140 protein-coding genes, 1 tRNA gene, 1 rRNA gene, 7 pseudogenes and 1 riboswitch are annotated in these 177,809 nt (G+C 70.1%); of the genes and pseudogenes, 100 read left to right on the top strand and 49 right to left on the bottom strand.

The genetic code is table 11. The annotated features are described in order from the left end of the window. The 3 genes from rrf to ACIQHQ_RS33705 form a co-directional block, all read left to right on the top strand. Positions 1 to 87 (top strand): 5S ribosomal RNA (gene rrf, locus ACIQHQ_RS33715); the annotation flags it as partial. A 114-nt stretch (positions 88 to 201) separates the two neighbouring features. Further along, on the top strand, positions 202 to 864 hold the full coding sequence (locus tag ACIQHQ_RS33710; RefSeq protein ID WP_402619492.1) for a DegT/DnrJ/EryC1/StrS family aminotransferase: 663 nt from the start codon (positions 202 to 204) through the stop codon (positions 862 to 864). Positions 865 to 937: 73 nt separating this feature from the next. Beyond that, positions 938 to 1,013: transfer RNA gene (locus ACIQHQ_RS33705), tRNA-Thr, on the top strand. A gap of 44 nt (positions 1,014 to 1,057) precedes the next feature. On the opposite strand, the gene ACIQHQ_RS33700 is transcribed toward ACIQHQ_RS33705, so the two are convergent. Beyond that, on the bottom strand, positions 1,058 to 3,808 hold the full coding sequence (locus tag ACIQHQ_RS33700) for a SpoIIE family protein phosphatase (RefSeq protein ID WP_402619471.1): 2,751 nt from the start codon (positions 3,806 to 3,808) through the stop codon (positions 1,058 to 1,060). Positions 3,809 to 4,186: 378 nt separating this feature from the next. Between ACIQHQ_RS33700 and ACIQHQ_RS33695 the strand changes: the two genes are divergently transcribed. From ACIQHQ_RS33695 to ACIQHQ_RS33655, 9 genes are all read left to right on the top strand, one after another. Continuing rightward, positions 4,187 to 9,652, top strand: coding sequence for a HAMP domain-containing protein (locus ACIQHQ_RS33695; protein ID WP_402619468.1), 5,466 nt, complete (start codon positions 4,187 to 4,189; stop codon positions 9,650 to 9,652). 307 nt (positions 9,653 to 9,959) lie between these two features. Beyond that, positions 9,960 to 10,640: a two-component system response regulator gene (locus tag ACIQHQ_RS33690; protein ID WP_402619465.1), complete on the top strand. Its 681-nt coding sequence runs from the start codon at positions 9,960 to 9,962 to the stop codon at positions 10,638 to 10,640. Between the two features lie 127 nt (positions 10,641 to 10,767). After that, entirely contained in the window at positions 10,768 to 13,512 is a 2,745-nt protein-coding gene (locus ACIQHQ_RS33685; protein WP_402619463.1) for a DNA translocase FtsK, read from the top strand. A gap of 263 nt (positions 13,513 to 13,775) precedes the next feature. Beyond that, positions 13,776 to 14,621 carry a helix-turn-helix domain-containing protein gene (locus ACIQHQ_RS33680; RefSeq protein WP_402619460.1) on the top strand — a complete coding sequence of 282 codons (846 nt, stop codon included), beginning with the start codon at positions 13,776 to 13,778 and terminating at the stop codon, positions 14,619 to 14,621. Positions 14,622 to 14,714: 93 nt separating this feature from the next. Next, a complete protein-coding gene (rimO, locus tag ACIQHQ_RS33675; protein WP_402619457.1) occupies positions 14,715 to 16,196 on the top strand; it encodes a 30S ribosomal protein S12 methylthiotransferase RimO in 1,482 nt (493 codons plus the stop codon). After that, entirely contained in the window at positions 16,193 to 17,098 is a 906-nt protein-coding gene (gene pgsA, locus ACIQHQ_RS33670) for a CDP-diacylglycerol--glycerol-3-phosphate 3-phosphatidyltransferase (RefSeq protein WP_402619454.1), read from the top strand. Before rimO ends, pgsA begins: the two co-directional genes overlap by 4 nt. Then, positions 17,095 to 17,640 (top strand): CinA family protein, encoded by a 546-nt coding sequence (locus ACIQHQ_RS33665; RefSeq protein WP_402619451.1) that lies wholly within the window; start codon positions 17,095 to 17,097, stop codon positions 17,638 to 17,640. Before pgsA ends, ACIQHQ_RS33665 begins: the two co-directional genes overlap by 4 nt. 109 nt (positions 17,641 to 17,749) lie before the next feature. Beyond that, positions 17,750 to 18,130, top strand: coding sequence for a helix-turn-helix transcriptional regulator (locus ACIQHQ_RS33660; RefSeq protein WP_309097037.1), 381 nt, complete (start codon positions 17,750 to 17,752; stop codon positions 18,128 to 18,130). 208 nt (positions 18,131 to 18,338) lie between these two features. Further along, on the top strand, positions 18,339 to 18,809 hold the full coding sequence (locus ACIQHQ_RS33655; RefSeq protein WP_402619447.1) for a Dps family protein: 471 nt from the start codon (positions 18,339 to 18,341) through the stop codon (positions 18,807 to 18,809). Positions 18,810 to 19,460: 651 nt separating this feature from the next. Here the strand turns inward: ACIQHQ_RS33655 and ACIQHQ_RS33650 are convergent. From ACIQHQ_RS33650 to ACIQHQ_RS33640, 3 genes are read right to left on the bottom strand one after another with little or no spacing between them, the layout of a single operon-like run. After that, the gene (locus tag ACIQHQ_RS33650; protein ID WP_402619444.1) at positions 19,461 to 20,225 is read right to left on the bottom strand and encodes an SDR family NAD(P)-dependent oxidoreductase; all 765 of its coding nucleotides are present in this window, start codon (positions 20,223 to 20,225) and stop codon (positions 19,461 to 19,463) included. Positions 20,226 to 20,257: 32 nt separating this feature from the next. Next, positions 20,258 to 21,088 (bottom strand): Fpg/Nei family DNA glycosylase, encoded by an 831-nt coding sequence (locus ACIQHQ_RS33645; RefSeq protein ID WP_402619441.1) that lies wholly within the window; start codon positions 21,086 to 21,088, stop codon positions 20,258 to 20,260. A gap of 59 nt (positions 21,089 to 21,147) precedes the next feature. After that, the gene (locus ACIQHQ_RS33640) at positions 21,148 to 26,064 is read right to left on the bottom strand and encodes an ATP-dependent helicase (RefSeq protein ID WP_402619439.1); all 4,917 of its coding nucleotides are present in this window, start codon (positions 26,062 to 26,064) and stop codon (positions 21,148 to 21,150) included. Positions 26,065 to 26,261: 197 nt separating this feature from the next. Between ACIQHQ_RS33640 and ACIQHQ_RS33635 the strand changes: the two genes are divergently transcribed. The 3 genes from ACIQHQ_RS33635 to ACIQHQ_RS33625 are packed head-to-tail and all read left to right on the top strand — an operon-like array spanning position 26,262 to position 28,146. Beyond that, positions 26,262 to 27,092, top strand: a complete 831-nt coding sequence (locus ACIQHQ_RS33635) for an AraC family transcriptional regulator (protein ID WP_402619436.1) — start codon at positions 26,262 to 26,264, stop codon at positions 27,090 to 27,092. Between the two features lie 23 nt (positions 27,093 to 27,115). Then, positions 27,116 to 27,838 (top strand): AzlC family ABC transporter permease, encoded by a 723-nt coding sequence (locus ACIQHQ_RS33630; protein ID WP_402619433.1) that lies wholly within the window; start codon positions 27,116 to 27,118, stop codon positions 27,836 to 27,838. Further along, complete coding sequence (locus tag ACIQHQ_RS33625) at positions 27,835 to 28,146, top strand: AzlD domain-containing protein (RefSeq protein ID WP_402619431.1); 312 nt, start codon at positions 27,835 to 27,837, stop codon at positions 28,144 to 28,146. The genes ACIQHQ_RS33630 and ACIQHQ_RS33625 overlap by 4 nt, the downstream gene beginning before the upstream one ends. Before the next feature lie 11 nt (positions 28,147 to 28,157). Here ACIQHQ_RS33625 and ACIQHQ_RS33620 read toward each other — a convergent pair whose 3' ends face one another. Further along, complete coding sequence (locus ACIQHQ_RS33620; RefSeq protein ID WP_402619428.1) at positions 28,158 to 29,102, bottom strand: hypothetical protein; 945 nt, start codon at positions 29,100 to 29,102, stop codon at positions 28,158 to 28,160. 80 nt (positions 29,103 to 29,182) lie between these two features. Here ACIQHQ_RS33620 and ACIQHQ_RS33615 point away from each other — a divergent pair, with 80 nt between their 5' ends. The 6 genes from ACIQHQ_RS33615 to ACIQHQ_RS33590 all read left to right on the top strand — a co-directional run bounded on the left by ACIQHQ_RS33615 (position 29,183) and on the right by ACIQHQ_RS33590 (position 34,120). After that, positions 29,183 to 29,377 carry a DUF3046 domain-containing protein gene (locus ACIQHQ_RS33615; protein ID WP_402619425.1) on the top strand — a complete coding sequence of 65 codons (195 nt, stop codon included), beginning with the start codon at positions 29,183 to 29,185 and terminating at the stop codon, positions 29,375 to 29,377. 147 nt (positions 29,378 to 29,524) lie between these two features. Next, positions 29,525 to 30,790 carry an AI-2E family transporter gene (locus ACIQHQ_RS33610; protein ID WP_402619422.1) on the top strand — a complete coding sequence of 422 codons (1,266 nt, stop codon included), beginning with the start codon at positions 29,525 to 29,527 and terminating at the stop codon, positions 30,788 to 30,790. A gap of 123 nt (positions 30,791 to 30,913) precedes the next feature. Beyond that, positions 30,914 to 31,387, top strand: coding sequence for a hypothetical protein (locus ACIQHQ_RS33605; RefSeq protein ID WP_402619419.1), 474 nt, complete (start codon positions 30,914 to 30,916; stop codon positions 31,385 to 31,387). 321 nt (positions 31,388 to 31,708) lie between these two features. Then, positions 31,709 to 32,833, top strand: coding sequence for a recombinase RecA (gene recA / locus ACIQHQ_RS33600; protein ID WP_390980179.1), 1,125 nt, complete (start codon positions 31,709 to 31,711; stop codon positions 32,831 to 32,833). A 3-nt stretch (positions 32,834 to 32,836) separates the two neighbouring features. After that, on the top strand, positions 32,837 to 33,649 hold the full coding sequence (gene recX, locus ACIQHQ_RS33595) for a recombination regulator RecX (protein ID WP_402619416.1): 813 nt from the start codon (positions 32,837 to 32,839) through the stop codon (positions 33,647 to 33,649). A gap of 30 nt (positions 33,650 to 33,679) precedes the next feature. After that, the gene (locus tag ACIQHQ_RS33590; RefSeq protein ID WP_402619413.1) at positions 33,680 to 34,120 is read left to right on the top strand and encodes a GNAT family N-acetyltransferase; all 441 of its coding nucleotides are present in this window, start codon (positions 33,680 to 33,682) and stop codon (positions 34,118 to 34,120) included. Between the two features lie 92 nt (positions 34,121 to 34,212). On the opposite strand, the gene ACIQHQ_RS33585 is transcribed toward ACIQHQ_RS33590, so the two are convergent. The 8 genes from ACIQHQ_RS33585 to ACIQHQ_RS33550 all read right to left on the bottom strand — a co-directional run bounded on the left by ACIQHQ_RS33585 (position 34,213) and on the right by ACIQHQ_RS33550 (position 40,737). After that, the gene (locus ACIQHQ_RS33585) at positions 34,213 to 34,632 is read right to left on the bottom strand and encodes a rhodanese-like domain-containing protein (protein ID WP_402619411.1); all 420 of its coding nucleotides are present in this window, start codon (positions 34,630 to 34,632) and stop codon (positions 34,213 to 34,215) included. Then, the gene (locus tag ACIQHQ_RS33580; RefSeq protein WP_402619408.1) at positions 34,629 to 35,165 is read right to left on the bottom strand and encodes a cysteine dioxygenase; all 537 of its coding nucleotides are present in this window, start codon (positions 35,163 to 35,165) and stop codon (positions 34,629 to 34,631) included. Before ACIQHQ_RS33580 ends, ACIQHQ_RS33585 begins: the two co-directional genes overlap by 4 nt. Before the next feature lie 97 nt (positions 35,166 to 35,262). Beyond that, positions 35,263 to 35,310: a hypothetical protein gene (locus ACIQHQ_RS33575; RefSeq protein ID WP_311314449.1), complete on the bottom strand. Its 48-nt coding sequence runs from the start codon at positions 35,308 to 35,310 to the stop codon at positions 35,263 to 35,265. A 132-nt stretch (positions 35,311 to 35,442) separates the two neighbouring features. Next, a complete protein-coding gene (locus ACIQHQ_RS33570) occupies positions 35,443 to 37,050 on the bottom strand; it encodes an FAD-dependent monooxygenase (RefSeq protein ID WP_402619405.1) in 1,608 nt (535 codons plus the stop codon). A 280-nt stretch (positions 37,051 to 37,330) separates the two neighbouring features. After that, positions 37,331 to 38,239, bottom strand: a complete 909-nt coding sequence (locus ACIQHQ_RS33565) for an amino acid ABC transporter permease (RefSeq protein WP_402619402.1) — start codon at positions 38,237 to 38,239, stop codon at positions 37,331 to 37,333. Continuing rightward, the gene (locus ACIQHQ_RS33560) at positions 38,236 to 38,913 is read right to left on the bottom strand and encodes an amino acid ABC transporter permease (protein ID WP_402619399.1); all 678 of its coding nucleotides are present in this window, start codon (positions 38,911 to 38,913) and stop codon (positions 38,236 to 38,238) included. Before ACIQHQ_RS33560 ends, ACIQHQ_RS33565 begins: the two co-directional genes overlap by 4 nt. A gap of 128 nt (positions 38,914 to 39,041) precedes the next feature. Beyond that, positions 39,042 to 39,887, bottom strand: coding sequence for a glutamate ABC transporter substrate-binding protein (locus ACIQHQ_RS33555; RefSeq protein WP_402619396.1), 846 nt, complete (start codon positions 39,885 to 39,887; stop codon positions 39,042 to 39,044). Positions 39,888 to 39,960: 73 nt separating this feature from the next. After that, entirely contained in the window at positions 39,961 to 40,737 is a 777-nt protein-coding gene (locus tag ACIQHQ_RS33550) for an amino acid ABC transporter ATP-binding protein (RefSeq protein WP_031116945.1), read from the bottom strand. A 287-nt stretch (positions 40,738 to 41,024) separates the two neighbouring features. Between ACIQHQ_RS33550 and ACIQHQ_RS33545 the strand changes: the two genes are divergently transcribed. Both ACIQHQ_RS33545 and ACIQHQ_RS33540 read left to right on the top strand, forming a co-directional pair. Beyond that, on the top strand, positions 41,025 to 41,711 hold the full coding sequence (locus tag ACIQHQ_RS33545) for a response regulator transcription factor (protein WP_402619393.1): 687 nt from the start codon (positions 41,025 to 41,027) through the stop codon (positions 41,709 to 41,711). A 9-nt stretch (positions 41,712 to 41,720) separates the two neighbouring features. Further along, positions 41,721 to 43,127 (top strand): ATP-binding protein, encoded by a 1,407-nt coding sequence (locus ACIQHQ_RS33540; RefSeq protein ID WP_402619390.1) that lies wholly within the window; start codon positions 41,721 to 41,723, stop codon positions 43,125 to 43,127. Between the two features lie 27 nt (positions 43,128 to 43,154). On the opposite strand, the gene ACIQHQ_RS33535 is transcribed toward ACIQHQ_RS33540, so the two are convergent. Next, positions 43,155 to 44,156, bottom strand: coding sequence for a TAXI family TRAP transporter solute-binding subunit (locus ACIQHQ_RS33535; RefSeq protein WP_402619387.1), 1,002 nt, complete (start codon positions 44,154 to 44,156; stop codon positions 43,155 to 43,157). 97 nt (positions 44,157 to 44,253) lie between these two features. Here ACIQHQ_RS33535 and ACIQHQ_RS33530 point away from each other — a divergent pair, with 97 nt between their 5' ends. Beyond that, entirely contained in the window at positions 44,254 to 44,661 is a 408-nt protein-coding gene (locus tag ACIQHQ_RS33530; RefSeq protein WP_402619384.1) for a MazG nucleotide pyrophosphohydrolase domain-containing protein, read from the top strand. A 58-nt stretch (positions 44,662 to 44,719) separates the two neighbouring features. On the opposite strand, the gene ACIQHQ_RS33525 is transcribed toward ACIQHQ_RS33530, so the two are convergent. After that, a complete protein-coding gene (locus ACIQHQ_RS33525) occupies positions 44,720 to 45,937 on the bottom strand; it encodes a cation:proton antiporter (protein ID WP_402619381.1) in 1,218 nt (405 codons plus the stop codon). A gap of 4 nt (positions 45,938 to 45,941) precedes the next feature. Further along, entirely contained in the window at positions 45,942 to 46,427 is a 486-nt protein-coding gene (locus tag ACIQHQ_RS33520) for a cation:proton antiporter regulatory subunit (protein ID WP_402619378.1), read from the bottom strand. Between the two features lie 197 nt (positions 46,428 to 46,624). On the opposite strand from ACIQHQ_RS33520, the gene ACIQHQ_RS33515 reads away from it, so the two are divergent. The 3 genes from ACIQHQ_RS33515 to ACIQHQ_RS33505 all read left to right on the top strand — a co-directional run bounded on the left by ACIQHQ_RS33515 (position 46,625) and on the right by ACIQHQ_RS33505 (position 49,640). Beyond that, a complete protein-coding gene (locus tag ACIQHQ_RS33515) occupies positions 46,625 to 47,287 on the top strand; it encodes a LuxR C-terminal-related transcriptional regulator (RefSeq protein WP_402619489.1) in 663 nt (220 codons plus the stop codon). A gap of 63 nt (positions 47,288 to 47,350) precedes the next feature. Continuing rightward, a complete protein-coding gene (gene miaB / locus ACIQHQ_RS33510) occupies positions 47,351 to 48,865 on the top strand; it encodes a tRNA (N6-isopentenyl adenosine(37)-C2)-methylthiotransferase MiaB (protein WP_402619375.1) in 1,515 nt (504 codons plus the stop codon). Positions 48,866 to 48,923: 58 nt separating this feature from the next. After that, the gene (locus tag ACIQHQ_RS33505) at positions 48,924 to 49,640 is read left to right on the top strand and encodes a class III extradiol dioxygenase subunit B-like domain-containing protein (protein ID WP_402619372.1); all 717 of its coding nucleotides are present in this window, start codon (positions 48,924 to 48,926) and stop codon (positions 49,638 to 49,640) included. Between the two features lie 145 nt (positions 49,641 to 49,785). Here ACIQHQ_RS33505 and ACIQHQ_RS33500 read toward each other — a convergent pair whose 3' ends face one another. After that, positions 49,786 to 50,124, bottom strand: coding sequence for an antitoxin (locus ACIQHQ_RS33500; protein WP_402619369.1), 339 nt, complete (start codon positions 50,122 to 50,124; stop codon positions 49,786 to 49,788). A gap of 26 nt (positions 50,125 to 50,150) precedes the next feature. Then, on the bottom strand, positions 50,151 to 50,420 hold the full coding sequence (locus ACIQHQ_RS33495; protein ID WP_402619366.1) for a hypothetical protein: 270 nt from the start codon (positions 50,418 to 50,420) through the stop codon (positions 50,151 to 50,153). A 182-nt stretch (positions 50,421 to 50,602) separates the two neighbouring features. On the opposite strand from ACIQHQ_RS33495, the gene miaA reads away from it, so the two are divergent. From miaA to hflX, 6 genes are all read left to right on the top strand, one after another. Next, positions 50,603 to 51,541, top strand: coding sequence for a tRNA (adenosine(37)-N6)-dimethylallyltransferase MiaA (gene miaA, locus ACIQHQ_RS33490; protein WP_402619363.1), 939 nt, complete (start codon positions 50,603 to 50,605; stop codon positions 51,539 to 51,541). 108 nt (positions 51,542 to 51,649) lie between these two features. Continuing rightward, complete coding sequence (locus ACIQHQ_RS33485) at positions 51,650 to 52,162, top strand: hypothetical protein (protein WP_402619487.1); 513 nt, start codon at positions 51,650 to 51,652, stop codon at positions 52,160 to 52,162. Positions 52,163 to 52,274: 112 nt separating this feature from the next. Then, complete coding sequence (gene dapF / locus ACIQHQ_RS33480) at positions 52,275 to 53,147, top strand: diaminopimelate epimerase (protein WP_402619360.1); 873 nt, start codon at positions 52,275 to 52,277, stop codon at positions 53,145 to 53,147. Positions 53,148 to 53,444: 297 nt separating this feature from the next. After that, the gene (locus ACIQHQ_RS33475; RefSeq protein ID WP_402619357.1) at positions 53,445 to 55,607 is read left to right on the top strand and encodes a RelA/SpoT family protein; all 2,163 of its coding nucleotides are present in this window, start codon (positions 53,445 to 53,447) and stop codon (positions 55,605 to 55,607) included. A gap of 145 nt (positions 55,608 to 55,752) precedes the next feature. Further along, on the top strand, positions 55,753 to 57,279 hold the full coding sequence (locus tag ACIQHQ_RS33470) for a M1 family metallopeptidase (protein ID WP_402619354.1): 1,527 nt from the start codon (positions 55,753 to 55,755) through the stop codon (positions 57,277 to 57,279). Positions 57,280 to 57,405: 126 nt separating this feature from the next. Next, complete coding sequence (gene hflX, locus ACIQHQ_RS33465; RefSeq protein ID WP_402619351.1) at positions 57,406 to 58,899, top strand: GTPase HflX; 1,494 nt, start codon at positions 57,406 to 57,408, stop codon at positions 58,897 to 58,899. A gap of 301 nt (positions 58,900 to 59,200) precedes the next feature. Here hflX and ACIQHQ_RS33460 read toward each other — a convergent pair whose 3' ends face one another. After that, on the bottom strand, positions 59,201 to 60,424 hold the full coding sequence (locus tag ACIQHQ_RS33460) for a trypsin-like serine peptidase (protein ID WP_402619348.1): 1,224 nt from the start codon (positions 60,422 to 60,424) through the stop codon (positions 59,201 to 59,203). Between the two features lie 330 nt (positions 60,425 to 60,754). Here ACIQHQ_RS33460 and ACIQHQ_RS33455 point away from each other — a divergent pair, with 330 nt between their 5' ends. From ACIQHQ_RS33455 to ACIQHQ_RS33440, 4 genes are all read left to right on the top strand, one after another. Beyond that, positions 60,755 to 62,221 (top strand): aminotransferase class III-fold pyridoxal phosphate-dependent enzyme, encoded by a 1,467-nt coding sequence (locus ACIQHQ_RS33455; RefSeq protein ID WP_402619345.1) that lies wholly within the window; start codon positions 60,755 to 60,757, stop codon positions 62,219 to 62,221. 221 nt (positions 62,222 to 62,442) lie between these two features. Further along, on the top strand, positions 62,443 to 64,413 hold the full coding sequence (locus ACIQHQ_RS33450; RefSeq protein WP_402619342.1) for an IucA/IucC family protein: 1,971 nt from the start codon (positions 62,443 to 62,445) through the stop codon (positions 64,411 to 64,413). A gap of 130 nt (positions 64,414 to 64,543) precedes the next feature. Next, positions 64,544 to 65,521, top strand: coding sequence for a GNAT family N-acetyltransferase (locus ACIQHQ_RS33445; protein WP_402619484.1), 978 nt, complete (start codon positions 64,544 to 64,546; stop codon positions 65,519 to 65,521). A gap of 215 nt (positions 65,522 to 65,736) precedes the next feature. Then, positions 65,737 to 67,713, top strand: a complete 1,977-nt coding sequence (locus ACIQHQ_RS33440; protein ID WP_402619339.1) for an ATP-dependent DNA helicase — start codon at positions 65,737 to 65,739, stop codon at positions 67,711 to 67,713. A gap of 177 nt (positions 67,714 to 67,890) precedes the next feature. On the opposite strand, the gene lexA is transcribed toward ACIQHQ_RS33440, so the two are convergent. Continuing rightward, a complete protein-coding gene (gene lexA, locus ACIQHQ_RS33435; RefSeq protein WP_030845416.1) occupies positions 67,891 to 68,670 on the bottom strand; it encodes a transcriptional repressor LexA in 780 nt (259 codons plus the stop codon). Positions 68,671 to 69,290: 620 nt separating this feature from the next. On the opposite strand from lexA, the gene nrdR reads away from it, so the two are divergent. The 7 genes from nrdR (at position 69,291) to ACIQHQ_RS33400 (ending at position 80,560) form a co-directional block, all read left to right on the top strand. Beyond that, positions 69,291 to 69,851, top strand: coding sequence for a transcriptional regulator NrdR (gene nrdR / locus ACIQHQ_RS33430; protein ID WP_402619335.1), 561 nt, complete (start codon positions 69,291 to 69,293; stop codon positions 69,849 to 69,851). Between the two features lie 164 nt (positions 69,852 to 70,015). Further along, entirely contained in the window at positions 70,016 to 72,910 is a 2,895-nt protein-coding gene (locus tag ACIQHQ_RS33425; protein WP_402619332.1) for a vitamin B12-dependent ribonucleotide reductase, read from the top strand. 209 nt (positions 72,911 to 73,119) lie between these two features. Further along, positions 73,120 to 73,917, top strand: a complete 798-nt coding sequence (locus ACIQHQ_RS33420) for a DUF1883 domain-containing protein (RefSeq protein WP_402619329.1) — start codon at positions 73,120 to 73,122, stop codon at positions 73,915 to 73,917. Positions 73,918 to 74,093: 176 nt separating this feature from the next. After that, positions 74,094 to 74,231 carry a hypothetical protein gene (locus tag ACIQHQ_RS33415; protein ID WP_329268144.1) on the top strand — a complete coding sequence of 46 codons (138 nt, stop codon included), beginning with the start codon at positions 74,094 to 74,096 and terminating at the stop codon, positions 74,229 to 74,231. A 105-nt stretch (positions 74,232 to 74,336) separates the two neighbouring features. Further along, positions 74,337 to 75,461 carry a tyrosine-type recombinase/integrase gene (locus ACIQHQ_RS33410; RefSeq protein WP_402619326.1) on the top strand — a complete coding sequence of 375 codons (1,125 nt, stop codon included), beginning with the start codon at positions 74,337 to 74,339 and terminating at the stop codon, positions 75,459 to 75,461. After that, positions 75,458 to 75,781, top strand: a complete 324-nt coding sequence (locus ACIQHQ_RS33405; RefSeq protein WP_402619323.1) for a helix-turn-helix domain-containing protein — start codon at positions 75,458 to 75,460, stop codon at positions 75,779 to 75,781. The genes ACIQHQ_RS33410 and ACIQHQ_RS33405 overlap by 4 nt, the downstream gene beginning before the upstream one ends. 2,751 nt (positions 75,782 to 78,532) lie before the next feature. Next, the gene (locus tag ACIQHQ_RS33400; protein WP_402619320.1) at positions 78,533 to 80,560 is read left to right on the top strand and encodes a pentapeptide repeat-containing protein; all 2,028 of its coding nucleotides are present in this window, start codon (positions 78,533 to 78,535) and stop codon (positions 80,558 to 80,560) included. Positions 80,561 to 81,026: 466 nt separating this feature from the next. On the opposite strand, the gene ACIQHQ_RS33395 is transcribed toward ACIQHQ_RS33400, so the two are convergent. Continuing rightward, positions 81,027 to 81,560 carry a TerD family protein gene (locus tag ACIQHQ_RS33395; protein WP_402619317.1) on the bottom strand — a complete coding sequence of 178 codons (534 nt, stop codon included), beginning with the start codon at positions 81,558 to 81,560 and terminating at the stop codon, positions 81,027 to 81,029. Positions 81,561 to 81,714: 154 nt separating this feature from the next. On the opposite strand from ACIQHQ_RS33395, the gene ACIQHQ_RS33390 reads away from it, so the two are divergent. The 6 genes and pseudogenes from ACIQHQ_RS33390 (at position 81,715) to ACIQHQ_RS33365 (ending at position 86,259) form a co-directional block, all read left to right on the top strand. After that, complete coding sequence (locus ACIQHQ_RS33390) at positions 81,715 to 82,320, top strand: YdbC family protein (protein WP_402619314.1); 606 nt, start codon at positions 81,715 to 81,717, stop codon at positions 82,318 to 82,320. A 192-nt stretch (positions 82,321 to 82,512) separates the two neighbouring features. Next, positions 82,513 to 83,172, top strand: a complete 660-nt coding sequence (locus ACIQHQ_RS33385; protein WP_402619311.1) for a histidine phosphatase family protein — start codon at positions 82,513 to 82,515, stop codon at positions 83,170 to 83,172. Between the two features lie 12 nt (positions 83,173 to 83,184). Beyond that, entirely contained in the window at positions 83,185 to 84,090 is a 906-nt protein-coding gene (locus tag ACIQHQ_RS33380; RefSeq protein ID WP_402619308.1) for an ADP-ribosylglycohydrolase family protein, read from the top strand. Positions 84,091 to 84,385: 295 nt separating this feature from the next. Then, a pseudogene (locus ACIQHQ_RS33375) lies at positions 84,386 to 84,732 on the top strand (TetR-like C-terminal domain-containing protein); the annotation flags it as partial. Between the two features lie 127 nt (positions 84,733 to 84,859). Further along, complete coding sequence (locus tag ACIQHQ_RS33370) at positions 84,860 to 85,561, top strand: ribonuclease HII (RefSeq protein ID WP_390980108.1); 702 nt, start codon at positions 84,860 to 84,862, stop codon at positions 85,559 to 85,561. Positions 85,562 to 85,629: 68 nt separating this feature from the next. Further along, the gene (locus ACIQHQ_RS33365; protein ID WP_402619304.1) at positions 85,630 to 86,259 is read left to right on the top strand and encodes a hypothetical protein; all 630 of its coding nucleotides are present in this window, start codon (positions 85,630 to 85,632) and stop codon (positions 86,257 to 86,259) included. 292 nt (positions 86,260 to 86,551) lie between these two features. Here ACIQHQ_RS33365 and ACIQHQ_RS33360 read toward each other — a convergent pair whose 3' ends face one another. Further along, complete coding sequence (locus tag ACIQHQ_RS33360) at positions 86,552 to 87,163, bottom strand: hypothetical protein (RefSeq protein WP_402619301.1); 612 nt, start codon at positions 87,161 to 87,163, stop codon at positions 86,552 to 86,554. Positions 87,164 to 87,475: 312 nt separating this feature from the next. Next, the gene (locus tag ACIQHQ_RS33355; RefSeq protein WP_402619298.1) at positions 87,476 to 89,641 is read right to left on the bottom strand and encodes a RecQ family ATP-dependent DNA helicase; all 2,166 of its coding nucleotides are present in this window, start codon (positions 89,639 to 89,641) and stop codon (positions 87,476 to 87,478) included. Between the two features lie 141 nt (positions 89,642 to 89,782). On the opposite strand from ACIQHQ_RS33355, the gene ACIQHQ_RS33350 reads away from it, so the two are divergent. The 7 genes from ACIQHQ_RS33350 (at position 89,783) to ACIQHQ_RS33320 (ending at position 101,278) form a co-directional block, all read left to right on the top strand. After that, positions 89,783 to 91,633: a DUF4192 family protein gene (locus ACIQHQ_RS33350; RefSeq protein ID WP_402619295.1), complete on the top strand. Its 1,851-nt coding sequence runs from the start codon at positions 89,783 to 89,785 to the stop codon at positions 91,631 to 91,633. Positions 91,634 to 92,262: 629 nt separating this feature from the next. Further along, complete coding sequence (locus tag ACIQHQ_RS33345) at positions 92,263 to 94,182, top strand: glycogen debranching N-terminal domain-containing protein (RefSeq protein WP_402619482.1); 1,920 nt, start codon at positions 92,263 to 92,265, stop codon at positions 94,180 to 94,182. A 130-nt stretch (positions 94,183 to 94,312) separates the two neighbouring features. Continuing rightward, a complete protein-coding gene (locus tag ACIQHQ_RS33340; protein ID WP_402619292.1) occupies positions 94,313 to 95,071 on the top strand; it encodes an NUDIX domain-containing protein in 759 nt (252 codons plus the stop codon). 134 nt (positions 95,072 to 95,205) lie between these two features. Further along, a complete protein-coding gene (locus tag ACIQHQ_RS33335) occupies positions 95,206 to 97,275 on the top strand; it encodes an ATP-binding cassette domain-containing protein (protein WP_402619289.1) in 2,070 nt (689 codons plus the stop codon). Positions 97,276 to 97,436: 161 nt separating this feature from the next. After that, a complete protein-coding gene (locus ACIQHQ_RS33330; protein ID WP_402619286.1) occupies positions 97,437 to 98,324 on the top strand; it encodes a FadR/GntR family transcriptional regulator in 888 nt (295 codons plus the stop codon). Positions 98,325 to 98,750: 426 nt separating this feature from the next. After that, positions 98,751 to 100,292 (top strand): RNA polymerase sigma factor, encoded by a 1,542-nt coding sequence (locus tag ACIQHQ_RS33325; protein WP_402619283.1) that lies wholly within the window; start codon positions 98,751 to 98,753, stop codon positions 100,290 to 100,292. 137 nt (positions 100,293 to 100,429) lie between these two features. After that, entirely contained in the window at positions 100,430 to 101,278 is an 849-nt protein-coding gene (locus ACIQHQ_RS33320; RefSeq protein WP_402619280.1) for a S1 family serine peptidase, read from the top strand. A gap of 121 nt (positions 101,279 to 101,399) precedes the next feature. Here ACIQHQ_RS33320 and ACIQHQ_RS33315 read toward each other — a convergent pair whose 3' ends face one another. After that, positions 101,400 to 101,627, bottom strand: a complete 228-nt coding sequence (locus ACIQHQ_RS33315) for a hypothetical protein (protein ID WP_352115672.1) — start codon at positions 101,625 to 101,627, stop codon at positions 101,400 to 101,402. A 442-nt stretch (positions 101,628 to 102,069) separates the two neighbouring features. On the opposite strand from ACIQHQ_RS33315, the gene ACIQHQ_RS33310 reads away from it, so the two are divergent. The 3 genes from ACIQHQ_RS33310 to ACIQHQ_RS33300 all read left to right on the top strand — a co-directional run bounded on the left by ACIQHQ_RS33310 (position 102,070) and on the right by ACIQHQ_RS33300 (position 106,643). Further along, on the top strand, positions 102,070 to 104,193 hold the full coding sequence (locus ACIQHQ_RS33310) for a type IIA DNA topoisomerase subunit B (RefSeq protein ID WP_402619276.1): 2,124 nt from the start codon (positions 102,070 to 102,072) through the stop codon (positions 104,191 to 104,193). A gap of 300 nt (positions 104,194 to 104,493) precedes the next feature. Continuing rightward, positions 104,494 to 105,054: a DUF485 domain-containing protein gene (locus tag ACIQHQ_RS33305; RefSeq protein WP_402619273.1), complete on the top strand. Its 561-nt coding sequence runs from the start codon at positions 104,494 to 104,496 to the stop codon at positions 105,052 to 105,054. Continuing rightward, entirely contained in the window at positions 105,051 to 106,643 is a 1,593-nt protein-coding gene (locus ACIQHQ_RS33300) for a cation acetate symporter (protein ID WP_402619271.1), read from the top strand. Before ACIQHQ_RS33305 ends, ACIQHQ_RS33300 begins: the two co-directional genes overlap by 4 nt. Positions 106,644 to 106,715: 72 nt before the next feature. Here the strand turns inward: ACIQHQ_RS33300 and ACIQHQ_RS33295 are convergent, their stop codons facing one another. The 4 genes and pseudogenes from ACIQHQ_RS33295 to ACIQHQ_RS33280 all read right to left on the bottom strand — a co-directional run. After that, the gene (locus tag ACIQHQ_RS33295; protein ID WP_402619479.1) at positions 106,716 to 107,396 is read right to left on the bottom strand and encodes a response regulator; all 681 of its coding nucleotides are present in this window, start codon (positions 107,394 to 107,396) and stop codon (positions 106,716 to 106,718) included. After that, a complete protein-coding gene (locus ACIQHQ_RS33290; protein ID WP_402619268.1) occupies positions 107,396 to 109,075 on the bottom strand; it encodes an ATP-binding protein in 1,680 nt (559 codons plus the stop codon). Before ACIQHQ_RS33290 ends, ACIQHQ_RS33295 begins: the two co-directional genes overlap by 1 nt. A gap of 165 nt (positions 109,076 to 109,240) precedes the next feature. Continuing rightward, complete coding sequence (locus tag ACIQHQ_RS33285; RefSeq protein ID WP_402619265.1) at positions 109,241 to 110,185, bottom strand: sucrase ferredoxin; 945 nt, start codon at positions 110,183 to 110,185, stop codon at positions 109,241 to 109,243. A 53-nt stretch (positions 110,186 to 110,238) separates the two neighbouring features. Further along, positions 110,239 to 110,821: pseudogene (locus ACIQHQ_RS33280) on the bottom strand (citrate/2-methylcitrate synthase); the annotation flags it as partial. 1 nt (position 110,822) lies between these two features. Here ACIQHQ_RS33280 and ACIQHQ_RS33275 point away from each other — a divergent pair. Beyond that, positions 110,823 to 111,032: pseudogene (locus tag ACIQHQ_RS33275) on the top strand (citrate/2-methylcitrate synthase); the annotation flags it as partial. A 120-nt stretch (positions 111,033 to 111,152) separates the two neighbouring features. Here ACIQHQ_RS33275 and ACIQHQ_RS33270 read toward each other — a convergent pair. Continuing rightward, complete coding sequence (locus ACIQHQ_RS33270) at positions 111,153 to 111,380, bottom strand: hypothetical protein (protein WP_402619476.1); 228 nt, start codon at positions 111,378 to 111,380, stop codon at positions 111,153 to 111,155. 274 nt (positions 111,381 to 111,654) lie between these two features. Beyond that, positions 111,655 to 112,212 (bottom strand): DUF6082 family protein, encoded by a 558-nt coding sequence (locus ACIQHQ_RS33265; RefSeq protein WP_402619262.1) that lies wholly within the window; start codon positions 112,210 to 112,212, stop codon positions 111,655 to 111,657. Positions 112,213 to 112,533: 321 nt separating this feature from the next. On the opposite strand from ACIQHQ_RS33265, the gene ACIQHQ_RS33260 reads away from it, so the two are divergent. Then, on the top strand, positions 112,534 to 113,649 hold the full coding sequence (locus tag ACIQHQ_RS33260) for a CobW family GTP-binding protein (RefSeq protein WP_402619259.1): 1,116 nt from the start codon (positions 112,534 to 112,536) through the stop codon (positions 113,647 to 113,649). Here ACIQHQ_RS33260 and ACIQHQ_RS33255 read toward each other — a convergent pair. Continuing rightward, positions 113,646 to 116,102 (bottom strand): DNA topoisomerase (ATP-hydrolyzing) subunit A, encoded by a 2,457-nt coding sequence (locus tag ACIQHQ_RS33255; protein WP_402619257.1) that lies wholly within the window; start codon positions 116,100 to 116,102, stop codon positions 113,646 to 113,648. The genes ACIQHQ_RS33260 and ACIQHQ_RS33255 overlap by 4 nt on opposite strands. Positions 116,103 to 116,443: 341 nt before the next feature. On the opposite strand from ACIQHQ_RS33255, the gene ACIQHQ_RS33250 reads away from it, so the two are divergent. From ACIQHQ_RS33250 to ACIQHQ_RS33235, 4 genes are all read left to right on the top strand, one after another. After that, positions 116,444 to 117,814 (top strand): M16 family metallopeptidase, encoded by a 1,371-nt coding sequence (locus ACIQHQ_RS33250; RefSeq protein ID WP_402619255.1) that lies wholly within the window; start codon positions 116,444 to 116,446, stop codon positions 117,812 to 117,814. Then, entirely contained in the window at positions 117,811 to 119,199 is a 1,389-nt protein-coding gene (locus ACIQHQ_RS33245; protein ID WP_402619252.1) for a M16 family metallopeptidase, read from the top strand. The genes ACIQHQ_RS33250 and ACIQHQ_RS33245 overlap by 4 nt, the downstream gene beginning before the upstream one ends. Before the next feature lie 192 nt (positions 119,200 to 119,391). Then, positions 119,392 to 119,556: riboswitch (cyclic di-AMP (ydaO/yuaA leader) on the top strand. Between the two features lie 12 nt (positions 119,557 to 119,568). Further along, entirely contained in the window at positions 119,569 to 120,357 is a 789-nt protein-coding gene (locus ACIQHQ_RS33240; protein WP_402619250.1) for a M23 family metallopeptidase, read from the top strand. Positions 120,358 to 120,545: 188 nt separating this feature from the next. After that, positions 120,546 to 121,241, top strand: a complete 696-nt coding sequence (locus ACIQHQ_RS33235) for a GntR family transcriptional regulator (RefSeq protein ID WP_402619247.1) — start codon at positions 120,546 to 120,548, stop codon at positions 121,239 to 121,241. A 157-nt stretch (positions 121,242 to 121,398) separates the two neighbouring features. Here the strand turns inward: ACIQHQ_RS33235 and ACIQHQ_RS33230 are convergent, their stop codons facing one another. Continuing rightward, positions 121,399 to 121,680 carry an HPr family phosphocarrier protein gene (locus ACIQHQ_RS33230; RefSeq protein WP_033308341.1) on the bottom strand — a complete coding sequence of 94 codons (282 nt, stop codon included), beginning with the start codon at positions 121,678 to 121,680 and terminating at the stop codon, positions 121,399 to 121,401. Between the two features lie 179 nt (positions 121,681 to 121,859). Here ACIQHQ_RS33230 and ACIQHQ_RS33225 point away from each other — a divergent pair, with 179 nt between their 5' ends. The 4 genes from ACIQHQ_RS33225 to ACIQHQ_RS33210 are packed head-to-tail and all read left to right on the top strand — an operon-like array spanning position 121,860 to position 127,310. Further along, positions 121,860 to 124,778 carry a GNAT family N-acetyltransferase gene (locus ACIQHQ_RS33225; RefSeq protein WP_402619244.1) on the top strand — a complete coding sequence of 973 codons (2,919 nt, stop codon included), beginning with the start codon at positions 121,860 to 121,862 and terminating at the stop codon, positions 124,776 to 124,778. 51 nt (positions 124,779 to 124,829) lie between these two features. Continuing rightward, positions 124,830 to 125,417 (top strand): DUF5998 family protein, encoded by a 588-nt coding sequence (locus ACIQHQ_RS33220; protein WP_402619241.1) that lies wholly within the window; start codon positions 124,830 to 124,832, stop codon positions 125,415 to 125,417. Further along, on the top strand, positions 125,417 to 126,613 hold the full coding sequence (locus ACIQHQ_RS33215; RefSeq protein ID WP_402619238.1) for an alkaline phosphatase family protein: 1,197 nt from the start codon (positions 125,417 to 125,419) through the stop codon (positions 126,611 to 126,613). Before ACIQHQ_RS33220 ends, ACIQHQ_RS33215 begins: the two co-directional genes overlap by 1 nt. 46 nt (positions 126,614 to 126,659) lie before the next feature. Then, positions 126,660 to 127,310, top strand: coding sequence for a thymidine kinase (locus tag ACIQHQ_RS33210; RefSeq protein WP_388247745.1), 651 nt, complete (start codon positions 126,660 to 126,662; stop codon positions 127,308 to 127,310). Between the two features lie 19 nt (positions 127,311 to 127,329). Here ACIQHQ_RS33210 and ACIQHQ_RS33205 read toward each other — a convergent pair whose 3' ends face one another. After that, positions 127,330 to 128,133, bottom strand: coding sequence for a VOC family protein (locus tag ACIQHQ_RS33205; protein ID WP_402619235.1), 804 nt, complete (start codon positions 128,131 to 128,133; stop codon positions 127,330 to 127,332). 250 nt (positions 128,134 to 128,383) lie between these two features. Here ACIQHQ_RS33205 and ACIQHQ_RS33200 point away from each other — a divergent pair, with 250 nt between their 5' ends. After that, positions 128,384 to 129,235, top strand: a complete 852-nt coding sequence (locus ACIQHQ_RS33200; protein WP_402619232.1) for a sulfurtransferase — start codon at positions 128,384 to 128,386, stop codon at positions 129,233 to 129,235. 60 nt (positions 129,236 to 129,295) lie between these two features. Here the strand turns inward: ACIQHQ_RS33200 and sepH are convergent, their stop codons facing one another. From sepH to ACIQHQ_RS33185, 3 genes are all read right to left on the bottom strand, one after another. Continuing rightward, positions 129,296 to 130,330, bottom strand: a complete 1,035-nt coding sequence (sepH, locus tag ACIQHQ_RS33195; protein WP_390980045.1) for a septation protein SepH — start codon at positions 130,328 to 130,330, stop codon at positions 129,296 to 129,298. A gap of 732 nt (positions 130,331 to 131,062) precedes the next feature. Beyond that, entirely contained in the window at positions 131,063 to 132,382 is a 1,320-nt protein-coding gene (locus tag ACIQHQ_RS33190; protein ID WP_402619228.1) for a D-arabinono-1,4-lactone oxidase, read from the bottom strand. Continuing rightward, on the bottom strand, positions 132,342 to 133,580 hold the full coding sequence (locus tag ACIQHQ_RS33185) for an MFS transporter (protein WP_402619225.1): 1,239 nt from the start codon (positions 133,578 to 133,580) through the stop codon (positions 132,342 to 132,344). Before ACIQHQ_RS33185 ends, ACIQHQ_RS33190 begins: the two co-directional genes overlap by 41 nt. A 168-nt stretch (positions 133,581 to 133,748) precedes the next feature. On the opposite strand from ACIQHQ_RS33185, the gene ACIQHQ_RS33180 reads away from it, so the two are divergent. Both ACIQHQ_RS33180 and ACIQHQ_RS33175 read left to right on the top strand, forming a co-directional pair. Continuing rightward, a complete protein-coding gene (locus ACIQHQ_RS33180) occupies positions 133,749 to 134,876 on the top strand; it encodes a ferrochelatase (RefSeq protein WP_402619222.1) in 1,128 nt (375 codons plus the stop codon). A gap of 8 nt (positions 134,877 to 134,884) precedes the next feature. Further along, complete coding sequence (locus tag ACIQHQ_RS33175) at positions 134,885 to 135,700, top strand: inositol monophosphatase family protein (RefSeq protein ID WP_402619219.1); 816 nt, start codon at positions 134,885 to 134,887, stop codon at positions 135,698 to 135,700. Positions 135,701 to 135,819: 119 nt separating this feature from the next. Here ACIQHQ_RS33175 and ACIQHQ_RS33170 read toward each other — a convergent pair whose 3' ends face one another. Beyond that, complete coding sequence (locus ACIQHQ_RS33170) at positions 135,820 to 135,993, bottom strand: hypothetical protein (protein WP_390980035.1); 174 nt, start codon at positions 135,991 to 135,993, stop codon at positions 135,820 to 135,822. 415 nt (positions 135,994 to 136,408) lie between these two features. On the opposite strand from ACIQHQ_RS33170, the gene ACIQHQ_RS33165 reads away from it, so the two are divergent. The 4 genes from ACIQHQ_RS33165 to ACIQHQ_RS33150 all read left to right on the top strand — a co-directional run bounded on the left by ACIQHQ_RS33165 (position 136,409) and on the right by ACIQHQ_RS33150 (position 140,004). Continuing rightward, entirely contained in the window at positions 136,409 to 137,062 is a 654-nt protein-coding gene (locus tag ACIQHQ_RS33165) for a response regulator transcription factor (protein WP_003993508.1), read from the top strand. Positions 137,063 to 137,068: 6 nt separating this feature from the next. Continuing rightward, a complete protein-coding gene (locus ACIQHQ_RS33160; protein WP_402619216.1) occupies positions 137,069 to 138,316 on the top strand; it encodes a sensor histidine kinase in 1,248 nt (415 codons plus the stop codon). A 406-nt stretch (positions 138,317 to 138,722) separates the two neighbouring features. Next, positions 138,723 to 139,019: a DUF4193 domain-containing protein gene (locus ACIQHQ_RS33155; protein WP_003993510.1), complete on the top strand. Its 297-nt coding sequence runs from the start codon at positions 138,723 to 138,725 to the stop codon at positions 139,017 to 139,019. A 13-nt stretch (positions 139,020 to 139,032) separates the two neighbouring features. Beyond that, positions 139,033 to 140,004: a hypothetical protein gene (locus tag ACIQHQ_RS33150; protein ID WP_402619213.1), complete on the top strand. Its 972-nt coding sequence runs from the start codon at positions 139,033 to 139,035 to the stop codon at positions 140,002 to 140,004. A gap of 41 nt (positions 140,005 to 140,045) precedes the next feature. Here ACIQHQ_RS33150 and ACIQHQ_RS33145 read toward each other — a convergent pair whose 3' ends face one another. Further along, positions 140,046 to 140,504 carry a DUF3093 domain-containing protein gene (locus ACIQHQ_RS33145; RefSeq protein WP_402619210.1) on the bottom strand — a complete coding sequence of 153 codons (459 nt, stop codon included), beginning with the start codon at positions 140,502 to 140,504 and terminating at the stop codon, positions 140,046 to 140,048. 58 nt (positions 140,505 to 140,562) lie between these two features. On the opposite strand from ACIQHQ_RS33145, the gene ACIQHQ_RS33140 reads away from it, so the two are divergent. The 6 genes and pseudogenes from ACIQHQ_RS33140 (at position 140,563) to ACIQHQ_RS33115 (ending at position 145,403) form a co-directional block, all read left to right on the top strand. Then, the gene (locus ACIQHQ_RS33140) at positions 140,563 to 141,147 is read left to right on the top strand and encodes a PaaI family thioesterase (RefSeq protein ID WP_402619208.1); all 585 of its coding nucleotides are present in this window, start codon (positions 140,563 to 140,565) and stop codon (positions 141,145 to 141,147) included. Positions 141,148 to 141,221: 74 nt separating this feature from the next. Then, a complete protein-coding gene (gene dut, locus ACIQHQ_RS33135; protein ID WP_402619205.1) occupies positions 141,222 to 141,758 on the top strand; it encodes a dUTP diphosphatase in 537 nt (178 codons plus the stop codon). 1 nt (position 141,759) lies between these two features. Further along, entirely contained in the window at positions 141,760 to 142,512 is a 753-nt protein-coding gene (locus ACIQHQ_RS33130; protein ID WP_184565594.1) for a DUF3710 domain-containing protein, read from the top strand. Positions 142,513 to 142,764: 252 nt separating this feature from the next. Then, positions 142,765 to 143,858: pseudogene (locus tag ACIQHQ_RS33125) on the top strand (alginate lyase family protein); the annotation flags it as partial. 411 nt (positions 143,859 to 144,269) lie between these two features. Further along, complete coding sequence (locus ACIQHQ_RS33120; protein ID WP_363090172.1) at positions 144,270 to 144,668, top strand: OB-fold nucleic acid binding domain-containing protein; 399 nt, start codon at positions 144,270 to 144,272, stop codon at positions 144,666 to 144,668. Between the two features lie 3 nt (positions 144,669 to 144,671). Next, complete coding sequence (locus ACIQHQ_RS33115) at positions 144,672 to 145,403, top strand: DUF3159 domain-containing protein (RefSeq protein ID WP_390980023.1); 732 nt, start codon at positions 144,672 to 144,674, stop codon at positions 145,401 to 145,403. Positions 145,404 to 145,486: 83 nt separating this feature from the next. Here ACIQHQ_RS33115 and ACIQHQ_RS33110 read toward each other — a convergent pair whose 3' ends face one another. Together ACIQHQ_RS33110 and ACIQHQ_RS33105 are read right to left on the bottom strand one after the other, a co-directional pair. Next, the gene (locus tag ACIQHQ_RS33110) at positions 145,487 to 146,161 is read right to left on the bottom strand and encodes a TrkA family potassium uptake protein (RefSeq protein WP_031134707.1); all 675 of its coding nucleotides are present in this window, start codon (positions 146,159 to 146,161) and stop codon (positions 145,487 to 145,489) included. Then, positions 146,161 to 146,832: a potassium channel family protein gene (locus tag ACIQHQ_RS33105; protein ID WP_402619199.1), complete on the bottom strand. Its 672-nt coding sequence runs from the start codon at positions 146,830 to 146,832 to the stop codon at positions 146,161 to 146,163. The genes ACIQHQ_RS33110 and ACIQHQ_RS33105 overlap by 1 nt, the downstream gene beginning before the upstream one ends. Before the next feature lie 248 nt (positions 146,833 to 147,080). On the opposite strand from ACIQHQ_RS33105, the gene ACIQHQ_RS33100 reads away from it, so the two are divergent. The 3 genes from ACIQHQ_RS33100 (at position 147,081) to ACIQHQ_RS33090 (ending at position 151,897) form a co-directional block, all read left to right on the top strand. After that, positions 147,081 to 148,019 carry a PfkB family carbohydrate kinase gene (locus ACIQHQ_RS33100; RefSeq protein WP_402619196.1) on the top strand — a complete coding sequence of 313 codons (939 nt, stop codon included), beginning with the start codon at positions 147,081 to 147,083 and terminating at the stop codon, positions 148,017 to 148,019. A gap of 299 nt (positions 148,020 to 148,318) precedes the next feature. Then, a complete protein-coding gene (locus ACIQHQ_RS33095) occupies positions 148,319 to 150,370 on the top strand; it encodes an APC family permease (RefSeq protein WP_402619193.1) in 2,052 nt (683 codons plus the stop codon). Between the two features lie 198 nt (positions 150,371 to 150,568). Beyond that, positions 150,569 to 151,897, top strand: a complete 1,329-nt coding sequence (locus ACIQHQ_RS33090) for a class I SAM-dependent RNA methyltransferase (protein WP_402619190.1) — start codon at positions 150,569 to 150,571, stop codon at positions 151,895 to 151,897. Between the two features lie 500 nt (positions 151,898 to 152,397). On the opposite strand, the gene ACIQHQ_RS33085 is transcribed toward ACIQHQ_RS33090, so the two are convergent. Genes ACIQHQ_RS33085 through ACIQHQ_RS33070 form a run of 4 tightly spaced genes read right to left on the bottom strand, consistent with a single transcriptional unit; the run spans position 152,398 to position 155,204 of the window. After that, a complete protein-coding gene (locus ACIQHQ_RS33085; protein ID WP_402619188.1) occupies positions 152,398 to 153,702 on the bottom strand; it encodes an NAD(P)/FAD-dependent oxidoreductase in 1,305 nt (434 codons plus the stop codon). Then, complete coding sequence (locus ACIQHQ_RS33080; protein WP_351348669.1) at positions 153,695 to 153,868, bottom strand: rubredoxin; 174 nt, start codon at positions 153,866 to 153,868, stop codon at positions 153,695 to 153,697. The genes ACIQHQ_RS33085 and ACIQHQ_RS33080 overlap by 8 nt, the downstream gene beginning before the upstream one ends. Then, on the bottom strand, positions 153,865 to 154,029 hold the full coding sequence (locus tag ACIQHQ_RS33075) for a rubredoxin (protein ID WP_402619184.1): 165 nt from the start codon (positions 154,027 to 154,029) through the stop codon (positions 153,865 to 153,867). Before ACIQHQ_RS33075 ends, ACIQHQ_RS33080 begins: the two co-directional genes overlap by 4 nt. Then, positions 154,029 to 155,204 carry an alkane 1-monooxygenase gene (locus ACIQHQ_RS33070; RefSeq protein ID WP_402619182.1) on the bottom strand — a complete coding sequence of 392 codons (1,176 nt, stop codon included), beginning with the start codon at positions 155,202 to 155,204 and terminating at the stop codon, positions 154,029 to 154,031. The genes ACIQHQ_RS33075 and ACIQHQ_RS33070 overlap by 1 nt, the downstream gene beginning before the upstream one ends. 105 nt (positions 155,205 to 155,309) lie before the next feature. Here ACIQHQ_RS33070 and ACIQHQ_RS33065 point away from each other — a divergent pair, with 105 nt between their 5' ends. From ACIQHQ_RS33065 to ACIQHQ_RS33055, 3 genes are all read left to right on the top strand, one after another. After that, entirely contained in the window at positions 155,310 to 155,894 is a 585-nt protein-coding gene (locus tag ACIQHQ_RS33065) for a TetR family transcriptional regulator (protein WP_402619180.1), read from the top strand. A gap of 533 nt (positions 155,895 to 156,427) precedes the next feature. Continuing rightward, positions 156,428 to 156,622, top strand: a complete 195-nt coding sequence (locus ACIQHQ_RS33060) for a ribbon-helix-helix protein, CopG family (protein ID WP_037672007.1) — start codon at positions 156,428 to 156,430, stop codon at positions 156,620 to 156,622. Beyond that, positions 156,619 to 157,011: a type II toxin-antitoxin system death-on-curing family toxin gene (locus ACIQHQ_RS33055; protein WP_402619177.1), complete on the top strand. Its 393-nt coding sequence runs from the start codon at positions 156,619 to 156,621 to the stop codon at positions 157,009 to 157,011. The genes ACIQHQ_RS33060 and ACIQHQ_RS33055 overlap by 4 nt, the downstream gene beginning before the upstream one ends. Positions 157,012 to 157,348: 337 nt before the next feature. On the opposite strand, the gene solA is transcribed toward ACIQHQ_RS33055, so the two are convergent. From solA to ACIQHQ_RS33040, 3 genes are all read right to left on the bottom strand, one after another. Continuing rightward, the gene (solA, locus tag ACIQHQ_RS33050) at positions 157,349 to 158,494 is read right to left on the bottom strand and encodes an N-methyl-L-tryptophan oxidase (RefSeq protein WP_402619174.1); all 1,146 of its coding nucleotides are present in this window, start codon (positions 158,492 to 158,494) and stop codon (positions 157,349 to 157,351) included. Between the two features lie 19 nt (positions 158,495 to 158,513). After that, positions 158,514 to 159,917 carry an NAD(P)/FAD-dependent oxidoreductase gene (locus tag ACIQHQ_RS33045; protein ID WP_402619171.1) on the bottom strand — a complete coding sequence of 468 codons (1,404 nt, stop codon included), beginning with the start codon at positions 159,915 to 159,917 and terminating at the stop codon, positions 158,514 to 158,516. Between the two features lie 399 nt (positions 159,918 to 160,316). Beyond that, the gene (locus tag ACIQHQ_RS33040) at positions 160,317 to 160,997 is read right to left on the bottom strand and encodes a haloacid dehalogenase type II (protein ID WP_402619168.1); all 681 of its coding nucleotides are present in this window, start codon (positions 160,995 to 160,997) and stop codon (positions 160,317 to 160,319) included. 256 nt (positions 160,998 to 161,253) lie between these two features. On the opposite strand from ACIQHQ_RS33040, the gene ACIQHQ_RS33035 reads away from it, so the two are divergent. The 4 genes from ACIQHQ_RS33035 (at position 161,254) to ACIQHQ_RS33020 (ending at position 165,374) form a co-directional block, all read left to right on the top strand. Further along, positions 161,254 to 161,940 (top strand): GntR family transcriptional regulator, encoded by a 687-nt coding sequence (locus ACIQHQ_RS33035; RefSeq protein ID WP_402619165.1) that lies wholly within the window; start codon positions 161,254 to 161,256, stop codon positions 161,938 to 161,940. Positions 161,941 to 162,854: 914 nt separating this feature from the next. Then, positions 162,855 to 163,328 carry a RidA family protein gene (locus tag ACIQHQ_RS33030; RefSeq protein ID WP_402619162.1) on the top strand — a complete coding sequence of 158 codons (474 nt, stop codon included), beginning with the start codon at positions 162,855 to 162,857 and terminating at the stop codon, positions 163,326 to 163,328. 129 nt (positions 163,329 to 163,457) lie between these two features. Next, a complete protein-coding gene (locus ACIQHQ_RS33025; RefSeq protein WP_402619159.1) occupies positions 163,458 to 164,564 on the top strand; it encodes an alanine racemase in 1,107 nt (368 codons plus the stop codon). Positions 164,565 to 164,639: 75 nt separating this feature from the next. Further along, complete coding sequence (locus tag ACIQHQ_RS33020; RefSeq protein WP_402619156.1) at positions 164,640 to 165,374, top strand: SDR family NAD(P)-dependent oxidoreductase; 735 nt, start codon at positions 164,640 to 164,642, stop codon at positions 165,372 to 165,374. A 763-nt stretch (positions 165,375 to 166,137) separates the two neighbouring features. Here ACIQHQ_RS33020 and ACIQHQ_RS33015 read toward each other — a convergent pair. Continuing rightward, complete coding sequence (locus ACIQHQ_RS33015; RefSeq protein ID WP_402619154.1) at positions 166,138 to 166,416, bottom strand: winged helix-turn-helix transcriptional regulator; 279 nt, start codon at positions 166,414 to 166,416, stop codon at positions 166,138 to 166,140. 519 nt (positions 166,417 to 166,935) lie between these two features. Between ACIQHQ_RS33015 and ACIQHQ_RS33010 the strand changes: the two are divergent. From ACIQHQ_RS33010 to ACIQHQ_RS32995, 4 genes and pseudogenes are all read left to right on the top strand, one after another. Further along, positions 166,936 to 167,256 (top strand): annotated as a pseudogene (locus ACIQHQ_RS33010) (Tat pathway signal sequence domain protein); the annotation flags it as partial. 3 nt (positions 167,257 to 167,259) lie between these two features. Continuing rightward, positions 167,260 to 167,529: pseudogene (locus tag ACIQHQ_RS33005) on the top strand (carbohydrate ABC transporter permease); the annotation flags it as partial. A 156-nt stretch (positions 167,530 to 167,685) separates the two neighbouring features. Continuing rightward, a complete protein-coding gene (locus tag ACIQHQ_RS33000; protein ID WP_402619152.1) occupies positions 167,686 to 169,890 on the top strand; it encodes a 1,4-beta-glucanase in 2,205 nt (734 codons plus the stop codon). Between the two features lie 260 nt (positions 169,891 to 170,150). Next, positions 170,151 to 171,257, top strand: coding sequence for a ricin-type beta-trefoil lectin domain protein (locus ACIQHQ_RS32995; protein WP_402619149.1), 1,107 nt, complete (start codon positions 170,151 to 170,153; stop codon positions 171,255 to 171,257). Positions 171,258 to 171,317: 60 nt separating this feature from the next. Here ACIQHQ_RS32995 and ACIQHQ_RS32990 read toward each other — a convergent pair whose 3' ends face one another. After that, on the bottom strand, positions 171,318 to 172,676 hold the full coding sequence (locus ACIQHQ_RS32990; RefSeq protein WP_402619147.1) for a glycoside hydrolase family 43 protein: 1,359 nt from the start codon (positions 172,674 to 172,676) through the stop codon (positions 171,318 to 171,320). A gap of 853 nt (positions 172,677 to 173,529) precedes the next feature. On the opposite strand from ACIQHQ_RS32990, the gene ACIQHQ_RS32985 reads away from it, so the two are divergent. The 3 genes and pseudogenes from ACIQHQ_RS32985 to ACIQHQ_RS32975 form a co-directional block, all read left to right on the top strand. Next, complete coding sequence (locus ACIQHQ_RS32985) at positions 173,530 to 175,836, top strand: beta-L-arabinofuranosidase domain-containing protein (RefSeq protein ID WP_402619144.1); 2,307 nt, start codon at positions 173,530 to 173,532, stop codon at positions 175,834 to 175,836. 153 nt (positions 175,837 to 175,989) lie between these two features. Continuing rightward, positions 175,990 to 177,411: a non-reducing end alpha-L-arabinofuranosidase family hydrolase gene (locus ACIQHQ_RS32980; RefSeq protein ID WP_402619141.1), complete on the top strand. Its 1,422-nt coding sequence runs from the start codon at positions 175,990 to 175,992 to the stop codon at positions 177,409 to 177,411. Positions 177,412 to 177,498: 87 nt separating this feature from the next. Then, a pseudogene (locus ACIQHQ_RS32975) lies at positions 177,499 to 177,809 on the top strand (alpha-galactosidase); the annotation flags it as partial.

Below are 177,809 nucleotides of genomic sequence, written 5' to 3'. Positions count from 1 at the left end.
GGTTACATTCCGAACCCGGAAGCTAAGCCTTACAGCGCCGATGGTACTGCAGGGGGGACCCTGTGGGAGAGTAGGACGCCGCCGAACAATTTTTGAAAGGGTTGGACCCGGAACTTCGGTTCCGGGTCCAACCCTTTTTTGTTGCGCGTCACTTGAAGTTCACGTTGCGCTACCAGCATTCACAGCATGGGTACTGCTGCAATGCTCAGGGCCGCCGGTGTCGGACTCGGTGACGAGGTCGTCGTGCCGGCCTTCGGGAACGTCGAAGTGGCCGAGGCCGTGACCATGGCCGGGGCGCTGCCGGTGTTCGCCGACATCGACCCCGCCACCTACTGCCTCGACGCCGCCGCTGTGGAAGCGGCCGTCACCCCACGCACCGCCGCCGTGGTGGCCGTGCACCGCTTCGGCCGGCTCGCCGACATCGCGCGGCTGCACGCCGTGGGTCAGCGACATGGGCTGCTGGTGCTCGAGCAAGCGGAGTCCGAGGCGCCGTACGACGAGATAGCCCAGCGCAGGGAGCGGGCGGCTTACCTCGATGCCAAGTTGAGGGGTGTGCGGACCCCGGACGACGGTGACGGGCACACCTATCAGCAGTACGTCGTGCGGGTTCCGGGCAATGGGCGGCCGGACCGGGACGCCTTCGCGCGGGCCCTGCGGGCCAAGGGAGTTGCCTGTCGGGTGCCGGTGAAGACGCCGGTGCATCGGCTGCCCGAATTCCGCCGGTGTGTTTCGCTTCCGGAGACCGAGCGGGCTTCCGACGAGACGCTCGCGCTGCCCGTGGACGCGTCACTGGCGAAGCGGGACATGCAGCGGATCGTGTCCGCCTGCAATGCCCTCGGAGGGCTTCTCCAGCCCGCCTTCTGACGCGGTTGGGAGCACGGGCCTGTTCAGGGTATGATCTATTCCGTTGCCGCGGGGGAGACCTCGCACGCAACAGGCCCCTATAGCTCAGTCGGTAGAGCGTCTCCATGGTAAGGAGAAGGTCAACGGTTCGATTCCGTTTGGGGGCTCCATGAGAAAAGGCCCCACCCTCACGGGTGGGGCCTTTCGCTTTCCCCTAGTCCTGGTGGAGGCCCGGGACACGCATCGCCAGGATCGCCATGTCGTCCGAAGGGGCGTCCGACGCGAAGCGTTCCACCGCGCGCATGATGCGGGCCGCGACCGCGCCGGCTGTCAGGCCCGTGCAGGTCGTGAGGACGTCGGCGAGGCCGTCGTCGCCCAGCATGCGGGCGCCCTCGCGGCGTTCGGTGACGCCGTCCGTGACACACAGGAGGACATCGCCCGGGTCGAGGGTGACGGTCTGCTCGTAGAGCTGCAGGTCCTCGATGACGCCGAGCAACGGCTGGGGTTCCGCGGCCGGTTCGACCGTGCCGTCCTGGCGCAGGCGCAGCGGGAGGGGGTGGCCGGCGCAGACCACCTTCAGCTCCGCGCTGCCGTCCTCCTGCGGGCGCATCTCCCCGTACAGGAGGGTGAGGAAGCGGCTGCGGGCGCCTTCGTCGAGGATCGCGGAGTTGAGACGCTCCAGGACCATCGGGCCGCTGAGGCCTTCGCGGGCCAGGAGGCGCAGGGCGTGGCGGGCCAGGCCGGTGACCGCTGCCGCGTTCGGGCCCGTGCCGCAGACGTCGCCGATGGCGAAGCCGTAGGCACCGTCGCGGATGGGGAAGAGGTCGTAAAAGTCGCCCCCGACCTCATTGCCCTCGCCGGCCGCGCGGTAGATGACCTCCACCTCGACGCCGTCGATCAGCGGCAGCTCCGGGGGCAGGAGGCTGCGCTGCAGGGACTGGCTGATCGCTGTGCGCTCCGAGTAGAGGCGGGCGTTGTCCAGGGCCAGGGCGGCCCGGCGGGAGAGGTCCTCGGCGAGTTCCAGGATCTCCTGGCGGAAGTGCTCGTCGGTCGGCTTGCCCAGGGTGAGCATGCCGATGACGCGGTTGCGGGCGACCAGCGGGAGGACCACGGTCTCGCCACCGACGGCGGAGGCGGTGGCGAGGGTCGGGCCGATGCCGGGGGTGACCTGGCGGGTCGGGCCACCGCTGAGGCCGAGGCTGCGCATGGAACTGCGCAGGGCCGCCTGGTGGGCCATCTCGGCGGGGGCCGTCCAGACACGGGCACCGGGGGTGGGGACCGGGTCGGGCGGGGGGACCTTCGACAGCAGGTACTTGATGCCGTCGATGAGTTCCTCGTCCTCGTGCAGGACGTAGGAGAGGTACGGATCGGAGGCCTGGTCGGCGATGGTGTAGACGGCGCACCAGGTGGCGAGCGTCGGGACCGTCATCTGGGCCATCAGGGCCAGGGTCTGGTCGCGGTCCAGGGTGCCGGCCAGCAGGTCGGAGGCCTCGACGAGGAAGCTGAGGGAGCCGCGGCGCAGGCGTTCCAGTTCGCCCAGGCGGGCCGATTCGACGGCGAGGGCGATGCGGTCGGCGGCGAACTGGAGACGCAGAGCCTCCTCGTTGGTGTATCTGGCGGGGGCTTCGGCGGCGACGCCGAGGGAGCCGGTGAGGCGGCCCTCGACCTTCAGCGGGACCGTGACGACCGAGCGCATGCCCGTGCCGTTCAGCAGTGGCACGGCACCAGGGACGGCGGTCAGGTCGTCGTGTACGGCGGGCATGCGGGCCGAGCCGTAGCGGCCGGGGCCGGCTTCCACGGGGACACGGGCGAAGCGCTGGCGGGCGGAGGGGAGGCCGGTCGAGGCGCGGACCTCCAGTTCCGTCTCGTCGTCGGTGGCGAGCAGGAGGAACGCGGAGTCGCCGTCGAGCATGTCGCGGGCGCGTTCCACCGTGCGCTGGAGGAGGCCGTCGAGATCGTCCGGGGCGGGGGAACCGATGAAGACCTCGAAGGGATCGGTGCTCTGGCCCTCGGAGCCGGCCGAGCTGTCGGCGGGCACGCGCTGGGGCGTCTGCAGAACTGCCCGTTCGTGGTCCCGTACGAGGAGGCACACGGTTGACGGCTCGCCGCCGGTGTCGCGGACGCGCAGGTGGGAGGCGTACACGGGGATGACGCGGCCGGTGGCCGCGCGGATGCCGTAGCTGCCTTCCCAGCGGGACAGGCGGAGGGCTTCCGCGATGCCGGTGCTGGTGCCCGGGGTGTGCGGCCAGGCGGCGAGGTCGGTCAGGGGCTTGCCGGTGACCTGCTCGGCCGGGTAGCCGAAGATTTCCTCGGCGTCCTCGTTCCAGGCGGTGACGTGGCCGGTGCGGTCGATCTGGATCACGGCCACGCGGACCCGGCCGTCGGCGAGGGGGAGGAGATCGACGGGGAGGGCCGGGCCGGCCGTGCGGGTGCCCACCGCGCGTGCGGGCAGGTCCAGTTGGAACCAGACGGTCTTGTGGGTGGGGGTGTACTCGACGCCCCAGCGGCCGGCGAGGGCCGCGCACAGCTGGAGGCCGCGGCCGCCCTCGCGGTCCGGGCTGCCCATGTTGATGGCCGTGCCCTGGAGGGGGATCTCGCGTTCGGGGTAGTGGTCGGCCACCTCGATGCGTGCGCCTTCGTCGCTGCGCAGGCACAGCACGTCGGCCGAGGTGCCGGCGTGGACCACGGCGTTGGTGACCAGTTCGCTGGTGAGAACGACGGCGTCGTCGACGATGTCGGCGAAGCCCCAGCCCTGGAGGGTGTCGCGAACGAAGGAGCGGGCGCTCGCGACAGATCGCCCGACGGGCTCGAAACTGGCGGCCGCTCGCGCGGTGATCACAGAACTCCTCGACCGGTTCTCGACGTGCTGGGCTGCGGGGCCGACCGGCTCGCGCCGCTGTTGCGGCAGGCCGCCCGTCGGCCGGGGGTCCGGGGGCTGGCCCCCCGGGATCAGTCCGGTGGTCATGTGTGCGGCCGCCCCTCCGATGCCCGCTCGTCTTCGTGCCACCGCCCAGGCCGGACGGACCGGCGCGGCTGGACAGCCGGATGCAAGGTTACTTACCTTCGCGGTCCATGCGGATGCCGGTCTGCAGTGTTTCCGTCCGGAGGGTGTGCGGACGATGTGCGAAGCTGCCGAACTGTTATGGCCTGGTTCGGCCGGGGTGAAACACTGGGCAGGCTTCTGGTGAAGGCCAGGGCAGGCTGTGTGCCCGATGCCGCCCGTGGGCAGCAGCCCCCTGGAAGCGGGCTGGTATGCAGGGCAGAGAATACGCAGTAGTAACCGGTACGCCGAGCGTGGTACCGGAACACAGCAGTGACGGTCGACCCCTGCGGGAGGGACACAGTGGAGTCTGGCGCAGCGACGCGTGGCAAGAAGGCGCGCGCGAAAGGCGGACAGTCCCCGATCAATCAGGGCAGGGTGCGCAGCGGTACGACCGAGGTGGACACGGCGTCCCTGAACCGGCTGATGGCGGCTCTGGTGTCGATGCGGGACGGGAACTTCCGCAAGCGGCTCACGGTGTCCGGGGACGGCGTGATGGCCGAGATCGCGGCGGTCTTCAACGAGGTGGCCGACCGCAATCTGCATCTGACGGGTGAGCTGTCGCGGGTGCGGCGGATGGTGGGCCGTGAGGGCAAGCTCACCGAGCGGCTGGAGACGGGTGCCTGCGAAGGCTCCTGGGCGACGGCGATCGACAACTCGAACGCCCTGGTGGACGACCTGGTGCGGCCGGTTTCCGAGGTCGGCCGGGTGCTGTCCGCGGTGGCGGAGGGTGATCTGTCGCCGCGGATGGAGCTGCGGACGCAGGTGCCGGACGGGAACAGCCAGCCGCTGCGGGGCGAGTTCCTGAAGGTCGGGCGGACCGTCAACAACCTGGTCGACCAGCTGTCGACGTTCACCGACGAGGTCACCCGGGTGGCCAGCGAGGTGGGCACCGAGGGCAAGCTGGGCGGTCAGGCCCGTGTGCGGGGCATGTCGGGTTCGTGGCGGGACCTGACGGACTCCGTCAACACGATGGCGTACCGGCTGACGGCCCAGGTGAGGGACATCGCGCTGGTGACGACGGCGGTCGCCAAGGGTGATCTGTCGCGCAAGGTCACGGTGCAGGTGGCCGGCGAGATGCTGGAGCTGAAGAACACCGTCAACACGATGGTGGACCAGCTCTCGGCGTTCTCCTCCGAGGTGACCCGGGTAGCCCGTGAGGTGGGCACGGAGGGCGCGCTGGGCGGTCAGGCGCAGGTGCCCGGAGTCGACGGCGTGTGGAAGGAACTCACCGATTCGGTGAACACCATGGCCGGGAACCTCACGGCCCAGGTGCGCGGGATCGCGGAGGTGACGACCGCGGTCGCCAACGGTGATCTGTCGCGCAAGGTGACCGTGCCGGCGCGGGGTGAGGTCGCGCAGCTCGCCGAGACGATCAACCAGATGACCGAGACGCTGCGGATCTTCGCGGACGAGGTCACGCGGGTGGCCAACGAGGTCGGTGCCGAGGGACAGCTGGGCGGTCAGGCGAATGTGCCGGGTGCGGCGGGGACGTGGAAGGACCTCACCGATTCGGTGAACACGGTCTTCCGGAACCTGACCACTCAGGTGAGGGACATCGCCGCGGTGACGACGGCGGTGGCCAACGGTGATCTGTCGCAAAAGGTCACGGTCAACGTGGCCGGCGAGATGCTGGAGCTGAAGAACACCGTCAACACGATGGTGGATCAACTGTCCGCTTTCGGTGCCGAAGTGACGCGTGTGGCACGGGAGATCGGTGTCGAGGGTGAGCTGGGTGGCCAGGCGCAGGTACCGGGCGCGGCGGGGACGTGGAAGGACCTGACGGACTCCGTCAACACGGCGTTCCGGAATCTCACCGGTCAGGTGAGGAACATCGCCCAGGTGACGACGGCGGTGGCCAACGGCGACCTCTCGCAGAAGGTCACCGTGGACGTCTCCGGCGAGATGCTCAAGCTGAAGAACACCGTGAACACGATGGTGGACCAGCTGTCGAGTTTCGCCGACCAGGTGACGCGCATGGCCCGGGACGTGGGCACGGAGGGCCGTCTGGGCGGTCAGGCCCGGGTCGACGGCGTGTCGGGCACGTGGAAGGAGCTCACCGATTCCGTCAACTCGATGGCCGGGAACCTCACTTCCCAGGTGCGCAACATCGCGCAGGTGACGACGGCGGTGGCCCGGGGTGATCTGTCGCAGAAGATCGACGTGGACGCGCGCGGGGAGATCCTGGAGCTGAAGAACACCATCAACACGATGGTCGACCAGCTCTCGGCCTTCGCCGACCAGGTGACCCGGGTCGCGCGTGAGGTGGGTACGGACGGCCGGCTGGGCGGTCAGGCGCAGGTGCCCGGGGTGGCCGGTGTGTGGCGTGACCTGACGGACTCCGTGAACGGCATGGCGTCCAACCTGACCGGTCAGGTGCGCAACATCGCGCAGGTGGCCACGGCGGTGGCCCGGGGTGATCTGTCGCAGAAGATCACCGTGGACGCGCGCGGGGAGATCCTGGAGCTGAAGAACACCCTGAACACGATGGTGGATCAGCTGTCGTCGTTCGCCGAAGAGGTCACGCGGGTGGCCCGTGAGGTGGGTACGGAGGGCATCCTGGGCGGTCAGGCCGAGGTGCAGGGCGTCTCCGGCACCTGGAAGGACCTCACCCAGTCCGTGAACGGCATGGCGAACAACCTGACCATCCAGGTGCGCAACATCGCCGAGGTCACGACCGCGGTGGCCCGGGGTGATCTGTCGAAGAAGATCACCGTCGACGCCAAGGGCGAGATCCTCGAGCTGGTCACGACCGTGAACACGATGGTGGACCAGCTGTCCTCCTTCGCCGAGCAGGTGACCCGGGTGGCCCGTGAGGTGGGCACGGAGGGCATTCTGGGCGGCCAGGCGCACGTGCCGGGTGTCACGGGCATCTGGAAGGACCTGAGCGACAACGTCAACCTGATGGCCAAGAACCTCACCACTCAGGTGCGGAACATCTCCCAGGTCTCGGCGGCGGTCGCCAACGGTGACCTGACGCGGCAGGTGACCATCGAGGCGCGCGGTGAGGTCGCGCAGCTCGCCGACACCATCAACACGATGGTGAAGACGCTGAGTTCGTTCGCGGAGCAGGTCACCAAGGTGGCCCGTGAGGTGGGCACGGACGGCATCCTCGGCGGTCAGGCGCACGTGCCGGGTGTGGCCGGCACGTGGAAGGACCTGACCGAGTCGGTGAACCAGATGGCGTCCAACCTCACCGGTCAGGTGCGCAACATCGCCATGGTGACCACGGCCATCGCCAAGGGTGACCTGACGAAGAAGATCGACATCGACGCGCGCGGCGAGATCCTGGAGCTGAAGACGACCATCAACACGATGGTCGACCAGCTGTCCTCCTTCGCCGAGGAGGTCACCCGGGTTGCTCGCGAGGTGGGCACGGAAGGGCAGCTCGGCGGTCAGGCACGCGTGCGTGACGTCGATGGCACCTGGCGTGACCTGACCGAGTCGGTGAACGAGATGGCCGGGAACCTGACCCGGCAGGTGCGTGCCATCGCGCGCGTGGCGACCGCGGTGACCCGCGGCGATCTGAACCTGAAGATCGACGTGGACGCGTCCGGGGAGATCCAGGAGCTCCAGGACTACATCAACAAGATGATCGCCAACCTGCGCGACACCACGATCGCCAACAAGGAGCAGGACTGGCTCAAGGGCAACCTGGCGAGGATCTCGGCGCTGATGCAGGGCCGCCGGGACCTGGAGGACGTGGCCTCGCTGATCATGAGCGAGCTGACGCCGGTGGTGTCCGCGCAGCACGGCGCGTTCTTCGTGGCGATGCCGCTCGTCGACGGCGAGGACATGAGCGCCGCCGACGAGGACCAGTACGAGCTGCGCATGCTCGGCTCGTACGGCTACTCGATGGGCTCCATGCCGACGTCGTTCCAGCCGGGTGAGGCGCTGGTCGGGACGGCCGCCGAGGAGAAGCGCACGATCCTGGTGGAGAACGCGCCGAGCGGCTATCTGAAGATCTCCTCGGGGCTCGGTGAGGCGCCGCCCGCACAGGTGATCGTGCTGCCGGTGCTGTTCGAGGGCAGCGTGCTCGGTGTCATCGAGCTGGCGTCCTTCACGCCGTTCACGCAGATCCAGAAGGACTTCCTCAACCAGATCGCCGAGATGATCGCGACGAGCGTCAACACCATCTCCGTCAACACCAAGACCGAGCTGCTGCTGGCGCAGTCGCAGGAGCTGACCGAGCAACTGCGGGAGCGTTCGGCAGAGTTGGAGCAGCGGCAGAAGGCGCTCCAGGCGTCCAACGCCGAACTGGAGGAGAAGGCCGAGCTGCTGGCCCAGCAGAACCGCGACATCGAGGTGAAGAACACCGAGATCGAGGAGGCGCGTCAGGTCCTGGAGGAGCGCGCCGAGCAGCTCGCGGTGTCGATGCGCTACAAGAGCGAGTTCCTGGCGAACATGTCGCACGAGCTGCGTACGCCGCTGAACTCGCTGCTCATCCTGGCCAAGCTGCTCGCCGACAACGCCGAGGGGAACCTCTCCCCGAAGCAGGTCGAGTTCGCCGAGACGATCCACGGAGCCGGTTCGGACCTGCTCCAGCTCATCAACGACATCCTCGACCTGTCGAAGGTCGAGGCGGGCAAGATGGACGTCTCCCCGACGCGAATCGCGCTGGTCCAGCTCGTGGACTACGTGGAGGCGACCTTCCGGCCGCTGACCGCGGAGAAGGGCCTGGACCTGTCAGTGCGGGTCTCGCCGGAGCTGCCCGCGACGCTGCACACCGACGAGCAGCGGCTGCTGCAGGTGCTGCGCAACCTGCTGTCGAACGCGGTGAAGTTCACCGACTCCGGTTCGGTGGAGCTGGTCATCAGGCCGGCGCGGGACGACGTCCCGCAGAAGATCCGCGAGCAGTTGCTGGAGACCGGGTCACTGACGGATCCGGACGCCGATCTGATCGCGTTCTCCGTGACCGACACCGGGATCGGCATCGCGTCCAGCAAGATGCGGGTGATCTTCGAGGCGTTCAAGCAGGCCGACGGCACCACCAGCCGCAAGTACGGCGGTACGGGCCTGGGATTGTCCATCTCGCGGGAGATCGCGCAGTTGCTCGGCGGTGAGATTTACGCGCAGAGCGAGCCCGGGCGTGGCTCGACGTTCACGCTGTACCTGCCGCTGCATCCCAGCGAACTGCCGCCGCAGGGCTACCAGCAGCAGCTGCCCGCCCTGGAGGCCGGTGACCTGGTGGCGTCCACGTCCGAGCTGTCGGACGTGGAGGTCGAGACGCCGGCCGAGGTGACCTCGTACCGTGAGACGCAGAACGGGCCCGCCGCCTTGTTCCGGCGGCGCCGCAGGATGCCGGAGCTGCCGCCGCGTCCCGCGCAGCTGGAGCAGTGGACGCCGCCCGAGCAGGAGCGCCCGGTGCCGAAGCCGACCCGCGGTATCCGGTTCGGTGGCCAGAAGGTCCTGATCGTCGACGACGACATCCGCAACGTCTTCGCCCTGACCAGTGTCCTGGAGCAGCACGGCCTGTCCGTGCTGTACGCGGAGAACGGCCGTGAGGGGATCGAGGTCCTGGAGCAGCACGACGACGTGGCGGTCGTGCTGATGGACATCATGATGCCGGAGATGGACGGGTACGCGACGACCACGGCGATCCGCAGGATGCCGCAGTTCGCCGGGCTGCCGATCATCGCACTGACCGCGAAGGCGATGAAGGGCGACCGGGAGAAGGCGATCGAGTCGGGCGCTTCCGACTACGTGACGAAACCGGTCGACCCCGATCACCTGCTGGCGGTGATGGATCAGTGGATGCGAGGGGAATGAGGGGATCGTTGGGCAGTTGCGCGACCGTGACGGGAAGGTTCGGTGTTCACGCGGAGTTGCGGACTCGATGTGCGCATAGTCGTGTAGAAGTACAAGATCTGGGGAACCTTCTGGTCTCGCGCTGCGTTTCTGCTACGTGCACAGTGACATCGCGGTGACAGGGTGTGGTGGCGGGCGGGGTGCGGCTACGATGACCGGCACAAGGACGGGCGGCGCAAGGGAGTCGTCCCCTGGGGCGGCACCCACCGGTGCTTCCACAGGACCTGCGGACAGGGGAGGCCCCACGCCGGGGCGAGGAGGGCGGGCCATGGTGCAGAAGGCCAAGATCCTCCTGGTCGATGACCGGCCGGAGAATCTGCTGGCGCTGGAGGCGATCCTCTCCGCGCTCGATCAGACGCTGGTGCGGGCATCGTCCGGGGAGGAAGCGCTCAAAGCGCTGCTCACGGACGACTTCGCGGTCATCCTGCTGGACGTCCAGATGCCGGGCATGGACGGCTTCGAGACGGCGGCGCACATCAAGCGCCGCGAGCGGACCCGGGACATCCCGATCATCTTCCTCACGGCGATCAACCACGGCCCTCACCACACCTTCCGCGGTTACGCGGCGGGTGCGGTGGACTACATCTCCAAGCCGTTCGACCCGTGGGTGCTGCGGGCGAAGGTCTCCGTCTTCGTCGAGCTGTACATGAAGAACTGCCAGCTGCGGGAGCAGGCGTCGCTGCTGCGACTGCAGTTGGAGGGCAACGGCAAGGACGCGGGCGGGGAGGCCAAGGAGTCGGCCGGGCTGCTCGCGGAGCTCTCCGCGCGGCTGGCCGCCGTCGAGGAGCAGGCCGAAGCACTGACCAAGCAGCTCAACGACGAGTCGACGGACGCCGCCGCGGTGGCCACGGCGGCTCATCTGGAGCGCAAACTCACGGGGTTGCGGCGGGCGCTGGACGCGCTGGAGCCGGGCACCGGAAGCGCTTCCTCGGTGTCCTCGCAGAGCTGACGCGTGCGCGGACGGGGTTGTTTTCCCGTGACCGCGCGTCAGTTTCGTGCCTCTCCCGGAGCGACACGAACGGGTGAAGCCGTGGACACGCGTGTCCCCTGTCGTCTCCCCCGGTAACCTCACACCCATGGCCTCACGTCCCTCCGCAGCCAAGAAGCCGCCGCCCGCGAAGAAGGCGGCCGCGAAGGCTCCGGCGAAGAAGGCCGCTGCCAAGAAGGCGCCCGCCAGGAAGGCCGCGGCCAAGAAGGTCGCGCCCAGACCGGCACCCAGCCCCACCGGTGGCATCTACCGGCTGGTGCGCGCCGTCTGGCTCGGTGTGGCGCACGCTGTCGGCGCCGTGTTCCGCGGCGTGGGGCAGGGCGCCAAGAACCTCGACCCGGCCCACCGCAAGGACGGTGTCGCCCTGCTGCTCCTCGGTATCGCGCTGATCGTCGCCGCAGGCACCTGGGCCGATCTCAAGGGCCCCGTGGGCGATCTGGTGGAGATCCTCGTCACCGGTGCCTTCGGGCGCCTCGATCTGCTCGTGCCGATACTCCTCGCCGTCATCGCCGTGCGGTTCATCCGCCACCCGGAGAAGCCCGAGGCCAACGGACGCATCGTCATCGGTCTGTCCGCGCTCGTCATCGGCGTGCTCGGCCAGGTCCACATCGCGTGCGGCTCACCCGCGCGCGGCGACGGCATGCAGGCCATAAGGGACGCCGGCGGCCTCATCGGCTGGGCCATGGCGACGCCGCTGTCGTACGCCATGGGCGACGTGCTCGCGGTGCCGCTGCTGGTGCTGCTGACGGTCTTCGGGCTGCTGGTCGTCACGGCCACCCCGGTCAACGCCATTCCGCAGCGCCTGCGGCTGCTCGGGGTGCGTCTCGGGATCGTCCGCGACCCGGCCGAGGACGAGTTCGCATTCGTCGAGGACGACGAGCGCTACGAGGAGCAGTGGCGCGAGGGGCTGCCCGCGCGCCCGCGCGGCAGGCGGGCGCAGGCGCCCGCGGTGTACGACCCGGACAGTGCCGAGCAGGAGGCGCTCACGCGGCGCAGGGGCCGCCCCCGGCGCTCCGCCGTGCCGCAGCCCGACATGGACCGGCCCAGGGACGCCGTGGACGTCGCCGCGGCGGCCGCCGCCGCGCTCGACGGCGCCGTGCTGCACGGCATGCCGCCCTCACCGATCGTCGCCGACCTCACCCAGGGCGTACGGGCGGGGGACCAGGAGGCGACCACGCCGACCCCCGTCCCGGCCGCCCGCCCCGGGCAGGACGAGCCGCAGCAGGACAAGCCCCGGCAGTCCGAGCCCGAGCCCGAACCGCACAAGCCGAAGGCCGGCGTTCGTGACCTGACCAAGGCGCCGCCGGCCGTGCCCCGCGAGCTGCCCCCGCGCGCGGAGCAGCTCCAGCTGTCCGGCGACATCACCTACGCCCTGCCGTCGCTCGACCTGCTGGAGCGCGGCGGTCCGGGCAAGGCCCGCAGCGCCGCCAACGACGCCATAGTGGCCGCGCTGACCACCGTCTTCACCGAGTTCAAGGTCGATGCCAGGGTCACCGGTTTCACTCGCGGGCCGACGGTCACGCGCTACGAGGTCGAGCTCGGCCCCGCCGTGAAGGTCGAGCGGATCACCGCGCTGGCCAAGAACATCGCCTACGCCGTCGCCTCCCCGGACGTTCGGATCATCAGCCCGATCCCCGGCAAGTCCGCGGTCGGCATCGAGATCCCGAACACCGATCGGGAGATGGTCAACCTGGGCGATGTACTCCGTCTGGCGGAGTCCGCGGAGGACGACGACCCGATGCTGGTGGCCTTCGGCAAGGACGTCGAGGGCGGCTACGTCATGCACTCGCTGGCGAAGATGCCGCACATGCTGGTCGCCGGCGCCACCGGCTCCGGCAAGTCGTCCTGCATCAACTGCCTGATCACCTCGGTCATGATGCGGGCGACCCCCGAGGACGTCCGGATGATCCTCGTCGACCCCAAGCGGGTCGAGCTGACCGCTTACGAGGGCATCCCGCACCTGATCACGCCGATCATCACCAACCCCAAGCGGGCCGCCGAGGCCCTCCAGTGGGTCGTGCGCGAGATGGACCTGCGCTACGACGACCTGGCCGCCTACGGCTACCGGCACATCGACGACTTCAACAAGGCCGTGCGCGAGGGCAAGGTCAAGCCGCCCGAGGGCAGTGAGCGCGAGCTCCAGCCCTACCCGTACCTGCTGGTCATCGTCGACGAGCTCGCCGACCTGATGATGGTCGCGCCGCGGGACGTCGAGGACGCCATCGTGCGTATCACGCAGCTCGCCCGCGCGGCCGGCATCCACCTGGTGCTCGCCACGCAGCGCCCGTCGGTGGACGTCGTCACGGGTCTCATCAAGGCGAACGTGCCCTCGCGGCTGGCCTTCGCCACCTCCTCGCTGGCCGACTCGCGGGTCATCCTCGACCAGCCGGGCGCCGAGAAGCTCATCGGCAAGGGCGACGGGCTGTTCCTGCCCATGGGGGCCAACAAGCCCACCCGTATGCAGGGAGCCTTCGTCACCGAGGAGGAGATCGCGGGCGTCGTGCGGCACTGCAAGGACCAGATGACGCCCGTCTTCCGGGACGACGTCGTCGTGGGCACCAAGCAGAAGAAGGAGATCGACGAGGACATCGGCGACGACCTCGACCTGCTGTGTCAGGCGGCCGAACTGGTCGTCTCCACACAGTTCGGGTCGACGTCCATGCTCCAGCGCAAGCTGCGCGTCGGCTTCGCCAAGGCCGGTCGGCTGATGGACCTGATGGAGTCCCGGAACATCGTCGGACCGAGCGAGGGTTCGAAGGCTCGTGACGTTCTTGTGAAGCCTGACGAGCTGGATGGCGTGCTCGCCCTGATCCGGGGGGAGTCTGAAGGGTAGGGAAACGGGACACGGCGGTCGCCTCGCGGGGCGTTACGGCAATCGGGTGTCCTGATCGTGACTCACCCGTAAGGGATCATCGAGCAACCGTTTCCCTTCGGCGTACGTCAAGTTGAGGGAAGCGACAAGCAGCGAGCCCACCATCGGAATGTCGGGCCATTCCGATGGCGTACAAAGTGCCACCGCCCGGTTGCCCCACCCTTTTGTACCCCCCCTAGACTGAACTTCCAGCACAGGCGGCTACACGCTCGAAAGGCGCCCCCGTGTCCATCGGCAACTCCCCTGAAGACGAGCGTCCGTTCGAAGACGAGCGCGTCGAAGCAGACCGCGAGGAAGCCCGCCCCTCCATCGGTCGTGTCCTGCAGCAGGCTCGTATCGCCGCCGGGCTGACCGTCGACGACGTCAGTAGCGCCACCCGGGTCCGCATGAACATCGTGCGCGCGATCGAGGCGGACGACTTCACCTCCTGCGGTGGGGACGTCTACGCCCGTGGGCACATCAGGACCCTGGCCAAGGCCGTCCACCTCGATCCCGAACCGCTGATCGACCAGTACGGCGACGAGCACGGCGGGCGTCCGGCACCGACTCCGGCAGCCCCCCTCTTCGAGGCGGAACGCATCCGTCCGGAGCGGCGGGGCCCCAACTGGACCGCGGCCATGGTCGCCGCGATCGTCGCCGTCATCGGCTTCGTCGGGTTCACGATGCTCCAGGGCGGCGACGACAGCGGCAACGAGGCGAACGTGGCCGAGGGCGCCACGCCCGGCGACTCCGCCTCCCCGACCAAGACCAAGAAGCCCGCCGACCCCAAGCCCGAGCCGTCCGACAGTGCCATCGCGGCCGCGCCGCAGGACAAGGTGACGGTCCGGGTGGTCGCTGCCGACGACCGCAGCTGGATCGCCGCCAAGGACCACAACGGCCGGATGATCTTCGACGGCTTCCTCAAGCAGGGCGACTCCAAGACCTTCCAGGACAGCTCGAAGGTCCACCTCGTCCTCGGAGACGCCGGCGCGATCGACCTCTTCGTCAACGGCAAGAAGATCGAGGAGAACTTCCAGCCGGGTTCCGTCGAGCGCCTGACCTACACAAAGGGCGACCCCGAGGCCGGGTGACCGGCCCGAAAGGTCCAGTTGATACGGGGTTGGCCGGGAAACGGCCAACCCCGTCGACATGGGGTGTCAGCGGGACGAAGTAGTCTTGAGCCCATGCCTGAACGCCGTACCGTCGCACTCGTCACCCTTGGCTGCGCCCGTAACGAGGTGGACTCGGAGGAGCTCGCAGGCCGTTTGGAGGCGGACGGCTGGCAGCTCGTGGAGGACGCCGAGGACGCGGACGTCGCCGTCGTGAACACCTGCGGCTTCGTCGAGGCCGCCAAGAAGGACTCCGTCGACGCCCTTCTGGAGGCCAACGACCTCAAGGGGCACGGCAGAACCCAGGCCGTCGTGGCGGTGGGCTGCATGGCCGAGCGGTACGGCAAGGAACTCGCCGAGGCCCTCCCCGAGGCCGACGGCGTGCTCGGCTTCGACGACTACTCGGACATCTCGGACCGCCTCCAGACCATCCTCAACGGCGGTATCCACGCCTCGCACACCCCGCGCGACCGGCGCAAGCTGCTGCCGATCAGCCCGGCGGAGCGCCAGGAGTCGGCCACCGGGGTCGCACTGCCCGGGCACGCCCCGGCCGACCTTCCGGAGGGCCTCGCCCCGGCCTCCGGCCCGCGCGCACCCCTGCGCCGCCGCCTGGACGGCTCCCCGGTGGCCTCCGTGAAGCTCGCCTCCGGTTGCGACCGGCGCTGCTCCTTCTGCGCCATCCCGTCCTTCCGCGGCTCCTTCATCTCCCGCCGCCCGAGCGACGTGCTGAACGAGACCCGCTGGCTGGCCGATCAGGGCGTGAGGGAGATCATGCTGGTCTCCGAGAACAACACCTCCTACGGCAAGGACCTGGGCGACATCCGCCTGCTGGAGTCACTGCTGCCCGAGCTCGCCGAGGTCGACGGCATCGAGCGCATCCGCGTCAGCTACCTCCAGCCGGCCGAGATGCGGCCCGGCCTCATCGACGTGCTGACCTCGACCCCGAAGGTCGCGCCCTACTTCGACCTGTCCTTCCAGCACTCCGCGCCCGGCGTGCTGCGCGCCATGCGCCGCTTCGGCGACACCGACCGGTTCCTCGAACTGCTCGACACCATCCGCAGCAAGGCCCCCGAGGCCGGTGTGCGCTCCAACTTCATCGTCGGCTTCCCCGGCGAGAGCGAGGGCGACCTCGCCGAGCTGGAGCGGTTCCTGAACGGCGCCCGGCTGGACGCCATCGGCGTCTTCGGCTACTCCGACGAGGAGGGCACCGAGGCGGCGACCTATGAGAACAAGCTCGACGAGGACGTCGTCGCCGAGCGGCTGGCCCACATCTCGCGGCTGGCCGAGGAGCTCGTCTCGCAGCGCGCCGAGGAGCGCGTCGGCCAGACGGTCCAGGTCCTCGTCGAGTCCGTCGACGGTGAGGACGGCGTGTACGGCCGTGCGGAGCACCAGGCGCCCGAGACGGACGGCCAGGTGCTGCTCACGAGCGGCGCGGGGCTGAGCAGCGGCCGTATGGTCGAGGCGAAGGTGGTCGGTACGGAAGGTGTCGACCTGGTGGCCGAGCCGCTGCAGGGCTCGCTCACGTCGCCTGCGCGGAATGAGGAGGCGGGCAGATGACCGGTGTCCCGGCATCCGCGGCGGGAGGTGCCTCCGGCGCGAGGAGGGCAGCGGCCGGTGCGGGTGCTCCGGCCTCCGCTGCGTCCGTGGCCCCTGTAGCCCCCGGGGCGGCGGCCGGCCATGCGGCCGCGCGCTCGGCCGATGGCGGGACGCCCGGTGCGGGGCCCGGTGCCTCGTCCGACGTGGGGCACGGCGGGGCTGCCGCGGCGACGCCGCGTGTCGATGGGGCGGTCCCCGGTGAAGGCGCCGACGTCGACGCCCACGGGGAAGGGAAGACCCTCCGGGGCGGGAAGATCGCCGCCGCGGCCGTCAACCAGGCCAGCGTCTGGAACGTCGCCAACCTCCTGACCATGCTCCGGCTGGTCCTCGTTCCGGCCTTCGTCGCGCTGATGCTCACCGACGGCGGTTACGACCCGGCGTGGCGGTCCCTCGCCTGGGCGGCCTTCGCCGTCGCCATGATCACCGATTTGTTCGACGGTCATCTGGCGCGCGCCTACAACCTGGTCACGGACTTCGGGAAGATCGCCGACCCCATCGCCGACAAGGCCATCATGGGGGCGGCGCTGATCTGTCTGTCCGCGCTCGGCGATCTGCCCTGGTGGGTGACCGGCATCATCCTCGGCCGGGAACTCGGCATCACCCTGCTGCGCTTCCTCGTCATCCGGTACGGCGTCATCCCCGCCAGCCGCGGCGGCAAGCTGAAGACCCTCATCCAGGGCGTGGCCGTGGGCATGTACGTGCTGGCGTTGACGGGGTGGCTGGCCACCCTGAGGTGGTGGGTGATGGCCGCGGCGGTCGTGCTGACCGTGGTGACCGGCCTGGACTATGTGAAACAGGCCATTGTGCTGCGCAGGCAGGGAATCGCCGAGCGCAAGGCCGCGTTGGAGGAGAAGGAAGCGTGAGTTCCACGGCCACCGACGTGGTGCGACTACTCACGGTGAAGGGTGAGACGCTCGCCGTGGCGGAGTCGCTGACCGGTGGCCTCGTTGCGGCGGACCTCACATCCGTCCCCGGGGCGTCCAAGGTCTTCCTGGGGTCGGTGACCGCCTACGCCACCGAACTGAAGCATGAACTGCTCGGTGTCGACACCACCCTGCTGGCGGCACGTGGGGCGGTGGATCCGCAGGTCGCGGTACAGATGGCAGCGGGTGTACGCAAGGCGCTCGGCGCCGACTGGGGCATCGCGACCACCGGCGTCGCGGGCCCCGAGCCGCAGGACGGACAGGCCGTCGGCACGGTCTTCGTCGCCGTGGACGGACCGGACGAGGTCGATTCCGGTTCTGCCGGCGGCGGAAAAGTGGAGGCTCTGCGGTTGAACGGCGACCGCGCGGAAATTCGTAGAGAGAGTGTACGGAGCGTACTCGCACTGCTCCTGAAGGAGCTTGCGGGCGAACAGACTGGGAATGAGCGGGCACAGGATACGGAACGGAACGGGGGGTTTTGATGTTTGCAGCCCTGAGTGAACACGACATCGCTCCCCGCACGGCCGCGGCGCAAGGCGGTACGGTGGGGCGTAATGGATGCGGCTACGCGGTCCGAGGAGGGAGCCACCGATGATTCTGCTCCGTCGCCTGCTGGGTGACGTGCTGCGTCGGCAGCGCCAGCGCCAGGGCCGTACTCTGCGCGAAGTCTCCTCGTCCGCCCGAGTCTCACTCGGCTATCTCTCCGAGGTGGAGCGGGGGCAGAAGGAGGCTTCCTCCGAGCTGCTCTCCGCCATCTGCGACGCGCTGGACGTACGGATGTCCGAGCTCATGCGGGAAGTGAGCGACGAGCTCGCCCTCGCCGAGCTGGCCCAGTCTGCTGCGGCCACCCCCAGTGAGCCTGTTCCCAGGCCGGTTCGCCCGATGCTGGGTTCCGTCTCGGTGACCGGTGTGCCACCGGAACGGGTGACCATCAAGGCGCCCGCCGAAGCGGTGGACGTCGTCGCCGCGTGAGGCACTGCGCTCACACGGCATGACCAAGGCCCCGGCCGGGCCTCTCCGGAAGATCCGGAGGGGTGCCGCCCGGGGTTTCGCTTGTTCCGGGCCGACCGCTGCCGTTGTGCCGCCCCGTGTAGGCCCTGTCCGGTATGTGTGCGTTTGCCGGTGCGGCGTGCGGCGGTCATCGTTGAGGTGATGGCGGGGGCAGTCCTCGGAGGTGCCGATGTACGTCGTGAAGAGCCCGTTGTCGGACGCGAACCTGAAGACCGTGTCCGAGGCGCTGCAAGGTGCCCTCGTCGATCTGGTGGACCTCGCCCTCGTGGCGAAGCAGATCCACTGGAACGTGGTGGGGCCGCGCTTCCGTTCCGTGCATCTCCAGCTCGACGAGGTCGTCGACACCGCGCGGAAGTACTCCGACATCGTGGCCGAGCGTGCCGCGGCCCTCGGGATCCCACCGGACGGGCGGGCCGCGACGGTTGCCGTCGGCAGCGGCATCGGCGTGACCCCCGAAGGGTGGGTCGACGACACGACTGCCGTGAGCGCGCTCGTCGAGGCGCTGGGTGCGGTGATCACCCGGATGCGGGAGCGGGTCGAGACGACCGGTGAGCCGGACCCCGTGAGCCAGGACATCTTCATCGGGATCACGGCGGACCTGGAGAAGCATCACTGGATGTTCCAGGCCGAGAACGGGTGACGGAGAGCGCGGGAGCGAGTGACGGGCCGGGCGGGCGAGATGTCACCGCTCGGCGCGCAGGGGTGCGCGACGTGAGAGGTGTGCGTGTGCGCGGCCCGAGTGCGATGCGTGGTGCGCCTGTGTGCCGGTCGTGCGCCCTGTCCGCGGACCCGGGCGGCTCCATAGCGTCGGGCTGGGGGTGGCGGCCGTGGCGGGCATAGCGCGCTGGGGGGGCGGGCGCTGGGGCGGCCGCGGGGCCGTGCTCGGGCTCGGGGCGCTGTGGTGGTGGGCCGTGTTGCGGCTGCTGGCCGTGCCTGAGGCGGGGGTGCTGGAGGCGGCCGTCGCGGCCGGGGGATGGGGGCTGAGCATCCTGCCCGTGCATTGCGTGCCCAAGGGGAGGGCGCGCGGGGTGGCGGGGGCAGGGTGCTGGCGGAGGGTCTGGGGGACGGGGAGCCGAGGGATGGTGGAGCGGCGGGGGTGAGGCTGGGGGGTGACGGTTGGGGCGGGCCGGTGCTGTGGGGCGGGGCGTCAGGATGCGCGGGCATGGTGGATGCCGGATGTGGCCGCTTGCACGGGGGTGCTGCGGCCGTGCGGGCGAGGTTCCGGGGAGATCGGCGCGGCGGCGCGTAGGGGGCCGGGTGGGCGCTGTGGGGTGCCGAGGGCGGGCCCGTGTCACCACGGCATCGCCACTCCTCCGTTCGGGCGGAGGATCTGGCCCGTCGTGAAGGCTGATGCGTCGCAGACCAGGTGGAGGACCGCGTGGGCGATGTCCTCGGGCTGGCCGACCCGGCGCAGGGGGGACATGTGGGCCATGGCGGACTCCGTGTGCGCCTGGGACTCACTGTCGTGGCGGTCGGTCATGGGTGTACGGATCCAGCCCGGGGCGACCGCGTTGACGCGGATGCCGTACCGGCCGACCTCCGACGCCAGGGTCTTCGTCAGCTGGACCACCGCGGCTTTGGCCGCCCCGTAGCAGAGCAGCCCGGGGCCGCCCGTGTCGACGGCGCCCGAGGCCATGGTCACGATGCTGCCCCGGGTGCCGTGGGCGATCATCAGGCGGGCCGCCTCCTGGCACGCGTACAGCACCCCCTTGAAGTTGACGTTCAGCACCCGGTCGAGGTCCTCGTCGCGGGTTTCCAGAACCGGGCTCCGGTGCATGATCCCGGCGATCGCGGCCAGGGCGTCCAGGTTTTCGCAGGAGGTGAGGGCCTGCCTCAGCAGAGTCCGGTCGGTGACGTCGAGGCTGTGGGTACGGGCTGTGCCGCCCCTGTCCTCGATCAGGGCCGCGGTCTCGCGCAGACCGTCGGTGTCACGGTCCGCGCAGTGCACGGTCGCGCCCGCCTCGGCCAACAGGAGCGCCGAGGCGCGGCCGATGCCGCTCGCCGCGCCGGTGACGAACGCGGTGCGGCCGGTGAGGTCGTACGCCGTGACGGGCATACGGGGACCGTACGAGCGTTTCTGACAGGTCGTCAATTGGTGCGGCGGCGCCGCCGGCCGGGAGAAGCGGCCGGGGCGGGGCCCGGCTGACAGGTGGGGCACCAGTAGGTGGGGCGCTCGCGGGAGCCGTCGCCCTGCTCGGCGACGCGGATCGAGGTGCGGCACCGCAGACAGGGACGGGGGGCCCGGCCGTAGACGAAGAGGTCCTGGCCACGGCGGTCCGTCGTGCTGCGGATCGGGCGGTCGCGGTTGGCCTCCAGCAGCTTCTTGGCGAGCCCCGGCAGCTTGGCGGCGCGGTCGGGGGGCAGGGCGCCTGCGGGGAGCCAGGGGGTGACGCCCAGCAGGAAGCAGAGCTCGCTCTTGTAGACATTGCCGATTCCGGCGAGGTTGCGCTGGTCGAGGAGGGCCTCGCCGAGCTCTCGGGCAGGATCTTGGAGGACGTTGGCGAGGGCCCGGTCGGGGTCCCAGTCGGGGCCCAGGAGGTCGGGGCCCAGATGGCCGACCACGCGGTGCTCCTCGGTGGTGCGCAGGAGTTCCAGGACGGGGAGGCGGTAGCCCACGGCCGTGCGGTCGGTGGTGCCGAGGATCGCGCGGATCTGATGGCCGGGGCCGCCGGTCCAGCGCTGGCCGTTCCCGTACACCTTCCAGGAGCCGTCCATCCGCAGGTGGGAGTGGAGCGTCAGGCCGCCTTCGATGCGGGTGAGGAGGTGCTTGCCGCGTGGGGTGACGTCCCGGACCGTGCGGCCGGTGAGGTCGGCCGTGGCGAAGCGGGGCACCCTGAGGTCACTGCGGGTCAGCACCTTGCCCGCGAGGGCCTCGTGCAACCGACTCGCGGCCTGCCAGACCGTGTCACCTTCAGGCATGGGTCAAGGGTGTCACGGCGGACGCGTGACCGGTCGGAGCGGCTGTGGGCGGGGGACCGTCAGGCGCGCAGACGCAGACCTCGGGGCGTCGCGATGAAACCAGCTCCTTCCAGAAGGGTGCCGATGGGGGAGGTCAGGGCCTGGGCGCCGTTGACGCGCTCCACCGTGACCGTGCCGAGCGAACCCGCGCGGGCAGCGGCGGCGAGAGCCTCCGCAGCGCTGCGCAGGCGTGGATCCTCGAGGGGATCGCCGTCCGGATCGGTCGCCCAGGCCAGCAGGGTCTTGCCGCCACGCTCCACGTAGAGCGTCAGTTCGCCGTCGACGAGCACCACCAGGGAGCCCGCCTTGCGGCCCGGTTTGTGCCCGGCGCCGGTCGGAGGCTCGGGCCAGGCCAGGGCGGCGCCGTACGCGTTCGCCGGGTCGGCGGCGGCGAGGACGACGGCCCGTGAGGCGCCGTCGGAGCGGCCCCGGCGCCCCGGGAAGCCCTGGTCGTGCACTGCCCGCCCGCCGTTCTGCCAGGGCGGCGCGCCCCGCGGGGCGTAGTCGCTGGGCGAGACCCACTCACCCGGCGACGGCTCGGGAACCCCGTAACGGGAGCCCAGATCGGGGAAGCCGTCGGGGCCGGGGGTGTCGGTGTGGTCGTGGGAGGGTGCGGAGTCGTCCGGACCGGCGAAGTCATGAGCGGGGAACGGGTCGGATTCGGAACCGGAAGGCGGACCGGGCAAGGCCTCACCGCGATCGCGGGCGTTGGACACCGCGCGCAGACGGTCCACCGCGCCGTCCATCGCGAACTGCGCCGCGCCCAGCCCCTCCACCACATAGCCGCGACGGGCCTGGCCGCTCTCCTCGAAGACGGACAGGACGCGGTACGTCGCCGAGAAGCCGCCCTCGACGCCCTCCGCCGAGACCGCGCCCCGGGTGACCACGCCGTGCCGGTCGAGAAGCGTGCGGGCGAGGGCGTGGGCCCGCACGGTGGGGTCCGGCTCGTGGGCCGGGAGCAGGGACCAGCGGCCGGCGACCGTCGGTGGGCCGGAGCGGGAGGCGGTACGGGCCGCCGCCGTCAGGGAGCCGTAGCGGCCGCGCGGGACGGTGCGCTTGGCCCGGTGGGCCGTGGAGCCGGCGGTGCGGCCGGAGCCGAGCAGGGAGCGCATGGGGGTGAGCGTGTCGTTCGTCAGACGGCCGGACCAGGCCAGGTCCCACAGGGCGTCGGCCAGTTGCGGGTCGGTGGCCTCGGGGTGGGTGGTGGCGCGGACCTGGTCGGCGATCTGGCGGAAGAACAGGCCGTAGCCGCCGGAGAGGGTGTCCAGGACCGACTGGTGCAGGGCGGTCAGTTCCAAGGGGGGCGGGGGCGGCAGCAGCAGGGGGGCCGTGTCGGCCAGGTAGAGGGAGACCCAGCCGTCCTTGCCGGGGAGAGAGCCCGCCCCGGCCCAGACGACCTCCCCGGCGGCGGTCAGCTCGTCCAGCATCGCCGGGGTGTAGTTCACGACGCGGGAGGGCAGGACCAGCTTCTCCAGCGCGGAGGCGGGCACCGACGCGCCCTGCATCTGCTCGATGGCGCGGACCAGCCCGTCGATGCCGCGCAGTGAGTGCCCCTTGCCGATGTGCTGCCACTGCGGAAGGAACTGGGCGAGCGCGGCGGGTGGCACCGGCTCCAGTTCGTGCCGCAGGGCGGCCAGGGAGCGGCGGCGCAGCCGGCGCAGCACGGCAGCGTCGCACCACTCCTGACCGATGCCGGCCGGGTGGAACTCGCCCTGGACGACCCGGCCCGCCGCGGCGAGTCGCTGGAGGGCGCCCTCGGTGACGGCGACACCCAGGCCGAAGCGGGCGGCAGCCGTGGCCGAGGTGAACGGGCCGTGGGTGCGGGCGAAGCGGGCGAGGAGATCGCCGAGGGGGTCCTTGACGGGCTCCGTGAAGGCTTCCGGGACGCCGACCGGCAGGGCGGTGCCCAGAGCGTCGCGCAGGCGGCCCGCGTCCTCGATCGCCGCCCAGTGGTCCCTGCCCGCGATCCGGACCCGGATGGCCCGCCGGGTGCCGGCCAGCTCCTGGGCCCACTGCGGTTCGGCGCCCCGCTCGGCCAGTTCCGCGTCCGTGAGGGGGCCGAGGAGACGGAGGAGGTCGGCGACGCCCTCGGCGTCCTTGACGCGCCGGTCCTCGGTGCGCCACTGGAGCTCCTGCTCCAGCTCGGCCAGTACCTCGGCGTCGAGCAGCTCGCGCAGCTCCGCCTGTCCCAGCAGCTCGGCCAGCAGCCGCGAGTCCAGCGACAGGGCGGCGGCGCGGCGCTCGGCCAGCGGGGAGTCGCCCTCGTACAGGAACTGGGCGACGTAGCCGAAGAGGAGCGAGCGCGCGAAGGGGGACGGCTCGGCGGTGGTGACCTCGACCAGGCGGACCTTGCGGGACTCCAGGTCGCCCATCAGCTCCACCAGCCCCGGCACGTCGAAGACGTCCTGGAGGCACTCGCGGACCGCCTCCAGGACGATCGGGAACGAGCCGAACTCGCTGGCCACCTGCAACAGCTGGGAGGCCCGCTGCCGCTGCTGCCACAACGGGGTGCGCTTGCCCGGGTTGCGGCGCGGCAGCAGCAGCGCGCGGGCGGCGCACTCGCGGAAACGGGAGGCGAACAGGGCCGAGCTGCCCACCTGGTCGGTGACGACCTGGTCGACCTCGCCCTTGTCGAAGACGACGTCGGCGGCGCCCACGGGTGCCTGCTCGGCGTCATATTCCCGGCCCATCTTCACCGGCTCCTGGTCCAGCAAATCCAGGCCCATCAGGTCGGCGTCCGGCAGGCGCAGCACGATGCCGTCGTCGGCGTGCATGACCTGCGCGTCCATGCCGTACCGCTCGGAGAGCTTCGCGCCGAGCGCGAGCGCCCAGGGGGCGTGCACCTGGGCACCGAAGGGGGAGTGCACGACCACTCGCCAGTCGCCGAGCTCGTCGCGGAAGCGCTCCACGACGATCGTCCGGTCGTCCGGGATGTGGCCGCAGGCCTCGCGCTGCTCGTCCAGGTACGACAGCACGTTGTCCGCCGCCCATGCGTCCAGGCCGGCGGCGAGAAGGCGCAGGCGGGCGTCGTCCTTGGACAGCGAGCCGACCTCGCGCAGGAACGAGCCCACTGCCCGGCCCAGTTCCAGCGGACGGCCCAGCTGGTCGCCCTTCCAGAAGGGCAGCCGGCCCGGCACGCCCGGGGCCGGGGAGACCAGGACGCGGTCGCGGGTGATGTCCTCGATGCGCCAGGAACTGGTGCCGAGCGTGAAGACGTCGCCGACGCGGGACTCGTAGACCATCTCCTCGTCGAGCTCGCCGACCCGCCCGCCGCCCTTCTTGGGGTCCGTGCCCGCGAGGAAGACGCCGAAGAGGCCACGGTCGGGGATCGTGCCCCCGGAGGTGACGGCGAGCCGCTGTGCGCCGGGGCGGCCGGTGATCTCACCGGTGACCCGGTCCCACACCACGCGCGGACGCAGCTCCGCGAACGCGTCGGAAGGGTAGCGGCCCGCCAGCATGTCGAGGACGGCGGTGAAGGCCGACTCGGGCAGTGAGGCGAACGGGGCCGCCCGGCGGACGGCCGCGAGGAGGTCGTCGAAGCCCCACGTGTCCAGGGCCGTCATGGCGACCACCTGCTGGGCCAGCACGTCCAGGGGGTTGGCGGGCACCTTGAGGGATTCGATGGAGCCGGTGCGCATGCGCTCGGTGACCACCGCCGCCTGCACCAGGTCGCCGCGGTACTTCGGGAAGACCACACCGGTGGAGACCGCGCCCACCTGGTGCCCCGCCCGGCCGACGCGCTGCAGGCCGGAGGCGACGGACGGCGGTGACTCCACCTGCACGACCAGGTCCACCGCGCCCATGTCGATGCCCAGTTCGAGACTGGACGTGGCCACGACCGCGGGCAGGCGCCCCGCCTTGAGGTCCTCCTCGACCAGGGCACGCTGCTCCTTGGACACCGAGCCGTGATGCGCACGCGCGATGACCTGGGGGGCGCCCTGGGCCGCTCCCGAGCCGCCCATGAGCTCGGCGGGGGAGTGGTGTTCGTCGAGTGTCTCGCCCGTGGCCCGTTCGTACGCGATCTCGTTCAGGCGGTTGCAGAGGCGCTCCGCGAGACGGCGGGAGTTCGCGAAGACGATCGTGGAGCGGTGGGACTGGACGAGGTCGGCGATCCGCTCCTCCACATGCGGCCAGATCGACGGGCGCTCGGCGCCCTCCTGGCCGTCCGCCACCGGGGAGCCGCCCAGCTCGCCCAGGTCCTCGACCGGGACGACCACCGACAGGTCGAACTCCTTGCCCGATGCCGGCTGGACGATCTCCACCTTGCGGCGCGGCGAGAGGAAGCGGGCCACCTCGTCCACCGGCCGGACCGTGGCGGAGAGGCCGATACGGCGGGCGGGCTTCGGGAGGAGCTCGTCCAGACGCTCCAGGGAGAGCGCGAGATGGGCGCCGCGCTTGGTGCCGGCGACCGCGTGCACCTCGTCGAGGATCACCGTCTCCACACCCGCCAGCGCCTCGCGCGTGGCCGACGTGAGCATCAGGAACAGCGACTCAGGGGTCGTGATCAGGATGTCCGGTGGGCGGGTCGACAAGGCGCGGCGCTCGGCCGCGGGGGTGTCGCCCGAGCGGATGCCCACCTTGACCTCGGGCTCGGGCAGGCCGAGGCGCACGGCCTCCTGGCGGATACCGGTCAGCGGGCTGCGCAGGTTGCGCTCGACGTCCACCGCCAGGGCCTTCAAGGGGGAGACGTACAGGACGCGGCAGCGCTTCCTGGGGTCGGCGGGGGGAGGAGCCGAGGCCAGCTGGTCCAGGGCGGCAAGGAAGGCCGCCAGGGTCTTGCCGGAGCCCGTGGGGGCGACGACCAGCACGTCCGAGCCCTCGTGGATGGCCTGCCACGCACCGGCCTGCGCAGAGGTGGGCGCGGAGAAGGCACCCGTGAACCAGGCGCGGGTCGCGGGGGAGAAGCCGTCAAGGGCTCGGTGCGCATTGCTGGGCATGCGTCCATCGTGCACCCCGGCACTGACATCGACGCCGATGCTCGGGTTCCGGTGGTCGTGACTCGGGCACTGACTGACGCCCTGCCGGGCCTGTTCTCTGGCTCCGGCCGGGCCTCGCCGCCGCGCGGCCTGCCCCGCCGCCGCCGGATGCGGGCCCGGGCTGCGCCGCGCGGTCCACCGCCGCGGACAATGGTCGTATGAACGAGCGCGCACGGCATTGGCAGTACGACGAGCTGCCCGGGGTCGACCTGCTGCGGGCCCGGTACGTGCGCAAGACGTTCGTGCGGCACACGCACGAGAACTTCGTGATCGCCGCCATCGCCGACGGGGTGGAGGTGTTCCACCACGGTGGGGGCGATCAGTACGCGGGCGCAGGAGCTCTCGCACTGGTGAACCCCGATACGCCGCACACCGGGCGGGCCGGGGTGCCCGAAGGGTGGCGGTACGGGGCCGTGTACCCGCCGGTCGACGTGGTGGCGGAGATCGCCGCCGAGACGACGGCGCTGCGGGGGACGCCGGGCTTCGTCAGCCCGGTGGTGGACGATCCGTACGCCGTCGGTCTGGTGCACCGGGTGCTGCGGGCCGCCGACGAGGGCAACGCGCTGGCCGCGGACACACTGCTGCGGGTCGCCGTCACCAGGTTGCTGCGACTCAACGGCGCGCCCATGCCGCGGCGGGAGGTGCGGACGACGGGGGCCCGCGTCGCGGCACGCGCGCGTGCCGTGCTGGAGGAGCGGATGGCCCGGCCGCCGACACTGCAACAGCTGGCGGCCGGCCTCGGTACCAGCCCGTTCGCCCTACTGCGGGCTTTCCGGGACGTCTACGGGATGCCGCCGCACACCTGGCTCACGGACGCGCGGGTGCGGCGGGCGCGACGGCTGCTGGACAGGGGGACGGCACCCTCCGAGGTCGCCGTGGCCGTCGGATTCACCGACCAACCGCATCTCAACCGGCACTTCAGCCGGATCGTGGGCGTGCCTCCGGGGGCCTACCAGCGGGAGCGCAAGAACGTACAAGACCCGCGGTAGCCGCTACCCGTAGCGTGCGGGGCGTGGCAGATCGGACAGCTCTCGAAGACATGGATATCGGTGGGAAGGCGGACCGGGCGGTCGTACGCGACGCCCTGGGTGTCGGGGTGGCCGTGGGGCTCTCCGGGTTCGCCTTCGGAGTGACATCGGCAGGCAGCGGCCTCACGCTGCTCCAGACGTGCGCGCTCAGTCTCCTGGTGTTCACCGGGGCGTCCCAGTTCGCGCTCGTAGGGGCCCTCGCGGCGGGAGGCAGCCCGTTCACCGCCGCCGCCGGAGCCTTCTTCCTGGGCGTGCGGAACGCCTTCTACGGTCTGCGTCTGTCGCAGCTGCTCGCCCTCCCGCGCGCGGTGCGGCCGTTCGCCGCCCAGTGGGTGATCGACGAGACGGCCGCCGTCGCGCTGGCCCAGCCCACCCGGCGCGCCGCACGGCTCGGGTTCGTCGTGACCGGGCTGAGCCTCTACATCCTGTGGAACCTCACCACGCTGCTCGGGGCCCTGGGCGCCGAGGCCATCGGGGACACCGACGCGTGGGGACTGGACGCCGCCGGGCCCGCGGTCTTCCTGGCCCTGCTCGCACCGATGCTCAGGAGCCGCACCGAGCGGGCGGTCGCCGGGCTCGCGGTGCTGCTGGGGCTCGGGCTGCTGCCCGTGCTGCCGGGCGGAGTCCCGGTGCTGCTGGCCGCGCTGGCGGCGCCGGTCGTGCTGTGGGCGGAAGGCCGCCGCAAGGGACAGGTGGGCGCGCGGTGAACGTCTGGATCGCGATCGGGCTGACCGTCCTGGGGTGCTACCTCGTCAAGCTGGCGGGACTCCTGGTGCCCGCGGGGGCCCTGGAGCGGCCCCTCGTCAAGCGTCTCGCCGCGCTGCTGCCCGTCGCGCTGCTGGCGGCCCTCACCGCCCAGCAGACCTTCGCAGACGGGCAGGCACCGGTGCTGGACGCACGGGCCGCCGGCCTGGCGGCCGCGGCCGTGGCGCTGCTGCTCAGGGCCCCGTTCCTGCTTGTCGTCGCCGCGGCCGTGGTGGTGACCGCGGGAGTGCGGGCCATCGGGGCGGGATGAGCGCGGGATGATCAGTCGATGGTGCGGCCGTACGCCCGGAGCACGCGCAGGGCGTCGATCGTCACCACCGGGCGGGCCTCCAAGGCGGGTGCCGGGGCCCAATGGCGCCACCGGACGGGCCAGCCGCCGTCCTCTTGCTGCTGGGCCGCGAGGTGGTCCAGGGAGCGGGTCATCTCGTCGTCCGTGAACCACGCGCGCGCGAGCGAGCGCGGTGTCCGCGCGTAGTCGTACGGGAAGTGGTGCTCGCCCGGCGCGTAGCCGGGGGAGACCGGATACGCGTCCAGACGGTCGGGATCCAGGGCCGCGAGGCGGTGTTCGCGGACCAGGCGGCCGAGACGGTCGGCTGCCGCCTGCGCACGCGTGCGGTCCGGGGCGGCGTCCAGGAAGGCCACGGCGGCCTCGATCTCGTACGGGTGCGACTTCTCCAGCGACTCGACCGCCTGCCAGCAGAAGTCCGTCGCCCGGAACAGCCAGGCATGCCACACCTCGTTGCGGTGCAGCAGCCCCACCACCGGCCCGGTCGCCAGGAGGTCGCTGGGTGGGTCGTCCAGCACCGTCACGAAGGGAGCCGTGGGATAGCCGTGCTGACTGGGGTGGATCGCCGGGAGGGCCCCGTCCGCGGTGGAGACCGACGTCAGGTAACGGCAGATGCGCTCCGCCCGCTGGCCGGCGCAGCGCCCCACCGCGTCCAGGACGCGCAGGGCGTGCACGGTGTGCAGCGGCTGGCTGACCGGGCCGCGCAGATCGGGCTCGAGTGCGTGGCCGTACCCGCCGTCCTCGTTGCGGTAGGCGTCGAGGGCGGTCTCCACCGGGTCGGCGGAACCACCTCGGAAGTCGTGGGCGAAGCGGTGCTGATCGAGCACGCGCGCGGTGAGCCAGACGAAGCGCTCCGCGCGCGTGACGGGGCTGTGCCGCGGGGGCGTCGGGGGGAGGGTGGAAGCTCCGGTTTCGGCCATGGGTCAGACGGTAGGGCGCGAAGAGGCGCCGGCAGGCGGTCCCGGCTCAGGCCCACCCCCAGGGGCGGGATACTGGAGTCATGCGGTTGACGGTCTTCTGGCAGCGGATGGCGGAGCACTTCGGTCCTGGCTACGCCGAAACCTTCGCGCGCGACCACGTGATGTCGGAGCTGGGCGGACGCACGGTGCACGGGGCGCTGGAGGCCGGCTGGGACGCCAAGGAGGTCTGGCAGGTGGTCTGCTCGGTGATGGACGTGCCCCGGGAGAGGCGCTGACTCCAGCCGGTGCGGATCGGAGATCGCCGACCGGACGGCCGGCCCTGGAGCCCCCGGACAGAGGCGGACCGGTTTCGCAGATCGCGGCCGGTCACGAAGGTCGCAGGCGGGCAGACGGTTGTCGGTGCCGTGGGCGAGACTTGGACCGTGGCACCCACTGACGAGTCCGGGCCGGCAGCCCGGCAGCCCCCAGCTTCCGGTACGACGCCTCCCGCCCGGCCCCCCGTCGGCGGGGCCGGGGCGATCGGCCGCATGCCGCGCTGGCTGCCGCGCGCCATGGTGCTGGCGCTCGCCCTCGTCGCCGCGTTCCAGCTGGGCAGCTGGGCCTTCCACCAGCTCACCGGCCTGCTCATCAACATCCTCATCGCGTTCTTCCTGGCGCTCGCCATAGAGCCCGCGGTGAGCTGGATGGCCTCACGCGGCATGCGCAGGGGGCTGGCCACGTTCATCGTCTTCATCGGCGTGTTGATCGTGTCGGCCGGCTTCGTCACCCTGCTCGGTTCCGTCCTCGCGGACCAGATCATCAAGCTGATCGAGGGCTTCCCCGGCTATCTCGACTCCGTCATCAACTGGATCAACACGCACTTCAAGACCGATCTGAAGCGCGTCGACATCCAGGAGGGCCTGCTCCGCTCCGACTGGCTGCGCAACTACGTCCAGAACAGCGCCACCGGCGTCCTGGACGTGTCCGCCCAGGTGATCGGGGGCCTCTTCCAATTGCTGACGATCGCCCTGTTCTCGTTCTACTTCGCCGCCGACGGTCCGCGACTGCGCCGCGCCCTCTGCTCGGTCCTGCCCCCCGCCCGCCAGGCCGAGGTGCTGCGCGCGTGGGAGATCGCCGTGAACAAGACCGGCGGCTACATCTACTCCCGCGGACTGATGGCGCTGATCTCCGGCGTGGCGCACTTCATTCTCCTGCAGGCCCTGGACGTGCCCTACGCGCCCGTGCTCGCGGTGTGGGTGGGCCTGGTGTCGCAGTTCATCCCCACCATCGGCACCTATCTCGCGGGCGCCCTGCCCATGCTGATCGCGTTCACCGTGGATCCCTGGTATGCGCTGTGGGTCCTGGTCTTCGTCGTCATCTACCAGCAGTTCGAGAACTACGTGCTGCAGCCCAAGCTGACCTCCAAGACCGTCGACATCCACCCCGCCGTGGCCTTCGGCTCGGTCATCGCCGGCACCGCCCTGCTCGGCGCCGTCGGCGCGCTGATCGCCATCCCGGCCATCGCCACGCTCCAGGCCTTCCTGGGGGCGTATGTGAAGCGCTACGACGTCACGGACGACCCCCGGGTGCACGGCCACCGCCGCAGGGGAGAGGGGCCGGCCCTGCTCACGCGCGGGCGAGGACTGTGGGCACGGCGGCCGGGGGCGGAGCGGCCCGGAGACGAGGGCCCCGGGGAGAGCTCCTCCTGAGCGGCCCGGCGGGCCGGCCGGTTCCTGCGGCGTCGCGGCCTTCAGGAGGCTCTCCCGCTCGTCGGGTGGGATGACCCCGTCCGGCAGCGTCCGGTCGTCCAGCAGATCGCGCAGCAGTTCGGCATGTTCGGCGAAGACGGCCCTGCATCGCGCGCGTTCCGGGTGGTCGTGGTCGCTGCCCACGAATCGGATCGCCCGCTGACCGGTGCCGTCGACGGGATGCGAGAGCTCCGCGACGACGAACAGGACCTCGGCCGGCTCGGACCACACCGGCACCGCCGGATCGGCGGCCGGCCGCAGCAGGAACGGCAGCGCCGCCGGCATGGCCGGGCCCAGTGTGCAGACACCGTCCATCCGGACGTTGCAGGGCACCCGCTCGGTCTCGCGAGCCGTGGCCGGGTCCAGCAGACCTCGCAGGAGGGGCGGGACCCCGGCGGGGCACCCGGGGAAGTCCGCCCAGGTGATGTCGTCACAGCCGCGCAGCGCGGGGTGATCCCGGCCCGGCCGATGCCCTTCAGGGAACTCCTGAAGGAACCGTGCGAGGGCGGCTTCCTTGCCCGCCGAGGTGATCCGGCACATCCGCTCTGTCGCCCATGAGCACGCGCACCTGCCGTGCAGGGCGCACGGCGCTCCGGCGCGTGCGCATCCCGGTATGGGTGCGCATCGCCACACGCGCACGCCTCGGCACGGAACCCGGCGCCGTGCGACGTGGTGCGGTGTGGTGCGCTTGACACGAAAATCGAACATCCATTCATATGGAGGCGCCGGCAAGGCTCAACGAGGGGCGTTTCGACGTACTTTGAGTAGGGATGTTCCCGAGTTATCCACAGGCCGGACGTGCGTCGGGGCGCATTGTCAGTGGCAGGCGTTAGCGTCTTTGACGTGAAGCGATCGACTCAAGCAAATCGGGTGGAACCCATGGCAGGAACCGACCGCGAGAAGGCCCTGGAAGCCGCTCTCGCACAGATTGAACGGCAATTCGGCAAGGGCGCGGTCATGCGCATGGGCGACCGGACCAACGAGCCCATCGAGGTCATCTCGACCGGCTCCACCGCCCTGGACGTGGCCCTCGGCGTAGGCGGCCTGCCTCGCGGGCGCGTCGTGGAGATCTACGGACCGGAATCCTCCGGTAAGACCACGCTGACCCTGCACGCGGTGGCGAACGCGCAGAAGGCCGGCGGGCAGGTCGCCTTCGTCGACGCGGAGCACGCACTCGACCCCGAGTACGCGAAGAAGCTCGGCGTCGACATCGACAACCTCATCCTCTCCCAGCCGGACAACGGCGAGCAGGCCCTGGAGATCGTGGACATGCTGGTCCGCTCCGGTGCCCTCGACCTCATCGTCATCGACTCCGTCGCCGCGCTCGTCCCGCGCGCGGAGATCGAGGGCGAGATGGGCGACAGCCACGTCGGTCTGCAGGCCCGCCTGATGAGCCAGGCCCTGCGGAAGATCACCAGCGCACTCAACCAGTCCAAGACCACCGCGATCTTCATCAACCAGCTCCGCGAGAAGATCGGCGTGATGTTCGGCTCCCCGGAGACCACGACCGGTGGCCGGGCGCTGAAGTTCTACGCCTCGGTGCGCATCGACATCCGCCGCATCGAGACCCTTAAGGACGGCACGGAGGCGGTCGGTAACCGCACCCGCTGCAAGGTCGTCAAGAACAAGGTCGCGCCGCCCTTCAAGCAGGCCGAGTTCGACATCCTCTACGGCCAGGGCATCAGCCGTGAGGGTGGCCTGATCGACATGGGTGTGGAGCACGGCTTCGTCCGCAAGGCCGGCGCCTGGTACACGTACGAGGGCGACCAGCTGGGCCAGGGCAAGGAGAACGCGCGCAACTTCCTGAAGGACAACCCCGACCTGGCCAACGAGATCGAGAAGAAGATCAAGGAGAAGCTGGGCGTCGGCGTGCGTCCCGAGGAACCGGCCGCCGAGCCGGGCACGGACGCCGCGGTCTCCGCACCGGCCGACGCGACGCCGGCTGTCCCGGCGCCCGCACCGGCCAAGACCGCCAAGTCCAAGGCCGCCGCAGCCAAGAGCTGACCCGTGACACGGCGAACCGAATGGGCGGAGGACGAGTACGCCGCCTCCGGTGTCCCCCGGGGGAGGGGCACCGGAGGCGATACGAACTCAGCCCTGGACGGGAAAGGCTGCCCCGGGCAGACGCCTCCCGAGGGCGACGGGCCGTACGGCGACGACACCGGGCCGCGTGGGGGCGGCTCTTCCCGAGGCGGCTCGCGTGACGGCGGGCCGGGGGGCGGTCGTGGCCGTCGTCGGCGTGGCTTCGGGGAGGCGGCGGCCGATCCCGAGGGCGGAGGTGCCCTCTCCTCGTCGAGGGCCGAGCAGGAGGCACCTCCAGGGGACCCGGTCGAGCGGGCTCGGGCGATCTGCCTGCGTCTGCTCACCGGGACCCCGCGCACCCGCAAGCAACTCGCCGACGCCCTGCGCAAACGGCAGATCCCCGACGACGCCGCGGAGGAGGTGCTGTCGCGGTTCGAAGAAGCCGGCCTGATCAACGACAGCGCCTTCGCGGACGCCTGGGTGGAGTCCCGCCACCACGGCAGAGGACTGGCCCGGCGTGCGCTCGCCCGGGAGCTGCGGACCAAGGGCGTCGAATCCACGCTGATCGACGAGGCCGTCTCCCAGCTCGACTCGGAGCAGGAAGAGGCGACCGCGCGAGAACTCGTCACGCGCAAGCTCCGCTCCACCCGCGGACTCGACCGCGACAAACGCCTCCGCCGCCTCGCGGGCATGCTCGCCCGCAAGGGCTACCCCGAGGGCATGGCCCTGCGGGTCGTCCGCCAGGCACTGGAGGAGGAGGGGGAGGACACGGAGTTCTTTGAGGGGGAGGGGTTCTGAGAGCGACCGTGGCCGTCCTGGGCTCAGCGCGTGAAGATCAGTGTGCGGGCGGCGGCCGAGGCGGACATGTCAGCGTTGCTGGCTCTGTACGGCGAATTGAATCCGGACGACGCGCCCTTGCCTCAGGCGTCCGCGGATGCCATCTGGGCGGCCATATCGAGGCAGCAGGGACGCACGATCCTGGTGGCTGATGCAGACGACACCGTGGCCGGGACGGCGGATTGCCTCGTCATGCCGAACCTCACGCGCGGGGGCAGGGCCATCCTGTCCGTGGAGAACGTCGTGGTGGCCCGCGCCTTCCAGCGGCGTGGTGTCGGCCGACGGCTGATGGAGGCTGCGGTTCGGCTGGGTCAGTCAGCGGGCTGCTACAAGGTCCAGCTGCTCGCGGCGGATGACGAGTACGTCCACACCTTCTACAAGGCGTGCGGTTTCGCAGCCCTCGCAGAAGGTTTCTGCCGCTACCTCCCCTAGAAGGTTCAGCCCTCGAACCGGAGGCTGCCTTCCCGGTGGGACAGGCCCAAGGCCCACCCGGCGCAGCAAGCGGCTGACAAGCTCACTCCGCCTCACACCACCGGAAACCCCGCCTCCCGCCAAGCCTGGAAGCCCCCGATCAGGTCTGTGGCCCTGAGCAGGCCGAGTTGGTGCAAGGACTGGACGGCCAGGCTGGATGCGTAGCCCTCGTTGCAGAGCACGACGATGCGCAGGGCGTGACTCGTCGCCTCGGGGAGGCGGTGGCTGCCCCAGGGGTCGAGGCGCCATTCCAGTTCGTTGCGCTCAACGACCACGGCGTCGGGGATGTGGCCGTCCCGTTCGCGCAGGGCGGCGTAGCGGATGTCGACCAGCAGTGCGTCGCCGGCCCGGGCCGCCTCGTACGCCTCCTGCGGTTCGATCCGCTCGTAGCCCGCCCGGACACGCTCCAGCAACTCGTCGATGCCGACAGGCGGTTGGGGGTCGCGGTTCGCCGGTCCGGGTGCGGTGCTCACTGCCAGTCCTCCGGTCGCTCGACGTGCTCGAGTCGCAGGATCGGGCCGCTGCGGCTGTAGCGGCGGATGCGCGGCAGGGGCGGGTAGTAGGCGTGGACGGAGATCGCGTGCCGGTCCGTGGACTCGTTGAGCACCTCGTGGACGTGGTGCCGGCCGAAGGCGCGGCCCTCGCCCGCCCGCAGCCGCCGTTCCCGGTCCGCGTCCTCGGTGAGTTCGAGGGTCCTCCAGCCGTCGGTGGGCAGCCGCGCGGCGAGCGAGTTCTCCTTGAGCTCGCCCGAGGCGGTCAGGAAGGCGCCGACCGAGTCGGCATGGTCGTGCCAGCCGGTGCCCGAGCCGGGCGGCCAGCCGATCAGCCAGGCCTCGCTGCCGCCGGGCCCGTCCAGCCGCACCCAGGTGCGGCCCTCCGGATCGAGCGGCAGGGAGTCGATCAGCTCGGCGTCGGCGGCCGTGCGCCGGACGAAGTCGTAGAGGTCGGCCTGGGTGGGAGCCGCACCGGAGGAGACAGAAGGGGGTGCGGAAGGGAATACAGACACGGGTGCCGTCCTGAAGTTCCTGATGAGAGTTCGCGAGGAAGGCGCGGCAGCCGGCGGACAGAGCGCGGCGCGCGCACAGGGGAAGGGGAATGCGAAGTCAGCAGGAGGGGCGACACACGCAGCCCGCATAGCGGAGGAGGTCCATATGGACCCTCCGCCACAGGCGCACACAGGTGTCGGTCACGCACCGGAGTACACCATGACCGTCCAGGAGGGTCAACTCACTGTCACGATGCGGACGCACCGTGACAGTGAGCGCATCGTCGTGCGGTCGGCGTCAGCGTGAGCCGGCCGAAGCACCGGCCTCTGCCTGCGCTTTCACCGGTCCGCCCACCGTGGCCTCCGCCGCCGCGTACAGCTCGGCCGGGCGCACTCCGCCCAGCGCGGTGACGAGGTGCCCGTCGGGGCGCACCAGTAGCACCGTGTGCGCGGCGGCGCCCGGATAGCTCTCGGCGACGAGCAGCTCGGCCGGATGCGGTAGTGCCGTGACCGCCGCCGCGAGCTGCGGCATGATGCCGGCGCCGACCCAGTGCCTGCGCTCCCAGACTCCCGTGCCCGGTGCGATGAGCACCACGAGCAACGTGCCCCGGCCGAGCCGGTCCCGGAGCCGCACGAAGGTGCCGTCCTCCGCGGTGACCCGTACGTCGGTGACCGGTGCCCCGAGGGGGGTGTCGACCGGCACCTCGCCTTCGAGGCGCTGGGGCGCGAGCGGCGAGTCGGCGTACGCCCCGGGCGCGCCGAGCTGGCCCTGCCCCAGGTGACCCTCCGTGAGCAGGGCGTCGTGGCCGCGGGACGAGCCGGGGACGACCGCGCGCAGGCCTCCGCCGCCGCGCAGCAAGGGCAGTGCCTGGTCGGCGGCGCGGAGCCGGGCGGCGACGACCGCCCGCCGTTCCGTCTGGTAGCTGTCTAGGAGGGCCTCGTGCGGCCCGTGGTGCCAGGCCAGGGCCAGTTTCCAGGCGAGGTTGTCGGCGTCCCGCAGCCCCTCGTCCAAGCCGTGCGTACCCAGCGCGCCGAGCAGGTGGGCGGCGTCCCCGGCGAGGAACACCCGGTCGGCGCGCCAGCGGCGGGCCAGCCGGTGGTGGACGGTGTGCACACCGGTGTCCAGCAGTTCGTACGGCGTCGTCGTGCCGCCCGCCCAGCCGGCCAGGGTCTCCCGGATGCGGGTGAGCAGCAGTTCGGGCGTGACCAGCTCCTTGCCGGGCGGCAGGAGCCAGTCCAGGCGCCAGACGCCGTCCGGAAGCGGGCGGGCGGTGATCTCGCCGGCGGAGGGACCGGACATGCGCCAGGGCGGCTGACGGTGCAGCAACGCCTCGTCAGGCCAGGGCAGTTCCGTGCGGAGCGCGGCGACGGCGTGACGTTCCACCGCCGTACGGCCCGGGAAGCGGATGTCCTGGAGCTTGCGGACGGTCGAGCGTGGGCCGTCGCAGCCGACCAGATAACTGCCGCGCCACCACGTCGCCCGGGGGCCGCGGGTGTGGGCCGTGACACCCGAGGGCTCCTGTTCGAGGCCGTCGAGGCGGCTCTCCACCGCGACCTTGACGAGCCGTTCGCCCGAGAGGGCCGCGCGCAGCGCGTTGGTGAGGACGTGCTGGGCGATGTGCAGGGGAGCGGGCTCGCCACCGTCGAAGACGATCTCGCGCATCACCTGCTTGCGCCGCATCGACCGCCATCCGGCCCAGTGCGCACCCGCCCGGGCCAGGGGCACGCCGGTCAGCCGTTCCATCAGGGCGGCGGTGTCCTCGCCCAGGACGACGGTGCGCGCCGCACGGGGTTCGTCCTTGCCCGGCCCCTCGTCGAGGACGACGCAGGGCACCTCCTGACGCGCCAGCGCCAGGGCGAGCGTGAGCCCGACGGGCCCCGCTCCGACGATGATCACCGGATCCACGGCGTGACGCCCCCTGCCCGCGGTGGTGTCCTGAGAGACGTAGGTGAACACGAAGGTGGAGCAGGGTGCACGATCACAGAACGTATGCAACCCATTGCCGGTGCTTGCGTCAAGTGACCGGCGGGCCGGTGGCGATCATGCCGCCGCACCAGGGGCAGCCGGGCGACGCACTCGTCACTTGATGGGATGTCAGGGGGGCGGAGCCGGATGCCTCGGGGCTCGGCATGACTGTGGCCCGCCGAATCCTTGGCGGGCCACAGTCGTAGCGGTTGTCGGGCCGTCAGATCGTGCCGCCGGCACCGGTGCCGTAGGTGCCCCCCACTTCGGCCGCGTTCACGTCGTCGACCTTCGAGGCACCGAGCACTGCTCCCGTGCTCCGCTTGCTGCGACGCAGCCTGCCCTCGAGCCAAGAGGCGAAGGACGTGAGAATGAAGTTCAGCACGATGAAGATGACCGCCACCACGATGAAGCTCGGGATGACGTTCGCGTAGTTGGCCGCGAGGGTGCTGCGCGTGTTGAGCAGCTCGGTGAACCCGAGCATCACGCCGCCCAGCGCGGTGTCCTTCACGATGACGACCAGCTGGCTGACGATGGCCGGCAGCATGGCCGTGACCGCCTGCGGCAGCAGGATGCTGCTCATCGTCTGGCTCTTGCGCAGGCCGATCGCCATGGCCGCCTCCGACTGCCCCTTGGGCAGGGAGAGGATGCCCGCGCGGACGATCTCGGCGAGGACCGACGCGTTGTAGAGCACCAGGCCGGTGACGACCGCGTACAGAGGCCGCTCGTCGCTGGGGATGCCGGTGGAGCGGACATAGAACTCGTTGGCGAACAGCATCAGCAGCAGCACCGGGATCGCCCGGAAGAACTCGACCACCGCGCCGGCCGGGATGCGCACCCAGCGGTGGTCGGACATGCGCGCGATGCCGAGGACGGCGCCCAGCGGGAGAGCGATGACCATGGACAGGGCCGCGGCCTTCAAGGTGTCGGCCAGGCCTGGCAACAGGTACGTCGTCCACGCTTGGGACGTGGTGAACGGCTTCCACAGGGACCACTCCAGCTGTCCCTTGTCGTCCATCGTCTGCCAGATCCACCACAGCAGCAGGGCGAGCAGGACGAAGAAGACCACAGAGAGGAGCACGTTGCGCCGTTTGGCCCGCGGGCCGGGGGCGTCGTAGAGGACGGACGTCATCGCTTCACCGCCAGTCGCTTGCTCAGCCAGCCCAGGACCAGGCCGGTGGGCAGGGTCAGTACCACGAAACCGAAGGCGAAGACCGCGCCGATGAGCAGCGTCTGAGCCTCGTTCTCGATCATTTCCTTCATCAAGAGGGCGGCCTCCGCCACACCGATCGTCGCCGCCACGGTGGTGTTCTTGGTCAGTGCGATGAGCACGTTGGCCAGCGGGCCGATGACCGAGCGGAACGCCTGCGGCAGTACCACGAGCCTCAACACCTGGCTGAAGCTGAGCCCGATGGCCCGTGCTGCCTCCGCTTGACCGACGGGCACTGTGTTGATGCCCGAACGGATGGCCTCGCATACGAAGGCGGCCGTGTAGGCGACAAGACCGAGGACGGCCAGTCGGAAGTACTTGAGCTCGAAGTCATCGGTCGCGCCCATCGTTACGCCGAAGATGTCGGCGAGGCCGAGCGAGGCGAAGACGATGATGACGGTCAGCGGGATGTTGCGGACGATGTTCACGTAAGCAGTGCCGAAACCGCGCATCAGTGGGACGGGGCTGACCCGCATGCCCGCAAGCAGGGTGCCCCAGATCAGGGAACCGATGGCCGAGAAGATGGTGAGCTGAATGGTGACCCAGAAAGCGCCCAGCACGGACGGGTCGTCATATTTTGAAAGAAAGTCGAACACGATCTCCCGCGCTTCCGGGTGGGTGGCGTAGGTGGCGGACGTGGCGCGCTGCCGTCAGAGACGTGATGGCAGCGCGCCTGAGGATCCCCGCAGGGGCTGCGGGGATCCTGCGTCGGCGGAGTCCCGCGTTACTGGACGATCTGGCCGATCTTCGGGGCGGGCTCGTTCTTGTAGTTCGCCGGGCCGAAGTTCTCCTTGACGGCCTTGTCCCAGGAACCGTCGCTGACCATCTTCTCGAGGGCGGTGTTGATCTTGTCGAGGGTCGCCTTGTCGCCCTTCTTGACGCCGATGCCGTAGTTCTCGTTGCTCAGCTTCAGGCCGGCCAGCTTGAACTGACCCTTGTACTGCTCCTGCGCGGCGTAACCCGCGAGGATCGAGTCGTCGGTGGTCAGCGCGTCCACGCCACCGCTCTGCAGGGCGGAGAGGCACTCCGAGTAGCCACCGCGCTGGCTCAGCTGGGCCTTCGGGGCAAAGTCGTCCTTGACGTTCTGCGCCGAGGTCGAACCGGCGACCGAGCACAGCTTCTTCTCGTTCAGGTCCGTGGCCTTGGTGATGTCCGAGTCCTTCTTCACCAGCAGGTCCTGGTGGGCCAGCAGGTACGGACCGGCGAAGTCGACCTTCTGCTTGCGCTCGTCGGTGATCGAGTAGGTGGCCGCGATGATCTTCACGTCGCCGCGGGACAGCGCGTTCTCACGGTCGGCGCTCTTGGTCTCGACCCACTCGATCTGGTCGGGCTTGTAGCCCAGTTCCTTGGCCACGTACGTCGCCACGTCCACGTCGAAGCCGGAGAAGGAACCGTCGGGCTCCTTCAGGCCCAGGCCGGGCTGGTCGTACTTGATGCCGATCTTGATCTTGTCGCCGCCGCCGGAGCCGGAACCGTTGGAGTCACCGCCGTCGTCGCCACCACAGGCGGTAGCGGTCAGGGCGAGAACGAGAGCGGTGGCGGCCGCCGCGGAGACCTTGCGGAGCTTCATGGTGAACATCCTTTGCCGTGAAGAGAGAAACGATGTTGCGGGTGACGCGGATCGTCGCTGGGCGACGCGCGCCTCAGTGGTGCAGGATCTTCGACAGGAAGTCCTTGGCACGGTCGCTGCGCGGATTGCTGAAGAACTGGTCGGGCGCAGCCTCCTCGACGATTCGGCCGTCCGCCATGAACACCACGCGGTTTGCAGCCGATCGTGCGAAACCCATCTCATGGGTGACCACGATCATGGTCATACCGTCGCGGGCGAGCTGCTGCATGACCTCCAGCACCTCGTTGATCATCTCGGGGTCGAGCGCGGAGGTCGGCTCGTCGAAGAGCATCACCTTCGGCTCCATGGCCAGGGCCCGCGCGATCGCGACGCGCTGCTGCTGGCCGCCGGAGAGCTGTGCCGGGTACTTCTCGGCCTGCGCGCCCACGCCGACCCGGTCGAGCAGGGCACGGGCCCGCTCTTCCGCGGCCTTCTTGTCCTTCTTGCGGACCTTGATCTGGCCGAGCATCACGTTCTCGAGCACGGTCTTGTGCGCGAAGAGGTTGAAGGACTGGAAGACCATCCCGACATCGGCGCGCAGCCTGGCCAGCTCCTTGCCCTCGGCGGGCAGCGGCTTGCCGTCGATCGTGATCGAGCCGGAGTCGATCGTCTCCAGGCGGTTGATGGTGCGGCACAGGGTGGACTTGCCGGACCCGGAGGGCCCGATGACCACGACGACTTCACCGCGGGCGATCGTCAGGTCGATGTCCTGGAGTACGTGCAACGCGCCGAAGTGCTTGTTGACGCTCTTCAGGACGACCAGTTCTCCGGTCGCGGCCACATCTTCCTTGGCCACCGATACTTCGGTCATCGCTCTCAGGCTCCGTCCTCCTCGGTTTCGGAGGACAGTAGTAACCCTCTACGACCTGCGTCATTACATCTGAGGGAGATCTGAGCATCACGATCCGATAGCAATCGGACACATGTCGTAGCCCTGGGGAGCGGCGCTCATACCAGCCGGGTAACGGAAGCGGTCCGCAACCGGAACCCTCTTGACGCCGTCCTCATCCATCAGCGTGACTGCACAGGGTGCACGCGCGCGTGCACGCGTTTGGTACACAACCAGATCGTACGACCAATGAACCGAAGGGGGCCCGGATGAGACTGCTGCTCGTCGAGGACGACAACCACGTCGCGGCCGCCCTGTCGGCGGTTCTGGCGCGGCACGGGTTCGACGTCACGCACGCGCGCAGCGGTGAGGAGGCCCTCCAGGCACTCGTTCCCGAGGGCGACTGCTTCGGTGTCGTCCTGCTCGATCTCGGCCTGCCCGATCAGGACGGGTACGAGGTCTGCGGCAAGATCCGCAAGCGCACCGGCACTCCGGTGATCATGGTCACCGCCCGCTCCGACGTGCGTTCCCGCATCCACGGCCTCAATCTGGGCGCCGACGACTACGTGGTGAAGCCCTACGACACGGGGGAGCTGCTCGCCCGCATCCACGCCGTGAGCCGCCGCACCGCGCACGAGGACACCTCCAGCGGCATCGAGACCGAGCTGCGGCTCGGCCCGGTGCACATCGAACTGCCCACCCGCCGGGTCAGTGTGGACGGGTCCGTGATCCAGCTGACCCGCAAGGAGTTCGATCTGCTGGCCCTGCTCGCGCAGCGGCCCGGAGTGGTCTTCCGCCGGGAACAGATCATCAGCGAGGTGTGGCGGACCAGCTGGGAGGGGACCGGACGCACCCTGGAGGTGCACGTCGCGTCGCTGCGCGCCAAGCTGCGCATGCCGGCCCTCATCGAGACCGTTCGCGGAGTCGGTTACCGGCTCGTCGCGCCTGCCGGGTAGCGGGGCCGGGTGCGCACTCGTCTGCTCCCCCTGCTCATCGTCCTGATGGCGGCCGTACTGCTCGCGCTCGGCGTCCCGCTCGCGGTGAGCCTCGCCGGGGCGCAGCAGCAGAAGGTCGTCGTCGACCGGATCGACGACACGGCTCGTTTCGCCGCCCTCGCCCAGTTCGTCACCGACTCGCCCGACGGCACCGCCGACGCCTTCGAAAACGAGCGCCTCGCCACCCTCAGCAGCGAGCTGACCAGCTACTACGAGGTCTACGGCATCCGGTCCGGGGTTTTCTACCGCAGCGGCAGTGCCATGGCCCAGGCACCTGCCAGGTGGTCGCTGCCGAAGGAGGGCGAGGTACGGGACGCGTTCGACGAGGCGCTGCTCAGCCGCCGCAGCCACGACCCGCAGCAGGTGTGGCCCTGGCAGCGCCGCAACCTCGTGGTCGCCTCGCCGGTCATCCGGGACGGCGATGTCGTCGCGGTCGTGGTCACCGACTCCCCGACCGGGCAGCTGCGCTCACGCACGCTGCACGGCTGGCTGGTCATCGGCGCGGGCGAGTTCGCCGCCATGCTGCTGGCCGTAGGTGCCGCCCTGCGGCTGACCGGCTGGGTGCTCAAGCCTGTACGGGTCCTGGACGCCACCACTCACGACATCGCCACCGGGCGGCTCAAGTCGCGGGTCGCCGTCGCCGGCGGGCCGCCGGAACTCAGGCGCCTGGCCCGGTCGTTCAACGAGATGGCCGACAACGTCGAGGACGTGCTGGAGCAGCAGCGGGCCTTCGTCGCCGACGCCTCGCACCAGTTGCGCAACCCCCTCGCGGCGCTGCTGCTGCGCATCGAGCTGCTCTCCTTCGAACTGCCCGAAGGCAACAAGGAGGTCGCCTCGGTCCAGGCCGAGGGCAAGCGCCTCGCACAGGTTCTGGACGACCTGCTCGACCTGGCGCTGGCCGAGCACACCGAGGCCGATCTGCGGATCACGGACATCGGCGAGCTGGCCGCCGAACGCCTCGCGGCCTGGGCCCCGACCGCCGAGGCCAAGGGCGTGCGCCTGGTGGGCGACTGCCCGCCGACGACCGCGTGGGCCGACCCCGTCGCCCTCTCCAGCGCGCTGGACGCGGTCATCGACAACGCGGTGAAATTCACGCCGGAGGACGAGGTCGTCGAGGTGACCGTCGCCTCCCGGGGCGGCCTCTCGACCGTCGTCGTCACCGACCACGGCCCGGGCCTCACCGACGAGGAGCTGGCCCGCGTCGGCGACCGCTTCTGGCGAAGTGGCCGGCATCAGAACGTCAAGGGCTCGGGCCTCGGCCTGTCCATCTCGCGGGCGCTGCTCGCGGCGGGCGGCGGTTCGATCGCGTTCGACCGTCATGAGCCGCACGGGCTGAAGGTGACGGTGGCGGTGCCGAGGTCGGCGCCGACGGCTTGACGGCAGGTGACCGCGGGGAGCCCTGCGCTACGGCTTGACCGACTGGTAGTAGCGCTGGGCGCCGACATGCAGGTGCAGCGGGTCGGTGTAGATCGCCGTGCGGACGTCGACCAGCTGGGCGGAGTGGACGGTCGCCCCGATGAGGTCCCGGCTGTCGAGCACCGTACGGGTCAGCCACTCGGTGAGCCGGGGGTCCATGTCGCTGCGGGTGACGAGCAGGTTGGACACCGCGAGGGTCGGTACCGGCTTGCCGCGCTGGATGGTCGGGTAGGCCGACTCCGGCATCTTGGTGGCGCGGTAGTAGCGCGTGGCACCGCCCTGGTCGTGCAGCTTCGCCACGAGCGTGGCGTCGATCGGCACGAACCGGAAGGCCGATGCCGACTTCTTGGCCGGCCCGCTGAGCCCGTCCGTGGGCAGCCCGCCCGACCAGAAGAACGCGTCGAGACCTCGCCCCAGGCGCTTGGGTCCGGTGTCGATGCCGTCCGAGGACGGCTTGATGTCCTTCTCGGGGTCGATGCCGGCCGCTTTGAGCACACTGTTGGCTATCAGCCGCACACCGGAGTCGGGCAGCCCTATGGCCACGCGCTTGCCCCGCAGGTCGGCGACGGAGCGGATGTCCGAGTCGGGCGGTACGACGAGCTGGACGTAGTCGTCGTACAGGCGCGCGAGTCCGCGCAGCCGGTCGGCGCCCGGCGCGTTGTCGAGCTTGTACGTGGCGACCGCGTCGGCCGCCGCGATCGCGAAGTCGGCCTTGCCGGTCGCCACGTCGGCGACGTTCTCCTGCGAGCCGGCGCTGGTCAGCAGCCTCACCTTCAGGTCGGGCATGTCCTTGTCGATCTCGTTGCGCAGGAGTTCCCCGTACTCGTGGTAGACCCCCGCACGGGTGCCCGTGCTGAAGGTGATGGTCCCGGCCGGCGGCTCCTCGGCCCAGGGGCGCAGCCACCACAGCAGCAGGCCGAGCACCATGAGGGAGGCGGCGCCGCCCTGCAGGGCCCGGCTCCTGCCGATACGGGGGAACGTCCTGGACATGCGGGCGATCCTGCCAGCCGGGGTGCCCCGGTGACCAGGGCAGGGGCCACAAGGCGTGCGCGGGGGAGTGTCGGTGGCCGCCGCTACAGTCGGCCCCATGAGCTCTTCGCCCGCCGATCTGGTCCGTGAATTCCATCGCGCCTTCGGCCTGGACGCCCGCAGTACGCCGACGGAGGTCTCGCCGGAACTCGCGGCGCACCGCGGTGAGCTGCTCGCCGAGGAGGCCGCGGAGGTCGCCGAGGTGTCGGTGCACGGCCCGCTCGACCGGCTCGCCCACGAGCTGGCCGACGTGGTCTACGTCGCGTACGGCACCGCCCTCGTGCACGGCATCGATCTGGATGCGGTGCTCGCCGAGATCCACCGCTCCAACATGACGAAGATCGGCCCCGACGGATCGGTATCCCGCCGGGAGGACGGCAAGGTCCTCAAGGGCGAGCACTACGAGGCTCCGGACGTGCCGGGGGTACTGCGCAAGCAGGGGTGGGTGCCGGGCGGGGGTTCCTGACCGGCGGGTACGCCCCGGGCCGGTCACGTGGATTCGGGCCGCCCGGCCCACTCCCTCCTCAGTCGGCGACCGGTGCCTCGGCCTCTGCCGCCCGGGGCGCGGGCTGCGGGTGGCGGGGCTCGCGGCGCCGCGCCCACCGGCTCGCCACCGGCTCGGTGTAGCGCGCCGTGAGCGGGCCCAGGACCACCAGGATCAGAACGTAGGCCGTGGCCAGGGGGCCGAGGGACGGTTCGATGCCCGCCGACACCGCCAGGCCGGCGATGACGATCGAGAACTCGCCGCGCGCCACCAGCGCGCCACCCGCTCGCCAGCGCCCCTTGACGGAGATCCCGGCCCGCCGGGCCGCCCAGTACCCGGTGGCGATCTTCGTCAGCGCGGTGAGGAGGGCCAGTGCGAGGGCCGGCAGCAGGACGGGCGGGATGCTCGACGGGTCGGTGTGCAGGCCGAAGAAGACGAAGAAGACCGCCGCGAACAGGTCACGCAAGGGGCTCAGCAGGGTGTGCGCACCCTCGGCGACCTCCCCCGAGAGGGCGATGCCCACCAGGAAGGCCCCCACCGCGGCCGACACCTGGAGCTGCTGCGCGATCCCCGCGACCAGGATCGTCAGACCCAGCACGACCAGCAGCAGCTTCTCCGGGTCGTCACTGGAGACGAACCGCGAGATGACCCTGCCGTAGCGCAGGGCCAGGAAGAGCACGAGCCCGGCCGCGCCCAGCGCGATCGCCAGCGTCACACTCCCGGCCATCAGCCCGACGCCCGCCACCAGCGCCGTGACGATGGGCAGGTACACGGCCATCGCCAAGTCCTCCAGCACCAGCACGCTGAGGATCACCGGCGTCTCCCGGTTGCCGACCCGGCCCAGGTCACCCAGCACCTTCGCGATCACGCCGGACGACGAGATCCAGGTGACACCGGCCAGCACGACGGCGGCCACCGGGCCCCAGCCGAGCAGCAGCGCCACCGCCGCCCCGGGCAGCGCGTTGAGGGCGCAGTCGACCAGACCGGACGGGTAGTGGGTCTTGAGGTTGGAGACCAGGTCGCTCGCCGTGTACTCCAGGCCCAGCATCAGCAGCAACAGGATGACGCCGATCTCCGCGCCCGTGGCGATGAACTCCTCGCTCGCGCCCAGCGGCAGCAGACCACCCTCGCCGAACGCCAGACCGGCCAGGAGATACAGGGGTATGGGGGAGAGGCGGAACCGGCCGGCGAACCGGCCGAGCAGGCCTAGACCGAGAATGATGGAACCGAACTCGATGAGCAGAACCGCGGAGTGCAAGGGCTCACTCCCGCCCGAGTATGGACGCGGCCGCGTCGACGCCCTCACGGGTTCCGACGACGATCAGCGTGTCACCGCCGGCCAGCCGGAAGTCAGGCGCGGGCGACGGGATGGCCTCGGCCCGGCGCAGCACCGCCACCACCGACGCGCCCGTCTCCGTCCGCATCCGCATGTCGCCCAGCACCCGCCCGTTCCAGTGCGAGGTCGCGGTCACCTCGATCCGCTCGGCGACCAGCCCCAGGTCCGTGGTGTAGAGCAGGCTCGGGCTGTGGTGGGACGGCTTCAGCGCGTCGATCAGCGAACCCGCCTCCGAGCTGGTGAGCCGCAGGGAGTGCGCGCACGAGTCGGGGTCGTCGGGCCGGTAGACGTTCACCGTGCGCGTGCCGTCGCGGTGCGCCACCACCGACAGATGGCGGTGTTCCCGGGTCTCCAGGTCGTACTGGACCCCGATACCCGGTAGCGGCGTCGCCCTCAGGCGCGGAGCTGACACGTTACTTCCCCTTGTTCATCTCGTTTGTCATACTTTGTCGATCTGATGAGCGGTGCCGATCATCGGACGGGTCAAGTCCGCATGCTCCCATCCGGCCGTACGGTGACGACATGGGTGTCGTGACGGATATACGCAGCGGCCGGTCGCCGGAGGGGGAGGTGCACCGCGCGAAGGCGGGAAGCAGCGGATCCGGAACCGTGTCGTTGTTCTGGCGGATCTTCTCCCTCAATGCGGTCGGCCTGGTCGTGGCCACGGCGTTGCTGCTCGGCCCGGTCACCGTGTCCACCCCCGTCCTCGTGGGCGAGGCCCTCGTCCTGCTCGGCGGCCTGGCGCTGCTGCTCGCCGGCAACGCGCTCGTGCTGCGCTTCGGCCTGGTGCCCCTGCAGCGCCTCGACCGGGCCATGGCCACCGCGGACCTGCTGCGGCCGGGCTCCCGGCCCGTCGTCGCGGGACCGGCGGAGACGGCCGGGCTGATCACGACGTACAACACGATGCTCGACCGGCTGGAGACCGAACGGGCCGCGGGCGCCGCTCGGGCGCTGTCCGCGCAGGAGAGCGAACGGCACCGGATCGCCCGGGAGCTCCACGACGAGGTCGGACACTGTGCCTGGCCCACCTCCTCGCGCAGGCCATCGGGCGCCCGGTCGGCGACGCGCTTGAGCTGGAGGAGGACGGCGGTCAGGGTGGAGATCCTCAAACTGGTCGCCGAGGGCCACACCTCGAAGGAGATCGGCGAACTGCTCTTCATCAGCGCCAAGACCGTCGAACGCCACCGCGCCGACCTCCTCCAGAAACTCGGCATGCGCGACCGCCTGGAGCTGACCCGGTACGCGATCAGGGCAGGACTCATCGAACCCTGAGGCGGATGCGGGGTTGTCCACAGGCGGCCGAGTCACTTTCGCCGACCGCCTACCCTTGTCCCCATGAGCAGCATCGACCGGAGCCAGTCAGTGGGCGGCACGCGCACATACGAGGTACGCACCTACGGGTGCCAGATGAACGTCCACGACTCCGAGCGATTGTCCGGGCTGCTGGAGGACGCGGGCTACGTCCGTGCCCCGGAGGGCGCCGACGAGGCGGACGTCGTCGTCTTCAACACCTGCGCGGTGCGTGAGAACGCCGACAACAAGCTGTACGGCAACCTCGGCCACCTCGCCCCCAAGAAGGCGAGCCGCCCCGGCATGCAGATCGCGGTAGGCGGCTGCCTCGCGCAGAAGGACCGCGACACCATCGTGAAGAGGGCGCCCTGGGTGGACGTCGTCTTCGGCACGCACAACATCGGCAAGCTGCCCGTCCTGCTGGAACGCGCACGCGTGCAGGACGAGGCGCAGGTCGAGATCGCCGAGTCGCTGGAGGCGTTCCCCTCGACGCTGCCGACCCGCCGCGAGAGCGCCTACGCGGCCTGGGTCTCCATCTCCGTCGGGTGCAACAACACCTGCACCTTCTGTATCGTCCCGGCCCTGCGCGGCAAGGAGAAGGACCGCCGTCCCGGCGACATCCTGGCCGAGATCGAGGCCCTGGTCGCCGAGGGCGTCTCGGAGATCACGCTGCTCGGGCAGAACGTGAACGCGTACGGCTCCGACATCGGCGACCGCGAGGCCTTCAGTAAATTGCTGCGCGCCTGCGGGAAGATCGACGGCCTCGAGCGCGTCCGCTTCACCTCCCCGCACCCGCGGGACTTCACCGACGACGTCATCGCCGCCATGGCCGAGACGCCGAACGTGATGCCGCAGCTGCACATGCCGCTCCAGTCCGGCTCGGACCCGGTCCTGAAGGCGATGCGCCGCTCCTATCGCCAGGAGCGCTTCCTGGGGATCATCGAGAAGGTCCGCGCCGCCATCCCGCACGCCGCGATCAGCACGGACATCATCGTGGGCTTCCCCGGCGAGACCGAGGAGGACTTCGAGCAGACGCTGCACGTGGTGCGCGAGGCCCGTTTCGCCCAGGCCTTCACCTTCCAGTACTCCAAGCGCCCCGGCACCCCGGCCGCCGAGATGGACGGCCAGATCCCCAAGAAGGTCGTCCAGGAGCGTTACGAGCGGCTCGTCGCCCTTCAGGAGGACATCTCCTGGGAGGAGAACAAGAAGCAGGTCGGCCGCACGCTGGAGCTGATGGTCGCCGAGGGCGAGGGTCGCAAGGACGACACCACCCACCGCCTGTCCGGCCGCGCCCCCGACAACCGCCTGGTCCACTTCACCAAGCCGGACCAGGAGGTCCGCCCCGGCGACGTGGTCACGGTCGAGATCACCTACGCCGCCCCGCACCACCTCCTTGCCGAAGGCGCCGTGCTGGACGTACGTCGCACCCGTGCGGGCGACGCCTGGGAGAAGCGCAACGCGGCCGAGAAGGCCAAGCCTGTCGGAGTGATGCTGGGCCTGCCCAAGATCGGCGCCCCCGAGCCGCCGCAAGCCGTGACGAGCGGGTGCGGCTGCGACTGAGCCGGGTCGCCACTGCCCTGTGCGGTGCCAGGGGCTCCTGAGAGTTACCCTGCCGATCATGCTTGTCGCCGCCGCTGTCTGCCCCTGCCCGCCCCTCCTGATCCCCGAGGTCGCCGCAGGCGCCGCCCCGGAGCTGGATGCGGCGCGCGCAGCCTGCACGGACGCGCTGGGCGTGCTCGCCGCCGCCCGGCCGGGCCGGCTGGTGGTCGTCGGCCCGGTGGCGGACCGTTCCGGGCCCGAGCCGTACCCGGAGGGCACCCGGGGATCCTTCCGGGGCTTCGGTGTGGACCTGGACGTACGGCTGGGAGCGGCCGAGGGCGCGGAGCCGGGGCCGCGGCTGCCGTACGCACTGGCGGTGGCCGCCTGGCTGCTGGAGCGGACCGGGTGGTCAGACGCCCCGGTCGAGGGGCTGGGGGTGGGGGAGTCGTACCCGCCCGAGTCGTGCGTGCGGACCGGCAGGGACATCGCCGCCCGGGACGATCGAGTGGCCCTGCTGGTGATGGGGGACGCCAGCGCGTGCCGGACGCTCAAGGCTCCGGGCTATCTGGACGAACGGGCGGCGCCCTTCGACGCGGAGGTCGCGCGGGCGCTCGGCACGGCGGACATCGCCGCACTCACCTCACTGGACATCGGGCCGGCGCACGAACTGAAGGCGTCCGGCCGGGCCCCCTGGCAGGTGCTGGCGGGCGCGGCCGAGGGCACCGGCCTCGGTGGGTCGCTGCTGTACGAGGACGCGCCGTACGGCGTGGGGTACGTCGTCGCCGCCTGGTCGTAGACGGGACGGCAGGGTGCGCGGGCGCCGCGGCACCTGAAGAACGGCGCCGGAACGGCGGACGGCCGGGAGCCCACTGAGCTCCGCGGCCGTCCGCCGATGTGCCTCCGTATGCCGATGCGCGCCCGGACCTTCTGCGCCGATGTGCTCAGGACGTGGGCGGTGGTGCCTCCGGCGATGGTGCCTCCGGCGGTGGGGCGCCGCCCGTGGCCGGCGGTGGAGTCGTGCCGCTCGCGCCGGACGGCGTCCTCGTGCCGCCCGCGTTCGGTGCGCCGTCGTCCTTGTGGGTGAGCCGGTCCACGGCGCTCTTGGCCCGGCCCGTGCCCGACTGGATCCTGTCGCTGTACTTGCCCTTGGTCCTCTTGTCGACGGCCCGCGCGGCCTTGTCGAGACCGTGCTGGATCGTGCCCTCGTGCCGCTGTGCCAGGTCCGAGACCTTGTCCTTGGCCGGGCCCAGCTTGGCTCTCACGTTGTCCAGGAGGCTCATGGCTCACCTTCCCTCGCGCGGGGCGGTCACGTGCGGGCGCCCTCGCCCGCCTCGTTGTCGGCCGCCTTCTCGGTGGACTGCTGCCTGGGGATGTCGACGCCCTCGGTCTCGGTGACCGCCGCGGTGGCCTCAGCAGCCGGTGCGGCCGCTTCCCCCGTTCCGTCGCCGCTCTTCGCCTCCGCGGTCTCGGCCGCCTCCGTCTCGGGCTCGGCCGTCGCCGTGTCCGTCCGCGCCTCGGCCGCAGGCGTCTCCGCCGTGGCCTTCGACCGCCGGAAAAGTCGTGCAAAAACGCCCATATCCACTCCATACGTTACTCGTGCGGGCGAAAACCCGCGTTGCCCGGTGCGTCCATTTGCGCGGCCCGGGCCACCGCCTCTGCGATCCGGCGGCAGGAACCTCGCAACGGGCAACGACCCCGCGGCCGTGCCGTCACGTAACTCGTTCGAGACCAGGGCGGGAGGTTTGCGAGACTGGGTCGGTGAGCAGTGCACCCCCCGCCCCCCGCGTCATCGCCGTCGTCGGTCCGACCGCGGCCGGAAAGTCCGATCTGGGCGTCTTCCTGGCCCAGCGCCTCGGCGGCGAAGTCGTCAACGCCGACTCCATGCAGCTCTACCGAGGGATGGACATCGGCACCGCCAAGCTGACGCCCGGGGAGCGCCGCGGCGTCCCCCACCACCTGCTGGACATCTGGGACGTGACCGTCACGGCGTCCGTGGCCGAGTACCAGCGCCTGGCCAGGGAACGGATCGAGGCCCTGCTCGCCGAGGGCCGCTGGCCGATCCTGGTCGGCGGCTCAGGCCTGTACGTGCGCGGTGCCGTCGACAACCTGGAGTTCCCGGGCACCGACCCCGAGGTCCGCGCCCGTCTGGAGGAGGAACTCGCGCTGCGCGGCTCCGGCGCGCTGCACGCCCGCCTGGCCGCCGCCGACCCCGAGGCCGCTCGGGCGATCCTGCCCAGCAACGGCCGCCGGGTCGTGCGCGCCCTGGAGGTGATCGAGATCACCGGCAGGCCCTTCACGGCCAACCTCCCCGGCCACGACTCGGTGTACGACACCCTTCAGATCGGCGTCGACGTGGCGCGTCCCGAGCTCGACGAGCGCATCGCGCGCCGGGTCGACCGGATGTGGGACGCCGGCCTGGTGGACGAGGTGCGCGCACTCCAGGCGCAGGGGTTGCGTGAGGGGCGTACGGCCTCACGCGCGCTCGGCTACCAGCAGGTGCTCGCGGCGCTCGCCGGGGAGTGCACCCTGGAGGAAGCACGGGCCGAGACCGTCCGTGCCACCAAGCGCTTCGCGCGCCGCCAGGATTCATGGTTCAGGCGCGACCCGCGGGTGCACTGGTTGAGTGGGGCAGCCGCCGATCTGACGGAACTTCCGCAGCTCGCGCTGTCCTTGGTCGAACGACCGGTCACAGCCTGATCACGTCATGGCATCGGGACGCCCAGGCCGTCATCCGGTGCTCCGGCGGCGTGCCATCATCGAGCTTCGATCGACCGAGTTGAGTCCTAGTTGGGAGGGCGCGTGGCGATGGAGGCCGGCCCTCGCGACACCGCACGAAGCACCGATCACATCACCGCCGGTCGGGATGGGGCGGAGCGCGGGGACGCACCCGAGCAGGAGGCGGACCACCTCAGCTCCGACGGGCCCGACGAGACACAGGGCGTGACGGACGACGGTCCCGAGCCCGGCGAGATGTTCGCCGACGAGGTCGAGGTCGAGCTGCGCCCGCAGCGCCGGCTCCGCATCTGGCAGCTGGCACCCATCGTGAGCCTCGCGGCACTCGGCTCCCTGATGTTCGCGTTCCCGCTCGCCTTCGACTTCGGCGACAGCGGGGCCGTCATCGCCATGCTGGGTCTGCTGATCTGCTCCTGCGCGGCCGGCTGGGGCATGATGGCCGCCCGCCGTGTCGGCTACACGTGGCCGGGCCTGCCCGCCAAGGGCTCCGGCCGCAGGCCCGACTGGCGGGTCGCCCTCGCGTACGCCCTCGTCGTGGCCGTGGTGGTGGTCCTCGCCGTGTGGCGCGTGGCGCGGCTGCGCTGAGCGCCCTACGACGCGCCCCGCGGGGTTCGGCGCCACCGGCGTCTCCGGAGATCCGGGGGCACCGCCGCAGGCGCGCCGAGGCGTTGTCGTGGGCACCCCTTACGATCGAGGCATGAGCACGCGGATCGCCTTCCTCAAGGGTCACGGCACGGAGAACGACTTCGTGATCGTCCCGGACCCGGAGAACGCCATCGACCTGTCCCCGGCCGCCGTCGCCGCCCTGTGCGACCGGCGCGCGGGCATCGGCGGTGACGGGCTGCTGCATGTCGTGCGGTCCGCGGCGCACCCGGAGGCCGAGGGCATGGCGGCCGAGGCGGAGTGGTTCATGGACTACCGCAACGGCGACGGCTCGATCGCCGAGATGTGCGGAAACGGCGTGCGGGTGTTCGCGCGCTACCTCCAACGCGCCGGTCACGTGACCGAGGGAGACCTCGCGGTCGCCACCCGCGGGGGCGTGAAGACCGTGCACATCGCCAAGGACGGTGACGTGACCGTGGGCATGGGCAAGGCGGCGCTGCCCGACGGTGACGTCACGGTGAGTGTCGGCGAGCGCAGCTGGCCCGCGCGGAACGTCAACATGGGCAACCCGCACGCGGTCGCCTTCGTGGACGACCTGGCGCACGCCGGCGACCTGCACTCCCCGCCGCCCTTCAGCCCGGCCGCCGCCTACCCGGACGGTGTGAACGTCGAGTTCGTGGTCGACCGCGCTCCCGGACACGTCGCGCTGCGCGTGCACGAGCGCGGCTCCGGTGAGACCCGTTCGTGCGGCACGGGCGCGTGCGCGGTCGCCGTGGCCGCCGCCCGGCGCGACGGCGCCGACCCGACGGTCACCGGCACCCCCGTCACGTACACCGTGGACGTCCCCGGCGGCACCCTGGTGATCACCGAGCGGCCCGACGGCGAGATCGAGATGACCGGCCCGGCCGTGATCGTGGCGGAGGGCGAGATCGACGCGGACTGGCTGGACGCCGCCCGGTCCGCGTGAGCCGGGGCGGGCCGTCGTGAAACATCCGCGCACCCTCGGCCAGCGGACTCGAAACAACCATCGTCATTCGGCCACTTGGCGGGAATCGCACCGGGTTGGCCGCGGCGTGCGGAGGTACAAACCTCGCATTCGTCCCTCGAATGGGTGATCAGTTTCACGCTCGGCGAGAGGCGGTCAGTCCGGCGTGGTGGGCTCGGTAGCATCAAGCACCGGCCCGGACGGGGGACCGAAGCCGCCCCCTGAGCCGTGTCCGCTCTGGGGCGCCCCGTCCGCCGGTTGACGCAGCCGGAGGTGCCCATGAGTGCGGAGGCCACGAATTCCGTGACCCCAGGCCCGATGCCGGGCGCGGTGTCAGGAGCGGTGACGCCGACAGCCCCCCGCAGGAAGGCCCGCCCCCGGATCGACTTGCGTCGCCTCGGCCGCGCGGCCCTGCTCGGCCCCGCCGCCCGCGGCCGGCTGCCCGACGCCATCAGCCACGTCGTCGAGGCCCACCGCGCTCACCACCCCGACGCGGATCTCGAGCCCTTGCGCCAGGCCTACGTCCTGGCCGAGTCCTCGCACCGCGGCCAGATGCGCAAGAGCGGCGAGCCGTACATCACGCACCCGCTCGCCGTGACCTTGATCCTCGCAGAACTCGGCGCCGAGACCACGACGTTGACGGCGTCCCTGTTGCACGACACCGTCGAGGACACGGACGTCACACTCGACCAGGTGCGCGACCAGTTCGGCGAGGAGGTCCGCTACCTCGTCGACGGCGTCACCAAACTGGAGAAGGTCGACTACGGCGCCGCCGCCGAGCCCGAGACCTTCCGCAAGATGCTCGTCGCCACCGGCAACGACGTCCGCGTCATGTCGATCAAACTCGCCGACCGGCTGCACAACATGCGCACCCTCGGCGTCATGCGCCCCGAGAAACAGGAGCGCATCGCCAAGGTGACACGTGACGTGCTCATCCCGCTCGCCGAACGGCTCGGCGTCCAAGCGCTCAAGACCGAACTAGAGGACCTGGTCTTCGCGATCCTGCATCCCGAGGAGTACGCGCACACCAGGGAGTTGATCGTCCGCAACGCGGCCCGCACGGACGATCCGCTCGCCGAGGTCGCCGACGAGGTGCGCGGGGTGCTGCGCGAGGCGGACATCCAGGCCGAGGTCCTCATTCGGCCCCGCCACTTCGTCTCGCTGCACCGCGTCTCCCGTAAACGCGGCCGGCTCCGCGGCTCCGACTTCGGCCGGGTCCTGGTGCTGGTGAACGAGGACGCCGACTGTTACGGCGTGCTGGGTGAACTGCACACCTGTATGACCCCGGTCGTTTCGGAGTTCAAGGACTTCATCGCCGTACCGAAGTTCAACCTCTACCAGTCGCTGCACACGGCCGTGGCGCGCGAGGACGGGCAGGTCGTCGAGGTCCTCATCCGTACGCACCAGATGCACAAAGTCGCCGAGGCCGGCGTCGTCGCCCTCGGTAACCCGTACGCACCCGCCCTCGACGACCCGGCCGACGGCGAGCGCGTCGATCCCACCCGCCCGGGCTGGCTCTCCCGGCTCCTCGACTGGCAGGAGGCGGCCCCGGACCCCGACCACTTCTGGTCGACCCTGCGCGAGGACCTCGCCCAGGACCGTGAGATCACCGTCTTCCGGCCGGACGGCGGCACCATCGGCCTGCCCGACGGGGCGACCTGTGTGGACGCGGCATACGCCCAGTACGGCGAGGACGCGCACGCGTGCATCGGCGCCCGCGTGAACGGCCGCCTGGCGACGCTGAGCACCGTCCTGAAGGACGGCGACACCGTCCAGCTGCTCATGGGCCAGGACCCGGCGTCGGAGCCCTCCCGGGAGTGGCTGGAGCACGCCCACACGCCCGCGGCCCGGATCGCCATCCAGCGGTGGCTGGCCGCCCATCCGGCGCAGGCCGAGTCCCAGCAGAGCGAGGCGCGGATCGACGAGGACCGGACAGCGCTCCGGCCCGCCGACGTGCCCGAGCAGCCCGCCGGCCGTCCCGCCGTCGGCCACGTTCTCGCCGACCTGGCCGGCGCGAGCGTCCGCCTCGCCCGATGCTGCACACCCGTACCGCCCGACGAGATCACCGGCTTCACCGTGCGCGGGGGCGCGGTCACCGTGCACCGCGTGGAGTGCGCCGTGGTGGCGCGCATGAAGAAAGGGGGGCGTGCCGAGGTCGCCGTGCGCTGGGGTGAGGCCGCCGAGTGCAGGGTCACGCTGCTCGCCGAATCGTTCGTCCGTCCCCACCTGCTGGCCGATCTCACCGAAGCCATGGCCTCCGAGGGCGCCGAGATCGTCTCGGCGACCGTCGAGCCCCCCGCCCAGCAGCAGGTGCGGCACACGTACACCGTGCAGCTCCCGGACGCGGGCCATCTGCCCGCCTTGATGCGTGCGATGCGCAACGTGGCCGGGGTGTACGACGTCAGCCGGGCGCAGTCCCAGCCCCAGCCGCAGAGCGGCTGACCGGGACGAGCCGCAACTGCGGAGCGGCCGGCCCGGCCCGGGCCGCCGCCGCGAACGGCACCCGGCGCAGGCTGCGGTCCCCGGTTCGGGTGGGACGGAAGCGCGCCGTCCCCGCAGCTCGCCCGCGCGCTGATAGCCGTGAGACATGCTCCTGACCCCCCACAGCCAGGCCACCACCCCCCTCCGCCGCCGGACCGCCGCCGCCCTGCTGACCTCGGCGATCTCCGTCTGTCTCGTCGCCGCCGCCGTCCCCGCCGTCCCGCTCGGCGTCGGCGACCGCCTCTTCCCTCACCTCGGGAATCCCGGTTACGACGTGGCGGCGTACGACCTCTCCTTCATCTATCCGGGCAACAACAGCGAGCCGCTGCGGGCCGTCACCACCATCGACGCCTGGACCACCGCCGACCTGGACCGCGTCAACCTGGACTTCGCCCACGGCACGGTCGAATCGGTCGAGTTCGACGGCGAGCCCGCGCAGTTCCGCACCGCCGGCGAGGATCTGGTGATCACGCCCGAGGACTCGGTGTCGGACGGCAACTGGATGCGGATCACCGTGCGGCACACCAGCGATCCCGTGCCCGCCAAGGGGCGCGAGGGCGGCTGGGTGCGCACCGCGGACGGCCTCGCCATGGCCAACCAGGCCGACGCCGCGCACCTGGTCTTCCCGTGCAACGACCACCCCTCCGACAAGGCGATGTTCACCATCCGGGTCACCGCACCCGACGGTCACAGGGCCGTCGCCAACGGTCTGTCCGCCGGAGTGGAGAAGTCCGGCGGGACGACGACGTGGACGTACCGCAACCAGCACCCCATGGCCACCGAGCTCACCCAGGTCTCCATCGGCCGCTCCACGGTGCTGCACCGCACCGGCCCGCACGCGCTGCCCGTACGGGACGTCGTCCCGACCGGGCACCGCAAGGCCCTCGAACCCTGGCTGGAGAAGACCCCCGGCCAGATCGCCTGGATGGAGCGCAAGGTCGGCCGCTACCCCTTCGAGACGTACGGCCTGCTCCTGGCCGACGTCGCCACCGGTTTCGCGCTGGAGACCCAGACGCTCTCCCTCTTCGAGCGGGAGCTCTTCACCGAGCCGGTCTACCCCCCGTGGTACGTCGAGTCGATCATGGTCCATGAACTGGCCCACCAGTGGTTCGGCAACAGCGTCAGCCCTCGCACCTGGTCCGATCTGTGGCTCAACGAGGGGCACGCCACCTGGTACGAGGCGCTGTACGCCGAGGAGCAGGCCGACAAGCCGATGCGGGACCGGATGAAGGCCGCGTACAGGGCCTCCGACCGCTGGCGTGCCGCCGACGGGCCGCCCGCCGCCCCGAAGGCACCCGACCCCGCCCGCAAGACCAGCATCTTCCGGCCCGTCGTCTACGACGGCGCAGCCCTCGTCCTGTACGCACTGCGCCAGGAGATCGGCCGCCCGGCGTTCGAACGCCTCGAACGCGCCTGGGTCACCCGGCACCAGGACGCCACGGCCACGACACAGGACTTCGTCCGGCTCGCCGCCGAGATCTCCGGGCGTGACCTGGACGGCTTCTTCCGGGACTGGCTGTACGGCGAGAAGACCCCGCCGATGCCGGGGCACCCGGACTGGAAGCCGGAGACGCCGGCGAAACCGCAGGCTCCGGCGGACAGGGCCAAGGCGGCGAGGACGCCCGCCCGATAACACGATGACGAGACGCCCCGTGCCGTGCGAACATCTTCAGGTCGACGCGGTGCGCAGCGCCGGGAATCTCCCGGACCGCCCGTGCGTTGCAGACAATGAACGGCTTCCCAGCTACGTAAGGATCCAATGACCTCCTCTTCTTCCTTTTCCCAGGACACCAAGCGCTTCGCGCACAGCCACCCCGAGGGTCTTCGGGCCGATGCCCTGATGGAAGAGGACGTCGCCTGGAGCCACGAGATCGACGGAGAGCGGGACGGCGACCAGTTCGACCGCTCCGACCGCGCGGCTCTGCGCCGCGTGGTGGGCCTGTCCACCGAGCTCGAGGACGTCACCGAGGTCGAGTACCGCCAGCTCCGTCTGGAGCGGGTCGTCCTCGTCGGTGTATGGACCTCGGGAACCGTGCAGGACGCGGAGAACTCCCTCGCGGAGCTCGCCGCCCTCGCGGAGACGGCCGGCGCGATGGTGCTCGACGGTGTCACCCAGCGCCGCGACAAGCCCGACGCGGCCACCTACATCGGCTCCGGCAAGGCCGAGGAGCTGCGCGAGATCGTCATCGAGACGGGCGCGGACACCGTCATCTGTGACGGTGAGCTCAGCCCGGGCCAGCTCATCCACCTCGAGGACGTCGTCAAGGTCAAGGTCATCGACCGGACGGCCCTGATCCTGGACATCTTCGCCCAGCATGCCAAGTCCCGAGAGGGCAAGGCGCAGGTCGCACTCGCGCAGATGCAGTACATGCTGCCGCGACTGCGCGGCTGGGGTCAGTCGCTGTCCCGGCAGATGGGCGGCGGCAAGGGCGGCGGCCTCGCCACCCGTGGTCCCGGTGAGACCAAGATCGAGACGGACCGGCGCCGGATCCGCGAGAAGATGGCGAAGATGCGCCGGGAGATCGCGGAGATGAAGACCGGCCGCGAGATCAAGCGCCAGGAGCGCAAGCGCCACAAGGTGCCGTCCGTGGCCATCGCGGGCTACACCAACGCCGGCAAGTCCTCGCTGCTCAACCGCCTCACGGGCGCGGGAGTGCTGGTGGAGAATGCCCTGTTCGCGACCCTCGACCCGACCGTGCGCCGGGCCGAGACACCGAGCGGACGGCTGTACACGCTGGCCGACACGGTCGGGTTTGTACGCCACCTGCCCCACCACCTGGTCGAGGCGTTCCGCTCCACCATGGAGGAGGTCGGCGAGTCCGACCTGATCCTGCACGTGGTGGACGGTTCGCACCCGTTCCCCGAGGAGCAGCTGGCCGCCGTGCGCGAGGTGATCAGGGACGTCGGCGCCAACGGTGTACCCGAGATCGTCGTGATCAACAAGGCCGACGCGGCCGACCCGCTCACCCTCCAGCGGCTGCTGCGCGTCGAGAAGCGGTCCCTGGCCGTCTCGGCCCGCACCGGCCAGGGCATCGAGGAGCTGCTCGCGCTCATCGACAACGAGCTGCCCCGTCCGTCGGTCGAGATCGAGGCGCTCGTGCCGTACACGCACGGCAAGCTGGTCGCCCGTGCCCATGACGAGGGCGAGGTGATCTCCGAGGAGCACACCCCGGAGGGCACCCTGCTCAAGGTGCGGGTGCACGAGGAGCTGGCGGCGGAACTCACGCCGCACGTTCCGGCGCCGGCGCTCTGAGCCTGGCCTGAGCGTGCGTCTCGTGTGACGCGAGAAGGCCCGCCCCCTGCCACGGGGAGCGGGCCTTCAGCATGTGCGGGTCCGAACCGCCCTGGACCACTGATTCGAGGTCGAAACCCAGTTCGTCCGAGGTCCGCGGCGGCTCTTGCCGCGTGCGCATGCCATGGATGCGCGGGCGCGCCGATGCCCCCGCGACATCCCAGTGTGCCCGCGGAGTCGAGGGCTCACCGGGTGGGGCGGTGAAGGTTCCGAGGGGTGCGCCGGGTGCGCCACCCCACCGACGCCGCTGTTCAGCCGGCCGTCACCGACCGGCGAACTTCTCGCTGACCGAGTCGTACACGCCCCTGGCCACATCGCCCAGACGAGGCCCGGCCAGCCAGCCCGACCTCACCGGGCCGATCGAGGTGTTGGACACCAGCGCCGGGTTGCCGTCCGCACCCGTCGCCACCCAGCCACCGCCGGACGATCCACCGGTCATGGTGCAGCCGATGCGGTACATGGTGGGATCCGACGCGGTGACCGACAGCCGTCCGGGCCGGTCCTGGCACCGGTACAGCCTCTGCCCGTCGTAGGGCCGCGCGGCCGGGTAGCCGATCGCCGTGACGCTCTTCACCTGCGGCACCGCGGGCGCCTTGAAGTCGACCGGCAGCGCGGAACCGACGATCTCCTCCAGCGACTTGCCGCCGCTGCCCTGCTCCGGCGTCACATGGATGACCGCGAAGTCGTACGACGCGCCGTCGCCGCCCGTCGAACCGCCCTGCTCGATCCACTGGTCCGAGGTCTGCGCCCAGTCGCCCCACCAGACGCCGTAGGGAGCGACGTCCTCGCGGGTGGCGTTCTCCAGCGCCTCCACCGGCTTTCCGTCGTCGTTGTACGACGGCACGAACGCGATGTTGCGGTACCAGCCGCCCTTCTTGCCCGCGTGCACGCAATGACCCGCCGTCCACACCAGGTTGGACTTGCCCGGGTGTGCCGGGTCCTTCACCACGGTCGCCGAGCAGACGGCCGAACCCTCGGGGGAGTCGAAGAACACCTTCCCGGCCGTGGGGGCGTTGGCGTGGTACGACGGCGTCACGGCCTGAGCCTGGACCGGCTCCGGCGCCGGGTCGGTCACGCCCTGGTCACCGGAGAGGTCGCCCGCGTCGACACCCTGGTCGGGCTCCTCGGCCTCCCGCATGCGGTCCGGGTTCCAGAGCCCCTCGATGATCGGGTTGATGTATTCGTTGGCCTCGCGCAGCCAGTCGTCCCTGTCCCAGTTCTTCCAGGCGCCGTTCTTCCACTGGTCGATGTCGATCCCGTGCTCGCGGAGCCGGTCCCTGATGTCGGCCGGGATCCTGAGCTTGCCGTCGTCGGAGGCCGTGGCGGACGCGGAGGCCTCACCGTCCGCCGTGGCGTCGCCGGAATCACAGGCCGTGGCGGTCAGCGCGAGCACCGAGGCGAGGGCCACGGCGGCCAGTACGGGGGAGTTCCTGCGGCGCGCACTCCCCTCTCGACTGGCGGTGGACGACGGCCGTGTGGATCGCATGATCTGACTCCCCCTGATGTGGAACGAATGTGGACAAACCAGCGCATGAGTCCCGATTCCCGCTGTCGCGCGGGAGGTTCGGGCCGCCTCACGGTGTCCGGGAACGGCACCACACACTATGCGGTGGCTGTGGGGCCGCTCCGACGGATCCGCAACGGTTCCGTTACGGAAAGGATCTTGAGGCAACCCGTAACCCGGTAAGTGATCCGCGGTTGGTAGCGGTGGGGGGCCTGCTGTCTGTGCGCGGTCTCCTGTGCCCGTGCCCAGTGGAAGGTCAGGGAAGTCGTGGCGGAATCCACCCATGGGAGTTGTGTGTCAGAGGAGGCCGCTGTGGGGCGTACGCAGGTGAAATCCCCCGGTGGGGCCGGTGACGCCGTGGCCGCTGCGCTCCCCGCGGCACGCGCGGCGCACGAGGGAGTCCCGCGCCGCCAAGCCGCACGCGAATCCGCCGCCCGGACCTACGCCCGCGCCCTGCCGATCGTGCCGGTGCGGGCCCGGGGACTGACCATCGAGGGCGCGGACGGCCGCCGCTATCTGGACTGTCTCTCCGGTGCCGGCACACTCGCCCTCGGTCACAACCACCCGGTCGTTCTGGAAGCCATCCGCAAGGTCCTCGACTCCGGCGCACCCCTGAGCGCTCTCGACCTGTCGACACCCGTCAAAGACGCCTTCCTCGCCGAACTGTTCCGCACCCTGCCGCCGGGACTCGCCGACCGGGCGCGCGTACGGTTCTGCGGACCGGCCGACAGCGAAGCCGTCGGAACCGCCTTGGCGTTGGTCCGCGCGGCGACCGGGCGGAGCGGTCTCCTGACCTTCACGGGCGCCGGTCCCGGAAGGACCACCGGGGCTCCCGAGGCCGCGTCCGTGCACACCCGTGACGCATGGGCCACCCGCCTGCCCTATCCGCAGGACTACCGCTGCCCCTTCGGTATCGGAGGCGAGTACGGCGCCGAGCTCGCCGCCCGTTGGACCGAATCCCTCCTCGGCGACCCCGAGGCCGCAGTGCCGTTGCCCGCCGGGATGATCGTCGAGCCCGTCGAGTACGAGGGCGGAGTGATCCCCGCACCGGACACCTGGCTGCGGCGCATGCGACAGATCACCGCCGACCGGTCCATCCCCCTGATCGCCGACGAGATCCAGACGGGCGTGGGCCGGACCGGCGCCTCCTGGGCGGTGGAGCACAGCGGTGTGACCCCCGACGTGATGATCCTCTCCAAAGCCATCGGCGGCAGTCTGCCACTGTCCGTCGTGGTCTACCGCGACGACCTCGACACCGGGGAAGCGGCCGTCCCCGCGGACACCTACCAGGGCAATCAACTCGCCATGGCTGCCGGCACGGCGACTCTCGCCCATGTCCGCGAGAACGCCCTCGCCGGACGGGCGGCGACCCTGGGGACGCGCATGCTGGGACAACTCCATGGCCTCGTGCACGAGTTCACATGCGTGGGGGACGTGCGGGGGAGGGGGCTGATGATCGGGCTTGAGCTGGTGGATCCGGAGCGGCAGCCCGAAGGGGCATGCGCGGATGCGGCCGCGGGAGGCGCGGGGGCGTCGGTGATGCCGGGCAGCGCACCACTGGCCCCTCCCGCGGCCCCCGGATTCGCCGCCGCGGTCCAGCAGGAGTGCCTGCGGCGCGGCCTCATCGTCGGGCTCGGAGGACGTCACGCGAGCGTCGTGCAACTGCTGCCTCCCCTGACCATCACCGATGAACAAGCGGCCGCCGTACTGGACCGCCTGGCCGACGCGGTCCGCGCGGTCGCCCGCTGTCGCGGGGGTGGCACGGCAGCCGCACGGTGAGCCTCTCCGGCAGAGCAGTCCAGGCCCGCCGGAACGCTGCCCGCCCACACTCCTTTGCGCCCAGGCCAGGCCACCTGACCACCGGCTTCGCCTGCCTGTGAGGCACCCAGGTGCCTGGGCGTCGCGAGCCCGCACGTCACCTCTTCACACCCCCGGCCACCGGGTGAAGTCCCCCGGCTCGCACCTCCCACCCGCATGATCACCCCCCACGAGGACCTGCCTTGAACGCCACCACCCCCCACCCCGACGACCACGCACCGACGCCGGGACGAGGCTCCCTCGGCGCCCGGACCACCCCGGGGACACCGCCACACCCGGGTGTCCCTCGCCACCGGCCGGCGACGCGACCGGCCGGGAGACCGCTTGCGGGCCAGGGCACCGACCCTCTGGAACACGCTGATCCGCACACCTTCGCCCAAGCCGCCGGAGTGGAGAACCTGCTCCGCTGCTGGGCGCGTGAGACCGACCAGCCCGCCCCGGTCGACGGCGTCCTCCACATCCCCTTTCCCGCCAGCGACACGGCGCTCCTCGCCCCGGTCCGCTACTGGTCCCCGACGGGTTGGCACCGCTTCGGCCCTCCTCGTCTCGCCGGTGCCCCCGCGTACGCCCCACCGGCCGACCCCGTCACGATCGCCGCCCTGCTCGCCAGGGAGACGTCCGCAGGCGGCTCTCCCGCCAAGGACACTCTCGGCTCCCCCGGCGCCGATGGCCCTCACGGCGCGGAACTCGTCGCGGATGTCGCCGACTCGCTGCGACGTATCGCCCGCTTCGTCATCAACCGCCGGGAACGCCCAAGCTGCAGCCACGACTTCTTCCTCTCCGCGGAACAGGCACTCGTCCTCGGGCATCCCCTGCACCCCGCCCCGAAGAGCCGTGAGGGTCTCTCCGACGCCGAAGCACTGCTGTACTCGCCCGAGTCACGCGGGTCCTTCCCCCTGCACTGGATGGCTGTCGCGCCCTCCGTCCTCGCCACCGACTCCTCCTGGACCGAACGCGGCCGCCCTGTCGACGCACCCCGGCTCACCGCCCGCCTGGCCGGGGCCGGACCGGCGCGGCCGGACGGGTACGCCCTGCTGCCCCTGCACCCCTGGCAGGCCCACGAGATCCGACACCGCCCGGAGGCCGCTGCCCTGCTCGACAGCGGACTGCTCCATGACCTCGGCACCCATGGCACTCCCTGGCACCCCACCTCCTCCGTACGCACCGTCTACCGCGCCCATGCCCCCGCGATGCTCAAGCTCTCGCTGGGCCTTCGCATCACCAACTCCCGCCGCGAGCACCTCCGTAAGGAGCTCCACCGTGGTGTGGAGGTCCACCGTCTGCTCCGCAGTGGTCTCGCCCGGCAGTGGCGGGCCGTGCACCCGGGCTTCGACATCGTCAGGGACCCGGCGTGGCTCGCCGTCGACACCCAGGGCGGCGACCCGATGCCCGGACTGGACGTGGTGATCCGCCACAACCCGTTCAGCCCTTCGGACGATGTCTCCTGCGTCGCCGGACTTGTCTCGCTGCGGCCGTGCTCACCGGCCACGCCGGAGGACGCGCCGGGGCGTCCTGTTCGGCACGGTCCGAGCCTGAGGTCCCGGCTGGCCGAGGTGGTCACGTGTCTTGCCCGCCGCACCGGCCGACCCCGCGGCGTCGTCGCCGCCGAGTGGTTTCTGCGCTACCTCGAGCACGTCGTACGCCCCGTCCTGTGGCTGGACGGTGAGGCGGGCATCGCCCTGGAAGCGCACCAGCAGAACACCCTGCTTCTGCTGGACCGGGACGGCTGGCCCACCGGCGGCCGCTACCGGGACAACCAGGGGTACTACTTCCGCGAGTCCCGGCGGGCGGACCTCGATGCCCGGCTGCCCGGCATCGGTGAGCAAAGCGATACGTTCGTCAGCGACGAGGTCACCGACGAGCGGCTCGTGTACTACCTGGCGGTCAACAACGTGCTCGGCCTGATCGGAGCGTTCGGTTCCCAGGGGTTGGCCGATGAGCGGCTGCTGCTCGCCGCCTTCCGGCGCTTCCTCGGAAACGTCGCCTCCGGTCCGGCCCGGTTGCGCACCTCGCTGCCCGCGCGGCTGCTCGACTCACCCGTCCTGCGCTGCAAGGCCAACCTGTTGACCCGTCTGAACGGCCTCGACGAACTCGTCGGCCCGGTCGACACCCAGTCCGTCTACGTCACCATCGCCAACCCCCTGCGCTGCTGATCACTCTGCTCGTCCCCTGGGTCCACGACTGGCCTCCTCCATCCCTGAGGACATGCCACCCCCTTTTCCGAGAGGAGCGTCGGTGCCTCCTGCCGCCCCGATCGCCGAGCGCGGATCCTCCGCCTCCGTCATGGCCGACGTGACCTCCGGCGCCGCGTCGCGCACCGCCTCCGACGCCAGGCCGAGCGCCGAATGCAAGGCTGAGCCAGGGGCCTGGGCCGGTGTCGGTACGCAGTCCGGCGCATACGCCCGAATCGCCTCAGGCACCGGCCCGGGTGGCCTCGCCGCTGCCGGCGCCTTTGACCGTGTCGACTCCCGCGGCGGAACCCACGCGGATCGCGGTGAGCGGCCCGAGGCGGGCGGGCACGGCGAGAACACCCTGGATCCGAGGCTCCCGGACGAGCGCATCGCTCTCGCCGCGGAAGACCCGCTCGACGGCCACGCGGCCCCTGGGCGGGACGAGCGCACGACACAGCTCCCTGTCCCCACCGCCGCGACCCGTGACCGGTGCCGACCCTCCTTCGTCCCGCGGCACGAGGATCTCCTCGACCGCGTCGCCGACTGGGGCCCGGCCGACACACCAGCGGGCGTGTTCCACCTCGTCCCCGCACGCCTCGGACGCGACCTCCCGCTCATCAGCCGCTGGATGAACGACCCCGCCGCCGCGGCCTTCTGGGAGCTGTCCGGACCGCAGTCCGTGACCGAGGGCCATCTGCGCGCCCAGCTCGCCGGTGACGGGCGCAGCGTGCCGTGCGTCGGTCTGCTGGACGGAGCGCCGATGAGCTATTGGGAGATCTACCGGGCGGATCTGGATCCGCTGGCCCGTCACTATCCCGCCCGGCCTCACGACACGGGAATCCACGTCCTGGTCGGACCGGTCGCCGACCGCGGACGCGGTCTCGGGGGTCTGCTGCTGCGGACCGTGGCCGATCTCGTTCTCGCGCAGCGCCCCTCCTGCGCACGCGTCATCGCCGAACCCGACATGCGTAACACCCCCTCCATCGCCGCTTTCCTGACCGCCGGCTTCCGGTTCTCCGCCGAGGTCGACCTGCCTGCCAAGCGGGCCGGCCTCATGGTGCGAGACCGGTCTCTCCAGCACGTGTTGTAGCGCTAGGTGATCGTGCCGTCACTGATGGAACGCGGCCTCTGCCTCAGCAGTTCCCACCCGCCATCCCCACTTCTTCCGGCAGTTCCGCCACGGCCTCGCCCAGGCGGCAGTCCGCCCCGCCACCCACCCCGCCGAGGAGCGCAGGTCTTGATCCCGTCGCCCGCCCCCGCCTTGATCGCCCGTTTGTCAGTGCGGGGTCGTAGGGTGGTCGCGCTATGACGAAGCACTCACTCCCCGAACTCCTGCATGCTGCCGTCGCTGCCGTCGGCGGTACGGAGCGCCCCGGTCAGGTGGCCATGGCCGAAGCCGTCGAGGAAGCGATCGACGACGGCTCCCACCTGCTGGTCCAGGCCGGCACCGGTACCGGCAAGTCGCTGGGCTACCTGGTGCCCGCGCTCGCGCACGGGGAGCGAGTGGTCGTCGCGACCGCCACCCTGGCTCTGCAGCGCCAGCTGGTGGAGCGCGACCTGCCGAGAACGGTCGAGTCACTGCACCCGCTGCTGCGCCGCCGCCCGGAGTTCGCGATGCTCAAGGGCCGGTCGAACTATCTCTGTCTGCACCGGCTGCACGAAGGTGTCCCGCAGGACGAGGAAGAGGGTCTCTTCGATCAGTTCGAGGCCGCCGCACCCACCAGCAAGCTGGGTCAGGACCTGCTGCGGGTGCGCGACTGGGCCGACGAGACCGAGACCGGCGACCGTGACGACCTCACTCCCGGCATCTCGGACCGCGCCTGGGCCCAGGTGTCGGTGTCGTCGAGGGAATGCCTGGGCGCCTCGAAGTGCGCGTACGGTGCGGAGTGCTTCGCCGAGATGGCCCGCGAGCGGGCCAAGCTCGCCGAGGTCGTCGTCACCAACCATGCGCTGCTCGCGATCGACGCCATCGAGGGCGCCCCGGTTCTCCCGCAGCACGAGGTGCTGATCGTCGACGAGGCGCACGAACTGGTCTCCCGGGTCACCGGAGTCGCCACGGGCGAACTCACCCCCGGTCAGGTCAATCGCGCGGTGCGCCGAGCCGCGAAACTCGTCAACGAAAAGGCCGCGGACCAGCTCCAGACCGCCGCCGAGGGTTTCGAGCGATTGATGGAGCTGGCGCTGCCGGGCCGCCTCGAGGAGATCCCGGAGGATCTCGGGTACGCCCTCATGGCGCTGCGTGACGCGTGCCGCACCGTCATCTCCGCGATCGGGACGACCCGCGACAAGGCCGTCCAGGACGAGGACGCCGTCCGCAAGCAGGCCCTCGCCTCCGTGGAGAACGTGCACGACGTGGCGGAGCGGATCACGAACGGCTCCGAGTGGGACGTGGTCTGGTACGAGCGCCACGACCGCTTCGGAGCCTCCCTGCGCGTCGCCCCCATGTCCGTCTCCGGGCTGTTGCGGGAGAAGCTCTTCGCGGACCGTTCGGTGATCCTGACGTCCGCGACACTGAAGCTGGGCGGCGACTTCAACGGCGTGGGCGCCTCCCTGGGTCTTGCCCCCGAGGGCACCGAGGGCGACGACGTCCCGAAGTGGAAGGGCATCGACGTCGGCTCACCCTTCGACTACCGCAAGCAGGGCATCCTCTATGTCGCCAAGCACCTGGCCCGCCCGGCGCGGGACGGCGACCGCGCCGACATGCTGGACGAGCTCACGGAGCTGATCCAGGCGGCGGGCGGCCGCACCCTCGGCCTGTTCTCGTCGATGCGGGGCGCCCAGTTGGCCGCCGAGGAGCTGCGGTCGCGGATCCCCGAGTTCCCGATCCTCCTCCAGGGCGAGGAGACGCTGGGCGAGCTCATCAAGAACTTCTCCGCCGACCCGAAGACGTGTCTCTTCGGCACCCTGTCGCTCTGGCAGGGCGTGGATGTCCCGGGAGCCAGCTGCCAGCTGGTCGTCATGGACAAGATCCCGTTCCCGCGCCCGGACGACCCCCTGATGAGTGCCCGGCAGAAGGCTGTCGAGGACGCGGGCGGCAATGGCTTCATGGCGGTTGCCGCCACGCACGCCGCGCTCCTCATGGCCCAGGGCGCCGGCCGCCTCGTGAGGGCGTCGGGTGACCGCGGTGTGGTCGCCGTACTGGACCAGCGTCTGGCGACGGCCCGGTACGGCAGCTATCTGAAGGCATCACTGCCCGACTTCTGGTTCACCACGGACCGCAACCAGGTGCGCAAGTCGCTGGCGGCGATCGACGCGGTCGCCAGGCAGACGGAGGACGGATGAGGTGCGGGGGCGGCTTGCGGAGCATGGGATAGACGCCGCCCCCGTGCCTGCGTCGCCACCTCGGCTGACGGGTCCGGCACCCGTCCCACGACAGCACAGGGCCCCGGAACCGGCGCAGGGGTTCCGGGGCCCGGTCTGGGGGCGGCCTCGCGGGCCGGCCCGACGCGGCGCGCGCTGTCAGACGCGCCGCAGGACGGCCACCACCTTGCCGAGGATGGTCGCGTCGTCGCCGGGGATGGGTTCGTAGGCCGCGTTGTGCGGCAGGAGCCAGACGTGCCCGTCCTCGCGCTTGAAGCGCTTGACGGTGGCTTCGCCGTCGAGCATCGCGGCCACGATGTCGCCGTTCTCGGCGACCGGCTGGCGACGCACCGTGACCCAGTCGCCGTCGCAGATGGCGGCCTCGATCATCGAGTCACCGACGACCTTCAGGACGAACAACTCACCGTCGCCCACGAGCTGGCGGGGGAGGGGGAAGACGTCCTCGACGGATTCCTCGGCGAGGATCGGGCCGCCGGCGGCGATCCGCCCCACCAGCGGCACGTACGAGGCGGCCGGCTTGCCCGCGGTGTCCGTGGGCTGCACCGACGCCGCCTGGTCGGACCCGCGCACCTCGTAGGCGCGCGGGCGGTGCGGGTCACGGCGCAGGAAGCCCTTGCGCTCCAACGCCATCAGCTGGTGTGCGACGGAGGAGGTGCTGGAGAGGCCGACGGCCTGACCGATCTCCCGCATGGACGGCGGGTAGCCGCGTCGCTGCACGGAGTCCCTGATGACCTCGATCACGCGGCGCTGGCGATCGGTGAGTCCCGAGCTGTCCGCCCGGATGCCCGGAGGTCGGCCCGGCAGGGAGCGCTTGTGCCCCTCAGGGTTCGTGGCTTCGTTCATCGCATGCACCGGCTCCAGTCGGCCCTGGGAGCGGTCCTGGGCAGTAATGGCGGCACTGTCTGCGGTGGTGGTCACGTCGGCCCCTCTCGATGGTCTCCCTGCTGGACAACGGTAGTTGCTTTCGAAAGGTTGCGCCAAACACACGTTCGAGTGAAAAAACGCGAATCGCCGGACGCGCTCATGTGTCCGGGTGTATTGGCGGCCGTGCCACCTGGCGGGCAAAAGGGTCCATTGCTGTACTCTTCACCGCCGGGGTGATCGCTCGTGGACTGGTGCCCCAGTCTGCCATCCGGCATTCCCTTGGCCCGGGATCAGTCCCCATCTGTGCGGGAGTCCCACCTCCCCTCCTCGCGGCGCCCACGGTATCTCCGCATGTGCCGCGGCGATACGGCTGTGCCGAAACGGATCCGGCCGTGTCCCCGGGGAAGCCGTTCGCGGCGGTGCCGCACGGGTGCGCGGTACCGGTGCGGCTCGGCTCGTCGTGCGCCACCTGCCTTTACGCGCGCGACACGCGCTGACCGCCTGGATGTATGAGCCAATCCCCACATCTAGTGGTTGGATTGCATCAGTGGCCCAGAAGTTGTGGTCCCCCGGGTCTTGAGGCTCATGGTCATCGCCTATGCTTGGGGCTGCTTGGTGGGGCGCAAGAGGCCCCGCGAGGCTATTGAGTCTGCTGTGAGGAGGGTTGGGAGTTCATGCACTGCCCCTTCTGCAGGCACCCCGACAGCCGTGTCGTCGACAGCCGTACGACCGACGACGGCACGTCGATCCGCAGGCGCCGCCAGTGTCCTGACTGCTCCCGTCGTTTCACGACCGTGGAGACGTGCTCGCTCATGGTGGTGAAGCGGTCCGGAGTCACCGAGCCCTTCAGTCGCACGAAGATCATCAATGGTGTGCGCAAGGCGTGCCAGGGGCGGCCCGTCACCGAGGACGCGCTGGCTCAGCTCGGCCAGCGGGTCGAGGAGGCGGTGCGAGCCACCGGAAGCGCCGAGCTGACCACCCACGACGTGGGGCTGGCCATACTCGGCCCGTTGCAGGAGCTCGATCTCGTCGCCTACCTGCGGTTCGCCTCGGTCTATCGGGCCTTCGACTCGCTCGACGACTTCGAGGCGGCCATCGAGGAGCTCAGGGCGCAGACGGGACACCCCGACGCGGATGACGGAGGCCGTGAGGACGCGGCTGCGGGGAGCCAGGAAGACGAACGCGGGCGCGGAGGGACGGACCACGTCCCCGAGCCCGCAGGCGCCACCGACTGACAGACGGGCCGGATCCGGAAGGCAGCTCCGGGCCGGCCGGGCGGCGGCCATGCAAAGACCCGTTGCGGGTGACGTGAGTGGGTGCCCGCAACACCAGACAGAACACCGTGCCACGGGAACAACGGGGCACTTCAGGGCGTTTTCGCCCGTACCAGGGAGGCGGCATGACAGAGACGGCGAGCGGTCCGGCACGGAGTTCCCGCGCCAAGAGCGCCAAGGCGAGCAAGGGCCTGCGTATCGAGCGCATCCACACCACGCCTGGGGTTCACCCCTATGACGAGGTGGCCTGGGAGCGCCGTGACGTCGTCATGACCAACTGGCGCGACGGCTCGGTCAACTTCGAGCAGCGTGGCGTCGAGTTCCCCGACTTCTGGTCGGTGAACGCGGTCAACATCGTCACCAGCAAGTACTTCCGCGGTGCCGTCGGCACCCCGCAGCGCGAGGTGAGCCTCAAGCAGCTCATCGACCGCATCGTGAAGACGTACCGGAAGGCCGGCGAGGACTACAAGTACTTCGCCTCGCCCGCCGACGCCGAGATCTTCGAGCACGAGCTCGCGTACGCCCTCCTGCACCAGATCTTCAGCTTCAACAGCCCCGTCTGGTTCAACGTCGGCACGCCCCAGCCGCAGCAGGTCTCCGCCTGCTTCATCCTGTCCGTCGACGACTCCATGGAGTCGATCCTCGACTGGTACAAGGAAGAGGGCATGATCTTCAAGGGCGGCTCCGGCGCCGGTCTGAACCTCTCCCGGATCCGCTCCTCCAAGGAGCTGCTCTCCTCCGGCGGCAACGCCTCCGGCCCGGTCTCCTTCATGCGCGGCGCCGACGCCTCCGCAGGAACGATCAAGTCCGGTGGCGCCACCCGCCGCGCCGCCAAGATGGTCATCCTCGACGTCGACCACCCGGACATCGAGGACTTCATCGAGACCAAGGTGAAGGAAGAGGAGAAGATCCGCGCCCTGCGCGACGCGGGCTTCGACATGGACCTGGGCGGCGACGACATCACGTCCGTCCAGTACCAGAACGCCAACAACTCGGTCCGTGTGAACGACACGTTCATGAAGGCCGTCGAGCAGGGCGGCACGTTCGGCCTGACGTCCCGCATGACCGGTGAGGTCATCGAAGAGGTCGACGCCAAGTCGCTGTTCCGCAAGATGGCCGAGGCCGCCTGGGCGTGTGCCGACCCCGGCATCCAGTACGACGACACCATCAACCACTGGCACACCTGCCCGGAGTCCGGCCGTATCAACGGCTCGAACCCCTGCAGCGAGTACATGCACCTGGACAACACGTCCTGCAACCTCGCCTCGCTGAACCTGATGAAGTTCCTGAAGGACGACGGCAAGGGCAACCAGTCCTTCGCGGTCGAGCGCTTCGCCAAGGTCGTCGAGCTCGTCATCACCGCGATGGACATCTCCATCTGCTTCGCGGACTTCCCGACCCAGAAGATCGGCGAGAACACGCGCGCGTTCCGTCAGCTCGGCATCGGCTACGCCAACCTCGGGGCCCTGCTGATGGCGACCGGCCACGCGTACGACTCCGACGGCGGCCGTGCTCTGGCCGGCGCCATCACCTCGCTGATGACCGGCACGTCGTACCGGCGCTCCGCCGAACTCGCCGCGGTCGTCGGCCCGTACGACGGCTACGCCCGCAACGCGCAGCCCCACCTGCGGGTCATGAAGCAGCACTCCGACGCCAACACCGAGGCGGTCCGTATGGACGACCTCGACACGCCGATCTGGGCCGCCGCCACGGAGGCCTGGCAGGACGTTCTGCGCCTCGGCGAGAAGAACGGTTTCCGTAACTCGCAGGCGTCTGTCATCGCCCCGACCGGCACCATCGGTCTGGCGATGTCCTGCGACACCACCGGCCTGGAGCCCGACCTCGCCCTGGTCAAGTTCAAGAAGCTGGTCGGCGGCGGCTCGATGCAGATCGTCAACGGCACCGTCCCGCAGGCTCTGCGCCGCCTGGGCTACCAGGAGGAGCAGATCGAGGCGATCGTCGCCCACATCGCCGAGCACGGCAATGTGATCGACGCCCCCGGCCTCAAGCACGAGCACTACGAGGTGTTCGACTGCGCCATGGGCGAGCGTTCCATCTCCGCGATGGGCCACGTCCGCATGATGGCCGCGATCCAGCCGTGGATCTCGGGCGCCCTCTCCAAGACGGTCAACCTGCCGGAGTCGGCGACCGTCGAGGACGTCGAGGAGGTCTACTTCGAGGCCTGGAAGATGGGCGTCAAGGCGCTCGCCATCTACCGCGACAACTGCAAGGTCGGCCAGCCCCTCTCCGCGAAGACCAAGGAGAAGGAGAAGGCCGAGGTCACGGAGAAGGCCGAGGCCACCATCCGTGAGACGGTCGAGAAGGTCGTCGAGTACCGCCCCGTCCGCAAGCGCCTCCCGAAGGGACGTCCCGGCATCACCACGTCCTTCACCGTCGGCGGCGCCGAGGGCTACATGACCGCCAACTCCTACCCGGACGACGGTCTCGGCGAGGTCTTCCTGAAGATGTCCAAGCAGGGCTCGACCCTCGCGGGCATGATGGACGCCTTCTCCATCGCGGTCTCCGTCGGTCTCCAGTACGGCGTGCCGCTGGAGACGTACGTCTCGAAGTTCACCAACATGCGCTTCGAGCCGGCCGGTATGACGGACGACCCGGACGTGCGGATGGCGCAGTCGATCGTCGACTACATCTTCCGTCGCCTGGCGTTGGACTTCCTGCCCTTCGAGACGCGCTCCGCGCTCGGCATCCACTCCGCCGAGGAGCGTCAGCGCCACCTCGAGACCGGTTCCTACGAGCCGTCCGACGACGAGGTCGACGTCGAAGGCCTGGCCCAGTCGGCGCCGCGCGCCCAGGAGCTGAAGGCCGTCGCCACGCCGAAGGCCGAAGTCGAGGCCGCAAAGCCGGCCCCGCAGCAGGCCCACACCAGCGCCGAGCTGGTCGAGATGCAGCTCGGCATCCAGGCCGACGCCCCGCTGTGCTTCTCCTGCGGTACGAAGATGCAGCGCGCCGGTTCCTGCTACATCTGCGAGGGCTGCGGCTCGACCAGCGGTTGCAGCTGAAACTGGGCGGAATTGCATCGAGTGCAACACTCGGCAAACGCTCACCTGACAAGTAATCCCTGATGAGAGGGGCGTCAGCCTCCTGCTGACGCCCCTCCCGCGTAGCGGCTGGCCTGGGGATACACCCGCCGCTGAAGCGCACGCAACAATGTTGCATCCAGCGCAACCGCCCAACAGGTCCCCGGTGAAGGTGATACAGAGGAAAATTCATGGACTATGTAGTCCACGATCTCGGTCGTCAGTCCAAGGGCGCGACCGCAGTCATCAAACTGTCCGGAAGCGCAGCCAATGTGCGTCTGATGGACTCCAGCAACTATCAGAAGTACAAAAGCGGGCGAGGCCACAGGTGTATCGGTGGGCTGGCAAGGACCTCTCCGGTACGTCTTGCGATTCCGAGTAGCGGCCACTGGTACGTGACCGTTGATCTGGTGGGCCTCAAGGGCAAGGTGAGGTCTTCGGCTTCCGTCGAACCGCCCCCGCTGCCCGTGCTCCGCCCGAGCAATGCTGGTTCCCTGGCCGATATCAGGCATGAGCCGCCGCCTTACTCCGCAGGCCGTGGTGAGCCCGTACGAGATGTCTTCATCTCCCATGCCAGTGAAGACAAAGAAGCCGTGGCCCGACCGCTGGCGCAGTATCTGCAAGAAGCCGGCATCTCTGTGTGGCTCGACGTTCTCGAACTGAGGATCGGCGACAGCCTCCGCCGCAAGATCGACCACGGGTTGGCTAACAGCCAGTTCGGCATCGTAATTCTCTCGCGCCACTTCTTCGAGAAGGGGTGGCCCCAGTATGAACTTGACGGCTTGGTGACGAGGTACGTGACGGGGCAACAGAACCTGCTGCCCATCTGGCACAACGTCACCAAGGACGAGGTTATGGCGCAAAGCCCGTCCCTGGCCGACAAGTTGGCGAGAAGCACCGCTCAGTTCACGGTCGAGGAGATCGCCAGCGAGATTGCTGATGTGATTCGAGAGAGCCGAGAGGGCGGTGCTCAGCGTGATGCTGGGTAACTCGAATCTCATACCTGAGAATTCCGGCGGAAAAGCCGCCGGATGGTGATCGGCTGACCCTTCGGAGGGGTCAGACGATCACCGCAGCCAGAACGAGACGTCCTGTACCGCATCCAGGCATGCATGACATCACGTTCTGAGCTGCAACGCAAAGTGGCACGAAAGGAACTGTGATCATGTCCAAGAACCCACGTCAGACAGGTAAGAAGGCCGCGTCGGCCGCAGCCAAGGTCCTGGCCAACCCGAAGTCGACCAAGGCCGAGAAGTCTGCGGCGGCAAGCGCCCTGTCGCAGACGCCGTCCAAGAAGAAGTAACACCTGAAGGTGCCCAGGGCCTGCGTCCTGGGCACCCCAATCCTCAAGGGCACCCCCATGGCAGGCCCAGCGTAACCAACTCAACGATGATGCGTTAGACGCAACATGAGCAGTGGGGTGGGCCTGCCAGGTGCTGCGCACCTGATGCTTGCTGACGGGGTCGTGCATCTGGACCCCGAGACAGCCGTCTTCGAGGCGATGCTGGAGGGGTGGGCCCGGCAGCAGCGGGCCAGGTTTTTGGACTGGGATGGAACGATCAAACCGCGCCTCGCCCTTATCAGGCGATTTGCCGACTTCACCAATGAGTACCCATGGCAATGGCAGCCTGCCGAAGTTGACGCATTCATGAATTCCCTTCGGGATAGGCGACCAACCTTCGCGGCGTCAACTGGGCGGAGCTATCAGAACGCGCTGCGAATGTTCTGCGGTTATGTCACGGATGCTCGTTATGGTTGGCCGGTAAAGTGCTTTGATTCCTTTGGTCAAGCGCCAGTGCAGATTCTGCACGAGTGGAACACCATCGGCCACTCTAGTGAATATGAAGGTGATTCGGAACGGCGCCCCCTCACTTATGACGAGGTGCAAGCCCTATTCGACGCAGCGGATGGACGGGTCGAGGACATCCGAGCCCGTCGCCGCAAGGGCGCTTTGGCAGCCATGAGGGATGCCGTATTACTCAAAACGGTATACGCATACGGGCTGCGTCGGCAGGAGGCTGTGCGCCTAGATCTACATGATCTGAGGAGGAATCCCAAGGCTCCATCGTATGGGCGTTTCGGGGCGATTTTTATTCGCTACGGTAAATCCTCAAAGGGCGGTCCGCCGAAGCGGCGAACCGTGTTCACAGTTCCCGAGTTCGACTGGGTGGTTGAATTGCTGGATCACTACATTGAAGAGATTCGGCCGCTTGCGTCGCCAGGTAAGCGCCCCGCCCTGTGGATTACCGAGCGTCTAAGCCGTATCTCTATGCGCCGACTGGACGAGGCATTCGAAACGGCTCGAACCATGGCAGGGCTGCCTGAAGAGCTAAATCTCCACTGCCTTCGGCATAGCTATGTCACGCATCTCATCGAATTCGATTATCCGGAGCGATTCGTGCAGGATCAGGTGGGTCATGAATATGCTTCCACTACAGCCATCTACTCAGGCGTATCTGACGAATATCGGAATCGGCTAGTTCAGCGATCCCTGAAATCCAGGTACTCCGACCTTTGGGGGACCTCGTCGTGATCAAGAAGATGGGGGTCCGATGGAACCTGCGCCAACTTATGGCGGCTCGCGAGATGTTTCAAACCACGGACTTGGTTCCCTTGCTTGCGGAGAGGGGAATCCACCTCTCTCGCGAGCAGGTATTTCGCCTAGTGACTCAACCACCGCAGCGGTTGTCTATGGATACGTTGGCTGCTCTCTGTGACATCCTTGCATGCACTCCCAACGACCTCATTGGCGTTGAGGTTGTTCATTCGGAGGTACGAAAGGTTTCTGGGGCTGAAGCCAATCCGGCTCCGCAGTTGCGGCGTACCACTATCCGTCGCCCTGACCAACGATGAGCAGCCGCGATCGTCAGCTGTCCGAGAAGCGTTGGCAGCGAGTGCTACAGCATATTTCGTCAACGCTGCCTAGCCTCAGTGAAGAGGGAGCGGCGGAGATCCTTCGGAAGGCTAAAGCGGATCAGGGCATCTCGCTGCGACAGCTAGATGAGCACTTCCTCGAAGTACCAGACGCGCTCGGCTCCGGGGTATCAGACTGTCCCTTAGTTCTGATCAGGCTGGTTGAGGTTCTCGTCAACGCTGGGATTGAAGGCGTCGTGAGGCCCGGTTGTTCTCAGTGTGGTGCGGTGGGTGTAGATCTTTCAAGAAAAGGGACGGGAGGACGTGTCTGTACTCCTTGCAACAATCGCTTAAAGCGGCTGCTCTGCGCACGATGTGGTCGTCTGGAACGCATCGCCGCTCGCTGGGAAGGGGAGCCGGTCTGCTATCGCTGCTACAGCAACGACCCAAAAATTACGGTCGAATGCTCCTCGTGTAGCCGCCTTCGAGCTCCTAGGTACCGATCCCCTGATGGCGCGGTATTCTGCTCTAACTGCGCTCCCAAGCCGGTCCACTTGTGCAGCGTATGCGGTGACCGAGCGCCAGCTCACTCACGTGTTGAGGGGCAGGCAGTATGCAAGCGTTGTTACCGGGCCCCGCAAAGAGCGTGTGGTCAGTGTGGCAAGAATCGCCCTACGAAAATCAAAGGATCTTCGGGCAGGGTTGATCTATGCGCCCATTGCTATTACGGACCGGAAAATACTTGCGCTACCTGTGGACTGCTGCGGCAGTGCCGGCGCAGTCGTATTACAGGCGAATACGCCTGTGAGCGGTGCTATAAGCGACCCACTCGAATCTGCTCGTGGTGCGGTCGAGACCGTCAGATCCACGCGAGATGGCCTGGCGGACCAGTCTGTGATACTTGCTATAACCGAACTCTGTCTGAACCAGGGGATTGCGAGGGATGCGGCAAGCGGCGAGCACTAATTTCCACTAATTCATTTGGAAGGCGTGTGTGCGGCCCCTGTGGCGGCAGTTGGGTAGACTACCTTTGCCGCACCTGCGGAGAAGCGGGATTCCCGTATGAGGACGGGAATTGTGATCGTTGCGTCCTTAAAGTGAGGTTGCGTGACCTCTTCTCCGATCGAGACGGTTTGATCAAGCCGGAAATTCAGCCGCTGATCGATGTGCTAGGAAGCGTTCCGCGTCCATACCGCACACTTCAATGGCTAGCCAAGGGGCGTGCTGCGCAGTTACTATTCCAAGTCGCCCGAGAGGATAGGAAAGTAAGCCATGAACTCTTGGATGAGATGCCGCTGGGGCCTGCCGCGGATTATGCTCGAAGTGCGCTAGTCCATTCTCACGTACTGCCTGAGCGGGTGGAACACTTCGGACGCCTTGAGGCTTGGTCAAAGAACCTGCTAGTGGGCAAGCCTGCTCATCACGTGCGCTTGTTACGCCCGTTCATCCAATGGCATATCATCCTCCGAGCTCGACGTAAGGTTCAGCGTCACCAACTCAGTTATGGTGCGGCTCAATCGACTCGGCGACGGATTAGCATTGCCTTTCAGTTTTTGGATTGGCTGGATCGGCGAGGTAGTCTCTTTGAGGAGATCACTCAGGGAGACGTCGACTGCTGGCTCGCAGAAGGTTCGACTATGCGATATCAGGTTCGATATTTTGTTGGTTGGGCTGTGAGTCGGCATTTGATCGATCCGGTATTCGTACCATGTCGCCCGCAGGGGAATCCTGAAGTCGTCCTTGATGAGTACGATCACATCCAGCAGATTCGCCGATGCGTAAGTGACAGTGGAATTCCATTGGACGTTCGTGTGGCCGGAGCACTGGTTCTTGCCTTCGGGGCCACTCTCGCTCGGATTGTTTGCTTGACTTTCGACGATCTAATTCGGGCGGATGGAGATACTTACGTTGCTCTCGGTAAGAAGCCATTGCTTTTACCTCCGCAGCTCGCACGCCTAGTGATGGAACTCGCTGACTCTCCCCGGAATTTGTCGGTGATTGGAGTGACCGTAGGGTCGTCGCGTTGGTTGTTCCCGGGAAGGCGGGCTGGCATGCACCTTGCCGCTGGAACCCTGGCTCGGAGGTTGAAGAAATTTGGAATCACACCTCCCGGTGCTCGCAACGCTGCTCGAATGTCCCTTGCGGCTGACCTGCCGGCACCCGTGATTGCAGAACTCTTCGGTATGCATATCAACACGGCTGTTCGGTGGGTTCGCTTCGCTAAGCGTGACTGGGCCGGGTACCTGGCGGCTCGTGCAGAGGATCTGCAGAAGACAACGAAGCGTCAGCAGTAGGTGCTCTGCATTAGCGTCCGGTCGCCGTCAAGATTGTGAAAATGCTGGTCAAGGGTGGTGATCTGGTATTTCGGCACTTCTGCTCACAGGCTTCTTGATGGCTTGTAGTTGGGTCTGATGCGAGACTGGGTTTCGCGTCCCCTGTTCGCGTGTGAGCGAGACACCTGGGTTCGACTGCGCGGAGGTCATACGGCTTTGACCACGCGCTCCAAGCCCATCGACTGTCGCCGAACGAGCCCCCTGCCGTGTGACGGTGAGCTCTATCCCGGTGAGGAACGGCACGTTCGAACGGGAGGCTGGGCAACCGCTTGAGCATGCAGATCGTCCTTAATGCATGACGTCAGCAAGCTCTGCCCGGCCCTCACCTCCGCAGCACTGGCGGCACTGCGGCCACGGCACCGACCCGGTCGGCTGCCGAGGCATCCAGGTCAGTGGATTTCCCGCATGCTTGGCCCATTTGTCCGAGACTGATCGCATTGTCTACTTCGCGGCTCTGTCGCCTGGAGCCGACGTAGACCACCGCGGCACCTCCTTCACCCCTGAACTGCTGAGCCGGCTACTTGACGCACTGGCAGCCGACCCCACCACCAACAGCCCTCATGTAGGCGACGCCCGGTTCGAGCAGGCGACCTTTTCGGGCGACGCACGGTTCTACAGGGCATTTTTCTCCGGTGAGGCCCGCTTCGAGGGGGCGACGTTCGCTGGTGTTGCCCGGTTTGGTGAGGCGACGTTCTCGGGGTCTGCTCGCTTCGAGGGGGCGACGTTCGCTGGTGTTGCCCGGTTTGGTGAGGCGACGTTCTCGGGGTCCGCTCGCTTCGAGGGGGCGACGTTCTCCGGGCCTGCCCGCTTCGGCCAGGCGACGTTCTCCGGCGAGACTCGGTTCAACCAGGCGACGTTCTCCAGCGGTGCTGGATTCCGCGATGCGGTCTTCTCCAGCGAGGCCCGCTTCAGCCTGACGGCGTTCTCAGGGACTGCCCAATTCAAGGGGGCGACGTTCTCAGGAGCTGCGCTGTTCGGCGGGGCAACGTTCTCTGGGCCAGCAAGGTTCAGTTCGGCCACGTTCTCTGGGACTGCCCGTTTCCGTTCGGCGACGTTCTCTGGGACCGCTGAGTTCGACCGTTCGACGTTTGCTGGGCCCGCCCAGTTCGGCACGGCCACCTTCATCCGTGACACCGACTTTGGCGGGGCAACCTTTGGAGCCGGCGTTGGGTTCAACGAGGTGACCTTCTGCAGTGAGGCCGACTTTGGCGGGGCGAGGTTTGAAGGCGGCGCCGAGTTCAAGGTGGCGGCCTTCGAAGGTATGGCGGGGTTCGCCGAGGCCACGTTCTCCGGTGACCTCAACTTCAGCGGGGCACGGTTTGAAGTGGCGCCACACTTGGGGCCGCTGATGTGCGGAAAGCGGGTGGTGTTGGACGGTGCGGTGTTCCAGCGGCCGGTGACGGTGGAGATCGGTGCCCGTCATGTGAGTTGTGCGCGCACACGGTGGGTGTCAACCGCCACTCTGCACCTGCGCTACGCCGAACTGGACCTGAGGGATGCGGTCTTCGAATATCCGATGCTGGTCGCTGCTCGCCCCGACCCTTTTGTTCGCCCTGCATCGGGTGCCCCGCTATCGGAGGCGCAGCTGTCTGGAGAGAAGCCCGGTGTGCGCCTGGCATCGGTGGGCGGGGTGGATGCCGCCTACCTGGCGCTGCACGACATCGACCTAAAGCGGTGCCGCCTGGCGGGCGCTGTGCATCTGGACCAGATGAGGGTGGACGGCTGGTGCACCTTCGCTACCACTCCCACCGGCTGGAACCGGCGCTTCCCCTGGCGGTGGAGTCGACGCAACACGCTTACCGAAGAGCATTACTGGCGGGTGCGCACCGCCCGCCACTCCAGCTCGGCCATCGCCCCTGGCTGGATGTTCCCGCCACAGGACGCCCCCGAGCTGAAGCCAGCGGCGGTGGCCGCCTTGTACCGGCAACTGCGCAAGTCCATCGAGGACGGCAAGAACGAACCTGACGCTGCCGACTTCTACTATGGCGAATGCGAGATGCGTCGCCATGACACCACCCGTCCCTTCGGTGAGCGGGTACTCCTAACCGCCTACTGGGCCCTGTCGGGCTACGGACTGCGCGCTACGCGCGCCCTGACGTGGCTGGTGACGGCCATGGCCGCCACGATCATGGCGATGGTGCTGTGGGGTCTGCCCGTCGACGACCCCAAACCGCAGACCACCGGTCAGCAGGTGAGTGCCGGTCAGAACCTAAAACTCACCACCGACACACCCGACCCGCGCAACCCCACTGGCCCGTTGAGTGAACGGGTCACCACCGAACGGTTCGATAAGGCGGTACGGGTGGTGATCAACTCGGTGGTCTTCCGTTCTTCTGGCCAAGACTTGACCACCTTCGGCACCTACACCGAAATGCTCTCCCGCCTCACCGAACCCGCTCTCCTCGGCCTCGCGGTTCTGGCAGTCCGTAGCCGCGTCAAACGCTGACGTCCCGGACCGCACACGGACCAGTGCGGCGGCTCGGGATGAAGCGAGCACACAGGTCAGTTCAGCTCCCAGTGGCTGTGGATCTCAGGGCCACAGCCACATCTACTGACACCAACCTTGCGGTATCTGATCCATGAGCATCGGTGGGTCCCGACGATCCTGGTCTGAGGGTGTGCTATGACGCACCGAACTGTGTACCTCGCGCAGTGGACAAACCTGGAGGAGTTGGTGTGACGCAGTGTGTGAAGGACTCGCTGCCCGGGACGGTCGCCTTGCATGGTTGGTCGAGTCTGTGGCGTCGGCCTTCAAGCTGAGGCCCCTTCCCCACCAAGAGCAGGGAGCTGGCGAATAGCGCACAGCAGGAATAAGTGCTCTCCGCCAGTACCTCGAGCGCCTGAGCCGATGACGGAGGGGCACCGCCTGCGGGCGGTGCCCCTCCTGTCGTACCTGCCTCGCCGGTGGCTGGTCAGGGGTGCTGTGCCGCGCCCATCGTCCTGGTGAAGTCCACGGGGTCGCCCGCGAATCCGCGAAGGCCGGGGTGCAGGACCCAGGGCCCGGATCCCTCGCGCACGAACTCCGCGACCACCGCGGCCGTTGCCCCGAGGACACCGCCGAAGTCGTCCTCCGCCAGGACGGTGTATCCCTCACGGATACGCAGTCCGGGATTGCGCACACTGACGAAGGTGCGCTCCGCCGGGTGCTGCTGAATGACGACACCGACCATCACGCGTGCGTACCGGACGTCGAGCCGGTCGAGTTCCAGTGTCATGACTTCGTCGTAGCCGAAGCCCTGGCCGTCCTTGCTGTCCCGGTTGAGCGTGATGGTGCCGTCGGGGGAGCGGCTGTCGAAGTGCACCACGTACGCGGGGTCGCCGTGCGGATCGTCCGCCGGGTAGGTCGCCGCGACGAGGTCCAGGTCGGTGGACGGCTGCCCCGCCGGGCTGGGATCCCACCGCACCGCGATCTCGACCTTGCGAAGCCCCTTGTTGAGCCCGTCCACCAAGTCCCCTTCCCCGTACCGAGCCGTTCGTCGGCCTCAACTGCCGGGCCGTCATGACTGTTTGTCCATCCTGCCACGCGCATGGGTGCGCGCGTGGGGGAGCGGTCCAGCCGAGAGTGACCGACGCCACGCTCCAGGGCCTTACCATGGCGCGGTGCTGGTCAAGTGGATTCGCTGCACCGTGGTGGACCGCCGTGGTTTCGAGCGGGGGCAGCGAAAGTGGGCGGGGCTTCTGGGGGAGCCGGGGTTTCGCGGGCAGGGGGGTGGCTGGAGCCGGAGGCGGCCGGACGTGGCGCACATCTTCGCCTTTTGGGAGAGCCGCGCCTTCTACGACTCCTTCATGGCACGGTCCCACGACCGGCTCGCGTCGGCCCAGGCGGGCACGTTCAAGGACGCGCAGGTCAGGCTCTTCGACTACCGCTTCGACGTGAAGACCGGCTTCGAGCCGCGCTTCACGGACGCCGACCTGCTGCGCGTGGCGCTCTGCCGGATCCACGAGGAGCGGGCAGAGCACTTCGTGCTGATGCAGGAGAAGGTCTGGAACCCGGCGATGGCCGGTTCGCCCGGTATGGTGCGCGGGTTGTTCGGCGAGGCACCCGGGAACGAGTTCCTGGTGCTGTCGATGTGGCGGTCGGCCGCCGAACACGGCAAGTACCGCACCGAACGCGTGGAACGGCTCGCCCTGAGGGCCCAGACGGAGGCGGATGTGGCGGCGCTCACCGGGGACGTGGTGGACATGGAACCGAGCTGGACGGTCTGATTCCGCGCGGTGTCGGCGAGTGTCGGATGCCCTGGATCCGGAGGCCATAACTCCGGGTGACCCCGGAGGGGGTGGGTTCCGATCGGACAAGCGTGCGACGGGTGTGGCGTGTGGTGCAGGAATCGTGTGACCTACGCTGTATGGGTGCGGTGGGAGTCCTCGGCAGGCCCTCACCCGATCTAGGGTCTTGGCATGGCACGACCACGGCGCATCGTCCTTGTCCGGCACGGCGAGTCGACGGGCAATGTTGATGACTCCGTCTACGAGCGGGAACCCGACCACGCCCTGGCGCTGACCGAGCGCGGCCGGCGGCAGGCGGAGGCGACCGGCGAGCACCTGCGCGAGCTGTTCGGCGACGAGCAGGTCAGCGTGTACGTGTCCCCGTACCGCCGCACGCACGAGACCCTGCGCGCGTTCCGCCTCGACCCCGGACTCATACGGGTGCGCGAGGAACCCAGGCTGCGCGAACAGGACTGGGGCAACTGGCAGGACCGGGACGAGGTCCGCCTTCAGAAGGCCTACCGGGACGCCTACGGCCACTTCTTCTACCGCTTCGTCCAGGGCGAGTCCGGCGCCGACGTCTACGACCGGGTCGGCGGCTTCCTGGAGAGCCTGTTCCGCAGCTTCGAGGACCCCGACCACCCGCCGAACGTCCTCATCGTCACCCACGGTCTGGCCATGCGGCTGTTCTGCATGCGGTGGTTCCACTGGACGGTCGCGGAGTTCGAGTCGCTGTCGAACCCGGGGAACGGCGAGGTGCGGATGCTCGTTCTGGGGGACGACGGCAAGTACACGCTTGACCGGCCTTTCGACCGCTGGCGAGATCCCGAACCGTACGGGGTCACCGGATAGAGTGGCAGGGCGATGACCGTTGACTCCTCCCCCGACGTGCGCCTGGAGCGCGCCCTGGCCTGCCTGCGCGGACTGTCCGTCGGGGACGCCCTGGGCTCCCAGTACTTCGTGCCGGTGAACTACCCGCTGCTCAAGCGCCGCGAGGTGCCTTCCGGGCCGTGGCAGTGGACGGACGACACGGAGATGGCCGGCTCGGTCGTCGCCGTCCTGGCCGTCCACCACCGCATCGATCAGGACGCCCTGGCCCACTCCTTCGCCGAGCACCACGACTTCGACCGGGGGTACGGCCCCGCGGTCAATCGCATGCTGCGGCTCGTCCGGGAGGGCGGCGATTGGCGGGAACTCGCCGCCGCGCTCTTCAAGGGCCAGGGGTCCTGGGGCAACGGCGCGGCCATGCGGATCGCCCCGCTGGGCGCCTGGTACGCGGACGATCCCGAGCAGGCCACCCACCAGGCGGAGATCTCGGCCTACACCACCCACCAGCACCGCGAGGCCGTCGTCGGGGCCATGGCCGTCGCCGCGGCCGCCGCCTTCGCCGCCGCGCCCGACGGACCGCCCGGCGCCGAAGCCCTCCTCGACGGGGTCATCGACCTGGTGCCGAAGAGTGCCGTGGGCGCGGGCTTGCGCCGTGCCCGCGACATGCTCGACTACGGCGACCCGGGCACGGTCGCGGCCGTACTGGGGTGTGGACGGCGTACGACCGCGCATGACACGGTGCCTTTCGCCCTGTGGTCGGCAGCGAGAAGCCTCGTCGACTACGAGCAGGCGTTCTGGACGACCGCCCAGGCCGGCGGGGACGTCGACACCACCTGTGCCATCGTCGGCGGTGTGATCGCATCGGGGAAGGCGGGGGCACCGCCCGCCGAGTGGATCGAGCGGACGGAACCGCTCCCGGACTGGGTGCCCACGTCCGTCTGACCGCCGAGACGTTCCACCCGTTGGAAACTCTCCGTACATCTCGGGAACTCTCCGTGACCGGCTGCTCGTTGCCCTGACATCCGCTGTGCGAGCCGCCGGGCCGCGCAGAGGCCGGAGGTCCGTGCCGGAGCGCGCTGAGGGGCTGGTCATGGGGTTCTGTCGGCTGTTCTGATTCGCCACCCCTCGTCCGCCGCGCGGATGAAGCCGTAGGCCAGGCATGCCATGCCCGCGGTCGAGGTCACCGCACCCGCGATGTCGAAGCGGCCGGTGTGCCGTTCGGACTCGCTGATGAGGGGTGCGGGAGGACCTGCTGGCGCTGTGTCTGCGAGCGCGTGACGCCATGTTCTCGCGCCATCGCGCTTCGCTTGATGATTCACGAATGCAACACCATGCAGGCCGAACGCTTCCGCGGTGTGATCTTCGAGGGAGTCATGGAGCCCACCATGAAGATGCTGGGAGGTCGTCGAACGCGGAAGGCGAGGCGAGGTGCGTCCTGAGGCTGCAAGCGGCTATGTCTTCGACGCCATACCGGCGATGAAGACGTACCGCTCCAAGATGTGCGGCTGTGAATGGAAGGGTCATGAAGTCGACGAAGTGATCGACCAGTTGATGGTTTCGCTGTTGCGGGCCGACGGCGGCTGACGCTCGGGCCCAGGGTGTCGGGCGGTTCGTCGGGCGGGTGCCCGGCGGGGGCCGGCGAGGGTCGCGGCGCCGCCGGGGTGGACCGGGGTGTCGCGGGCGGTTCGGGGCGGCGTAACCTAGGGGCGCCATGCCGTACGAACCGCCTACTCACACCGTCGAGCGCTCCCTTCGAGCCACGACCGGAGCGAAGATCGTTGCAGGTGTCGACGAGGTGGGGCGCGGCGCTTGGGCCGGTCCCGTCACCGTCTGCGCGGCGATCACCGGACTGCGCCGGCCGCCCGAGGGGCTCACGGACTCGAAGCTGCTCACCATCAAGCGACGCACCGCCCTCGCCGAGGAACTGCGGACCTGGGTGACGTCGTTCGCCCTGGGGCACGCCTCCCCGGAGGAGATAGACGCTCTGGGGATGACGGCCGCGCTGCGACTCGCGGCGGGGCGTGCGCTGGACGCCCTCCCTGTCCGTCCCGACGCGGTCATCCTCGACGGCAAGCACGACTACCTCGGTGCACCCTGGCGGGTCCGTACGGTGATCAAGGGGGATCAGTCCTGCGTGGCGGTCGCCGCGGCCTCGGTGATCGCCAAGGTTCAGCGCGACAAAATGATGGCCGAACTGGGTATCGACCATGCAGACTTCGGTTTTGCGGACAACGCCGGGTATCCATCCCCTGTGCACAAGGCCGCACTGGCGGAGCGGGGCCCCACCCCCTACCACCGGTTGTCGTGGGCGTATCTTGATGCGCTGCCCCAGTGGCGGCACCTCAAGAAGGTCCGCAGCTGGGTGGACGGAAGCGTTCCGGAAATCGAAGGTCAGCTCGGCTTCGATTTCTGACGGTTTCGTTCGCACGCATGCGCCACCCGCCGTCGCGGGCCGTACTAACGTTTGATAAATATCAACTCATGCCTCTCATTCCCGAGGAGCCTCAGATTCACGAGAGCGCCCAGGGTCCCCGCGTTACTCCGGCCAGTGGCCGCACCGCGCCGACCCCCCGTCCTGTACCCGGCCCCCGCCCCGCGGCTTCGTCGCGTCCCGGTCGTCCCGGCCCTCTCCGGCCGGCGCCGCCGGTGCAACGTACGCCGCACGATGTGGCCACCAAGCCCGCTCCGTCGGGTCCCGCGCCCGGTGCCGCCGCTCCGGTCACCCCGCAGATCCAGCTGATCCCGGCCTCCGTGGAGGGCGCGCTCGACGCCGCCGAGGAGGCCGTGGACCTGCTGCTGGACTCCGGTCGTGCACCCGGCGACATCCTGGTGATCACAACCGGTGAACAGCACCCGTGGGCCGCCCACGAGCTGTCCTTCGGTGAAACCTCCTACTGGGCCCAGCACGACGCCGGTGACGACGTCTTCTACACGGACGCCGGTATCGCGGCCCGCGCCGCGTCACGACCGGTGGTCGTGGTGGCCGTCAACGGCGGTCCCGAGGCCGCAGCCGTGAGTGCGTTGTCCCTGGCTCACTCCCGAGCAGGTGCCCTGCTGATCGTCTGCGGTGACCCGCAGCGGATCAACTCGGTGCTCGGCGCGGGAGTCTGAGCCGTGCCGTAACACCCGGCAGGGGCGCCAGGGGCTCACTTCAGGAGCCGCTGCCGAGGACTCCGGACGGCGGGTGCGTCACGCCACCCGGAGGGCGCGAAGTCTCGGTTGCGCGAAGGGGTTCACCCGGCTCGGGCGGGACTTCGGTGGCGCCGGCACTCCCGTAGCTGTGGCGGACCGCGTGCCTGCGGCCCGGCCGGAGTGGTGCGGGGTGCCCTTCTCCGGCTGTCCGCCCGGGAAGCCGGGTGTGCCGGGGTGGTCCGGATCTGTGTGGAACGAGTCTGGCCGGGGCTCAGCGTGCCGCCGCTGCGCGGCGCAATACCTCGGAGGCGCCGCCGGTGCGGGGTATGGGTGGTGGCGCCTCCGACGTGGCGAACGGCTCAGGTGCCGAGGCCGAGTGAGGGCGGCGTCCGCCGCGCCCCTCCCCGAGGACCTGCCAGCCGTCACGGGTCAGCGTGATGTACGCCCCGCAGCGCAGCCCGTGCAGCGTGCACGCGTCGCGCAGCCCCCACATCCACGCGCCGTCCTCCTCCGTCCAACGCGCGTCGCCCTCGCGGCAGTAGAGAAGTACCGCGGTGCGGACCGGCGTGCGGCGGCGCAGATCGTGCGGGATGACCCGACGCAGCTGTGCGAGCAGCGCGTTGCGGAACATCCACCCGTCGGCCGGCGCCGAACGGCGCACGAACGAGGCGCTCGCACACAACCGCTCGTCCGGGTCGAGCACGGCTACGACAGCGGTCGCCGGCTGCGGGTGGTGCCGGGCGTGCAGTCCGCTGACGATCTCGCGGGGGTTGCGCAGGAGTGGGATCCCGGCGGCGGCCCATTCCGCGGGTTCGAGCAAGCGGTTGGCGGAAGCGGCGGATGTCGACGCCGCTGCCGAGGCCGGAGCGAATCCGAAGGTCACGGTCCTCCCTTCGGCTACGCGCCCACACTGCGGGCGGGGTCGGATTCCTGGGAGCGCGCACCGCAGCGAAGCCCTGCCAAAGCGGCGGACGAGCCGTGCGGGAGCGGACTTCAATTCTTCCTGTCGAACTTGAATGCGGCAACGAGCAATTGAGGCAGCCGACCGTTATCAGATGATGCGCGGCTAATATCCCCACCGTCTGTGTCGCCGGACCACCCATGGGGCGTTCGAGCACGACACGTTCGTACGTCATGGGGATCTGCGGCGTCCAGAGGTGCGCGCCGGGGCAATCGCCGGATGCCGGATGAGCCGTCAGCCCTGCACGGCCAGTACCAGTGGCAACACCCCCTGCGCACCGGAGCGTCGGAGCATGCGGGCCGCGACCGCGAGGGTCCAGCCGGTCTCCGTGTAGTCGTCCAGCAGGAGGACCGGACCCTGCGCTTCGGCGAGGGCGGATGCGAGGGCCGACGGCACGGTCAGGGCGCCGTCGAGTGCCTTCAGCCGCTGGGCGCTGTTGCTGCGGGAACCCGGGTGGGCGTCGCCGGTGTATTCGACGGCGCCCAGCAGCGGCAGCCGGCCGATCTCCGCGACGCGCGCCGCCAGGGACTCGATCAGCTGCGGTCGCGTGCGTGAGGCGACCGTGACGACGCCGACCGGGCGCGGTTGGGCCTCCGGCGCTCCCGGGGCCCAGCCGCCGGGGCCTTTCGCCCAGTCGGCCAGCACGGCCACCACGGCCTTCGCCACGTCGTCGGGCACGGGCCCGTCGGGGGCCTGGGGCGACAGCATGGGCCGCAGCCGGTTGCCCCAGCCGATGTCCGAAAGGCGGCCCAACGCGCGTCCGGACGCGGCCTGTTCACCGGCCGGGATGCGTCCTTTGAGGTCCACTCCGATCGCCGGCAGACCGGTGGGCCACATCCGCCGGGGCTCCACCTCGACACCCGCCCGGCCCAGGTCCACGCGCGCGGCGTCGAGCGCTTCCTCGGACGTGTCGGCGGCGAAACGCGGACCGGCGCAGTTGTCGCAGCGACCGCACGGCTTGGCGGCCTCGTCGTCCAGCTGGCGCTGCAGGAACTCCATGCGGCAGTCGGCCGTCGACGCGTACGCGCGCATGGCCTGCTGCTCGGCCTCGCGCTGACGTGCCACCCACGCGTACCGCTCGGCGTCGTACGACCACGGCTGTCCGGTCGCGATCCAGCCGCCCTTGACCCGCTTCACCGCCCCGTCCACGTCGAGAACCTTGAGCATGGTCTCGAGGCGGGAGCGGCGCAGCTCCACCAGAGGTTCCAGGGCAGGCAGCGACAGCGGCTTCTCCGCGTGCGCGAGGATGTCGAGCGTGCGGCGCACCAGGTCTTCGGACGGGAAGGCGAGTGACGCGAAGTACTTCCAGATCGCCTCGTCCTCCTTGCCCGGGAGCAGGAGCACCTCGGCGTGTTCCACGCCGCGTCCCGCGCGGCCCACCTGCTGGTAGTAGGCGATGGGGGAGGAGGGCGAGCCCAGGTGCACCACGAAGCCCAGGTCGGGCTTGTCGAAGCCCATGCCGAGGGCGGAGGTGGCCACCAGCGCCTTCACCTTGTTGGCGAGCAGGTCCTCCTCGGCCTGCTGACGATCGGCGTTCTCCGTCTTGCCCGTGTACGACGCGACCGTGTGCCCGCGCTGCCGGAGGAAAGCGGTGACCTCCTCGGCGGCGGCCACGGTGAGGGTGTAGATGATTCCGGACCCCGGAAGATCGTCGAGGTGCTCGGCGAGCCAGGCCATCCGGTGCGCGGCGTCCGGCAGCCGCAGGACGTTCAGGCTCAGGCTGTCCCGGTCCAGCGGGCCCCGCAGCACAAGGGCGTCCGAACCGCCGCCGGTGCCGAGCTGTTCCGCGACGTCGGCCGTCACGCGAGCGTTGGCGGTGGCGGTGGTCGCGAGCACCGGCACACCGGGCGGGAGATCGGCGAGCATCGTCCGCAGACGGCGGTAGTCCGGCCGGAAGTCGTGGCCCCAGTCGGAGATGCAGTGCGCTTCGTCCACCACCAGGAGCCCGGTGGCGGCCGCGAGGCGGGGAAGCACCTGGTCCCGGAAGTCCGGGTTGTTGAGCCGTTCGGGACTCACCAGCAGGACGTCCACCTCGCCCGCGGCGATCTCGTCCTGGACGGCGTCCCACTCCTCGGTGTTGGAGGAGTTGATGGTCCGGGCCCGGATGCCGGCCCGAGCCGCCGCCTCTACCTGGTTCCGCATGAGCGCGAGCAGCGGGGACACGATCACGGTCGGACCGCTGCCCCGCGCCCGCAGCAACGAGGTCGCCACGAAGTACACCGCGGACTTTCCCCAGCCTGTGCGCTGGACCACGAGGGCGCGGCGTCTGTCGGCGACCAGTGCCTCGATCGCCCGCCACTGGTCCTCGCGCAGCCGGGCCTCCCCCGAGACGTCCCCGACGAGACGGGTGAGGACCGCGTCAGCAGCCGCCCGCAGTTCCGCGTTGCTCGTGTGCTCCATGCGTCCCATACAACAGGACGGCACTGACATCCGGAGCGGCGCACCGAGAGCCGGGGATACCCCGGCCTTGGCTGACGTGTCCCTGATCGGACTTATCCACAGGGTCAAGCGGAGGTTTGGGTTCCGCGAGATCGTCCTCGCATGACGAACCACAGCGAAACGACCGGATCCCCCGACAACGGTGACATCACCGGGCCGGAGGCGCAGGACGGGCGCCAGGCCGGTGCGCGGGAGAACACGGGGAGCGACGCGTCCGGGCCGCACACCCCCGGCCCCGCGTACGACAGTCACGGCGGCGAGCACCAGGTCACCCTGCGCACCCCGGCCGAACTCGCCGACGCCCTGCCGTATCTCCTCGGGTACCGCCCCGAGGACAGCATCGTCCTGGTCGCCCTGCACGACAGTGACGGACGAGGGCGGTTCGGAGGCCGGGCCAGGCTGGGTATCCCCGCGAACGCGGACGACTGGCAGTCCGCAGCCCGGCAACTGTCCCACGGCCTCGTGAGGGGCAGCGAGCGCCGAGGGGCGCGCCCGGAGTCGATGGTCGCCTTCCTGTGCCAGGAACCGGAGAGGGGCGAGACCGGCCGCCAGGTGATGGAGCGCCTGAGGCCGCTGGCCCAGAGGCTGCGTGTCGAGTGTGGCTCCCTGGACGTGGTGGTGGTCGAGGCCCTGTGCATCTCGGAGGGCCGCTATTGGTCGTACTGCTGCGACAACGCGGCATGCTGCTCCCCCGAGGGTGCACCCATGGGTCTGCCCGGCACCTCCGTGCTGGCCGCAGCGGCCGCCTACGCCGGTATCCAGGTGCGCGGCACACTGAGGGAGCTCAGGGCCAGGCTGCTGCCCTGGGAGAACGCCGCGGCCCTGGAGCAGGAGGCCGCCCTGGACACCGCCAGCATGGAGCTGGTGCCGAAGATCCTCGACGATGTGGGCCGCGCCGCCGTGGCCGACGGAACGCTGGACCTGGCCGGCAGGATTCTGGACCGCTTCGCCGAAGCACAGCCTGTCTCCGGAACGCTCCTGGCGGACCTACGTGACGACGAACTGCTCGGATATGACGAGGCTGCCCGGCTGATCCTCGGTCTCCAGGACCGGGCGACCCGCGATCGCGCGGCCGAGTGGATGGAGGGCGACGAAGCCGCACACGCCCTTCGCCTCTGGCGGACGCTTGCCCGCCGCTGCGTCGGTCCCTACAGCGAACATGCCGCGGCGCCGCTCACTCTGGCCGGCTGGGTCGCCTGGTCCACCGGCGATGAACTGGAGGCCCGGGAAGCCCTCGCCATGGCCCTGGGTGCCGACCCCGACTACCTCTTCGCCCGTCTCCTGCACCAGGCTTGCAACGAGGGCCTCGACCCGGAGTCCATCCGCAGTTGTCTGCGAGCGGAGCGCAAGGGCCGTGGGCCCGCGGTGGCCGAGCTCGTGAATGCGCCGGCGGACGCTGACGATCCAGCCGGGCGCGGCACCACCGCGGCGCCGGACCCCGGGCCGTTGGCCGAACGGGGCGCAGGGGCAGCGATGACGACCGAGTCCGAGCCGAGGGACAAGGCCGCGCGGGCAGCGGGCCCGACCGGGTTCGACCCCAGCCCGACCGGGTTCGACCCGTGCGACGGACCCCTGTCGGGCGCGCTGAAGACCGAGTCCGGGCCGAGCGGCGAGCCCGCATCGGCAGCCGTGCCGTCACACCGTCACCGCCGCTTCCGTTCCGCCGGTACCAAGGGCACCACCGGCACCGCGTCCGGCCGCACCGGCGCAAAGGACCGTGACCTGGCCGCACGGACCTCCCGTCGGCGCACACCGGCGGACCCCAGGCGCCCTGCCGGTGACACCGAAACCGGTGGGCGCCCGGGCCGTCCGACTCCGGCAGATGCGGCCCGGCCGGGCAGTGTCCGCACAGGCGGCACGCGAGCGCGTGTGCCGAAGAAGGCGGCCGTGCCCCGCGGGGGCACCGACCAGGAGGGCATGCGGCCCGGACACGGCACGGGCGGTGAGCAGTGAGTCTCCGGCGGGCGACGTCGAGGCGCAGGGGACCGGTCCTCGGGCGTGACTCGGAGGACGCTCACGCCGTTCACCTGAGTGGCGGAACGGCTGGACAGGTTGTGACGCCGCCCCGCCCCTGCCCCGTCGGAGGCCTCCGGCACAGGCACCGGCGCCCGAACACGAAGAGGCGCACAGAGCGCAGAGGAAGCCTTCCCATGCATCAGCCGGCTCCGCCCTCCGCCGCCGACGACCGCCGCCCCCAGGGCGGGTCTGCGCCGCCCCGGGGGTCAGGCCTCGGCCCGTCCGGCACCGGGGCGCCACCGACGGGGGACATGGCCGCCCCTCCGCGACCGGTGGCGCGGGGTGACGGTCACCGGCCCGGATTCCCCGGCAGCAGCCCGAACGCGTCCGCACCCACCGGCCCCGACTCGCGCCCGCCCTCGCCGCCGGGCCAGGGACGATCGTCTCCCCGATGGGCGGGGCAGAGCCGTCGCCCCGGTGCGGGTCCCGGGTACGGCCCGACCTCAGCACCCTTCGCTCAGGGGCGGGCTCCGTCCCCGACGGGGCATACGACTGCGCCCCCTCCCCGTGGCGCCACCGTCCCCGGGTTGCGCTGGTCCGCCGACCTGCCACCCGCCCACACCCTGATGATCGCTGTCGCCCTCCCCGGCCTCGCCATCTCCACCGAGGAAGGCCAGATGACCGGCCGTGGCCTGGAGGGGTTCTACCGTGGCGGCCGGCGCGTGCTCTCTCGGTGCGAGATCCGCGTGGCCGGACGAGAGCCCCTCGCGGTGCAGGCCCGGATGGCCTCGGCCGACCGCGCCAGGTTCGTGGGCACGCTGCGTACGTCCCCGCAGGCCGGCCCGGATCCGGACGTGATCGTGGAACGCAACCGCTTCGCGGACGGCACGGAGCGGATCACCCTGCACAGCGCGGTTCCCCGCCCGCTCCGTCTGCCGGTGGAGATCATCCTGGGCACCGACCTGGCCGACCTCGGGGCGATCGCCTCCGGCAGCGCCGGGCCCGAACTGCAGGCCAGTGTCCACGGCTGCGGACTGCGCTGGTCCTGCGCGACCGGCAACGCGTCCGTCACGGCAGAACCGCCTCCCCTGGACGCCCTGGCCTCGGCCGGGCTGCTGCGATGGGAGCTGGACCTACCGCCCGGCGGCAGCAGAACCGTGGAACTGAGAGTGCGGCCGGACGGCGCGGGGCCCCTGCGAGCCGTGGGCCGGGTGGCGACCAGCCCTCTCGCCGTCGCCCGCGCGGAGGGCGACGACCCCAGAATCCCGGCCCTCCTGCGGACGAGCATCGAGGACCTCCAGGCCCTTCTCCTGCGTGACTCCGCGAACCCTGCCGACACCCACCTCGCGGCCGGGGCACCCTGGCGCTGCGGTCTCGCCCCCGCCGACGCGCTCGTCGCCGCCCGCATGGTGCTGCCGCTGGGCACCGGCCTCGCCGCTGGAACGCTGCGGACCCTCGCCCGGACTCAACTCGCCGGACCGGGGCCGCAGTCCGGAATGATCCCCGGGCCGAGAAGGGACGCCGGGCCGCATCTTCCGCCGCAGTGCACCGGTACGGAGGCCACGCTGCTCTTCCCCGCCCTGCTCGCCGAGGCCCGCCGCTGGGGCCTGCCCGAGCAGGAGACGGAAGCGCTGCTGCCCGCCGCCGAGCGCTGTCTGGCCTGGCTGCGGAACGCTGTGGGTGGCGGCACGTACCTGCGCGACCCCAGCCCGGACGGACTCGTCCGCTGCGAGACACAGGCTCACGCCCACCGCGCCGCCCTGCTCGGCGCCGACCTGCTGGACGCCTGCGGCCGGACAGGAGGAGCGGCACTCCGACAGTGGGCGCAGGCCCTACGGGCCGCGTTCCGCAAGGACTTCTGGGTCGAGGACCGGGGAGGCGGCCGACCCGCGGCAGCCCGAGCCCAGGACGGCAGCCTGGTACCTCACCTGGGTGCGGCCGCCGTGCACCTCCTCGACACGGGCCTGCTGGGCGGAGGCGAGTCGGCGCCCGGCTTGCTCGACAAGATCCGCACCGAGCACCTCGCCCGGCTGCTCGGCAGCCCGGTCATGGACTCGGGTTGGGGCCTGCGTGGACTGGGCGCGAAGGAGCCGGGCTTCAATCCGTTCGGCCACCGCGCGGGAGCCGTCCGGATCCAGGAGACGGCGCTCGCCGTAGCGGGACTGGCCGCCGCCGGCTACGAGAAGGAGGCCGGCTCGCTGCTGCGCGGCGTACTCGCGGCCGCCGAGACCTTCACTTACCGGCTGCCCGAGATGTACGCGGGGGAGCAGCGCACGGAGGGGAGCGCTCCACTCCCGCATCCGGCGGCCTGCCGCCCCGCGGCGACAGCGGCGGCGGGAGGAGTCCTGCTGCTGACCACCCTCGCCGGCATCCGCCCCGACGCCCCGGCGGGGACGGTCACGCTGCGCCCCGTGCGCGGCGCACCCCTCGGCGAGGTCGGCTTCACCGGATTGCGCGTGGCGGGCGCCCCGTTCTCCGTGCGGGTCAGCCGCCTGGGGCTCGCCATGGTCGAGGAGGCGGCCGACGGACTGCAGCTGGGCGTATGACCTGCGAGGACGTGCATCTTCAGGACCAAGGGAAGGCGCGATGTAGCCGTTACCCGACCGAAGTGGATCAGTAAATGACGTGACCGGTGGACGGAGTGTTTATCGTCAGGCAGACGACTATGATCGCCGCATGCCCTACGACCCGTCAGCGTTTCCGCCCTTCGCCGTCACCGTGGACCTGGTCGTGCTGACCGTGCGCCGCCATGCCCTGTGCGCGCTGGCGGTACGCAGGGGCGAACCGCCGTTCCAGGGACGCTGGGCGCTGCCTGGCGGCTTCGTACGGGCCGACGAGGACCTGGCTCAGGCCGCGGCACGCGAGCTGGCCGAGGAGACCGGACTGCGCGTCCACGACCCGTCCGCCCCGGCCCAGGACAACGGCGCACACCTGGAACAGCTGGCCACCTATGGCGATCCGGAGCGGGACCCCAGGATGCGGGTCGTCAGCGTCGCCCATCTCGCCCTCGCCCCCGACCTGCCGGCACCCAGGGCCGGCGGAGACGCCAGCAACGCGCGCTGGGCTCCGGTCGAGGAGCTGTTGCAGCAGGGTGGTTACGGGCGTGACGCCGAGCCGGTCGCGCCGCTCGCCTTCGACCACGCGCAGATCCTGGCGGACGGGGTGGAGCGCGCCCGTTCCAAGATCGAGTACTCGTCGCTGGCCACCGCCTTCTGCCCGCCCGAGTTCACCGTGGGAGAACTGCGCCGCGTCTACGAGGCGGTGTGGGGCGTTGCACTGGACCCGCGCAACTTCCACCGCAAGGTGACGGGTACACCCGGCTTCCTCGTTCCGACGGGCGGCACGACCACTCGCCAGGGCGGACGCCCGGCCCAGCTCTTCCGCGCGGGCGGCGCGACGCTGCTCAACCCTCCGATGCTGCGCCCCGAGGTCTGACCGGCGGGCCGGGCACGGGCCGCGCCGGGCCCGGAACCCGAGCCGTTCCCAGCCCGGCAAGGGGTGACCGTCCCGCCCGGGGAGACCTTGGGGGGTGCCCGGAAAAAGGGACATAGCGCGCTATCTTGCTGTGGGTGATCCAGGCCTTCGGACTGACCAGCAATCCCCGCAAAGAGCTACCGCCCGCAGCCGACGACGTCTCCTTCGAGGCGCGGGCGGGCCGCATCACCGCGTTGCTCGGGGCACCGGGCGCCGGCAAGACGACGGTTCTCAGACTCATGCTCGAGCTCCAACAGGGTCGCGGCATCACCCACTTCCGGGGCCGCCCCCTGCGCCGCATCGCCCATCCCTCGCGGGAGGTCGGTGTGCTGCTGGGCGATGTGCCCGGACATCCCGCCCGCACGGTCCGCGGTCATCTGCGCATGCTGTGCGCCGCCGCGGGGGTTCCGGTCCGGCGTGCCGACGAAGTCCTCGAGGCGGTCGGGCTCGTGAGCCTGCGCGACGAGCGCCTCGGCGCCCTCTCCCGGGGCATGGACCGCCGTCTCGGACTGGCCTGCGTCCTCCTGGCCGACCCGCACACCCTCGTCCTCGACGGCCCGGCCGACGGGCTCTCCGCGCGTGAGAGCGCGTGGTTGCACGGCATGTTGCGCGCCCACGCCGCTCAGGGTGGCACGGTCCTGTTCACCACGGCCGACCCCAAGGAGGCCGCGCGTACTGCCGATCGCGTCGTCACCCTGGAACAGGGCAGGATCGTGGCCGACCAGGAGGTCGAGGAGTTCTCGCGCACCCGCCTACGCCCCCGTGTCGCCGTACGCAGCCCGCACGCGGCCCGTCTGGCTGCTCTGCTGGCCAAACAGGCGCGCACCTCGCAGCGCTCCCTCGAAGTCGTCCGCGAGGGCGGCAACCGCCTGTCCGTGTACGGCGGTACCTGCGCGGACATCGGCGAGATCGCCTTCCGCCACGGCATCGTCGTCCACCAACTCGCCGACGAGATCGGCGACATGGGGCCCGGCGCGGGCCTCGATCGGACGAGCGGGCCGGGTGAGCGAAGCCTCGCCGAGCCGGGGCACGCAACTGACACGCGACGGACGGCCTTCGCGCTCCGACCAGGAGAACGGGCGCTGTCCCCCGACCCGTCGGGGGAGGCCGTCACGGACCCCGCGGCAGCGGGCACGACCGAACCGCGCCCCACGCTTGAACCCCGATCCCTCTCAGATGCGCCGGAGTCGGGCACGGACGGGACGCCGCCCTCCTCCGGGCAGCCGCTGCCCGCCGCCGAGCTCGTGGATGCCTCCCCGGGCAGCCGCACGAGCAACGTTCCCCCGGCGACGACGACACCCTCCCCGCTGCGGGGACCTCGCGCCACCGGCGCCCGCACGCCTCGCACACTCGACGCACTGCCCCCGCTGCCGCCCCCCATCTCCGTCCGCCCCGCCCCCAGCCCCCTTCGCCCTCTCCGGTACGAGATCCGCCGTGCCGCCGGGATCGGCACCGGGTTCCTGACCGGGGCCGTCGTGCTCGTCGTGTCCGCGGTGACCGCCGTGGTGCTCGCGCGCGTCGGGCACACCCCGCAGCCACGCCTCCTGGCCGCCTGGCCGCGGGAGCTGCCCCTGCCGCCCGCGGCGCTGGGCGCGGGACTGCTGGGCGCGCTGGCCTTCGGCGACGAGTTCCGCCACCCTGCCCTGGCGGCGGACCGCGGCAGCGTGCCCCGCCGACTGGGGCTGCTGGCCGCCAAACTGCTCGTCTCCTCGGCCACCGCGCTGGTGCTGGCCGCCCTCGCCGTCGGCTGCGACGCCGAAGTGCTCTATCTCGTCTACGGACCGGAGCTCGCCCGGGTTCCCGCGGACTGGTTCCCGCTGAGTGCGAGTTGGATCGGGCTCGTGGTCGGCTGCGCCTGGGCCGGCGTACTGGCCGCGGGCGTCTTCCGGTCCACCACCGCCGGGCTCGCCGCCGTGGCAGCCGTTCCCCTCCTCGTCGTGCCCGTCGTGCACAGGCTCGTGGAGGGACCGTCTGTGCGAACCGCTGCCGGACTCCCCCTGCGGTTGCGAGAGGCCTTCCTGCCGCGATGGCCCTTCGGGGGAGAGCGTTACCTGGAGGCCGCCCTGGCGGTGATCGCCCAACCCGTCGGAGGCGCACTGACGTTGTCGCTGACCGCGCTGCTCTGCGCGTATCTCCTCACCACGTTGCGCGGCAGGTTCCGGTGACGACTGTCCGTAACCCTTAGTCCGGCCATGCGCACAACTCCCCGCAGACCGCCCATTTCTTTCCGATAAGGCGTCAATTGCGACGGGGTAAGCGATCACCCTTTCGTGTGCTTTTCACCAAAGACCTCAAGGGAGTTGGAGACGACGCCGACAAAGGATGCGTGAGTACCCTTGCGCACACCATGATGACCGCCGCCCGCTCCGCTGACTCCGGCCTCACGAGCCCGGGCGAACTCAACCGCTACCCGTACGCCGAGGCGCCCGCCGTCGACCGCGTCGGGATTCCTGCCTGGGAGGGCGCGGATCCCGAGCTGGGCCGTGTGGGCCGACGCGCCGCGGGCAGCCGTGGGCGGGGGCTGCACGGCCAACTCGTCCAGCAGCTGGGTCAGATGATCGTCTCCGGCGACCTGGGCGCCGACCGCCCGCTGGTGCCCGAGGAGATCGGCCAGCGTTTCGAGGTCTCCCGCACCGTCGTCCGCGAGTCGCTCCGCGTCCTGGAGGCCAAGGGCCTGGTGAGCGCCCGCCCGAACGTCGGCACGCGCGTGCGCCCCGTCAGTGACTGGAACCTCCTCGATCCGGACATCATCGAGTGGCGGGCCTTCGGGCCGCAGCGCGACGACCAGCGCCGCGAGCTGAGCGAGCTGCGGTGGACGATCGAGCCGCTCGCCGCCCGCCTCGCCGCCGGGCACGGGCGCGAGGACGTCCAGCAGCGTTTGGCGGACATGGTGGAGATCATGGGACACGCCATGGCCCAGGGTGATGCGCTCACCTTCTCCCGCGCCGATTCCGAGTTCCACTCGCTCCTCATCCAGGTCGCGGGCAACCGCATGCTGGAGCATCTCTCCGGGATCGTGTCCGCGGCCCTTCAGGTCTCGGGCAACCCGGTCACGGGCTGTGACCGGCCGAACGAGGCCTCGCTGGCGCATCACGGCCGCATCTGTGACGCCCTCGCCACCGGCGACGGAGGGGCGGCCGAGGCGGCCATGCGCCAACTTCTCATGGTCCACCCCGAGGTGGAACGGGTCGTGCCCGCGCCGCGCGAGCACTGAAACCCGTTCCGCGGGCGGCGCGGCCGGGTGGCCACCCCCCTCCTGTGGCAGTGCCTGTTCGGTGATCCGCCTCCCGTCGGACCCCGTGGGATCCTCGTGATCCCGCGGGGTCCGACGGCGCGAAGGGGGCAGGGCCCGGCGAGACGACCGGATCACCACCACGTATGCCCACGTCTGTTAGTGTCTGACCTTTTTTGTTCGCTTACGGGGTGTGACTCGGGCCACGCGGATTGGGCGTAACGCTCGCGGGAAGAACGCGATGACCTAAGAGGTGACAGCCGCGGAGGGAATACGGACGCCGTTCACGGCGCTGTGCATCTTCCCGGCCCCCGCCCGCGCCGTCGGCCCATCCCCAAGCCGGCGGTCGGCTCCTGTCCTCCGTGGACGGGGCCGGAAGCCGTTTTCCAACGTTCCGAGAGGTTGTTCGTGTCGGCCAGCACATCCCGTACGCTCCCGCCGGAGATCGCCGAGTCCGTCTCTGTCATGGCGCTCATTGAGCAGGGAAAGGCTGAGGGGCAGATCGCCGGCGATGACGTGCGTCGGGCCTTCGAAGCTGACCAGATTCCGGCCACTCAGTGGAAGAACGTACTGCGCAGCCTCAACCAGATCCTCGAGGAAGAGGGTGTGACGCTGATGGTCAGTGCCGCAGAACCCAAGCGCACCCGAAAGAGCGTCGCAGCGAAGAGTCCCGCCAAGCGCACCGCCACCAAGGCGGTCGCGGCCAAGGCGGTGACCACCCGGAAGGCCACCGCCACCGCCACGCCGGCGGCACCCGCCTCCGAGCCCGCCGTCGAGGAGGAGGCGCCCGCCAAGAAGGCGGCTGCCAAGAAGACGACCGCCAAGAAGGCGACCGCGAAGAAGACCGTCGCCAAGAAGACGGCGGCCAAGAAGACCGGCGCCAAGAAGGACGACGCCGAGATCATCGAGGAGGAGGTGCTCGAGGAGGCTGCCCCCGGCAAGGCCGGTGAGGAGCCCGAGGCCACCCCCGAGAACGCCGGCTTCGTCCTCTCCGACGAGGACGAGGACGACGCGCCCGCGCAGCAGGTCGCCGCCGCTGGTGCCACCGCCGACCCGGTCAAGGACTACCTCAAGCAGATCGGCAAGGTCCCCCTGCTCAACGCCGAGCAGGAGGTCGAGCTCGCCAAGCGCATCGAGGCGGGTCTGTTCGCCGAGGACAAGCTGGCCAACGCCGACAAGCTGGCTCCCAAGCTCAAGCGTGAGCTGGAGATCATCGCCGAGGACGGCCGCCGTGCCAAGAACCACCTGCTGGAGGCCAACCTCCGTCTGGTCGTCTCCCTGGCCAAGCGCTACACCGGCCGCGGCATGCTCTTCCTGGACCTCATCCAGGAGGGCAACCTCGGTCTGATCCGCGCGGTCGAGAAGTTCGACTACACCAAGGGCTACAAGTTCTCCACGTACGCCACCTGGTGGATCCGGCAGGCGATCACCCGCGCCATGGCCGACCAGGCCCGCACCATCCGTATCCCGGTGCACATGGTCGAGGTCATCAACAAGCTCGCGCGCGTGCAGCGTCAGATGCTCCAGGACCTGGGCCGCGAGCCCACCCCGGAGGAGCTGGCCAAGGAGCTCGACATGACCCCGGAGAAGGTCATCGAGGTCCAGAAGTACGGCCGCGAGCCCATCTCGCTGCACACCCCGCTCGGCGAGGACGGCGACAGCGAGTTCGGTGACCTCATCGAGGACTCCGAGGCGGTCGTCCCGGCCGACGCGGTCAGCTTCACACTCCTGCAGGAGCAGCTGCACTCCGTCCTGGACACCCTTTCCGAGCGCGAGGCGGGCGTCGTCTCGATGCGCTTCGGTCTCACCGACGGTCAGCCGAAGACCCTCGACGAGATCGGCAAGGTCTACGGCGTCACGCGTGAGCGGATCCGCCAGATCGAGTCCAAGACCATGTCGAAGCTGCGCCACCCGTCCCGTTCGCAGGTGCTGCGCGACTACCTCGACTGAGCGCGGTCCCATGACACGCAAGGCCCGGTTCCCCGAGGGGGGCCGGGCCTTCGTGGTGCCGTCACGCTGCGGGTGCGGGGTCCCGCGGGGTGGATCACTCTGGGTGTCCCACGGACATCACGGAGTGAGGAGTGCGTATGCGTCGCCGACTGGCACGAGCTCTGGTCCCGCCGCTGGCCCTGGCGGCCGCAGTGCCCGCCCTGTCGATGGGCTCCAGTGCCCCTGTGGCTGCCGACAGCGTCGTCATAGGGGGTTTCCCCGTCGAGGCGTCCCAGAGCCCGTGGACGGTGGCCCTGTCCAGTCGTGACCGGTTCGGGGGTACGCGGGCGGGGCAGTTCTGCGGCGGCGCGGTGGTCGGGCCCACCACTGTGCTCACCGCGGCCCACTGTATGGACGAGGACGTGCTCGGCGGGCCGCCGGAGCGTGTGCGGGACCTCCGGGTCATAGCGGGGCGCACAGATCTGCAGACGGGCACCGAAGGCGTGGAGATCGCTGTGCGCAGCACCTGGGTGAACCCCGCCTACGACGGTGTCAGCCACGCCGGGGACTTCGCGGTGCTCACCCTGGCCGAACCGCTTCCCGGCGACTCGGTCATCCCCATGGCGGCCGACGGCGACCCCGCCTATGCGGCGGGTGGGGCCGCGACCGTGTACGGGTGGGGCGACACCTCGGGTGCCGGTGAGTACCCGAGCGGTCTGCGCGCGGCACGTGTGCGTGTACTTTCCGACGCTCTGTGTGAGGAGGCGTATCCGGGCGGTGCCTACGGCACCTACGACGCCGTCGGCATGCTGTGCGCCGGGGAGATCGAGGGGGGCCGGGACGCCTGTCAGGGGGACAGCGGCGGTCCGCTGGTCGCCCAGGGGCGGTTGATCGGGCTCGTGTCCTGGGGGATCGGCTGCGGCCGGGCCGGCAACCCCGGGGTGTACACGCGAGTGGCACACATCGTGCGGACGCTCGGCTGGACACGGGCCTCGGAAGGCAGGTGAGGCGTCCGGCGGAGCCTGGTGCCGACGTGGGGGACGAGGACGGGCGGTTGCCTCTGGTGACCAGAGGCAACCGCCCGTTCACCGGCCTGTGCCGGGCTGGCTCGTCGTCGGACGCGAGGTGTCAGCGCTCTTCTTCGGCGGTCGCGGGAGCGGACGTGAGCCGCTCCGTCTCGTCCTGTATCTCAGCGGCGATCTTCTTGAGTTCCGGCTCGAACTTGCGACCGTGGTGGGCGCAGAAGAGCAGTTCGCCGCCGCTGACCAGGACGACGCGCAGGTACGCCTGGGCGCCGCAGCGGTCGCAGCGATCAGCGGCCGTCAGCGGGCTCGCGGGGGTCAGAACAGTAGTCACGTCGCCTCTTCTCTAGCTCGACGAGCTGTCGTACCAGGGTCAACATCCAACCAGCCCCAAAACGTTCCCGCTCGTGGCTTTTCCTCGAAAGAATCTTTGCGAGGCGGCTGTCTGCTGCCGGTTGGCGGCGAATGTGCCGTATTGCGTGTCTATGTGTCTTACGGGGCTTCGCGTCGTATCGGTGGTCGGTCCTCCCGGCTGGGTTGCCGGTTGTTCATGAGGACGTGCCCGGAGCCTAAATGGTTCATGCCTGGAAGGGAACGTGATGTGTACTTCACTCCATCGAGGGATCGAACGTACATGCGAGTCTGGACTAGTGTGAGTTTCCGGCGAGGGTGGCGTTACAACGGCTCTACCAGGCCTCGGTACCCTCTCACCGGTGACTGAAGCCGCGCCCTTACCCATGAGGGCCCCATCTGAAATTCAGCGAGGAGCGAACCGCGTGACCGCCGAGACGTCCGTGCCGTCCACAGCTCTGCTGGCGGGAGCAGACCGGGACGGTTCCAACTACACCGCGCGGCACCTGCTCGTCCTCGAGGGGCTCGAGGCCGTACGCAAGCGCCCGGGTATGTACATCGGGTCGACCGACAGCCGTGGCTTGATGCACTGCGTCTGGGAGATCATCGACAATTCCGTCGACGAGGCCCTGGGCGGGTACTGCGACCACATCGAGGTGATCCTCCACGACGACGGCTCGGTCGAGGTCCGGGACAACGGCCGGGGCATCCCGATCGACGTCGAGCCCAAGACCGGTCTCTCCGGTGTCGAGGTCGTCATGACCAAACTGCACGCCGGCGGCAAGTTCGGAGGCGGCTCCTATGCCGCCTCCGGCGGTCTGCACGGCGTCGGCGCCTCCGTGGTGAACGCCCTGTCCGCCCGACTCGACGTCGAGGTGGACCGGAACGGGCACACTCACGCCATCAGCTTCCGGCGTGGTGTCCCCGGCGCCTTCGCCGGAAACGGCCCGGAGGCCAAGTTCGAGGCCAAGAGCGGCCTGCGCAAGGCCAGGAAGATCCCGAAGAACCGCACCGGCACACGCGTGCGGTACTGGGCCGATCGGCAGATCTTCCTCAAGGACGCCAAGCTCAACCTGGACACGCTGCACCAGCGTGCCCGCCAGACCGCGTTCCTGGTGCCCGGCCTGACCATCGTCGTGCGCGACGAGTACGGGCTCGGCGAGGGCGGCAGCAAGGGCGAGGAGTCCTTCCGCTTCGATGGCGGGATCAGCGAGTTCTGCGAGTACCTGGCGAACGACAAGCCGGTCTGCGACGTCCTCCGCTTCTCCGGCCAGGGCACCTTCAAGGAGACCGTCCCCGTCCTGGACGACCACGGCCAGATGACGCCCACCGAGGTCACCCGCGAGCTCGGCGTCGACGTCGCGCTGCGCTGGGGGACGGGCTACGACACGACGCTCCGGTCGTTCGTCAACATCATCGCCACGCCCAAGGGCGGCACCCACGTCGCGGGCTTCGAGCAGGCCGTCGCCAAGACGATGAACGAGGTGCTGCGCGCCAAGAAGATGCTGCGCGTCGCCGAGGACGACATCGTCAAGGACGACGCCCTGGAGGGCCTGACCGCGGTGGTCACCGTGCGTCTCGCCGAGCCGCAGTTCGAGGGCCAGACCAAGGAGGTCCTCGGGACCTCGGCGGCCCGCCGCATCGTGAACAACGTGGTCACGAAGGAACTCAAGGCGTTCCTGACGTCCACGAAGCGGGACGCCGCCCAGCAGGCCCGCGTCGTCATGGAGAAGGCCGTCGCCGCGGCCCGTACGCGCATCGCCGCCCGGCAGCACAAGGACGCGCAGCGCCGCAAGACGGCCCTGGAGTCGTCCTCGCTGCCCGCCAAGCTCGCCGACTGCCGCAGCGACGACGTCGACCGCAGCGAGCTGTTCATCGTCGAGGGCGACTCCGCGCTGGGCACGGCCAAGCTCGCCCGGAACTCAGAGTTCCAGGCGCTGCTGCCGATCCGCGGCAAGATCCTCAACGTGCAGAAGTCGTCCGTGACGGACATGCTGAAGAACGCCGAGTGCGGCGCGATCATCCAGGTCATAGGAGCCGGCTCGGGTCGGACCTTCGACATCGACACCGCCCGCTACGGCAAGATCATCATGATGACCGACGCCGACGTCGACGGCTCGCACATCCGCACCCTGCTGCTGACGCTGTTCCACCGCTACATGCGGCCGATGGTCGAGGCGGGCCGGGTCTTCGCTGCGGTGCCTCCGCTGCACCGCATCGAGATCGTCCAGCCGAAGAAGGGCCAGGACAAGTACGTCTACACGTACTCGGACCGTGAACTGCGCGACACGCTTATGGAGTTCCAGAGCAAGGGCATCCGCTACAAGGACTCGATCCAGCGCTACAAGGGTCTCGGCGAGATGGACGCCGACCAGCTGGCCGAGACGACGATGGACCCGCGCCACCGCACCCTGCGCCGGATCAACCTGTCCGATCTGGAAGCGGCCGAGCAGGTCTTCGACCTGCTGATGGGCAATGACGTGGCGCCGCGCAAGGAGTTCATCTCCAACTCGGCGGCGACGCTCGACCGGTCGCGGATCGACGCGTAACCGGCCCGGCAGACTGTGGTCGGGGGCGGCCGGGGCGTGTGCGCCCCGGCCGCCCCCGTAACGGTCCGGTACGCGTCCGGCGCCGCAGGCGACCGGCCGGCGGCACTGCTCGCCCGGACGTCGTTCCGGAGACCCACATCGACATCCTCTTGAGAGGGCCGGGCCCAAGGACCGTGCACAGGCGGTGCGTTACGCCCACGCGACGGGACGTGTGCGGCCACCAGCGGGTCAGTCACCTGATGGGGTGAAGAGCGGGGGGAAGAAGAGCCGGGGGCCTTCCCGTTCTGTCCATCCTTGGGCATGCAGCCAAGCAAGGGCCGTACCCGCGGCGGCGGGGCCGGTCAGGAGAGTTGGGCCGAACCTCTCGACGGTCATGACCCGGTCCAAGCCGAGGAGCCCGGACAGCCGAGGTACGAGGATCCCTGGTACGACGCCCTCGCCTCCGGCTGGGGCGAGTCGGCCGATGCCGGGGTACCCGTCCCGGCGGTGGTTCCGTGGGCGCGGACGGAGGGCGAGACGGGGGCCGCAGCGGCCGATGTCTATCTGGAAGTGCAGCGCAGTGCGGCCTTCCAGGAGGTGAGGAGGCGATACCGGAGGTTCGTGGTGCCGGCGTTCGCGGCCTTCTTCGCCTGGTACGTGGGCTACGTCGTGGCTGCCACGACAGTGCCGGAGCTGATGGCGCGGCCCGTGGCGGGAGCGGTGAACGTCGCGATGGTCGCGGGGCTCGGGCAGTTCCTGTCCACGTTCCTGCTCACCTGGGCATACGCACGGCACGCGCGGCTGCGCAGGGACCGCGCGGCGCTCGAACTGCGGTGGGACACACAGGAGCTGACGCGTGGCGTGAACGGGGGTGGGTCGTGACGGAGGAACACCAGACGCTGGCGCTGCTGCTCTTCAGCGTGTTCGTCGCGGTCACGCTGGGGATCACGACATGGGTCAGCCGCAACCGGCGTGGTTCGGCGGAGGAGTTCTACGCGGGTGGGCGGCTCTTCTCACCCATGGAGAATGGTTTTGCCATCGCGGGCGACTACATGTCGGCCGCCTCCTTCCTCGGGGTCACCGGGCTCATCGCGCTGTTCGGCTACGACGGGCTGCTGTATGCCGTCGGCTTCCTCGTGGCGTGGCTGGTGGTGCTGTTCCTGGTCGCCGAACTGGTCCGCAACTGCGGACGGTTCACGCTCGCCGATGTCGTGGCGGCGCGGATGAGGGAGCGGCCGGTGCGGATCGCGGCGGGGACGTCCTCGGTCACCGTGTCCGTTCTGTATCTGGTGGCGCAGATGGTCGGCGCGGGCAGTCTGGTGGCGTTGCTGCTCGGAGGCACGAGCGACGCGGCGCGCGCCTGGACGGTCATCGGGGTCGGCGCGCTCATGGTGATCTACGTCTCGTTGGGTGGGATGCGGGCGACTACCTGGATCCAGATCGTCAAGGCCGTCCTGCTGCTGGGCGGCACCGCCGCGCTGACGGTGCTCGTCCTGCTGCGCTTCCACGGCGACGTGGACCGGCTGCTGCTCACGGCGGCCCAGCGGAGCGGGCACGGGGAGGCGTTCCTGGCGCCCGGGCTGAAGTACGGCGGGGACTGGACCGCCCGTTTCGACTTCATCAGTCTGGGGCTGGCCCTGGTACTGGGTACGGCCGGGCTGCCGCACATCCTGTCCCGCTTCTACACCGTGCCCACCGCGCGCGCAGCCCGCAGGTCGGTCGTCTGGGCCGTCGGGCTCATCGGTGGCTTCTATCTGATGACGATCGTGCTCGGGTTCGGTGCGGCCGCCATCCTGGGGCCGGACGCGATACGAGGGTCGAACGCGGCGGGGAACACGGCGGTTCCGCTGCTGGCGCTCGATCTGGGTGGTGGGGCGGGATCCACCGGGGGGACGGTCCTCTTCGCGATCGTCGCCGCGGTCGCCTTCGCCACGATTCTCGCGGTGGTCGCCGGCATCACGCTCGCGTCCTCGGCGTCCGTGGCCCACGACCTGTACGCGTCCCTGCGGCGCCGGGGCGGGAAGCCACGCAGCGAGGTGGCCGTGGCCCGCATGGCGGCCGTCGGGGTCGGTGCGGTGGCGATCGCGCTGGGCCTGCTGGCTCGGGATCTCAACGTGGCGTTCCTGGTGGGTCTGGCCTTCGCCGTCGCCGCGTCGGCGAACCTGCCGGTGCTGCTGTACTCCCTGTTCTGGCGCGCTTTCACCACGCGGGGCGCCGTGTGGGCCGTCTACGGCGGTCTGGTCCCGGCCGTGGTCCTCGTGGTGCTGTCTCCGGTGGTCTCGGGCAGCCCCGACTCGCTCTTCCCGGGCATCGACCTCCAGTACTTCCCCCTGCAGAACCCGGGCCTGATCTCCATCCCGCTCGGCTTCCTCGCGGGCTGGCTGGGCACCGTCACCTCGAAGGAGGTCCCGGACGAGGCCACGTACGCGGAGACCGAGGTGCGGTCGCTGACCGGGGCGGGAGCGGCGTAGGCCGGTGCCTTCGGTCCACGACCGGGACGGCCACCGCCTTCGAGGTCGCGCCGGGGCCGGCGGGCGGGCGTCCTACCCGCGGGTCGCCCAGACGTAGCGGTGTTCCGGGCGGCCGGCGTCGCCGTACTTGAGGGTCAGTCTGGCCCGCCCTGTGCGTTCCAGGAGCTTCAGATAGCGCTGCGCGGTCTGGCGGCTCACTCCGGTCCGCTCGGCGATCTCCAGGGCGGACAGCGGCCCGTCCGCGCTCATCAGGGACTGGCGGACCAGCTCGGCGGTGGTGGGGGAGTGCCCTTTGGGCAGGTCGGGTTCCGAAGACGCCGACAGGGCCCCGAAGATGCGGTCCACCTCGGCCTGCTCGGCCTCCCCGCCGCCGTCGAGGGTGCGGCGCAGCTCCGCGTAGGCTTCCAGCTTGGCGCGCAGGCCGGCGAAGGCGAACGGCTTGACCAGGTACTGCAGCGCGCCGTGCCGCATCGCCGCCTGCACGGTGGAGACGTCCCGGGCCGCCGTCACCATGATCACGTCGGCCTGGTGGCCGCGCCGCCGCATCTCCTGGACGACCGCCAGCCCCGTCGCGTCCGGCAGATAGTGGTCCAGGAGCACCAGGTCCAGCCGCGGCGACGTCTCCATCACGCTCAGTGCTTCCGCGGCGCTGTGGGCCTTCCCGGCCACATGGAAGCCCGGCACCTTCTCGACGTAGGCGGCGTTGACCCGTGCCACCCTCGTGTCGTCGTCCACGACCAGGACCTCGATCATCACGATTCCTCCTCGGCGGTCTGCGGAGCTGACGGCACGGTCACGGTCAGCGCGGCCGGTCCGGGGCCCGGCTCGGTCAGCGCCTCGGGCAGGACGACGGTGAACTCCGCGCCTCCGCCGTGCGCCTCACCGACGGTCGCGCTGCCACCCTGCCGCTCGGCCAGCCTGCGCACCAGGGAGAGTCCGATACCCCGCTCCCTATGGGCCGGAGGCTTCTTCGTGGACCATCCCGTGGTGAAGATCAACTCCCGGTGCTCCGGCGGGATCCCCGGCCCCGTGTCGCGCACCCTGAGGATCGCCGTACGGCCCTCGGCGCGCACTTCGACCTCCACACGCGCGTGCGGCTTGCCGGCGACGGCGTCGAGGGCGTTGTCCACCAGGTTCCCGACCACGGTGACGAGCCCCTGCGGGTCGACCAGCCGGTCGGGCAGCCGGGTCCGGTCCGACACCCACAGGGCGACGCCCCGCTCGGCCGCGACGGTCGCCTTGCCGACGAGCAGGGCGGCGAGCAGCGGGTCCTCGATCCGCTCGGTGACCTGTTCCGCGGTGGCCCGGTGGTCACCGACCACCTCGCCGACGAACTCGACGGCGTCGTCGTACATCTCCAGTTCGAGCAGGCCCAGAAGCGTGTGCATGCGGTTGGCGTGCTCGTGGTCCTGGGCGCGCAGGGCGTCGATCAGGCCGCGGGTGGAGTCCAGTTCACGGCCCAGCTGCTCCAGCTCGGTGCGGTCGCGCAGGGTGGCCACCGCACCGCCGTCGTCGGTGGGCATGCGGTTGGCGACCAGCACCCGCTGACCACGCACGGTGAGCAGATCCGTGCCGGTGACGCGTCCGGCCAGCACATCGGCCGTACGGCCCGCGCCGAGCGCCTCGTCGGGGGAACGGCCCACCACGGTTTCGCCGAGTCCCAGCAGGCGCTGTGCCTCGTCGTTCACGAGGCGGATGCGGCCGGTGCGGTCCAGGGCGACCACACCCTCCCGGATGCCGTGCAGCATCGCCTCGCGTTCCGACAGGAGCGCCGCGATGTCCGAGAAGGCCAAATCCCGCGTCTGGCGCTGGACCCGCCGGGAGATGAGCCACGCGGCCAGCGCGCCCACGGCCAGGGCCCCGCCGGCGTACGCGAACAGCCCCGGGATCGCGTGGATCAACCGGGCCCGGACGCTGTCGTAGGCGATGCCGACCGAAACAGCGCCGACCACGGTGCCGTCGCTGTCGCGCAGTGGCACCTTGCCCCGGGCGGAGCGTCCCAGGGTGCCGCTGTCGATCTCCATGACCTCCTTGCCGGCCAGGACCCGGCCGGGGTCGGTCGATACGATGCCGCCGATCTGCCTGCTGTCCGTGTGCGACCAGCGCACCCCCCGCCAGTCCATCACCACGACGTACTCGGCCTTGGTGGCCTTCCTGATCCGCTCCGCCTCCTTCTGCACCGGGCCGTCCGGCAACGGAGGAGTGTCCCGAACCTCTTCCGCCAGCCCGGGCTGCTGCGCCGTCGTCTGCGCGATCGCGAGCGCGCGGCGCATCGCCTGGTCGTCCAGCTGGTCGCTGAGGGGCGCGAGGAACAGCCCGGTCGCGAGGACCGCGACTCCCGCGGCGATCGCCACCTGCATCAGCAGCACCTGCGAGAACACCCGCCGGGGCAGGCCGAGGCGCAGGCGGCGTGCGGGGGGAGTGGGGCTCATACCCAAGACGGTACGTGCGGCCGGCAGGCTGCCGTAGACGGGTGTGGCGTGGATCTCCAGATCAATGTCCGCACCGGCGTGATCAATGTCCGGAGCGGCGGCGACGACACCGGGCGAGGCGTCCGTGCCGGATGGTGCGCGCCGCCCGAAGAGGCAGCCGGATGGTCAGCCCGCCAGCGCCGTCGTCATCCTCACCTCGCGCACCGCCACCACGTCCATCCGCGCCGGTGAGCCCAGGACTGACGCCCCGCAGCTCTCCGGGCGGGGCGGGTGTGCCGCGCCCTGGGCCACGTCGACCTGCCAGCGGCGACCGTCGGCATGGGCGACGGTCACTTCCCAGCCGGATCCCGCGCCGGCGGTCCGGACGACGCTCAGGGCCTCGGCTGTGTACTCGCCGGTCACGGTGCGCACGGCCAGTTCGGCCGCCTGACCGGGCCGTTCCCAGGCCGAACTGCCCCGGCAGCCCTCCACGACGATCCGCCCTTCGCGCGCGCCGTGCAGGACCTCCTTGAGGGAGTGCGCCTCGGCCCGGCCGTAGGCGTATCCGTACGGCAGCACGAGCGCCGTCGGGGAGAAGCGGTGACCACCCAGATGGGTGACCTCCCAGACGCCCTCGACTCCGGACGTCGCCAGCTCGGCCGCGAGGGGCCGGCCGAGGAGGGCGCAACAGCGGTCGCGCTTGCCGTTGGTGCAGACGAGGGCGAGCGGATCGCCGTCGTGGGCCCGGCCGCCGAGCCGCGCGTCGAAGATGCGGTAGTCGCCCCGGCCGAGTGCGGCGAAGTCGAGATCGAGCAGTTCGGCGGGGTCCGACGTCGAGGCGCTGCGCAGCCACACGTTGCCCGGGACCACGTGGGCGGCGTACACCCGGCGGGTGGCGGGCATGCGGCGGTCCGCGTGGCGCCCGGGGCGGCGGATGAGCGCGATACGGACGCCCGTGTCCTTCGCGGCCGCCTCCAGGGCGCGCCCCAGAGCGGGGTCCAGATGGCTCGAAGTGAGCGCCCTGGCACCCCACGGACCGGGCTGTTCCAGCAACAGCCAGGTCCTCGCGGTGGCGGCGGTTCCCGAAACGGGCTCGTCGGTGTCCCGGGAGACGCTTGAGCACGTACTCACAGAGGTGAGCCTAACCTGACTTCGGCCGCAGCGACTTTCGGCCCCGCCCTGCTCTACTCCGGCAGTGGCTGAGGCGGCTTCGAACCTGCGTTGAGACCGCTCGGCCGCATCCGCAGCGGGCGTTCGCCGTACTCCTCCAGCGCGTGGGCGATCCAGTCCGCCGTCCGGGCCACGGCGAAGATCGTCTCGCCCGCGGCCGGGGCCATGCCGCTAGGACGCGGTGAGGACGGCGAGCGCCAGGTCCCCGTTGGCGTGCAGGCGGGTGTGGCGAGCGGCGGTCTCGACGATGTCACGCGCCTCCAGGAGGGCGGGTCCCGCGCGCGGGATCTGTTCCAGGAGAGCGAACAGGGCACGCGCGCGTGGGTCCTCGCCGGGGTAGAGCCGGTGGTCGAGGCCCGGGATGCGGCGGCCGGCGCGCAGTTCGCCCGCGATCACGGATGCCGCGTCGCCCTGGTCGAGGACGTCCTGCAGCAGCCGGTGGGCGAGCCCGCCGGCCGCGCCGTGCAGCGGGCCCTCGATCACGCCGAGCCCGACGGAGACCGCCGCGTAGGCGTGGGCACGGGCCGACGCGGCGACGCGCACCGCGAGTGTGGAGGCGGCCAGGTCGTGATCGACCAGGACGGCGGGGGCGGTGTCCGGCCGGGAACTGCACGCCGACGTGGAGTACTACGCGGGCGTGGTCATGGAACTCTGCGGCCTGCCCCGCGAGATGTTCACCCCGACCTTCGCCGCCGCCCGGGCGGTGCGCTGGAGCACCAACATCCTGGAGCAGGCGGAGGACACGAAGATCACATGGCCGGTGGCGCGGTACGTGGGTCCGGAGGCACCGGCGCCGGTACCCGCCTGAGCGAAGGCAGCGAAGGCAGCGAAGGCAGCGAAGGCAGCGAAGGCGTCGTGGGAACGTGAGAAGGCCCGGCAGTGAAAGGTACCGGGCCTTCGACGTCCGGCCGGTGGGGGACCGGTGGGATCACACGTCGGGGATGTCCACCTTCGCGTCGATGAGGGTCCTGCGGGAGACCACGACGATGCGCTCGTAGTCCGCTCTGGACGCGTCGGTGGGGAGCTTCCCGTCCAGTTCTTCGGTGAGGTCCGTGCCGATCACAGCGAACCTGCCGTCGGACAGCTCGAAGATATCGGGGCAATTGGCACCAGTCGCACTGCCCCGGGCGCTGGGAGGGGTGCCAATCCGACGGATGATGTGGCTCACTGTTCTTGCGTTCCTTTTGATCTCGAGGCGTGTGCGCACTGCGCCTGCGGTGCGATGCGGCCCTGTGGGGCCGCGGCCTCGACAACCGGGCGGCGTGGAGCGGCGGTTCGGCGGTGGTCGACCCGGTTCGCGGGATGCGCAGTAGTCAACCTTGTTGGCACCTGGGGAAACGCGCCGGTTTACGGGTTCGTTACCGCCCAGCCGTGTGATGTGTTCCGAAGAGTGATCCGCGCGGTGCCGTGCTTACGGCCGAAGCGTGGAGCTACTCGCCCGGCGGGTCCCCGACCACCCACCACTCGTCGAGGTCCGTCTCCTCCAGTTGCACGAGAAGGTCGTCGACCATACGTCCGAGCCCGGCCTCGGCGGAGGTGTCGACGAGCGTTGCCCGGTGCGGGCGGCTGGCGTACCAGTACTCCCGGAAGAGGGGGTTCTGCAGCATGCTCCGGGCGAAGCCGAAGAACTCCTCTCGGGTCATGTTGCCCATGCGGTAGTAGCACAGGGCGTTGGTGTACAGGGCGTTGGCGAAGAGGAACTGGCGCTGCTTGGCGGGGGAGACCGTGCCGTCGTAGGCGTCGAGCACCTCGGCCAGCTCGGGGTCGTCCATCGCCTTGCTCAGCAACTCCCAGTGCAGACGCTGCTGCTGAACGAAGTTGGTCCGGCGCTGCGCCTGCGCGGCCTCCTCCAGGTGCTCGATCCGGGCACGCAGAGCGTGGAACGCGGGCCATTGCAGGGCCAGGGCGACGGCGGCACCCGCCGCCAGACCCCACCCCGCCGAGGCAGTGGCCCTCAGCCCTCGAAACCCAAACTTCTGTGTGGCCATGTCAACCCCCGGTTCAGGCGGCCGTCCGCCGGTCGTCGGGGTGCGGGTCGACGGGAGGGGACCGGCGAGCGGTGGGCGGCGCTTGCCGTCTCCCAGAGTGCCGAGCGGCTCTGATCGGCAGGGAGGCGGAGAGGAGGCGCACGGAGGGAAGCGAGGGTCGCACAAACCGGCGCCATGCCCAACGTCTGCCCCGCGCGTGGTGCTAACAATCGTTCACTCAGGTCTGGATCTCATGGCTCGTATCCTGGGTCCGCATCCCCATTTTCCCTGTGTGCCGGGAACGCGAGCCGGTGCACGCGTCGGCGCGAGAGAGGTCGCACGGTGAGCCAGCCGAGTCCGAAACCGCAGCAGATCCCGGTGGTCGTCCTGGCCGGATTCCTCGGCTCGGGAAAGACCACCCTGCTCAATCATCTCCTGCACCGCAGCGGCGGCAGCAGGATCGGCGCCCTCGTCAACGACTTCGGGGCGATCGAGATCGACGCGATGGCGGTGGCGGGGGCGCTCGGCGACTCGACGGTCTCCCTCGGCAACGGCTGCCTGTGCTGTGCCGTCGACGCGAGCGAACTGGACCAGTACCTGGAGCGGCTCGCCCAGCCCTCCCTCGGCATCGACGTCATCGTCATCGAGGCCAGCGGCCTCGCCGAGCCGCAGGAACTCGTACGGATGCTGCTCGCCAGCGAGCACCCCGGGGTCGTGTACGGCGGGCTCGTCGAGGTCGTCGACGCCGCCGAGTTCGACGACACCCGGGCCAGGCACCCCGAGATCGACCGTCATCTCGCCCTGGCCGACCTCGTCGTGGTCAACAAGCTCGACCGGGCGGCGGACGGCGAACGCGTCCTGGGGCTGGTCCGGTCCCTCGTGGACCGCGCCGCCGTCGTCCCGGCCTCCTACGGCCGGATCGACCCCGAGTTCCTCTTCGACTGCCGGCCCGGCGAGGAACGCATCGGGCAGCTGTCCTTCGACGACCTGCACGAAGACGACCCGCGCGAGGACCACCCGTGCGAAGACGGCCGCACCGAAGGCGACTCCGGCGACCACCCGCACCATCACGCCGGTCACCTGCACGCCGCCTACGACAGCCTGTCGTTCGTCTCCCCGGACCCCCTCGACCCGCGTCGCCTGATGACCTTCCTGGACAGCCGGCCCGAGGGGCTGTACCGGATCAAGGGCTACGTCGACTTCGGGCCGTACGACGTCCGCAACCGCTACGCCGTCCATGCCGTCGGGCGGTTCCTGCGCTTCTACCCGGAGCCCTGGCCGGCCGGCGGCGAACGCCTCACCCAGCTGGTCCTCATCGGCTCCGGGATCGACGCCCCCGCCCTCGGCAAGGAACTGGAGGCGTGCAGGAGCGAGGCCCCACACGCCGACGACCACGGCATGTGGGGCGTCCTGCGGTACGTACGCGGGCCCGAGGAGGATCTCGCCGATCCGGCCTAGACCGGGCCGGCCACCACCGACACCGTCTTCGCCAGGGACACCCCCGAGCCGTCGCGGCGCGGATCGATGTCCGGGAGCTCGGCCGGGGTGCCGTTCTTCTGCGCGGCGAGGGCCGGGACGGGGCCCGCCCAGGCCAGGGACAGGCAGTCCTCGCCCTTCAGGAACCGCTGGCAGCGGACGCCGCCGGTGGCACGGCCCTTGCGCGGGTACTGGTCGAACGGCGTCAGCTTGGCCGTGGTCTGGACGGAGTCGTCCAGTGTGCCCCGGGAGCCCGCGACGGTGAAGACGACGGCGTCCACGGCCGGGTCCACCGCCGTGAAGGAGATGACCTTCGCGCCCTCGGCGAGCTTGATGCCCGCCACACCACCCGCGGGGCGGCCCTGCGGGCGGACCTGGGACGCCTGGAAGCGCAGCAACTGCGCGTCGTCGGTGATGAAGACCAGGTCCTCCTCGCCGGTGCGCAGCTCGACGGCGCCGACGATCCGGTCGCCCTCCTTGAGGCTGATCACCTCGAGCTCTTCCTTGCTGGCCGGATAGTCCGGCACCACGCGCTTGACGACGCCCTGCGCCGTACCGAGCGCCAAGCCCGGCGAAGACTCGTCGAGCGTGGTCAGGCAGACCACCGTCTCGTCGTCCTCCAGGGAGACGAACTCCGCCAGCGGCGCGCCCCCCGCGAGGTTCGGCGCCGCCGGGGTCTCCGGGAGCTGGGGCAGGTCGATCACGTTCAGCCGGAGCAGCCGGCCCGCAGAGGTGACCACACCCACCTCACCGCGGGCGGTGGCCGGCACCGCCGAGACGATCACGTCGTGCTTCACGCGCTTGGCGCCGGCGTCCTCCGCGAACGGCTCGCCGTTCGCCGTGCGGGCCAGCAGACCCGTGGAGGACAGCAGCACCCGGCACGGGTCGTCGGCCACCTGGAGCGGCACGGTCGCGACCGGGGCGCCGCCCGACTCCAGCAGGAGCGTGCGCCGGTCGGTGCCGAACTTCTTGGCCACCGTGGCCAGTTCGGAGGAGACCAGCTTGCGCAGCTCCGTGTCCGAGTCGAGGATCCGGGTGAGCTCCTCGATCTCCGCGTTGAGGCGGTCCTTCTCCGACTCCAGCTCGATGCGGTCGTACTTGGTCAGACGGCGCAGCGGCGTGTCGAGGATGTACTGCGTCTGCACCTCGCTCAGCGAGAACTGCTCCATCAGGCGCTGCTTGGCCTGCGCGGAGTTCTCGCTGGAGCGGATCAGACGGATGACCTCGTCGATGTCCAGCAGGGCCGTCAGCAGACCCTCGACCAGGTGCAGCCGGTCACGCTTCTTGCCGCGACGGAACTCCGAGCGCCGCCGCACCACGTTGAAGCGGTGGTCGAGGTAGACCTCCAGGAGCTCCTTCAGCCCCAGCGTGAGCGGCTGGCCGTCGACCAGGGCCACGTTGTTGATGCCGAAGGACTCTTCCATCGGCGTCAGCTTGTAGAGCTGCTCCAGGACCGCCTCCGGCACGAAGCCGTTCTTGATCTCGATGACCAGACGCAGGCCGTGCGCGCGGTCGGTGAGGTCCTTGACGTCGGCGATGCCCTGGAGCTTCTTCGAACCGACCAGGTCCTTGATCTTGGCGATGACCTTCTCGGGGCCGACCGTGAAGGGCAGCTCCGTGACGACGAGGCCCTTGCGCCGGGCCGTCACCGGCTCCACCGACACCGTCGCCCGGATCTTGAACGTGCCGCGGCCGGACTCGTAGGCGTCCCGGATCCCGGACAGACCGACGATGCGGCCGCCGGTGGGCAGGTCGGGGCCCGGGACGTGCTTCATCAGGGCGTCGAGATCCGCGTTCGGATACCTGATCAGGTGGCGGGCGGCGGCGATGACCTCGCGCAGGTTGTGCGGCGCCATGTTCGTGGCCATGCCGACCGCGATGCCCGAGGCTCCGTTGACCAGCAGGTTGGGGAAGGCGGCCGGCAGGGCAACCGGTTCCTGCTCCTGGCCGTCGTAGTTGGGGTTGAAGTCGACGGTGTCCTCGTCGATCGACTCCGTCATCAGGCTCGTCGCCTCGGCCATCCGGCACTCGGTGTACCGCATGGCGGCCGGCGGGTCGTCGTTGCCCAGCGAGCCGAAGTTGCCGTGGCCGTCGACCAGGGGGACCCGCATCGAGAAGGGCTGGGCCATGCGCACGAGGGCGTCGTAGATCGACGCGTCGCCGTGCGGGTGCAGCTTGCCCATCACCTCGCCGACGACACGAGCGCACTTGACGTATCCGCGCTCGGGACGCAGCCCCATCTCGCTCATCTGGTAGACGATGCGGCGGTGCACCGGCTTGAGGCCGTCGCGTGCGTCCGGCAGGGCGCGGGAGTAGATCACCGAGTACGCGTACTCGAGGAAGGAGCCCTGCATCTCGTCGACGACGTCGATGTCGAGGATCCGCTCCTCGTACGAGTCGTCGGGCGGCGGGGTCTTCGTGCTGCGGCGGGCCATCGCTGCCGGCTCCTCCTGTTACTGGTCGCTCGCCTATGGGGCGTTCATGTCGGTGACGCGACGTCGACCGTACTCAGCCCGTCGGGCCTGCGCGCGCTCGCCCTCTCGTCACCGGCCGCCCCTGCGGCTCGCTCATGCTGCTGCGATCCGGATCTGACGCCGACCATTGTGGACCGCCGCACTGACAACCGGGACCAGGGGCCGGTCCAGGACGCCTCTCGCGCTGTCCGGCCCCAGGTCGCCGCCGGGAACTTCACCAGGGCTTCGCGCGCTTGCATACAGTGGCAGGACCGGCAGGAATCCGCGGTCTGAACAACCGCTCTTCGATCGAAGGGACGTACATGCCCATGGGTCACACGGCCACAGCCCAGGCAGGCTCCGGAGGCCTGACAGCGACCGAGCACCGCCTGGCCAACGGCCTGCGCGTGGTGCTCTCCGAGGATCACCTGACCCCGGTCGCGGCGGTGTGCCTCTGGTACGACGTCGGCTCACGCCACGAAGTCAAGGGGCGTACCGGCCTGGCTCACCTTTTCGAGCACTTGATGTTCCAGGGGTCCGCCCAGGTCAAGGGCAACGGCCACTTCGAGCTGGTCCAGGGCGCGGGCGGCTCGCTGAACGGCACGACCAGCTTCGAGCGGACCAACTACTTCGAGACCATGCCCGCCCACCAGCTGGAACTCGCGCTGTGGCTGGAGGCCGACCGCATGGGCTCCCTGCTGGCCGCGCTCGACGACGAGTCGATGGAGAACCAGCGGGACGTCGTCAAGAACGAGCGCCGCCAGCGCTACGACAACGTTCCCTACGGCACGGCCTTCGAGAAGCTGACCGCCCTCGCCTACCCGGAGGGCCACCCCTACCACCACACCCCGATCGGCTCGATGGCCGACCTGGACGCGGCGACCCTGGAGGACGCGCGCGCGTTCTTCCGCACCTACTACGCGCCGAACAACGCCGTGCTCTCCGTCGTCGGCGACATCGACCCGGAGCAGACCCTCGCCTGGGTCGAGAAGTACTTCGGCTCCATCCCCGGTCACGACGGCAAGCCCGCCCCGCGCGACGGGTCGCTGCCGGAGACCATCGGCGAGCAGCTGCGCGAGGTCGTCGAGGAGGAGGTCCCGGCGCGCGCGCTGATGGCCGCCTACCGGCTGCCGCACGACGGCACGCGCGCGTGTGACGCTGCCGACCTCGCCCTCACCGTCCTCGGCGGCGGTGAGTCCTCCCGCCTCTACAACCGGCTCGTGCGGCGCGACCGTACGGCCGTGGCGGCCGGCTTCGGCCTGCTGCGGCTCGCCGGGGCGCCCTCCCTGGGGTGGCTGGACGTGAAGACGTCCGGTGACGTGGAGGTTCCGGTCATCGAGACCGCCATCGACGAGGAGCTCGCCCGGTTCGCCGAGGAGGGCCCCACCGCCGAGGAGATGGAGCGCGCCCAGGCCCAGCTGGAGCGCGAATGGCTGGACCGGCTCGGCACGGTCGCGGGCCGAGCCGACGAACTGTGCCGGTACGCCGTGCTGTTCGGCGACCCGCAGCTCGCCCTGACCGGCGTCCATCGCGTGCTGGAGATCACGGCGGAGGAGGTCCAGGAGGTCGCCAAGGCCCGCCTGCGGCCCGACAACCGCGCGGTGCTCGTCTACGAGCCCGTCGCCGACGAGACCGACGACGCCGAGGACACCGCAGCCGCGGCCACCGACGAGAACGAGGAGGCGGCCAAGTGACCGAGCTCGCCACGATGGACTTCCACCCCCGGCCGCAGGCGGGCGAGGCCCGGCCCTGGGCCTTCCCGGCACCCGAGCGGGGCACGCTCGACAACGGCCTGACGGTGCTGCGCTGTCACCGCCCCGGCCAGCAGGTCGTCGCCGTGGAGGTGCTGCTGGACGCCCCCCTGGACGCCGAGCCGTCCGGCCTCGACGGTGTGGCCACGATCATGGCCCGGGCCTTCTCCGAGGGCACCGACAAGCACTCCGCCGAGGAGTTCGCCGCCGAGCTGGAGCGCGCCGGCGCCACCCTCGACGCGCATGCCGACCACCCCGGCGTCCGGCTCAGCCTGGAGGTGCCGGCCTCCCGGCTCGCCAAGGGGCTGGGCCTGATCGCCGACGCCCTCAGGGCGCCCGCGTTCGCCGACAGCGAGGTGGAGCGGCTGGTCCGCAACCGCCTCGACGAGATCCCCCACGAGCTGGCCAACCCCTCCCGCCGCGCCGCCAAGGAACTCTCCAAGGAGCTGTTCCCGGCGGGCTCGCGAATGTCGCGGCCCCGGCAGGGCACCGAGGAGACGGTCGCCACGATCGATTCCGCGGCCGTACGCGGCTTCTACGAGAAGCACGTCCGCCCCGCCACGGCCACCGCGGTGGTGGTCGGCGACCTCACCGGCATCGACCTCGACGCCTTGCTCGGGGACACCCTGGGCGCCTGGACGGGCTCCTCGGCCGAGCCGCGCCCCGTGCCGCCGGTGACCGCCGACGACACAGGCCGGGTCGTCATCGTGGACCGCCCGGGTGCCGTCCAGACGCAGCTGCTGATCGGCCGGATCGGCCCGGACCGGCACGACCGCGTGTGGCCCGCGCAGGTGCTCGGCACCTACTGCCTCGGCGGTACCCTCACCTCCCGCCTGGACCGCGTCCTGCGCGAGGAGAAGGGCTACACCTACGGCGTGCGGGCGTTCGGCCAGGTCCTCAGGTCCGCCCCGGACGGCACGGGTGCCGCGATGCTCGCCATCAGCGGTTCCGTGGACACACCCAACACCGGCCCCGCCCTGGAGGACCTCTGGACGGTGCTGCGCACCCTCGCCGCCGAAGGTCTGACCGACGCCGAGCGGGACGTCGCCGTGCAGAACCTGGTCGGCGTGGCGCCGCTGAAGTACGAGACGGCGGCGGCGGTCGCGAGCACGCTGGCCGACCAGGTCGAGCAGCACCTGCCCGACGACTACCAGGCCACCTTGTACCGGCAGCTCGCCGCCACGGGCACCGTGGAGGCCACGGCGGCGGCCGTGAGCGCGTTCCCGGTGGACCGTCTGGTGACGGTCCTCGTCGGTGACGCGACGCAGATCAAGGCGCCGGTGGAGGCCCTCGGCATCGGCGAAGTCACCGTCGTCGCCGCCGAGTAGCGGCACGCGCGCGCAGGGGCCCTGGCCGCCTTCCAAGGCGCCAGGGCCCCTTTATGCCCGAATTGATACGGAGGTTGCCCGTCTGCCCTGTGGGATGCGCTACAAACACCGGGATTCGTTTGGGAATTGAAAGTGGCGCCGTTTAGCGTCATCCGGGCTGTTCGTCAGGCAGTGCGCCGCACCCGCGGCACCGGACAGTCATCGCCGAGTCCCCGTACGGCGCGAGCCAGGGGAGCCGGGGACCCATCGCAGTCCCTGGGGTGAATCGGGCGCCCGCGCGAGTCGCGAGGGAGTCCGTAGGAGACCTTCCTGCTCCGAACCCGTCAGCTAACCCGGTAGGCGAGAGGGAAGGAAAGGACCAGCCATTCCATGGCGTTCACTCGCGCCGCCGGCAAGCACCGTCGTCCCAGCAGGATCCAGCGCGGCACCGCCCGCGCGGCGGGCGTCGCGGCCCTCGCCACCACCGGCGTGATCGGCACCGTGGCGGCCCCCGCGGCCTTCGCCACCGAGCCCACCGCCGAGCAGACGGGCCTCACCCCGGTCGTCACCATGGGCGACACCGTGGCCCAGCAGATCGACGCCCAGGCCATCGCGCAGCAGCAGGCCGCCGACGAGGCCGCCGCCAAGCAGAAGGCCGAGGAGGCCGCCCGCGAGCGGGCCGCGGAGGCCGCCAAGAAGGCCAAGGAAGCGGCCGAGAAGGCCCGTGAGGCCAAGGAACGCGCCGCCCGCGAGGCCGAGCGCAAGCGTCTCAACACCTACGTGTCCCCGATCTCCGGCTCGTACGTCTCCACCGGCTACAAGACCAGCAGCGGCCTGTGGTCCTCCGGCAGCCACACCGGTGTCGACTTCCATGCCGCCACCGGCACCTCCGTCCACGCGGTCGGCGCGGGCACCGTCGTCGAGGCCGGCTGGGGCGGCTCCTACGGCAACCAGATCGTGATCAAGATGACCGACGGGACGTACACCCAGTACGGCCACCTGTCCTCCATCGGCGTCTCGGTGGGCCAGCAGGTCACCCCCGGCCAGCAGATCGGCCTGTCCGGCGCGACCGGCAACGTCACCGGCCCGCACCTGCACTTCGAGGCCCGCACGAGCCCGGAGTACGGCTCGGACATCGACCCGGTCGCCTACCTCCGCTCGCACGGCGTGAACGTCTGACCGACACCTCGTCGCCGTCCCCGAAGCCCCGGCTCCCCGAGCCGGGGCTTTCGGCGTTCACGGCGGCGGGCTGTCCAAAAAATATCCATGGATTCCCGCCTGCCGTCGGAAATTCCGGCTCATTGCAATAGAGTCACGGAACACGCGCCGGTCGCCGGCGTTTCACGGGGATTAAGCGGAGGTCGGGCATGCGTATTCCCGCGCACTCGGTGTGCACGGCCATCCGGGACGACATCGTCGCGGGTGTCCACGCGCGCGGCAGCCGGCTCACCGAAGAACTCCTCGCGCGCCGCTACGGCGTCTCGCGGGTCCCCGTCCGCGAGGCGCTGCGCACCCTGGAGGCCGAGGGCTTCGTGGTGACCCGTCGGCACGCGGGCGCGTGCGTGGCCGAGCCCACCGAGCAGGAGGCCGCCGACCTGCTGGAGATGCGCATGTTGCTGGAACCGCTCGGCGCGGCCCGGGCCGCCCAGCGCCGCACCGAGGCGCATCTGAAGGTCCTGCGCGGGCTGGTCCGGCTGGGCCAGGAGCGGGCCCGCCGGGGCACCAGCGACGACCTGCGCTCCCTGGGCGGCTGGTTTCACGAGACGCTCGCCCAGGCCTCCGGCAGTCCCGCGCTGACCTCGATGCTCACCCAGCTCCGCCACAAGATCGCATGGATGTACGCGGTGGAGGCGCCGCTCAGCCCCGTGGAGTCCTGGACCGAGCACGGCGCGATCGTGGACGCGGTGGCGCGTGGGGACGCCGAGCGCGCGCGGGCGGTCACGGCGCTGCACACCGAGCGCGCGACGGGCGCCCACCGCCTGCGCCTCGTCTCCGCCGGGGAGCGCGCCGAGCGTGTGAGGAACTCGCAACATCCCGTAAACACGTCGAGCCTGCGGCATTAACACGACAGCCGTATACAAAGAGAGCGGCTAATTCGACGGGGCCTATTCAAGCTGCCCTGATTCGAGAATTCCTGCCGGAGGTCCGGGAATGGCGAAGGGCCCGCCCGGTGAATTCGGACGAGCCCTTCGCTGTACGCCCGATAGGGCGCCCGGGAAATCAGACGGTCTCGGGAAGCTCTTCGAGACCCTCGGAGACCAGCTTGGCCAGCCGGTCAAGGGCGGCGTCCGCGCCCTCGGCGTCGGAGGCGAGGACGATCTCCTCGCCACCCTGGGCGCCGAGACCCAGGACGGCCAGCATCGAGGCCGCGTTGACGGGCTTGCCGTCTGCCTTGGCGATCGTCACCGGGACGCCTGCGGCCGTGGCGGCTCGGACGAAGATGGAGGCGGGACGGGCGTGGAGACCCTCGGCCCAGCCGACGTTGACGCGGCGCTCAGCCATGTGTTGCTGCCCTTCGCTTTTCAGGGTTGTCTAGACCAGTTTCCCATACCGTGAAGCTGTGCCGGAAGCGGTCCTCCAGGACCGTCCCGGGGTGCCGTCGGATCGCGGCCTCGACCCGACTGACGCCCTCCACAGACTGCCTCGCGCCGCTGTCGGACGCTAGCCGTACTCTGGGGCCCATGCAGACCTCGCCGGACCGGCACGAGTATCCCGCCCACTGGGAAGCCGACGTGGTGCTGCGCGACGGGGGTACCGCGCGCATCCGGCCCATCACCGTCGATGACGCCGATCGCCTGGTCAGCTTCTACGAGCAGGTCTCCGACGAGTCGAAGTACTACCGCTTCTTCGCGCCGTACCCTCGCCTGTCCGCCAAGGACGTCCACCGCTTCACGCACCACGACTTTGTGGACCGGGTGGGACTCGCGGCCACGGTCGGCGGCGAGTTCATCGCCACCGTACGCTACGACCGCATCGGCGCTGACGGAACGCCCGCGTCCGCACCCGCTGACGAGGCCGAGGTCGCCTTCCTCGTGCAGGACGCCCACCAGGGCCGCGGAGTCGCCTCCGCCCTGCTCGAGCACATCGCCGCCGTCGCCCGCGAGCGCGGCATCCGCCGCTTCGCCGCCGAGGTGCTGCCCGCGAACAACAAGATGATCAAGGTGTTCACGGACGCCGGCTACACCCAGAAGCGCAGCTTCGAGGACGGCGTCGTCCGTCTGGAGTTCGACCTCGAACCCACCGACCGCTCCCTCGCCGTGCAGTACGCGCGCGAGCACCGCGCCGAGGCGCGCTCCGTGCAGCGGCTGCTCGCCCCCGGCTCGGTCGCCGTCATCGGCGCCGGGCGCACGCCGGGCGGCGTGGGCCGCAGCGTCCTCGGCAACATCCGCGACGCCGGGTACGGCGGACGCCTCTACGCGGTGAACAAGGCCCTCCCGGAGGGGCAGAAGGAGATCGACGGGGTGCCGGCCCACCGCTCGGTGCGGGACATCGACGGCCCGGTCGACCTCGCCGTCGTCGCCGTACCGGCCGAGCACGTCCCCGAGGTCGTCACCGAGTGCGGTGAACACGGCGTGCAGGGGCTGGTCGTCGTCTCCGCCGGGTACGCGGAGAGCGGCCCCGAGGGGCGCGAACGCCAGCGCGCACTCGTACGGCAGGCGCGTACCCACGGGATGCGGATCATCGGCCCGAACGCCTTCGGCATCATCAACACCTCCCCGCGGGTACGGCTCAACGCCTCCCTCGCCCCCGAGGTGCCGCGCCCCGGCCGGATCGGCCTGTTCGCCCAGTCCGGCGCCATCGGCATCGCCCTGCTGTCCCGGCTGCACCGGCGCGGCGGCGGCGTCACGGGCGTGACCGGCGTCTCCACCTTCGTCTCCTCCGGCAACCGCGCCGACGTCTCCGGCAACGATGTCCTGCAGTACTGGTACGAGGACCCCGACACCGACGTGGTCCTCATGTACCTGGAGTCCATCGGCAACCCCCGCAAGTTCACCCGCCTCGCCCGCCGGACCGCCGCCGCCAAGCCCCTGGTCGTCGTCCAGGGCGCGCGGCACGGCGCCGCTCCGCAGGGACACGCCGTACGCGCGACCCGGCTGCCGCACGCGACCGTCTCGGCGCTGCTGCGGCAGGCCGGCGTGATCCGGGTCGACACCATCACCGAGTTGGTGGACGCGGGCCTGCTGCTGGCCCGCCAGCCCCTGCCCGCCGGGCCCCGGGTGGCGATCCTCGGCAACTCCGAGTCGCTCGGCCTGCTCACGTACGACGCGTGCCTGGCCGAGGGCCTGCGACCGCACCCCCCGCAGGATCTCACCACCGCGGCCTCCGCGGCGGACTTCCACGCGGCCCTGTCCCGGGCGCTGGCCGACGACCGGTGCGACGCGGTCGTCGTCACCGCCATACCGGCGGTGGGGGAGGGCTCGGTCGGCGACACGACCCTCGCGCAGGCCCTGCGCTCGGCGGCGGCCGCCGCTCCGGCCAAACCGGTCCTGGTGGTCCACGTGGAGCTCGGCGGCCTGGCGGAGGCCCTCTCCGCGGCGGCGAGCACCGCGCCCCAGGCCGCAGCGGGTCACGACGACGCCCCGCGCCCGGTGTCGCAGGCCGCGGCGGGTCACGGCGACGCCCCGCGCCCGGTGTCGCAGGCCGCGGCGGGTCACGGCGACGCCCCGCGCCCGGCGCCCACCGAACAGCGGCCCCCGGCCCCGGAGGTCCAAGGAACCGCCGAGGCCCCCGAGGGCGCCCACCTCATCCCCGCCTACCCCGCCGCCGAGCGTGCCGTCCGCGCTCTCGGCCAGGCCGTCACCTACGCGCAGTGGCGGCGTGACGCGGCAAGCCCCGGCAGGGTGCCCGAGTACGACGACATCGACGAGAAGGGCGCCGCCGCCCTGATCGGCGGCTTGCTCGCGCGTGGACAGGGACTCACGCTCGGCACGGACGAGACCTGCGAGCTGCTCGGCCACTACGGCGTCCAGGTCCACCGCGCCCTGCACGCCCCGTCCCCCGACGCCGCCGCCGAAGCCGCCCGCACCCTCGGCTACCCCGTCGCCCTCAAGGCCACCGCCCCGCACCTCAGGCACCGCGCCGACCTGGGCGGCGTCCGTCTCGACCTCGCGGACGAGGACCAACTGCGCCGCTCGTACGCCGAGTTGACCGAGCTGTTCGGTGCGCCGGAGGAGTTGCGGCCGGTGGTGCAGCGGATGGCGCCGCGCGGTGTGGACGTCGTCGTACGGGCCGTGATCGACCCCGCGGCCGGGGCCGTGCTCTCCTTCGGGCTCGCCGGGGCCGCCTCGCAGCTGCTCGGGGACACCGCGCACCGGCTGATCCCGGTCACCGACCGGGAGGCGGCCTCGCTGGTGCGCTCGATCCGTACGGCCCCCCTGCTCTTCGGCTGGCGCGGCTCCGCACCCGCCGACACCCGCTCCCTGGAGGAGCTGCTGCTGCGGGTGTCCCGGCTGGTCGACGACCACCCCGAGGTCGTCGCGGTCACCCTGGAGCCGGTCGTCGTCGCCTCGCACGGCCTGAGTGTCCTGGGGGCCTTTGTCCGCCTCGCGCCCCCGCCCGCCCGCGACGATCTCGGCCCGCGCACCCTCCCCGCGTACTGACAGGGGGCGAGCTGTCCCTCGCAGTCAGTGGTCCCCCGTAGGATGGGCGTCATGGCCAAGACCAGTACGACGACCCAGGGGCTGCGGGCGGCGATCGAGCGCAGCGGCTACTACCCGGCCCTCGTGGCCGAGGCGGTGGAGGCCGCCGTGGGCGGCGAGCCCATCCGGTCGTACCTGGTCCACCAGGAGACGACGTTCGACCAGAACGAGGTGCGCCGGCACGTCACGGTGCTCGTCCTCACCGACAACCGCTTCATCGTCAGCCACACCGACGAGCAGGCCGCCGACACCACCTCCCCCACGCCGTACGCCACGACATCGACGGAGTCCGTGAAGATCGGCCGCATCTCGTCGATCGTGGTCAGCCGTGTGGTCGCCAACCCCGAGTCGTACAAGCCGGGCACCCTGCCCCGTGAGGTCGTCCTCACCATCGGCTGGGGTGCCGTCTCCCGCATCGACCTGGAACCGGCCGCCTGCGGCGATCCCAACTGTGAGGCGGACCACGGCTACACCGGCAACTCGACGGCGGACGACCTCAGTCTGCGCGTCAGCGAGGCCGGGGACGGACCGGAGACCGTGCGCGAGGCGCTCGCCTTCGCGCAGGCCCTCTCCGAGGCGACCGCGGACACGACCCGCTGATGGCACAGCCCAACACGGCCTGGGACGACCACCCCGAACCGCTCGCCCTCGCCTCCGCACCGGTACCCGAATACGGCAGTGGATCGCTCGCCGACCTCCTGCCCACCCTCGCCGCCGGCCTGGGCGTACCGGACATGAGCGCCACGATCACCGAGCTGACCCCCGCCGACCGGAACTGCGTGTTCCTTATCGACGGCCTCGGCTGGGAGCAGCTGAGGGCACATCCCGACGACGCCCCCTTCATGACGTCCCTGCTCGCCACCTCCCGCGGCGGCACCGGGCGTCCGCTCACCGCCGGCTATCCGGCGACCACGGCGACCTCCCTCGCCTCCGTCGGCACCGGTCTGCCGCCCGGCGCGCACGGCCTGCCCGGCTACACCGTCCGCAACCCCGACACCGGCGAGCTGATGAACCAGCTGCGCTGGCAGCCGTGGACCCCGCCGGGCCCCTGGCAGCCGTACCCCACGGTCTTCCAGCTGGCGCACGCGGCCGGGGTGCACGCGGCGCAGGTGTCCTCCCCCACCTTCGAGAACACCCCGCTGACCAAGGTCGCGCTCAGTGGAGGAACGTTCCTCGGGCGGTTGTCCGGCGAGGACCGCATGGACCTGGCGGCCAAGCAACTGGCCGCGGGCGACCGCTCCCTGGTGTACACGTACTTCGCCGAGGTCGACGGCGCCGGCCACCGCTTCGGCGTCGACTCCGACGCCTGGCGCGGCCAGCTCATGTACGCCGACCGCCTGGTCCAGCGCCTGGCCGAGCAACTGCCGCCGGGCAGCGCCCTCTACGTCACCGCTGACCACGGCATGATCGACGTGCCCTTCGACGAGCAGCACCGCATCGACTTCGACGAGGACTGGGAGCTGAGCGCCGGAGTCGCCCTGCTCGGCGGTGAGGGCCGCGCCCGGCACGTCTACGCGGTGCCCGGCGCCGCGAACGACGTGCTGACCTGCTGGCGCGAGGTACTCGGCGAGCAGTTCTGGGTGGCCTCACGCGACGAGGCCATCGCGGCGGGCTGGTTCGGCCCGCGGATCGACGAACGGGTGTACGGCCGGATCGGTGACGTGGTCGCCGCGGCCCGGGACGATGTCCTGCTCATCGCCTCCGAGCGGGAGCCGAAGGAGTCGGCGATGGTGGGCAACCACGGTTCGATGACCCCCGCCGAGCAGCTGGTACCCCTGCTCGAAGTACGCTCCTGAAACTGCCCCGCCCCGACCTGCCACGCCGAAAGGTGCTCATCTCCCCATGCCCGAGCTGGTGTTCTTCTGCGGAACGATGGACTGCGGGAAGTCGACGCTGGCTCTCCAGATCGAGCACAACCGCTCGGCGCGCGGCTTGCAGGGCATGATCTTCTCGCGTGACGACCGCGCCGGCGAGGGCAAGCTGTCCTCGCGCCTGGGCCTGGTCACGGACGCGGTGGAGGTCGGGGACGGGCAGGACCTCTACGGCTACCTCGTCGACCACCTCTCGCAGGGCGGCCGTGCCGACTACGTGATCGCCGACGAGGCGCAGTTCCTCGCCCCGGAGCAGATAGACCAACTCGCGCGCGTGGTCGACGACCTGAGCCTCGACGTCTACGCCTTCGGCATCACGACCGACTTCCGCTCCAAGCTGTTCCCCGGCTCGCAGCGGCTGGTGGAACTGGCAGACCGGGTCGAGGTGCTCCAGGTCGAGGCGCTGTGCTGGTGCGGAGCCCGCGCCACGCACAACGCCCGCACGATAGGCGGGGTGATGGTGGTCGAGGGGGCTCAGGTGGTCGTCGGCGACGTCACGCACTCGGCCGACGAGGTCGGTTACGAGGTCCTGTGCCGCCGTCACCACCGCCGTCGGATGACCGCGGCGACGGCCCACGCCGCAGCCCTGTCGCCGGACGTGCTGCCGGTGACGTCCGCCTGAAGCGCGGCTCGCCGGGCCGTCAGCCCGGCTGCTGGAGCAGCGCGAACCGCGCCCCTTCCGGATCCGCCACCCTCGCCACCCGTCCCTGGGCGGTGTCGTGCACCGGCTTGAGGACGTGCCCGCCGAGGTGGACGAGGTGGTCCAGTGCGTCGTCGACGTCGGCGACCTGGAAGTACGTGACCCAGTGCGGTCCCTGGTCGCGGGGCAGGGCGCGCCCCAGGCCGTGGATGCCGGCGACGGGCCCGCCGTCCAGGTGCAGAGTGACGTAGTCGAAGTCGGCGGAGACCACCGGCTCCTCCTCGTAGCCGAACACCGTGCGGTAGAACTTGGCGGCGCTCGCCGACTCGAAGGTCAGCAGCTCGTTCCAGGCGGGTGTGCCGGGAACGCCCGAGACGGCGGTTCCGAGGTGGGCGGCGGCCTGCCAGATGCCGAAGACCGCCCCCGAGGGGTCGGAGCCGATCGCCATGCGGCCGGCGTCGGCGGAGTCCAGCGGACCCACGCCGATCGTGCCGCCGCGGCTGCGTACCGTCTCGGCCGTCAGATCCACGTCCTCCGACGCGAAGTAGGGCGTCCACGCGATGGGCAGATGGCGGTCCGGCGGCAGCCGGCCGATACCGGCCACCTCGCGTCCGTCCAGCAGGGCACGCACATACGGGCCGAGTTGCTGGGGCCCCGGCTGGAACTCCCAGCCGAACAGCGCTCCGTAGAACTCCGCGGTCGCGGCCGGGCCGTGCACCATCAGGCTCACCCAGCAGGGCGTGCCGGGCGCGTGCCGAGCGGGTGTGTCACCGTTCGGTCCGGCGGACCCCCGTGCGTCGGTCATCGTCACTCTCTTCTCGGCCTCGCGGTGGCCGTGCTCTCCGCAGCCCCGGTGGGGGAAGCCCTGTGGGGCGTCCCTTGCCCGGGAGAATGCCCGAGGTGCGGGCCCTGTCCCTCGCGGCGCGCTTGTCGGCGTATGTCGTTCAGCTGTACAGCACGTGCTTGTTCCCGTACGCCGTGTGATCGTCCCGCTCCGGCCGAGCAGAGTAGCCGGACACGGACGGCTCGGCCACCCCGTGCGCGAGGATGGGGCCATGAACGCGATCATCTCCGCATCCGAGCTCGCGAGGGACCTCGCGGGCGTCCACCCGCCGGTCCTGCTCGACGTCCGCTGGCAGCTCACCGCGGCACAAGCGGCCGGCGAGCCGCCGTTCGACGGCCGGGCCGCATACGAGGCAGGACACCTTCCCGGGGCCGTATTCGTCGATCTGGACCGGGAGTTGGCCTCAGCGCCGGGGGAGGGTGGTCGGCATCCGCTGCCGGACCTCGCGCACTTCGGTGCCGCGATGCGCCGGTCGGGCGTGTCGTCCCGGACACCGGTGGTGGTCTATGACGGCGGCCAGGGGTGGGCGGCGGCCCGGGCGTGGTGGCTGCTGCGCTGGACGGGTCACCCGGACGTGCGAGTCCTCGACGGCGGGTTGCCGTCCTGGGAGGGGTCTTTGGAGAAGTCCGTGCCGGTTCCGGCGGAGGGCGACTTCGTGCCCGAGCCGGGTTCGACCGGACTGCTCGACGCCGACGCCGCCGCGGAGTTGGCGCGGTCCGGGGTGCTGCTGGACGCGCGGGCGGGGGAGCGCTACCGGGGTGAGGTGGAGCCCATCGATCCGGTGGCGGGGCACATCCCGGGCGCGGTGTCGGCGCCCACCACGGAGAACGTGGGGGCCGACGGGCGCTTCCTGCCCGCCGCGGAACTGCGGGCGCGGTTCGAGGAACTCGGCGTGACCGAGGGGGCGAGGGTCGGCGTGTACTGCGGGTCGGGCGTCTCGGCCGCCCATGAGGTCCTGGCGCTGGCGGCCGCGGGCATTCCGGCCGAGTTGTACGTGGGGTCGTGGTCGGAGTGGTCCTCGGACCCGGACCGGCCGGTCGCCGTCGGGCCGGACCCCCGGTGACGTGACACGAGGAGAGGGCCGCGCCAAAGGCGCGGCCCTCGTCACTGGTCAGCCGTGGGGCTACTCCTGCTTCTTGCGCCGTGTGCCGAACACGATCTCGTCCCAGCTCGGTACGGCCGCTCTGCGGCCCGGGCGCACGCCGTCCGCCTCGGCCTGGCGATCGGTGGCGCCGATGAGCCGGTCGCGGTGGCTGCCCACGGACCGCGGCATGAGGACGTCCGCATAGGCGGAACCGGCGGAGGCCGCGGGAGCGGGGGGCTCCTCTTCCTCGACCTCGGCGACGACGGGCTCCTCCTCGGGCTCCGCCGGGGGGAGTTCCGGAACCACCAGGTCGCCGCGGAAGCTCGGCACCGCCTCCAGCAGGCTGGTCAGCGAGTCGCGCTCGCCCGTGGTCTCCTCGACCGGTTCGGACGCTTGCGCGGGCAGGCTGGGCCGCTCGCGCTCGGGGCGGTCCAGCGGTCTATCGCGCGGCAGTCGGGCGATGCGGGGGACGAACGGGAAGCTGGGCTCGGGCGCGGCCAGGTCGTCGGACTCGCCGATCAGGGAGCGCGCCTCGTCGTCGACGGCCTGGACGAGCCGCCGGGGCGGGTCGTACGTCCAGCTCGCCGAGTGCGGCTCGCCCGCGACGCAGTAGACCAGCAGGACCTCCCACGTGCCGTCGTCGCGACGCCACGAATCCCACTGGACGGTGTCCTTGTCGGCGCCGCGCAGCAGCAGCCGCTCCTGTACGGCTTCGCCCAGCGGCGGGCCGGAGTTCTCGCCGGGGCGGCGGACGGGGGTCTTGCGAGCCCGCTCGGCCATGAAGGCACGCTCGGCGAGCACGGGGCCCTCGAAGCGGCGCACCCGGTCGACGGGGATGCCGGCCATCTGCGCGACCTCTTCCGCGGTCGCGCCCGCACGTATACGTGCCTGGATGTCGCGGGGCCGGAGGTGGCTCTCCACCTCGATCTCGATCTGGCCGAGACGGGGACGGTCGCCGCGCACGGCGGCGCGCAGGCGTTCGTCGATCGGAAGCGTGTACTCCGTAGAATCGGCAGCCTTCAGCACCAGCCGTGTGCCGTCATTCGAGACGGCCACGACACGCAGTTCGGGCATGGGGACCTCCCGGGTGGTGCCTGCCGACGTCACGTGCGTCGCTGCTTCCGCTAGTCGAGTGTGGCCTGCCCGGGTGCAGCCTGCCACAACCTTGCCGAGTTGCCCGGCGTGTCGGGCACGGGCCCTGGATCGCCGTTATGGCACGGTTACCTATTCGCAACGCTAAGTGACGAAACCTGTCACCCTGTGCAACTAGCCTCCTCCCGGCGGTCCTCAAGGCCCTGTACACCCTCACGGGAGACCGGACCCAGGGCTCGCCACAGTACTCCATTTGGGCCACGTGCGTGGATTGGCGCGCCGTCCCAACTTCTCGCAAGAGGAGGGACTCGGCCGCCCCTTGCCCCCCATCCGCGATCTTGAACGTGGGGAACTTCACGTAATCACCAGAATCGGAGGCAAGACTGTCGGCCGCACGCCCCTTCTTGTGCGGTTCAACGACCGTGTACGGGCCGCACGGGGTAGCGGCCGGTGCACGCGGCGGCCGTCGTCCTCGATCTGGCGATGGCCAAAACCACTCCCTACGAGCCGGCTTCGGGCCTGCCGGACGGGCCGGCCGTAGGGGCGCCGGGGTCGTCGGTCGGACTGAGCCGGGCCCCCCGGGCCACCATTGAGGGTCTGACCCCGGTCGGGCTGAGCCGGGCCACCCGCGGCCGCCACCGAGGGACCGGCCCGGCTCCGACGCCGAGCGCCACCGGGAGCGAGGGCACCGGGAACACCACCCCGGCGCGTCGCCTACGCCCCCAGAACCCTCCGCACGTAGTCGTTCTGGAACCGCCGGTCGGGATCGAGACGATCCCGCAGCGCCGTGAACTCACCGAAGCGCGGATACACCCGGGAGAAGTACTCGGCGTCCCGCGTGTGGATCTTGCCCCAGTGCGGACGGCCCTCGTGGGCGACGAAGATGCGCTCGGCCGCGGTGAAGTACCGCTGGTAGGGCGTGCCCTGGAACATGTGGACGGCGATGTACGCGCTGTCCCGGCCGGAGGCGGTGGACAGCGTGATGTCATCGGCGGGGGCGGTACGTACCTCGACGGGGAAGCTCACCCGGAGGCCGGAGCGGTCGACCATCGCCTTCAGTTCGCGCAGCGTCTCCACCACCGCCGCACGCGGAACGGCGTACTCCATCTCCACGAAGCGCACCCGGCGCGGGGACGTGAAGACCTTGTAGGGGATGTCCGTGTAGGTCCGCGCGGACAGGGCCTTGCTGGAGATCCGGGCGATCGCGGGGATCGTGACGGGCACCGCGCGGCCGACCCAGTTGGCCACCTGGAAGACGCCGTTGGAGAGGAACTCGTCCTCGAACCAGCTCTGGAGCTGCGGCACCGGCTTCTCCGGACCGGCGCTGCGGTTGTTGCGCTTGGTGTTGGTGCTGCCCGTGTGGGGGAACCAGTAGAACTCGAAGTGCTCGTTCTCGGCCCAGAGTTCCTCGAAGTCCGCAAGGACCCTGTCGAACGGCATCGGCTCCTCGCGGGCCGTGAGCAGGAACACCGGTTCGACGGCGAAGGTGATCGCGGTGACGATGCCCAGGGCGCCGAGGCCGATGCGGGCGGCGGCGAAAACCTCCGGGTTCTCCTCGTCGGAGCAGCTGAGGACCGAGCCGTCGGCCGTGACCAGCTCCAGGCCCTTGATCTGGGCGGCGATCGAGCCGGAGTCACGACCCGTGCCGTGCGTGCCGGTGCTGGTGGCCCCGGAGACCGTCTGCTCCATGATGTCGCCCATGTTCGTGAGCGACAGACCCTCGCGCGCCAAGGCCATGTTGAGCCTCTTGAGCGGGGTGCCGGCCTCCACCGTGACCGTCATGTTCTCGCGATCGATGCCGCGGATGCCGGTCAACAGGTGAGGACGGATCAGCACTCCGTCGGTCGCGGCTATGGACGTGAAGGAGTGCCCGGCACCCACGGCCTTCACCTTCAGGCCGTCCTCGGCGGCCCGCCGCACGGCGGCGGTCAGCTCGTCGACGGAGGCAGGGGTGACTTCGCGCGCGGGACGCGCGGAGACGTTGCGGCCCCAGTTACGCCACGTGCCGTTCTTTCCGTTCGCTGTGCTGCTCAACGGAGCCTCCCCCACCCGGTGCCGGTTGCTTGAGCCGGCGGAACCCGAGGAAACCCACCGCGACCGCGACGGCCCCGGCCACCGCCGAAACCCCGTACCCGGCACGCGCCCCGGCCGCGTCGATCACCCAGCCGGCCGCGGAGGAGCCGAGTGCGACCCCCACCGCGAGCCCGGTGCTCACCCAGGTCATTCCTTCGGTGAGCTGCGCGCGTGGTACGTGCTCTTCGATGAGGGACATGGTCGTGATCATCGTGGGAGCGATGGACAGACCCGCAACGAACAGCGCCACGGCCAGAAACGGCAAGTTTCCGACCAGTAGGAGGGGGATCATACTCACGGCCATGGCACATACGCCCAGCAGCCACCGTCGTTCCGGTGCCCCGGCGAAGCGCAACAGCCCATAGACCATGCCCGCCACACACGAGCCCGCCGCGTACACGGCGAGGACGACGCTCGCCGCGGCCTTGTGGCCCTCCTCGTCGGCGAAGGCCACCGTGACCACGTCGACCGCCCCGAAGATCGCCCCGGTGGCGACGAAGGTGGCCACCAGGACCTGAAGGCCCGGCGCGCGCATCGCGCTGCCGCCGCCCTTGCGCTCGCGCGGGTGCGGCTCGGGCTCGGTGGCGCGCTGCGCGGTCAGCCAGAACACGCCGACGGCCAGGAAGCAGGCGGCGAGCAGCGGGCCGGCCTCCGGGAACCAGGCCGTGGACAGGCCGATGGAGATGATGGGCCCGAAGATGAAGCACACCTCGTCCACCACGGACTCGAAGGAGTACGCGGTGTGCAGCTGCGGGGTGCCCCGGTACAGCGCCGCCCAGCGGGCCCGGATCATCGCTCCGACGCTCGGCACACAGCCGATGCCGACGCAGGCCGCGAACAGCACCCAGTCCGGCCACGAGTAGTGCGCGGCGACCAGCAGGACGGCCGCCGCCGCGAGCGAGATCAGCGTGGCCGGACGCAGCACCCGCCGCTGCCCGTACTGGTCCACCAGACGCGAGACCTGCGGCCCGGCCACCGCGGCGGCCAGCGCGATGGTGGCCGACAGGCCACCGGCCAGCCCGTACCGCCCCGTGAGCTGCGAGACCATCGTGACCACGCCGATGCCCATCATCGACAGCGGCATCCGGCCGAGGAAGCCCGCAGCTGAGAAACCCTTGGAGCCTGGGGCTGCGAACAGGGCGCGGTAGGGGCTGGGCACGGTTTCTCCGAAAAGCTCAGTAAGCTGCGAACGCAGTCGACACAGCTTACGGCCCGGAACGCCCCGACGCACCCGTGCGGCCCAGCCCCGGATCACCCCCGGCCCGCAGGGCACGCGGGTGTCCCCCGTCGTTTCCCGGCTGTCAGCGCAGGGTGGCAGGATCGACTCATGCCAGACGCGCGCGATGTCAGCCCCTACGACGCCCTGCTCCTGCTCTCGTTCGGCGGCCCGGAAGGCCCGGACGACGTCGTCCCGTTCCTGGAGAACGTGACGCGTGGGCGCGGCATCCCCAAGGAACGCCTCAAGGAAGTCGGGCAGCACTACTTCCTGTTCGGCGGGGTCAGCCCGATCAACGATCAGAACCGTGCCCTGCTGGACGCCCTGCGCAAGGACTTCGCCGACCACGGCCTGGACCTGCCGGTCTACTGGGGCAACCGCAACTGGGCGCCGTACCTGACGGACACGCTGCGCGAGATGGTCCGCGACGGCCGCCGCCGCGTCCTGGTCCTCGCCACCAGCGCCTATGCCTCGTACTCGGGCTGCCGCCAGTACCGCGAGAACCTCGCCGACTCGCTCGCGGCCCTGGAGGCGGAAGGCCTGGAGCCGCCCAAGGTCGACAAGCTCCGGCACTACTTCAACCACCCGGGCTTCCTGGAGCCCATGATCGACGGGGTGCTCCGGTCCCTCGCCGACCTCCCCGAGGACGTCCGGGACGGGGCGCACCTCGCCTTCTCGACGCACTCGATCCCGACGGCCTCCGCCGACACCTCGGGCCCCGTCGAGGAGCACGGCGACGGCGGCGCGTACGTGAAGCAGCACCTGGACGTGGCGCGGCTGATCGCCGACGCCGTCCGCGAGCGCACCGGCGTCGACCACCCCTGGCAGCTCGTCTACCAGTCCCGCTCCGGCGCCCCGCACGTCCCGTGGCTGGAACCGGACATCTGCGACCACCTCGACGAGCGGCACGCGGCCGGTGTCCCGGCCGTCGTCATCGCCCCCATCGGCTTCGTCTCCGACCACATGGAGGTCCTCTACGACCTCGACACGGAGGCCAAGGCCAGGGCCGAGGAGCTCGGGCTGCCGATGCGGCGCTCGGCCACCGTCGGCGCGGACGCGAGGTTCGCGGCAGCGATCCGCGAGCTCGTCGTGGAGCGCGCCGCCGCCGAGCGCGGGCAGGCCGTGACGCCGTGCGCCCTGGGCGCCCTGGGTGCGAGCCACAACCTCTGTCCGGTCGGCTGCTGCCCGGCCCGCGCCCCCCGGCCCGCCGCCGCGGGCGCCGACAGCACCTACGCGTGAGGAGCCCTGTGACCGACCCCCTGCACACGGACCTGCTCGACCTCGCCCAGGAGGCCGCCCGGCGCGCCGGCGCGCTGCTGCGGGACGGACGCCCGGCCGACCTCGCGGTCGCCGCCACCAAGTCCAGCCCCATCGACGTCGTCACCGAGATGGACATCGCGGCGGAGAAACTGATCACGGGCCTGATCGCCGAGCGCCGCCCGGACGACGGCGTCCTCGGCGAGGAGGGAGCCGCCACGGAGGGCACGAGCGGCGTCCGCTGGGTGATCGACCCGCTCGACGGGACGGTGAACTACCTGTACGGGCTGCCCACCTGGGCCGTCTCCATCGCCGCCGAGCAGGACGGCGAAACCGTCGTCGGAGTCGTCACGGCACCGATGCGCGGCGAGACCTTCCACGCCGTGCGCGGCCGGGGCGCCTGGGCCACCGGCGCGTGGGACGGCGAGCGCAGGCTGGCCTGCCGCCCCGCGCCGCCCCTGGACCAGGCGCTGGTCTCGACGGGCTTCAACTACGTCGCCGACGTCCGCGCCCACCAGGCCGACGTGGCGCATCGGCTCATCCCGCTGCTGCGCGACATCCGGCGCGGCGGTTCGGCCGCGGTCGACCTGTGCGACGTGGCCGCAGGACGCCTCGACGGCTACTACGAGCGGGGACTGCACCCCTGGGACCTCGCGGCGGGGGACCTGATCGCCCGGGAGGCGGGCGCGCTGACCGGTGGACGCCCCGGAGAGCGCCCGTCAGGCGATCTGGCAGTGGCGGGCACTCCCGGTGTCTTCGAGCCCCTCCAGCGCCTCCTGGAGGACTTCGGCGCCTGGCACGACTGAGGAAGACCGGAGCTCCCCGACGACGGCTGACGGTGTGCTGAACCCCAGGTGAACACGCCCTCACGACAACGCAGCGGGCCCCGGCGCTGGATTCGCCGGGGCCCGCTCCGTACGGCCTGTCAGACGCTCGTGGCGCCGACCTGCACACCGTGCTCGGCGGCGAGACGGCGCAGGTCGTCGAGCTCGCCCTGCTCCACGTCGACGAGGAACTCGTCGCCCTCGTCGCGAGCCCGGGACAGATCGGTTTCGGTCGCCCTTATGCGCTGCAGAAGTCCTGCGGTGAAAGCGTCCATGCTGCGCCCCCTCGTCCTGGGTCGTGGGTCGACGGCACGGGGGTGTGCCGTTGTGAAGGGACGATCACGCCGCGTGTGGATGCCCAGCGCCGCTCGGCCGGGCGGCGACGGTGCCGGACACCCACGCCCGCCCTGCGCAAAAGCGGATTGATGCGCACCGCATGGTGGTGCGGCGCCAGCGGAGCGTGATCGTGGGATGTAAAGCCGTCCTCCCCAAGCTCCCTTCCGAGGAAACCTCACCGGACGAGAAAATCTCCTCCTCCCCACGGGATCACCGCCCTCTCACCCGCCTTACCTCCGACTTATGACCGAAAAGGGCAGGATGGAGAGCAACACACCACGACACCGTCGAAGACCCCTGCCCGCGTGCGCCCGATGAGGGCTGCGCGGGTGGACATGAGGAAGGACCAGGAACGTGCGCGTACTCGTCGTCGAGGACGAGCAGCTGCTCGCCGATGCGGTGGCCACCGGACTGCGCCGGGAGGCCATGGCCGTCGACGTCGTGTACGACGGTGCGGCCGCCCTGGAGCGCATCGGCGTCAACGACTACGACGTGGTCGTCCTCGACCGGGACCTCCCGCTCGTGCACGGCGACGACGTCTGCCGCAAGATCGTCGAGCTCGGCATGCCCACCCGCGTGCTGATGCTCACCGCCTCCGGCGATGTCAGTGACCGAGTCGAGGGACTGGAGATCGGCGCCGACGACTACCTGCCCAAGCCGTTCGCGTTCAGTGAGCTCATCGCGCGCGTGCGCGCTCTCGGCCGGCGCACCAGCGTGCCCCTGCCGCCCGTCCTGGAGCGCGCCGGGATCAAGCTCGACCCCAACCGCCGCGAGGTCTTCCGGGACGGCAAGGAGGTCCAGCTCGCGCCCAAGGAGTTCGCTGTCCTGGAGGTGCTGATGCGCAGCGAGGGTGCCGTCGTCTCGGCGGAGCAGCTCCTGGAGAAGGCCTGGGACGAGAACACCGACCCGTTCACGAACGTCGTGCGCGTGACGGTCATGACCCTGCGCCGCAAGCTGGGCGAGCCGCCCGTCATCGTCACCGTCCCCGGCTCCGGCTACCGGATCTGATACCCCGTGGCGACGACTCCCGCGCCCCCGCAGGCGCCCCCCAAGCCCACCTGGGACCCCAGGAGGCCCGTGCCGCCCTTTCCCTGGCTGCGCCCGACCATCCGCATACGGCTCACGCTGCTGTACGGCGGCATGTTCCTCATCGCCGGAATCCTGCTGCTGTCGATCATCTATCTGCTGGCCGCGCAGGCGCTCAACACCGGTAACGAACCACTCTTCAAGATCGTCGGCGGCACAGAGATCAAGGTGGCCAGCGAGAACTGCCCTGCGGTCAACTCCGCCAGTCCGACGCTCACCGAGTTCAATGCGGCGATCAGCGAGTGCATCGACGATCAGCGGCAGAGCGCCCTGGACAACCTGCTCAGCCGCTCGCTCCTGGCCCTGCTGGGGCTCGCGGTCATCGCCTTCGCCTTCGGCTACGCGATGGCCGGCCGCGTCCTGTCCCCGCTGGGCCGGATCACCCGCACCGCCCGTGCGGTGGCGGGCTCCGACCTCTCCCGCCGGATCGAGCTGGACGGTCCGGACGACGAGCTCAAGGAGCTGGCGGACACCTTCGACGACATGCTGGAGCGGCTCCAGCGCGCCTTCACGGCCCAGCAGCGCTTCGTCGGCAACGCCTCGCACGAACTGAGAACGCCCCTGGCGATCAACCGCACACTCCTCGAGGTGCACCTGTCCGACCCGAACGCGCCCATGGAACTCCAGCAGCTCGGCAAGACACTGCTGGCCACCAACGAGCGCAGCGAGCAGCTCGTGGAGGGTCTGCTGCTGCTCGCCCGCAGCGACAACCAGATCGTCGAGCGGGGGCCCGTGGACCTGGCCGAGGTCGCCTCCCGGGCCATCGACCAGGTGCACGGCGAGGCAGAGAGCAAGGGCGTGCAGATCCGGGGCGAGCAGAAACCCGCGGTCGTCCAGGGCAACGGGGTGCTGCTGGAGCGGATCGCGCTCAACCTGGTCCAGAACGCCGTGCGCTACAACATCGCGGAGGACGGCTGGGTCGAGGTCACCACCGAGGTCCAGCACGGCCAGGCGGTCCTGGTCGTCGCCAACACCGGCCCGGTCGTGCCGGCGTACGAGATCGACAACCTCTTCGAGCCCTTCCGGCGGCTGCGTACGGAGCGGACGGGCAGCGACAAGGGGGTCGGGCTCGGACTGTCGATCGTCCGGTCCGTGGCCCGGGCGCACGGCGGGCACATCTACGCCCAGCCACGTGAGGGAGGTGGGCTCGTGATGCGGGTCACGCTGCCCGTCTGAGATCATGTCGCCGATCAACTCGGCAACACACGGGGATGTTCGCTTTGCGCGGAATTTTGGAAACCGCGCCGGGCGTGTCCCGTGTGTGATCGATCACAGAGACTTCTTTCCGGTCATTTACGTTCCGTGATCATGCACGCTGTCGGAAAGCCGGGAAAATCCCGGTTTTCGCGGGTCTTGATCACGGGAAGTACACGGTGAGACGCCTTTGTAGTGCGGCATTCGGACCGTGTACGGTCCCCATCGCCATCCAAGCCGATCACTCGTGAGGAGTCCGGTTGGGTGTCGATTGAGTAACAGACCTTGATGTGAGGCAAAATCTCCGCCTCAGGTCGGGCACAAGTCCGGCCTCTCACGCGTTACGTGCGCTGGAGACACCGCAGACACCCAGAGGGGGAGAGCGACCATGGCAACCGATTACGACACTCCACGCAAGACCGACGACGACGTCGACTCGGACAGTCTCGAAGAGCTGAAGGCTCGGAGGAACGACAAGTCGGCCTCCGCCGTGGACGTCGACGAGTTCGAGGCCGCAGAGGGCCTCGAACTGCCCGGAGCCGACCTCTCGAACGAGGAACTGGCAGTCCGGGTGCTCCCGAAGCAGCAGGACGAGTTCACATGCATGAGCTGCTTCCTGGTGCACCACCGAAGCCAGCTGGCCCGGGAGAAGAACGGTCAGCCGATCTGCCGCGACTGCGACTGAGGGCGGGTCGGCCGTGACTGGCTCGACCCCTCCCTGGAAGCGCCGCTTCTCCAAACGGAAAGCGGACGAAGGGCCGAAGGACGGCCCGTGGTACGGCGCGCGTGAGGACGAGCGGGGCCCCACCGGTACGGCGGCGGCCTCGCTCGAACCTGCAGCGGACCGGGGTGACCTCCCGGCATCCGTGGACGTCCCCGCACCCGTCGCGAGACGGCGGGCGGGGGCGATCCGGGAGCGGGCCAGGGAAGGCGCCCGCAAGGGCGGCGACCGGGCCCGGGCGGGGCTCGCCCACCTCGCCGACCGGATCATCGAACTGGCCCCGCGCGTCCCCGTACGGGACCTGGCGACGCTGCGCAGGCAGTTCCCGGGCCTCGGGCCCGAGGAGCTGGCGGACAAGCTCGTGGCGGGCGCCGCGAACGCGACGGCGACGGTCGGCGCGGGTATCGGCGCGGCCGCGATGATGCCCATTCCCCTGGCGATGCCGACGGAACTGGCCGCCGAGGTCACGGGCGTCGCCGCGATCGAGCTCAAGATGATCGCCGAACTCCACGAGGTCTACGGCGTACGGCCGCCCGGCCATCTCAAACAGCGCAGCACCGCGTACCTCGAGTCGTGGTCGGGGGAGCGCGGCATCGACGCGTCCAAGCCGTCGACGGTCAGCACGGCGCTGAACAGCCGCATGAAGCGCGAACTGCGGCAGCGGATCATGAAGCGCATGGTCCGCAACATGCCGAATCTGATGCCGTTCCTGGTGGGCGCCGCCGTCGGCGCGGTCATGAACCGAGGCGAGACGAGAAAGCTCGCCGGCCGGATCCGCGCGGACCTGCGCAAGATCCAGGTGCCCTGGGACGCCCTGGAGGAGCTCCCCGCCCTGGACCGTCCGGCGGACGCCTTGGAGATGGGCGAGATCACCCACGACCCCCTGGGTCGTCACGAGGACGACCGGCGCGACGGCCGAGACGACGGCAAGCAGGGCGATGGGAGCTGAATCCGGCCCGTCAACAGCGGCGGATGCCCCGCCCGGATGTGCTACGCGGCCTTCGCCGTCCTCAGCGCCTGCGCCAGGCGCTCCGGCTCGCGCGTGGACAGGTACAGGTACGGCGTCGGGTCCTGCGGGTCCGTGACCTCCACGCGCAGGGCCGTGGGGATGTACGCGCGCAGCAGCAGGAAGGCGCGCGGGTCGGCCTTGTACGTGCGCCAGGCGCGGGCCCCCTCCGCGTCCAGCACCTCCGCCTCGCCCAGGGCCGTCACCGGGATCTTCGCCTCGCCCGCGATCAGCAGGTCGCCCACCACGCGGATGCGGACCGAGCCGTACGAGCTCGCTGCGACGGCCGCGACCGCGGTGCCCCCCGCCATGCCGCCGAGCATCGGCAGCGTGCCGAAGGGGAGCAGGATCAGGGCCATGGTGACGCCCACGAGGAACGAGATCAGCCACCAGGTCCGCGGGGCGGTGAGGCGTTCTTCGTAGGGGGCGGCGGAGAGCTGCATGGAGCCAAGCTTGACACGGTGTCCGGAAGGGGCCGACGCGCGGGTAAGGTCTCCCGCTGTGAGTGGTACTTCCGCAGCTCTTCAGCCTCCGGCCGACGCCGTCCGACCGGTGCGGCATCCGGACGCGCCCGCGCCCGGTGAGCTCCTCGGCGCGCACTACGGCGCGTGTTTCGGCTGTGGTGGCGACCAGCCGCACGGGCTGCACCTGGAGGCGCGGGCCGGTGAGCGTGTGTCGCTGACCGCCGAGTTCACCGTGCAGCCCGCCCACCAGGGCGCCCCGGGCCTCGCACACGGTGGCGTGCTCGCCTCCGCCCTGGACGAGACCCTCGGCTCGCTGAACTGGCTGCTGCGCACGATCGCCGTGACCGGGCGGCTGGAGACCGACTTCGTACGGCCCGTGCCCGTCGGGACCACGCTGTACCTGGAGGCGGAGGTGACGGCCGTCGCCGGGCGGAAGATCTACTCCACCGCGACCGGCCGCGTCGGCGGCCCCGACGGGCCCGTCGCCGTGCGCGCCGACGCGCTCTTCATCGAGGTGAAGGTCGACCACTTCGTCGACCACGGCCGCCGGGAAGAGATCCAGGCGGCCATGAACGACCCGGACCAGGTCCGGCGCGCGCGTGCCTTCGAGGTGAACCCGTGATCCGGGAAAGCTCCCCGGGCGCAGTCGGCCCCACGGGCACCGACCGCCCCACGAGCCCCGTGAGCAGGCAGCCCTTGGACGTGCTGATCCGACGCATCGATCCGGACGTACCGCTTCCGTCGTATGCGCAGCCCGGGGACGCCGGGGCCGATCTGCGGACGACCGAGGCGTGCCGACTGGAGCCCGGTGAGCGAGCGGTACTGCCCACGGGGGTGTCTGTGGCGTTGCCGGAGGGGTACGCGGCCTTCGTGCACCCGCGATCCGGTCTGGCCGCTCGCTGCGGCGTCGCCCTGGTGAATGCCCCGGGGACGGTTGATGCCGGGTACCGTGGGGAGATCAAGGTGATCGTGGTGAATCTCGACCCGCGCGAGGCCGTGCGGTTCGAGCGCTTCGACCGGATTGCCCAACTGGTGGTCCAGCAGGTCGAGAGGGTCCGCTTCCGGGAGGTGGCGGAACTTCCCGCCTCCGCGCGGGCTGAGGGGGGCTTCGGGTCCACCGGAGGCCATGCCGCGGTGGACGGGACGAGCGGCACAAGCGGTCAGGCCGCCCTGGGCGGTCAGGCGGGTGGGAATCGATACGCTTCGGTCGTATCCGACCGGGAAGGACAGTGACGTGTTCGGACGTCGCAAGAAGAGGGATGCCGCCGAGGACGCGGCCGGCGAGGCCGAGCAGGTCGTCGACGGTGTCGACACTGAGGCGGACGAAGAGCGCGAGCGCCTGAGGCTCGAACCGGCGCCGCGCCCCGACGGACCCTGGGACAGCTCCGAGGTCCGTGACCCGAGCGAAGGCCGAGTCGACCTGGGCGGTCTGTTCGTGCCGGGCGTCGACGGCATGGAGCTCAGGGTCGAGGTCGCGGGCGACGCGATCGTGGCGGCCACGGTCGTGCTGCGCGACAGCGCCATCCAGCTCCAGGGCTTCGCCGCCCCCAAGCGTGAGGGCATCTGGGGTGAGGTGCGCGAGGAGATCGGCACCGGTATCACCCAGCAGGGCGGCATCGTCGACGAGGTCGAGGGGCCGCTGGGCTGGGAGCTGCGCGCTCAGGTGCCCGTACAGCTGCCGGACGGCACCGGCGGCTTCCAGGTGGTGCGGTTCGTCGGCGTGGACGGCCCCCGCTGGTTCCTGCGCGGGGTCATCTCGGGCCAGGGCGCGGTGCAGCCGCAGGCCGCCGGGCTGCTCGAGCAGATCTTCCGGGACACCGTCGTGGTGCGCGGTGAGGGCCCGATGGCGCCCCGTGACCCGATCGTCCTGAAGCTGCCCAACGACGCCCAGATGGTCCCCGAGGGCGTCCAGCAGGAGGAGGGCTCCCGTTTCGCGGGCGGAATGGGCCAGCTCCAGCGCGGGCCGGAGATCACCGAGGTCCGCTGACCCCACAGAGGTATCCAGGGCCGTACCCCACCGAGGGTGCGGCCCTTTCTCGTGCGCGGAACCTTGACGGCGTATTGGCCGTACCTGCGGTCTCCGTTCAACGCGCCTGGCCATGAAGGCGCTTCACGTTCACGTATGAGAACGGAGGGCCCCGCACATGCGCAGAACCGCAACGCCTCGCCGCCCCCGCCGCCCTCGGCGGTGTCCTCGCCCGGCCCGCCGACGCCGCTCCCCGTGCTCCCCGGGCTCCCAGCGCCCCCCGCCGTCTTCGTTCACCCCGAAGTGACCGTCCCCCAAGGCCAGTTGGACTTCACCCGGTCCAGGGTCGACGCCGGGGCACAGCCCTGGAAGGGCGCCTTCGATCAGATGGCGGGGAGCAAGTACGCCGACCTGAACCGCACGCCCACGCCCCGGGCGGTCGTCGAGTGCGGCTCGTACTGCACCCCCGACTACGGCCGCACGGACGAGCGCGAGGACGCGATCGCCGCGTACACCCGGGCGCTCGCCTGGTACATCACCCGCGACGAACGGCACGCCCGCAAGGCGATCGAGCTGATGGACGCCTGGTCCCGCCGTGATCAGGGACCACACCGACGGCAACGCTCCCCTGCAGATCGGCTGGGCCGGCTCCTCCTGGCCCAGGGCCGCCGAGATCATCAAGTACACCCTCATCGGGAGCTGGGCGAACTCCGGCCGCTGCGCCACCGTGCTCCGCACGGTCCACCAGCCCGAGCTCATCAACGGCTCCAACTCCAACGGGAACCGGGAGCTGTCGATGATGGAGGCAGCCGTCGGCATCGCGGTCTTCCTGGAGGACAAGGCGTCGCACGACAAGGCCATGACGAAGTTCCGCACGCGCACGGCCGCCTACCTACCTGGAGTGCGACGGGGCGCTTCCGAAGACCGTCTCGAGCCAGAACCTGAACACCCGGGAGGAGATCGTCGACTCCTGGCAGGGACAGTCGACCTTCGTCAACGGGCTCAGCCAGGAGAACCACCGCGACTTCATCCACACCGGCTACGGCCTCTCCGCCGTCTCGCACGTCGCCGAGACCAGCCGCATCCCGGGGCAGGACCTCTACGGCACCGACGTGGGCGAGCGGCTGCGGCACGGGCTGGCCTTCACACCACGTACCGGCTCGGCGCCGGTGCGGAGAGCCGGCTGTGCGGCGGTTCGCCGCAGCCGGGGTCGGACCGATGTCCGAGGTCGGCCACGACGCCCTGGCCAACCGTCTCGGGCACGCCACGACCAACACCGAGACGCCGACCCCGCGGGGCCGCCCCGCCGGCAGCAACGGCCTGTTGTCGCGTGGGAGACCCTCACCCACGGCGACAACCCCGCGTGACCCCCGACCGGCCGGGCGCCGGGCTGGGACCGCGGCGCCCGGTGAGGTCGCGCCGGCCGCGACGCCCGGGCCCCGGCGGGGCCGAAGACCACGAGCCGGTCGGCGAACGGGATCGTCGGCCACCGGTGGAGCCGGCCGCGAAGAAGGCCGGCCGAGCGGTCGGCCACCGGCGGAGCCACCGCCGAGCCGGCCGCGAAGAAGGCCGGCCGAGCCGACGGGGACGTACGTCCGATTCCCGCCGAGTGGCATCCGCCGGAGGCGCTCGTGCGCGAGAGCGGCCGTCTGCCGTCGTGCGGCACCGGGCAGGACGCTCCCGTCACGGGAGCGACGCATCACCTTGACGGGGACGGGGCATCGCTTCGGGAAACAGGCTCTTCGCTCTTCGTCACCACGCCCCGGTACGCTTCAGGCATGAGTGCTGTTCCTCGTTCGGAAAAGCCGGTGGGCCGGTTCCGGCGCATGCTCGACCGGCTCTCCTCGTCGCAGGAGGACCTGGAGTCCGAGGAGCTGCGCGAGGACGCGGAGACGGCCGGCTGTACCCGGATCGGAGACTGCCAGGACCGCCAGATAGTCACGGTTACTGGTACCTTGCGCACGGTCACCCTTCGGCCGCGCGCCGGAGTCCCGGCTCTGGAGGCCGAGCTGTTCGACGGCTCCGCCGCGCTGGACGTGGTGTGGCTCGGCAGGCGCTCCATCGTGGGGATAGAGCCGGGTCGCAAGCTGATCGCATCGGGCCGGATCTCGATGAGCCGGGGCCGCCGGGTGCTGTTCAACCCCAAGTACGAACTGAGACCCCTCGGACGGGAGTAGCCGGTGACGTCGCTCGACAAGCCGACCGAAGAGACATCTGCGGACGACGCCCGGGCGGTGACCGAGGCCGCCCTGTTCGAGGCGTTCGGCGGCGTGCGGGGCATGGTGGAGACGGTGGTTCCCGGCCTCCTCTTCGTCACCATCTACACGATCAACAAGGACCTGCACCTGTCGGCGATCGCCGCACTGGCCGTGTCGCTGGTGCTGGTCGTGGTCCGGCTGGTGATGAAGGACACCGTCAAGCACGCCTTCAGCGGTGTCTTCGGCGTGGCCTTCGGTGTCGTCTTCGCGATGATGACCGGCAACGCCAAGGACTTCTACCTGCCCGGCATGCTCTACACGCTCGGTCTGGGCCTCGCCTACATCATCACCACCCTGTGCGGGGTGCCGCTGATCGGGCTGATCCTCGGCCCGGTCTTCAAGGAGAACCTCTCCTGGCGCACGCGGAACCCCGGTCGCAAGAAGGCCTACGCGAAGGCCAGCTACGCCTGGGGCGCGATCCTGCTCGCCAAGTGCGCGATCCTCTTCCCGCTGTACTGGTGGGCCGACACCACGCAGCTGGGATGGGTCCTGGTCGCGCTGAAGATCCCGCCGTTCCTCCTCGCGGTGTACCTGACGTGGGTGTTCCTGGCGAAGGCGCCCGCGCCGATCGACGTGTTCGCGGAGATGGAGGCCGAGGAGAAGGCGGCCGAGGAGCGGGAGCGGCAGGCCGCCGCGGGGTCCGCCGAGCAGTGACCCTCCGCACCTGACGGAAGGGGCGTCCCGAGCACTCGGGACGCCCCTTCCGCTTGTTCCGCCCGTTCCTCGCGGGGACGTGCTCAGCTCGCCGCGTTCCGGCGTACCGACAGCAGGTCCTCCAGCTGCTCCTCGCGGGCCTGGGCGGCCACGAAGAGGAGTTCGTCGCCGGCCTCCAGGGAGTCCTCCCGGGAGGGCGTCAGCACGCGGTTGCCGCGGATGATCGTCACCAGGGACGTGTCCTGCGGCCACTCGACGTCGCCGACCTGCGTGCCGGCCAGGGCCGACTCCTCGGGCAGGGTCAGCTCGACCAGGTTGGCGTCGCCGTGGCTGAAGCGCAGCAGACGGACCAGGTCGCCGACGCTCACCGCCTCCTCGACCAGGGCCGACATCAGACGCGGGGTGGAGACGGCGACGTCCACGCCCCAGGACTCGTTGAACAACCACTCGTTCTTGGGGTTGTTCACCCGGGCGACGACGCGCGGGACGCCGTACTCCGTCTTGGCGAGGAGCGAGACGACCAGGTTCACCTTGTCGTCGCCGGTCGCGGCGATCACGACGTTGCAGCGCTGGAGGGCCGCCTCGTCCAGGGACGTGATCTCGCAGGCGTCGGCGAGCAGCCACTCGGCCTGCGGGACGCGTTCGACCGAGATGGCGGTCGGCGCCTTGTCGATCAGCAGGATTTCGTGGCCGTTCTCCAGCAGTTCGCCCGCGATCGAGCGGCCGACGGCGCCGGCTCCGGCAATGGCGACCCTCATCAGTGACCGCCCTCCTCTTCGGGACCCTTGGCGAACGCCGCCTCGACCTTGTCGACCTCGTCGGTGCGCATCATCACGTGCACCAGGTCGCCCTCCTGCAGCACCGTCTGCGAGGTGGGCAGGATCGCCTCGCCGAGCCGGGTCAGGAACGCGACGCGCACGCCGGTCTCCTCCTGCATCCGGCTGATCTTGTGGCCGACCCAGGCGGCGGAGGTGTGCACCTCGGCGAGCTGGACGCCGCCGGTGGGGTCGCGCCACAGTGGCTCGGCGCCGGAGGGGAGCAGACGGCGCAGCATCTGGTCGGCCGTCCAGCGCACGGTCGCGACGGTGGGGATGCCCAGGCGCTGGTACACCTCGGCACGGCGGGGGTCGTAGATGCGGGCGGCGACGTTCTCGATGCCGAACATCTCACGGGCCACGCGCGCGGCGATGATGTTGGAGTTGTCACCGCTGGAGACGGCGGCGAAGGCGCCGGCCTCCTCGATGCCCGCCTCGCGCAAGGTGTCCTGGTCGAAGCCGACGCCGGTGACCCGGCGGCCGCCGAACCCCGAGCCCAGCCGGCGGAAGGCGGTGGGGTCCTGGTCGACCACGGCGACCGTGTGCCCCTGTTGCTCCAGGTTCTGGGCCAGTGCGGAACCCACCCTTCCGCACCCCATGATGACAATATGCATCGCGTCACACCGCGCTTCCTGCAGGACCTCTGGCCCTCATGAATGTCGTGCTCATGTCTCTCTTTCGGCTCGCCGGGCATCACATCGCGGCCTGCGTGCGGGCCGCCGGGCAACATCATGCCGGTGGAATCACGTCATGATGCCCTCCGGGGGCGGTGCCGCGTTCGACTGCCGACTCCAACGTATCCGCAAAGTCGAGAGGGTTGCCGAGGGCCCTGCCGGGCCCCGGGCCGGGGGAGGAACCTGCCATGCGAACCGAGATCGACGTCCTCGTGCTGGGCGGCGCGGGTGTGGACACCATCGTGCACGTGCCCCAACTGCCCGTGCCGTTCGCGGACAGCCACATGATCCGGCCCGGGATCGTGACCCGGGCGGGCCAGAGCGGGGACTTCGTTGCCCTCGGTACGAGCGCCCTGGGCCTGCGCACCCACCACCTCGACCTGCTCGGCGACGACCCCGAGGGCGACCTCGTCCGCGCCCTGCACCAGGAGCACGGCATCGGACTCACCGCCGTCCCGCAGCCGCTCGGCACCAAACGCGCGGTCAACCTCGTCGGCCCCGACGGCAGACGGTCCTCCCTCTACGACGCCACCCGGGCCGCCGACACCGACCGGCTGCCCGACGACACGGTGCGCGCACTGGCGGCCGTCAGCCGGCACGCCCACGTCGTCATCACCCAGCCGTGCGCCCACACGCTGCCCGCCCTGCGCGCGGCGGGCCTCACGATCTCCACCGACCTGCACGACTGGGACGGCTCCAACCCCTACCACGAGCCCTTCGCCCACCAGTCCGACCTGGTCTTCCTGTCCGCCACGGCCCTCACCCACCCGGAACGGACCATGCGGCGGATCATCGAGCGGGGCAGGGCCCGGATCGTCGTCGCCACCGCCGGGGCGGACGGGGCGTACCTGCTGGCCGAAGGCGAGTTCGCCCATGTGCCCGCCGCCGTTCCCCCGGCCCCGGTCGTCGACTCCAACGGCGCGGGCGACGCCTTCGCCGCCGCGTTCCTCTACGCCTGGCTGAACGGCACCCCACCCCTGCGCAGCGCCCTGCACGGCACGGTGGCCGGCGCCTACGCCTGCACGATCCCGTCGACCCGGGCCGCCGGCATCGGGCGGGAGGAGCTGAGCGCGGGAGTGGCGCGTCTGGAGCGGTCCGGGCAGCGAGGCACCTTCCCATCCTCCTAGCGCGCCCCCGGTGACACCTGCCCGCGGCGGCTGATACTGCGGACACTCGCGAACGTCAGGATTCCGAGGGCGACGAGGGTGGCCGCGGCGCCGATCAGCTGGGCGAGCGTGTGCATGGGACCTCCAGGGGCGGCAACGGCCGGGAGACGGACGGGGCTTAGTCATATAGGCACGGGAAGCGGGTGACCTGCGGAATCCGCAGCAGCGAAGGCCCTTGAATTCACTCGGAGAGCAGACGGAACGGTGACGAGGGGTGGCGGGTGGGCGACCCGGCAATCGAACGCCTACGATCCTCTGTTGTGTCCAAACTGACCGACGTGCCCAAACGGATCCTGATCGGGCGCGCACTGCGCAGTGACCGGCTGGGCGAAACGCTCCTGCCGAAGCGCATCGCACTCCCCGTCTTCGCCTCCGACCCGCTGTCCTCCGTGGCGTACGCGCCCGGCGAGGTGCTGCTGGTCCTGTCGATCGCGGGCGTGACGGCGTACCACTTCAGCCCGTGGATCGCCGTCGCGGTCGTCGTGCTGATGTTCACCGTGGTGGCCTCGTACCGGCAGAACGTGCACGCTTACCCCAGCGGCGGCGGCGACTACGAGGTGGCGAACACCAACCTCGGCCCCAAGGCCGGCCTGACGGTCGCGAGTGCGCTGCTCGTCGACTACGTCCTCACCGTCGCGGTGTCGATCTCCTCCGGCATCGAGAACCTCGGCTCCGCGATCCCCTTCGTGGTGGAACACAAGGTGCTCTGCGCGATCGGCGTGATCGTGCTGCTGACCCTGATGAACCTGCGCGGGGTGAAGGAGTCGGGCTCGCTGTTCGCGATTCCGACGTACATCTTCGTCGCGGGCGTCTTCACCATGATCGCCTGGGGCGCCTTCCGCGGCCTGGTCCTGGACGACACCATGCGGGCACCGACGGCCGACTACGCCATCAAGCCCGAGCACGGAGGCCTGGCCGGCTTCGCCCTGGTCTTCCTGCTGCTGCGCGCCTTCTCCTCCGGCTGCGCCGCCCTCACCGGCGTCGAGGCGATCTCCAACGGCGTCCCGGCCTTCCGCAAGCCCAAGTCCAAGAACGCCGCGAACACGCTCGCGTTGATGGGCCTGCTGGCCGTCACCATGTTCTGCGGCATCATCGCGCTGGCCGCCGCGACCGACGTCCGCATGGCCGAGAACCCGGCCAAGGACCTCGTCCACAACGGTGTGCCGCTCGGCCCCGACTACGTCCAGAACCCGGTGATCTCCCAGGTCGCCGAGGCCGTCTTCGGCAAGGGCAGCCTCCTGTTCGTCGTGCTGGCCGCGGCCACGGCGCTCGTGCTGTTCCTCGCCGCCAACACCGCCTACAACGGCTTCCCCCTGCTCGGCTCGATCCTCGCCCAGGACCGCTACCTGCCGCGGCAGCTGCACACCCGTGGCGACCGCCTGGCCTTCTCCAACGGCATCGTGCTCCTCGCCGGTGCCGCCGGACTGCTGGTCGGCATCTACGGCGCCGACTCCACCCGCCTGATCCAGCTGTACATCGTCGGCGTGTTCGTGTCGTTCACGCTCAGCCAGACCGGCATGGTCCGGCACTGGAACCGCCACCTGGCCGTGGAGAAGGACCAGGCCAAGCGCCGCCACATGATCCGCTCCCGCGCCATCAACGCCTTCGGCGCCTTCTTCACCGGCTTGGTGCTGGTGGTCGTCTTGGTCACCAAGTTCACCCACGGCGCCTGGGTCGCCCTGCTCGGCATGGTGATCTTCTACGCGACGATGACGGCCATCCGTAAGCACTACGACCGGGTCGCCGCCGAGATCGCCGCCCCCGAGGGCCCGAGCGACGACAGCGTACGGCCCTCCCGGGTCCACTCGGTCGTGCTGATCTCCAAGATCCACCGTCCGGCGCTGCGCGCCCTGGCCTACGCCAAGCTGATGCGCTCGGACACCCTGGAGGCGCTGAGCGTCAACGTCGACCCGGCGGAGACCAAGGCACTGCGCGAGGAGTGGGAGCGGCGCGGCATCGACGTACCGCTGAAGATCCTCGACTCGCCCTACCGCGAGATCACGCGGCCGATCATCGAGTACGTCAAGAGCCTGCGCAAGGAGTCGCCGCGCGACGCGGTGTCCGTGATCATCCCCGAGTACGTCGTGGGCCACTGGTACGAGCACCTGCTGCACAACCAGAGCGCCCTGCGGCTGAAGGGCCGGCTGCTGTTCACCCCCGGGATCATGGTGACCTCGGTGCCGTACCAGCTGCAGTCCTCCGAGGCCGCCAAGCGGCGGGCCCGCAGGCAGCAGGACTGGAACGCGCCGGGGTCGGTGCGGCGCGGTCCCGCGCAGGTGCGGTCGAGGGAGTCCACGGACCACAAGTCGTGAGACGACGACCCGTGTGACGAGGACGGCCCGTGTGGCGGGCTCCGCCCGCGCGACGGGGACGGCTCGTGTGACAAGACGGCTCGTGTGACAAGACGGCTCGTGTGAAACGGCCGGGCGGCAGCCACGTAGACTGGTGGGCTGTTGTCCGGCCGTTTCCGTTCGGCCCTTTCCCCTCACGCGTTATGGAGTCACCCCGCCATGCAGGCAGAACCGAGGAAGTCGCTGGTGGGGGAGGAGTACGAGGTCGAGGTAGGCCCCGTCGCCCACGGCGGTCACTGCATCGCCCGCACGTCCGAAGGCCAGGTGCTGTTCGTACGGCACGCGCTGCCCGGTGAGCGGGTCGTGGCGCGGGTGACGGAGGGCGAGCAGGGCGCGCGGTTCCTGCGCGCGGACGCCGTGACGGTGCTCGACGCCTCCAAGGACCGGATCGACGAGCCCTGCCCGTTCGCCGGCCCCGGCCGCTGCGGCGGCTGCGACTGGCAGCACGCCAAGCCGGGCGCGCAGCGCCGCCTGAAGGCCGACGTCATCGCCGAACAGCTCCAGCACCTCGCCGGACTCACCCCGGAGGAGGCCGGCTGGGACGGTACGGTGCTGCCCGCCGAGGGCGACAAGGTGCCTGCGGGCCAGGTCCCCGCGTGGCGCACTCGCGTCCAGTACGCCGTCACCGCCGACGGCCGGGCCGGCCTGCGCCGGCACCGCTCGCACGAGGTGGAGCCGATCGACCACTGCATGATCGCCGCGGAGGGCGTCAGCGAGCTGGGCATCGAGAAGCGGGTCTGGACGGGCATGGACTCCGTCGAGGCGATCGCGGCGACGGGCTCCCAGGACCGCCAGGTGATCCTCACGCCGAAGCCGGGCGCACGCCTGCCGCTGGTCGAACTCGACCGCCCGGTCTCCGTCCTGCGCGTGGACGAGCGCTCCGGCGGTGTCCACCGCGTCCACGGCCGCCCCTTCGTCCGCGAACGCGCGGACGGTCGCACGCACCGCGTCGGCAACGGCGGTTTCTGGCAGGTCCACCCGAAGGCCGCGGACACCCTGGTGACCGCGGTCATGCAGGGCCTGCTGCCCCGCAAGGGCGACATGGCTCTCGACCTGTACTGCGGCGTCGGCCTCTTCGCCGGCGCCCTCGCCGACCGCGTCGGCGACCAGGGCGCGGTCCTCGGCATCGAGTCCGGCAAGCGGGCGGTGGAGGACGCGCGGCACAACCTCGCCGAATTCGACCGCGTCCGCATCGAACAGGGCAAAGTCGAGAGCGTCCTGCCGCGCACGGGCATCGAGGAGGTCGACCTGATCGTCCTCGACCCGCCGCGGGCGGGGGCCGGCCGCAAGACGGTTCAGCACCTGGCCTCCCTGGGCGCGCGGCGGATCGCGTACGTGGCGTGCGACCCGGCGGCGCTGGCACGGGATCTGGGGTACTTCCGGGACGGGGGGTATCGCGTGCGGACGCTTCGGGCGTTCGATCTTTTTCCGATGACGTCGCACGTGGAGTGCGTGGCGATTCTTGAGCCCGTTGCAAAGGGGCTCTGACCTGCAGTTTCCCGGATTGCTCAGGCGGAGGCGGGTGTACTCGACCTGTTTCCCAGAGCGCACGACGTGGAGAGCGCCGCACGCCGGACGAACGGTGCTCGCCTGCGGATTGTCAGCAAGAGGGTTGACGGGCAGCGTTGTGCGCCGACCTCGGTGAGGTGGGCGCAAGCCCGTCCCGACGCTCGTGTGACGCTCTTGCTGATGGCGCGTCGGGTCAAGTCGCCGGTTTGGAGAGTCACGGGGGTCCCGACCGCCCCCGGCGAGGTGGGCGTAGGCGGTCCCGTTCTCGGTGTCAAGGCCACCGAACAGGGCGCGGCTGCCGTGGGGGCGAGGCCCGGCTGGTGTAGCCGGTGATACCCGGGGCGCGCAGCTCGGCGATCACTCCCCGGATGGCCCGGCGCCGCTCGGCGATCGTGGGGAGTGCATCCTCTCCTGCGCGGGGCGCTGCGCTGCCTCGCGCAGGATCCCGGTCGGCTCGCCGGGCCCGCGGCCGAAGAGCGTCACCCGGCGGCAGCGGATGATCCGGGTTCCGGGACGTCCGGCTCCCCTTGCACAGGCCGTAGGGCGTGGCACGCCGTTTGTCCGCCCGCGAGAAGTGCGTGCGTGCCCGCCGGTGGGCGCCCAGCGGCTGGGGAGGGGCCGGCGACCTCGTGGTCGAGGACCGCCCGCAGGGCACGGAAGTCGTGGGGTCTGCCGGCCGCCACGGCTCCCATGGGGCGTCCGTTCGCGGTCGCCAGGGCGGCGAAGTCGAAACCGGCGATGTCGCCTTGCACCGTCAGGGAGTCGGCGTCGGCGAAATGACCGGCGATCTGCAGCATGACGCCGTACTGGTCGGTCCACGACCAGGGCACCGCGGTGAAGGGTGTACTGGCGCCGAGCATGTTCCTCGCGACTGCGGCGGCCTGCTGCTGGGCGTGGTTCCACTGCTCCACGCGCACCCGTCGTCCAAGGAGCGGGTCGGGATAGAGAGCCACGTCCCCTGCCGCGAATATACGCGGATCGCTGGAAGCGCCGAAGGCGTCGACGATTATGCCGTCACCCACGTCCAGGCCCGCCCGGGCGGCCAGTTCGACGTCGGGCCGTATGCCGACGGAGACCAGCACCGTGTGGGCGTGCCAGCTCCTTCCGTCCCGGGCGATTGCCATGAGCATGCCGTCCCGCCGGGCGAGTTGGGTGAGCGTGACCCCGGTGTGCACCCGAGTCCCGTGGGCGCGGTGAAGTTTCAGGACGGCGCGGCGCAGGGGAGCGGGCAGCACCCGGCGCAAGGGCTCCGCGCCGGCTTCCAGGACGGTGACGTCGAGTCCCTTCGACCGGGCGCTCGCGGCGACTTCCAGGCCGACCAGTCCCGCGCCGATGACCAGCAGCGGGCGGCCGGACTCCAGGTCGGCGCGGAGAGCGGGCACGTCGCTGAGGCCGCGCAGGGTGTGCACATGGTCGTGCCCGGCGGCGTACGGCAGGGAGCGGGCGCGTCCTCCGGTCGCCAGCAGCAGTCTGTCGTACGGCTGCCGGCTTCCGTCGGAGCATTCCAGGGTGCCGTCGGTGATGCTTGTGACCTTCGTACCGGTGCGCAGTTCGATACCCAGTTCCTGCCAGGCCGTCGGCGGCTTCAGGCGGAGCCGCTCGGACGTCAGGGCCCGCTTGCCGAGGTCCTTCGACAGCGGCGGACGACGGTACGGGGGATGGGGATCCTCACCGACCAGGAGGACGCGGCCGTCGAAGCCCTCCTGGCGCAGGGTGAGTGCTGCGGTCGCGCCGGCGATCCCGGTGCCGACCACGGCGATCGTGCGGGGCGTGGTCTCAGGCACGGGACGCCTCGACCATCTGGAAGTCGGCCTTGGCGGCCCCGCAGTCGGGGCAGGACCAGTCGTCCGGGATGTCCTCCCAGCGCGTGCCGGGGGCGATGCCTTCGTCGGGCCAGCCCCGCGCCTCGTCGTAGACGAAACCGCATACCAGGCATTCCCAGACCTTCATGTCAACTCCTCGAAGTCGATCTTCTCGCGGACCCCACAGTCCGGACAGGGCCAGTCGTCGGGCACGTCCGCCCAGGCCGTACCCGCGGGGAACCCCTCGCGCGGCGCGCCGGAACGTTCCTCGTACACGTAGCCGCAGACAGGGCACAGGTAGCGGCTCATCAGCGGCTCCCGTGGCGGGTGAGGACCTTGCCCCTGGTGCGGGGATGGATGTTGGCCCGGGTGACGTCGCCGTCGTAGTGGGCGAGGAGCCGAGAATCCATCACACGACGCCACAGCGGCGGCACGAGGGCGAGCAGGATCATCCCCGCGTAACCGGTGGGCAGTTGCGGGGACTCCTCGAAATGTCGCAGGGCCTGGTAGCGGCGGGTGGGGTTGGCGTGATGATCGCTGTGCCGTTGCAGGTGGTAGAGGAAGATGTTGGAGGCGATGTCGTCGCTGTTCCAGCTGTGCTGCGGGGTGCAGCGCTCGTAGCGGCCCGAGGGGGTCTTCTGCCGCAGCAGCCCGTAGTGCTCGAGGTAGTTGACGACCTCCAGCAGGCAGAAGCCGATGACCGCCTGGACCGCCAGGTACGGCAGCACCTCGACCCCGAACGCGGCGGTGAGCGCGGCGAAAAGGACCGCTGACATCGCCCACGCGCTGAGCACGTCGTTGTGCGGGTTCCACGGGCTCTTGCCCAGCCGGCCGAGCCGCTGCTTCTCCAGGTGCCAACCCGAGCGGGCGCTGCCGTACACCGAGCGGGGCAGGAATCGCCAGAAGGACTGGCCCAGGCGGGAGCTCGCGGGGTCCTCGGGAGTGGCGACCCGAACATGGTGGCCGCGGTTGTGCTCGATGTAGAAGTGCCCATAGCAGGTCTGGGCGAGGGCTATCCGCGCCAGCAGGCGTTCCAGCCCGTCCTTCTTGTGGCCCAGTTCATGCGCGGTGTTGATGCCGAACCCGGCGACGATGCCGATGGTGACGGTCAGCCCCGCCTTGTCCATGGCCGACAGACCGCCTTGGGACCACAGCCAGCAGGCCAGCACCAGCCCGGCGTACTGGAGGGGCAGGAACAGGTAGGTGCACCAGCGGTAATACCGGTCCGATTCCAGCCAGGCGAGGACACTGTCGGGCGGATTGTTGGAGTCCTTGCCGACCAGCAGGTCCAGTAGCGGGATCACGCCGAAGACGACCGGCGGCAGCAGCCACCAGAAGTAGCCGTGCCCCGTGACCGCCGCCAGCCCCCACGCCGCGAACGGGAAGGCGGGCAGCACCAGTCCGAGCAACCACAGGTAGCGCTTGCCGTCTCGCCACGTCACGTGCGGCGACGGTGCTCCGAGCGGATACGAGGTTTCTGCCATGCCCCACCTCCATTGGACACTTCGACCGAGAACTGTCCAGAAATTAGACAGTTAAGGGCTGAGTCGTCAAGGTGTCGGACACTGCTCGCTAGGATGAGGGCCGAGATGACGCGCTATCGAGAGTCGGTCCGCTCCATGCTCAAGGAACGGATCCTGGACGCCGCCTACGAGCGGGTCGCGGCCGAGGGCTGGGACCGGCTGAAGATGACCCATATCGCCACCACCGCCGGAGTGAGCCGGCAGACCGTCTACACCGAGTACGGCTCCAAGGCGGCCATCGGCCAGGCGCTGGTGATGCGTGAGGTGGAACGCTTTCTCACCGGCATACAGGACCAACTCCTCGCGCACCCCCGCGACATGCGGGCCGCCATCACAGCCGCCATCGGGTACACCCTGCGCACGGCGGCCGACAATCCACTTCTCAAGGCCATCCTGACCGGCAGCCGGGGCGGTGACGAGGATCTGCTCACCCACTTGACGACCCGCTCCGAGCCACTCCTGGACACCGCCATCAGCATGCTCACTGCTCACTTGGCGGAGGTCTGGCCCGAAATAGACGCCGACTCGCGGGGCTTGGCCGTCGAGGCGGGGGTGCGTCTGACGGTCAGCCACCTCGTCCAGCCGGTCCTGCCGCCCGACCTTTCCGCGGAGCGCATCGCCGAGATCACCATGCGGGTCGCACAAGCCTGAAGTCGTGCCGTCCGCCTACTTTCGAGGCTGAGTCTCCGGCGCCGGCGCCCGGCATGGCCCCGAGCCGCCTTGCTCTGTCGTGAGGGGAGGGACGCGTCGTCGGCCATGACGCCCGCTTGACGCCTTGGGCACCCGCACGCGGGGCAGCGAGCCGAATAACCAGCTCTGAGCTGGGCTTTTCCGTGGCTCACTCAGGCCGACATCTTTCCGATGACGTCGCGTGTGGAGTGTGGGGCAATCCTGGAACCTGCAAGCAAGGCGTCCTGACCTGGGCTCTCGTTGTCCGGGTGGGTTGCTCGACCTGTTTCCCCCGTGCAGCGGTTCGAGCGGACGGATCGATCTCGGTTACTCCGCTGACCTGCGGATTCGTGAGCGCGGTGCTTGCATGGGTGATGCCTCCAGAGGATCGTTCGGGGTTTCTTGACGCTCGGACGATCGAGGGCTGAGTTTCTGCTGCGCCTGCGCAGCGGCGGTGGTGGCGGTCGGCCCGGACCGACCGGACCGCTTTGATACCGGCCTGGTATCATTCGTGTATGGCGATGACACTCCGCCTTCCCGACGACCTTGACGCGAAGCTCACCGAGCGGGCTCGTCGGGAGGGCCGCAGCAAGCAGGAACTTGCCATCGAGGCCATCCGTGATGCCCAGAACCGGGCCGAGCTGAAGGTCGATGACGTCCTGGCGGAGCTGATGGACAGCGATGCGGAGATCCTGGACTACTTGAAGTGACCGACGTGCGTTACCTCCAGATCGACGAGATCCTGGTCATCGCCCGGACGGTCAACGGTACCGAGCACTGCGTGCGCGACATGGGCCTTCTGGTGTCAGCTGTCGAACGGCCCCGCACCAACGTGTTCGGGGCCGAGCTGTATCCCACGCTGCACGAGAAGGCGGCGGCACTGCTGCACTCCGTCGCCCGCAATCACGCGCTGATCGACGGCAACGAGCGCACCGCCTGGCTCGCCATGCGTGTCTTTCTGCGGTTCAACGGCGTCAGCGCCAGAACCGTCCCGCCGCCCGTCTCCGTGGCCGGCCCGTTCGTCGAGGACGTCGCGCAGGACAAGGTTGATGTACCGGCCATCGCCAAGTGCCTGTCGGCCTGGTTCCCCGTTTCCTGACGTTCGACGACGTGAGGGCAGGGCAGGCGCGTGCCCTGCCCTCACGCGCTGTCCGGCCGTGCTCGCGTCGGGTGGCATGGGAGTGCTGTGCACTGGAAGGCGTGCTCCCCTTCGCCGCTTGACTCCGGACGTCGAAGCTTGGCATCACAGCCTCTCGAAGCCCGCCGTGAGACGAGGGGGAGGGGCGGCCCGCTCACGCAGCGCTTCGAGTGGCTCGTGCGCATGGCTCGCTATGCCCCCGGAGCGAGTCCATGTATGCGGCACCGATGAGTCCCGCAACGACCGTCAGCCGAATGGCGATACCGTGCTTCTGCGCCGAGGCGGCGGAAGTGGGTGGCTACCGGGTCTTGAACCGGTCCGGACGCACGAAGTCCAAGCCTTCGATGGTCTGCTTGCCGAGCGCCTCGTGTGCGGCGATGTGGCCATAGCCGGTCGCCATCTTGAACCCCTTCCCGGAGAATCCGGTGGCACAGTAGACCCTGCTGTTCTCATCCAGCCAGCCGAGGAGAGGATGCCTGTCCTCGGTGAAAAGGTCGGGAAAGGCGTCGGAGCGCACGATGGTGGGGGTCAGGCCGGGAAAGAACTCGGTGACGATCTCGGTGACCTTCTCGACTTCTTCCTGGGTGAGTTCCCTGGGCACGGAGTCCGGGTCGGGGGTTTCCCTTCCGCGCCCGTCCAGCGGTCCGTCCACCGATGCCTTGACCGTCACGCCGTCGACGGCGGGTGCGCCGTACAAGGAACGATCGTCGTACAGCCGGCTGAAGACGGGGAATTTCTCCGGTGAGAACTGCGTGCCGTCCTGGGCGATGAACCAGGTCAGGACGATTCGATGGGTTTCCGTAACGGCCTTGAGGTGGTCGGGCATGAGCCTTCGGGACCAGCCGCCCGAGGCAACGATGACCTTCTCGAACGTCCAGGATCTGTCGCCCGAGACGACGACCACGCCGTGCTCGGTTTCGGTGATGCTGTCCACGGGGGTGTTCTGAAGGACAGTGGCGCCGTTGGCCTGGGCCACCGCGACGGCGGCGCTGACGGCCCGATCGGTGCGCAGCACGCCGGCGCGGGGGTCATAGATGGCGCAGTCGTCGGGGCGGAGGTTGTGCTGGGGGTAGCGTTTCGCCAACTCCTCCCGGCTGAGAACGTCGTGCTCGGCTCCGGTGATGCGCGCTGTCTCGAGGAGGCTGTTGATGAAACTGCCGTTCGCCGTCCCAATGGTCAGGCCCCCGGTAGGCGTGAAGATCTCCTGCCCGGTTTCCGCTTCGAGCTCGGACCAGAGGCCGCGGGAGCGTTCCATGATGGGGTAGTAGTCGGGCTTCCCGAAGTAGATCATGCGGAGCAGGCGGGTGTCCCCGCCCACGGCACTGCGGCCGTGGGCGGGGGTGGCGGCCTCGAAGCCCACTACCGAGTCGGACAGTCGGGAGGCCTGCCACAGGGCCATGCTTCCGATGCTGCCCAAGCCGATGACTGCGAGTTGTGCGTCCATGAGAGCAGTTGCCTTCTCTTTACTCGTGAAGTCCGGCGAGTCTGCTGCCGAATCTGGCCAGGAGTGAGGTCTTGCTGGAACCCCTGCGCTCTTCCCACTGGTCGGCAACACCGAAGAGCCGGTACATGGCGTGAACGCCCAGCCAGCGGATGGGTTCCGGTTCCCACTTCCGTGCCCGGTAGCCGACCCAGGGAAGGGTGGTCCGTTCGGTTTCCTTCTCGAAGGCGAGCTCCATGAGAGTCCTGCCGCCGACGTAGGCCGACGTGACGCCGTGTCCGGCGTAGCCGGTGGACGATCCGATCCCCGATGCCGGGTCCCAGTGCACGCCGCCGTTCCAGTCCCGCGTGACGCCCAGGACTCCTGACCAGGCGTGGTCCACCTCGAAGGGGACGCTCGGGAAGAAGGTACTGAGCTTCTGTGAGATCAGGTCGATGGTGGTCTGGGCGGTCGCACCGGCTCCCCCTGTGCCGGACCCGAAGCGGTAAGGGACACCGCGGCCCCCCATGGCGATACGGCCGTCCGATGTCCGTTGGGCGTAGATGAAGGTGTGCGCGGAGTCGCTGAGGCACTGGAGCCCGTCCCAGCCGATCTCCTGCCATGCCTCCTCCGGCAGGGGCTTGGTCACGATCAACGAGGAGTTGACCGGGATCAGGGTCCGGCTGCCGAGCAGCTGTCCCGAATAGCCCTCGGTGCAGATGAACGTCCTGGCCGCGCTGACGCGTCCGTCGGCCAAGGTGAGGGTCCTGTCCGCGACACCGTCCACTCGGCTGCCCTCGTAGATCCTGACCCCCATGGAGGTCAGGGTGCCGGCGAGGCCGTAGACGAGTTTCGCGGGGTGGAATCGCGCGCAGTGCTTGTAGAAGAGCCCGCCGTGGACGGTGGAGATGTCGATCCGGCTCCGGAACTCGTCCCGGTCGAGCATGTGGACTTCGTCGTCGGTCAGCCCGTACTTCAGGTCGGCATCACGCCTGGTGACAAGCCGGCCCAGCCCTGCCCGAGTGTGGGCGGCGACGAGCGCGCCACCCTTGTGCTGATCGGCATCGATGCCCTCGGCCTGGAGGATGTCCAGGACCGCGTCGACGCCGGCGACGAACTCCTGTTGCAGAGCCCGGCTCGCTTCCAGCCCGCCCCCGGCGCGGGCGAAGGCGGCACGGTTCCCCGGGGGCATCGCCGAGAGCCAGCCACCGTTGCGTCCTGACGCGCCGTAGCCCACCTGTTCGGCCTCGAAGACGGCGACCGAGAGCGACGGTTCGAGCTTCTTGGCGAAGTACGCCGCCCAGAGGCCGGTGTAGCCGCCGCCGACAATGGCCACGTCCACGGAGTCCTGGCCGGTGAAGCGGGGGAACGACGGCCTCTTGTCGGCCAGCCCGGCCACCCAGAAGCCGAGCTCGCCGTTCCGCGGTGGTGCCGCATGGGCGTTCATGGTGCGTCCTTCTTCTGTGTCTGGGACCGGGGGGCGGGGCTGGAAGGCGGTGCGACTGCCGTCGACGGGGAGGGCTGTCCCGTCGAGGTAGGAGGACTCCGACGGCGCGAGGCGGAGGACGGCGTCGGCGACTCGGCAGCGGCGGCGCGTCGGACTGGATCCGCCCCTCACGCCGTGCCTGTGGAAGCCTTCACCGCCGCCGCTCACGACGATCGGCTCGTCGCTAGACCGCAGTGCAGATCATCTGGATCTCGACAGAGGTGATGAGGGGGAGCCCGGCGACACCGATCGCGGTGCGGGCGTGCTGTCCGTTCTCGCCCAAGACCTCGATGAGCAGTTCACTGGCCGCGTTGGCGACCTGTGACTGCAGAGCGAAGTCCGGCGTACTCCTCTCGGGCGTCAGGGGCGCGGCAGGCCGAAGAGGACCGGGAGGTCGGCGATGTCGGTGATCCGCTCGTAGCCGAGCCAGTGCTCGTCGTGCTCGAAGCCGCGGTCGACGTACACCTTGTTCTTGATGCCCATGATGGCCGCGGAGCGCAGGTCGTACATCGGGCTCGCGGAGACGTGCACGAGCTCGTCGGGTGTCACGCCGAGCTTGTCGAACGTGTACTCGAACGCGCTGAGCCGCGGCTTGTAGACGCCCATCTCCTCGGCGCTGATGACGACCTCGAACGGGGCCTTGAGGTTCTCCGCGAGACGCACGGCATGCGCGGTGTCGCTGTTCGTGACGATGACCAGCGGGACGGCCTCGGCCAGGCGGTTCAGCGCCTCGGTGACGCCTGGGTGCGGGCCCCAGGTGGGGATGGTCTCGTACACCGCCCGCGCGTCTTCCTCGCGGTACTCGAGACCGACCCGGCGCGAGGCGCGTTCCATGGAGCGGGCGACGACCTGGTGGAACGGCTGGTACGCGCCCGTGCACTCGTCGATGCGGTACGCCTTGCAGATCCGCAGGTACTCGTCGGCGACCTCGGCCGGCAGCCGGTCGCCCAGGACCTCACGCATCGTGTCGTTGATGCTGAACTTGATCAGCGTTCCGTTCATGTCGAACGTCACGAACTTGGGCTTGATGTCGAATCCCACTGTTCCTCCTCGTGTCAGGGCGCAGCCCGAGCGATTTGGCCGATTGTCGACCATTGCGATGTGGACGATTGTCGACCAAGTCGATATCGGCTGTCAACAGCGTCTGAGGAGTGCCTTGTGTGGTCCCGGCGTCGACCGTCCGACGACCCAGGGTTGCCGGGCCAGGGGAGCGGCTTGAGGTGCGAGGGCAAAACCCGGCAGGGGTATAGTCGACAAACGACCAAGTGGTCGACAGGCGCCGAGGGAGGGTGACGGGGTGGGCCACAAGTTCGAGTGGCAGGAGCAGCGGACGACGACGCCGGACGGCGTCTACCGCACACTGCGGGTGGCCATCCTCGACGGGACCGTACCCCCTGGTGGCCAGCTACGTGAGGCGCACATCGCCTCGGATCTCGGGATCAGCCGGTCCCCGCTGCGCGAGGCGCTGACCAAGCTGGAGGAGGAGGGGCTCGTCGTAAAGATCCCCTACCGTGGGGCGTTCGTCGTAGAGGTGAGCCCTCGTGAGGTCGCCGAGATCGACTCGGTCCGGCTGCGTGTCGAACCCTACGCCGCCGAGCTCTCGGCCGAAGCGCTGCGTGGTCCTGAGCGGCCGCAGTTGCTGCAGACTGTCGAGGATCTCCGTCGGGCGATGGAGGAGGACGACATCCCGGCCAGCATCGACGCCCATCTTCGCTTCCACAGGCTCTTCTACGATCTCTCGGGGCACGGCATCCTGCAGGGCCTTTGGAACGGCTGGGAGACCAAGCTGCGCCTCTACCTCAGCGTCGATCACCGTACGTACAGTGACAACCCGCATCAACTGGTCGTCGAGCACGAGAGGTTGGCCGCGGTTGCCCTGGAGGGCGACACCGACGCGTTCCGTCAGGAGCTGGCTGCCCATTTCCCCATGGGGCTGCGAGCCCAGACGGGAGATGCGGGTGAACCGACGCACCGGCACGTATGAGGCCATGCCGCGGGTGTGCAGTGTCCGTGCCCGCTCCTCACCGTGACGTTGCGGTCCCATGCCGAAAGGTCAGGATCAAGCTCGCACCGTCAACGCAATCTTGTAGCGGATCTTGTATGAAGGGCGCCGGCCGTCGGCGCGGTGGGACGGGTCGAGGCGACGGGGCGTTCACGGCTGCGAGGTAGCTGCGCGGAGTCCTGGGCGCCTCCCGTGTTCGTCAGGATCGGTCGGACTCCGTCCGGGTCGGTGCCCCCGCGCGCTCTGACGGACTCGATCGCGGCACCGACCGTGACCCGGCCGGCTCGCCGATGCCGCAGGGTTCGTCGAGCATGCCCCAGGCGCGGCCGGGCCGGGTGCCGGCCTCGGTCCCCGTGCGAAGGCGCGGATATGCGGTCGGCGAGGTGGGCCCGGGCCCGGAGGCAACTGCCAGCCCTGTACAGCGGGGCGAGTCGTGGCATCAAAGGATCTCGTGGGCGTGTGGTCGACCGTCGGCGCGTTGTTCGGCGATCCGGTCGGCGCTCCGTGTCAATCGGCCTTGGATGTGCCCTCGTCAGCGACCGTCATGTGGACAGGTGCGCTGCACACTCTCGCCCACGCCGAACCGGATGGGCCGGCGAGCACGGTCGCGGTGTCGGCCGTCGTTTCCGGCAGCAGCGGATGGGTCCGCACGCGGTGCTCCCAGCTTGTGCTCGACGCCGACGTTTGTGTTGACAGTGTTCAACAGGCAGCCATATGGTCGACAAACGACAATGAAGGTGGCTGATTTACGACCCCATGTGACGCTTTGTCGCCACAGATGCTCGAGAGGACTACCGAGTGCAGATGATCACAATTCACAAGATGCGGGTTCTCGCAGCGGACTGCGAGGGTTTGTGGCCTGTGCCGTCCAAGGCAGTGGCACGGTGAGCGGGCGCGTGGCCTCGGTAGCGCACACCGGCTCGGCTTCCGATCGGCTCCAGGCCTTGGGTCTGGCCCTTCCCGAGCTCCGTGAGAACCCGTACTACGTGGACCAGCGGACGGTGGGGTCGAGCATCTACATCTCGGGCCAACTGCCTTACAGGGACGGTGAACTGCTGGGGCAGGGCATGGTCGGCCGGGACGTGGAGCTGGGGACGGCGCGGGAGCTCGCGCGCCATGCCGTACTCAACTGCCTTGCCGCAGCTGTGCAGGCGGTGGGGGATCTGGACCGGGTCCGTATTGTGCAGATGCTGGTCTTCGTAGCCAGTACGCCGGACTTCGGTCTGCAGTCGCGGGTCGCCAACGCGGCCAGTGAACTGCTCATCGAGGTGTTGGGCGAGAACGGACGGCACGCCCGCACCGCGATCGGTGTCGCCGGGTTGCCGCTCAACAGTCCGGTCGAGATCCAGATGGTCTGCACCGCGGTGTAGAGCCGGTCACGACGGCGTTGTAGCGCGAGCGCGCGTGACGTCGCGCGCGCCACGCACGTGCGGCATTCGAGGGAGCCGGCATCCGCGCCCCTCGCTCAAATTCCCAGACACAAGCAAGAGGAGTGCAGCGTGAACCGGCTCCAGCGAGCACTCGACGCTCTGGTCGAGCGGATCGACACCCCCGCGCCGATCGTGCTGGTCGATGTCATGCAGGACAACATCGACCGCATGCAGGGCTTCGCCGCTCAGCACAACCTCGATGTCCGGCCTCACGTCAAGACACACAAGTGTGTGGAGATCGGCCGGCGGCAGATCGAGGCCGGGGCGGTCGGAATCACCGCCGGCAATGTCGGTGAGGCCGAGGTCTTCGCCGCGGCCGGATTCGACGACATCTTCCTCGCCTACCCGGTCTGGCCCGCGGGAACGAAGGGGACACGGATCCGCCGGCTCGCCGAGTCCGCCCAACTGCGGGTCGGCGTCGACAACGCCGCGGCGATCGAGGCCCTCGCCGACGCGATGGGAGACGAACCGGACCGGTTGCAGGTCGTGGTCGAGGTCGACTGCGGCGCCCGTCGTTCCGGGGCGCCGCCCGAGGCCGCGGGCGACCTCGCACTCGCCGCCCGCAAGCGCGGCCTGGTGCCGGTGGGCGTCTTCACCTATCCAGGTCACGGCAGCTCCGGCCCGGACGCCCGCGAACGCGCCGCGCAGGACCAGGATGCCGCGCTGACCATCGCGGTACGCAGCCTCGGCGGCGTCGGGATCACCGCACAGGTGGTCAGCGCCGGCTCCACCCCCACCGTCGAGTTCTCCACCAGCAGCGTGATCACCGAGATCCGTCCCGGCGAGTACGTCTTCGGCGATGTGAACAACGCCCGGCTCGGCGCCTGCACGGACGATCAGATCGCGCTGTTCGTCGCTGCCACCGTGGTCAGCGACTGGGTGCCCGACCAGGTCATCATCGATGCGGGCACCAAGGCCCTCAGCCGCGAAGGCAGCCTCGAGCGCGGCTACGGCCGGGTCGCCGGCACGACGGCCTTCCTGTCCAAGCTCAACGAGTACCACGGATTCCTCGCGCTGCCCGCGGGCGAGTTCCGCCCCAGGGTCGGCACCGTGGTGCCGGTGGTGCCGAACCACGTCTGCCCGGTCGTCGTCAATTTCGAGGAGCTGATCGTCACCGACAGCACGGGCACGTCGCTGCAGCGGTGGCCGGTCGACGCCCGCGGATTCCTCAGCTGACCGACCCCGGGACGAGAGACCTCGTACCCGAGCCCCCCGACCCGACCGCCCCATTTTTGTGAAGGAGTGCCTGACATGAGACTCAAGAACGTCGCGGCCCTGGTGACCGGTGCCAGCAGTGGCATAGGACAGGCGGTGAGTTCCCACTTCCGCCGCGAGGGAGCGCGACTGCTGCTCACCGGCCGCAGGGAGCAGCTCGACACCGCCCAGACCGACGACCTGTACGTCCCTGGAGACCTCAACGACGAGGCGTTCGTCGAGACCCTGGCCAACCAGGCCGCCGAGTCCCTCGGCACCGTCGACGTCGTCGTCATCAACCACGGCCTACAGGCCAGCAGCCCGCTCACCGAGATGTCCTACGAGGACGCGAAGAACGTGCTCGACAGCAACCTGCTCAGCGCGTTCCTGGTGATGAAGCACTTCGCGCCGCTGATGCCCCCCGAAGGAGGCTCCTTCGTCTGCATCAGTTCCCGACTCGGCATGGTCGGCAAGCCCGGGGAAGTCCTGTACTCCGCCGCCAAGGGAGGCCTCATCATGCTCGCCAAGGGCGCGGCGATCGAATGGGCCCCGCGCAACATCCGCGTCAACGTCGTCGCCCCGGGTCTGACCGCCACCCCGGTCATCGAGGCGGCAATCCAGCGCAGCCCCGACCCGGAGGCCTACCGCCACGAGCGCGAGACCCAGATCCCGCTCCAACGCCTCGCCACCCCCGAAGAGGTGGCCGACGCGGCTCTCTTCTTCGCCTCATCGGAGTCGACGTACATCACCGGAGCGGTCCTCCCCGTCGACGGCGGATACACCGCCTTCTGAACCCCCCTGCCTTCTTCGTACGTGCAGGTCGCGAACCACAGGTCCGGTCGGCGCGATGAGCGAATGCCTTCGGCACCCACGAGGCCCAACGCCCAGTCCGACGAGTCCCGGATGGTCGCCCCAGGCAGGTCCAAACAGCCGCCCATCCTGGATCCGAGCGGTTCCCAGGTGTCCGCGACGACCTGGGCCACGGCCAGGAAGTACCCCTCGAAACCCAACCGGCCGAACCTCCGGCTCGTAGCGAAGCGGTCGTACGGCACTTTCGTCGGTGTCCAGGCCACGGGCGACCCTCCCGGTCTCACCGCTGCCGCAGCAGCCGCATGGCCGAACCGCGCTCGGGGCCGGCGCCGACGACGGCAGGTTCGGGGAAGTGGGATGCCCGAGCCCGAGATCGGCCGGGGTGAGGGTGCAGGACTCTGGCCGGTGGCCTCGGTCTCGGCCAAGAGGCGGACCGCCCGAGCGGGGGCGTCCGACGGCCTGGGCGATGCGGTCGGCGGCCGCGGCGTCATGGCGGCCGGGTCCTTCAGCCAGCGTTCGCCGCCGTCCAGCCGGCGCGGGTCGACGGGCCGCAGCAGCCGGGCCGCGTCCAGGTCATCGGCCAGCCGGTGCTGTGCGGGATCGGTGTAACGGACCGCGTTCATCAGCACCGCCCGCACCGAGCTGATCGGGCCTACGCAGGCGAGTTGCGCTGCCGGCAGCCTCGGCCTCCGAGCGGCTTGCTGTGATCGCCACCTGACCGGCACTGCCGCAGGATCAGGTCAGGTCAGGGCTCCTCGGCGGCGTTGCGCACGATGTCGTCTGCGTGCGTGGCGATCCACCGCGTGAGCGGCAGCATGTGCTCGACGAGGTCGCGGCCGAGTGGGGTGAGGGAGTACTCCACCCGGGGCGGGACCTCCGGGTAGGACGTACGGCTGACCAGACCGTCGAGCTCGAAGTGCGCAAGTCCTGGTTGAACACTTTGTACTGATCCCGTCGACGGCCTTGCGTAGTTCCCCCAGCGCTGGGTGGAGCGGGCCAGTGCGAGGAGGACCAGCACCCCCACCGGCCGGTGCCGTGATCGAGGACGGTACGCGTGGCGCGGTCGCGGGCGGAAGGCGGCGGGCCACGGCGGGCGTGAACTGGTGCAGGCATCCCATCTTCTCGTCGGGTGAGCCGTGACAGAAGGTCGTCGATGCGCGTGGCGACAGCCAGCTGTGAACGCGGAACGGCGGTGGTGTGTGCGCCGCGTATGCAGACACGTGGGATTCCCTTGAGTAGAGCAGAGAAGTGCCTTCGAAGCGCTTCGATGAATCCCAGGTCACTGGGGGAGCGCCAAGAGATCGACACCTTCATCATGCAGATAACGCGGAGAACGACCTCCCGGGCCCTCGATGAAATCTTTGAAGCCACTCTTGTGCGCCCATGGGTGTTCACTTAACCTCGCAGCAACGTCGAAGCGCTTCGACTGTGTATACCTCGCCAGTAATGGGATGTCTGCTTTCAGCTCAGCTGATTCAAGTCACGCCACCGCAGCCGACGGCCCACCGCCGGGTGTCCGGGTGCGCCATGAAGGGTTGACGCAATGACGCCGAACGTCGCCTCCGTGTCCTCAGGGCCGGGCCGGAGAAGCTTCCTCGCCTCCACGGCGGTCGCCGCCGCAGCCCTGGCCGGTGGGATGCCGCTGCTGGCCGCTTGCGGTGAGTCGGACAGCGGGTCGCGCGAGGGCACCACCTCGGGCAAGGCTGCCGGCAAGCTGCTCCCGACGTACGTCGCCAGCACGATCGCCAAGCCGTACCTTCCGTCGAAGAACGGTTCGGCGGCCGGCTGCATCAGCGAGGTCGACCTCGCGGCGCTTGCCTCCTCGGTTCCCGACAAGCTCGGCACCGGTGCTCCCCTCAAGATCTAGGCGGTCGGGTACCGGAGCGCCTGGTTCAACGCGTCCGTCTATCCCACCGACCAGCAGATGATGCCGCTGCAGAACGTGCTCATCCAGCTGGTGCAGAAGAACACCGAGGCGCCGACGGGGCTTCAGTAGGCGGTGCGTACGGGGCAGCCCTCCGCACTGGGACTGCACATGGCCGTCATGGTCCTCGCACTGATTCCTGACGCGGTCGCTTCTCCGTCTGTCCAACGGCATTTCAAGAAGGGCATGCTCACCGGCGCGATCAAGGGCTGACGCCTTGCCCCGGCCCGCGGGGGTAGAGCCGTCGGTCGCCTGTCCGTGGCTTCGTTGTGGCTGGTCGCGCCCACACGGCGGAGCCGCACATCGATACCGCCCCGCGCCCCTGAGGGCGTCACCTTCCCCTTTGTCCCGCGCAAGAAGAGGAAAGTCATGCACGCATTCCACATCAGCAGAAGAGCTGTACTCGCCGGGACCGCTGCCGCTGCCGCGGCGGTCTCCCTGCCGGTCACCCAGGGGCGGGCGCAGGCCGCCGCCACTCCCGCGAAGGGCGGATACCGCTGGCGTAACGCGGTCCAGGGCGGCACCGGATTCGTCACCGGTGTGCTGTTCCATCCTTCCTGTCGCGGGCTCGCCTACCTCCGAACCGACATCGGCGGTGCCTACCGGTGGGACGACCGGACCGGTCGGTGGATCCCGCTCACCGACCACCTCGGCTGGGACGACTGGAACCTGCTCGGTGTGGAGGCCGTGGCCGTCGACCCGGCGCATCCGAACCGGGTGTACCTCGCCCTCGGCGCGTACACGCAGTCGTGGGCCGGCAACGGGGCCGTGTTGCGGTCCGAGGACCGGGGCGCGACTTGGCGGCGCACCGACCTCACGGTGAAGCTGGGCGGCAACGAGGACGGCCGCGGCTGCGGGGAGCGGCTGCTGGTCGATCCGCGGGACAGTGACACGCTGTGGCTGGGAACCCGGCACGACGGGCTGCTCAAGTCAACCGACCGTGGCGCCACCTGGAAGGCCGTGAGCTTCCCGGCCACTCCCAGTGCCATCGGCCAGGGCATCACGCTCCTGGTCGCTGCGGGCCGCAGCGTCTACGCGGGCTGGGGCGACTCCGACGGCACCTCCGGGCAGCCCAACCTGTACCGCACGTCCGACGGCACGACCTGGGAGGCCGTCCCCGGGCGGCCCACCGGCGCCGCGGCCAAGGTGCCGATCCGCGCCGCGTACGACCGCCACACGCGCGAGCTGTACGTGAGCTACGCCAACGCCCCCGGCCCCAACGGCCAGGTGGACGGCAGCGTGCACAAGCTGCGGACGGCGAACGGGAAGTGGACCGAGGTCACCCCGGTGAAGCCGGGTGGGGCGACGGCCGACGGCTCCGCCGATTCCTTCGGCTACGGCGGTGTCGCCGTCGACGCCCGCCGCCCCGGCACGGTGGTCGTCTCCACGAACAACCGCTGGGCCGAGATCGACACCGTCTTCCGCTCCACGAACGGCGGCCGCACCTGGACGTCGATGAAGGACGAGGCCGTCCTCGACGTCTCCGAGACCCCCTACCTCAAATGGGGCGGGGACAAGCCCAAGTTCGGCTGGTGGATCCAGGCCCTCGCTCTCGACCCGTACGACTCGAAGCACATCGTGTACGGCACCGGAGCCACCCTCTACGGCACCCGCGACCTCAAGCACTGGGCCCCGCAGATCCGCGGCGTGGAGGAGGCGTCCATACGCCAGCTGATCTCGCCGCCGACCGGTGAGGCGCATCTGCTCAGCGGGTCCGGGGACATCGGTGTGATGTACCACGAGCGGCTCACGGCGTCGCCGTCACGCGGCATGGCCTCGAACCCTGTGTTCGGCACCTCCACCGGCCTGTCCCTGGCCCCGGCCAAGCCGTCGTACGTGGTCCGGGCGGGCTGGGGCGAGCACGGCAACGGCGCCCACTCCAACGACGGCGGCAAGACCTGGACGCCCTTCAAGACCCAGCCGGACGTCGCCAAGTCCGCACCGGGACCCATCGCCACCAACGCCGACGGCAGCGTGCTGCTGTGGTCCTTCGGCACGGCCAACCCCGGCTACCGCTCAGCCGACAACGGCGCCACCTGGACCGAGGTAGCCTCCTTCCCCAAGGGCGCCGCCCCCATCGCGGACCCCGTCGACCCGACCCGCTTCTACGCCTACGACACCACCACCGGCACGGTGTTCGCCAGCACCGACAGCGGCCGGACCTTCACCGCGCGGGCCACCGGCCTGAGCACGGGCGACACCGAATTCCAACTGGTCGCCGCGCCCGGCCGCACCGGCGACCTGTGGCTGAGCCTCAAAGGCAACGGCCTGTACCGCTCCACCGACGCAGGCGCGACCCTGGCCAAGGTCGGCAGCTGCCACGCCTCACACACCCTGGGCTTCGGCAAGGCCGCCGAGGGCGCCTCCTACCCGGCGATCTACATGGTCGGCGCCACGGACACCATCACCGCGGTGTACCGCTCCGACGACGAGGCGAAGACCTGGACGCGGATCAACGACGACCGGCACCAGTGGGGCTGGACCGGAGCGGCCATCACCGGCGACCCGCGCGTGTACGGCCGGGTCTTCGTCGCCACCAACGGACGCGGCGTGCAGTACGGGGAGCCCGCCTGATAACCGACCTGGCAGAAGCACGAACCTTACGCGACCGCAGGGGGGTTCGGCTGGTCGGGCAGGCTCCCCGAGCTGATGCAGGCAGGCGGCATCGGCGTGGTCCTCGCCACCCCACCTCAATCGCCCCGCCCTGGATGGGCCGGCTGCACGTGTTCGGAGAGCCGGATACCGAGAGGGACGTCGTCACGCATCACACCCTGGTACGGCCGGACGGCGATCAGCCTTGATCGAGCAATCATTCGCAGAACAGAGGAAACTGCATGAAAAAGTCTTGGATTCTACCCCTGATCATGTTTGTCGCTGTCGCGCTCGGGGTGACGGCGACAGGTGTGGCCCCGGCCTCCGCCGCCTCCAACACTCCTTTGCGGGTCATGCCGCTGGGCGACTCGATAACCTGGGGCGTCGGAAGCAGTACGGGCAACGGCTACCGCGCGCCGTTGTGGAACCGGCTCGCGGCGGACGGCCATCCGCTGGACTTCGTGGGCACGGTACGGAACGGTTCGATGTCCGATCCGGACAACGAAGGCCACTCCGGATACCGCATCGACCAGATCGCCGCGCTCGCCGACGCCTCGCTGACCCGTTACCGGCCCAACGTCGTGACGCTGCACATCGGTACCAACGATCTCCAAGGAGCCTCTGAGGTCGACAGCGCCATCGCCCGGCTGAGGTCGCTGGTCAACCAGATCACCGCCGACGTCCCCGACGCCACCGTTCTCGTCGCCTCCCTGGTCGTGTCCACCAGCAGCTCGGAGGAGCGGTTCCGGGGCACGTACAACCAGGCCACCCGGCGCATCGTCAGCGACGCGCAGGCCGCGGGCAAACGCGTCGCGTTCGTCGACATGAGCAGTCTGACCACGGCCGACCTGGCCGACCCCCTGCATCCCAACGACTCGGGCTACCAGAAGATGGCCGACGCCTTCCACCGTGGCGTCCAGTCCGCGGACAGCGCCGGGTGGCTGAAGAACCCCGCTCCCGCCCCCGCCCGTGTGCAGTCCGGCATCGCCGGCAAGTGCATGGACGTCAACGGTGCCGGCACCGCCGACGGGACCGCCGTCCAGACGTGGGCCTGCGGCGACGGTGCCAACCAGTACTGGTCCGCCTACACCGACGGCACCCTGCGCTCCCTGGGCAAGTGCCTCGACGCCGCCGGCGGGGCCACCGCCAACGGCGCCAAGGTGCAGCTCTGGGCCTGCCACGGCGGCGCCAACCAGGTCTGGCAGCCGTACAACGGCGGTTACCGCAACCCCGCCTCCGGCCGCTGCCTCGATGTTCCGGGCGCCTCCACGGCCAACGGCACACAGCTCGTGCTGTGGGACTGCAACGGCGGCTCCCACCAGAAGTGGACCACTCTGACCGCCGGATGACACCGGCTCCCGGGATCTGGGCCTGACAGGCTCAGATCCCGGGAGAACATCGCGGACAGGTCAGGCCCAGGGGCTGACCACCGTGAAGGAGCTGTCGGCGCGGAACGTGTCGGTGTTCTGGTAGGGGTCCACGCGCAGGGCGTAGTTGTAGTGGCGGAGGTAGCGGCCGGGGTAGTTGTACGACTCCAGGCGGACGGAGCCGGATGTGCTGCCGGGGCGGGCGCAGTAGGTGGCGTCCTTGTTGAAGGTGTCGGTGCCGTTGCTGCTGTCGAAGCGGATCCGGTAGTCCCAGTGGCGGAGATAGCGGCCGGAGGAGTCGCGGAAGGAGTAGCAGTTGGCGTCGGCGAGGCCGGGTACGACGGTGAAGGTGGCGCTCTGCTTGACGGCGGTGCTGCTGGAGGTGTTCACCGGGTCGATGTAGCCGAGGCTGTCGGAGCGCACCACGGCGTACCGGTCGGAGTAGTTGACCGACCGCAGCGACCTGGTGGTGTTGGTGGGCAGGGTGACACCGCCGGGGACTGTCTCCTTCAGCACGGTGGCGTGGCGGATGAAGCCGGACAGGCCGGGCACCTCGGTGGGCGTGGTCCAGGTGGCGAAGTTGTCGTAGCTGTCGCTGTACCAGTACTTCCCGGCACGGTAGCCGTCGTAGTAGATGCGCCAGCCGCCGTTGTCGAGCTGGACCAGGGCCGGACCCTCGACCCAGTCGCCGAAGCCGGCCCAGTTGCCCGTCTTGCGCAGGGTGTAGGGGCCGGTGAGGCTGGAGGCGGTGGCGTACTCGATGTACTTCGTCGTCTCGTTCTTGGTGAACGCGTGGTAGGTGGAGCCGACCTTGACGATGAAGGTGTCGATGTAGTTCGGGCCGATACCGGACAGCTGGGTGGGCGCGGTCCAGGTGGTCAGCGCGGAGCTGGTCGCCGTGATCTTCCAGGCGGTGAAGTGGGTGGCGGTGCTCGCCGACGTCAGGGACACGATGACGTTGACGCTGCCGTCGGTGTCGATGAACCACTCAGGTGCCCAGGTGCGGGTCAGCCCGCTGATCGGGATCGTGTGGTTGTACAGGAACGTCCAGTTCACCCGGTCGGTGCTCCGAGCGAAGCCGATCGTGTTCCCCGTCCAGTTGGTGGTGTAAGTGAGGTAGTAGTAGCCGTCGGTGTGCTTGAAGATGCTGGGGTCCCGGATCAGCGCGGACGGCGGGGTGTAGGCGGGGCCTTTCTGCAGGGTGAATCCGGTGGCGTCCGGCGAGTCGTACACATACAGGTTCGACTCACTGCTGTTGGTGAACGCGGTCATCGTGTACCGCGTGGTCTGCCCGGCCGGCGGGGCGACGGCGGAGGCGGTGCCCTCAAACACGGCGCCGCCCAGCAGGACCAGCAGCAGCGGGCACAGCAGGGCGAGCAGCTTTCTTACGGTTCTGTTCAACTCTTCCTCCGGGCTCGGCCAGTCCGCTGGGCCGATCGCCGTGACGAGGGATGCGATTGTTCGACATAACGAACAGCGTGCGGAACTTCGAGCAAAAGATAGGTTTGGGTCGTGATTCCGTCAATGTTTCCGACGAGTACCGTTCGGTGCATTTCCCGCCGCCCGGATATCGAAGAAGGCGCACTGTCACACACATTGACTTCCGTACGGGAAACCCTTTACGTTCGGCGCCAACCCCGTCCGGCAATTCGACCCGCGTTCGGAATATCGGTCATTCGCGGTGGGAGAGCGGTCCCGCCTCCGGAAGGAACCCACCCCCCATGCCCCGAACCGCGCGCTTTCCAGGCGCGAGCCCTTCCCCAACGCCACCGCCTCGTACCGGTCTTCGACGCCCTCGAGATCCCGGGGGTGTTCCGCGTGGGAAAACCGCCCGTCCACGCAATGACTTCTGAAAAGGGACGGTTCTTGGACATCACCACACGACAGTTCGGCCGGCTCGCCGCGGTCGGCGCCGGAACGTGGGGTGACCAAGGCGACGGCACCTACGTCCATGCGGTCCTCGACGGCGGACGGCGCGGCGGTCGTGCAGATGACCGCCGACGGCCGGACGAGCCGGCTGCGCCCGCAGACCGGGGCCGAGTTCATCCTGGTCAAGCGCAACAGCGGCAAGGTGCCCGACGTAACGCAGTACGGCCGACGGTGTCGCGCTGATCCAGTACCGCGACGTCGGCAGTTCCAACCAGCGATGGAGCTCGCATCGCGTCACCTCCCAGGGACCCTGAGGGGTGGAGGCGGATGTCCCGCCGGGTGTCAACGACCAAGCAACCGCTCTCTCGTCATCGAAAGGTGCAAGATGTCTTCCTTCGTCAGCAGACGGCGCCTGCTGCAAGTAGCCGGGGCCACGGTCGCCGCATCTGCCACGGGATCCTTCATGGGCGCGTCTCCCGCGCAGGCGGCCGTTCCTCCCGCAAGGGCCGACATAGGGGTCTTGGCGCACCCCTTCGAACTCGGCCAGGTTCGGCTCACCGCAAGCCGGTGGCTGGACAACCAGAACCGAACGCGGAACTATCTGCGGTTCGTCGATGTCGACCGGCTGTTGTACAACTTCCGCGCCAACCACCGCCTCTCCACCAACGGCGCCGCCGCCACCGGCGGCTGGGACGCACCGAACTTCCCCTTTCGCACCCACGTCCAAGGCCACTTCCTCACGGCCTGGGCACAGCTGTACGCCGTGACCGGGGACACCGTCTGCCGGGACAAGGCCACCCACATGGTCGCGGAGCTGGCCAAATGCCAGGCCAACAACGGCGCCGCCGGTTTCAACGCCGGGTACCTCTCCGGCTACCCCGAGTCCGACTTCACCGCTCTCGAACAGCGGACCCTGAGCAACGGCAATGTGCCGTACTACACCATCCACAAGACCCTCGTCGGCCTGCTGGACGTATGGCGCCACATCGGCAGCACACAGGCCCGTGAGGTGCTGCTCGCCCTGGCGGGATGGGTGGACTGGCGCACCGGCAGGCTGAGCAGCCAGCAGATGCAGGCCATGCTGCAGACCGAGTTCGGCGGCATGAACACCGTGCTGACCGACCTCTACCAGCAGACAGGCGACGCGCGGTGGCTCACCGTCGCCCAGCGGTTCGACCACGCCGCGGTGTTCGACCCCTTGGCGTCCGGCCAGGACCGGCTCAGCGGACTGCACGCCAACACCCAGGTGCCCAAGTGGATCGGGGCCGCCCGGGAGTACAAGGCCACCGGCACGACCCGCTACCGGGACATCGCCACCAACGCCTGGAACTTCACCGTCAACGCGCACACCTACGCCATCGGCGGCAACAGCCAGGCGGAGCACTTCCGCGCCCCGAACGCCATCGCCGGCTACCTGAACAAGGACACGTGCGAAAGCTGCAACACCTTCAACATGCTCCTCCTCACCCGGGAGCTGTTCGCACTGGACCCCAACCGGGCCGCACTGTTCGACTACTACGAGCGAGCGTGGCTCAATCAGATGATCGGCCAGCAGAACCCGGCCGACGACCACGGCCACGTCACCTACTTCACCCCCCTCAATCCGGGCGGCCGCCGCGGTGTGGGTCCGGCGTGGGGCGGCGGCACCTGGAGCACCGACTACGGCACCTTCTGGTGCTGCCAGGGCACAGGCCTGGAGACGCACACCAGGCTGATGGACTCCATCTATTTCCGCCGTGACGACACGCTGATCGTGAACCTGTTCGTGCCCTCGGTACTCAACTGGTCGGAGCGCGGAATCACGGTCACCCAGACCACGACGTACCCCGTCAGCGACACCACGACCCTGCAGGTCACCGGCAACGTCAGCGGCACGTGGGCGATGCGCATCCGCATCCCGGACTGGACCACCGGGGCCACGGTCAGCGTCAACGGCACGCGGCAGAACATCACCACCACCCCCGGCAGCTATGCCACCCTGACCCGCTCCTGGACCTCCGGCGACACGGTCACCGTCCGTCTGCCCATGCGGGTCATCATGCGTGCGGCCAACGACAACCCGAACGTCACCGCGATCACCTACGGCCCGGTGGTCCTGTCCGGAAACTACGGTGACTCCGGGCTCAGTTCCCTCCCGACGCTGAACACGTCCTCGATCACACGGACCAGCGGCAGTTCGCTCGCCTTCACCGCCACCGCCAACGGCTCCACCGTGAACCTGGGCCCGTTCCACGACGCGCACGGCCACAACTACACCGTCTACTGGAACACCAGCGGCACCGTCCGGCTCGCCAACGTGGGCAGCGGTCTCGTGCTGGGCATCCAGAACATGTCCACGGCCGACGGTGGCCGCGCTCTGCAGTGGAACGACTCGGGCACCGCCGATCACGACTGGCACATGATCGCCGACGGAAACGCGGTCCGCTTCCGCAACGCCCACAGCAGCAAGGTGCTCGGCGTCTTGAACATGTCGACGGCAGACGGCGCGACCGTCCTGCAGTGGTCGGACAACGGCACGGCCGACCACCGATGGACGCTGCTCGACCAGGGAGACGGAACCTACAAGATCCGCAACGAGAACAGCGGCAAGTTGCTCGCCATCGCGAACAACTCCACCGCTGTGGGTGCGTTCGCAGTCCAGGACTCGGACGACGGCACTGCCGACAACCGGTGGCGCATCGTGAGGAACTAGGCCGCCGAGGAAGCACATCCTGGTCGGTCTCCATCCCCCGCGCTCGACCTTTCGGCCTTCGTTCGATATCGAGAACAAAAGAGGTCGAGGCGCAGCACATCGACAGTCCGGACAGCCCCTACCGGGGCCGAACCGGAATTGCTCACTCGACGAATGAGGCCCGCATTGCGCAGACTACGTTTCAGCCGCAGACATCTGTCCGTGGTGCTCGCGGCCCTGGTCGCGTCGGCGGCGACGCTCGTCGCCGATCCGGCTCAGGCGGCCACCACCGGCGCCGTGCGCGGTGTCGGTTCCGGCCGGTGTCTCGATGTGCCGGGCGCCAGCCAGGCCGACGGCACGAACGTGCAGATCTGGGACTGCCACGGCGGGACCAACCAGCAGTGGACGCTGACGGACGGCAACCAGCTGACCGTGTACGGCAACAAGTGCCTGGATGTCCCGGGCCACGCCACCACGGCCGGTACCCGGCCGGTGATCTGGTCCTGCAACGGCGGGACCAACCAGCAGTGGCGGGTGAACGCCGACGGCACGATCGTCGCCGTGGAGTCCGGACTGTGCCTGGACGTCAGCGGCGGCGCCACGGCCAACGGCACGGCGGTGCAGCTCTGGAACTGCAACGGCGGCAGCAACCAGAAGTGGACCGGCCTGTCCGGGACGCCCAACTCGTGTCCTCTTCCGTCGACATACCGGTGGACGTCGACCGGTCCGCTGGCGCAGCCGGCGAACGGCTCGTTGGCGCTCAAGGACTTCACCACTGTGACGCACAACGGCCAGCACCTGGTGTACGCGACCACCTCTGACGGATCGTCGTGGGGCGCGATGACCTTCCGGCCCTTCACGAACTGGTCGGACATGGCCTCGGCGGGCCAGACCAAGATCAGCGGGTCCGCGGTGGCGCCCAAACTCTTCTACTTCGCGCCCAAGAAGATATGGGTGCTGGTCTCGAACGGGTGGGGCACCGCCTGGCCCTTCACCTACCGCACGTCCAGCGATCCCACCAATCCCAACGGCTGGTCCGCGCCGCAGGAGCTGTTCACCGGCAGCGTCCCCACCGGCGGCCCGATCGACCCGACCGTGATCGCCGACGACCAGAACATGTACCTGTTCTTCGCCAATGACAAGGGCAGCATCTTCAAGTCGTCCATGCCGATCGGGAACTTCCCGAGCAGCTTCGGCTCGTCGTCCACGACGGTCATGAGCGACACGGAGAAGAACCTGTTCGAGGCGCCGGAGGTCTACAAGGTCCAGGGCCAGAACCAGTACCTCATGATCGTTGAGGCTCGGGGTGCGACTGAGCAGCGCTTCTTCCGCTCGTTCACGGCCTCCAGCCTGAACGGTCCGTGGACCCCGCAGGCCGCCACCGAGAGCAACCCCTTCGCGGGCAAGGCAAACAGCGGTGCCACCTGGACCGACGACATCAGCCACGGTGACCTGGTCCGCAACAACCCCGACCAGACCATGACCATCGACCCCTGCAACCTGCAGTTCCTCTACCAGGGCAGGGACCCCAACTCGAACGGCACCGACTACCTGAAGCTGCCGTACCGGCCGGGCCTGCTCACCCTGCGGCGCTGACCCGCGCGCACATGATCACCAGCTCGTGACCTTGCCCCTTGAGGGAGGCAAAGCAGCTTCCGCTTTGCCTCCCGGGAAGGACCTCCCATGGTTCCCCTGCACAGACGACTGCTGCGTCTCCTCACAGCCACCGCACTGACGCTCACCGCCACCGTCACCGCCTCCGTCGGCACGACCGCCGAGGCCGCACCGGGCAGCCCCGCAACCACCCCTCCGCTGGGCTGGAACAGCTGGAACAGCTTCGGGTGCGGGATCACCGAGGCGCAGGTGCGTCAGGCCGCCGACGCGATGGTGTCCTCGGGCATGCGGGACGCCGGATACCGGTACGTGGTGGTCGACGACTGCTGGTTCGACCCGCAGCGCGACGCGGCCGGCAACCTGCGGGCCAACCCCACCAA

This window comes from Streptomyces sp. NPDC092370 (genome assembly GCF_044755265.1).
Lineage (GTDB): Bacteria > Actinomycetota > Actinomycetes > Streptomycetales > Streptomycetaceae > Streptomyces.
This window is presented reverse-complemented; position numbering and strand designations above follow the sequence as displayed.

Excerpts from the sequence above, each read along its gene's own strand:
- ACIQHQ_RS33155 (WP_003993510.1), top strand. The coding sequence starts at position 138,723 with ATGGCAACCGATTACGACACTCCACGCAAGACCGACGACGACGTCGAC.
- ACIQHQ_RS33200 (WP_402619232.1), top strand. The coding sequence starts at position 128,384 with ATGAACGCGATCATCTCCGCATCCGAGCTCGCGAGGGACCTCGCGGGC.
- ACIQHQ_RS33445 (WP_402619484.1), top strand. The coding sequence starts at position 64,544 with ATGGCCGACGTGACCTCCGGCGCCGCGTCGCGCACCGCCTCCGACGCC.
- hflX (WP_402619351.1), top strand. The coding sequence starts at position 57,406 with ATGACCTCCTCTTCTTCCTTTTCCCAGGACACCAAGCGCTTCGCGCAC.
- ACIQHQ_RS32995 (WP_402619149.1), top strand. The coding sequence starts at position 170,151 with ATGAAAAAGTCTTGGATTCTACCCCTGATCATGTTTGTCGCTGTCGCG.
- ACIQHQ_RS33460 (WP_402619348.1), bottom strand. The coding sequence starts at position 60,424 with ATGCGATCCACACGGCCGTCGTCCACCGCCAGTCGAGAGGGGAGTGCG.
- ACIQHQ_RS33415 (WP_329268144.1), top strand. The coding sequence starts at position 74,094 with ATGTCCAAGAACCCACGTCAGACAGGTAAGAAGGCCGCGTCGGCCGCA.
- ACIQHQ_RS33295 (WP_402619479.1), bottom strand. The coding sequence starts at position 107,396 with ATGATCGAGGTCCTGGTCGTGGACGACGACACGAGGGTGGCACGGGTC.
- miaB (WP_402619375.1), top strand. The coding sequence starts at position 47,351 with ATGAGCAGCATCGACCGGAGCCAGTCAGTGGGCGGCACGCGCACATAC.
- ACIQHQ_RS33425 (WP_402619332.1), top strand. The coding sequence starts at position 70,016 with ATGACAGAGACGGCGAGCGGTCCGGCACGGAGTTCCCGCGCCAAGAGC.
- ACIQHQ_RS33475 (WP_402619357.1), top strand. The coding sequence starts at position 53,445 with ATGAGTGCGGAGGCCACGAATTCCGTGACCCCAGGCCCGATGCCGGGC.
- ACIQHQ_RS33225 (WP_402619244.1), top strand. The coding sequence starts at position 121,860 with ATGCAGACCTCGCCGGACCGGCACGAGTATCCCGCCCACTGGGAAGCC.
- ACIQHQ_RS33690 (WP_402619465.1), top strand. The coding sequence starts at position 9,960 with ATGGTGCAGAAGGCCAAGATCCTCCTGGTCGATGACCGGCCGGAGAAT.
- ACIQHQ_RS33250 (WP_402619255.1), top strand. The coding sequence starts at position 116,444 with ATGCCCATGGGTCACACGGCCACAGCCCAGGCAGGCTCCGGAGGCCTG.
- ACIQHQ_RS33345 (WP_402619482.1), top strand. The coding sequence starts at position 92,263 with ATGATCGCTGTCGCCCTCCCCGGCCTCGCCATCTCCACCGAGGAAGGC.
- ACIQHQ_RS33685 (WP_402619463.1), top strand. The coding sequence starts at position 10,768 with ATGGCCTCACGTCCCTCCGCAGCCAAGAAGCCGCCGCCCGCGAAGAAG.
- ACIQHQ_RS33660 (WP_309097037.1), top strand. The coding sequence starts at position 17,750 with ATGATTCTGCTCCGTCGCCTGCTGGGTGACGTGCTGCGTCGGCAGCGC.
- ACIQHQ_RS33000 (WP_402619152.1), top strand. The coding sequence starts at position 167,686 with ATGCACGCATTCCACATCAGCAGAAGAGCTGTACTCGCCGGGACCGCT.
- ACIQHQ_RS33220 (WP_402619241.1), top strand. The coding sequence starts at position 124,830 with ATGGCCAAGACCAGTACGACGACCCAGGGGCTGCGGGCGGCGATCGAG.
- ACIQHQ_RS33065 (WP_402619180.1), top strand. The coding sequence starts at position 155,310 with ATGACGCGCTATCGAGAGTCGGTCCGCTCCATGCTCAAGGAACGGATC.
- ACIQHQ_RS32980 (WP_402619141.1), top strand. The coding sequence starts at position 175,990 with ATGAGGCCCGCATTGCGCAGACTACGTTTCAGCCGCAGACATCTGTCC.
- ACIQHQ_RS33145 (WP_402619210.1), bottom strand. The coding sequence starts at position 140,504 with ATGCAGCTCTCCGCCGCCCCCTACGAAGAACGCCTCACCGCCCCGCGG.
- ACIQHQ_RS33230 (WP_033308341.1), bottom strand. The coding sequence starts at position 121,680 with ATGGCTGAGCGCCGCGTCAACGTCGGCTGGGCCGAGGGTCTCCACGCC.
- ACIQHQ_RS33495 (WP_402619366.1), bottom strand. The coding sequence starts at position 50,420 with ATGGGCGTTTTTGCACGACTTTTCCGGCGGTCGAAGGCCACGGCGGAG.
- ACIQHQ_RS33060 (WP_037672007.1), top strand. The coding sequence starts at position 156,428 with ATGGCGATGACACTCCGCCTTCCCGACGACCTTGACGCGAAGCTCACC.
- pgsA (WP_402619454.1), top strand. The coding sequence starts at position 16,193 with ATGACCGGTGTCCCGGCATCCGCGGCGGGAGGTGCCTCCGGCGCGAGG.
- ACIQHQ_RS33380 (WP_402619308.1), top strand. The coding sequence starts at position 83,185 with ATGACCGTTGACTCCTCCCCCGACGTGCGCCTGGAGCGCGCCCTGGCC.
- ACIQHQ_RS33650 (WP_402619444.1), bottom strand. The coding sequence starts at position 20,225 with ATGCCCGTCACGGCGTACGACCTCACCGGCCGCACCGCGTTCGTCACC.
- ACIQHQ_RS33385 (WP_402619311.1), top strand. The coding sequence starts at position 82,513 with ATGGCACGACCACGGCGCATCGTCCTTGTCCGGCACGGCGAGTCGACG.
- ACIQHQ_RS33120 (WP_363090172.1), top strand. The coding sequence starts at position 144,270 with ATGAGTGCTGTTCCTCGTTCGGAAAAGCCGGTGGGCCGGTTCCGGCGC.
- ACIQHQ_RS33565 (WP_402619402.1), bottom strand. The coding sequence starts at position 38,239 with ATGACGTCCGTCCTCTACGACGCCCCCGGCCCGCGGGCCAAACGGCGC.
- ACIQHQ_RS33110 (WP_031134707.1), bottom strand. The coding sequence starts at position 146,161 with ATGAGGGTCGCCATTGCCGGAGCCGGCGCCGTCGGCCGCTCGATCGCG.
- ACIQHQ_RS33210 (WP_388247745.1), top strand. The coding sequence starts at position 126,660 with ATGCCCGAGCTGGTGTTCTTCTGCGGAACGATGGACTGCGGGAAGTCG.
- ACIQHQ_RS33620 (WP_402619428.1), bottom strand. The coding sequence starts at position 29,102 with ATGGCCGAAACCGGAGCTTCCACCCTCCCCCCGACGCCCCCGCGGCAC.
- ACIQHQ_RS32985 (WP_402619144.1), top strand. The coding sequence starts at position 173,530 with ATGTCTTCCTTCGTCAGCAGACGGCGCCTGCTGCAAGTAGCCGGGGCC.
- ACIQHQ_RS33235 (WP_402619247.1), top strand. The coding sequence starts at position 120,546 with ATGCGTATTCCCGCGCACTCGGTGTGCACGGCCATCCGGGACGACATC.
- ACIQHQ_RS33265 (WP_402619262.1), bottom strand. The coding sequence starts at position 112,212 with ATGGCCACACAGAAGTTTGGGTTTCGAGGGCTGAGGGCCACTGCCTCG.
- ACIQHQ_RS33710 (WP_402619492.1), top strand. The coding sequence starts at position 202 with ATGCTCAGGGCCGCCGGTGTCGGACTCGGTGACGAGGTCGTCGTGCCG.
- ACIQHQ_RS33420 (WP_402619329.1), top strand. The coding sequence starts at position 73,120 with ATGGACTATGTAGTCCACGATCTCGGTCGTCAGTCCAAGGGCGCGACC.
- ACIQHQ_RS33485 (WP_402619487.1), top strand. The coding sequence starts at position 51,650 with ATGGAGGCCGGCCCTCGCGACACCGCACGAAGCACCGATCACATCACC.
- dapF (WP_402619360.1), top strand. The coding sequence starts at position 52,275 with ATGAGCACGCGGATCGCCTTCCTCAAGGGTCACGGCACGGAGAACGAC.
- sepH (WP_390980045.1), bottom strand. The coding sequence starts at position 130,330 with ATGCCCGAACTGCGTGTCGTGGCCGTCTCGAATGACGGCACACGGCTG.
- ACIQHQ_RS33255 (WP_402619257.1), bottom strand. The coding sequence starts at position 116,102 with ATGGCCCGCCGCAGCACGAAGACCCCGCCGCCCGACGACTCGTACGAG.
- ACIQHQ_RS33180 (WP_402619222.1), top strand. The coding sequence starts at position 133,749 with ATGCCAGACGCGCGCGATGTCAGCCCCTACGACGCCCTGCTCCTGCTC.
- ACIQHQ_RS33290 (WP_402619268.1), bottom strand. The coding sequence starts at position 109,075 with ATGAGCCCCACTCCCCCCGCACGCCGCCTGCGCCTCGGCCTGCCCCGG.
- ACIQHQ_RS33505 (WP_402619372.1), top strand. The coding sequence starts at position 48,924 with ATGCTTGTCGCCGCCGCTGTCTGCCCCTGCCCGCCCCTCCTGATCCCC.
- ACIQHQ_RS33020 (WP_402619156.1), top strand. The coding sequence starts at position 164,640 with ATGAGACTCAAGAACGTCGCGGCCCTGGTGACCGGTGCCAGCAGTGGC.
- ACIQHQ_RS33170 (WP_390980035.1), bottom strand. The coding sequence starts at position 135,993 with ATGGACGCTTTCACCGCAGGACTTCTGCAGCGCATAAGGGCGACCGAA.
- ACIQHQ_RS33100 (WP_402619196.1), top strand. The coding sequence starts at position 147,081 with ATGCGAACCGAGATCGACGTCCTCGTGCTGGGCGGCGCGGGTGTGGAC.
- ACIQHQ_RS33090 (WP_402619190.1), top strand. The coding sequence starts at position 150,569 with ATGCAGGCAGAACCGAGGAAGTCGCTGGTGGGGGAGGAGTACGAGGTC.
- ACIQHQ_RS33340 (WP_402619292.1), top strand. The coding sequence starts at position 94,313 with ATGCCCTACGACCCGTCAGCGTTTCCGCCCTTCGCCGTCACCGTGGAC.
- ACIQHQ_RS33240 (WP_402619250.1), top strand. The coding sequence starts at position 119,569 with ATGGCGTTCACTCGCGCCGCCGGCAAGCACCGTCGTCCCAGCAGGATC.
- ACIQHQ_RS33350 (WP_402619295.1), top strand. The coding sequence starts at position 89,783 with ATGACGAACCACAGCGAAACGACCGGATCCCCCGACAACGGTGACATC.
- ACIQHQ_RS33655 (WP_402619447.1), top strand. The coding sequence starts at position 18,339 with ATGTACGTCGTGAAGAGCCCGTTGTCGGACGCGAACCTGAAGACCGTG.
- ACIQHQ_RS33215 (WP_402619238.1), top strand. The coding sequence starts at position 125,417 with ATGGCACAGCCCAACACGGCCTGGGACGACCACCCCGAACCGCTCGCC.
- ACIQHQ_RS33550 (WP_031116945.1), bottom strand. The coding sequence starts at position 40,737 with ATGACCGAAGTATCGGTGGCCAAGGAAGATGTGGCCGCGACCGGAGAA.
- nrdR (WP_402619335.1), top strand. The coding sequence starts at position 69,291 with ATGCACTGCCCCTTCTGCAGGCACCCCGACAGCCGTGTCGTCGACAGC.
- solA (WP_402619174.1), bottom strand. The coding sequence starts at position 158,494 with ATGGACGCACAACTCGCAGTCATCGGCTTGGGCAGCATCGGAAGCATG.
- ACIQHQ_RS33535 (WP_402619387.1), bottom strand. The coding sequence starts at position 44,156 with ATGTCCAGGACGTTCCCCCGTATCGGCAGGAGCCGGGCCCTGCAGGGC.
- ACIQHQ_RS33700 (WP_402619471.1), bottom strand. The coding sequence starts at position 3,808 with ATGACCACCGGACTGATCCCGGGGGGCCAGCCCCCGGACCCCCGGCCG.
- ACIQHQ_RS33305 (WP_402619273.1), top strand. The coding sequence starts at position 104,494 with ATGCAGCCAAGCAAGGGCCGTACCCGCGGCGGCGGGGCCGGTCAGGAG.
- rimO (WP_402619457.1), top strand. The coding sequence starts at position 14,715 with ATGCCTGAACGCCGTACCGTCGCACTCGTCACCCTTGGCTGCGCCCGT.
- ACIQHQ_RS33555 (WP_402619396.1), bottom strand. The coding sequence starts at position 39,887 with ATGAAGCTCCGCAAGGTCTCCGCGGCGGCCGCCACCGCTCTCGTTCTC.
- ACIQHQ_RS33645 (WP_402619441.1), bottom strand. The coding sequence starts at position 21,088 with ATGCCTGAAGGTGACACGGTCTGGCAGGCCGCGAGTCGGTTGCACGAG.
- ACIQHQ_RS33500 (WP_402619369.1), bottom strand. The coding sequence starts at position 50,124 with ATGAGCCTCCTGGACAACGTGAGAGCCAAGCTGGGCCCGGCCAAGGAC.
- ACIQHQ_RS33470 (WP_402619354.1), top strand. The coding sequence starts at position 55,753 with ATGCTCCTGACCCCCCACAGCCAGGCCACCACCCCCCTCCGCCGCCGG.
- ACIQHQ_RS33635 (WP_402619436.1), top strand. The coding sequence starts at position 26,262 with ATGAACGAGCGCGCACGGCATTGGCAGTACGACGAGCTGCCCGGGGTC.
- ACIQHQ_RS33365 (WP_402619304.1), top strand. The coding sequence starts at position 85,630 with ATGCCTCTCATTCCCGAGGAGCCTCAGATTCACGAGAGCGCCCAGGGT.
- ACIQHQ_RS33320 (WP_402619280.1), top strand. The coding sequence starts at position 100,430 with ATGCGTCGCCGACTGGCACGAGCTCTGGTCCCGCCGCTGGCCCTGGCG.
- recA (WP_390980179.1), top strand. The coding sequence starts at position 31,709 with ATGGCAGGAACCGACCGCGAGAAGGCCCTGGAAGCCGCTCTCGCACAG.
- ACIQHQ_RS33355 (WP_402619298.1), bottom strand. The coding sequence starts at position 89,641 with ATGGAGCACACGAGCAACGCGGAACTGCGGGCGGCTGCTGACGCGGTC.
- ACIQHQ_RS33105 (WP_402619199.1), bottom strand. The coding sequence starts at position 146,832 with ATGCATATTGTCATCATGGGGTGCGGAAGGGTGGGTTCCGCACTGGCC.
- ACIQHQ_RS33205 (WP_402619235.1), bottom strand. The coding sequence starts at position 128,133 with ATGACCGACGCACGGGGGTCCGCCGGACCGAACGGTGACACACCCGCT.
- ACIQHQ_RS33605 (WP_402619419.1), top strand. The coding sequence starts at position 30,914 with ATGTTCGGCGAAGACGGCCCTGCATCGCGCGCGTTCCGGGTGGTCGTG.
- ACIQHQ_RS33370 (WP_390980108.1), top strand. The coding sequence starts at position 84,860 with ATGCCGTACGAACCGCCTACTCACACCGTCGAGCGCTCCCTTCGAGCC.
- ACIQHQ_RS33530 (WP_402619384.1), top strand. The coding sequence starts at position 44,254 with ATGAGCTCTTCGCCCGCCGATCTGGTCCGTGAATTCCATCGCGCCTTC.
- ACIQHQ_RS33075 (WP_402619184.1), bottom strand. The coding sequence starts at position 154,029 with ATGAGCCGCTACCTGTGCCCTGTCTGCGGCTACGTGTACGAGGAACGT.
- ACIQHQ_RS33545 (WP_402619393.1), top strand. The coding sequence starts at position 41,025 with ATGAGACTGCTGCTCGTCGAGGACGACAACCACGTCGCGGCCGCCCTG.
- ACIQHQ_RS33410 (WP_402619326.1), top strand. The coding sequence starts at position 74,337 with ATGAGCAGTGGGGTGGGCCTGCCAGGTGCTGCGCACCTGATGCTTGCT.
- ACIQHQ_RS33615 (WP_402619425.1), top strand. The coding sequence starts at position 29,183 with ATGCGGTTGACGGTCTTCTGGCAGCGGATGGCGGAGCACTTCGGTCCT.
- ACIQHQ_RS33070 (WP_402619182.1), bottom strand. The coding sequence starts at position 155,204 with ATGGCAGAAACCTCGTATCCGCTCGGAGCACCGTCGCCGCACGTGACG.
- ACIQHQ_RS33080 (WP_351348669.1), bottom strand. The coding sequence starts at position 153,868 with ATGAAGGTCTGGGAATGCCTGGTATGCGGTTTCGTCTACGACGAGGCG.
- ACIQHQ_RS33640 (WP_402619439.1), bottom strand. The coding sequence starts at position 26,064 with ATGCCCAGCAATGCGCACCGAGCCCTTGACGGCTTCTCCCCCGCGACC.
- ACIQHQ_RS33440 (WP_402619339.1), top strand. The coding sequence starts at position 65,737 with ATGACGAAGCACTCACTCCCCGAACTCCTGCATGCTGCCGTCGCTGCC.
- ACIQHQ_RS33045 (WP_402619171.1), bottom strand. The coding sequence starts at position 159,917 with ATGAACGCCCATGCGGCACCACCGCGGAACGGCGAGCTCGGCTTCTGG.